The organism is Pseudosulfitobacter pseudonitzschiae, assembly GCF_002222635.1.
Taxonomy (GTDB): domain Bacteria; phylum Pseudomonadota; class Alphaproteobacteria; order Rhodobacterales; family Rhodobacteraceae; genus Pseudosulfitobacter; species Pseudosulfitobacter pseudonitzschiae_A.
Genome location: NZ_CP022415.1, coordinates 454,325 through 681,271, shown reverse-complemented (window position 1 = coordinate 681,271; position 226,947 = coordinate 454,325). Strand labels below are relative to the sequence as shown.

The window sequence follows — 226,947 nt, the reverse complement described above, 5'->3', positions numbered from 1 at the left end:
GACCATGCCGCCGTTCTAGGTTGCCGCGCATGACAACAGATCAAATCATCCTCTTCACGCTTTTCGGAGCCGTCTTTGGGCTGCTGCTCTGGGGCCGTTTCCGCTATGACCTTGTGGCCTTTGCCGCCCTGATGACCGGCGTCGTGCTGGGCGTGGTCCCGGAAAAAGACGCATTTTCCGGATTTGGGCATCCCGCGACCCTGATCGTGGCGCTGGTGCTGGTGGTGTCGACGGGGCTGGTCCGCTCTGGCGCTGTGTTGTTGATCACCCGCACGCTGATCGACTCGGGCCGCAGCCTGGGCGCGCATATCACCATCATGGGAGCTGTTGGCGGTGTGCTGTCGGCATTTATGAACAATGTCGCAGCACTGGCCCTGCTGATGCCGGTTGATATCCAAACATCGCGAAAGGCAGGTCGCCAGCCGGGCCTGAGCCTGATGCCCTTGAGCTTTGCCACCATTCTGGGCGGTATGGCCACGCTGATCGGCACACCGCCCAACATCATCATCGCCTCGATCCGGCAGGAATCGTTGGGCGCGCCGTTCAGCATGTTCGACTTTGCCCCCGTGGGCGGAATCGCGGCCATTGCCGGCCTGATCTTTGTGGCACTGATCGGGTGGCGGTTGATCCCCACACGCGCTGACGCCACGCTGAACAAGGAAGACATTTCGCAATACATCGCCGAGTTGATCGTGCCCGACGAAAGCAAGCTGGTCGGCCAGCGTATCGCCGAGTTGCAAGAGGCCGCCGATGGTGCCGATGTGGCCATCCTCGGGCTGATCCGTGACGGCAAGCGGCGCTATGGTTCGTCGCGCAACGTGGCGCTGCAAGCCGGTGACGCGCTGGTGATCGAGGCGACACCGGATGCGCTGGACGAATTCCGCTCGACGCTGAACCTGAAACTTGCCGATGCCGACCGCGAAGAGCGTCTGAACGCCGATGGCGAAGGCGTCGAGATCATCGAAGTCGTGGTGCCCGAAGCCTCGCGGTTGAATGGACGTTCCGCGCAAACCGTGGGGCTGGCATGGCGCCAGCGCACCGTGCTGCTGGGCATTTCCCGTCAGGGCCGCAAGATCACATCCGAACTGCGCAAAACCGAGTTACAGGCCGGTGACATCCTGTTGCTGCTGGTGCCGCGCGACACGGCGGGCCACGTCACCGACTGGCTGGGCGTGCTGCCGCTGGCAGATCGCGGTCTGGCGGTCACCGAAAACTCCAAGGTCTGGCTGGCCATCGGGCTGTTCGCCGGTGCTGTTGCTGCCGCCAGCTTCGGGCTGGTCTACCTGCCTGTTGCCTTGGGGCTTGTGGTCACCGCCTATGTTCTGACGCGCATCGTGCCCCTGTCCGAACTTTACACCCATATCGAATGGCCGGTGATCGTGCTGCTGGGGTCGATGATACCGCTGGGCGCGGCACTTGAGACATCCGGCGGCACCCAGCTGATTTCGGGCGCGTTGGTGAACCTGACCGATGGTATGCCCGCGTGGGTGGTGCTGAGCGTGCTGATGGTGGTCACCATGACCCTGTCGGACGTGCTGAACAACACCGCCACCACCATCGTCGCGGCTCCTGTGGGCATCCAGATGGCGCAGACGCTGGGTGTGTCGCCCGATCCGTTCCTGATGGCGGTCGCGGTGGCGGCCTCTTCGGCGTTTCTGACGCCGATCGGGCACAAGAACAACACGCTGATCCTTGGTCCCGGCGGCTATCGCTTTGGCGATTACTGGCGGATGGGGCTGCCGCTGGAGGTTATCGTGATCTGCGTGTCGATCCCGTCGATCCTGTTCTTCTGGCCGCTGTAGCACACGCAGGAAAAGGCTGGCATCAAGGCGCGCTCCACGGTTACGCTTGTTCTCAGGGAGAGCATCATGGAACACGCAGACGCCATTATTGTGGGCGCGGGTCTGGCGGGCCTTGCCGCTGCGGCCGAGCTGGGCGACCGGGGCAAGCGGGTGATTGTCGTTGATCAGGAACCGCGCAGCGGTCTGGGGGGACAGGCGTTCTGGTCCCTTGGCGGGCTGTTCATGGTCAACACCCCCGAACAGCGCCGCATGGGCATCCGAGACAGCCGTGATCTGGCGTTGGGCGACTGGATGGGCAGCGCGCAGTTTGATCGCCCCGAAGATGCGTGGCCGCGCAAATGGGCCGAGGCCTATATCGACTTTGCCGCAGGCGAGATGCGTCCGTGGCTGCACAAGATGGGCCTGCGCTGGTTTCCGGTGGTGGGCTGGGCCGAACGCGGCGGCGGTTTTGCCGACGGGCACGGCAATTCTGTGCCGCGCTTTCACATCACATGGGGCACCGGCCCCGGCACGCTGGAACACTTCACCCGCCGCTGTCTGGAGCACGAAGGCGCAGGGCTGATCGTGTTCAGGTTCCGCCATCAAGTGGACCGCATCGACATGACCAACGGTGCGGCAACCGGTGTGTCCGGCACGGTGCTGACAGACGACCCCGCCCCGCGCGGGGTATCCACCAACCGTGACCCTGCGGGGGATTTTGCGTTCAAGGCCGCCTCGGTCATCGTTACATCGGGCGGCATCGGTGGCAATTTCGAGATGGTGCGCAAGGCATGGCCCACCGACCGGCTTGGCCCCGCACCCGAGCAGATGATCGCAGGTGTGCCCGCGCATGTGGATGGCCGCATGATCGCCATTTCCGAGCAGGCAGGCGGCCACGTCATCAACGGCGACCGTATGTGGCACTATACCGAAGGGGTCAGGAACTGGAATCCGATCTGGCCCGCTCACGGCATCCGTATCCTGCCGGGGCCGTCGTCGATGTGGTTCGACGCCACCGGCAAACGCTTTGCGCCGCCCGCCCTGCCCGGTTTTGACAGCATGGGCACCCTGCGTGCGATTCTGGCCACAGGATATGACTACAGCTGGTTCGTGCTGACCCAGAAGATCATCAAAAAGGAATTCGCCCTGTCGGGGTCCGAACAGAACCCCGATTTTACCAGCGGCAGTTGGCGCGAGGTGATCCGCCAGCGCATCCTGTCCGGCAAACGCGCCACTGGCCCCGTAGAGGCGTTCAAGGAACATGGTGCCGATTTCGTTGTGGCTGACGATCTGGACACGCTGGTTGCAGGCATGAACCGCATCGCAAAGGTGCCGCTGGACCCTGCCGCCCTGCGCGCCCAGATCGCGGCGCGCGACGCGCAGGTGGACAATGCGTTTTCCAAAGATGCGCAGATGATGGCAATACATGCAGCCCGCCACTATCGCGGCGACAGGCTGATCCGCACAGCGAAACCGCACAGGTTTCTTGATCCGGCAAATGGCCCGCTGATCGCGGTCAAACTGCATGTCCTGACGCGCAAAACGCTGGGTGGGCTGCAAACCAACCTGGACAGCCAGATGATTGGCGCGGATGGCGCACCGGTTCCGGGTCTATTTGCAGCGGGCGAAGTGGCAGGCTTTGGCGGCGGCGGCTATCACGGTTACAACGCGCTGGAGGGCACGTTTCTGGGGGGCTGCATCTTTTCGGGGCGCAACGCGGGGCGGTCGCAGGCGATTGGCTAGGCGCGAACGCTCAGATCTTGCCGTTGGCCGACAGCAATACCGCGATGGGGCGTGCCGACGGAATTTCGGTCAGCACGATCACCAGACTTGCCGTCAGCGGAACCGCCAGCAACGCGCCGGGCAAGCCCCAGAGCGTGCTCCAGAATGCCAGCGCCAGAAGCACGACAAAGGGGCTGAGGTTGAACGCCCGCCCCATCATGCGCGGTTCAAGATAGGCCCCGACCACAACCTGCGCCGTTGTCAGCGCCACCAGTACCGTTGCCGTCATGCTTAGCGTACCAAATTGCGCAAGGCTGAGCAGGACCGGAAACAGCACCCCAATGAGCGAGCCGATATAGGGGATATAGTTCAAAAAGGCGATCAGCACCGCCCAGAACAGGGCAAATTCGATCCCCAGCAGCAGCATGATCACATAGGAAATGGCCCCAAGGATCACGTTCAACGTGGTCTTGACGAGCAGGTATTGCCCAATCCGCTCGTTGATCCGCGACAGCACTGAAATCGCGCGGCCACCGGCCTCTTCTCCGCCCATGGCCATAACCACTTTGCGTGTCATCGCCCCCCGTTCTGCGATGAAAAAGCTGGCATAGAGCACAACAAGAAACAGCGTGGTTCCAAAACCGCGCAAGGACAGCAGCGCGGGCGCAATCCATGACCGGAAATCAATCTGATCCAACGTGACGCTGCGCACGTTGGCCCATGTCGGTTCGTCTTCGATCCCCAACAGGCTGGCGTTGCGGGTGATCAGGTTTTCAAGGTTTTGCTCATAGCGCGGCAGCACTGCGGCCACCTGCGCCAGATTGTTTATGACCAGAATGAACAGCAAGATCACAAACAGGGCAAACACCACAAGGATCATGCCGCGCCGCACCAAATCCGGCAGACGGCCCAATATGGGCAGTTGTTTCATGCTCTCGGCTGCGGCCAACAGGATATAGACAGAGATCACCGAGGCCAGCACCGGCAGCAACACCGGCTTGCCGATCCACAGCAGCCATCCCAGCATCAACGTCAGCGCGGTTCCGTAGGTTACGTTTCGCATTGTTTTCCCGTCTTTCCCGACATCTATTGGACCGGCGACCCCGTCGCGCACACTTACAACGGCCACATGTACGGAATGATCGCCGACGCCAGCACGCCCACGCTCAGGTTCAGCGGGATGCCAACCCGCATGAAATCGGTGAACTTGTAGCCGCCGGGGCCATAAACCAGCATATTCGTCTGATAGCCGATGGGCGTGGCAAAGGACGCGCTGGCCGCCACCATCACCGCCACCACCAGCGCGCGCGGATCAATGCCCAGTGCCGCGCCCAGGCCGATGACAATCGGCGTCATCACCACCGCCACCGCATTGTTGCTGACCAGTTCGGTCAGCACGCTGGTCAGCAGATAGATCGACCAGATGATAAAGAAGGGCGGCAAATCACCGATCAGAGGCGCGATCGCGTTGGCAATCAACGCCACAGCGCCCGACGCTTCAAGCGCGGCGCCAATTGCCAGCATGGAAAAGATCAGCGCCAGCAGGCTGCCGTCGATAAATTCGAACGCCTCGTCTGCGTCGATACAGCGCGTGATCAGCACCAGCGCCACGGCCAGCACACTCAGCAGCAGGATCGGAGCCACACCAAAGGCCGCCAGTGCGACGATACCGATCAACGCGCCCACGGCAATCGGCGCGTGGCCGCGCCGGAACGCGCGGCTTGAGGGGTGCGAGACATCGACCATATCCATATCCGATGCCAGCCGCGCGATGTCTTCCTGCGCGCCTTCCAGCAGCAGCGTATCGCCCACACGCACCACCAGATCGTCCAGTTGTTGGCCGATGTTCTGGTTCCGCCGGTGTACCGCCAGCGTATAAACGCCATAGCGACGCCGCAGCCGCATAGACCCCAGCGAACGCCCGATCATCTTGCAGCCCGGCGTGATCAGCACCTCGACCGTCTGGGTTTCCACCGCAGACACCTGATCCACGCGCTTGAGTTCCTTGTTGCTTTGCAGGCTTAGCAATTCCGTCATCTGCGTGCGCAAAACCACACGGTCGCCCACCTGCAGGGTCACGGCGGTCAGATTGCGCCGCAGCGACAGGTCGCCACGCACAACGTCGATCAGCCGCACCCCTTCGCGCTTGAACAATTGAACGCCCGACACCTCGCGCCCGATCAGGTTGCTTTCGGGGGGGATCACGGCCTCGGTGAAAAACTTCATCTTGCGCTTGTCGCTGAGCAGATTGGCCATGCTGTCGCGGTCGGGCAGCAGCCACGGCGCGACGTACCGCAGATAGATCATGCCCCAGACCACCAGTATCGCACCCAGTGGCGTCACCTCGAAAATCGAAAACGGCGCCATCCCGTTGGCCCGCGCCGAGCCGTCCACCAGCAGGTTGGTAGATGTCCCGATCAGGGTCAGCGTTCCGCCAAGGATCGCCGCATAGCTCAGCGGGATCAACAGCTTGGACGGGCTCATACCCATCGTTTTGGAGATTTGCATAAACACGGGAATCATCACGACAACCACCGGCGTATTGCTGACGATCGCGCTTGCACCAACCACAAAGGCCATCAGCAATCCAATGGCCAGCGCCGGATTGGTACGCGCATGGCGGCTGGCAAGACCGGTGAACGCATCCAGTGCGCCGGTGCGCACAAGTGCGCCCATGATGATGAACATCGCCGCAATCGTCCACGGCGCAGGGTTGGCCAGAACCAACCGCGCGGCTTCATAAGGCAGTACACCGGTGATCAGCATCACGGCCGCCCCCGCAATCGCCACAACTTCGGTCGGAAAGGTCTCGCGCAGGAACATGATGAACATGATCCCGACAATCGTCAGTGTCAAAACCGCACTGCCGGTCTGCGAAAGTTGGAAAAGGCCCATATGTGGCGGCTCTACCTTGTGAAAATGCCCGTTGGACACTTTTGCCGATCACGCGCAGGGCTGCAAGCACATGCGTGTGCCCGACGCTTGTCAGATCAACAAAGTGGACAAATCACCGCACCAACGCCCGGTTGTCAGGCAATCGGTGCAGGACCCGCAGGCGGCAGTCGCCCACCCTGACGGACCATTTCGATCCGCGTGGCCTTGCCGGTCTTGTCGTCAGTCTCGATATAGACGCCCGACAGGGTCACCTCGCCCAACGCAGGCGAGAACCGCTCTTTGGGCATGCCGGTGATGAAACGGCGCAACGGTTCGTCGCGCTGCATGCCGATCACGCTATCGTAATCGCCGCACATGCCCGCATCGGTCAGATAGGCGGTGCCCTTGCGCAAGATCATCGCATCCGCCGTCGGCACATGCGTATGCGTGCCCACCACCAGCGACGCGCGCCCGTCGCACCAATGCCCCATCGCCATCTTCTCGCTGGTCGCCTCGCAATGGAAATCGACAATCACCGCTGACGCCTGACCGCCCAGAGGGTGGGTGCGGAACACCGCCTCGGTGGCCGAGAACGGATCATCAAACGGGCGTTTCATAAATACCTGCCCCAGCGCCTGACAAACCAGAACCTTGCGCCCGCCGCGTGCCTCGAACAGACGCGCGCCCTTACCGGGGGCCGATTTGGAAAAGTTCAACGGACGGATGATACGCGGCTCTGCCTCACAGAACTGCAACATATCCTTCTGGTCGAACGCGTGATCGCCCAGCGTCACGCAATCCGCTCCGGCCTCAAGGATCGCGCGCGCGTGCGCCGCCGACAGCCCCATTCCAGAGGTTGCGTTTTCGCCGTTGACCACGACAAAATCCAGTTTCCACGCCGCACGCAGCTTCGGAAGCCCGTCTGACACCGCCTGCCGACCTGCGCGGCCCATCACATCGCCTAAGAACAATATTTTCATGCGCCCTCTTATGCGTCCCGACAGCCCCCGAACAAGCCCCCCACCTTCTTTTGGCCAAAAATATCCTGGGGGAGCGCCAAAGGCGCGGGGGCAAAGCCCCCTCGGCCACTCTCTCAGAAGGTGATCACGCCTGCTTCGGTGACGATCATGTCCAACGGTTGGTCCGTCGGTTCCAATGGCAGCGCGTCCGCTTCTTGCGCGGCAAAGGCAAAGCCCACAGCCAGCACCGGACCACGCGCACGCAACCGTTCCAGCGTGCGGTCGTAAAATCCGCCCCCATAGCCCAACCGTCCGCCGCGCCGGTCGAAGGCGACCAGCGGCACTATTACAATCTGCGGCACCATCCACGCATCGGCCGCGGGCACGCGCGCACCGAACGGCCCGTCGCGCAGGAGCATGTCGGGTTCCCAGACCGAGAACTGCAACGGTAGCCCCGCCCCTTGGATCACCGGCACGCCCACAGGGCCATAGGCCGATGCTTCGGCCATCGCAGGCAGCGGATCAATTTCGGTGCGGATAGGAACGTAGCCAGCCAGCGGCACACCGCGATGCCCCGCCAACAATTCCGACAACACGCCACAGGCTGCGGGGGCCGCCGCCGCAAAGGCCGCCTTGCGTCGGGCAAAAGCCGCCGTGCGCGCCGCCGCCTTTTGCGCCTCAAGCGTCACAGCAAGACCGCCGCCGCCAGCCCGAGGAAGGCAAAAAAGCCGACCACATCGGTCACAGTCGTCACAAAGGCGCCCGAGGCCAGCGCGGGGTCCACACCCACACGGTCGAGGATCACCGGAATCACCGTTCCCGCAAAGCCGGCAACCACCATGTTCACCACCATCGCCGCAGCGATCACATAGCCCAGCGCAGGCGATCCGAACCAGATCAGCCCGACCACGCCCATAACCACCGCGAACAATATGCCATTGACCAGCCCCACCAGCACCTCGCGCCGGATCACCCGCCAGACGTTGCTACCGGTAAGGTCTTTGGTCGCAATCGCGCGCACCGCCACGGTCAGCGACTGGGTGCCCGCGTTGCCGCCCATCGACGCCACGATGGGCATCAGCACGGCCAGCGCCACGATCTGCGCAATTGCCATTTCGAATTGCGCAATCACCAGCGACGCGGCAATCGAGGTCACAAGGTTGACCGCCAGCCACGGCATCCGCCGTTTGGTAGTCTCGACCACACGATCCGACAGCGACCCCTCACCGACACCGGCCAGACGCATGATGTCTTCTTCGTGTTCCTCGTCCAGAACGGCCATCGCGTCGTCGATGGTGATCAGACCGATCAGGCGGCCTTCGTCATCGACAACGGGGGCCGAGATCAGGTGGTACTGGTTGAACGCATAGGCCACGTCGCTTTCGGCCTGTGTGGCCGGTATCACCTGAAATGTCGGCTCCACGATGTCCAGCAGCGGCACCTCGCGGCGCGAGCGCATCAACTTGCCCAGCGTTACGTTTCCAACAGGGTGCAGACGCGGATCAACCACGACGATATGATAGAACTGGTCCGGCAGATCCTCTTCGGAAGAGTTGCGCAAATGGTCGATGGCGTCGCCCACGGTCCAGTGTTCGGGAGCCATCACCACTTCGCGCTGCATCAAGCGACCGGCGGAAAATTCGGGGTAGGACAGCGCCTGCTGCACGGCCAGCCTGTCGGCATCTTCAAGCGCGTCAAGGATCGCACCCTGCTGGGTGTCGTCCATGTCTTCGACCAGATCGACCACATCGTCGCTGTCCAGATCGCGCACCGCCTGCGTCAACACCTGTGGTGTCAGCACCGCAATCACTTCGTCGCGAATGCTTTCGTCCAGTTCCGACAGGATATCACCGTCGAATTCACGGTCGTACAGCCGGATCAGCCGCGTGCGGTCAAAGGCGTTCACCTGTTCCAGAAGGTCGGCGATGTCCGCCGGGTGCAGCGGTTCCATCAACTCGATCAGTTTGGCCTGATCCTCGATGTCCACCGCATAAAGAATCGCACTGACCGCTTTGCGGTCCAGTTCGTATGCCTCGTCAGAGCGCTCTTCTTCGATCTTGGCTTCTTCCTTGATCGGTTCGAATTCGTCTGACATGGCCCGGCCCCCGTAATGCGTCCGCGACAATAGGCGCGGGTGTTCTGGTACACAATGGTGCGGCAAGACCAAAGGTCAATTTACCTTTTGTGACCACCCGCTTATCGTGCGCCACATGAGCAAGCAAATCCTTTTGACCGGCCATGTGCTGAAGACCACCGGCGACCCGTTTGCCGACGCGGACGCGGTGCAGATCCATGCCGGACACGGCGTGCTGATCGAGGGCAACCACATTGCGGCAACCGGCCCCGCCGATCGGCTGCGTGCGCAGGCCCCGCAGGCCGAGGTGCATGATCACGCCAACCGACTGATCCTGCCCGGTTTTGTCGATGCGCACGTGCATTACCCGCAAACCGCCATCATCGCCAGCTGGGGCAAGCGGCTGATCGACTGGCTGAACACCTATACTTTCCCCGAAGAATCCCGCTTTGGCGATACGGATTACGCAGCCAGGGTCTCGGGCGACTATCTTGATCTGGCGCTGGCGCACGGCACCACTACGATGTGTTCCTTTGCCACCATCCACCCCGCATCCGTCGATGCGTTTTTCGAGGCAGCCGCGGCGCGCGACATGCGCGTCGTGGCCGGCAAGACCTGCATGGACCGCAACGCCCCCGACACCCTGCGCGACACCGCGCAAAGTGCCTATGACGACAGCAAGGCGCTGCTGACCCGCTGGCACGGCACGGGCCGCGCGCACTATGCAATCACACCGCGGTTTTCGCCCACGTCGACCCCCGAACAGCTTGAGGCGCTTGGCGCGCTTTGGGCCGAGCATCCCGATTGCCTAATGCAGACGCATCTGTCGGAACAAGTCGACGAGATTGCATGGGTGCGCGACCTCTATCCGCAAGCCCGCGATTATCTGGACACCTACGAAGCGCGCGGGCTATTGGGCGCGCACGGTGTTTATGGTCACGCGATCCACATGGAGCCGCGCGAGATTGACCGCTTGGCAGAAGTGGGTGCCGCAGTGGTGCATTGCCCGACCTCGAACACCTTTATCGGGTCGGGGCTGATGGATCTGGCGGGGCTGGCTGCGCGCGGCATCGCGATCGGGCTGGCAACGGACACCGGCGGCGGGTCTTCGTTTTCGATGCTGCGCACAATGGCTGCCGCCTATGAGATCGGCCAGTTGCGCGGCACCCCGCTGCACGCGCGGCATTTGCTGTGGCTGGCCACCGCAGGATCGGCGCGCAGCCTGCACTTGCACGACCGCATCGGCACGTTGGCAGCCGGATATGAGGCGGATATTTGCGTGCTCGACCTTGCCTCGACGCCTGCCATCGCGCAGCGGGCGGCAAATGTGTCAGACATCTGGGAGGCAGTGTTTGCCACCATCATGATGGGTGACGACCGCGCGGTGGCGCAGGTTTGGGTGAACGGGCGGGTTGTGACCTAAGGCACGCGACCGCGCAGGCCCACCGGAATGCGGCGTGGTGTGATCATCCGGAAAACCGCATCCGCAGTTGCGAGTGATTTTCACTTTCAAAGTCAATCACTTGAGCTTTTAAGGCGCAGTCTTTATCAGATGCGCAAAGCGCAACGAGGATTCCCGTCATGTCGACGATCAAGCTTGCGATTGGCAGTATCTTCATAGGCTTCGCCGTTCTGGGGCTGAAAACACTCGCCTATTGGATGACTGGCTCGGTTGCGCTTTTGTCGGATGCGCTGGAAAGCACGGTCAATGTGGCGACCGCCTTTGCCGCCCTGATTGCCATCCGCGTTGCGGCCAAGCCTGCGGACGCCGATCACCCCTATGGCCATCACAAGGCCGAATTTTTCAGTGCTGTGCTTGAAGGGGTGATGATTATCCTTGCCGCACTTTTGATCCTGCGCGAGGCATTTCAGGGCTTTATGACCCCCGCCGCACTGGATGCGCCCGTCGAAGGGCTTTTGGTGAATTTGGGGGCCACTGTCATCAACGGCCTGTGGGCGTGGGTGCTGATCTCGAACGGGCGCAAACATAAATCCCCTGCTTTGGTCGCTGACGGCAAACATCTGGTAACCGATGTTCTGACTTCGATTGGCGTGGCGGTTGGCGTGCTTTTGGCGGTTGCGACCGGATGGTGGATTCTGGACCCGATCCTTGCCTCGCTGGTGGCCGTCAACATTCTGTGGTCGGGTTGGAAAATCGTTCGGGAATCGCTGAGCGGTTTGATGGATGAAGCGGTGTCGGAAACCATGATGAACCGCATCCACGAAGTCATCGCCTCGGAGGCCAATGGCGCGATGGAGGCGCATGATCTGCGCACACGCCACGCCGGTTCAGCCATTTTTATCGACTTCCACCTTGTGGTGCCCGGAGAGACGACAGTGTTCGAAGCCCATGAAATCTGTGACCGGATCGAAAAAGCACTTAAAGAGACGCTGGAGGTCACGCATATCGCCATCCACGTCGAGCCAGAGCACAAGGCCAAAGAATCCGGCGCGCTGATTCTGGATTTGTAACGACGGCCCGAAGGTCAGGCCGTGCGCCTTGAATGCCGCGCCGCCAGCTACAGCGCGTCTTGCAGCTGACGGGCAAGCGTGTTCTGCCGCGCAATGACCGCGCCCATGTCCAGCGTCGTGATTTGCCCGTCGCGCACGATCTGGCGGCCTTCGACAAACAGGTCGCGTACCGTCGTCGGCCCCGCCAGCAGCAATGCCGCCGGATCCCAGCTGCCTGCACTGGCAATACCACTGACATCCCAGATCGCCAGATCGGCGCGTTTGCCCACTGCGATGCGACCGCAATCGGGGCGGCTCAGAGTGTCGGCGCCGCCTCGGGTGGCGATCTCGAGCGCTTCGCGCGCGCTCATGGCGTCGGCGCCGTTGGCGACACGCTGCAACAACATCGCCTGACGTGCCTCGGCCACCAGATTGCCAGCGTCATTGCTGGCCGATCCGTCCACGCCCAGCCCAACCGGCACACCTGCATCGCGCAAGGCACGCACGGGGGCAATGCCGCTGCCCAGACGGCAGTTCGAACACGGGCAATGCGCCACACCGGTACGGGTGCGGGCGAACAGGTCAATTTCGGATGTGTCCAGCTTGACGCAATGCGCGTGCCAGACGTCTGGCCCGGTCCAGCCCAGATCCTGTGCATATTCACCGGGGCGTTTGCCATAAGCCGCAAGGCTATAGGCGATGTCTTCTTCGTTTTCGGCCAAGTGCGTGTGCAGCATCACCCCTTTGTCGCGGGCCAGAAGGGCAGTGTCTCGCATCAGGCCAGTGCTGACCGAAAAGGGCGAACAGGGCGCAAGGCCCACGCGACACATCGACCCTTCGGACGGGTCGTGAAAGGCGTCGATCACACGGATGCAATCCTCGAGGATCGCGGCCTCTTGCTCGACCAGATTGTCAGGGGGCAGCCCACCCAGACTTTCCCCGATACTCATAGAGCCGCGCGTGGGATGGAACCGCAGACCCAGCTCGGCAGCGGCGTGGATCGTATCCTCAAGCCGTGCGCCATTGGGGTAAAGATAAAGGTGATCGGACGACAAGGTGCAGCCCGACAGCGCCAGTTCGGCCAGCCCCACCTGCGCAGAGGTGTGCATATGGTCCGGCGTAAACCGCGCCCAGATCGGATAGAGCGTTTTCAGCCAGCCGAACAACAGCGCATCCTGACCGCCGGGCACGGCACGGGTCAGCGTCTGGTAAAGGTGGTGGTGGGTGTTGACCAAACCGGGTGTGACCACACAGCCCGCCGCCAGAACGGTTTCGCCGGAGGTCTCCAGCTCCTGCCCCACCCCTGCAATCCTGCCATTGCGCAGCAAGATGTCGGCACCGGCCAGTTCGCGGCGGTCGTCGTCCATTGTCAGGATGCAATCCGCGCCTTTGACCAGAACCTCGGTCATATGTGTTTGGCCAATATGGCCAGCGCTTCGGCGTGAATCCCGGCGTTGGCGGCAGCCAGTGCGCGGCCCCCGTTGTGGACGGGTCCGCCCTGCCAGTCGGTGACAATGCCGCCAGCGGCCTGAATCACGGCGATGGGGGCCTGAATGTCGTAGGCGTTCAAACCTGCCTCGATCACCAGATCGACCTGACCTGCGGCCACCAGCGCATAGGCATAGCAATCCATCCCGTAGCGCGTCAGTTGCGCGCGCCCCGCCACGTCGACAAACGCGGCGGCATCCGCAGGGGTGCCGACCTCGGGGAAGGTGGTAAAGACGGTGGCCTGCGACAGCGGACGCGGCGGGCGGGTTTTCAACGGCGCACGACCTTGGGGACCGTGGACCCATGCGGCCTCGGGTGTGCCGATGAAACGCTCGCCAATATAGGGCTGGTCGATAATGCCGATTTCGGGGCCATCCTTGCCGCCCACGGCGATCAGAACGCCCCATGTCGGCGTACCCGAAACAAAGCCGCGCGTGCCGTCGATCGGGTCCAGCACCCACGTCAACCCGCTGGAGCCAGCCACGGCGCCGAACTCTTCGCCCAGAATGGCGTCGTCGGGGCGCAGGTCGGCCAGAACCGCGCGCATCGCCTCTTCGGCGGCGCGGTCGGCAATGGTCACGGGGTCATAGCCGCCTGACAGCTTGTTTTCGGCTGTCAGGCCGATGTTGCGAAAATGGGGAAGGATCGCAGCGCGGGCGGCATCGGCCAGCTGCTGCGCCACATCCAGAAGGGCATCATGGGTGTATGTCATCCTGCCGAGGTGCCATTTTGACAGCCCCAAGGCAAGACAATCCCGTCAGGATTTATGCAACGTCACTCAGCACGCGGGCCAGTTCGAACAGACGCCGGCGCTGGTTTTTGGGGATGGCGTAGTACGAGCGCACAAGATCCATCGCTTCTTTGTCTTCCAGCAAATCGCCGGGAACAAAGCGGCCCGAAGGTTTCGACCCCACATCACCATCCAGCCCTTCGAAGAAAAACGATACGTTGACGCCCATCGCCTCGCCGATATCCCACAGGCGGGACGCGCTGACGCGGTTCGCACCGGTTTCATACTTTTGAATTTGCTGAAATTTAATACCGACCATCTCGGCCAGTTTTTGTTGGGTCATGCCAACCAACCAGCGACGCTGGCGAATACGTTTTCCAACGTGCTCGTCTACTTTATGAGCCATCTAAAACCTCCTTTGAAAATTCCATGCAGGCGAAGATGAGGCTCACTTGGATCCGATCATTTTCAGGCTTGGATTTCACACTCGTTTACAGGAAAAAAACAATAGGCATTTGCACATCAAAAGCAACACTTCTAACGCTCAACCTTAAGTATCTTTCCAAAAAGTCGAAATTTGATTAGCACCAATGACCCCACTTCAAACGCTGCCCCTTGCAATGCACGTCACCCGAGAACAATGCGACAAAGTCACCGGACATCAAAGATAGCACAGAAAGCAAAATTTATCAAAAACTTGGGCAGTGCGTCACCGGCACCTGTCCGGCTGCCCTTGGGGAAGCCGAAGGGTTTCAGCGCCCCTTGTAACCCACAGTTGAACCCGTCGATTGGCGGCCATTTCCGGCCCGATCAAACAACTATACCGCGCGCAGGCGTGTGTGCTCTTCGTTGCCAAAAGCACGTCGCAACAGGTCTGCGAGCGCGTCATGCACCATGTTTTTCGATCGCGTCGCACCGTAAAGATTGATCATCTGCGCAGGCAGGTCCGGCAGGTGGCCGCCGTGGTCAATCCGCTGAAGATGGGGTGGCTCTGTTCCCTCGATCATCGTGTTGATCGCCAGATCGGCGCTGACGGTGGCCTCGATGGTGCGGTCGCTGTCGGTTTCCACGATCACGTCCCAATCAATGCCTGCCTTATCCAACCGTTCGATGACGCGCGGACGAAAGGTGCAGTGCCGCCCAAAGGCCAGCTTCAGCGGACGCTGGCGCCATGCAGACCCGTCCGGCGCGCCCAGCCAGCACAGTGGTTTGACGCACAGGGTTTCGCCGCCCGCATCGACAAAGGTTTCGGTTGTCAGGATCAGGTCGATTTCACCTTTGCCAAAATCGGCCTTCAACGCTTTTGTATAGCAAGAGATCAGTTGCACCTGCACCCGCGGAAAGGCCGCGTTGAACTGTTTCAGCACGCGGGGAATCGCCGGATAAACGATGTCATGGGGCACACCCAGCCGGATTGTACCGACATAGGCCTGATCGGTCAGCCGCACGATCACCTCGTCGTTCAGTGCCACCATGCGTTTGGCATAGACCAGCAACTGCTCGCCCGCCGAGGTCAGCGCGATGGTCCGACCCGAACGGTCGAGCAACTCAAGCCCCAGCGTTTCTTCCAGTCTTTTCAACTGCATAGAGACCGCCGATTGCGTCAGATGCAGAAACCCCGCCGCCCGCGTGACGCCGCCAGTTTCGGCCACAGCGGCGAAAGACCGCAACGTCGTGATATCCAAATTCCTCATCCATCACACTCCTTGATGTAATGCAGCACAAACATTCGTTTTAAAAATGTTACACGAATAGGCATATACATCAACAGAATTGATAGAAACCCGTCGTTTCATACGTACCGAAGGATCAAATGACATGACAATGACCGATATGATCGCCCGCTCGACCCTGTTCACCCGCACCAGAGATGCCGGCCCCAGCCGCGCCAGCCTGTTGTCGCTGTGGCGCTCGCGCCGCGCGCTTGCACAGCTTGACGCGCGTGCGCTGGAAGACATCGGCGTGACCGCAAAAGAGGCACACGACGAAGCCACACGCCCCGTCTGGGACGTGCCTGCGACGTGGAAAGACTGATCTGCGCTGAAGCTCGCGAAAAAGCGACCTATAACGCTCCGAAAACACTTGAAATAGCCTGCTTGCGGCCCGATATTCAACGTATCTAACGCCGCAGGCTGAAATCTGCGGATCATCAGTGTTATTAACGGAGGCTTTCAATGGCTGACATCAACACGATCCGGACAGCAGCAGCTGGCACACGCTCTGCCGAGATCGACGCGGGCCTGCGCGCCCACATGAACAAAGTCTACGGCACAATGTCCGTGGGCATGTTGCTGACGTTCCTCGTGGCATGGGCTGTAGGGTCCAACCCGCAACTGTTGAGCATTTTCCGCAACCCTGAAACGCTGCAACCCAACATTCTGGGCTGGATCGTGATGTTTGCACCGCTGGGCATGGTCTTTGCCTTTGGTGCCGCAATCAACCGTCTGTCGGCGGCTGGGGCGCAACTGTTCTTTTACGCTTTCGCATCCGTCATGGGCCTGTCGCTAAGCTGGATTTTTGTCGCCTTCACCGGCATGTCCATTGCGCAGGTGTTCCTGATCACGTCGATCGCCTTCGCTGGCCTGTCGCTTTGGGGGTACACCACCAAAAAAGACATCTCGGGTTGGGGTTCGTTCCTGATCATGGGTGTGATTGGTATTCTGGTCGCGTCGATCGTCAACATCTTCCTGCAATCGCCAGCGATCATGTTCGCTGTGTCGATCCTGGGTGTTCTGATCTTTGCCGGTCTGACCGCATATGACACGCAGAAGATCAAAAACGACTACATCCAGCACGCCGCACAGGCTGACAGCGAATGGCTGGGTAAGGCGGCGATTATGGGCGCGTTGAATCTGTATCTGGACTTTATCAACATGTTCATGTTCCTGCTGCAACTGTTCGGCAGCCGCGAATAACGCGCACCGCAACACAATGGTTTTGGAAAGGGCTGGTCGCGGGACCGGCCCTTTTTCTTTGCCAACAGGTCGGGGGCGGGAACGCCGGACTTGACGGGTTCAAAATCCGTGCCAACGATGCGGCGCACGGAAGGAGCCCACCCAATGCTGGAACTGCGCCCGAACTGCGAGATGTGTGATCTGGACCTGCCGCCCGACGCCGAGAACGCGCGCATCTGCACCTATGAATGTACCTTTTGCGCCGACTGCGTCGCGGCGCACCTGCACAACGTCTGCCCCAACTGCGGCGGTGGCTTTGCCCCGCGCCCGATCCGGCCAGCAGGGGCGCATCGCAAGGGCACCGGACTGGGCAATCATCCCGCCAGCACCAAGCGGCGGACGATGCACCATCCGCCGGACGCAGCCACTGCCCTGTCTACCAAGCTGCGCGATGTACCGCCCAAGGATCGCTAGACGTCCAACGCCCTCGCCATGCGGATGGCGGGGAATGTGATGCTGCCCGTCAGGGTCACATCCATCGGCCCGAGCGTGCGAAACCCCACCGCGTGATAGAAACCCTCGGCGGTGCGGGTGGCCCAACATTCCATGCGCTGCACCCCTGCTGCGCGGGCACTGTCAAAGCTGTGGTGCATCAGCCATGTGGCCACACCCGAACGCAACTGGCGCGGGTCGGTGACAACGTGGCGGATGTGTCCAAGTGCGGGATCAGTGGCATCAGGGGTCCAGCCCCCTGCCCCCAAAAGCGCGGCCCCATCCTCGATCACGTAATAGGTGCCGCAGCCCAGTAACTCGGGCCGAGCGCAGGTCATCACGGGCAAGGTTGCGGCAAGCTCTTGGGCGGTGTAGTCGCGCGCCAGCAGCACAGGGTAGCTGCGCGCCAGCAGTGCATCCACAGCGCCCTTGTCAGAGGCTGTGGCGGGGCGAATGAACATGGTCGGTCTCCTGTCAGGCGCTGGGGCGCTTGCAATGGGGGGATGGACCGTGCCTGAAAGTGCAAAGGACGAAACGCAAAAGGCCGCGTCCTTGCGGCGCGGCCCTGCGTATCGAAGTCTCGAAAGCTGATCTTACTTGATCTTGCCTTCTTTGTATTCAACATGCTTGCGCGCAACGGGGTCGTATTTACGGACCGACATTTTTTCGGTCATCGTGCGTGCGTTTTTCTTGGTAACGTAGAAGTGGCCTGTGCCCGCGGACGAGTTCAGACGGATCTTGATCGTGGTTGGCTTCGCCATGTCTCTTCTCCTGCTGCGCCGATAGCCCCGGTAGGCGGGCGCGTAATTCCTGAACCCCGCCTTCTAAGCAGATCGGGGGGTGAGTCAACCGCAAAATCGGCACGCGGGCCGGAATTGCGGGAAGTAATGCACGCAGTGCCCGCACCGCGGTTTCGTGCGTGCCGCACCCAAGGGGCGGCTATCGCGCCAAACCCAGCCGTGCAAGCGGACTGTAGCGTCCGGATGCCCGCCGCTTTCGGGTCGAACCATCCTAGTTGCTCGCAAATCTGGCCGCCGTCAGACCGTCAAAAGAAATCTCGGGTGTCTTGCCCAGAACGACATCGGCAACCGCGCGGCCCGAACCGCAGGCCATTGTCCAGCCCAATGTCCCGTGGCCCGTGTTGACAAAAAGATTGGCGTATTTTGTGGACCCCAGAACCGGCGTGCCGTCGGGTGTCATCGGGCGCAGGCCGGTCCAGCCTTCGGCGCGCGAAATATCTCCGCCTTTGGGGAACAGATCACTGATGACATACTTGACCGTGTCGGTGGCATGTGGACCCAAACGGTTGGAATAGCCTGCAATTTCTGCGGTGCCTGCAACGCGGATACGGTCGCCCAGACGGGTGATCGCAACCTTGTGGGTTTCGTCCATGATCGTTGATTGGGGGGCAAAGGCGTCGTCGGTGACGGGCACCGTAACGGAATACCCTTTGACCGGATAGACCGGCAGCCTGACCCCGATGGGGTTCAGCACGTTCACCGCGTAACTACCCATCGCGCAGACGTAAGCATCTGCCGTGATCCGACCGGCGATTTCCGTATTCACCCCCGCAATCTTGCCGTCTTCGATGGCGATGGATTTGATTGACTGGCCATATTGAAATTCAACACCCATCTCGATGCATTTTTTCGCAAGGGCGATGGTGAACATCCGGCAATCACCGGTCCGGTCGGCAGTCAGGCGCAGGCCACCAACAAATTTGTGGCGCACCTCGGCCAGTGCCGGTTCGACGGCAATGCAGGCGTCGCGGCCCAGCACCTCGTAGGGGGAATCGTATTCGGCAAGAATCTCCTGATCAGCCTTCGAGGCTTTCATCTGCTTGGCGGTGCGAAACAGTTGCAAGGTGCCCTGTGCGCGGCCATCGTATGCAATCCCTGTCTCGGCAATCAAATCGGGCATCACGTCACGCGAGTAATTCGACACCCGCACCATGCGGGCCTTGTTGATGCGATAGCGTTCCTCGTTGCAATTGCGCACCATGTCCACGCCCCATTTCCACATGCTCGGGCTGATCAGCGGCCAGATAAACAGCGGCCTGCGTTTCATGAACATCCATTTGAGCGCCTTCATCGGAATCCCCGGCGCAGCCCACGGCGAGGTCATGCCATAGCTCAACTCTCCTGCGTTGGCATAGCTGGTTTCCTGCCCAGGACCGGTCTGGCGGTCAATCACCACTACATCCGCGCCCTGTTTGGCCAGATAATACGCGGTCGTGACGCCAATAACGCCCGCGCCCATGACAAGAACTTTCATAGCGGATGCCTTTCGATTATATTCAGAAAACCCTGGACCTTTCGGGATGTTAACATGGCTTGCGACGAGCCGGATTTTATTTAGCGCGCCAAGACAACGCACAGCGACGGCGGCGAGACCAAGAAAAGCCAGCTTGACCAATAAAGTCGCATGGGAAGGGCAAGATAAGGTGCGCGGAAGGCCTGTAAGCCGGATTTTGTCCCAAGGGTTGCCCCTCGTGGATGGCCATTCATCTTGGCACACGGTTACCCGTGCGCCTCTAGCTGCCAACCCGGATCTGCTCGGGCCAAAGCGGCCCTGCGGCTTGCGCCACACGCGATCCCTATTTGGCATTGCTCCCGGTGGGGCTTGCCGTGCCGGTCCGGTTGCCCGTCCCGCGGTGGTCTCTTACTCCACCGTTTCACCCTTACCCCTATGTGATGTCGGTTGCCCGATCCGCATAAAGGCGGTCTGTTCTCTGTGGCGCTTTCCCTAGGGTTACCCCCGCCGGGCGTTACCCGGCACCGTTGCTTTGTGGAGTCCGGACTTTCCTCGGACGCAAGGTTGCCCTCGCCCCCGCGGCCATCCAGCCTTCCGCGCAGGGGCGGCTTAGACGTATGTATGGGCGCACGTCAATGGGCACCGGGGTGCATTGATGGCAGAACGGCCCTCCGGGGGGAGTTTATCTGGCAAGATGAAGGATCAGGCGCGGACCAAGGGGATATAATCTTCGGGTGTCAGCGGGCCGGTGACCTGCGGGCGGTAGCGCAGGCGGACGGCGTGCAACAACGCGTCGTCGGTGACATCAGCAGTATAGCCTGCGGCGCGTGCAAGGTGGCGGAAGGTTTCCGGCTCTGCCGTTCGGGGGCCTGCGCCGGTGCCGCGCAGGCCTGCCAGCCCTGCCGCTTCGAGGCGGGTCCAGTCGAAATACGGGCCGGGATCGAATTTGCGGTCGGGGGCCATGTCGGAATGGCCGATGACGCCCTGCGGCGGGATCGACCAACGGTGCAGAAGATCGCGTATCAGGGTTTCAAGGCTGCGCATCTGGGCTTCGGCAAAGGGGCCCTGGCCGTCATTGTCCAACTCGATCCCGATCGAGCGCGAGTTGATATCGTCGTGGCCCATCCAGTGGCCTGTGCCTGCATGCCACGCACGCAGGTCTTCGGGCACCATTTGGGTCACCGCGCCGTCCTGAGCGATCAGATAATGGGCCGAAACCTCGTGTCGGGGGTCACATAGGCGCTGTAGGGCCGCATCGGCGCTGTGCATGGCGGTGTAGTGGATCACCACAAGCTCGGGCCGCAACCCGTCCCTGCGGGGGCCGCAATTGGGGGACGGGTGGCTGTGGATGTGCATCAGTTCGCAGCGGCACGCCGGTAGGGGGTCGGATCCCAGCCGCAGGCATAGCCGTCGCCATCGGGGTCCAGCCCCTTGCGGTCACGTTTCGGGCCGCCTCGGGCCAGAAAATCGGTCTGTGCTTCGTCGTCGTTGGTATAGACCGCGCAATTGCGGGCCATTTTCGACTGGCCGCCAAAGCCAAGGCGTGGGTGTATCTTGGTGCCGCGCGGGTGTCTGGTTTGCAGCGCGTATTCGACCACATTGGGCCCGCCTGCATCGCTGCGCGACGGCAGGGCCGTGGGTTGTACCACCTCGTATTGCGCGCGATTTTCGGCGATGCGGGCCTTATCGCTGGCGATGGTCTGGCGCGCGGCCACGGCGTCAAAGTCGTTCTCGTCCGAGATGCCCGGATTGCTGACCGCTGCTGGCGCGGGGTTGGACGGGCTGGCATTTACCACCTCGCGGCCAGAATTCGCAGCCGCCGCGCGTTCGTCTTCATCCAGCGATGCCGCCAAAAGGTCGGGATCAAAACTGCCATTTGCTGAAGACGTGGTTGCCGGGGCTGTCCCGCCCAAAGGCTGGCTGGAGACGCCGGGCGCAGCAGGCACCGCTGTGGCCGTGGTGGTGTTGAACCCTACGCCACGTCCGGGATTGCCCACCCCTGCGGCGCTGTCGGGAACTACCGGCTGGCACGCCGCCAAAGCGCCAACTGCGGCGACCATCAGATAAATCTTCATGCTTTTCTCTGCCCAATTGCGTGGGTCTGCGCCCACCCTTTAAGGCCGTTTACCACCATTTTCCCGGTTTTGCCACAAATCCGGCCGCCTGTTCGAGCGCATAAGCGGAAGACAGCAAATCTGCCTCTTCCCACGGGCGTCCGATCAGTTGCAGACCCAGTGGCAACCCTTGTTTGTCAAGTCCCGTGGGCACGGCGATGCCCGGCAGGCCCGCCATGTTCACGGTGACGGTGAACACATCGTTCAGGTACATCTGCACCGGATCGGCATCCGACATCTCGCCCAGACCAAAGGCCGCTGACGGGGTTGCTGGCGTCAGGATGGCGTCGATGCCTTGGGCAAAGACGTCTTCGAAGTCTTTCTTGATCAGCGTGCGGACCTTGCGGGCGCGGTTGTAATAGGCGTCGTAGAAGCCTGCGGAGAGCACATAGGTGCCGACCATCACGCGGCGCTGAACTTCGGTACCAAAGCCTTCGGCACGGGTTTTCTCGTACATCTCGGTGATGCCGTCGCCGTGGTCCAGTCTGGCGCGATGGCCAAAGCGTACGCCGTCATAGCGCGCGAGGTTCGAGGACGCCTCGGCGGGGGCGATCACATAATAGGCAGGCAGCGCGTATTTGGTGTGCGGCAGCGAGATGTCGACGATCTCGGCCCCTGCGTCGCGCAGCATCGCGGCGCCGTCATCCCACAGCTTTTCGATATCGGCGGGCATGCCCTCCATGCGGTATTCGCGCGGGATGCCGATTTTGCGGCCCCGGATATCGCCGGTCAGCGCCGCCTCGAAGTCGGGCACGGGCAGGTCGGCGCTGGTGCTGTCCTTGGGATCGTGGCCGCACATCGCGCCCAGCATGATGGCGCTGTCGCGCACGGTCTTGGTCATCGGGCCCGCCTGATCCAGCGAGGAGGCAAAGGCCACAACGCCCCAGCGCGAGCAGCGCCCGTAGGTCGGCTTGATGCCGACGATGCCGGTGAAGGCCGCAGGCTGGCGGATCGAGCCGCCGGTGTCGGTGCCGGTGGCCGCAAGACACAGATCCGCGGCGACAGCAGAGGCCGACCCACCGGACGAGCCACCGGGGGTCAGTTGCGTGTCGTCATTGCCGCGCCGCCACGGGTTCACCGCGTTGCCGTAAACGGATGTCTCGTTGGACGAGCCCATGGCGAATTCGTCCATGTTGAGCTTGCCCAGCATCACCGCACCGGCAGATTTCAACTGCGCGGTGATCGTGGATTCGTACTGCGGCAGGAAGCCTTCGAGGATGCGGCTGGCGGCTTGCGACGGCACGCCTTCGGTGCAGAACAGATCCTTGATGCCGATGGGCAGGCCGCACATGTCCGGCGCGTCGCCGGCAGCGATGCGTTTGTCGGCCTCGGCGGCGCGTTCCAATGCGATCTCGGGCGTGTGGTGCACAAAGGCGTTCAGCGCCCCTGCCCCGTCGATCGCCTTCAGGCAGGCTTCGGTCAGTTCCTTCGACGTGGTGTCGCCACGACGCAGGGCATCGCGGGCGCCGGCCAGTGTCAATGTGTTGAGATCGGTCATTATTCCACCACCTTCGGCACGGCAAAAAATCCTTCGCGGGCATCGGGAGCATTGGCCAGAACCTTTTGCTGCTGGCCTCCGTCGGTCACCACGTCCTTGCGGCGCGTCAGGCGCTGCGGGGTCACGGATGTCATTGGCTCGACGCCGTCCACGTCCACTTCGTTCAATTGTTCGATGAAGCCGAGGATCGTGTTGAATTCAGCTGCCAACGCGGGCAGCGCATCCTCTTCCACCTTGATGCGGGCCAGCTTGGCCACACGGGCGGCGGTGCTTTGGTCAATCGACATCGGACTCTCCTTCATCTGCTTGGCAAGCGCTTTACCGCCCCGCCCGCCACGCTGCAAGGGCCACACCGCCGAGGCACCTGCGCAAAGAATACGATTGCGGGAAAAACACACCCTTGCTCGCGCGGTGCCAGCGGTCTGCACCCGCGCCTTCGATCAAAAAAATCCGCCGCCAAGGCTGCCCAAAGCGGCCACATGCGCTACCATCGGCGGTGAACAAAGGAGACGACTTATGAATATCATCTGGCTGGGCCACGGATCATTCCGCATCGAAATCGAAGATCAGGTGCTGCTGATTGATCCGTGGTTGACCGGCAATCCGATGCTGGAGGACGACAAGGCGCGCGCGGCTTGTGAGGGGGCCACGCATATTCTGGTGACGCATGGGCACTTTGACCACACACAAGACGTGGCATCGTACAGCAAGGACAGCGGCGTGCCGATCTCGGGCATTGTCGAGCTGGTCGGCTATCTGGTCTCCAAGGGGGCTGTCGAAGGCAACGCGTTCAACCGTGGCGGCACGATCCAGCTGGGCAAAGTGTCGGTGACGCTGGTGCCCGCGTCGCATTCCTCGTCGATCATGGACGGCGACACGCCACTATACATGGGGCAGGAATGCGGGTTCATCATCCGGGGAGAGGGCAAGTGCATCTACGTTTCGGGCGACACCGACATCATGGCCGATATGGAATGGATGGGCGATTATTACAAACCCGACATCGGCATCCTGTCGGCGGGCGGGCATTTCACCATGGACATGGCGGCGGCTGCCTATGCGGCCAAGCGGTATTTCAACTTCTCGACCGTGATCCCGTGCCACTACCGCACGTTTCCGTTGCTGGCGCAGGACGCTCAGGCGCTGGTTGACGGATTGCCGGACGTCGACGTGATCGCGCCGCAACTGCTGGAGCCGATCACGCTTTAACCGCGTCTTTGCGCGAAAAACGCTTTCAGCATCGCTTCGGCCTCGGCTGCGGCGATGCCGTCGTAAATCTCGGGACAGTGGTGGCTTTGCGGGTGGGAGAAAACCCGCGCGCCTTGGGCCACGCCGCCTGATTTGGGGTCGGACGCGCCATAGTACAGCCGCCCGATGCGGGCCGCCGCAATTGCCGCGGCGCACATCGCGCAGGGTTCCAGCGTGACATACAGATCATAGCCGACCAACCGCTCTGATCCGGCAGCGGCACAGGCTGCGCGGATCGCCAGAATTTCGGCGTGGCCCGTGGGGTCGCAGATTTCGCGGGTGCGGTTGCCTGCCACGGCCACCACTTGCCCTGCGGGGTCTACGATCACCGCGCCCACGGGCACTTCTCCGCGCGCGGCGGCGGCTGTGGCGGCGTCTAGTGCCTGATCCATGAAGCTGCGAAAACTCATGTCTTCACATGCCCTGATCACAGGCGCTTTCGCAAGACCGCGAATTGCTCTATGCCGCGTCACATGAGCACCGACACACCCCAAGGCGATCGCATCGCCAAAGTCCTTAGCCGCGCCGGCGTTGCCAGCCGCCGCGAGGCTGAACGCATGATCGAAGCCGGACGGGTTACCGTTAACGGCGTCAAGATCGATAGCCCTGCGCTGAATGTCCTGCCAACCGACACGATTGTGGTCGATGGCAGACCCGTGGCCGAACCGGAACACGAACGGCTGTGGCTGTATCACAAACCTGTAGGTCTGGTGGCGACGGATTCCGATGAAAAGGGCCGCAAGACCATTTTCGACGATCTGCCCGAGGACATGCCGCGCGTGATGAGTGTCGGGCGGCTGGACATCAATTCCGAAGGGTTGCTGCTGCTGACCAATGACGGCGGCATCAAGCGCAAACTGGAATTGCCTTCGACGGGCTGGCTGCGGCGCTACCGCGTGCGGGTCAACGGGCGGCCCACCGAAGACACATTCGCCCCGCTGCGCGACGGCATCACAGCCGACGGCGAGCGGTTCCAGCCGATGCAGGTGACGCTGGACCGCCAGCAGGGTGCAAACGCGTGGCTGACCGTGGGCCTGCGCGAAGGCAAGAACCGCGAGATTCGCCGCGCGATGGAAGAGATCGGGCTGAGTGTGAACCGTCTGATCCGCGTCAGCTATGGCCCCTTCCAGTTGGGCGAATTGAAAGCCGGCGCTGTGGAAGAAGTGCGCCGCAAGATTTTGCGCGACCAGTTGGGGCTGGAGGCGCTGGAAGTGTCACCGACCGGCACGGCCCAGAAAAAACCCGTGGTCAAACGTCCCGGCGGACCGAAAACATCCGGCCAGCGGCCCGGAGCCGCAGGCGCGCGGTCTGGCGGCGGCAACTTCGCGGGTGGTAAACCTGCGGGACGCACATTCAGTTCGGGCAAGTCCGGCAGTTCGGGCAAGTCCGGTTCGGACAGGTCCGAAGACCCACGGTCGGCCCGGGCCAAGCCCTCAGGCAGTGGCAAGACATTTAGCAGTGGCAAAACCTTCGGCAGCGGCAAGCCGTCGGGCGGCGGCAAGCCAAGCGGCACCCGCCCTGCGCGCGACCCCAAATCCGGCAAGCCGCCTCGTCGTTAAACCACGCCCCCCGACCGGACAAACCTTGTAACAGTGGCACAATCGGGAACTTTCCCCCTTGTGCCCCGTTTTATTTGTCACAATCTTGAGGTAGCTGATACGCACAACCATCCATTTGGCATCTATATGGCTATGAAATCATCCCGATATCGAAGACGGCATTTCATTTTCCGGTTATTCTGCGTGTCGCGGTCGGGGTCATCCGGTCAAGCATTTCGCGCAAGCCGAATGTAGCGCCGCGCACCGGACCAAGGGGGGATTGACCGGCATCAAACAATGCTGCCCACTGGTAAAACGCAGCGGTGCGCGTATGTATAGGGCCACTGCTAAACAAAGGACGCGCAATGTCCCGACTGATCCTTTTCGTGATTCTCATCCTGGCCATCGTGGTGGCCGCCGGTGCTGTGGCGTCGGTGTTCCGCCAAACACCCAAACCTTCGTCAGGCGGCGCACCCGGCGGTGCGATCCCCAAGGTCGCCTTTGGTCTGCTGATGGTGGTGATGCTGGGCGTAGGCTCTGGCTGGTTGGGGGCCGAGTGATGGCACAGCGTTACGGCGGTAAATACAGCCCCGAGGATGAAACCGCACCCGGTGCGTCCTCCAAGCCACGCGGATTGATGCCTGCGCCTGCGCAGGTTGATCCGGCAGGATTACGCTCGAACCTGATGTTCTTGCCGCCTCTGGCCTTGGCGCTGACCGCGTTTGGCGAAGGCCCTGCATTACTGGCCACGGGTCTGGTGGGCGCGGCCGTCTGGGCACTGGCCGCAGTGCTGACCCGCGAAGGACTGCGCGCCGAAGCCGCGTTCCACGACCGCAAGATTGCGCGCCGCCCTGCCCTGCCGCGCAAGATACTGGCCAGCGTGGCCGTGGCGGCGGGTGCGATACTGGCGGGTGTAACCCATCAAACCGACATCCTGTCGTCCGTCATCTACGGCGTGATCGCTGGTGGTCTGCATCTGGCGGCATTCGGGCTGGACCCGCTGCGATCCAAGGGCATGGAAGGCATCGACACCTTTCAACAAGACCGCGTGGCCCGCGTGGTCGACGAGGCCGAAAAATACCTGCGTGAAATGTCCGATGCACTGCTGCGTGCGAATGACCGCAAGATGGAAACCCGCCTGGCCCAGTTTCAGACCAAAGCCCGCACACTGATCCGCACCGTCGAGGAAGACCCCCGCGATCTGACTGCTGCGCGGCGCTATCTGGGTGTTTATCTGATGGGTGCGCGCGATGCGACGATCAAGTTTGCCGACATCTATGCGCGCACCCGCGATGCACAGGCGCGCGCAGGCTATGCCGCCCTGCTGGACGATCTGGAACAGAACTTTGACGCGCGCACCCAAGCCTTGCTGTTGGACGACCGCAGCGATCTGAATGTAGAAATCGACGTACTGCGCGACCGTTTAAAGCGCGAAGGCGTGCATATCGCGCCCCCTAAAACCCGGTGAACTAAGGAATAGAACATGTCTGAGACTGTGCGCCAAAAGGCCGAAAAATCGCTGGCCGACGTTGAACAAATCAACGCGGTGATCCTGCCCGAGCCGAAAGAGGCCACCGCCATTGTGGCGCTGAAAGACGCCGACGCCCCTGTCAGCGCCGAAATCCGCAGGCGCATGGACGAAATCGACATGGCCGACACCCAGTCGATTGTGTCGTTCGGATCGGGTGCGCAGGCAGAATTGCAGACCATCTCGCAGGCCATGCTCACGGATGTACGCAACAAGGATGTGGGTCCGGCGGGCGACAGCCTGCGCAGTATCGTGTCGGCCATCCGCGGCTTTAGCGTGTCGGAACTGGATGTGCGCCGCGACCGTTCGTGGTGGGAAAAGCTGCTGGGCCGCGCCGCGCCCTTTGCCAAGTTTACCGCCAAATTCGAAACCGTTCAGGCACAGATCGACAAGATCACCGACAACCTGCTGAACCATGAACACACGCTGCTGAAAGACATCAAATCGCTGGATTTGCTGTACGAAAAGACCCTGAATTTCTACGATGAACTGGCGCTGTATATCGCGGCGGGCGAGGCCAAGATCGAAGAGATGGACACCGATGTTATCCCCGCCAAAGAGGCCGAGGTGAAAGCCGCCCCCGAAGACGATCAGGTGATGAAAGCGCAAGAACTGCGCGACCTGCGCGCCGCGCGCGACGATCTGGAACGCCGTGTGCATGACCTGAAACTGACGCGTCAGGTGACGATGCAATCGCTGCCCTCGATCCGTCTGGTGCAGGAAAACGACAAGTCGCTGGTGACCAAGATCAACTCGACCCTCGTGAACACCGTGCCGCTGTGGGAAACCCAACTGGCCCAAGCCGTGACCATGCAGCGCAGCGCCGAAGCAGCAACAGCCGTGCGCGATGCCAACGATCTGACCAATGAATTGCTGACCTCGAACGCCAAGAACCTGCGCGAGACCAACACGATGATCCGCACCGAGATGGAGCGTGGCGTGTTCGACATCGAAGCGGTGAAACAGGCCAACGCAGATCTGATCGGCACCATTCAGGAAAGTTTGCAGATTGCCGACGAAGGCAAGGCCAAGCGCGCCGCCGCCGAAGAGGATCTCAAGAAGATGGAAGCAGACCTGCGCGATACTCTGGCCTCGGCCAAAGCGCGCAAGGACGGCACAGGCGACACCGCTGGCACCTCAGTTCCGGGCTAGGACGATGGGTGCGGTCGCATTGCGGGGGGCAGGTTGGTTTGGCGCTTTGGCGCTGGGCCTGTCGGTGGCTGCCTGCGATCTGATTGCCCCGGTCGAGCCTGTTCTGACCCCGCGCGCACGACCCGAGCGCAACGCCGCGCCGATCCGCGTGGCTTTGCCCACCTCCGAAGAAAGCGCCGCCAAGCGCAGCTATCTAGCGCAGGTGCAATCGGCGCAGCTGTCCCAAGGGTTGCTGCGTCAGGATGGCGGCGGCACGGACACACCGTACAGCGCCGATATGCTGGCACGAAACTTTAACCAGATCGTGTTTTTCAACGAATATGGCGCGGGCACCCGCGCATCGGGCCTGCCCGGCAGCCTGCGCCGTTGGGCTGGTCCCGTGCGCATGGGCGTGGCCTTTGGCAGGTCGGTGCCCGCATCGCAACAGCGTCAGGATCGCAGTGATGTGACCCGCTATGCCGCGCGACTGGGTCGTGCCACGGGCCATCCCGTGACGATGGGCACAGCGCCCAATTTTCTGGTATTGTTCGTCTCCGAGGACGACCGCGCCGAGGTACTGACCACCCAAGCCACCCGCATTCCGGGAATCACCAAGGCGTCGCTGGCGCCACTGATGAACCTTGGCGATGACATCTATTGCGCCGTGGCGGCCTATGCCACCGGCCCCGACCCGCACACCTATACCGCCGCCGTCGCGGTGATCCGTGCGGAAAACCCCGATCTCTTGCGCCTGTCGTGCATTCACGAAGAGCTGGCCCAAGGCTTGGGGCTGGCCAATGACAGCCCGATGGCGCGCCCGTCGATCTTTAACGACGACGACGAATTTGCGCTGCTGACCGATCACGACGAAATGCTGCTGGGCATGCTATATGATGATCGCCTGAATATCGGCATGAGCATGGCCAAAGCCGAGCCGATCGTGCGCATTCTGGCCCGCGAACGAACGAACGGGCCACTTTAAAAGCGCTCGACACAAGACCACCCGGAGCGTTTAATCCGGACAAATTCCCCGCAGTTTTGGTGGCGAGCGCCATCAAGCTGTGACAGGCTGCCAATGCAGCACATCAAATGCGAGGACCACATGGGCATTTTCGATTTCCTCTCCGGCGAGTTCATTGACGTCATCCACTGGACGGACGACACCCGCGACACGATGGTCTGGCGGTTTCAGCGACATGGCCACGAGATCAAATACGGCGCCAAGCTGACAGTGCGCGAAGGTCAGGCGGCGGTGTTCGTTCACGAAGGCCAGCTGGCCGATGTGTTCACGCCCGGTCTCTACATGCTCGAGACCAATAACATGCCGATCATGACGACCCTTCAGCATTGGGATCACGGGTTCAAATCGCCCTTCAAATCCGAGGTTTATTTCGTCAACACCACCCGTTTCAACGATCTGAAATGGGGCACCAAAAACCCGATCATCGCCCGCGACCCCGAGTTCGGACCCGTGCGTCTGCGCGCCTTTGGCACCTATTCGGTCAAAGTGTCCGATCCGGCCAAATTCCTGCTGGAAATCGTCGGCACCGATGGCGAATTCACGATGGACGAAATCAGCTTCCAGATCCGCAACATCATCGTGCAAGAATTCTCGCGCACCTTGGCTGGTGCTGGAATTCCCGTGCTGGACATGGCCGCCAACACCCGCGAACTGGGCACATTGGTCGCCAAGCAGATCGCACCCGTCATCGCCGAATACGGCCTGATGCTGCCCGAGCTTTACATTGAAAACATCTCGCTTCCGCCTGCGGTCGAGGCGGTGATGGACAAACGCTCTTCGATGGGTGTGATCGGCAACCTTAACGAATACTTGCAGTTCCAGACTGCCGAGGCGATGGGCCGCGAGGGTGCTGGAGCGGCTGCAATGCAAACCGGTCTGGGGGCCGGTCTGGGCATGCAAATCGGCCAGTCGGTCGCAGGCGGCGCAGGCCCGTGGGGGGCACGGCCCCAAGGCACCGCACCTGCCAGCGTCGCACCGCCCCCGCCACCGGTCGAGCATGTCTGGCACATCGCAGAGGGTGGCAAAACCACCGGCCCGTTCTCCAAGGCGTCTCTGGGCCGCATGGCAGCCGAGGGTGCGCTGACCCGCGACAGCTATGTCTGGACCGCAGGCCAGGACGGCTGGCTGCGGGCAGAGGACGTGGCCGAGCTGGCACAGCTGTTCACAATCCTGCCGCCGCCGCCGCCGGGAGCATAAAAGATGGCCGGGATGGAGGCACTTTATGCCCCGATCCGGTGCTTTGGGATGCGCCGCGCAGGCTTTTTGTCGGCATGCCGATGCCTGCCGATCTGGACAGGTTGAACCGTGCGCTGGACACCGGATTTGCCGAACTGACCGGCACCGTCTCGACCACGTTTTGGCGCGAAACGGGTTTTCCGCTGATCCGCGACCACTGGGCGGCCGTGCCGTGAAACTTTTGCAGCCCGCAGCGCGTGACATATGACATGACGACAGCACCTGATACCCCTTCGCGCCGGACACGCCTGATGGCGCGCCTGCCATCGCGCCGGGTGGCGCTGAAATGGCTGCACTGGATCATGGTGCCACTGTTCATCTGGTTCCTGCTGGTCCAACCTAAGGATGTGACGCCCTTTGGCCCCCGTGCCTTTCAGGCGCATTCGATTCTGGCGCTGATATTTGTGTCACTGTCGCTGGCATGGACCGCCGATCTGATGCGGCGCGGGCTGGCCAGTCGTCCGGGGCCAAAGCTGCGCGGCTGGATGCGCCCTGCCCACCGTTGGCTGCACCTGACCCTGATCTGGGGGCTGTTCTTTGTGGCCTTCACCGGCTTTCTGCTGGGGCTGACCTCGGCCGTTCTGCTCAAGGCGGGCGGCTTTCTGCCCATTGCGCCCCCTTTGGGGCTGCGCACGGCAAACCAGATCGTCGGCACCGTGCATATAGTGCAGTTCTACGCACTGGGGGCCGTGGCAGGGGGCCACGCGCTGTTCCACATCTGGCGCCATTACCGGTTGCACGACAACGCCTTGCGGATCATGGTACCGCGACGGTTTCACCGCTATTTGTAACGGCCCAGCGACGGACAAAGACACCAGATGACACCCCCGATGATCAATGGCATGGTCTGACCCATGAGCTTTGAAGACGACCAGAACACCCCCGCCGACGAATTCCGCTTTCCCTGCGATGCCTGTGGTGCCGACATGCGGTTTGCACCCGGACAGGGCCAGCTGAAATGTGACCACTGCGGCCACGTTCAAGCGATGGACAATGCGACCCCCAAACGTCAGGCGATCCGCGAGCTGGACTTTAACGCAGCCCTTGATGCCCGCCTGCCCGAGGCCGAGATCGAAGAAACCCGCATTTCCAAATGCCCCAATTGCGCCGCCGAGGTGGCGTTCGACGCCAAGGTACATGCCACCGAATGCCCGTTCTGTGCGACGCCTGTTGTGGCCGACACCGGCCTGAACCGGCATATCAAGCCGCGCGGCGTGCTGCCCTTTGGCCTGACCGAAACAGCCGCGCGTGGTGCGATGACCGACTGGCTGGGCCGTCTGTGGTTTGCACCCAATGGTTTGCAGGACTATGCCCGCAAAGGTCGCGCGATGCAGGGGATTTATGTGCCCTATTGGACCTTTGATGCGGACACCAAAACATCGTACAGCGGCGAACGTGGCACGGTCTATTACGTCACCCGAACCGTCATGCGCGATGGCAAACCGACAATGGTACAAGAGGCCAAAGTGCGCTGGAACCGCGCCGCAGGCCGCGTGGCACGGTTCTTTGACGACGTGCTGGTTCTGGCCTCGACCAGCCTGCCGAAACGCTACACCGACGCGCTGGAACCGTGGGATCTGGCGGCCCTTGAACCTTACGCCCCCGAGTATCTGGCCGGTTTCCGAGCCGAAGCCTATTCGGTCAAACTGCAAGACGGCTATGCCGAAGCCCGCGCACATATGGACCGTGTGATCGAACGCGACGTGCGCTTTGACATCGGCGGTGATCGCCAGCGGATTCACCAGATGGACACGACACTGGGCGAGGTGACGTTCAAGCACATCCTGCTGCCGGTTTGGCTGGCGGCGTACAAATATCGCGGGAAAACGTACAGATTTGTCGTCAACGGGCGCACCGGACGGGTGCAAGGCGAGCGGCCCTATTCGGCCATCAAGATCACCATCGCGGTTGTGCTTGGGTTGCTTGCGGCGGCAGCCATCGGCTTTTTTGTGGCGCAAAACCAATAAGAGGCCGAGATGACACATATCGACACATTGAACGCGATCCTTGACGCGCGCTTTTCCTGCCGCGCGTTCCGTTCTGATCCTGTGGATCAGGATACGATCACGGCCATCGTGGCCACCGCCCAAAAGGTGCCCAGCTGGTGCAACGCCCAGCCTTGGCAACTGACCATCACCAGCGGCTCTGCAACGGACAACTTCCGCGAGGCGCTCTATGCTCATGCGATGGCCACTGCGCCCGCGCCCGATCTGGACTGGCCCGAGAAATATCAGGGTGTCTATGCCGACCGCCGTCGCGCCTGCGGCTTTCAGCTTTACAATGCGGTGGGCATCGAAAAGGGCGACCGCCCTGCCGCTGCGCGGCAAATGATGGAAAACTACCGCCTGTTCGACGCTCCGCATGTGGCGCTGGTGACCGCACCAAACGAGCTGGGACCGTATGGGGCGATGGATTCGGGCGGCTTTGTCACCGCCTTTACGCTGGCGGCTGCGGCTTTGGGGGTGGCTACGATTGCGCAGGCCGCCATCGCAGCCCACGCGCCAATGGTGCGCGACCACTTCGATCTGCCCGAGGATCGCAACCTGCTCTGTGCCATTTCCTTCGGCTATGCAGATCCGGACCACCCGGCCAACAGTTTTCGCACCGCACGTGCGCCCGCTGCCGACGTCATTGACTGGAAAAATTGATGCGCGCCCTGTTGCAACGGGTGTCCGAGGCCGCCGTGCGTGTTGACGGCGTTCTGACAGGCCAGACCGGCCCCGGCCTGCTGATCCTGGTCTGCTCCATGCCCGGTGATGATATTGATACCGCACGTACGCTGGCAGCCAAGATCGCAAAGCTGCGCCTGTTCAAGGACGAAGCGGGCAAGATGAACCTGTCGATCCTGCAAACCGGCGGGTCGGCCCTTGTTGTCAGCCAGTTCACCTTGGCTGCCGACACCACTCGCGGCAACCGCCCCGGATTTTCCGGCGCGGCCAGACCCGATCAGGCCGAAACGCTGTACCTTCAGTTTGTCCACGCCCTGCGCAATCTGGGCATTGCCACAGAAACCGGAAAATTCGGTGCCGACATGGCCGTAAGCCTGACCAATGACGGCCCCGTGACCCTCTGGCTCGACACCGCAGACTAGGCTGATCTTGTCCTGTTTCTTTGGCTGGAAATATCCCCGCCGGAGGCTCCCGCAGGTGCCACGCGAACAGCCGTTGGGGGTACAAACCAAACACTGCGGGGGTGGCTGGGCCACCTGCCCTCCACCCCTCGCGTGTCTGCCAATCTGATCTGCCGCGCGCCCCAAGGGGCGTGGACGTCTTTGCCTGTATCGGATTGAATAATATAACACCTTACCGCGCACCCGCACCAATGCAGGCGGCGCAAAAGCACCAATTTAAACCATCCGAAGCCCGTCACGCGCCCCGTCTGTCGCGGGTTATGTCGTGATTTATTGGACCTGAGGTGATTCTAACCGAATCATGATTCGGCGCATAGAGTCTTTTTGATTTTTCTCACTTTCCTTGGTGGCCTGCCCCGCGCAGCCACGTTAGGTTTCCTTTGGTGCCCCCATTTGGTGCCCCCCGTTCACGCCCAACACGACCGAGGACACCATGACTGCGCTCGAAAATCTTTGGCACATCGGCGTAAATGCGGTTGGGGGCGACGCCAGTGTGCGCCAATCCCTGCACGCCCATCCGATCACGCCACCCGACCAGATCATCGCCGTGGGCAAGGCTGCCACCGCAATGGCTGGTGCTGCGGCGGCGCTGTTTCCGGATGCGCCGGTTCTGATCATCACCAAGGATGGCCACGCCGACGGCGCACCGCCCCATGCGCAGGTGATCGAAGCGGCGCACCCTGTGCCCAATGTAGCCAGCCTTGAGGCAGGCGCGTCGCTGCTCAAAACAGTGCAAGGCTGCGGGCCGCAATCGCATCTGTTGATGCTGGTCTCGGGCGGGGCGTCGGCGCTGGCCGAAGTGCTGGAAGACGGGCTGACGCTGGCGGATCTGACGCAGCGCACACAGGACAAGCTGGCCTCGGGAGCGGATATTCACGCGATCAACGTCATGCGGCGCGGATTGTCTCGGATCAAGGGCGGCAAGCTGTTGGGCACTTTCGGGGGCGCGCGCGTCACGACGCTGGCAATATCGGACGTAGAAGGCGACAGTTTGGGGGTTATCGGTTCGGGCATCGGGGATGCGCCCAATAATGTGGCGTTTGCCCATGAAGCACGCATCGTCGCGTCAAATGCCATCGCGCGCCAAGCCATTGCCGATGCTGCCGGCGCAGATGTGCGCAGCAACGCCGAGACGCTTTATGATGACGTCACCGCCCTTGCTCCGCGCATTGCCGCACAACTGAAGGCCGCCGAATCCGGCCTGCATATCCTTGGTGGCGAACCCACGGTGATCCTGCCCGAGGCCCCCGGATTGGGCGGGCGTAACATGATGCTGGCGCTGCTTTTGGCCCGTGAAATAACGGGTCGGGACGATCTGCAGATCCTTGTGGCGGGCACCGACGGGTCCGACGGTCCGACCGATGCTGCAGGGGCCGTGGTGGACGGGCAGACGTGGCTCTCCAGCGGGCAAAACGCCATCGACACAGCCGCGCCCTATGACTGGCTTGCGGCACGCCACGCCCTGCTAAAGCCAGGCCCCACCGGCACAAATGTCATGGACTTGCTCATCGCACGCAAAACCTGATTGCCCGCCCCATCGCCTTGACATCCGCGCCCAGACAGGAAAACCAACGCCCATGAGCGACACATCCAATGCCCCCCGCGACATAACCGAAGACCCAGACCACGCTATCATCCTGTCGGACGGCACCCGCCTGTCGGCGCGACTGTGGCGACCCGAGGACGACAGCGAACAGGTTCCGGCCATTCTGGAATTCCTGCCCTACCGCAAACGCGACGGCACCTGCGCGCGCGATGCGCTGACGCATCCCTATTTTGCCCGACACGGCTATGCCTGCGCGCGCGTCGACATGCGCGGCAATGGCGACAGCGAAGGTATCATGGAGGATGAATACAGCCAGCAAGAACTGGACGACGCTGTCGAAGTGATCCGCCATCTGGCCTCGCAGCCGTGGTGCAACGGCAATGTGGGCATGATGGGGATCAGCTGGGGCGGCTTCAATTCGCTGCAAGTGGCGGCGATGACCCCGCCCGAGCTCAAGGCGATCATCACCCTGTGTTCGACTGTCGACCGCTTTGCTGATGACATCCATTACAAGGGTGGCAATCTGCTGAACGAAAACCTTGGCTGGGGGGCGACAATGTGGTCCTACTCCAGCCGCGCGCCCGACCCTGCACTGCGCGAGAACTGGCGCGAGATGTGGTTACAGCGGCTTGAGGCCGAACCGTTTCTGCCCTCGCTGTGGCTACGCCACCAGCGGCGCGACAGTTATTGGGAACATGGCAGCGTTTGCGAAAGCTATGACACGATCAAGGCCAAAGTGTTGGCCGTAGGTGGCTGGGGCGACAGCTATAAGAACACCGTGCCGCAGGTCGTGCGCAACATTCCGGGTGCAAAGGGGATCGTTGGCCCGTGGGTTCACAAATACCCTCACTTTGCCGTGCCGGAACCGCGCATCGGGTTTCTCCAAGAGGCCCTGCGCTGGTGGGACCGTTGGCTGAAAGACATCGACACCGGCGTTGAAGACGACCCCGATTACCGCGCCTATGTGATGGACGGCGTGCGCCCCGCCACATGGTACACCGACCGTCCCGGCCGCTGGGTCACGCAAGACGGCACCGTGGCCGGCCGCGAGACGATGCATGAAGCGCCGGTGATGAACCGTGATTTCTGGCTGGGCGACGGTGTTCTGACATCCGAGCCGGACGTCGCAGACACCACGGTGCTATCGCCCGCCCATACCGGTGCTGATGCGGGCGAATATTGTGCCATCTGGCTTGGCCCCGAGATGCCCGGCGACCAGCGCCGCGACGACGGGCTGTCAGCGACATGGACCTCGGCACCGCTGGACAAGGACATGGATATTCTCGGTGCCCCTGCCATCGAAATGATGTTGCGCAGCGATGCGCCTCAGGCGCAACTGGCCGTGCGGCTGTGCCATGTGCATCCTGACGGAGCATCGACGCGGATCACCTATGGCGTGCTGAACCTCAGCCACCGCGACAGCGCGTCGGACCCCGCGGCAATGCCGGTGGGCGAGGATCAGTTCGTGACGCTCAGCTTGGATCACATCGGTTATTGCGTGCCCAAGGGCCACCGCCTGCGCGTCTCCATTTCGACCGCCTATTGGCCGTTGATCTGGCCCGCCCCCACAGCCGCAGCGGTGCATATCCACCGCGCGCAACTGGGCGTGCCGCTGCATGAGCCCCGCCCCGGAGACAAGACAGTTGCCTTTGCGCCCCCCGCCGCCGCCGACCCGTGGCAGGTGGAAGAACTGCGCCCCGAAAACCACGTGCGCCGTCAGGACACCGACATGGTGACCGGTACGACGACGCTGGTGATCGAGGATGATTTCGGCAAGTGGCGCGACAGCGACCACGGGATGATCAACGGCTCGGTCGCGCGCGAGACGTGGTCGATCCACCCTGACGATCCGCTCAGCGCCCGCGGCATCTGCCACTGGACCGACGAAATCGAGCGGGATGACACCCGTCTGCGCACCGAAACGCGCTGCGAAATGTGGTCGGACTCGACGACGTTCTACCTGACGGCGAAAATCGAGGCATACGAGAATGACGCACTGATATTCGACAAAAACGTGGAGGACAGCATTCTGCGTGATCACCTCTGATCACACACCGGCTTGGAGCACGGATTAATCCTTGCGACAATGCCACAAATGCGCAACGTTGACGCTATAGTCAATAAAAACGCGCGCGACAGTCGGGCGACTGACTGTGTTGCGCCAATGCGTGAAAACAATCAACGGGAGACCTGAACATGAACGAACAACTGCAACATATGACCAGCGAAGTGGCCAAGGGCCGCATGACGCGCCGTGAATTCGTGGGCCGCGCTGCAGCCTTGGGTGTGACAGCTGTTGCTGCCAACGCCATGCTGGCCAGCCACGCACACGCCGCCGCACATGAGGCACCCAAACGGGGCGGAACGATCAAGATCGGCTCGTCGGGTGGCGAATCCACCAACACCCAAGACCCCGCCCTGACCGCATCCGAAGTGCCGTTGAACAATCTTTACGCTTGGGGTGAAACGCTGCTGGAGGTCGATCCCGAAGGCAAGATCGAATACCGCATGGCCGAAAGCGTCGAGGCGTCGGCAGATGCGAAACAGTGGGTGTTCAAAATCCGCAAGGGTATTCCGTTCTCGAACGGCAAGGACATGACCCCCGAAGACGTGCTGAAAACCATGCAGCGCCACTCGAACGAGGAAAGCAAATCGGGTGCCTTGGGCATCATGAAGGGCATCGCGGGCATGAAAGTGGATGGCGACAACTTTATCGTCGATCTGGAATCGGCCAACGCCGACCTTCCCTATCTGATGGCCGATTATCACCTGATTATCCAGCCTGACGGCGGCATGGACAATCCCGGCGCTGCGATCGGCACGGGTGCCTATACGCTGGAAATCGACGAACCCGGCGTGCGTCATGCGTTCAAGCGGCGCGATGATTTCTGGGATTCGGAAAACCGCGGCTTTGCGGACGCTGTCGAAGTTCTCGTGTTGAACGACGCGACCGCGCGGACAGCGGCGCTGCAATCCGGTCAGGTGCACGCGATCAACCGCGTTGATCCCAAAGTGGCCAGCCTGCTGGACCGTGCGCCGAACCTGTCGGTGCAATCGTCGGCGGGTCGCGGCCACTATGTGTTTATCGCCCACATCGACACCGCCCCCTTTGACAACAACGAACTGCGTCTGGCGTTGAAATATGCGATCAACCGCGAAGAGTTGGTGGACAAGATCCTGCGCGGCTACGGCTCGATCGGCAACGACTTCCCGATCAACGCCGCTTATCCGCTGTTTGATGCCTCGATCCCGCAGCGCGAACATTCGCTTGAAAAAGCGAAAGAGCATTACGCGGCCTCGGGTCACGACGGCAGCCCGATCATCCTGCGTGTCTCTGACGGTGCCTTCCCCGGTGCGGTCGATGCCGCATCGCTGTTCCAGCAGTCGGCCCAAGCCGCTGGTATTCCGCTGGAAATCAAGCGTGAGCCGAACGACGGTTACTGGTCGGAAGTGTGGAACGTGCAACCGTTCTGCGCATCCTATTGGGGCGGCCGTCCGGTGCAGGACCAGATGTATACGACAGCCTATCTGTCGACCGCAGACTGGAACGACACCCGCTGGAAACGCCCCGAGTTCGACGCCATGTTGAACCAAGCCAAGGCCGAACTGGACGACGCCAAGCGCAAGGAAATCTACTCGGAAATGGGTATGATGCTGCGCAACGAAGGCGGTTTGATCCTGCCGATGTTCAACGACTTTGTGAACGGCGTCAGCAACGATCTGGGCGGCTGGATCAACGATCCGAACGGCGAGATGATGTCGAACCAAGCGGCCATCAAGTGCTGGCTGAAGTCGGCATAAGGGCGCAGATCAGATGCACCCTGTATTAAAACTGATCACCCAGCGCGTTGCGCTGGGTGTCGTTTTGCTCTTCGCGGCCTCTGTCCTGATCTTTGTTGGCACCACGATCCTGCCAGGCGACGTCGCGCAATCCATATTGGGGCAGTCCGCCACGCCCCAATCCCTGGCAAACCTTCGCGCCGAACTGGGTCTGAACGATCCTCCTGTTGCCCGCTATTTCGCCTGGTTGGGCGACGTGTTGCAGGGTGATCTGGGCACCGCACTGACCAATGGCAGAGATATTGCCGAAAGTCTTGGCGGGCGCTTGAAGAACACCATGTTCCTTGCCTTCTGGGCCGCTGTTATCTCGGTTCCGCTGGCTATTTTTCTAGGTCTGCTCGCGGTCCGCTTCCGCGACCGCTGGCCGGACAAACTGATCTCGGCGATCACGCTGACGTCAATTTCGATCCCCGAATTCCTGATCGGCTATGTTCTGATGTTCTTTGTCGGCGTCAAACTGGGCTGGGCCCCTTCTGCCGCACTGATCAACGACACCATGAGCTTGGGGCAAAAGCTGAACACCATCGCACTGCCCGTCGCGGTGCTGACGCTGGTCGTTCTGGCGCATATGATGCGCATGACCCGTGCCGCGATCCTGAATGTGATGCAGTCGGCCTATATCGAAACGGCCGAGTTGAAGGGGCTGAGCATCTTCGAGGTGATCCGCAGACACGCCTTTCCCAATGCCATCGCACCCATCGTCAACGTGGTGATGCTGAACCTTGCCTATCTGGTTGTTGGTGTCGTCGTGATCGAGGTGGTCTTTACCTACCCCGGCATGGGGCAATATCTGGTCGATCACGTTTCCAAACGCGATGTTCCGGTGGTGCAGGCCTGCGGGCTGATCTTTGCCGCTGTCTATATCGTGCTGAACATGATCGCGGACATTGTCTCGATTCTGGCGAACCCAAGACTGAGGCATCCGAAATGACCTTTACCGATTTATACACCGCAAAAGTCATCCGGTCCGCAGGAGGGCTGATCTGATGCGCATACCACTTTCTGCCCTGATCGGGCTGTTCTTTACCGCGACCTATTTCCTGATGGCCATTTTCGCCCCTTGGATCGCCCCCTATGGCATGGCCGAAGTTGTCGGCGGGGTCTGGGAGCCGTCTTCCGCTGAATTTCTGCTGGGCACAGACACCATCGGGCGTGATCTGCTCAGCCGGATGATCTATGGCGGGCGCACCACGATATTTGTCGCCACGATGGCCACCGCGCTGTCGTTCATCACCGGATCGGTACTGGGCTTTGCTGCTGCTGTTCTGGGCGGATGGGCTGACCAAGTGCTGTCGCGCTTTGTCGATCTGATCATGTCGATCCCGTCGCTGATCTTTGCGCTGGTGGTTCTGTCGGTGATGCCGGTGACTATTCCGGTGCTGATCGTGGTCATGGGCCTGCTGGACAGCACCCGCGTCTACCGGCTGGCGCGGGCTGTCGCGGTGGACATCACCGTGATGGATTACGTCGAAGCGGCGCGCCTGCGCGGCGAAAAACTGGTCTGGATCATCTTCCGCGAGGTTCTGCCCAACGCCCTGTCGCCGCTGGTGGCGGAAATGGGTCTGCGGTTCATCTTTGCGGTTCTGTTCGTATCCACCCTGTCGTTCCTTGGTCTGGGCGTGCAACCGCCACAGGCAGACTGGGGCGGCATCGTGAAGGAAAACAAGGATGGTATCGTCTATGGCATCGGGGCCGCACTTTATCCTGCGGTGGCGATTGCCACGCTGGCAATCAGCGTCAACCTTGTGGCGGACTGGATCCTGAACCGCACCACTTCACTGAAAGGGGGCCGGGGATGAGCAATCTTTTGGTTAAAGTCCGCGGACTGAAAATTGGCGCAACGATCTATCCACCGGGAGAAAAGCCACATGACATCGAAATCGTCCACGGCATCGATTTCGATCTGAAGGCAGGCGAAGTTCTGGGTCTGATCGGCGAATCCGGTGCAGGCAAATCCACCATCGGGCTGGCCACGCTGGCCTATGGCCGTGGCGGCGTGGAACTGACCGGCGGCGAGGTCTGGGTGAACGGACGAGATCTGTTGCAGTCCAGCCCTCGCGATATCCGTCGCCTGCGCGGTGCCGAAGTGACCTATGTCTCGCAATCGGCGGCAGCGTCCTTCAACCCTGCGAAAAAGATCATGGAGCAGGTGACCGAGGCTGCGATCAGCCAAGGTAAGTTCAGCAAGAAAGACGCCGAAGCGCGCGCGGTTGATCTGTTCGAAAAGCTGGGTCTGCCCAACCCTGAAACCATCGGCAACCGTTTTCCCCATCAGGTTTCGGGCGGGCAATTGCAACGCTGCATGACGGCTCTGGCCCTGTGCCCCGAGCCTGATCTTGTGGTCTTTGACGAACCGACAACGGCCCTTGATGTGACCACACAGATCGACGTTCTGAAGGCGATCAAGGATGCGATCGAAGCAACGGGCGTCGCTGCGCTGTATATCACACACGATTTGGCCGTGGTGGCACAGGTGGCCGACCAGATCATGGTGCTGCGACAGGGCGAGATGGTCGAATACGGCACCACCGACCAGATCATCAACGACCCGCAAGAAGAATACACGCAGGCGCTGGTTTCCGTCCGCTCGATCAAACACATCGAGAAAGAGCCAAGCGACGAAGCTATCTTGCGGGTCGAGAATGTCACAGCACGTTATACCGGCACCAATTTCGACGTGCTCAAGAACATCAACGTAGAGCTACACCCCGGTCAGACATTGGCCGTTGTGGGCGAAAGCGGATCGGGCAAATCAACGCTGGCGCGGGTGATCACCGGCCTGCTGCCCCCTTCGGCGGGTAACATCCACTTTGCGGGCCGTGATCTGCCCCCCAGCCTGCCGCAACGTCCGCGCGACGACCTGCGCGAGTTGCAGATGATCTATCAGATGGCCGATACGGCAATGAATCCGCGTCAGACCGTCGGCACGATCATCGGTCGGCCATTGGAGTTCTACTTTGGCCTCAAGGGCCGCGAAAAACAGACCCGCATCCAAGAACTGCTGGACGAGATCGAGCTGGGCGATGGCTATCAGGACCGCTATCCCGCGGAACTGTCAGGAGGTCAGAAACAGCGTGTGTGCATCGCGCGCGCACTGGCGGCCAAACCCAAACTGATCATCTGCGACGAGGTCACCTCGGCGCTGGACCCGCTGGTGGCGGACGGTATCCTCAAGTTGCTGTTAAAGCTGCAAAAGGTCGAGGACGTGGCCTATCTGTTCATCACCCATGATCTGGCGACGGTGCGCGCCATCGCAGACAGTATCGCCGTGATGTATCAGGGCGAAGTCGTGCGCTATGGCTCCAAATCGCAGGTGTTGTCGCCGCCTTTCGATGCCTACACCGACTTGCTGCTCAGTTCGGTGCCGGAAATGAAGATCGGCTGGCTGGAAGAGGTGATCGAACACCGTCGCATGGAAAGTGCGGGCAACTAGAGCGTTCCGGCGGGGTGCCCTGACGTGCCCTGCCCTTTTATATCAACAGGTTGCGGGGCCTAGAAGTTCAAGCCGGCGCACACCCGTAGGGAGGCCCTCATGGACAAGAAACTGTTGCTGATTATTCTGGACGGCGTGCCGTGGCGCAACTGGCGGCGGTTGTTCGGCAATCTGGAAGGCTGGGTCGACAGCGGCGATGCCCGTGTGTGGAAACTGCGCGCAGTGCTGCCGTCAATCTCGGCATCGTGCTATGCGTCGATCCACACAGGTGTGGCCCCCGCCGAACACGGCTGCACCGGCAATGGCAACGTCTTTCGCCTGTCGCACCCCGATGTGTTCTCAGCAACCCGCGCGGCGGGCGGTGTGACGGGGGCGGTCGCACACAGCTTTTGGTCGGAATTTTTCAACCGCCACCCCTTCGACTATGTCCGCGACATCGAATATGATGAACCAGACAGCAACACCATCAACCACGGTCGTTTCCACACGATGACCGGCTATGGCCAGACCAACCAGATGACGCCCTCCGACGTGGATCTGTTTGGATCGCTGACCAACCTGTGTCTGCGCTTTGGCCTGAATTATGGCATGTTGCACACCTGTACGCTGGACAGCATGGGCCACCGATTCTTTCACGAAAGTCAGGAAATGGACCACGCCTGTATGGTTATGGACGAGATGCTGGCCCCCTTTATCCCGCGCTGGCGTCAGATGGGATACGAGGTGATCGTCACCGCCGACCACGGGCAGGACGAGCGTGGCCACCACGGCGGGCGCGGCGCGCTGCAACAAGAGGCAGCGTTATATTATTTCGGTGACGCCGAAGGCCCGCACGAAGACACGGTAATTGACCAGTTGCAACTGGCCCCCACCATCCTGTCACGGCTGGGCGCACCGGTTCCCGACACGATGAAGGCGAAACCGTTCCTGACCTGAGGGCGTTACGCGATGTCGGTCATCTGCCCCTCGCGTAACAGGGTCAGCGCCTGAACCATCCGCGCAAAGCTGGTCGCGGCACGTTTCGACATGTGTCGCGCCCGCAGATGGGCATGCACCAGCCCTGCCTCTTCGATCCACACGGCACGCCCCCCTGCGGCCTGAATGGCATCACGGTAGGCCTCGCCATCACTGGACAGTGGATCAAACTCGGCCGTCAGCACGACAACGGGCGGCAGGCCGGAAAAATCGGTGTCTTGCAGCGGTGCAAAACGCGGATCGCCGGTGCGGTCCTGCCCGCCACTGCGCAAACTTTGGTAAAATGCCATGTCCCGCACGCTCAGGCCCGGCGCATCAGCGTGGGTGACATAGCTGCCGCGTGTGCGGTCACCGCCAAGGCCCGGATAGATCAACAAGCTGCCGGAAATCCGCCCGTCGATGCGGCCCCGCGCGTAATGGGCCACCGCTGCCACCAGATTGCCACCCGCACTGTCGCCGCACAGCACGATCGCACCCGTGGTCTCGGCGCAAACCGCTTGAAACGCGGCCCATGCGTCTTCAAAATCTCGCGGAAAGGGACACTCGGGCGACAACCCGTAATCGACCGCAATCACCTGCATCCCCGTGCCTGCGCAAAACTCGGCGCAGATGCTGTCATGGCTGTCCAGTCCGCCAACAACAAACCCGCCCCCGTGGCAAAAGAAAACCGTGCCCGCGACGGGGGCTGCACGGCTGTAGACCCGCGAGGGCACACCACCAAAGGTGCGGTCCTGCGCGGTCACACCGTCAGGATACCCCACATCAAAGTCGGCACACATCGCGTTATAGACGCGGCGCTGGTCGTCCACGGTCAGATCCACCGCATCGGGCGGATAATGCAGCGCGGTCCGCGCCATAAAGGCACGGACCTCACTGTCCATCAACCGGTCATAGTCGGGCACAGCACCTACTCCGCTGCTGTGGCATGGGCGTCCGGTTCCCATCCTTGAATGAACGCACCCAGCACCTTGCCAATCTCGGCCTCGCTGTCGCCATTCGCCGCGACCTGCGCCATCAGCCCGCGTTTTTTGTCGTCAATCACCGACGTCACCCGCGCCTTCAATCCGGCATCGGACAGGGCGGCGTTATAGACCCGCGTGATCGCATTCTTGCGCAGATCAGGCTTGAACACCTTGCCCACTGCCGTCTTGGGCAGTTCGTCCAGAATGGTCATATGTTTGGGGTGTGCCGCGCGTTCGTGAACGTGCTTCTTGCAATAGGCCAGCAGTTCGTCCTCGGTTACGGTGGCGCCATCCACCAATTCGACATAGGCGCAAGGCACTTCGCCCGCATGGGCATCGGGTTGGCCGATGGCACCGGCAAAGGCCACGGCCTTGTGCCCCTGCAAGACGTCCTCGATCTCGGCGGGGTCGATGTTGTGGCCACCGCGAATGATCAGATCCTTGGCGCGGCCCGTGATCCACAGATAGCCGTCGGCATCCATCCGCCCCAGATCGCCCGACCGCAGGTGCGTGTCGTTGTAATACAGATCCTTGTTCTTGGCCTCTTCGGTATAGGTGTGACCCGTGTAGACGCCGGGGTTCGAGATGCAGATCTCGCCAATCTCGTCCACAGCGCACTCCAGCGGGCCGTCGTTGGTCTGTTTGACGATCTTGACGTCCGAATAGGGGAACGGAATACCGATACTGCCGATTTTCTTCAATCCGTCCACAGGGTTACCCGAAATCAGGCAAGTCGCCTCGGTCATGCCATAGCCTTCGACGATGGTCACGCCTGTGGCTTCCTCAAAGCGTTTGAACAGCTCTTTGGGCAGTGGGGCCGACCCCGAAAAGGCCGTCTTCACCGTGCTCACATCCGCATCAATCGGGCGCTGCATCATCGCGGCAAGCGCCGTAGGGACCGAGACGATAAAGGTGATCTTCCAGCGTTCCGTCAGCTTCCAGATGTTGTCGAAAACGCCTTCGCCGCGATAGCCCTGCGGCGTCGGGAAAACCACATGCGCGCCGCTGAACACGGCCCCCATCAGGATCACATGCACCGCCATCACATGAAACAGCGGCAGCGGGCACAACAGCACATCGTTTTCGTTCAACAACAACTCGCCCCCGACCCAGCCGTTGTAGACCAGTCCGGAATAGCGGTGCTGCGCCACTTTTGGCATGCCCGTGGTGCCACCGGTGTGGAAATAACAGGCCACGCGGTCTTCCTGCACGTCCTCGAAATCAAGGGTGGTGTTGTGCTTTTTCAGCTCGGTGTTGAAGCTCAGGTAATCGGCATGGCCCGCCTGTGCGGCCTTTGGGCGGATCAGCGGAATAATCCACGATTTCGGCGGCGTCACATAGCGCAGCAGGTCAACCTCAAGCACGGTTTTGACGTTCGGCGCATGTTCGACCGCCTCGGCGACCTTCTCGGCCACGTCCGTCTTGGGAAAGGCGCGCAGCGTCACAACCACCTTGGCCCCCGTCTCGCGCAGGATCGACGAAATCTGCTCGGGGTCCAGCAGCGGGTTGATCGGGTTGACGATACCTGCGGTGGCACCGCCCAGCATGGTCAGAATCGCCTCGTTACAGTTGGGCAGCACATAGGCCACAACGTCCTTGGGCCCGATGCCCATGCTGCGCAGCATATTGGCAGTTTGCGCGGTTTTAGCCTTCAACTCGGTCCAGTTTAAGGTCTCGGCCTTGTCTTTCGGACCCGAAAAAATCTGATAGCTGACGGCATTGTGCTTTGGAAATTTCGCGGTCGTGTCGCTGAGCATTCCAAACAGCGTCACCGGCAGATCGCGCTCGGCCCATGGTCCTTCGGCCTCGATGCGCTTGCGGTCTTCCATCCCTGCATAGGTCATTGGTGTCTCCTCCCTGTCACCACCGCTGTCCGGCGGCCTTTTCCCTTAGCAAAGCAAGATGCGGTGCTTTGGGAAAATGCGCAAGCATATCAGGTGAAAACGGCCCTTTGGCCGACGCAGCGTCAGCCGTATCGCGTCCTTCATCTTGCCCGAAAACTCCGGGGGAGACGCGTCAGCGTCGGGGGCTGGCCCCCTGCCCGGTTGTTATTCCGCGTCTGCACCGCCGGTGAATTGCAACTTGGCCAGACGCGCATAAAGCCCGCCTTGGGACACCAGTTCGTCATGGGTGCCCACAGCCACGATCCCGCCCTGTTCCATCACCACGATCCGGTCGGCCTTTTTGACGGTGGCCAGACGGTGTGCCACGATCAGCGTGGTGCGCCCGTGGCTCAGCGTCTCGAACGCCGCCTGCACCGCGCGTTCGCTTTCGGCGTCCAGAGCGCTGGTGGCTTCGTCCAACAACAGAACCGGCGCGTCGCGCAGAATGGCGCGGGCAATGGCAATGCGTTGCTTTTGCCCACCCGACAGCATCACGCCCCGTTCACCCAAGTAGGAGTCATAGCCGTCGGGCAACGCCACGATGAAATCATGGGCCGCCGCCGCCTTGGCTGCGGTTTCAATCTCGGCCTCGGTCGCACCGGGACGACCAAAGCCGATGTTGTCGCGCGCCGATGTGGCAAAGATCACCGGATCTTGCGGCACCAGCGCGATGTGGCCGCGAAAGTCGTCGCGCGCCAGCGTGCTCAGGGCTACGCCGTCGATCATGATGCTCCCCGACTGCGGCTCGTAAAAGCGCAGCAGCATCTGGATGATGGTCGTCTTGCCCGCACCGGATGGCCCGACAAAGGCGACGGTCTCGCCCGGTGCGATCTCAAGGCTGACGTGGTCCAGCGCCGACACATCGGACCGCGAAGGATAAGAAAACGACACATCGTCAAAGCGGATGCCGCCCTGTACCGGTACAGGCAGCGTGGCAGGGACCGCGACATCATGCACGCTGTCCTCGACTGTCAGCAACTCGATCAGCCGTTCGGTGGCCCCCGCCGCGCGTTGCAGCTCGCCCCAGATCTCGGACAGGGCGGCAACGCCGCCCGCAACCATCACCGCATAGATCACAAACTGGATCAGCGCGCCCGAAGACATGGCACCGGCGCGCACGTCATTGGCACCGATCCACAGCACGCCGACTACGCCCGCAAAGACCAGAAAGATCACGATCATGGTCATCAGCGCCCGCGTGCGAATACGCCGCCCTGCCGCGTCATAGCTGCGCTCGGTTACCTGCGCAAACTGCGCCCGCGTCGTCGCCTCTTGGGTAAAGGCCTGCACAGTCTGCACCGCCCCCAGTGCCTCGGACGCGCTGCCCGACGAGGCCGCAATCCAGTCCTGATTTTCACGGCTGATTACCCGCAAGCGACGCCCCAGCACCAGAATAGGGATCACCACGGCGGGCACGATCAACAGCACCAGCCCCGTCAGCTTGGCCGACGTCAGCAGCATCAGCACCAGCCCGCCCGCAAAAATCAGCATGTTGCGCAGGGCAATCGACGCGCTTGACCCGATCACCGACAGGATCAGCGTAGTGTCGGTTGTGATCCGGCTAAGAACCTCGCCGGTCATGATTTTTTCATAGAATGCGGGGCTCATGCCGATCACACGATCGAACACCGCCTTGCGAATGTCGGCAACAACCCGCTCGCCCAGCCGCGTGACCAGCGCATAGCGCAGCGCGGTCCCCACGGCCAGCAACCCGGCAATGCCAATGGCTGCCAGAAAATACTGGTCCAGCAGCGCCCCGTCCTCTGTGCGAAAGTTGTCGACCACACGGCGCACCGCCAGCGGCAGGGTCAGTGACACCACCGCCGTCAGCACCAGCGCCATGACCGCCGCCACCATCAAAACACGATAAGGTGTCACGAAGGGCCACAGCGCAGCCAAAGCGCCGATACGCTTGGACGCCGCACGCTGGTCATCGCCCTTGCCCGGGGCGGGCGCTTGAAGGGGAACAGTCTGCGGGGGGTGATCGGCCATGACAGCTCCTGAATTCATTTCGCGACGACTTGTGGCGTCTGCACGCCACGGGGTCAATGCGACAAAGACCCTGTCGGGGAATCGAAACAATCTGCGCAAGGGAAAAATTGGAGCGGGCGGCGGGAATCGAACCCGCGTCATTAGCTTGGAAGGCTAAGGTCTTACCACTACACAACGCCCGCGTAGCACCGGTGTGTTATGGCATGGGCCGCGCAAGGTCAAGAACACCAACGGCCCCTGCCCGCACAAAATGGTGAGACGCTTGACCAATATGCCGTCAGTCCCCGATCGCCTTATCCGAAGCATCGGCCTGACCCGCCACCCAATAGCCCGAAGCCTTAATCCACTGTTTGTCGTGCCCATTGTCCAACAGATGCGTGCGGATGGCACGCGCCACCTGTGCTTCGGCAGCGACCCAGACAAAGGTGCGCGGCGGCACTGTCATGGCGTCCAGCGCTGCCAGATAGGGTGCGGGATCGGTTGCCTGCTTTAGCGGACGGTGAAGCCAGTGCGCTTGCCAGTCGGCGGCGGTGTCCAATGTCTGTTCGTCTGTGGCATCCGGCACGCCGACAATGCTGGTAACGCGCGCACCATCTGGCAGTTCCTCGATCCAGCGGCCAATGGCAGGCAACGCCGTTTCGTCGCCAATCAACAGCCAGTGGGCGATGTCGCCTTCGATCCGTTGACTGCCGCGCGGGCCGCCAATGGTGATGCTGTCGCCTACTGCCGCGTCGCGCGCCCAGTCGGCGGCGGGGCCACCGGGGTGATCGACCACATCCACCACCAGTTCAGATGCGCTGAACCGGCGTGGGGTGTAGTCACGCATTTGCGGACTGTCGCCATCACCTTGCAGGATCAGCTTCATATGGTCATCGGGGGCGGTGCTGGTGAAATCATGCAGGTCCGCGCCTTGCAGGGTCAGCCGGATCATATGTGGCGTCAGTTTTTCCGATGCGGCAACCGTCAGGCTGCGGCGGCGCAACGCGTGGCGGGTGCGCGCGATACGGGGTGCGTCAGCGGTTTGATCTGTCATGGCAAGTCCCTTGCAGAAGCGTTCGGGCAATACCTGTCTATTTCTGTCAGGAAATGCAAGTGCGCCGCCGCACAGACCGACCCGCGCAAATGCTCAGACGGAAACGCCGCGCAGCACGTCGGCTTTGGCGATCTCGGATTTGGCCCCTTCCAGCACCACGGACCCGCGGCGCAGCACCACGAAACGGTCCGCCAGATCATAGGCAAATTCGAAATACTGTTCGACCAGCACAATCGCCATATCACCCTGATCGCGCAGCAGACGGATCACGTTGCCGATCTGTTGGATGATGTTGGGCTGGATACCCTCGGTCGGCTCGTCAAGCAGCAACAGCTTGGGTTTGGTGATCAGCGCCCGCGCGATGGCCAATTGTTGCTGCTGTCCGCCGGACAGATCGCCGCCGCGCCGCGATGTCATGTCCTTGAGCACCGGAAACAGATCGTAAATATGGTCGGGTATGAAATGTTCATCGGGCGGCAGGCAGACAAAGCCGGTCTCGAGGTTCTCTTTCACCGTCATCAGCGGAAATATCTCGCGCCCCTGCGGCACATAGGCCACACCCAGATGCGCCAGCTTGTGCGCGGGCAGCACCGGCAGGTCCTGTCCGTCCAGCGACAGGGTTCCGGCACTGCGCGGATGGGTGCCGGAGATCGCCTTGATCAGGCTGGTCTTGCCTACGCCGTTGGTGCCCATCACGCAGGTCACCTCGCCCATGGCGGCCTGCATCGAAATCCCGTTCAGGATCTGGCTGTGCCCATAGTGCAGGGTAAGGTCTTTCAAACTCAGCATGTTCAGCGCCCCAGATAGACGTCGATGACGTCCTGATTGGATGTGACGTGGTCCAGCGACCCTTCGGCCAGAACCGAGCCTTCGTGCAGCACGGTGACCTTGCAATTCAGACGGCGGACGAACTCCATGTCGTGTTCCACCACGACGACGGCGCGGGTCCTGGCGGCCTCGACCAGAATGTCGGTGGTCTTTTCGCGCTCTTCCGGGGTCATGCCGGCGGCGGGCTCGTCGACCAACAGCAGGCGCGGTTCCTGTGCCAGCAAAATGCCGATCTCCAGCCATTGCTTCTGCCCGTGGCTCAGCTCGCCCGACTTACGCAGCAGCGCATCGCCCAGACCGATGTCATTCGCCAGTGTGGCGACTTTGGCCAGGTCTTCCCCGGACGGGCGATACGACAGGACCGGAAACCAGCCGCGCGGTTTCTTCAAGGCCATCAGCAGGTTTTCCTGCACGCTTTGATCCTCGAACACCGTGGGTTTCTGGAACTTGCGCCCCACCCCCGCTTGCGCGATCTTCGCCTCGCTCATCTTCAGCAGCGACACCGATTTTTCACCCCAGAGCACGCGGCCCTCGTCGGGCTTGGTCTTGCCGGTGACGATGTCCATGAATGTCGTCTTGCCCGCGCCGTTCGGCCCGATCACCGCGCGCATTTCGGCGTCCGCGATGCGGAACGACAGGTTGTTAATGGCGCGAAAGCCGTCAAAGCTGACCGAGACGCCGGAGACTTCGAGAAGCGTGCTCATTTCTGCGCCTCCTTCTCGCGCAACGATCCCTGATCGGGGCCAAGGTCGGCCCCGTGCCGGTCGGGCCGCAACCGGTCGCTGATCAGATCGACCAGCCCGCCGATGCCTTGCGGAGCGAACAGCGTGACACCGACAAAGGACAGCCCCAGCAGCACCAGCCACCAGTCGACCCATTTGATCGTGTAGAACCCCAGCGGAATGTCGGGCGCCTGCCCCCCTGTGAACCATGAGGACAACAGGCTGACGACAGCCGCCCCGATCACAGCGCCATAGAGCCGTCCGCGCCCGCCGATGGCGACCCAGACCGCCAGATAGATCGACGCGATGGGGGCAATCTCGGCGGGGTTGATGATGCCCGCCTGCGGATAATACAACGCGCCCGCGATGCCCGCGATACAGGCGGTCAGGGTGAACAGGGCCAGCTTGTAGGCCTCGACCGAATAGCCAAGAAACCGCACACGCGCCTCGTTGTCGCGGATGCCGCGAATGACCGAGCCGAACTTGCCCGAGACCACCCATACCGCCAGCAGATAGCCCAGCCCCAGCGCCAGCGCAGACCCCCAGAAGAACCACATTGACACCACATCCTGCGAGGCGGTGACATTGGGCAGGTTTTGCAGGCCCGATAGGCCGTTGTTGCCGCGCAATCCGCTGTCGTTCTGGAACAGGTACAGTGCCAGCGCCAGTGTCATCGCCTGCGTCAGGATCGACAGGTAAACGCCGGTGACGCGGCTGCGAAACGCCAGCCAGCCGAAAACCAGCGCCAGCAGGCCCGGCACCAGCACGACAAGCGCCAGTTGCAACGTCAGACTGTCGGCAAAGGCCCAGATGGCGGGAAATTCACTGCTGCCCACCACACCGAAAATCTGGTTGCCGATGCCGTCGACGACCTCTTGTGGCGTGGGTGGCATCGACCCTTGGGCCAGCGCATCGACCACGATCAGGCGGGTGCGCTCGTACATCAGCCACATGCCGATCATATACCCGCCAAGCCCGAAGAACGCGAAATGCCCGAGGCTGAGGATACCGGCATAGCCCCAGATCAGGTCCATCGCCACGGCAACCAGACACAGGCACAGCGTCTTGCCCAATGTCTTGACGAAACTGGTCGAGATCATGCCGACGCCAAAGCCTTCGGACAGGATGGTAACGCCCAGAGTGAACAACGCCAGCAGGGCCAGAAAGATCAAAACCGACGGGTTTCGTGCGACAAATGAACGGTTCATGGCCTTAGTCCCCCGCCGCGCGGCCCTTGAGGGCGATGATGCCCCTTGGCCGGAACTGGATGAAAATGATGATGAAGACGATCATGTAGGTCTGCGCCGCCAGCGTGTTGCTGGGGTTGCCCCATTCGATGCCCTTTTGCAGGAACCCGATCATCGCGGCCCCCGCCAGCGTGCCCCAAATGTTGCCGACACCGCCGACAACCACCGTCATGAAACTCTGCACGATATAGTCCGAACCCATCTCGGATGTGACCTTGGCAAATAGACCGATGGCCACACCCGCCACCCCCGCAATGCCCGAACCCAGTCCGAAGGTCAGCATATTCACCCGCCCCGGATTGATCCCCATCGACGCAGCCATGCGCGGGTTTTGCGTCACAGCGCGTGTTTCCAGCCCCAGCCGCGTGCGCTTCATGATGAACAGGAACACCGCGAGGAAGAACAGCGCCAGAAAGAAGATCGCGATGCGGATATAGCTGATCGACACCACGTCGTTCAGCGTCAGCGCCCCGTCCAGCCACGCGGGCGCAGTCAGCGGGCGCGCCTGCGTGCCGAAGATGTTCTTGGCCAGCTGTTGCAGCGCGATCGATATCCCGAATGTCGCCAGAAGTGTTTCCAGCGGGCGATTATAGAGCCAGCGGATCACCAGCCGCTCCATCGCGACACCGGCGGCAAACGTCACGGCAAAGGCCAGCGGGATCGCCACGATGATCGACAGGGTGTGATTGGGAATGATCTGCTGGACGACATAGCCGGTATAGGCACCCATCATGATGAATTCGCCATGCGCCATGTTGATCACGCCCATCACGCCAAAGGTGATGGCCAGCCCGATGGCCGCCAGAAAGTAGATCGACGCCAGCGACAGCGCGTCCAGCGTCAGGTCGGCGGCCTGATTCAGCCCCACATTCATCTTGATCGCATTCAATGCTGCCACAGCCGCATCGGTTACCTGCGGCGACGGGTCGGCATAGGCGTCGTAAAAGGTAAACCCGTCCAGCGTGGCCTGCACTTCCTCTTCCGAGATAAAGGGCGGCACGATGCCTGCTTCGGCCAGCGTGATATAGGCTGCGCGGCGCGCCGCGTCGCTGCCGAGTTGCTGCACCGCGACGCCGCCCACACGCCCGTCCGCGATATGCGCCTCAAGTGCGGCACGCATGGCCGCATTGGTCACGCGCCGCGGCGCAAGATCGGCGGCGACCAGCATGTCATAGGCCTCGACCTTGCCCAGCGCCTCGGTGCCGGGTGTCAGGATACGGGCCACGTTGGAGCTTTCGGGCACTTCGCCTTGCACCACGGCGCGGCGGGTGGCGACCAGCGGGTTCAGCGTGGCGCGCACATCGACGCCCAGATCGCCGGACATATCGGCCATCGCCTGCACCCGCGCGTCGGGGTCTGTGTCATAGGCGATGGTCAGCAACCGCTCCAGCCGCAGCTTTTGCGCCTTCATACCGGCGTCCTGCTCCATCTCGATCGAGTTGCGCAGCGGTTTCAGCAGCGCGGGATCAGGGTCGCGCGAAATCGACGTTAGCGCGTCCTGACGGCGCTTGGGGTCAGGGTCTTTTAGCTGGAACTGCACCAAGGCCGTACCGATCAGCGCGCGAATACCGCTGTTGGGTTTGATCTGGTCCAGCGCGCCCTTGTCGAACACACCAACCGTTTCACCACTGTCGAAATCAATCAAACGAAAGCCACCATCCGCCTTTTCCGCGCGAAAGAACAGCCCGTCTGCTTCACGGACCCACATGGTTTTGTTCGACCACGCCTCAAGCACCGCTTGCGCCTGCGGCAAACCGCTGTCTGCAACCGCATCAATGGCGGGTCCAATGGTTGTGCGCGAGCTTTTGAGAATGGCGGCGCTGTGCTGTTGCAGCACTTGCTGGATCGCACCGTTGGTTTCCTGCGCCGAAACGGTGACACAGCTTAGCAACAAGGCCAGCGTGGCGGCAATAAGTCTGGTCATGTGAATGAAGTCCGCAAGGGGGTCGGAAAGGGCGCGGGGTCGCGCCCTTTCTTGGTTGGCTTAATAGTTCGAAAGGGTCTGAACACAGGTCTTGGTTTCGGTGTTGTACATACCGCAACCCAGATCCTTCCAATCCGATTCCAGCACGGCGGATTCGGGCAGGAAGTCGGTCCATGCGTCACCCGGAACCGGATCGGTTTCCGAGATGATGTCGAACTGGCCGTCGGCCTGAATTTCACCAATCAGCACAGGTTTGGACAGGTGGTGGTTCACGCCCATCACGGCCATGCCACCGGTCAGGTTCGGGTATTCCTGCCCGTACATTGCCGCACGCACAGCATCCACATCGGTGGTGCCAGCCGCTTCGACCGCAGCAACCCACATGTTGAAGCCGATATAGTGGGCCTCCATCGGGTCGTTGGTCACGCGTTTTTCGTCACCGATGAAAGCGTGCCATGTTTCAATGAACTCGGCGTTTTCAGGCGTGTCAGCAGACATGAAATAGTTCCACGCGGCCAGATGCCCGACAAGGTTGGACGTATCCAGTCCCGACAGCTCTTCTTCACCGACCGAAAAGGCCACAACGGGAATATCATCCGCCGAAATACCGGCCGCTGCCAATTCCTTGTAGAAACCGATGTTGGCATCGCCGTTGATGGTCGAGATCACGCCGACTTTTTTGCCGTCAGCGCCCAATGCAACCACATCGGCCACAATCTTGGACCAGTCCGAGTGACCAAACGGCGTGTAGTTCACAAAGATATCTCCGGCGGCAATGCCCTTACCCTTGAGATAGCTTTCAAGGATGTTGTTGGTTGTACGCGGATAGACATAGTCGGTGCCCAACAGGGCGAATTTCTCGATGCCAAGCTCGTCCAGAAAATAATCCGTTGCAGGGATCGCCTGTTGGTTCGGCGCGGCACCGGTGTAGAACACGTTCTTGGACGATTCCTCGCCCTCGTATTGCACCGGATAGAACAGCAGGCCGTTCAGTTCTTCGATGACCGGCAGAACCGATTTGCGCGATACGGATGTCCAGTTGCCATAGATCACGTCGACATTGTGTACGGTCAGCAACTCACGTGCTTTTTCCGCAAACAGCGGCCAGTCGGATGCAGGGTCGACGACCACGGCCTCAAGTTGTTTGCCCAACAGGCCACCTTTGGCGTTTTGCTGTTCGACCAGCATCAGCATTGTGTCTTTCAGTGTGGTTTCCGAAATCGCCATCGTGCCCGAAAGCGAATGCAGGACGCCGACCTTGATCGTATCGTCGGCAGCCATCGCCACCGAGCCAAGCGACGCGGCCACCAAAGTGCCTGTCAGCGTGGATTTGAGAAAAGTCATATCTGTCTCCAAAGCGGGCCATATTTGGCGGCTGCGGCTTGAACCGCACACACAGCTGCCTAAGTTGGTCCCGCAACTATGCGTTGCAATACCGTGTGGCGGCCCCTCGAGCTCCAATTCGTCAGGTCGCCACACATCCCCCATTCAGCGCAAATTCGGCGCAATCTGGTGGCCTCACCGTCGTGTGAACGGTTTGCGAATGGCAAACACCGATGCAGGTGCAGCATGGTAGCACAGCGGATTCAGCACACTTTTTAGGCAACCACCCGCAAAACGACCAATATTCGGGCGATAAATGTCAGAAATGTGTCCTGCGCATGGGCAATGGCGGTATCCGGTGCTCTAGTAGCTGGCGCAGGGCGTGATGACTCGGATCGCCCACCGGCACAGGGGACAAACAGATTACGCACCTTTCGGTCATACCCACGGCAGACGCCCGCCAGCCCCGTGCGCGCGGGCGCATTGCTGTGTCGTCGAAGCTGGCGCGCGGCCGGTCGGTGCTGGGCGGGCTGCATCAGGCAGGATCGTCAAAATGTCTGTTTCCGCGCAGCAGCAGCCCGGCACTGGACGCCGTAGTGCTGAACACCGCAGGCGGGATCACCGGCGGTGACCGATATGCCTTGGCGGCCGCGGCGGAACGCGGCACCACCCTGTGCCTGACCACGCAGGCCTGCGAGCGTGCCTACCGCGCGCAGACCGGCGAGGTTGGCCAGTTGCGCAACACGCTGACCGTCGAGGCAAAGGCGCGGATCGACTGGCTGCCACAAGAGACGATTCTATATGACGGGGCCGCACTGGACCGCCGGTTGCAGATCGAAATGGCCGCAGAGGCCCAGCTGCTGATGGTTGAACCGCTGGTCTTCGGACGTGCGGCCATGGGCGAACGGCTGAACGGGTTGCACCTGCGCGACCGCATCATGATCAACCGTGCGGGCGTGCCGCTTTTTCATGATGCACTTGTGATGACGGGCGATGTCTCGGCGCATCTGGCCAAACCCTTTGTTGCAAACGAAGCGGGGGCGATGGCCGCACTGGTCTATATCGCGCCGGACGCCGCCGGACAGCTGGGGCCCGTGCGTGCCATGCTGCCCGACACCGCAGGGGCCAGCCTGATTGGTGACGACATGCTGGTGGCAAGATTTCTCGCCATCGACAGTTTCGAGTTGCGGCGCAGCCTGCTGCCCGTTCTTATCCGCCTCAAGGGTGGCCCCCTTCCGCGAACATGGATGATCTGACATGAACCTGACCCCCCGCGAAAAAGACAAACTGCTGATTGCGATGGCCGCCGTGGTCGCCCGCAAACGGCTGGAGCGCGGCGTAAAGCTGAACCATCCCGAAGCAATTGCCCTGATCACCGATGCGGTGGTCGAAGGGGCGCGCGACGGGCGCAGCGTGGCCGACCTGATGGAGGCAGGCGCGCAAATCATCACCCGCGACCAATGTATGGAAGGGATCGCCGAAATGATCCACGACGTGCAGGTCGAGGCCACCTTTCCCGATGGCACCAAGCTGGTGACCGTCCACAATCCCATCCGCTAACAGGAGCCTATCTTGATGAAATCCCTAACGACCCTTGGCCTTTCCCTTCTTGCCGCGCCCGTGGCAGCACACACCGATGCCGGGCTGCACCTGCACCCCCACGTCTCGGACGGGGCCGGCGCGTGGGTGCCAGTGGTGCTGGGCATGGTCGCAATCGCCGCCGCCATCGCCCTGACCGCAGGTCGCGCGGCAATCCGCGCACGCAACCAGAACAAGTCACGCAAATGATACCAGGAGAGTTGATCACAGCCGAGGGCGACATCATCTTGAACGCAGGGGCCACGGCAATCACGCTGATGGTCGCCAACACCGGCGACCGGCCCGTGCAGGTCGGCTCGCACTACCACTTTGCAGAAACAAACGCTGCGTTGGACTTTGACCGCGACACCGCGCGGGGCATGCGTCTGGACATCGCCGCAGGCACCGCCGTGCGCTTTGAGCCGGGCCAGCGCCGCGAGGTGACGCTGATCCCCTATGGCGGGGCGCGGCGGGTGTTCGGATTCAACCAGCAGGTCATGGGAGACCTTTGATGGCGCATAAAGCCAATCGGTACGCAACGCCTGCCGAATTGTACATATCTTGGATGAATGCCTCGATGCTGATGGTGGAAACCGCCAGCGTCATGACGATGCGGGTGATGGGCATGGCGGGCCTGTGGTCTGTCACCAGTTCCGAAAATGACCGCATGATGTCGGAAAAGCCAACGGCTTTTCTGGACAGCGCAACAGCCGCGTCCTTTGCCACCATCAGCGGCAAACGCCCCGACGAGGTGATGAACGCCGCCCTGCGCCCCCTGCGCCGCAAGACCCGCGCCAATGCCCGCCGTCTGGGCAAACGCGGCCCCCTGATGCCCGGTACAAAAACCCGCTGACCGCCCACCAAAGGACACGCCCATGCCCAAGCCAATTGCCCGCGCCGATTATGCAGCCATGTTCGGCCCCACCACCGGCGACCGTTTGCGTCTGGCCGATACCGACCTGATCATCGAGGTCGAACGCGACCTGACCACCTATGGCGAAGAGGTCAAATTCGGCGGCGGCAAAGTGATCCGCGACGGCATGGGCCAGTCCCAGACGACCCGCGCGGACGGCGCGGTGGATACGGTGATCACCAACGCGCTGATCGTGGACCACACCGGCATCTACAAGGCCGACGTGGGGCTGAAAGACGGGCGCATCCACAAGATCGGCAAGGCGGGCAACCCCGACACCCAGTCGGGCGTCGACATCATCATCGGCCCCGGCACCGAAGCCATCGCAGGCGAAGGGCGGATTCTGACCGCAGGCGGGTTCGACAGCCACATCCACTTTATCTGCCCGCAACAGATGGAGGACGCGCTACATTCCGGCGTGACCACCTGTCTGGGCGGCGGCACCGGCCCCGCGCACGGCACGCTCGCCACCACCTGCACGCCGGGGCCCTGGCACATTGGGCGGATGTTGCAGGCCTTCGACAGCATCCCGATGAACATCGGACTTTCGGGCAAGGGCAACGCCAGCCAGCCTGCCGCATTGGTCGAGATGGTCAACGCGGGAGCCTGTGCGCTGAAACTGCACGAGGACTGGGGCACCACCCCTGGCGCCATCGACTGCTGCCTATCCGTGGCCGACGACATGGACGTGCAGGTGATGATCCACACCGACACGCTGAACGAAAGCGGCTTTGTCGAGAACACCGTCGCCGCCATGAAGGGCCGCACCATCCACGCCTTTCACACCGAAGGCGCGGGCGGCGGGCACGCGCCGGACATCATCAAGATCTGCGGCGAGGAACATGTGCTGCCCTCGTCCACCAACCCCACGCGCCCCTTCACCGTCAACACGCTGGAAGAGCATCTGGACATGCTGATGGTCTGTCACCACCTTGACAAATCCATCCCCGAAGACGTGGCCTTTGCCGAAAGCCGTATCCGCCGCGAGACCATCGCCGCCGAGGACATCCTGCACGACATGGGAGCGTTTTCGATCATCGCCAGCGACTCACAAGCGATGGGGCGCATCGGCGAAGTGCTGATCCGCACCTGGCAGACCGCCGACAAGATGAAAAAGCAACGCGGGCGTCTGGTGGAAGAAACAGGCGACAACGACAATTTCCGCGTGCGCCGCTATATCGCCAAATACACCATCAACCCCGCCATCGCCCACGGCATCAGCCGCGAGATCGGCAGCATCGAAGAGGGCAAGCGCGCCGATCTGGTGCTGTGGAACCCGGCGTTCTTTGGCGTGAAACCGGAAATGGTGCTGATGTCGGGCACCATCGTCATGGCACAGATGGGCGACCCCAACGCGTCGATCCCGACCCCGCAGCCGGTCTATTCGCGGCCCATGTTCGGGGCATTCGGTCGGTCGGTCGAACATTCGTCGATCACCTTTGTCAGTGCGGCCGCGCAAGACGCCAACATTCGCGGCACGCTGGGGCTGGCCAAGCAGACCGTCGCCGTCAGCAACACGCGCAACATCGGAAAATCCGACCTCAAGCTGAACACCGCCCTGCCCCACATCGAGGTGAACCCCGAGACCTACGAGGTCCGCGCCGATGGCGAACTGCTGACCTGCGAGCCCGCCGAAGTGCTGCCGATGGCGCAACGCTATTTCATGTTCTGAAGGTTTGACCATGCACACCCTGACCGCCCGCATCTATCACGATCACAGTCACTCGACCCCCTTTGCGCAGATCACGCTGGATTACGACACGCGGTTTCTGCGCCGCAAGATGCTGGAAACCGACGACGGCCAGCCGATCCTGATCGACCTGGCGCAGACCACTTCGCTGGATCATGGCGGGGTGCTGGTGCTGTCGGACGGGCGCGAGGTGCTGGTACAGGCCGCCGCCCAGGATCTGCTGGAGGTGACGGGCGACGACATGCCGCGCATCGCATGGCACATCGGCAACCGTCACACGCCCTGCCAGATCGAGGACCGCCGCCTGCTGATCCAGCCCGACCACGTGATCCGCGACATGCTGGGCAAGATCGGCGCCACTGTGCGCGAAGTGCACGAGCCGTTCACGCCCGAGGGCGGCGCCTATGGCGTTGGGCGCACGCACAGCCATGCCCACTGATCCCACTGGCCCTAGTCACGACGCCGTTCTGACGCTGGCGCAATGGTTCTCGCCGTCGTTTCCGGTGGGCGCGTTCGCCTATTCGCACGGGCTGGAATGGGCGGTGCAGGCGGGCGACGTGGCGGATGCCACGCAGACCCGAGACTGGATCGAAACAGTGCTGCGCCATGGCGCGGGCTGGAACGATTGCCTGTTCATTGCCGCCGCCTATCGCGCCGATGACGCGGGTGTTGTGGATGCGACCGCCCGCGCCTTTGCCGCCTCGTCCGAGCGGTTGCGCGAAACCGACCTGCAAGGGGCCGCCTTTGCCACAGCCGTTGCCGCCCTGAACGGTGCCACTGCCACGCCGCGCACCTATCCGGTCGCCGTGGGCGAAGCGGCGCGGCACGCCGGTCTGCCGCTGGACCTGACCGCCAAGATGTACCTGCACAGCCTGACCAGCAGTCTGGCAGGGGCCGCGATGCGGCTGGTCCCGCTGGGTCAAAGCGACGGTCAGGCGATCATCCGCGCCCTGACACCTGCGGCGCAGGACATCGCCGCGCGCGCCTGTACTACCAGCCTTGACGACTTGACCGCCACGGCGTTCCTGACCGACATCGCCTCGATGAAACACGAAACCCAATATTCAAGGATTTTCCGCACATGACCCATATGAACGGCCCCCTGCGCGTCGGTATCGGTGGCCCTGTGGGCGCTGGCAAGACCACCCTGACCGCAGCCCTGTGCGAAGCGCTGCGCGACAGCCATTCGGTCGGCGTGATCACCAATGACATCTACACGCAAGAGGACGCCGAAGCCCTGATGCGGATGCAGGTGTTGCCGCAGGACCGCATCATCGGCGTCGAAACCGGCGGCTGCCCCCACACCGCGATCCGCGAGGATGCCTCGATCAATCTGGCTGCTGTGGATCAGATGGTCAAACGCCACCCAGAGATCGAAGTGCTGCTGATCGAAAGCGGCGGCGACAATCTGTCGGCGACATTCAGCCCCGAACTGGCGGATGTGACGCTCTATGTGATCGACGTGGCGGCGGGCGAGGAAATACCGCGCAAGGGCGGACCTGCGATCACCAAATCCGACATCCTGATCATCAACAAGACCGATCTTGCGCCCTATGTCGGCGCGTCTCTGGAGGTGATGGAGCGGGATGCAACGAGGATGCGTGCGGGGCGTCCGTTCCTGTTCACGTCCCTGCGCCAACGTGAAGGCGTGGCCGAGGTGGTGGCGGCGCTGAAGAAGGTTGGCGGGCTGGCATAGGGCACTTTAGGCCACCTACGGCCAATACGCAGCCCGCAGATCCTTTTTCAATATCTTCCCGATCGAACTGCGCGGCAGCACATCGCGCACTTCGACGGCGCTCAGCCGGTGGCTCTTGCCCAGTTTCTCGTTCGCCCGCGCGCGGATGTCCTCGCCCGTCGCCACGGACCCCTCGCGCAGCACCACCAGACCCAATGGCGTCTCGCCCCATGCCTCGGACGGTACACCGATCACGGCGGCATCGGTCACGTCGGGATCAGCCAGCAGGATCAGTTCCAGATCGTTGGCATAAATGTTCAGCCCGCCCGAAATGATCATGTCCTTCTTGCGATCCGACAGCACCAGAAAGCCGTCTGCATCAAACGATCCCATATCGCCCGACCGCAGATAGACGTCGCCATCGGCATTGCGCCACAGCGTCTCTTCGGTCAGGTCGTCGCGGCCATAATACCCCGCCATCATCGTCGGCGACCGCCCGCAAATCTCTCCCACTTCGCCGGGGGCCACCTCGACCCCGTCCACCCCGATCAGGCGGATGTCGCAATGCGGCGCAGGCTTGCCCACGGTGTGCAGTTTGGTCGGGTTCTCGTCCGCAATCAAAACAGTCACGCCGCCGCCTTCGGTCAGCCCATAATACTCCACCAGCTTGCCGGGCATTTGCGCCAGAACCTTCTGCTTCACATCCGCGCGCAGCGGCGCCGAAGTGGACAGCTTCAGCCGCATTGCGCTTAGGTCATAGTCGGCAAACTCGGGCAATTCGACGATACGCTTGTATTGCACCGGCACCAGCATCGTGTGCGTCGCCGCTTCGGCTTCGGCCAGTGCCAGCCAGCCCTGCGCATCGAATTTCGACATCAGAATGGCGGTAGAGCCGCCCACCAGCGTCGGCAGGAACGCGACTATGGTGGTGTTGGAATAGAGCGGCGTGGACAGCAGCGTGCGCGCGGCGTCGTCATAGCCGTTGGCGGTCACCCGGTCCATCTGCGCGGCACGCAGGAAATGGGTGTGCAGGATGCCCTTGGGCGTGCCCGTGGTGCCCGAGGAATAGATCAGGTTAAAGCCGTCGCCCATGCCCACCGGCACCATCGGGTCGGTGGTGTCGGCATCGTCCATCGCCTGCGCATAGGCCTCGACCCCGTCGGCCTCGAAGTCCAGCGCAATGCGGGTAATGTCCATCGCGTCGATGAACGGCACCAGTTCACGGTAGGTTTCGGCCAGACAGAACACGCGCGCGCCGCAGTCTTTCACCATCTTTTCAAGCGCCGTGGTTGACGCCATCGTTGACAGCGGCACCACACAGCCCCCCGCCCGCAGGATGCCCATGAACAGGACCGCATAGGCGATCGAGTTGGGCGCCAACACCGCCACACGGTCACCGCGCGTCACGCCGCGGGCGATCAGCATGTTGGCCGCCTTGTTAATCGCCGTGTCAAAGGCCGCCCAGCTCAGCCGCGTGCCATCGCAGACCACCGCATCACGGTCGGGATTAACCCGCGCCACACGACGCACCATATCGACCACGGTGTCTTCGGGCGTAGTCTCGGGCATGTTCGGGATGATTTCTAGCATGGGGCCTCCTCCGCTCGGCGTTGGCGCGATCCTTGCGCGGGATGCAGGCAATTTCCAGCCCCCAAAACGACATGACACACCCTGCGTGACGTAACGGCGCAATCGTCTTTCAGGGGCGTGTCAGCCGATACATCCATGCGTCGGGTGCAATACGGGGTTTCGCCAGCCCGCATTGCTGCAGCGCAGCATCAGCTCTATGTTCAGGTCAGACATAGGAGAGACGAAGATGTCGAAACTGATCGCAAAATTCAAATTCCGCAACGACGTTGCCACAATGGCCGACAATGCCATGGCCCTGCACGCCCTGAGCGACGCAGAACTGGCTGACCGCAACATGAACCGCAGCGACATCGCACGCGAGATCATGGTCAACGGCAACTGGGCCTAAGGTCCGTCCATCTTCAGCAACCGGCCCGGTCCCGCCACCGGAACGCGGGCCAGTTGCGCCATATGCCACGCCAGCACCAGATTTGACGACAACACCGGCAGCCCCAGTGTGGCCTCCAGCCCGTCGATCACTGGCAATGTCCGTAAATTGGTACAGGACAGGAACACCCCGTCCACATCCGCATTCGCGCACAGATCAAGTGCCGCGTCGATGATGGCCGTGGGCGCGATGCGCACGACTTTGGCCTCTTCCGACTGGGCAAATGTGCCGAAGACGGGTGTTTCAATGCCTTGCGCCGCCAATACAGTGCGCAACTGGTCCGACACTGCCGCAATATAGGGTGACAACAGCGCCAGCCGCCGGATGCCCAGTTGCCTGCACGCCGCGATCAGCGCCGAAACCGGATCGGTGACATCCGCCACCTGCCTGCCCTGCCGCACCAGCCGCGCGATCTGTTCCGGCCCTATTTGCGCCGCCCCCGAGGTGCATCCATAAGCCACCGCCGCCAGATCCGCTCCGGGGGGCAACAGTGACGCCGCCGTGCCCAGATGGGCGGCCATCTCGGCCAATGTCTCGCGGGTCACCCGCAGATCGCTTGGCACACGGCTGACATAGACCTGCGCATCACCCAACAGGCTGCGCAACTCGCCCTCGATCGTCTCGTCGCTTTGCAGCACCACCAACCCCAGCGACGGCCCCACCGTTACACTGTCATAGGCGTATACGGTCACAGCTGAACCATCTGGTCATCGCTGGGAATGCTCAGCCATTGCGGCCCGTCAGCGGTGATCACGATGTTTTCCTCGTGGACCAGCATTCGTCCCGGTGCAAGTTCGATCGAAGGCTCCAGCGTCAGCACCATCCCCGGTTCCAGCGCCGTGTGATCGGCGGCAATCAGCGACGGCCATTCGGTCAACTGCATCCCCAGCCCGTGCCCCAGCCGACCCGCATCCGTTCCGCCCGCGCCGCCTGTTACAACGCGATCCATCGCGTGAAACAGATCGGCTGCGGTGGCTCCGGGCTGTGCTGCCTCGAAGGCGACCTCGGTCGCCTCGATCAGCCGCACATGGGCGTCGCGGGCGGGCTGGCCCACATTACCCACCGCGAAATTGCGGTCGAAATCGCAGAAATACCCCGCCTTGACCGCGCCCGTGTCCAGCATCAGCACATCGCCGTCTTCCAATGGCACATCCGTGGCGGGTGAAATCACGTCGCCATAGCCGCCCTGCCCCGCCGCACCGGCCAGATAGGGCACCCAATCGGCGCCTTCGGTCAGCAGCAGGATCTGAAACCGGCGGAACACTTCGGACAGGGGCAGACCTGTGCCGATCACCTCGGGCACGCGGTCGAACGCGGCGTTGGCGATCTGGCAAATGGTGGCAATGCAGTCGATTTCGGCGTCGGATTTGATCAACCGCAGGCGGCGCATGATGCCCGCATCATCGCGAAAGCTCGCGGCACTCTGCAAAGCGGCCCATGTGTCCAGCGGCATCCGCAAATGGGTCTCGGCCCCGCTCGGCACGCCGATAGGCCCGCGCACCTCGGTCAGGGCATCGCGCAGCAGGCTGATGCCGTCATCATGCGGCTGCGGGCTGCGCCATGTGCGGATGTCGGTGATCCAGCTTTGCCCCATCAGATGCGCCCCGATGGACGGGATCACCGCCACCGGATCGCCACGCGCAGGCACGATCAGAAACCACGGCCGCGCGGGGCTTTCCCAAAAGCGGGTGAGAAAACCGGTGAAATAGCGCACCTCGGGTTCGGTGGTCAACAAGAGTGCGGCCAGACCTTCGCGGTCCATCATCCTCTGGGCACGGTGCAGGCGGGCGCGATATTCTTCCGGTGCGAAATCGGTCATGTCTATTCCGGTCCTTCACTGAGGATGCACAGCACACGGGCCTCTGCACCCAGACCCAAGGCCTGCGCACTGGCGATCAGCCCCGCAATGCCCGCCGCACCGGAGGGCGTCGAGGACAGGCCATGCGCCGCGCAAGCCGCAGCACCCACCGCGCCTTCGTCTTCAGAGATCAGCACAAACGCATCAGCATCCCGCGCCAACCCTTTGAGCGCGATCAGCGACGGTTCCTTGCAATCCAGCCGCCCCATTGCCGACACCGGCCCGTGGGTCGTCATCGCAATGCCCGCCGAAACCGATGCGTAAAGCGCAGGGGCCGCATCCGGTTCGACCACCACGATCTGCACCGCCGCGCCCCAAGCCTTGCGGGCGAGCGCCGCGCAGGCACCGGCCAGCCCGCCAACGCCCGCCTGCAAGAACAGATGCGTCGGCGGCTGCGGTATCTGGCGGATCGCCTCGTCCATCAGCGCAAGATAGCCTTCCATCAGCCGGTGCGGACGGTCGTAATAGCCGGGCCAGGAACTGTCGGACAACAGTGCGAACCCTTCGGTGTCCGCAGCACAAGTCGCGGCGGCCATGCTGTCTTCGTAAAATTCCCCCTCGCGGCGCACTTCGGCCCCGATATCGCGCAGGCGCGCGGCAAAGGCTTCGGGCACAGTTTCGGCGATATAGACCACCGCCCGCGCCCCGAATGCGGCGGCACCGGCCGCCACGCTCATCCCGTGATTGCCCGCGCTGGCGGTGACATAGGTGCAGCCCCGTGCAGTGCCATCGGCAGCATCGCAAGCAATGACATAAGCCGCCCCCAGCGCCTTGAAGCTGCCCAACCCCATTCGGTTACGCTCGTCCTTGATGTGCAGGATTCCGATGCCTGCCAGCGCCGCCAGCGCGGGTGCCGCGACCAAGGGGGTTGCAGCAGCCACCGGACATTGCGCCACCAACAGCGCGGCCCGCGCGGCATCGACCGAAGGTGCGGGCACGTCAGAGGGGAGATCAACAAGGCGGCGGGGGGTATTGCTCAGTATTTCCATAGCCCCATTAGGGGCGGCAGCACAGGCGGGCGTCAAGCGTCAATACGGCATAGCACGCCCGTCAGGCGGCACATCTGTCCGTCAGGTCAGCGTGGATCATAGGGGCGCGGCACCCCAAGAGTTTTACCAAGCTGAGCCCATGTCGCTGTCTCGAATTGTTCCGGCCAATCAACTCCCAAGCTGTATGCCCTCTGCCGGGCACTGGGCAAATAGGCTTTTGCATAAGCCAGATGTGCCGAAATCATGGCATCACGTTCGGGAACAGCCGGTGGAAGGGAAACCAGCAGAGCCTTTTGCTCATCCGTGATGAGCCGGTTAAGATGCAGAATGCCGCCACGGTCTGGAGCATCGGTTTCCTCGATTAGCAGTTCCACGAGATAATTCCGCAGATGAAAGATGCCGAGAACACCATTAATATACTCTTTTCGCCCTTCCGCGAGATGCAGAAGGCCAAGAATTCTTATGAAATCCTCAATCTGATGTTTGAATTTTGATAAATCCGGCCCGTTCTTCGTAGCGGCTTTCGGCAGCCTGTCATAAATGCCATCGTGATCAAACAACGGCTTGAGCCTGTTCTGGGTATGGGCACCCATCTGACTTGGCTTAAGAATAACGACATCCGTTCTGGTCCAGTCTTGAGTGATGGCGTTGATTAGAACGGGAACAGTTGTTCGATCCCACCAAAGTACAATTTCGCCGGTCTGGCTGACGGCCTTTCGCCATAATTCCGCGACCTGATCTGTTGCGCCGTCATCCGTCACCAGAACAAAATCTATGTCGCTGTATTTGTCCGCCTGCCCATTCCCGAAGCTTCCACTGAGAAACAATGCCCGAACGCGCGGATCCCCGATTATTACATTGGTAATCGTTCGGATGATTTCGCTGTGCATCAAAGTTCCGCCCATTTGACTGCGTGTCCTATTGCAGCCTATGTACCATGCTCATCATGGTCAATTGGGCCTCAAACCAGATGCCTTCGCGACCTATGCTGCCGTCGCCCCTGCCGACACGCTCTAGACAAAATCAATATGTCGGTTCATCGGCATTTCCCGAATACGCTGGCCTGTCGCCGCAAAGATCGCGTTCGACAGCGCCGCCGCCGCAGGGGGCACCATCGGTTCGCCCATGCCACGCACATGAATGTCGTTCTCCAACCCGCGCACCTCGATCTTCGGGGCCTGCCGCATCCGCAGGCCTTCGAAGGCGTAATAGTTATCCTGCTCGGCCATGCCATCGGCATAGGTGATCTCGCAGTTGATCGCATGGCCCAGCGCAAAGATCACGCCGCCCTGCACGAGGTTTTCAAAGTTCACCGGATCAATCACCCGACCGACTTCGGCCGCAACCCAGACGTTGTCGATGCGGGTGCCGTCGGGGGTGGCGGTGACGTCGATCACCTCGGCCACGGGCACACCGAACGAGGTACAGAAGGCCACGCCGCGCCCGCGCCCCGCACCGGGCATGGTGGCCCAGTTCGACATCTCGGCCACGGCCTCAAGCACCTTGCGCGACGGTTCGTGCCACATCAGGCGCAGACGTTCTTCCACTGGGTCGGCCCCTGCGGCATGTATCAGCTCGTCGAGAAACACATCATGGAAAAACCCGTTGGTCGACGCGCCGACCGACCGCCATGAACTGACCGGAGCCAGCTCCGGTGCGCGGTAGCCCGACACGCGGTAGTTGGGGATTTTCAGCGGCTGTTCCCACGCGCCCGCAACGATCTGCAAATCCGGCCCCGGCACGGTCCAACCCTGTCGACCCATCTGGCTGGACATGACCGATGGCATCGCAATACCCAGATCAAAGGCATGCACCTGCCCGTCCCTGACCACGCCACGCCCGCGCGCCATCGCGATCTGGCGGGGGTGGTCGTGCACCATGTCCTCCTCGCGGCGGTAGGTCAGCTTGACCGGCGTGCCCTTCATCTGCATCGCGATCTCGGTCGCCTGACGTTCGACATCATCCTCAAGCCGCTGGCCAAAGCTGCCGCCCATCATCTGCACGTGCACATGCACATTATCGGCGTCGATACCGGTCAGCTTCGCCACATTGGCCTGAACAAAGCGCGGCACCTGCGTGCCCGTCCACACATCCACGCGGTCGTCTCCGACCAGAACGGTGGCATTGCTGGGCTCAAGCGGGGCGTGCGCCAGATAGGGCGCGCGGTACTCGGCCTCGACCACTTCGGCGTCGGTGGCTTCATGGGCTGCAGCGGCCACATCACCGTCGTCGCGCTTGCGGCTGTCCAGCCGGTCATCGTTGAAACTGTCGGACAGCGCCTGCCAGTGGCTGTCCATCTCGAGCGGATAGGGCGCGTCGTCCCAGTCGATGTCGATGGCCTGTACGGCGGCAAAGGCACGCCATGTGTTGTCGGCCACCACGGCCACGCCGCCCGTTATCGGCAAGACCTGTTTCACACCGCGCATCTTTTCGGCGGCGGTGGCGTCAAAGCCCAGCATCGCGCCACCCTTGCGCGGGTTGGTACGCACGGTGGCGTGCACTGCGCCCTGAGGCTCAAAGTCGATGCAATAGCGCTGGGTGCCGGTGGATTTCGCCACGATATCAAGCCGCTGCTGCGGGGTGCCCATGATGCGCCAGCGCGAAGGATGGCGCAGCGCCAGATGGTCCACCGGCTCGATCTGCGCCGCCTCGGTCGCCAGATCGGTGTAGGCGATGCGGGTGCCGTCGGGCAGGATCACATGGGCGCGTTCGGTGGTCATCTTCTTGGGGTCCTGTCCCGTGCGCCTGCCTGCGGCCACTTTCAACGTCTCGCGTGCCACGGCCCCTGCCATGCGCAGCTTTTCATAGCCGTCAGGCACGGTGGTTGATCCGCCGGTCATCTGCATGCCGGTGAACTTCATCACCGCATCCATTACGCCGCGCGTGGTGTTGGCCATGGTGGATCGGTCGGTGGGCCGGAACGGCGCGCTTTCGGCGGCCAGGGCTGTGTTGTAGTAGGCGGGGCTGGGCACGCCGGGATCGACGCGCACCTGATCCATGTCCACGTCCAGTTCCTCGGCGATCATCATCGCCTGCACCGAATAGGCCCCCTGCCCGCTGTCGGCGCGCGGCGTGATCAGGGTGATGCCGCTGGCGTCGATCTTGACGTAGGGCGTCAGCGCCGCCTCGCCCTCTTGCAGATCGTCCAGCAGCGGGTTCGGGCCGGGTTTGCGGTACATGTAATAGCCAAAAGCCACACCGCTGACGATGGCGACAGAGCCAACCAGAAAGCTGCGGCGGGCAATCGTTTTGACGCGTCCCATAGCCTCAGACCTCGCTCAAGTTGGCGGCGGCAGTTTTGACCGCAGCACGAATGCGTGGATAGGTGCCGCAACGGCACAGGTTGCCCGACATGGCCTCGTCGATATCGGCATCGGTGGGTGCCGGTGTTTCGGCCAGCAAGGCTGCGGCCTGCATCATCTGGCCAGCCTGACAATAGCCGCATTGCGCGACCTGATGGGTGATCCACGCCTCTTGCACGGCATGCAGCGCGTCGGGGGTGCCAAGGCCCTCGATGGTGGTCACTTCGGCCCCTTCGGCGTCAGCGGCCCATGTCTGGCAGGACCGCACAGCGACCCCGTCCAGATGCACGGTACAGGCACCACATTGCGCGACACCGCAACCGTATTTCACACCCTTATAACCCAGTTCGTCGCGCAGCACCCACAGCAGGGGCATGTCCTCTTCCACGTCTACCTCGTGGGCGGTTCCGTCTACTGTCAGCTTCATGGTCTGTGCCTCGCGCTAGTGTCGCAGTCCGTCCCGAACTGTACCGTTCGGTTCAGAATAGCACAAAACCGTCGGCTGCCAATTCACAATCGCTTCGGTGTGGCGATGTGGCTTGCCTGCGCCGAACAGAACGTCAAAGGCCGCCACCAGGGATCTGGCAGCGGCCTTGGAACGTTTTCAAACGCCGGACTGTCCTTCACGGGCAGACAGGCGTAGCGGATCAGAATTCAACGACCGCGCGGATCGATTTACCCTGATGCATCAGCTCGAAACCGTGGTTGATCTCGTCCAACGTCAGCTTGTGGGTGATCATCGGGTCGATCTCGATCTTGCCGTTCATGTACCAGTCGACAATCTTGGGTACATCCGTCCGGCCCTTGGCCCCGCCAAAGGCGGTGCCGCGCCAGACGCGGCCCGTAACCAACTGGAACGGACGTGTCGAGATTTCGGCACCCGCAGGGGCGACGCCGATGATGATGCTCTCGCCCCAGCCCTTGTGCGCGGCCTCAAGGGCGGTGCGCATCACCTTGGTGTTGCCGGTCGCGTCAAACGTGTAGTCCGCGCCGCCCTTGGTCAGTTCGACCAGATGCGCCACCAGATCGCCCTCGACGGTGTTGGGGTTCACGAAATCGGTCATACCGAAGTAACGGCCGGTTTCTTCTTTGTCGTCGTTCAGATCGACGCCCACGATCTGATCCGCCCCGGCAAGGCGCAGGCCCTGAATCACGTTCAGCCCGATGCCGCCCAGACCAAAGACCACGCAACGCGCACCGATCTCGACCTTGGCTGTGTTGATCACGGCACCGATGCCCGTGGTCACGCCGCAGCCGATATAGCAGATCTTGTCAAAGGGTGCGTCCTTGCGGACCTTGGCCAAGGCAATCTCGGGGATCACGGTGTGATTGGCAAAGGTCGAGCAGCCCATGTAGTGATGGATCGGGGTGCCATCCATCATCGAAAAGCGGGTGGTGCCGTCAGGCAGCAGGCCTTGGCCTTGGGTGACGCGGATCGCCTGGCACAGGTTGGTCTTGCCCGACAGGCAGTATTCGCATTCGCGGCATTCCGGCGTGTACAGCGGGATGACGTGGTCGCCCACTTCCAGCGTGGTGACACCTTCGCCCACTTCCAGCACGACGCCTGCGCCCTCATGGCCGAGAATCGCGGGAAAGATGCCTTCGGGATCGTCGCCCGAGCGGGTAAATTCGTCGGTGTGGCACAGACCGGTCGCCTTGATCTCGATCAGAACCTCGCCTTTGCGCGGCCCCTCAAGGTTCACGTCCATAATTTCCAGCGGTTTTCCGGCTTCGACGGCAACGGCGGCGCGGGTTTTCATCATCGGTTTGGTCCCTTTCGGTTTTCAGGTCCGGTTGCGCGGCATCAACACGGCGCAACGGGTTAAAGTCAAGCAGCCCGCAGCCCCAGAAGCGCGCGCGCTTCGGCTGCGGTGGCAATGCGGCGGTCGTGTTTTTCGGCGATCTCGACCGTGCGTTTGACCAGTGCGGCGTTGGACGGGGCCAGCGTGTCGCGGTCCAGCCGCACGTTGTCTTCCAGACCGGTGCGGGCATGGCCACCGGCGGCAATCGACCATTCGTTCAGAGCCGCCTGATTGGCCCCGATCCCTGCGGCACACCACGGCGCGCCGGGCAGCAGGCGGTTCACGGTTTCGACGTAGTAATCAAACACATGCTTGTCGGCAGGCATCGCGTTTTTCACGCCCATGACGAACTGCACATAGGGAGGTTCCTTGATCCGGCCATCGCCATGCATCTTCACCGCTTGCAGGATGTGCGAGAGGTCAAATGCCTCGACTTCGGGCTTGATCCCGTAAGTCACCATTTCCGCCGCCAGCCAATCGACCAGATCGGGCGGGTTTTCGTACACGCGCGTGGGAAAGTTGTTCGACCCCACCGACAGCGACGCCATATCGGGGCGCAGTGACAGCATCGCGCCGCGCGCCTGACCAGCCCCCGAACGGCCCCCGGTCGAAAACTGGATGATCATGCCGGGGCAATGTTTTTCCAGACCTTCCTTGAGGGCCGCGAACTTGTCAGGATCAGCCGAGGGCGTCTCGTCGGCGTTGCGCACATGGGCGTGGCATATGGTGGCACCCGCCTCGAACGCCTCTTGGGTGCTTTCCACCTGTTCGGCCACGCTGATCGGCACGGCAGGGTTGATCGCCTTGGTCGGAAGCGATCCAGTGATGGCGCAGCAGATGATAAGCGGGTTGGTCATGAAATTCGGCCTCTCGGTGACGTTGGGGCGTTTATGCCAAGCGCCGCCCTCAGGGGCAATGGGCAGCAAGCGGTCACGCTCCGGCCCGAATAGGCAAATTTTCCACGCTTGACGCCGATAAGTGGAAGTATCTGACCAATGAACCCTCTGAGAGCCCCTAATCAGACCAGAACTGTGCAGCATTCCGCGCTATAATGATCATCTAAGCCAGCACCGGAGCCCCCATGAGCAAGCTTGATCCCGACTTTGCCACCTATCAGTTGTCCGACCGCTATACCGCGCAGACGGGCCGCGTGTTCCTGACCGGAACGCAGGCCCTTGTGCGGGTGATGCTGGATCAGGCCGCCCGTGACCGCGCGGCGGGGATGAACACGGCCGGTTTCGTCTCGGGCTATCGCGGCTCTCCACTGGGCGGAGTAGATATGGAAATGTGGCGGTCGAAAAAGCTGCTGGCCGAGAATGCCATCGAATTCCTGCCCGCCGTGAACGAAGACTTGGGCGCCACCGCCGTGCTGGGCGCGCAACAGGCCACGCTGGACCCCGATTGCACCGTCGAGGGCGTGTTCTCCATGTGGTATGGCAAGGGTCCGGGGGTGGACCGGTCGGGCGATGCGCTGAAACACGGCAACGCCTACGGCTCGTCGCCCAAGGGCGGCGTGCTGGTGGTGGCGGGCGACGACCACGGCTGCGTGTCGTCGTCGATGCCGCACCAGTCCGATGTCGCGTTCATGTCGTGGTTCATGCCGACGCTGAACCCCGCGACGGTCGCGGAATATCTGGAGTTCGGTGAATACGGGCTGGCGCTCTCGCGGTTTTCGGGCACATGGGTCGGGTTCAAGGCCGTCTCGGAAACCGTCGAGGCGGCACAGTCGATCGACCTGAAGCCTGCCCGCCAGTTTGCCCAGCCCGACTATACGGCACCGCCGGGTGGTCTGCATGTCCGTCCCGCAGACCTGCCCAGCCCAGCAATCGAGACCCGCATCGGGTCCAAGCTGGAAGCGGTCGAAGCCTTTGTCGAGGCCAACCCGATCGACCGGCACATCTACGAGATCAAGGACGCCAGATTCGGCATCGTCACCACCGGCAAGGGCCATCTGGACCTGATGGAAGCCCTGCGCCTGCTGGGCGTGGACGAGGCCGCGTGCCGCCGTCTGGGCATCGACATCTACAAGGTCGGCATGGTCTGGCCACTGGCACGCCGCGACGCTCTGGACTTTGTGCGTGGCAAGGAAGAAGTGCTGGTGATCGAGGAAAAGCGCGGCATCATCGAAAGCCAGTTCAAGGAGTATTTCTATGACTGGCCGGGGGACAAGCCTGCGCGCATGGTCGGCAAGCACCGCGCGGCGGGCGATCCGCTGATCCCGTGGACGGGCGAGCTGTCACCGCTGCTGCTGGCCCCCATCGTGGCCGAACGTCTGCACGGCTTCTTTCCCGACGAAAACTTGCCCGCCAAGGCCGCCGCCCTGACCGAAACCCCACCGCCCGTCCTGTCGCGCGCAGGGGCCACGCGCACGCCCTATTTCTGCTCGGGCTGCCCGCATAACACCTCGACCAAAGTGCCCGAAGGGTCCACCGCCGCCAGCGGCATCGGCTGTCATGTCATGGCCTCGTGGATGGACCGCAACACCGTGGGCTATGCCCAGATGGGCGGCGAAGGCGTGCCGTGGGCCGCAGCCAGCCGGTTCAACGGAAACAAGCATATATTCCAGAACCTTGGCGAAGGCACCTGGTATCACTCCGGCTCTCTGGCGATCCGGCAATCGGTCGCGGCGAAATCGAACATCACCTACAAGATTCTGTACAACGACGCGGTCGCCATGACCGGCGGCCAGCCCGTCGATGGCCCCGTCAGCGTGCTGGGTATCGCCCAGACCTGCCGCGCCGAAGGCGTCGAGCGGATCGCACTGGTGTCCGACGACATCGACAAATTCGATGCAGCGGACTTTCCGCGCGACACCACATTCCACGACCGTGCCGAAATGGACGGCGTGCAGCGCGAGTTGCGCGACCTCAAGGGCACCAGCGTTCTGATCTACGAACAGACCTGCGCCACCGAGAAACGCCGCCGCCGCAAACGTGGCACCGCCGAAGATCCGCCACGCTTTGCCTATATCAACGATCTGGTCTGCGAAGGCTGCGGTGACTGTTCGGTCGAGAGCAACTGCCTGAGCGTCGAGCCGAAAGAGACCCCCTTTGGCCGCAAGCGCAAGATCAACCTGTCGTCGTGCAACAAGGATTTCTCGTGCCTGAACGGTTTTTGCCCCAGCTTTGTCACGGTCGAGGGAGCCACTCGGCGCAAGCGCGAAGTCAGCATTGATCTTTCCGGCCCGCTATCAACCCTGCCGCAGCCCGACGTGCCGCGTCTGGATGCACCCTATGGCCTGCTGGTCGCGGGTGTCGGTGGCACCGGCGTCGTGACCGTCGGTGCGCTGATCACCATGGCGGCCCACCTTGAGGGCAAGGGATCAAGCGTGCTGGACTTTACCGGATTTGCGCAGAAATTCGGCACCGTGCTGGGCTATGTCCGGCTGGCCCCCAAGCCTGTGGACATTCATCAGGTCCGCATCGAGGCCGGGCGCGCCGATGCAATGATCGCCTGCGATGCGGTCGTGGCCTCGTCGCCCAAGGCGTCCGCGCACTTGCGCGCAGGCACCCGCGTGGTGCTGAACCGCGCCGAGATGCCCACCGGCGATCTGGTGTTGCGCCGCGATGCGGACCTCGAGATCGACGAACGCGAAGCGATGGTACGCGGTGTGGTCGGTGACGACAACGTGCTGGGCATGGACGCGAACAAGCTGTCCGACGACCTGATGGGCGACACAGTCTTCGCCAACATCATCCTGCTGGGCGCCGCGTGGCAACAAGGGCTGGTGCCGGTCAGCGAGATCGCCCTGAAACAGGCGATGGTGCTGAACGGCGTGGCCGTGGACAAGAACAAACAGGCCTTTGATATTGGCCGCGTGCTGGCCGTGAACCCCGATGCCTTGGGCGTTTCCGACGACGCCCCCGCCGAAGAAACGCTGGAGCAGTTGATCGACCGCCGCGCCGATTTCCTGACCGACTACCAGAACGCCAGATACGCCAGACGCTACCGCGACCGGCTGGCGCGTCTGTCCGCAGACGTGCCGCCCGAAATGGTCGCTCTGGCTGCGCGTTCACTGTTCAAGCTGATGGCCTACAAGGACGAATACGAGGTCGCGCGGCTGATGACTCAAACAGGGTTCGAGGCGAAACTGGCCGAGGAATTCGAGGGCGATTACAAGGTGAACTACCACCTCGCACCACCGCTGCTGCCCTTGGGCCGCGATGCGCGTGGCCGTCCGAACAAGCGGGCGTTTGGCCAGTGGATGACGCCGGTGCTGCGCGGCATGGCGCACCTCAAGGGTCTGCGCGGCACGGTTTTCGATCCGTTCGGACGCAGTCACGACCGCAAGCTGGACCGCGCCCTGTTGCACTGGTTCGACGAGGTCATGGACCGCGTGGCCGATCGCCACAGCGCCGACACCGCCGAGGCCTGCGCCACCCTGCTGGCCCTGCCGATGGACGTGCGCGGCTATGGCCCCGTGCGCGAAAAGGCCGCCGCCGACGTGATGGCGCGGGCCAACGCGATTTCGGTTTAGAACGTGCCACGCGCGCTGATTTGATGACGCGGCGTCAGCGCGCGCACAGCACCGATCTTTTCGTCCTGCGCTCACTGGCTCTGGACACTGCCCCCGTCTTGCGATCAGAATGGTATACCAAACAGCCACGCCCTGAATCGCCTCCGGAGGAGCCACCAGATGTCCAAGCTACGCCCGCAAGATCTACGATCCCGCAAATGGTTCCTGAACCCGGACAATATGGAAATGACGGCGCTCTATATGGAACGCTATCTGAATTACGGCCTGACCCGAGAAGAGCTGCAATCGGGCAAACCGATCATCGGCATCGCGCAAACGGGCAGCGACCTCAGCCCGTGCAACCGCCACCACCTTGAGCTGACCAAACGCGTGCGCGACGGCATCATCGCCGCCGGTGGCGTGCCGATGGAGGTGCCCGTCCACCCCATTCAGGAAACCGGCAAACGCCCCACCGCGATGCTGGACCGCAACCTTGCCTATCTGGGTCTGGTCGAGGCGCTTTATGGGTATCCGCTGGACGGCGTCGTACTGAACATCGGCTGCGACAAGACCACGCCCGCCCTGCTGATGGCCGCCGCCACCGTGAACATCCCCGCCATCGCCCTGTCGGTCGGCCCGATGCTGAACGGCTGGTTCGAAGGCGAGCGCGCAGGCTCGGGCACCGTGATCTGGAAGGCCCGCGAGCGTCTGGCCTCGGGCGAGATCAATGACGAACAGTTCTTGGAAATCGCCGCCGCCTCTGCGCCCTCTGTGGGGTATTGCAACACGATGGGCACCGCGACCACGATGAACTCGCTGGCCGAGGCGCTGGGGATGCAACTGCCCGGCTCTGCCGCCATCCCCGCCCCCTACCGCGAGCGCGGGCAGATCAGCTACGAGACCGGCAAGCGGATCGTCGATATGGTCTGGGACGACCTGCGCCCCTCGGACATCATGACGCGCGAGGCGTTCGAGAACGCCATCGCCATCAACTCGGCGCTTGGCGGATCGACCAACGCGCCGATCCACCTGAACGCCATCGCCCGCCATCTGGGCGTGCCGCTGGACAACGATGACTGGCAGACCCACGGCCACCACATCCCGCTGCTGGTCAACCTGCAACCCGCAGGCAAATATCTGGGTGAGGACTTCCACCGCGCAGGTGGCGTGCCTGCTGTGATCGGTGCCTTGCTGCGGGCCAACCTGCTGCCCAACCCCGATGCGATCACCGCAAACGGGCACACTATGGGCGACAACTGCGCGCAAAAGGCATCGGTGAACGAAGACGTCATTCGCACCGTCGAAGAACCGCTGATGCAGAATGCGGGCTTTATCAACCTCAAGGGCACGCTGTTCGACAGTGCGATCATGAAAACCAGCGTGATCGACGCCGCGTTCCGCAAGACATACCTGAGCAACCCAGACGATCCCGAAGCCTTCGAGGGTCGTGTCGTGGTGTTCGACGGGCCAGAGGATTATCACCACCGTATCGACGACCCCGCCGAAAACATCGACGCCGATTGCATTCTGGTCATGCGCGGCGCGGGGCCAAAGGGCTATCCCGGCGGGGCCGAAGTGGTGAACATGCGCGCGCCGTCATACCTGCTGAAACAGGGCATCCACGCGCTGCCGTGCATCGGCGACGGACGGCAATCGGGCACCTCCGGGTCGCCGTCGATCCTGAACGCCGCCCCCGAGGCTGCGGACAATGGCGGGCTGGCGCTGCTGCGCAATGGCGACAGGCTGCGCATCGACCTGAACAAATTCACCGCCGACATCCTGTTGTCAGAGGAAGAACTGACAGCACGACGTGAACAGTTGATGGCCGATGGCGGTTATAAGTATCCCGCCAGTCAGTCGCCGTGGCAGCAATATTTTCGCGAGTTGGTCGAACCTTTCGACAAGGGCATGACCCTGCGCGACGCGGCAAACTATCAGGACATCGCGCGCACCAAAGGGGTGCCGCGCGACAACCACTAGGAACCTGTGTGCGTGTAGCGGGCACCGGGTGCGGGCGGGTCTTCGGGCCCGCCCGCAAAGCATTGGGCCATCGCCATCCATTGCTTGGCCACGGGGCCAGTGGTGGTCAGGCCTGTATCGACGACATTGCGTGTCTGGCAAACCACTTTGGCAAAATCCACCGCCGTGCCATCGACGCGATTGTCGGGCTGGTCATCGCCCCATGTCCATACGGAACCGGATGGGGCGGTTAGCCGCACGAACGGCGCGGGCGCAGGCACATCCAGCCCGCGATTGGCAAAGGTCCAGCCAAAGGTCACCACGCCCAGATGCGCGATGCTGCGAATACGGTCGTGTTCGGTGCGGGTCTGGCCAAGCAGGTCAAAAACCTCTTGCCCGTGGGCCCATGTCTCCATCAACCGGGCGGTGATGGACGACAGCGCGCTCATGTCCGGTCCTGCCCACTTCAGCCGCTTCTTAGGATCGGCGGCAGCAAAGGCATCGGCCGTGGCATGGGCCTCGCGGTGCCATTCCTCCATCAAGGTACGCCCACGCAGACCCGCCAGCCACGGGTATTGCAACGCGCGCAGCGAGACGCCCTTGGCCATGCCTTGCCCGATCGGCGCAAAGAAACTGGCAAAGGCCGCATCGCTTTCCAGTGACTTGGCGGCGGCCACGTTGAACATATGCAGGTGGCCAATCACATCGTCGATGGTCCAGCCCTTGAACTGTGTCGGCTGGTCAAAATCAGCGTCGGACAAGGGCTGCAAGATGGCGGCCAATGTGTCGGTCTCGTCGCGAAAATCTTCGGCTTGTTGCATCGTGGCCTCGCTTGCGTGTCGGTTGCAGGCCACGTTGATCAATCTGTCGGACAATGGCAATCGCGACGGTGCGTTGCCCTGTGCTGGGAATTTGCCTAGCCAAGCTTCACCGTGCCATCCGCAATCCAGCCGTCCAGCACCGCCAGTGCGGCGTCAGCAAAGGCTGCGTCGTTGATGTGCGCATCCAGCATGGTCAATCCCAGCGGAGCCTTGACCGTCTTCTCCATCTCGTCCGCCATTGCGGCCAGCGCCTGCGGGTCATGGGCCTCGCCGCCTTCACGGTCCCACTCCTCGACGCCACCTTTTGGCATCAGCACATGCACGGGTGCGTTTGCGCGCTCCAGCCGCGCTACAATATCGCGCACCAGCGCACGGCGTTCATCCCCCGACAGGGCCGCAGATTTGATCAGACGGTTGTGCGCGTGAAACGGACGGTCGGTGTATGCTGCGGGGATGTCCTGCCAACCCGCATAATCAACCAGATCGGCACAGCCCGGTGCCACGATCTGCGGTGTACCGGCGGCACCGGCACGGGTCAGGCGCTCGGGGCCGGAATGTACCACACTGCCGACCATCAGATTGCCCAGTTCGGGCAAGGCAAAATCCATCACGGCGGCAAAATACCCCTGCTGCGCCAGCGATTCAAACGCCATCCCGCCCATGCCCGTGGCGTGAAACACTGCCACCTCGAATCCGCGCTCTTGCAGCGGATCGCGCAGGTGTTTCATGTATTTCAGACAGGATGACCCCAGCGAAGTCATCCCGATCACGGGCCGCGTGGACACCGGCGCCTCGACGGCCATTGCCGCGCCCAGCACCGCCCCCGCCGCCTGGCTAAGCGAGGATTTGCAGACCGAGTTCAGCCCGTACAGCCCCCCTGCCCACAGGATCATCTGGATATCGGGCGCCAGTCGGTCCGCAGGGATCAACGGCGAGAACGATACGGTAGAGACCACATATTTCGGCACCCCCAAAGGCAGCGCCTGCGCGCAGTCCAGCGCCAGATCGGTGCCCATCGTGCCGCCCAGCGCCAGCATCCCGTCAATCTTGCCATCCGCATACAGTTGCGCCGTCAGCGCCGCCGCCCCGCGCGCCATGATCTGCATCGCCGCATTCTCGTCGCCCGCATCAATCGCCTGCCTGATCGACGCGCCGCCCGCTTCCGCGACCTGATGTTTGGACAGATCGGTTGGCGCAGACGGATCACCCAGCACGCTGACATCCATGCTCAGCACCTGCCCGCCCATGTCCGCAATGCGCTGGCAGATATAGTGCAACTCGTCGTCTTTGGTGTCGTAGGTGCCGATGACAAGAATGGTTTTCATAGGGAATGCTCCGGTGTCCGCGCGGTCAATAATCGCTGTCTTGGGTCAGGTGGATGTCGGTATCGGTGTTCTGTGGCGGATTGCGGCGTTCGCGGATCAGGGTGCGGATGTGCAGCGCGATCACCAGCAGGATCATCGCAAAGATAATCATCGCAATAGGCCGGTCGATCATGTCCAACGGGGTTTTCACCCGTGGCATCGACGACCGCAGCTTGACCTCCATGATGTTGCCCAGGACCATCCCAAGGATGATCGGCACGATGGGCAGGTTCAGCCGCTTGAGGACCACGCCAAACACGCCGAACACGCAGGCAATGGCGCAGTCGGTGATCGAATTGCGCAGCGAATAGACCCCCACAAAGCTCAGCAGCAGGATCGCCACCCCGATCAGCCGCGTGGGCAGTTCGATGATCCGCGCCAACGCATTGGTCGACACCATCAAAAAGGCCAGCACGATCACGTTCAGGATCAACAGCGCCAGATACAGCGCCATGACAAAATCCATCTGCCCCTGAAACAGTTGCGGGCCGGGCACAACGTTGTGCACATAGAACACCGACAGCATCATCGCGGTCAGCGCCTCGCCCGGAATGCCCAGCGCCAGCAGCGGGATCATCGCGGCGGCGGGCACCGCATTGTTCGCGGCCTCGGATGCAATCAGCCCCTCGGGCGCGCCGTTGCCGAACTGTTCGGGCGTTTTCGATGTTTTCTGCGCATAGGTATAGGACATGAACTGTGCAGTGAATTCGCCTACCCCCGGGATCATGCCCATCAGCACACCGAACGTGGACGAGACTGCAGCCACGCGCTTGTAAAGCCACAGCTCCTTCAGCCCCGAGAACAGCGAACCGCTGATAGACGCCATTCTGGGCCGCTCATCCGGCTGCACCAGCAACAGGAACGCCTGACTGAGCGCGAACAGCCCCAGCACCACCACGATCAGATCAACACCCGACGTCAACCAGCTTTGGTCAAAGGTGAAACGGCGCGAATAGCTGACCGGCTCCAGCCCCACGGTTTGCAAAAAAATCCCGAAGGTTGCCAGCATACCGGCAGCAAAAGTCTGGCCGCGGTGCGCCAGCACAACAAGGATCATGCCCAGCAGCGCTGCCAGAAAAATCTCGCGCGAGCCGAAGTTCGGCGCGATTTTGGCCAACAGCGGGGCCAGCAGGATCAGACAGAGGATCGAGAAGATGCCGCCAAAGAACGATGCCGAATAGGCCAGCGCCACAGCGCGCCGCGCCTCGCCGTTCTGGGTCATCGGATAACCGTCATAGGTGGTCAGCGCGTTCACCGCCGTCCCCGGCGTGTTGATCAGAACCGCAGGCAGCGCGCCGCCGTACATGGATGATCCATAGATACCCAGCAGCATCGTCAAGCCCACAAGCGGTGGCATGGCAAAAGTGGCGGGCAGCAAAATGGCAATCGCCACCGCCGCGCCAACCCCCGGAATCGCGCCGATGATCACGCCACCAACCGATCCCGCCAGCAGCGCCAGCAGCACCTGCCAATCCATCAGCAGGCCGAAGGCTGAAACGAATACATCCATTGTCCGCGCCCCTTAAAAATACGTCAGCATAAAGGCGCGCAGGCCAGTCGGCAGGTATTCATAGACCGCACCACCGGGGATCTTAACCTGCAAGAACGCCTTGAACGCCACGACGATCACCACCCCCATCACGGCTGCGCCCGCCAATGTGCCAAGCTGGCGATACCCCGCCCGCAACGCCAGCAGCACTGCAAAAACCACGGTGCAGGGCAGATAGCCCGCCACCGGCACCGACAAAACATAGGCCATGAACCAGCCCGCATATTCCAGCGTGCGCACCCATTGCCAGACCTCGCCCCAGCGCCCGTGCAGGCGCGGTGACAACACGGATGACAACAGGTGCAGCGCCGAGAAAAAGACCATCAGGTAAATCGACACCGTCGGCCAGAACGCAGGCTGCGAAAATATCTTGCCGCCCTGTTTCCACGGGCTTTGCGTGTCCAGTTGGGTCAGCAGAAACACCGAAAACAGCAAGAAGACCCAAGCGAAGACAACGTCCCCCGGTCGACGGTATCGTTTGAACAACTCTTGCAGCCCTTTGAATCGGGTCATGGTGCGGCAATCTCCGGCGGCAAAAAGGAACGGCGCCGCCCTTGGGGCGACGCCGGTGCGGACTTACTCGAGCGTGGCGTTGATACCGGCCAGCGTGTCGATGTCGCGTCCGATCCGCGCTTGCGACTGGTCGGCATCTTCCCAGTAAACCAGCGCACCGGTGTCCGCGGCCAACTGCTGTGCGCGGTCGGACATCACTGTTTCCTTGGCCACTGCAACAAGAGCATCACGCACATCTTGCGGTGTGTCCTTGTGTACAAACAGACCGTTCCACAGCGAAATCGCCAGCTTCGGGTCCAGTTCGCCCACCGTGGGCGCGTCCGGCACAATGCTGATCCGCTCGTCAGTGACCGCTGCCAGAACCTTCAGGTCATCAAGGCACGGCATAACCTGTTGCAACGTGGTGTTCATCACATCCACATCGCCCGAGGCCAGCGTGTTGCAGTCCAGCGCGTCAAACGCAGCGTCCGACGCATAAGAGAACCCCTTGGACGCAGCCAGTGCCATCGTCACCTTGGTCGGCACCAGCGGCGCACCGAAGTGGCCCAGAACAACATCGTTCTCCTTGGCATAGGTCGCCAGCCCGTCAATGTCGTCATAAGGCGCGTCTTTGCCGGTCACGATCACAAAGGGATAGGTCAGAAAGGTGCCCAGCGGCTCGAAGGGGTTAGGACTCAGTTCGGGGATGCCGATGTCGGGGCCGACAACCGGAACCGCGATGATGAACGATCCAACGGTATAGCCGTCAGCGGGGGCCAGCGCCACTTCGACCGCACCGGGGAATGGGCCGCCGCCGCCGCCGGGTTTGTTCACCACGGCTGCGGGCACGCCGTATTTGGTTTGGAAATCCTCGGCGATCATGCGCGTCAGCACGTCCTCCAGATCGCCCGGAGGCCACGGCACAACGAACGACACGGGTTTTTCGGGGTATTCGGCCACAGCTGCGATGGGCGCCGCCAGAAAGGCCAGCGCTGTGCTGGTCGCCAGAATGGTCTTGGTGAAAGTCTTCATCAGTTTCTCCCTGCGGGGTTGACCGCTATTTCTTATCGGTACACTATTGTTACCATTGGTTCAGGAATGATGCCGCCAAGTCGTGTACCTGTCAACACGTACAACCCCCAAGGCTGGAGAATGCCCGATGTCGAAGACGTCAATGAGCACGGTGGACAAGGCGCTGGCTCTGTTGCGCTACTTTTCTGTGCAGCATCCCGAGATCGGCCTAAGCGAGCTGTCCCGGCTGGCGGGTTACGACAAGACAACCATCCTGCGCTGCATGACCGCGCTGGAACGCAATGGATTCATTGAACAAAGCCCTGAGACCAAGCGCTACCGGCTTGGCCTTGCCCCTGCGACCTACGCCCGCATCCGCGAACGCAGCTTTCCCCTGATGGCGTTTTTGCAGCCGCAAATGGACCGTCTGGCAGCCAACACCGGTGAAACCGCCCATGCTACGGTGGTGACAGGGCACATCTTGATGACTGTTCAGATCAGCGAACCGGACCGCGCCACGCGAGTCTATATCGACCCGTCGATTCCCCTGCCCGTTCACGCCACGGCTTCGGGGATAGTCATTGCAGCCCATCTGCCCGACGCACAGCGCGCCGATCTGGTGGCCCATTCGGCATTCCAGCAGTTCACCGACAGCACCACTGTTGACCCGCAACTATTCAACGATCAACTGGCGCGTGCCCGCGCCCAAGGCTTTGCACGTGCCGACCGGTCGTTCGAAAATGATGTGATGGGCACAGCGGCTGCGTTTTTTGGACCAAACGGCGTGCTGGGCGGCGCGGTGGCCGTGGCCGCCGTGGCCTCGCGCTTTGACGCAAGGGTCGAAGCGCGCATCGTGCAAGAGGTGCGCGCCGCTGCTGCCTCTGTCACCCAGCAACTTGGCGGCACCCTCCCGACAGCACCCGCAGGCGGCAATTGACGTCACCGCCAGCGGGTGATCCAGACAGCCGCCGCCGTGACCACGCCGTACACCAGCATCCCGCTGGCCACGCCGATGAACACACCCCGTACGCCCAGATCCGTGACTTGTATCAACAACAGCGCCACACCAAAGGCCACCGCCATGCGAAACAGGCTGGCCATCACTGGCCACATCATCCGCGCTGCACCCTGACTGGCAAAGAACAACGCCAGACCCAGCCCAAAGAACGCATAGAACGGGGCCACCGTTCGGAAATAGGCACGGCCAACCTCCAGCGTCGCGGTGTCGGAAGCATCGAGGAAGATGCGCAGCCACAGGTCCGGAAAGACCGCAACCAATGCGCCGATGCCCCCGACGATGACGGCAGCGGCAATTGCGCCAGTCCACGCCACCCGCAACGCACGGGCTGTGTTGCCCGCACCGATGTTGGCGCCCACCATCGACGTCATGGCTGCCCCAATTCCGAACACCACCGGAATCATCAGAAACTCCAAACGCGCGCCCAGCCCGTAGCCTGCCAGCGCCGCCGTGCCAAAGCGCCCGACCAGCGCCACCATCAGCACGATGGTCAGAACCGACTGCGCCGAGTTCACCGATGCAATGACACCAACCCGCAGAATGTCGCGGAACATCTCGCCGCGCAGTCGCGACAGCGCACCGTCCATGCTCAGCCCCATGCGCCCTGCAAGCAGCATCGCCATCGCCACCAGCCCCGCAGCGCCGTTGGACACGATAAGCCCAGCCGCAAGCCCCGCCATGCCCCATGCCGGAAACGGCCCCCAGCCCAACGCCAGCGCCCCCGATACCGGAATCGACCCCAGCGACACCACGAACAACAGCAGCGACGGCATCGCCATGTTGCCGGTGCCACGAATAACACTGAGCGATGCGTGGCACAGCCACAGCGCAATACAGCCCGGAAAAAACACACCCGCATAGGACAGGGCCGCCGCAACCGCCGCCGCATCGCCCCCCAGTGCCGTGAAAACCGCACGGCCAAACAGCGCCATCAGCACCGCCGACCCTGCCGCCGCAACCACACCGATGATCCATGCCGCCAGCGTCAGCCCGCTGGCGCGCGCCGTATCCCCGCCCCCCAGCGCGCGTGCAACCGCTGCCGAGATGGCCCCGCCCATCGCACCCGCCGCCAGCATTTGCGTCAACATCATCAGCGGGAACACCAAGGCCAGCCCAGCCAACGCATTCACCCCCATCCGCCCCGCAAAATAGGCTTCGGCAATGCTGGTGACCGATGTGACAAACATCGCCAGCACATTGGGGGCCGCCAGCCGTGCCAGCGTCGGTCCGATGGGGCCGTTCAACAGCCTGTGCGTGCGTGCGACGCGCGCAGCCGCCGTAGCGTCGGGCAGGTTCATCGCAGGACGCAGGGGCGCGGTGGCGGTGTCTGGCATGGGCTCAGCCTTTGTGCAGCGAAAAGATGAAACAGGTGGTCGTTGCATGGGCATAAAGCTTGCCATCCTCAACACCCACAAGCCGCGCCTCGGCGGTGGCCATCTGCCGGCCACGGTGAATCAGCGTACCCGTTGCCCGCATCCGCCCCGCAGTCGGCCCCATCGCACGGGTATAGTTGACCTTCAACTCGGCGGTAGAGAACCCCTCGCCCGCCTGCAAGATCGTGTGGATCGCAAGCCCCAACGCCGAATCCAGCACCGTCGCAGCAAAACCACCGTGGACCCCGCCCATCGGGTTCAACACGAAATCACTTGGGGTGGCATCGACCACCGCGCGCCCCTCGCCCAACTCGTGTGGGATGTGCATCCCCACGGTCGGCCCTATCGAAGGTTCGGCCCCGATCCGGCCCGAAGTCAGCGCCTGCAAATACTCCAGTCCCGACATCTGCATCGCGGCGACCGGATCAAAAGCGGGCATCGGATAGTCATAGCTTCGGGTCTTGTGGGTAACAGTGGTGGCGATCATGGCAGGCTCCTTTGCAAACAGGCAAGTCAGTTCTATATCAGAACTAACTAGTAAGTTCTCTTTCGGAACCTGTCAACTTGGTGTAGAGTCAAAACATGAAATGGAATGATCTTGGAACCGACCCCTGCCCCGTTGCCCGCGGCCTGTCCGTCATTGGCGACCGCTGGACCATGCTGGTGGTGCGTGAATGTTTCTTCGGCATCCGCCGCTTCGACAAAATGCAAGAGCGTCTGGGCATCACCCGCCACATTCTGGCCGACCGCTTGCGCACCCTCGAAGCCGCAGGCGTGCTGCGCCGCGAGGCCTATCAAGAGCGACCCCTGCGCTATGAGTACAGGCTGACCGATCGGGGCAAGGCGCTTTATCCGGTGTTTGTATCGCTGATTGACTGGGCCAATGACGCGGTCCCCGTCAAAGGCGGCTCATCCGTCACGCTGGTCTCGCGCGACACCGGCGCACCGATCAAGCCTGCAATGATCGACACCAACACCGGTGCGCCTATCACCCCGCGATCCGTTATCGCCCAGCGGCGGGAATCCACCTAATAAATTGATCTTAAGAGAAAAATTCTGATACTCCGGGACCAGCACCCCCTTTGAAAAACCGTCGCGCCAGCGGCCTTCAGATCGGGTGCATCACCGGCCCATCCAGCCGCCGTCGACCACCAGCACCTCGCCGCTCACATAATCCGACGCCCCCGAGGCCAGAAACACCACCGGTCCGGCCAAATCCTCGGGCCGCCCCCAGCGTCCTTGCGGAATCCGCTGCAAGATCGCACCAGCGCGCTCGGCATCATCCTGCAAGGCCTGCGTGTTGTCCGTGGCGATATAACCGGGCGCAATCGCGTTCACAGTCACGCCCTGCCCCGCCCATTCGTTCGACAGAGCCTTGGTCAGTTGCGCTATGCCGCCCTTGCTGGCGGCATAGCCCGGCACCGTAAACCCGCCCTGAAAGCTCAGCAGCGACGCGGTGAAGATAATCTTGCCCGACCCGCGCGCCACCATCGCACCACCGATGATCTTTGACAGCACGAACTGCGCCGACAGATTGACCTCGATCACCTCGTCCCACCACTCGTCGGAATGCTCTGCCGCAGGCGCACGGCGGATGGTGCCCGCATTGTTCACCAGAATATCCGGCACACCCGCAGCCACCACCGCAGCGCCAAATGCCCGCACCTGCGCGCGGTCGGTAAAATCGCATTGATAGGCCGTGAACCTGCGCCCCAGACCTTCAACCGCTTGTGCCACCGCACTGCCTTCAGGTTCCAACGTCGCGGACACGCCGATGATGTCCGCCCCCGCAGCCGCCAGCGCTTCGGCCATCGCGCGGCCGATGCCACGCTTGCATCCAGACACCAGCGCCACCTTGCCGCTCAGGTCAAATCCGGCAAGCCCGTTCATAGCCGCACCCATACCGTCATTTTCGCCATTACTGTCATGTTTTACCCCCTCCTTGCGCTTTTACCCAGGCGCTTCACCCGCTATGATAGCGCCACCATTTCCAAGAGCAACAACGCCTTCACCGGCGACACAATCCGAGGTGCCATGAAGCCGTTTTCCAAGATTGCCTGTATTGGCGAAGTCATGATCGAAATCGTCAGCCAGCAGACCGGCGATGCCACGCTGAACGTCGCGGGCGACAGTTACAACACCGCGGTCTATCTGGCGCAACTGGCGCGCGGGTCCGATTGCACCGTTTCCTATGTCACTGCACTGGGGCAGGACACGTTCTCGCAACGCGTTGTTGGGCATATGAAGCACTTTGGCATCGACACGGCCCACATCGAACGCCGCGCCGACCGCAACATCGGGCTTTACGCCATCGACACCGACTCAACGGGCGAACGCAGCTTTACCTACTGGCGGTCCGAAAGTGCCGCGCGCACCCTGTTCAGCACACCCTGCACCGTCGGGCTGGATGTGCTGGGGCAATTCGATCTGGCCTATCTGTCGGGCATCACGCTGGCGATCCTGCCCGCCCCCGTGCGCAGCAGCCTGATCGACGCGCTGGCCGCATACCGCCGCAACGGCGGGCTTGTGGCCTATGACAGCAACCACCGCCCGCGTCTTTGGGAAAACGCGCAAACCGCGATTGATGTGAACAATGCCATGTGGACTGTCACGGACATTGCGGTGCCCTCTGTCGATGACGAAATGGCCATTCATGGCGACACCACCGAAGACGCGGTTCTGGCCCGTCTGGATGCCGCTGGCCTGACCGACGGCGCGCTCAAACGCGGACCCGCGGGGCCGTTTGATCTGACGCGCAGCACCTCTGGCATCACCTTCACCCCCGCGACTGAAGTCGTCGACACCACCGCCGCCGGTGACAGCTTTAACGCAGGCTATCTGTTCGAGCGCGCCCGCGGCAGTGGACAAGCCGCAGCCTTGCAGGCTGGCCACGATCTGGCCGCGCGGGTGATCGGCCACAAGGGTGCAATCATCGAGATTTAAACCCAAAACGGCCCCGCATGCAGCAACACGCGGGGCCGTTTCATACACCGCAGATCCGGTCAGGCGTCCTGCCCGACTTCTTGACGTTGCACGCCCAGACCGTCGATGCCCAGTTCCATCACATCGCCTTTTTCCAGATAGACAGGCTCGGGTTTGATCCCCATGCCCACACCCGGAGGTGTGCCGGTCGAAATCACATCACCCGGCTGCAAGGTGAACAACCCGCTGAGATGTTCGATAATCTCGGCCACGGTGAAAATCATCGTGTTGGTGTTTCCGGTCTGCATCCGCTTGCCGTTCACATCCAGATACATCGCCAATTCCTGCGGGTCTTCCACCTCGTCGCGGGTTACCAGCCACGGGCCGGCGGGGCCGAATGTGTCACAGCTTTTGCCCTTGGTCCATTGGCCGGTCAGTTGCGTCTGATAATGCCGTTCGGACACGTCGTTGATGACGCAATACCCCGCCACATAGTCCAGCGCGTCCTCTTTCGAGACGTATTTTGCGGCCTTGCCGATGATCACGCCCAGCTCGACCTCCCAATCCGTGTGGGTCGAGCCGCGCGGCTTCATCACCATGTCGTTAGGGCCGACGATGGCGCTGTTGGCCTTCATGAACAGGATCGGATGTTCGGGGATCGCGGCACCGGTTTCGGCGGCGTGGTCGGAATAGTTCAGACCGATGCAACAGAATTTGCCAATGTTGCCCACGCAGGGGCCAAGGCGCGGATTGCCATCGACCACGGGCAGGCTGGCAGGGTCCAGTGCGCGCAGCTTGGCCAGCCCCGCATCCGACAGCACATCGCCCGCAATGTCGCCCACGACACCGGACAGATCGCGCAGCGTGCCATCCGCATCCAGCATCCCCGGCTTTTCAGCGCCCGCATCACCATAACGTAGCAGTTTCATAAATTTGTCCTTCTTCTTGATGTTGTAGTGTTAACCCGACCAGCCGCCGTCGATCACATGCGGTTGTCCGGTGGTAAATCCGCTTTCGTCGCTGCTCAGGTACACGACCAGCGCGGCAATCTCTTCGGCCTTGGCTACGCGACCCATCGGCTGGCGCGACACAAACGCTTCCAAGGCCGCCTCGTAGCTGCCCATTTCTTCGCCCAATGCTTTCACACGATCGTGCCAGCTGGGACTTTCGACGGTGCCGGGGCAGATACAATTGCAGCGAATGCCCGACTTGATGTAATCCACCGCCACCGATTTGGTCAGCCCGATCACAGCCGCCTTGGTGGTGCCATAGATGAACCGGTTCGGCGCTCCGATGATCGACGAGCAGGCCGAAGACATATTCACAATTGCCCCCGATTTGCGTTCGACCATGCCCGGAAGGGCGGCGCGGATGGTGCGGAACATCGCCCGCACGTTCAGATCAAAGGCAAAGTCCCATTCGTCGTCGCCCGCGTCCAGAACCGTGCCGTGATGCACAAAGCCCGCGCAGTTGAACAACACATCGGGCTGCGCCTTGGCCACGCCTGCGTTCACGCTGTCGGTGTCGCGGGCGTCCAGCACCATCGTCTCGATGCCGTCACCTTTCAGCGCGGCCAGTGCCTCGGCGCTGATGTCGGTGGCAAAAACCTGCGCCCCCTCGGCGGCCATTGCCAATGCGCTTGCACGGCCAATCCCCTGCCCTGCGGCGGTGATCAATGCACGTTTGCCTTCCAGTCTGCCCATTCTCGTTCTCCCTTGTAAAATCAATGCGGTGCGATGTTTGCCGCCTTATCGATCGCTGCGCGCTTGCCCAAAATCCGCTCGCGCTGCCAAATGTAGAAACCGGCGCCGATGATGATCAGCCCGCCGCCCAGCGTCCAGATTGTCGGCCATTGGTTGAAAAACACGATGCCTGCAATGGCGGCCAGAACGATCTGGATGTAAACCACCGGCGCCAGAATTGACGCATCGGCCATCCGGTGCGCCCAAGTGGCCAGAATATGTCCGGTGCCGCCAAACACACCCACCAGCAGGAAAAACACCCAGTCGGCAGGCGCTTGTGGCCACATCCACGACGATAGGGCAAAAGGCGCAATGCACAGCGTCGCCAACCCCGAAGACCACGTCTGGCTGGTGGCGTTACTTTCAATCCCTGCCAGCAGGCGCGTCATCAGAAAATACAGCGACGCACAGATCAGCGCGCCAAGGTTCAGGAACATCGCGGGGTGAAATTCGGCCCCCCACGGCTGCATCACCACCAGCACACCGACAAAGCCGACGCAGACCGCGATGATGCGGTGCCTGCCCACCCGTTCGCCCAACAGCGGGATCGCCAACAGCGTCACCACGATGGGTCCGGCAAACATGATCGTCGTGGTCACAGTGATCGGCAGATAATAAAGCGCGTTAAAATTCAGCGCCGTGCTGCCCAACAAAAACGCCGACCGCAAAATCTGCCTGCCCGGCGCCATCGACACCAGTGCCTCGCGGCCCTCGCGGGGCAGGAACACCGCCAGTGCCAGCAGAAAGTGAACAGCATAGCGCACAAACACCACCTGAAGTGCGGGCAGTCCCGCCAGCACCAGCCATTTGGCCGAACTGTCGATCAGGGTAAAGAACAGCACGGCACCTGCCATTGCCGCCAGCCCCATTGCTGTGCGTTCCTCGCGTGGCTGTACGATATGCGGCATTCAAAGTCCCTCTACGTCGGTTGTGCGCCCGGACCGTGCCGACGCTGCAACGGCGTCCAGAACGGCAATGGCACGCACCCCGTCGCGCCCCGTGGCAAGGATCGGATCGGTCCCGCCTGCCACCACTGCGGCAAAGCGGTCGATCTGGGCGGCGATACCGTCCACTGCTGGGTAGGACGGACCAGCACAGAGGTCCAGAGGGCTGTGCCAATCGGGCGGTGTTTCTCCCGTTGCTGCCCAAGATTGTAACGATGGAAAGCCCATCGCGCCTTTGGTCCCGATCAGCCGCACCGGATCATCGCCGCGCACGGCAATATCGGGGTTTTCGCCGGTCGCTGCCTCAAACGCCCAAGGCGATGCACCCGCGTCCGACAGGACGAACGACCCCAACGCGCCATTCGCAAAGCGAAACGCCAGCGCTGCGGTATCCTCGACCTCGAACCCGCGCACCGCGTTGGCGGTCATAGCCGTCACTTGGGTGATCGGCCCCACGATGCAATGCAGCAGGTCGATCTCGTGGCTGAGGTTGGTCAGCACCGGCCCCGCCCCCGCACTGCGCCGCCAAGCGGGATCAAAATAGCTGTCATGTTTGCGCAAGGACCAGATGCCCTGCACCGCTACCAGATCGCCCAAAGCAGCAAGACGCATGCGCGCCGCGCCCACGAAAGGGTGACAGCGGCGGTGGTGGCCTGCCATCAGCGGCAGGCCCAAGGCTTCGGCGCGATCGCATAGCGCGACGGCTTCGGCATAGCTGGCCGTGATCGGTTTCTCCACCAGCACCGCCCAGCCACGCTCCAGACAGGCCAGCGCGGTGGCCGCGTGGTTTGCGGTAGGCGTGGCGACAATGGCAGCGCGGGTGTGATCAGGCACGGCACTCAGCTCGGGCACCACTGTCACCCCTCGGGCTGCCAGACGGGCAGCCTGCGGGGCATGTGGCTCGACCACCGAGGTCAGTGCCACGGCCTGCGACGCCAGCGCACAGCTAATATGACGTTGGCCGATGGCACCACCGCCGATCACACATAAAGCAACAGGTTCAGGCATCAGACAACATGCACTGGTCACTGACGCTTCGTAGCAGGCTTGCGATCAACCACATGGGTTTCTCCTGTGTGGTCAGGGCGCGGCAACAAATGCCGCGCCCCTTTGGGTCAGAGGAAGATCGTGACGATCGGCGGCCATGCCAGCAGCACCGACAAAGCCAGCAATTGCAGCGCAATGAACGGCAGGAAGCCACGGAAGATGTCGGTCAGCGAAATCTCGGGCGGAGCCACGGATTTCAGATAGAACGCTGCCGGCCCAAAGGGGGGCGACAGGAAACTGACCTGCATGTTCATACAGAACACCACACCGAACCAGATCGGGATATAGCGTGCATCGACACTGCCCAAAAATCCGATTTCCTCGGCTGGCAGACGCATCACGATGGGCAGGAACACCGGCATGATCAGCAACACGATGCCAACCCAGTCCATGAACATCCCCATGATCAGGAACACGACCATCATAACCAGAATGATGCCCATTGTCGGCATGTCCGCACCCACGATCAGGTTGGCCACATAAGTCGGCCCCCCCACCAGTGTATAGGCTGCCGCCAGTGCAGCCGCACCGATGGTCACCCAGATGATGGTGCCCGTAGATTTCAACGTGCGGATCAGACTGTCCCAGACGATGTCAAAGGTCATTTCGCGGCGCAGCATCCCGATCACGAACACGGCGATTACGCCCATGCCAGCCGCTTCGGTGATGCCCGTGATGCCGCCATAGATCGACCCCAGAACAACCCCGATCACGACAATCGGCGCAATCAGACCCTTGCCCATTGCCCACCCTTTGTTGGTACGCTCGCGGCCCACCACAAAGAAGATCAGAACCAGCGCCAGCGCGAATGTCGCAGCAATCCACGGAATGTCCGAAACCATGCCCAAGGGGATCGGGTCCAGACCTTCGCGGATTGTGTTTTCGCCGGTGACAGTAAAGAACAGCGCCCGCACCATCAGGACACCAGCCAGCCACAGAGTGAAACGCGACAGGAAGCCAAGGAACATCAGCCCCTTGTCGCGGCCTTTAGGCTCGCCCGGTACGGGCGCAGGCAAAGGTGCCAGCGACGGGTTCACCTGGGTACGCACCACGATGTAGATCAGGAAAAACATCGCCAGCATGAACCCCGGCAGGAACGACGCGGTGAACAGCGCCTTGATGCTGGTTTCGGTCACCAGACCGTAAAAGATCAGAACGATCGACGGCGGGATCATCGTACCCAATGATCCGGACGCACAGATCGTGCCGATGGCAAGGTTGCGGTCATAGCCCAGCCGCAACATCTGCGGCAACGCGATCAGCCCCAGCAACACGACTTCACCGCCGATGATTCCCGACATCGCCGCCATGATGACCGCCATGATTGACGTCACAATGGCGATGCCGCCGCGCACCTGACTCAGCCAGACGTTCAGCGACGAATACATATCCCGCGCAATGCCAGATCGTTCCAGCATCGCCGCCATAAAGATAAATAACGGCACGGAGATAAGAACATAGTTCGTCATCTGCCGGTACACCGCCTGCCCCAGCACCGACAACGGGCCACGCCCGAAGGTGCCGAACAACAGGTCGGGCGGGAATTTCAAAGCAAGCGTCACAACAGCCAGAAAGGCCGAGGCAAAGCCCAAAGGCATACCAATCGCCAGCAGCGCAAACATCGCCAGCAGAATGATCAGGGAAAGGGTGCCGATATCGACCATAGTATCAGTCCTCTTTCAACGTGCGGCGAATGTTTTCGATCTCTGTCTCGTCGATCTCATCCATAGGGGTGTGTGCTTCTGGATCTTTGTGCCAATCGGCAATCAGATTCGACACGGCCTGAATGGCCACAATGACAATCAGCAGCAAAATGGCGGGCTTAATGGTGCCCGGAATTGGCGGATCCCATGCTGTGCCGAATGTTTCCATCCGCAAGAACCGCTTGGAGGCATCCGTGTAGCCGCCCCAGACCAACGCAAAGGTAAAGCCCACGATCAGCAGAACCGAAACCGTGTCAGACGCCTTTCGCGCCCAGCGGGGCATCATGTTGTAGATAATGTAGATGCGGATGTGGCTGCGCTGCTGCATGGCATACAGCCCCGACAGCAAGAACACAAAGGCCGCGATCCAAAGTGAAAGCTCGTTCGCCCACAGCGTCGGACTGGCAAACACATAGCGCGACACGACCTCGTAGAACATGACCAGCACCACAAAGGTCGTCATGATCATCGCCAGTCGCCCCAGCACCACCGACACCAGATCAAAGAACCCGTCGGGGGATGTTTCAATCGCACCCCTGGTGTCCGACAAAAACAGCGAGGCAAATACAAGCGCCGCGATCAGACTGACCAGCATCACCTGCACCAGCGGCCTGCCTGCGGGTCGGATCATCTCGTACATCCCGTAGGATTCTTCCAAAAACAGCCGTTGCCCGATCAGCAGCACATAAAGCACAACCGTCAGCCCTACGAACCCCATCATCGCCGTTTTGATTGGCGCGCGCATCCGGCCCAGCCAAAGCGAATTTCCCTGCATCACCTGTCTCCCCACATGGTGTTCCCGGACGTCTACAATCCGGTGAAAGAAGGCGGGCCAATCAGGCCCGCCTTCGGTGTTGACGTCAGACGTTCGTCTTGTATCAGATCACTCTCCGCTCAGCAGACCCAACTGCTTGAGGTAGGTCTTGTGGCTTTCCAGCAATGCGGCTGCCTCGGGCGAACGTGTGCCCCAGTCGTCCCATGCAACCTGGGCTGCGCGACGGAACTCGGCGCGATCTTCGGGCGACCAGTCATACAGTGTCACACCCTGTTCCTGCAGCGCGGCGGCGGCTTCGGCGTTGGCTTTTTCGTTGGCCAGGGCAACCTGGAACGACAACTTTTGCCATGCGGTGTCTATGATGCGACGCTGCTGCTCGGTCAAACCATCCCAAACGTCCTGATTACACGCCAGATGGTCCGACGGCATCGAGTGAAAGCCGGGATAGGTGGCGTGTTTCACGATGTCATAAAGTCCAAGGCCCACGTTGTTGGCCAGACCGGATGCGTCGGCACCGTCGATGATACCTGTTTCAAGCGCGGTAAAGATTTCGGTGAAATCCATCACGATGGGCGATGCGCCCAACTCTTGGAAAATTTCGGTCTCCATGCCGGGAGGCGAACGGAATTTCCAGCCTTTGATGTCCTCAAAGCCTGCCAGCGGCTTGGACGAAGACAGTGATTCCTGACCGTAAATCGACCAGCCGATCAGCTGCATACCCTGTGCGTTATAAAGCTCTTGTGCGGCGGCATAGCCGTCACCGTAATACAGCCAGCTGTACTGCTGCCAAGGCGTGTCATAGCCGCCCATGATGTCACCGACGAACTGGAACGCAGGGTTCTTGCCGGTCTGATAGGCGCCGCCCGTCGCGTCGCAGTCAAGGATGCCGTTGATTGCGGCGTCCCATGTCTCGGTGGTCGCAACCACCGAAGAAGAATAGAACATTTCAACCGTGATGCCGCCATCGGACATGGTCTGTACATCGTCGATCCATTGGGCCAGCAGCTTGCCTGTGGGATGTTCGGTCGCATAGTGGGTCTGGATGCGCAGTGTCACATCCTCGGCAAATGCAGTGCCGGCAACCATGGCAGCCGCCGCAGTCGACATCAAAAGTGTCTTGAGTTTCATAGTGTCTTTCCTCCCTAAGCGACATTTACGCCGCCCGCTTTTTCATTCCAACATCTTACAACCAGAAGTTGGCTAAGATGGTATACCATCTTGAGCGACCCTAGCGAGTCGCATATCGACAATCAACAGATTTCGGTATACCAAATTCCGAACAAGACCTGCCCGTATGGCTTACGGTACCCCCTTTGGTCTCCCCTCTTGATGGACACAGCATGACGGAAAACCCACTGTCCGAGCAGATCGCGAACCAGCTGCGCCGCAATATCTTGCGCGGCAAGCTTGCACCCGGCGCCAGCATCAAAGAACGCGACAACGCAACCGAGATGGGCGTAAGCCGCACACCGCTGCGCGAAGCGGTGCGAATTCTGGCCAAAGAAGGTCTGGTCGACCTGCGCCCCGCCCGCAGCCCGATCGTGTCGATCCCCTCGATCAAACAGGTCTCGGACGAGGTCGAAGTGTTGCTGGCTGTGGAAAAGCTGTCGGGCGAACTGGCGTGCCACCGGGCCACCGAAGAAGACATCGTCGAGATCGAACAGATCGTCGACCAGATGGCAGACCTGTTTGACACCGCAGACCCGCTGGACCTGTTCGAGATCGACATGAGCTTTCATTCGGCCATCGCGCGGGCCTCGCACAATGCACCGCTGGCCGAGATTCATCGCACCTTTCTGGCGCGGCTCTGGCGTTCACGATTTCTGGCAGCGGTCAAACGGCGCAACCGCGAGCGGGTGATTTCACACCACCGCGACATCGTTACGGCCCTACGCGCCCATGATCCCGACAAGATTCGCGCAGCCATTGGCGTGCATCTCGACAATCTGGGCGAAGACATCATCGACGTGATCCGGCAAGAACTGGACGCCAACACCTCCACCGACACAGGCCCGGACCGAGCGCGGCCACCATGAGCCGCGCCCCCAACCTGCACGCGCTCCCCTATTTCGAAGCCGTGGCACGGCGCGGCAGTCTGGCCCGCGCCGCCGAGGAAATGTCCGTCTCGCCCTCTGCCGTCAGCCAGCAGATCAAACTGCTGGAACAGCAGTTGGGCGTCAAATTGTTCCGCCGCACCGGCCGCGTGCTCAGCCTGACACTGGAGGGCGAATTGCTGGCCCAGACCGCAGGCACCGCCCTGCGGATGCTGACCGACGCGCAGACCAATCTGGGCCGCACCCGCACCTCGCACCGGCTGAACCTGCGCGTCTCGCCCAGCTTTGGCGTGCGCTGGCTGGGGCCACGTCTGGCCGATTTTCTGACACGCTATCCCGACTGGGATCTGCGCGTGGATGCCGCCCCCGACCCCACCGATTTCGACCGCGAGATCATGGACATGGACATCCGCTATGGCACCGGCGACTGGCCGGGGCTGTGGTGCAAACCGCTGGTTCACGATCACATCCTGCCGCTGGCGCATCCCGATTATCTGGCCAGCCTGCCCGCCGGCGACCCGCTGTCGCACGCCCGCCTGATCGACAGCCCGCGCGCGCATGTGCAATGGGATTTCTGGCTGTGGCACAATGACGTGACGGGGGCCAACAACCGCAAGACCGTGCTGATGGACCGCTCGTCGATGGCGATCCAGCTTGCACTGGACGGTGCGGGCGTTGTGCTGGAATCAATGGCGCTGGCCACGGCAGAAATGCAGGCGGGGCAACTGGTGCCGGTCTGCCCGCATCTGCCGGTGCTGCGCTTCCCCGCCCATTGGGCCCGCTGCCCCGCACGTTTTGTCAAACGCCGCCCCATTCAGGTTTTTCTGGGCTGGGCCGAGGCGCAGGCCGCAGCCCACGCAAACGATATGGCCGCTCTGATGGCGCTCCACGGGATGCAAGTCGAAGACATCATCCCGCAAGCGGCATGGCAGCAACGCCCGCTTTAGGGGGCAATACCAGTGACATCCACCGAAGTTGGAAGGCCGAATCCTCCTGCCAACCCCACGCCGAAACGACCCTGAGTTTGCAGGTAGACTATGGCTGTTGTGCAGAACGAAGCCGACATTGATCTGTGATGAGGATATCCTAAGCATGACAAAAAGGGCTACCTATGACTGTGATTCCTACGCTTAAGACCCCCCGCCTGACCTTGCGGCCTATGCGAGCAGAAGACTGGACCGGCTATCATCGTGTTATGACTTCAGACCGATCAATCTACATGGGTGGGCCTTTCTCCCTCGCCGGTGCTTGGGGAATGTTTTGTTCCGATCACGCTCAATGGAGCCTGTTCGGGTGCGGTGGTCTTATGATTGAGAACACTGCCGACGGCGAATGCCTCGGACAAGTTGGAATCAATTCAGGGCCGCTCTTCCCAGAATGGGAACTGGGCTGGCTACTCTATCCTGAGGCGGAGGGTCGCGGCGTCGCATACGAAGCTGCAACCGCCCTCCGGACCTGGTGTCGAGACGTCAGGCACCTCACGACGCTGGTGAGTTACATCGACCCTGAAAACGCTCGATCAGCTCGGTTGGCGGAAAGGCTCGGTGCGACGCTGGATGCGAACGCGCAACGGCCTGATCCCTCAGATCTAGTCTATCGACACTACGGTTAGACAGATCGCAGCGGGTTCAAATCGGACCCTCGCTGCGGTTTTCCCCCGGAACGTTTCGGCGTGCCCGTGAAACTCCCAGATTCAAATCCCCTAATGGATCAGCGAACCGCCATTCACGTCCACTTCGGTCCCCGTCACATAGGCCGACAGGCTGGATGCCAGAAACAACGCACAGCCCGCTACGTCGTCCGCTGTGCCTGCGCGGCCCATCGGGATACCCTCCAGCACTTGCGCGCGCATCTCGTCGGTCAGTTTGCCTGCGGTGATGTCCGTGGCGATGAACCCCGGACAGATCGCGTTTGACCGCACGCCTGCGGGTGCCAGTTCGCGGGCCATCGCCTTGGTCAGCCCCAGTATCCCCGCTTTTGCGGCGGAATAATGCGGCCCGCCAAAGATGCCGCCGCCCCGCTGGGCCGACACCGACGACAGGTTGATGATGCTGCCTTGCCCGCGCGTCCGCATATGCGGGATCACCGCTTGGGACATATACAAGGTGCCGCGCAGGTTCACGTCCAGCACCGCGTCGTAGTTGTGCGGCGCAATCTCCATCAGCTTCAGCGGCTGGGTGATACCGGCGTTGTTCACCAGAATATCCACCTGCCCCCACTGCGCAATAATATCCGCCGCCACGGTCTCGCAAGCCACCTTGTCGGTCACATCGCACACGCCCCAGGTGTGCCCCTGCCCCGGCAGGTCCGCTGCGGCCTCTGCCGCCTCGTCCGCATCCAGATCCAGTATCGCCACCCGCGCGCCATGCTGCGCAAACAGCCGCGCCGTGGCCTTGCCCAACCCGCGCGGACTGGCAGCACCGGTGATGATCGCCGTCATTCCATCCAGAAGTTTCATCTTATTCCCCTCAAAGCCATGATTTCACCGCAGCCGTAACCGCGCTGACCGAAATACCGTATTGGTCGTGCAACGTGGGCAGCGCCCCCGCATCCAGAAACGCATCCGGCAGACCGATCTGGCGGAAGGGCACATGCACCCCCGCCCGCATCAGGGTCGCGGCCACTGCCTCGCCCAGACCGCCGGTGACCGAATGGTTCTCGGCCGTGACCACCAGCCGCCCGCCCTTTGACGCCTCGGCGATGATGGTCTGGACATCCAGCGGCTTGATCGTCGGCACATGCAGCACCGCGCAATCGACACCGTCCTTTTGCAGCGCTTTGGCCGCGTCCAGCGTGCGCATGGTCATCAGCCCCGACGACACAAACAGCACATCACGCCCGTCGCGGATCATCTGCGCGCGGCCCAGCTTGAACTGATAGCCATATTCGCCCAGCACGTCCGGCACCTGCCCCCGCAGCAGCCGCATATAGACCGGCCCCGGCGTGTCGGCGATGACGCGCGTGGCCTGATCGATCTCGACCGCATCGCACGGATCAATGATGGTCAGGTTGGGCATCCCGCGCATGATCGCCAGATCCTCGGTCGCCTGATGGCTGGGGCCATAGCCTGTGGTCAGTCCGGGCAGGGCGCAGACAATCTTGACCGGCAGGTTTTCTTCGGCAATCGCCATGATGATGAAATCATAGGCGCGGCGCGACGCAAACACCGCATAGGTGGTGGCAAAGGGCGTGAACCCCTCGCGTGCCAGTCCGGCGGCGGCGCTTATCATCACCGCCTCGGCCATACCCATCTGGTAAAACCGGTCGGGGTACGCTTTGGCAAAAATATGCAGGTCGGTGTATTTTGACAGATCCGCCGTCAACCCCACAATGTCTTCGCGGGTTTTGGCCAGATCCACCAGTGCGTGACCAAAGGGGGCGGCTATGGTGTCGCGTCCTTCGGCATCCAGCGACGCGATCATGGCGGATGTGGCCACGCGTTCGCCCTCGGGCGCGGTGCGGGCGGTGTATTTCGACTGGCGGCGCGACAGTTCCTGCGGCTTCATTGTGGTTTCTCCCCGTCCAGAATCTCCAAGGCTTTGGCCCATTCCTCGGGCTCAACCCGTACAAAATGGGTGATCTCACGGCTTTCCAGAAACGGAATGCCCTTGCACATGGTGGTGTTGCAGATGATGACGCGGGGCTGCGCGCCATCGTGGCCCCGTGCCGCGTCAAAGGCTGCTACGACCGCGTCCAGATCGTTACCGTCGACCTCTTGCGCATACCAGCCAAATGCCTGCCATTTCGCCGCCTCGGGCACCTGCGCCAGTGCCGAGCGCGTCGGTCCGTCGGCCTGCTGGTTGTTGAAATCGACAATGGCGATCAGGTTGTCCAGTTTCCACTGCACGGCAGACATCACCGCCTCCCAGGTCGATCCTTCGCCCAGTTCGCCGTCGGACAGCATGTTATAGACAAAGGCTGGGTTCTTTTTACGCTTCAGCCCCAGCGCCATGCCCACCGCAATGCCCAAGCCATGTCCAAGCGATCCGCCGGTGATCTCCATCCCCGGCGTATAGGCGGCCATGCCCGACATCGGCATCCGGCTGTCGTCCATGCCATAAGTTTCCAGTTCGTTCTCTGGCAGGATACCTGCCTCGATCATCGCGGAATACAGCGCGATGGCATAGTGTCCGATCGACAGCAGAAAGCGGTCGCGCCCTTCCCATTCGGGGTCGTCGGGGCGATAGCTGAGCGCGTGGAAATAGGACACCGCCAGCACATCCGCCACACCCAGCGCCTGTCCGATATATCCCTGCCCCTGCACCTCGCCCATGCGCAACGCGTTGCGCCGGATCGCCCATGCGCGCCGTGCCAGACTGACGTTCGATCCATGCTTGGCTGTGCCCGTGTTCATGGCTGTCTCCTCCCCCTTTGGTTCAGGCACCAGATGGCATCGGGGCAGCCCGCTAAACAATTAAAAATTCTTAACTGCACGGTAAGCACAGCTTCAATGTTGTCACGCGCACCCCGTGTTAGCGTCCCCCGGACACATAACCGAAAGGACACATCATGAACCTGTCATCGCTTCTTGCCGCACGCCGCGACGCGGGCCGCCCCGTGCGCGTCGGCCTGATCGGCGCAGGAAAATTCGGCTCGATGATCCTTGCACAAGCGCGGTTTATCGACGGCTATCATGTGGTCGGTGTCGCCGATCTGGACGTGGACAAAGCCCGCGGATCGTTCGAGCGCACCGGCTGGTCCCCCGAGCGATACGCCGCCACCAGCATGGCCGGTGCAGTGCGCGACGGCACCACCTGCATCACCGACGATGTCGCAGACCTGCTGGCCTGCGGTGATATCGAATGTATCCTCGAAGCAACCGGCCACCCGCTGGCAGGCACCCGTCACGCGCTGGCCGCCATCGACGCGGGCAAGCATGTGATTATGGTCAACGTCGAAGCCGACGTTCTATGCGGCGCCGTTCTGGCACACCGCGCAGCGCAGCAGGGCGTGGTCTATTCCATGGCCTATGGCGACCAGCCCGCCGCTATCTGCGAGTTGGTCGATTGGGTCCACGCCTGCGGATTCGAACTGTGTGCCGCAGGCAAGGGCATGAACTTTGCCCCGCCCTACCGCTATTCTACCCCCGACACGGTCTGGGACTTTTTCGGATGGAGCGACGAAGAAGTGGCCGCAGGCGACTTTAACCCCAAGATGTACAATTCGTTCACCGACGGGACCAAGGCCGCCATCGAAATGGCCGCTGTCGCCAATGCCACCGGCCTTGATTGTCCGGACGACGGGCTGGCCTTCCATCCCGCAGGGCTGCACGATCTGGCGACAGTGTTCCGCCCCGAAAGCGAAGGCGGCAGGCTGGCCAAACCGGGGCTGGTCGACATCGCATCCAGCCGCGAACCCGACGGGCGCGTGGTGCTGAACAACATCCAATACGGCATGTTCGTGACCTTTCGCGCGCCCGACGACTACACCCGCGCCTGTTTCCAGCAATACGGCCTGCTGACAGATCCCACAGGCTGGTACGGCTCGATGTGGCGCCCCTTTCACCTGATCGGGCTGGAAACATCCGTTTCGGTGCTGTCGGCCTGTTTGCGCGGCGAGGCCACAGGATCATCCACCCGCTGGCGCGGCGATGCGGTGGCCACATCCAAGGGCGACTTTGCCGCCGGTGATTATCTGGACGGCGAAGGCGGCTTCAAAGTCTGGGCCAAAGCGATCCCCGCCCGCCAGTCCCACCGCCTGAACGCCCTGCCGATCGGTCTGGCGCACCACATCAAACTGAAACGCCCCCTGAAACGTGACCAGATCGTATGTCTGGACGATGTCGAGATCGTGGACGACAAGGATATCTTTGCGATGCGAGCGCAACAGGTGGCATTTCTGGACGAATAACCGCAAGGCCACCCCCAAGAAGCCGCGCCGCCTGTCACGCTCAAAGCATCCTGACCCCACAACGGGCAGTCGGGCTGGTCTTCGGCAGTGCAGCCAAGGCTTGAAACACAACATGCCGTTGAGGAAATGCTGATCAATTGGGGGAGCCCTTTGTGAACCACATTTCCGGACCGAACCCGTCATCCGAGCGAATGCAACCGGGGCGAAAGGCGGTGGTATGCTGCGTCATAGACGAACACCGCAATGCGCAGGAAGTGGAGTTTGCAAAGTCTGTGCCATTTCCCGACAGCGGCCATTCGTGTAGAGTGCGGCGAACGGCGGCTGTGAGCCCATGTTGACTGTCTTTTGCAGTGCAGCGAATGGCAACTAAGCGTCGCCACTTTCAACAGCCTTGATCACAAAAGGCGTTGGAACTGTTTGTTCTTTGAGGGAATTGATAGAATGGAACCCTTGCAAAGGCCGAGTTGCTAAGGGTTCACCTCTAGGATTTCCCTAACATTTTGGGCAGCCTCAGATGAGCTACTAAACAAGAACGGTGGAGCACACGGAGCCTGCAAGATTGTCAGTAGTTGCGGCTCCGGATTCGGCAATACTGTTGCACTTGGCCCTTGTAGGGGCGGCATTGGCGTTTGCGCATATCTAAATGCCATGAGAAGTTGCTCGGTGGACAACGATGCGGGCTCCCCAAAAGTCGAATTATCCCAAGTAGCCATGAAGCGCTGAGGAACGCCTCCGACGATTGTCTCACTAACCAGCACTTCAAATCGTGCATAATCACCTAGGAGTGATTGGTTTGGGTCTGAGTACAATTCTCGAAGGTTGTCGGACAGGTCTGGATTTGAGAGCATTCCTTCGCGAAAGGCCACATCTCTTACTATCTCATAATTCTCGACGGTCCCGATAACAACGACGTCGGCAAATGAGACATCTTCAATGTTTAGGGCGGTAGCCATCCTACATGCTTGTGCCGACATGGTTGAGATGACGAATGCGGCTACGGCAATCATAAGAATTTTTTTCATGGATTATGGCTTCAACCAGCTTTGTTAGTTTTCAATTTATTTGTGAGGCTGATTTTGATCAACTCGGAGACCTTATGCAACGATCTCAACTTGACCGCTCAAACATGAACGGCGTGGTGAGATGCGGACATTGGTGCAGCCGCAGCGAACGGCAGCAAAGTCCGCATCTTACCAGTTCGCGACCCGCGCGGTGAAGGTCAGCTATCGCAAATTTCGAGCCGAGGGCTGTGGATCCGCTAATGGGATGTGCCGGCTGCTTCCCCCAACGTTGGGTTATCTTTAACTGGGATCAACCGCGCAACAAGGAGAAGTAGCCATGTGTGCAAAGAAGACAGGAAGTTTGGAAGACCTTGCCGTCGTCGGGATCGACATCGGGAAGGATACGTTTCACCTGGTCGGATTCGACCGGTCCGGCCAACTGGTCATCCGAAAGCAGATCAAGCGCTTGGCTCTGAATGCCACTTTCGAGCAACTCCCACGCTGCATCGTGGGAATGGAGGCTTGCCTCAGCGCCCATTTTGTCAGCCGAACGCTGCGGAGCATGGGGTTCGAGCCGCGGATCATACCGGCAATTTACGTGAAGCCGTTCAACAAGGGCCAGAAGAACGATTACAACGACGCGGAGGCGATCGCAGAAGCTGCGTTGCGACCCAACCTTCGGACCGTTTCAGAAAAGGACCAAGATCAGCTCGACCTTCAGGCCCTGCACCGGGTCCGGGCACGGCTGGTTTCGCGGCGCACGGCCACCATCAACCAGATCCGGGCCTTCCTGATCGAGCAGGGGATCACCGTCAGGTCGGGGCTGCGGGCGCTGAAGAATTCCTTCGAAACGATCCTCGAACAGCGTCGGGATGAGATCTCACCTCGAATGCGTGGCATCCTGATCGGGCTTTACGGCGACTGGCTCTGGCTGGACAAACGGATCGGGGACGTCTCCGGCGAGATCGAAGAGATCAGCCGCACGGAAGAGAACTGCGCCAACATCATGACGATACCCGGCATCGGGCCAATGATCTCGACGGCGATGGTCGCGGCAGTCGGCAAAGGTGAGGCGTTCGACAGGGGGCGCGATTTTGCAGCCTGGGTTGGTCTGGTGCCCCGACAATTCAGCACCGGCGGGCGAACGATCCTCGGACGGATCACCAAGCGCGGCAGTCGCTACCTGAGGATGCTGTTCGTGCAGGCGGCTAAAGTGATCATGATGCGCCCGCACCGCTGGTCCGACTTCAGCTTTGGCCCGTGGCTGACCGAGGCGGTGGCGCGTATGCCCAGAAACAAGGCGGCCATCGCGCTTGCCAACAAACTCGCACGAACCGCCTGGAGCCTTCTGCGCCACGGCACCCAGTTCGACGCACCAAGAGACGCGGCCATGGAAGCGATCTGACGTCTTCCACGGTCACCAAGGAGTTCGCGAAAGAGAGGACAGCATGGAACGGAGAAAATACGCACCCAGAGTCTGACAGCCCGAATGGTCAAAATCGACCTATCCGCTAATGAGACCACGGCGCGTGCGTAACCCCATCAAGGCCACGGCCCACGAGCCGATCAACAGGCCGGATACATATGAGCGACTTCCGAAATCGTGCCAATTTCTCGATTGCGAATAGCAGCCGGTACATACATTCGGGCTGGGTACATCCATCCCTTGCGCGCTTCAGCATCAACAGCTTTCTTGCTCCACCTGACCCCACTGATCCCCCTACCCGCCCTCCAGCGTCAGCGTGATCCTGTCCCCCGCGAACCAGGTATTCCCGAACTCGACCGGCACGCCACCTGCATCAACGTTGATGCCTGTGGTGTGCAGTACCGGTGCGCCCTCGGAGATGCGCAGGTGCAGCGCTTGGGTCGCCGTGGCCAGCTTGGCCTTCAACCGGGTCGAGGCGCGGGTGTAATCTGCCACGCCGCCACGCTGTAACGCCGCCGTGACAGAGCGTGTCGCTTGCAGGTCCGCCAGCAGATCAGGAAACCGCGCCGCCGGAAAGACACTGCGAAACAGGGCGACAGGCTGGTCATCGGCCAGCGACAGTCCCTCGTAATCATGCACCATATCCCCCTCGGCCAGCGCCAAGGTCTTGCGTTCGACCGCCGTGGCGCTGCGGGTTTCCAGCGACAGGATTTCCTTGGCAGGCACCCGCCCCGCCAGCGTCAGGTTCTGGTGAAAGCGCACGCGCTTGCCGATGGGATAATCCGTCGGCACCTGCGTCACGAACACACCCGCGCCGCGCCTTGCATAGACCACGCCCTCCTCGGCCAGCGCTCCCAGCGCGTGGCGCACCGTGTGACGGTTGACGCCAAAGCGCGCGGACAGCGCCGCCTCGGTCGGCAGCTTGTCGCCTTGGGCGAACTGCCCTGCGGTGATTTCATCGCGCAGATGGGCGGCGATGGATTGCCAGATCGGGGTGCGGGCCATGGGTGTCACCAAATCTTCACAAAGCTGGGGATTGCGGAACGGAACAGAATCGCGGATATATTTGTCTAGTTGTATAGTAAACTAGACAAATCGGCAAGGTGTCTACATGAATGAAACGATCGACCCGAACGCAGCCCGCAAAGCATGGCTGGGCCTGCTGGCCCGCTGCCGCGCGGCGGATCTGGACGCCCTTTGGACCGGTGCCGCGCTGGCCCCCGAGCACAGCGTTCTGCGCACACCCGAAGTCGGCAGCGTCATGGTCCGGGGCCGTGCGGGGGCTGTGGGCAGCGCCTTCAACCTTGGGGAAATGACCGTCACCCGCGCGTCGGTCCGGCTGGCCTCGGGCGAGGACGGGCACGGCTATGTGCAGGGCCGCGACAAGGTGAAGGCGACGCGCGCCGCATTAATCGACGCGCTGATGCAGACCGGACAGGCAGACGAAGTCCGCGCTGCGGTGCTGACACCCTTGCAGGACAGAATGGACAAGGCCCGCGCCACCCGCAGTGCCAAGGCGGCGGCGACCAAGGTGGATTTCTTTACGATGGTCAGAGGAGAAGACTGATGCAGACCGATGCGCTCTCCGGCGGTTTTGCCAATGCCCCCATCGACGCGGCCCATGCGTTTCGCCACATCATGCAGGTGATGGCGCAGCCGGGCCGGATCGAGACCGTCGCGGGCGGCACGCCCCCGGCGCCTTTGTCGCAGGCGGCGGGCATCGTGTTGCTGACCCTGTGCGACCCTGAAACGCCAGTGTTTCTGGCGCCATCGCGCGACACGAAAGCGGTGCGCGACTGGATAACCTTTCACACCGGCGCACCGTTTTGCAGCCCCGAACAGGCGGCCTTTGCTGCTGGCACATGGGACGAGTTGAGCAGCCTGCCGTTCCCTATCGGCACGGCGGAATACCCCGACCGGTCGACCACGCTGATCGTGGAATGTGACGCGCTCAGCGACGAAGGTGCCACCCTGCGCGGACCGGGCATCAAGGACACGGCGACGCTGTCCCTGCCCGAGGTTGCCGCCTTTCAGGCCAACGCGAGACTGTTCCCGCTGGGCCTCGACCATTTTCTGACCGCAGGCGCGCAGATTGCCGCCCTGCCCCGAACCACGAAGGTAAGCTGATGTATGTAGCCGTAAAAGGCGGAGAGCGGGCGATTGACAATGCCCACGCGTGGCTGGCCGAAGAGCGGCGCGGCGATGCGTCGGTGGCCGAATTGTCGGTGCCGCAAATCCGCGAACAACTGAAGCTGGCCGTGAACCGGGTGATGGCCGAAGGGTCGCTTTATGATCCCGACCTGGCCGCGCTGGCGATCAAGCAATCGCGCGGCGATCTGATCGAGGCGATCTTTCTGATCCGTGCCTATCGCACCACCCTGCCGCGCTTTGGCGGATCGATCCCGATCGAGACCGAAACGATGACCTGCGACCGCCGTGTATCCGCGACGTTCAAGGACGCACCGGGCGGGCAGATGCTGGGGCCGACCTTTGACTACACGCACCGGCTGCTGGATTTCAAACTGGCCGCCGAGGGGGCAGACGTGCCCGAGGCCGAACAAGGCACCGCAAGCACCGCCCAGACGCCGCATATCATGAGCTTTCTCGACCGCGAGGGGCTGATCCAGACCGAAACGGACAACGACACCACGCCACCCGATCTGACGCGCACGCCGCTGGAATTGCCCGCGACCCGCGATCTGCGCCTGCAAGCGCTGGCGCGGGGCGATGAGGGGTTTATCCTTGGGATGGCCTATTCGACGCAGCGCGGATACGCGCGCAACCACGCTTTCGTCGCGGAACTGCGCATCGGTACGGTGGCGGTCGAGATGGACATTCCCGAACTGGGGTTTGCCATCGAGATCGGCGAGATCGATGTGACCGAATGCGAGACAGTGAACCAGTTTCAAGGCTCGAAAACCCAGCCGCCGCAGTTCACCCGTGGCTATGGGCTGGTGTTCGGGATGTCCGAGCGCAAGGCGATCTCTATGGCTTTGGTGGACCGCGCGCTGCGCTGGAAGGAGCTGGGCGAGGACAACCTTGGCGCGCCTGCGCAGGACGAGGAATTCGTGCTCTACCACGCCGACAACATTCAGGCGACAGGGTTTCTGGAGCATATCAAGTTGCCCCACTACGTCGATTTCCAGTCGGAACTGGAATTGATCCGCAAGTTGCGGCGCGAGGCGCAGGCCAACACGGCAGCGAAAGACGACAGTGCGGGAGCCTCCCCTCGCGGCGGTGAAACCGCGGGCGGAAGTTTATCCGGCAAGATGAAGGAAGAGGCAGCGCAATGAGCGAGTATAACTTTGCCTATCTGGACGAGCAGACCAAGCGGATGATCCGCCGCGCGATCCTCAAGGGGCTGGCGATACCGGGTTATCAGGTGCCCTTTGCCAGCCGCGAAATGCCGATGCCCTATGGCTGGGGCACGGGCGGGGTTCAGGTGTCGGCGGCGGTGCTGACGCCCGATGATACGTTCAAGGTGATCGATCAGGGGGCCGACGACACCACCAACGCCGTGTCGATCCGGCGGTTTTTCGAAAAGACCGCAGGTGTCGCGGTGACCGAGGCCACGGCAGAGGCCAGCGTGATCCAGACCCGTCACCGCATTCCCGAAGAGGTGCTGCGCGAGGACCAGATACTGGTCTATCAGGTGCCGATCCCCGAACCGCTGCGGTTTCTGGAACCCTCCGAGGTCGAGACACGCAAGATGCACAGTCTGGAAGAATACGGGCTGATGCATGTGAAGCTTTATGAAGACATCAGCCAGCACGGCGCGATTGCCACGGCCTATGCCTATCCGGTGAAGGTCGAGGGGCGCTATGTGATGGACCCCTCGCCCATTCCGAAATTCGACAATCCCAAGTTGGAGATGGCCGCGATCCAGCTGTTTGGTGCGGGGCGCGAGCAGCGGATTTATGCGGTGCCTCCCTATAGCAAGGTGGTCAGTCTGGATTTCGAGGATTTCCCCTTCGAAGCCAGCAAGGCGGACCATGCCTGCGATCTGTGCGGGGCGACTGACAGCTATCTGGACGAGTTGATTGTCGACGACGCAGGCGGGCGTCTGTTCATGTGTTCGGACACCGATTATTGCAGCAAGCGCCGTGCTGCTGGGCACGTGGGCGCACAGGGCGTTCCGGTTGGGGAGGACGCGGCATGACACCGCTTTTGCAGGTAGAGAACATCGCCAAATTCTATGGCGCGCGGGTGGGATGCAAGGATGTGTCGTTCGATCTGTTCCCCGGCGAGGTCATGGGCATCGTGGGCGAGAGCGGGTCGGGCAAGTCGACCTTGCTGAACTGTCTGGCGGGGCATTTGACACCGGACAGCGGTGCTGTGCGCTTTGACACCAAGACCGAGGGCCTGCGCGACACTGTCACCATGCGCGAGCCGGAGCGGCGGATGCTGGGGCGCACCGACTGGGCCTTTGTTCACCAGCATGCCCGCGACGGGCTGCGGATGAACGTGAGTGCGGGCGGCAATGTGGGCGAGCGGCTGATGGCGGTGGGGGCCCGGCATTACGGCAATATCCGCGACGCCGCGACGGACTGGCTGGGGCGGGTCGAGATTGCCGCCGACCGGATCGACGACCGGCCCACGGCCTTTTCGGGGGGGATGCAGCAGCGGTTGCAAATCGCGCGCAATCTGGTCACCGGGCCGCGTCTGGTGTTTATGGACGAGCCGACGGGGGGCCTGGATGTCAGCGTGCAGGCGCGGTTGCTGGATTTGCTGCGCGGGCTGGTGCGCGAGATGGGGTTGAGCGCGATCATCGTCACGCACGATCTGGCGGTGGTGCGGCTGCTGGCGGACCGGCTGATGGTGATGAAAGACGGCCATGTGGTCGAGACCGGCCTGACCGATCAGGTGCTGGACGATCCGCAACACGCCTATACGCAACTGCTGGTGTCGTCGGTCTTGCAGGTATGAGGACAGGTTTCGCAGCGAAACCTTTTCTGTTTATTAACAATAGGTTAACAAAATGATCCAAGTCGAGAACCTGTCCAAGTCGTTTACCTTGCACAATCAGGGCGGCACCGTCATTCCGGTGATGCAGGGGGCTGCGTTCGACGTTGCCCCCGGTGAATGTGTCGGGCTGATCGGGGCATCCGGGGCAGGAAAATCCACACTGATGCGGATGCTCTACGGCAACTATCTGGCGGCCTCGGGGCATATCCGGATCGGCGGCGTGGATGTGGCTACGGCGGCACCGCGCGAGATATTGGCGCTGCGGCGGGGCACGTTGGGATATGTCAGCCAGTTCCTGCGGGTGGTCCCGCGTGTGTCGACGCTGGACGTGGTGGCCGAGCCGCTGCTGCGCACCGGACATGACCACGCGGCGGCGCAGACGCGGGCGCGCGCATTGCTGGCGCGGCTGAATATTCCAGAGCGTCTTTGGGGGCTGAGCCCCACGACATTTTCGGGCGGCGAGCAGCAGCGGGTGAACATCGCGCGCGGGTTTGCCTATGATTATCCGGCGCTTTTGCTGGACGAACCGACCGCCAGTCTGGACGTTGCCAACCGCGAGGTCGTGCTGTCGCTGATCGAAGAGGCCAAGGCGCGGGGCGCGGCCATCGTCGGTATCTTCCACGACGAGGCGGCGCGGGATCGGGTGTGCGACCGGGTGATAGATGCGGCTGCCTTTACGCCCGGTTCAAACGCATGACGGGGCGGATGATTGCAGTCGTCGGCCCGTCAGGCGTGGGCAAGGACACAGTGATGCAGGCGCTGGTCGATGCTGCCCCGCAGCTGTCGCTGGTGCGGCGGGTGATCACCCGCACCGCCGATGCAGGCGGCGAGGATTATGACGCGGTGAGCGTGCCGATGTTCATGGGGATGCAGGCGGCCGGCGAATTTGCCCTGAGCTGGCAGGCGCATGGATTGCGCTATGGTATTCCGGTCAGCGTGGACACCGAACTGGCACAGGGGTGCGATTTGCTGGTGAACCTGTCGCGCAGCGTGCTGGGCGCGGCCAAGGCGCGCTTTGGCGCGATGCCGGTGCTGCTGCTGACCGCCAGCCCCGCCGTTTTGCGCGCGCGCCTGATGGCACGGGGCCGCGAGGATGGCCACGAAATTGATGCGCGTCTGGCGCGGGCGGGTTTTGCCCTGCCGGGCGGGATCAACGCGATACATATCGACAATTCCGGCCCCATCGCAGACACCGTCCAGCGGGCGCTGGCAGCCCTTTATCCACAGAAAGACGTGACACAGACATGACTCAAGACACCGTATTGACCAACGCCCGCGTGGTGCTGCCCGACGAAGTGATCACCGGAACCGTGGTGCTGCGGGATGGCAAGATTGCCGATGTTGCTTCGGGTGGCACGGGTGTGCCTGCGGCGCAGGACTGCGGGGACGACTATCTGGCCCCCGGCCTGATCGAGCTGCACACCGACAATCTGGAACGGCATATGGTGCCGCGCCCCAAGGTCGACTGGCCCCACCGTGCGGCCATTCTGGCCCATGACCGCGAGCTGGCGGGCACCGGCATCACCACGGTGTTCGACGCCATTCGCGTGGGCTCGATCCTGTCGGGGGATCACAAACGCTATGGCAAATATGCGCGCCAGATGGCCGACGAAATTCTGGACATGCGCAACCGTGGAGCGCTGAAGATCAGCCACCACATCCACCTGCGTGCCGAAATCTGTTCGGAAACACTGGAAGAGGAGCTGGACGAATTCGGGGCGGACGACAAGGTGGGGATCGTGTCGCTGATGGACCACACGCCGGGACAGCGCCAGTTCCGCGATGTGTCCAAGTTCGAAACCTACGTGCGTGGCAAGCACAACATGGAAGCCGAGGGTTTTGCCGAGTATATCGAGTTTCTGTACGGGCTGCAGGCCAAGCTGGGCACCAAACACGAGGCGGCGGCTGTGGCTGCGGCAGGGCGCTATGGGGCTACGCTGGCCAGCCATGACGACACCACCGCAGGTCAGGTGGCGGCCAGCCATGCGCACGGGGTGGCCATCGCGGAATTTCCCACCACGGTCGAGGCCGCCGAAGCGTGCCGAGCATCGGGGATTGCCACGATGATGGGCGCGCCCAATCTGGTGCGCGGCGGGTCACATTCGGGGAATGTGGCGGCGCAGGAACTGGCTGCGGCGGGACTGCTGGACATCGTGTCGTCGGATTATGTGCCTGCGGCCTTGTTGCTGGCGGCGATGCAACTGGCCGATGTCTGGGACGACATGGCGCGTGCCATTGCGACGGTAACGGCCACGCCTGCGCGTTCGGTCGGGTTGATGGATCGGGGCGAGGTTGTGGTGGGCAAGCGCGCTGACCTGATCCGCTTTGGTCTGCTGGAAGGTGCGCCGCTGGTGCAGGCGGTTTGGTCGGAAGGGCGGCGGGTGGCCTGAGCCGGACATTGAGCGCTGCCCCCGAGGGCAGCGCCGCCTGCCGGTTGCGGGAGTCATGTTTTGTGTGAAAACCGCGTTTACTCGTTAAGACCCGATGCCATCCGCAATGGCGATCTCGGGGGACGTGTTCAGTATCGTCGAAGTTTGCGTCAACATTTGGACGTCTACAGGAAAATATGCAGAATATTGACCCCGCAAAACGATACAAACAAGGGGTGTGAGAGGCCTTATTCAACACACCCTTGGGTTGTGAGCGCGGTGCGCCGCCCCTTGAAAATGTGGCGTTTTTGCTGCCACGCGGCCAGATCATCTGGCGCGGCGCTGTGCCTTTTGCAGTAACAGAATGTGGCGAAAGTGCTGCAATAGGGGGGCCAGCGGGCCTAGGGCTGTGCTGCCCTCTGTGGCAGCGTGACGACAGCCGCGAATCCGCGCGTGCTGCCCTTTTTGGGAGAGACGATGTCCAGCGTGCAGCCCGATTGGCGGCACAGATCCTGAGCGATCGACAGGCCCAGACCATAGCCGTCTGACAGCGTGGCGCGCCGGATGAACCGTTTCTTGATCGCCTCAAGATCGGCAGGCGCCAGCGGTGCGCAGTCGTTGGACACAACCACCCGCCCCGACTGGCTGGCGTCGATCACGGTGGGCGCAGGACCAGAGGCATATTTCAGCGCATTGTCGAACAGATTGTTGAGGATGATGCCCAAGGCGTCGGGATCAACACGGCTGGACCACTGGCCGGTGGGCGGCTTCAGCACCAGCGCGTCCGAGGCAGGACCACGGTTCTGCATCTCGTTCATCAGCAAGGAAATCACCGGATTTATGTCCATCTCGACCGCGTTCAGACCCAGCCCCGACTGGGCACGCGATGCTTGCAACAAACGTTCGATCAGACGTACCAGCCGTTTCAGGCCCGCCTCGATTTCGGCGGCATTGCCGGCCTGGGCCGGATCATCCAGTTGCGTGCGCAACCGCTGTACGTGGGCCAGACAGATGGCCACCGGCGTGCGCAATTCGTGGGCCGCGTTGGTGGCAAAGGCGCGTTCCGCAGCCAGCGCGCCGTCCAGCCGTGACATCAGCGAATCCAGCGTGTCAATCGCGGGGGTGATTTCGACAAAGGCGTTATGGCGGTCGATGGGGGACAGGTTGTGTTCGTTCTTTTGCGCGATGTGCCCGCTGAGATCGGCAATCATCGCAACCGACCGGCGCACCGCCCAAAACGACGCGACGGCGAACAACAGCCCCAGCAGCGCAAAGCCCACGACAACGCCGGTCACCACATCTGTTGTGGCCTCGGTTCGTTCGGCTGTGGGCTCGGCTACGATCACGGTTCCGGCAACGGGCCGTGTCGCGGCGAGCGCGAGAAAACGGTAGTCCGGCGCTGTGCTGATCCCGAGCGGCAGGCCCGCAGGCAGCGTCAGGTCGCCAACAGAGGCGGATTGCGCAAGGATGTCGCCCGCACTGTCGAGATACCAGAACAGCAGATGTTCGTCCGCCGCGCGCAGGTTGGCGTCAAAGGACAGCAGGTTGTCTGCGCCCCCGTCGGTCTGGCCGGTTTCCCCACTTGTGCTTTCGATGAAGGCCAGCAGCAGATGCGCCTTGCTGGTCAGGCTGGCGTCAAACAGTTCGTCATATTCGTCATTGAAGACGTGGTAGACGATGAACACGCCCACCACCATCACCGCAAACGCTGGCAAGAGCAGTGAAGATATCAGCGATTTAAGCAGGCTTTTGCGACGGAGTGTCATGTGCCCAGCGTGTATCCCAATCCGCGATGTGTCACGATCAAATCTTTGCCCAGCTTGGTGCGCAACCGGCTGATGTGGGCCTCGATCGCGTTGCTTTCGATCTCTTCGCCATAGGCATAGATCGCAGCCTCGAGGTTTTCCTTGGTGACGATCTGGGGTTTGCGGCGCAAAAGCACTTCTAGCACGCCCCATTCCCTTGCGGTCAGGCGCACCGCCTGCCCTGCGCGCGTCACGGTGTGATCGGACATATTGACCACCAGATCGCGGATTTGCACGGTCTGGGCAATCTGGTCGGCGCTGCGGCGGCAAACGGTGTGAATGCGCGCTTTGACCTCGTCCAGATCGAAGGGTTTGATCACATAATCATCGGCACCGCGGTTCAGCCCGTCGATGCGGTCAGACACCTTGTCGCGTGCGGTCAGGATGATGACGGGCGTGCGCAGCCCCCTGCCCCGCAGCGCGCTGAGAAATGTCAGCCCGTCGCCGTCGGGCAATTGCAGGTCCAGCAGCACCACATCATAGGCCAGCGTGCGCAATGCGGCGTCAGCCTCGTCCAGCGTGGCGAACCATTCGACGATGTTCCGGTCGGCCTCCAGATGCTCTGTAAGCGGACGGGCCAGCGCCTGTTCGTCTTCAATCAGGAGAATACGCATGATCGTCTTGCGCGGGCGTGCATTTTTTCTCTTGTGTCAGATAGGAATAGGGCAAGGACGCCAGATAAAGGCAGTTGGCCACGATCAGCGTGGGCCACGGATAGACCATCAGACAGACAACCAGAGCAACCACCCCCACCAGTGCAAACGACAGGTGCGACCGTTTGATGCTGGCATGTTTGATCGAGATCGTGGGGATCGTGCTGATCGCCAGAAAGCCGACACCGATGATATAGGCCGCACGCATGAACGGGAATTCGCTGTCGGGCCAGCCGTAGAGGTGGATAAAAACCGGCATCAGCGCCAGACAGGCCAAGGCGGGCGCGGGCACGCCGACAAAATGGTTGTCTTTTTTCAGTGTGACCTCGGCACTTTTGACCGACAGGTTGAACCGCGCCAGCCGCAGCGCACAACAGACCGCCAGCACCAGACAGGCCAGAAAGCCCAGATTGGCATGCACCGTGCCGATATACAGCGTGTTATACAGCAAGATGCCCGGCACGATCCCGAAGTTGAAGAAATCGGCCAGCGTGTCCAGTTCGGCGCCGAACGGGCTGGCGCTGTCGAGAAACCGCGCGAGTTTGCCATCGGCGGCATCCAGAAACACCGCGATCAGGATGAAATACAGCGCCGCCTCGATGCGCCCGTCAAGGCTCATGCGGATCGAGGTCATACCGGCGCAGATCGCAAAAACCGTGACCACGCTGGGCACGATGTGGCGCAGTTTCAGACGGGGGGATTCGGTCATTCCGCGACACCGCCGCGTTTGCGGGCGGGGTCTGCCAGATCGGCAAGGATGGTTTCGCCTGCCACAGCCGTCTGGCCGACGCTGACCAGCGGCGACACGCCTTTGGGCAGGTAGACGTCCAGACGGCTCCCAAAGCGGATCAGGCCAAATCGGTGACCGGCGTGCAGGCTGTCTCCCTCTTTGACGAAGCAGACGATGCGGCGCGCCACAAGGCCCGCGATCTGCACCACGCCGATGCGCGTGCCGTCGGGGGCTTCGATTGTCAGACTGTTGCGTTCGTTGTGAATACTGGCCTTGTCCAGCGAGGCGTTCACGAATTTGCCGTGGCGATAGATGATGTGCAGCACCTTGCCCGCGATGGGCGCGCGGTTCACGTGGCAATTAAAGACGTTCATAAAGACCGACACCCGCGTCAGCGGCTCGGTCCCCAGACCCAGGCCCTCTTCGGGGACGACGTCCTGTATCAGCGATACGATGCCGTCGGCGGGTGACACCACCAGACCGTGTTGTTGCGGGATCACCCGCACCGGATCACGAAAGAAGTAATAGCACCAGACGGTTACGCCCGCGCCAATCCAGAACAGGGGCGTCCATAGCAGTCCAAGCAGCACGGCAATCGCGGCAAAGATGGCCACAAACTTCCGGCCCTCTTTGTGCATGGGAACCGCAACTATCTTTAACATATTCATCAGTAAACTTTCAGGTCAGACCATAGGAACGCAAGATCACTGCACCCAGAAAAACACCATTGGCAAACAGCAAACACATCGTCGCAAGAGACCCGAGGTCTTTTGCATCGCGTGCGAACGCCTCCCATTGAGGGGCCAGATGGTCGACAATACATTCGATTGCCGTGTTCAATGCCTCGACCGCGACGAGGCAGAAAAACAGGATCAGCAGGACACAGTAGTCAGAAAAACGTGCGCCCACAGCATACAAAAGCACACCGCAGACGGGCAGAGCCGCCACAATATGCCGAAACGCGGTTTCCTGCCACAGTCTTCGTACGCCTGCGACGGAATATCCCGTTGCGGCGAACAGATGGGCCACGCCGGTGACGCGCGCGGGCTTTTGGCGGGGGGCTGTTGTATCAACCTTCATTGGCGGCAACCTTTTGTTTTGTTTTGCAGGATGCAAAGATATTCAGATCGTCATTCCGCTCGACCGTGCGGATATCAAGCATCCCCAGCAAAGAGTGGAACAGGTTGTCATGCGACAGCGCCTTGTCCGTTTGACCGGCCAGACAGGTCTGGTCAATCCCGAACCGGTCCTTGAAACTGCCGGACATCCACAGGATCATCGGAACTTGCGTTTGGTATTCAGGCGCCATGAAATAGGGTGATCCGTGAAGGTAGAGCCCGCTTTCGCCCAGCGATTCACCGTGATCCGAGACATAGAGCAACGCGGTGGACAACCTGTCCTGCGCGGCCAGAAGGTCGATGGTTCGGGCCAGAATATGATCGGTGTAGGCGATTGTGTTGTCATAGGCGTTGGTGATCTCTTGGGGGGTGCAGCTTTTGAATTCGGCGGTGTTGCAGGCGGGCTTGAACCGTTCGAATTCAGGCGGATAGCGCAGGTAATAGGTCGGCCCGTGGCTGCCCATCTGGTGCAGCACCAGCACGGTGTCTTGGGTGATGGTGTCGGCAAAGGTTTCGAGCGCGTCCATGAACACGCCGTCCATACATTCGCCTGCATCGCAATACTGCGGGTCTTGCGCGTCGGTGAACGACCGCGTTGCGATGCGTTTGCCGATGCCCTTGTCGCCGGTGTTGTTGTCCCACCATACCACGTTCAGGCCGGCGTGGCGGATGACATCCAGCACGTTTTCGGTCGCGATGCCCTTTTCATAGGAATAATCGGCGCGGGTGTATTTCGAGAACATACACGGCAGCGACACGGCGGTGGCCGTCCCGCAAGAGCTGACGTTGCCGAAGTTGACGACGGGACGTTTTGCCAGTTCGGGATTGGTATCGACGCCGTAGCCGTTCAGGCTGAAATTCTGGGCGCGGGCGGTTTCGCCTGCCACCACGATGGTCAGCAACGGTTTACCCTTGGCGGCATAGGATGCGCCCCGCGTGGCGTCCGTGCCGATGCGGGTCACGACAACATTTGCCGTTCTGGACATCATTTTGGCATAGCGGATCGCCCCCACAACGGGCGCGCCGGGCTGGTAGCTGCTCATGAAATCCTTACGCTCGCGCAGGATCGAGGAATAGGATTTCAGGTCGGCCATCAGCAGCCCCGCCGCCAGCGCCAAGCTGGTCACGCAGGTCAGAACAGGCACCAGCGCGGTGCGAATTCTGCCGTGGCGCCGGATGCGCACCCACGCAATCACCAGCGCAGGCAGAATACCACGCACCAGCACATGAATGACAAAGTCCGGCGTGATCAGATGCCGCGATTCCGCGAGCGTGGTCACCATGACGTTCTGGATCATGTCACGGTCGATGATCACGCCCAGCTGATCCACATAATAGGATGTGACGGCGCTGAGGATGACGATGAAGATCAGGAACGGCTTTACCGACCACGGAAAGGCGAACAGGCTGAACAGCGCCAGCGTCAGGCTGAACACGGCCAGCATATAGCCCGCAAAGGACAGCGCGTGCCCCGAGAACACGTCGGACGCGATGGACCAGAATGTGCCGTTGTCGATGCAAAAAACGAATGCGGTCGTCAGGGCGGTCAGCATCACGGGTGTGATGGCGCCTGCGTCGCGCAGGACGTCGGATTGAAGTCTGAGGGTTTGAAACAGGGTCATCGGGTGTCTTCCACGCAGTTGCAGTGCGCGCGGTTGATCACCTGAACCTTACGGCAAGCTTACGGACCCGATTTTGTCATGCCATGTGCCGCGGCGGCGGGGTCATTCGGTTCTGACACCCACGATCACCGGAAATTCGGCCAGATTTTCGGGATAGGCCCCGAAATTCAGCAGATCGCGGCGGCCGTATTCATCAGCGATGCTTTCGGCCAGCGCGCGGATGGTGATGCCTTTGCCGCTGCAAATGTTGGTGGGGCCGGTGCGGGTGCCGGTGATGTCGCGCACCAGCATTTGCGCCGCCTGTTCCACATCCAGATAATCGCGCGAGACAGTGCCAAGGGTCAGATCGACGGGCACGCCCTTGGCCAGTTTGCTGTGCAGTTGCGCCACCAGTCGCCGCGCATCTTCGCGCGCGCCGTAAAGATAGAACAACCGCGCCCAGACAAATTCCACCCCTATCGTGGCAAACCACGATGTCAGCACGGTAAAGGCCGCGACCTTGGCTGCGGCATAGGGGCTTGCGGGGGCCAGCGGGGTATCGACCGAAAGCGTTCCGGCGGACAGGTCGTATTCGAAACAGGTACCCACCCCGACAAACCGGCGCAGCCCTGCGGTGGCGGCCCCTTTGGCCATCGCCAGTGTACCCGCCAGACAATCAAGGTTTCGCGCCGATGTCAGGTATTTGCCCGGCTCGGCGTACCATGCCAGATGCACAACCGTGTCGATGCCCGCCAGCGTGTCGGCCCACCAATCCGCCGTCTGCGCGAATAGATCATCGCAGGTGACACAATGCACCCCGAGCCCGTCGAGCTTGTCCTGCGTCCCTGTGCGGATCACGCAGGTTACGTCATGCCCTGCGGCGACAAGCTGTTGCGCCACGGGCAGCCCGACAAAGCCGGTTGCGCCAGTCACGAGTATTCGGCTCATTCAGCCCCCACAGGTTTGCACATTTCGCAGGTTCGGACCGACTTTGGCGTTTCACCGTACCGGATCACATGCGCCAATATGACTGGAAAAATGCGGGCGATACAACCGCCCACGCCGCTGCACGGCGTCCGTCAGGGGGCGTGAGGCTGGTAATGTTCGATAATCCCGCTGGACGGAATAAGTTCTGCTTAAGACAGCTTGCCAAAACCTTTCGCGCGTTGAAGCCTGAGCGGGGAACAGTTAGGGCGGATTGCGGGGACACTTGGGTGTTTCATTGACATTGCTACGTTGCGCAAGGCCCGCACCGTCGCATCACATTGCCAGTTTCAAACCAGAAGGACACCGGATGCGCATTCAGATCGACGTTGCAATGCAGTACCGCTTTATGCGGCCCAACACCATTTTTCTGGCCATCGAGGCGGCGAAATGTGACGGTCAGGTGGTGCTGCACGAAAATCTGTATCTGGGCGAGATTCCGGTCAACCGGATTGCGGGCGATTCCGATGTGGGCGAGCGGATCTGGGCGCAAGTGCCGTGGAACGAGCTGACCATGAATTATCACGCGCAGGTGGACATTACCCGCCCCAACCTGACGCTGGCGGAACTGGACGCGGTGCCTGTGCACCTGATACCCGGTGCCGTTGCCCCCTATCTGCGCCCATCGCGCTATTGTCAGTCGGACAAGTTCGTGACCTTTGTCGAGCGTCGCTTTGGCCAGTTGTCCGGCGGACAAAAGGTGGCGGCGATGCGCGACTGGATCGAGGACAACCTGACATATGTTCCCGGAAGCTCGGACGCGGACACCAACGTGCTGGAAACCTTTGCGGGCCGTCAGGGTGTGTGCCGCGACTATGCGCATCTGATGTGTACGATGGTCAGAGCCGCCCAGATCCCCGCGCGGATGGTGGCCGCCTATAGCCCCGATGTCACGCCACCGGACTTTCACGCGATGGCCGAAGTCTGGCTGGACGGGCAATGGCATCTGGTCGACGCCACGGGCATGTGCAGCGCGGACAGCACGGCAATCATCGCTGTGGGCCGCGATGCCTATGACATCGCATTTCTGGATTCGCAGGCTCCTGCCGAAATGCTGTACCAATCTGTGCTGGTGATGCGCACATAATGCCGGGCGGGGTGTGGCCTGCGCGCAAGGGATCGTGTGGCCTGTTGGCCGCTGTCCGCGATTTGTTGCAAAGCAGGGTTGTACCGCCTATTCACAATACATGTAGACCGAGTACGGCGTCACACTCCGGGATACAGGCGCCACATCGTCCGATTGCAAAGAATACAGTACCACGCCTCTGGACCGACCTGATCGACAGGGGAAAGCAGCACAGAAAGACCTCTTCGAATTTGACGGCAATAAAAACAATATCATAACGACTTGTAGCTTTGAGGCCGCGCGCAAAATGAGATTGAGCAAATCGACTGCCCCTGTCCGAACAGTGTTTGCGACTGCACTGTTGTCTGTCGCTGCGGTCATCGGCAACTATTTCGGCCTGCAGATTTCGTTTTCGGTTTCCTTTATCTTCGGATCAGTTGCGGCATTGCTGGCATTGCAGTTTCTGGGTCTGCTTCCCGGTATGATCGTTGTGGCTGTGGGCGGCGCCTATACATGGTTCAACTGGGGCCACCCCTATGCAATGATCTTGATGATCTGCGAGATTTTGTGCGTCGGCCTGATCATGCGACGCTTTAACAATCTGGCAGTTTCGGATGCGGCATTCTGGTTGGTCCTTGGTGTCCCGCTGACCACCTTGCTGTATTGGAACGCTGTGGACCAACCGCTGGACGCTGCGGTGATGATCGCGCTGAAGCAAGCCGCCAACGGCGTTATGAACGCATCCATCGCGACGTTCATTGTGGTGGGCATCACACTTGGCCCGCTGAGCAGCCGGTTTCGTCACCTGAGCGTGTCATATACAGGTGTGGTGTTCGCGGTATTGATGTTTCTGGTCACCGTCATCGGGGCGGTATTGATCGTTCTGGGCAGTCGCGATCTTTATGCGACTGAAAAGCTTAAGCTTTCGGATCATCTGCAACTGATCCTGATGCTGACCCGCGAAGATATGAAAGAGACAACACAGGCCGCAGACGGCGTTGAAAACCTGCAAGGCGCGCTGGATCGGGCTGCGGAAAAGGTCGAGGCACTGATAGAGATGCAGACCCATGTCTCGGTCGGTATTCTGGACCCGCAGGGCGATCTGGTCGCCGGTCACGGAGACCTTTTTATACTTGGGAAAGTGCCTTTGGATCCCCGAGCGGAGTTGCAACTGTGGCAACCCGAAGGCGAAATGGCCGAAATGCAGCGCACGGCGGACAGCCGGTATGTCAAGTTCCTGCCGCTGGTGATCGACGACGCGCCCTATGTGCTGGCGGCAGAAACGCCGCTTGCGCCGATGGTCGCCAAGCTGACGCAAAGAAGCAGGGTCGACATGCAGGCGCTTGCTTTGATCATGCTGATCTCGACCCTTCTGGTTCAGTTGCTCAGCATGGTAACCACACGCACCATCCGCAATCTGGCACAGTTGAGCAGCAAGGTCAGTCAGGCGATTTCCGCCGGTGACCAGACCCTGCCGACGTTCCCCAAAAGCAATATTCAGGAATACGAGATGCTCTCGACCTCGCTGCGCGAGATGAGTGCGCAAATCGCCCAAGACTTTGCTGTATTGTCCGACCTGAAAGACACGCTGGAGAAGCGTGTGCGCGAACGCACGGGTGAGCTGAAACGACTGTCGCAGGTGGCAAGCCAGACAACCAACGGGGTTCTCATCACCGATGGTGAAATGCGCATCGAATGGGTGAATGACGGCTTTACGCGGATGTCAGGGTATACTTTGGACGAGGTAAAGGGCAAAACCCCCGGCAGTGTACTGAACGGGCCAAAATCCAATCCGGCGACGATCGCCCATATGGAACGGGCGATTGATAACCGCGAAAAGTTTCACGCCGAAATCATGCATTACAACCGGTCTGGCGCGGAATACTGGACCGAAATATCGTGCAATCCCTTGTATGGCGACGACGGTGAATTCACCGGCTTCATGGCGGTCGAGACCGATATTACAGATCGCAAACTCAGTTCCGCCGAGCTTGAACGTACCCTTGAGCGGCTTGCTCTTGCGCTGGATGCGGGGCACATCGGTGTTTGGGAATGGAATATCGAGACAGACGAAACAGTCTGGGATGACACTGTATACGAGATTTTTGGCATTCCGTCCGACACCAAACTAAACTCGGGGACGTGGAAAAGCACCGTGCATCCCGATGATGTGCCGCGCAATGACCGGCTGCTTGAAATTGCTCTTAACCCTTCGAACAACGTGCTGGAGGACGAATACCGCGTCAACCACAGCACCCTTGGCGAGCGGATTGTCAAAAGCGTGTCCAAGGTGGTTTTTGACGATCAAAACCGCCCGTCGCGGATCACCGGGGTCAACTTTGACGTGACCGAAGACCGCCTGAAGGAAATCGAAGTCAGGGAACTGGCCCAACATGCCGAAACCGTTCTGAACAATATCGTCGACGGTATCATCACCATAAGCCTTGAAGGTGAAATACAGTCGTTCAACACCGCAGCGGAGAATATGTTCGGATACACCGAGGCAGAGGTGCTGGGGCAGCATTTCAGTATGCTTTTGTCGAGCGGAAATACCGAAGAATTGATGGATTTTACCAATGAATACAACAAACTGAGCGAGGCCGAAAAACGCGAACCCCGCGAGCTTCAGGGTTTGCGAAAATCGGGTGTCGATTTCCCGCTTGAATTCGCCTTTGCCGAGATCCGCCGCAGTAAGAAAAAGTTCTTTGTCGGCATTGCCCGCGACATCACCGAACGCAAGCGCGTCGAGCGTCTGACCAAAGAGTTCATTTCGACGATCAATCACGAATTGCGCACACCGCTCACGTCGATCCAAGGGTCGCTGAAGCTGATTCACAGCGGCATGATCGGTGAATTGCCGGACAACGTGAAAAAGATGATCTCCATCTCTTTGCGCAACAGCGACAGACTGCGCAACCTGATCGACGATCTGCTGGATATCGACAGGATGATTTCCGGCAAGATGCGGTTCAACATCAGCAACCACCTGCTGAAACCGCTGCTGGAACAGGTGATTTCCGACAATCAGGGTTTTGCCGAAAGTCACGGGATTTGCCTGTCACTGACCAACGCCGTCCCGCAGGTGGACATCGCAATCGACAGGGACCGGTTTGTTCAGATCATGTCGAATTTTATCTCGAACGCGATCAAGTTTTCCGACCCTGACGGTAAGGTTCAGGTTAATGTGACCCGCACGGATACGGACGTGACGATCCACATCATCGACGAAGGCTGCGGCATTCCAGAGGCCTTGCACGAACAGATTTTCGAAAAGTTCTTTCGCGTGGATTCATCCGACACCAGCAGCATCGGCGGCACCGGTCTGGGCCTGTCGATTGCCAAGGCTATGGCCGAGCAGATGCACGCCAAGGTGGGCCTGCAATCGGTTGTTGGCAACGGAAGTGATTTCTGGATCAAGATCCCGCTCTAGCACCTGCGCCGCGAACCGGATTTCGGCATCGCGCCGCCGAGCGTTGCATTCTATTCTGCGCGCCCCCTGATATTCTTCTTGAAGACGCTTATATTAAGGTGACTACTACGTGACAGATGCAGCTGCTTGAGGTGGGAGAGTCCGTTGACCCCAAGCTGGCTTTTGGACATTCCACCGGATGCGAAACGCCCAGTGCCACAATCGGCCTTGCGGCACCGATGGACCACCAGAGGCCGCACCGACGCGAACAAGACACGACAACACTCCATCAGATCAGACAACATCGCGCGCCTTTTGACCGGCGGGCGATGATCGACCGCAGCCTTGCCCCTGTCATTCCGGCACCGGATCGCTGCATTTTGGAAGGACACTCAATGGCCAAAGGTAACAACAGCAAACGCGGCAACAAAGAATCCAAAAAACCCAAACAGGAAAAGCCGAAGGTTCTGGCGACGGCAAATTCCCTGTCGGGGAAGAATGACCTGTCGATCGGGGGCAAAAAGCCCAAGTAACCGACCCCATCCGGCATTGCCGCGCCGGGAACACCTGTCAAACACCCGGCCCCCTTCACCAAGGGGGCCATCAGACCACCGGACCCCATAGACACTTGGCGCGATCCCTGCCAAGCAAAACGAAACCTTGCATTGCCCAGCTCAGGACGCACCATGACCGAAGAGAATGAAACCGCCGAAAAGGTCCATTACATCTGTCAGACCTATGTCGAGAAAAAGACCGGGCGTTCGGGTCAGGCCAGCCTGCACATCGACAAACAATTCCAGTACACAACCGCCGCACAGGCGCAGGAACGTGCCGAACGCGAATGCCGGTCTGATGCGTGCGCGGGTGCGGATGCCTATTTACTGGTTGAAGACCCTGCCTCGGGCGAGGTCGGAGAGCCTGTGTTTCTGGTTAGGCTCGGGAATGTTCCCGAGTTCGATACCTTCTGACCCCACGCGCTGCGTACCCTCGCATTTGTGCCAGCTTCCTGCCACGCACGCGGAACAGGTAGAGGTAAATTGTTCATATTGTGCAAAAGGAAGCTTTGGGGCAACCTGACCTGCGGATCGGATCGCTCAGCAGGGCAAAGGGTTTTTAATGCCGGACATGATGGAAAGCGGGGTCGTCGTTGGCATTCTGGCCGCGATCCTGACACGGTTTGTGCCTGTGCGCCGCAACCCGCCCCGGCCGATGCCGCTGTGGGGCACTGTGCTGACCGGTTTTGTCGTGGCCTTTGCGGGGCCGCCCGTTCTGGACAGGCTGCCGGAATTTTGGCGCGCAATCCCCTTTTTGCCAGAGATCACCGAAGGCATGGTTTTTCTTGCCGTGTTCGTGGCGTTTTTCGTTTACGTGTTGTTCCGGCGCAAAGACCCCCCAAGGCGCGCGCCGCTCTGGGTGGTCGCGGTAATTTCCGTGGGCGCGGCCTTTGCCGTGCCGCCGCTGATTTACCAACTTACGGGGGCTTATTCGATGATTGCGCTGCGCAACGACGTGAACCGCTGCACGCGCGGGATGCAGGGCGAAGAGCAGCCGAACACGGTGACCAATCTGTGCAGTTTCCCGATTGTCGTCGGTCTGTGCGCGTCCGACGAACAGAACCCGAAGCCGTGCCGGCAATCTGTCACGCTGGCCTCTGGTGAGGTTGCCAGACTTGATCCGGGCGATGCGCGCCTGTCTTTTGCGCCGGGCAACCGTGACGGTCTGACGGTTGTAGCCTGCCACCCGCCGAACCGGCCCTCGCGGATGTTGGCCCAGACCGGACGGCGACATCGCGGGGTTTGCCTGCCTGCTCTTTGATTGGGTCGCCGGGCGCTCGGTCCGTAGGGCAGAGTATGATCCTCTCTTCACTTTTGGCCAGTATATCTTGACATTCATGCGCTGCACTTCGATTGACGACACGAATTGATCAAAATCAAAAGGGGGGTGAAGGGTGCGTTTTCTCGCGGGTGTTGCGACAGTCATTTGTGCTGTTAACCTGATTATCGGCAGGGTCTTTGCATGGCTGGCGCTGGCGATTGTCGTCGTGTGTTTCACAGTGGTTGTGCAGCGGTATCTTTTTGCGACCAGCTATGTCTGGATGCAGGATCTGTATATCTGGCTGAACGGCGCGATGTTTACCGCTGTGGCCGGTTTTGCGTTGTTGCGTGACGACCATGTGCGCGTGGACATCTTCTATCGTCCGGCGAAACTGAAAACACGGGCGATTGCGGATATGATTGGCGTGATCGTGTTTTTGCTGCCCTTCATGTGGATCGTCTACAAATACTCCATGCCCTTTGTGCAGCGCGCGTGGAGCTATCACGAGTCGTCTGCCAACGTCGGCGGGATGCCCGGCCTGTTTATCCTAAAATCGTTCATCATCGCCTTTGCAGTGCTGATCGCGGCGCAAGGGCTGGCGATGCTGATCCGGTCTGTTCTGATCCTGAGCGGCAATGAAGAACTGGTGCCCAAGTCGATCCAATACAATCCTGACCGCATTGCAGCGGACCACCCCAAAGGAGCCGTGTAATGGATCCGGTGCTGATTGGCGAAATTCTCGCTGCATTGATGTTCTTTGGCGTTATCGGCTTTTTGTTACTGGGCTTTCCTGTTGCGTTCACGCTGGCGGGTACGTCGTTGTTGTTCGGCAGTCTGGGGATGGCATTCGGGGTCTTTGATCCGTCGAACTTTGGCTCGCTGCCCAACCGCTATATCGGGTTCATGACCAACGAGGTGCTGGTGGCTGTGCCGCTGTTCATCTTTATGGGGGTGATGCTGGAACGCAGCCAGATCGCCGAACAGCTTTTGATGACGATGGGCAAGCTGTTTGGCAACTTGCGGGGCGGTCTTGGCTTTTCCGTGGTGCTGGTGGGCGCGATGCTGGCGGCCTCGACCGGTGTGGTGGGCGCGACCGTTGTGACGATGGGGCTGATTTCGCTGCCTGCAATGCTGCGGGCGGGGTATGATCCCAAGCTGGCAACCGGGGTCATCTGCGCCAGCGGCACGCTGGGCCAGATTGTGCCGCCGTCGACCGTGCTGATTTTTATGGGCGACATGCTGTCGGGCATCAATTCGCAGGTGCAGATGGCCAAGGGCAACTTTGCGCCCACGCCTGTGTCGGTGGGTGATCTGTTTGCCGGTGCGCTGTTGCCCGGATTTCTGCTGATCGGGCTTTATCTGGCCTATGTGCTGTTCAAGGCCGTGACCGATCCGGCGTCCTGCCCCGCCACGCCAGTGCCCCCCGAAGAGAAAAAGGACCTGCTGCGCGAGGTTTTTGTAGCGCTGGTGCCGCCGCTGCTGCTGATCCTTGCGGTTCTGGGGTCGATCCTTGGCGGGATTGCCACCCCGACCGAAGCCGCATCGGTGGGGGCTGTGGGGGCGATGATCCTTGCTGCAATGCGCTGGCGGCTGTCGTTCGGCGTATTGCAAAAGACCGTAGTGGCCACCGCAACAATCACTAGCATGGTTTTTGTCATCCTGCTGGGTGCGTCGGTATTTTCGGTCGTGTTCCGCATGATGGGCGGCGACAATCTGGTGCATGAATTCCTGAGCAACCTGCCCGGTGGCAAGCTGGCAGCGGTGGCTGTGGTGATGGTAATCATGTTCTTTCTGGGCTTCATCCTCGACACCTTCGAGATCATTTTTATCGTGATCCCGATCACGGCACCCGTGCTGCTGGCGCTGGATGTCGATCCGGTGTGGTTGGGTGTGATGGTGGGCGTGAACCTGCAAACATCGTTCCTGACGCCGCCCTTTGGCTTTGCGCTGTTCTATCTGCGCGGTGTGGCCCCGCCCGAGCTGCCGACCAGTGCGATCTACAAAGGCATCCTGCCTTTCGTGCTGCTGCAAATCGTGGCGATTGCGATCCTGTTTGCCTTTCCGCAGATCGTCACATGGTTGCCGCGCCTGATTGCGGGCTGACGCAGAACCAAGACCCTTGATGCAAAAAGGCCCGGTGTTTCCACCGGGCCTTTTTGTTTCGCAAGATCGCGCGGATCAGTATTTCAGGTACTTTTCGCGTGCCGCCACATAGGGTGCGTCGATCTTTTCGGTGCGTGTCCGTACAAGGTTCAGCGCCTCGATAAAGCTCTCGGTGGTTTTCTTGACCAAGGGATCGTCGCTGTTGCGCAGTTCCTCGACCACTTCGACCGACGCTTTGGCGCCCGCTTCCATGATGTCGTCGGGGAAGTTGCGCACAATCACGCCGTGGTCGTCGACCAGCGTTTTCAATGCGCGCGGATCGTTGGCGATAAAGTCCGCCGAAACCTGATCGTATTCGGCCTGACTGACGTCGCGAATGATCGCTTGCAGGTCTTCGGGCAGTTCCCGATATTTCTTCTTATCGACAACCAGTTCGGTCGCAAGGCCGGACTCAACGAAGGACGGCATGTAGTAGTTTTTGGCAACCTGATGGAAACCCAACGCCAGATCGTTGTAGGGGCCGACGAATTCAGCCGCATCAAGCGTGCCCGATTGCAGTGCCTGAAAAATCTCGCCTGCAGCCATGTTGGTGACGGTTGCGCCCAGTTTTTCCCAGACACGGCCGCCAAGACCCGGCGTGCGGAAACGGACACCTTTGACGTCTTCAACGCTTGTCAACTCGTCGCGGAACCAGCCGCCGGTTTGTGTGCCGGTGTTGCCCGACAAGAAGCCCTGAACGCCGAACTGGTCATAGATTTCGTCCCAGATTTCCTGACCGCCAAGGAAGCGGACCCAAGCTGTCAGTTCGGGCGTGGTCATGCCGTAGGGCACGCCGGTAAAGAACGACAGCGCGGGGGATTTGTTCTGCCAGTAATAGGCGGCGCCATGGCTCATTTCGGCGGTGCCGTCGATGACAGCATCCAGCGATTGCAGCGGCGGCACCAGTTCACCAGCCGAGTAGACCTGAACGGTCAGACGGCCACCTGATGCGGCAGTGATCCGGTCGGCCAGACGCTGTGCGCCGACGCCCAGACCAGGAAAATTCTTTGGCCAAGTTGTGACCATGCGCCATGTAATATTGCCTTGGGCAACAGCCGGTGCGGCCAGCGTCGATGCCGCAGCACCTGCCCCCAACACGCTTGCAGTACGAATGAAAGAACGACGATCCACGATATTTCCTCCCGAATTTAAGATACAGTCAAGTGTGCCTGACCGATCGTCAGGGACACTTTGCAGATTAGATAAACGCCCACCCGAGGGAATGTCCATGCGTCGCGGGCAAACTAAAACATCACTTTTTCCACAGGCTGTAACACAGGGGTGCGTCTGAAATTTTTGTTGTGGTATCAAGGATATGCGGGATAATGTAGTCAGTGCGTTCGCCTTTGCCCCACCGCGGATGCTATGGGTGCACTCAAAATGGCATCAGGCTTGCGCATCACACCGGACACGGCGATTTGACGTGCTTTTAGGTGTAAATCCATTCATTGTGTTCACGCCCGCAACCAGACGAAAGCATCATTGATGAAAGCGCTTCGCCAGATTGTTCTCTTGCTGTTTGTCCTCGTTGCAGGGCTGTATGTCTGGATCGCCTATGTTCCTGCGGCCCAGCCCTTGCTGGCGCGGTTGGGGGTCTATGATCTGCTTGGCATCGCGCCACCCGAACCCCAACAGGCCGCAGCCCTGGGGGGGCCGCGCGGTGGCGGTGCCGTGCCGGTGGTGACCATCCGCGTTGGCGAACAGGCCCGCGCCGACCGGATCACCGCCATTGGCGACGGTCGCGCGCGCCGGTCGGTTACTGTGCGCTCGAACGCGGTGGGCACGATCACCGAACTGGCCATCGCCTCGGGGCAATATGTTGAGACAGGGACCATCATCGCACGTCTTCAGGACGAGGCGGAAAAGATCGCGCTGGAACAAGCGCAAATCGAATTCGAGAACGCCAGCACCGAGGCCAATCGCATTGCGCAACTGGAAACCTCTGGTGCCGTCACCGAAGTGCGCCTGCGCGAATCCGAACTGGCGTTGCGCAGCGCCGAACTGGCTGTGCGACAGGCTGAATTTGACCTGTCCCAACGCCAGATCACGGCCCCCATTTCCGGCTGGGTCGGGATTATCGACCTTGAAGAAGGCGACCGCGTGAATGCGCAGGATGTTCTGGTCACGATCACTGACCGCTCGGACATTCTGATCGACTTTCGCGTGCCCGAACGCATTGTCGGCATGATCGCGACAGGCCAGCAGATCAAGGTGACGCCACTGGGCCAGCCGAATACGGTGCTGGACGGCGAGATCAGCGTGATCGACAGCGTCGTGGATCGCGCCAGCCGCACCCTGTTGGTGCAGGGACGGGTGCCCAACGACAAGGATCTTTTGCGCGCCGGTATGGCATTTTCCGTCAACCTGTCCTTTCCGGGGGAAACGCTGCTGTCGATTGCGCCGCTCGCCGTTCAATGGTCCAGCGATGGCCCCTTTGTCTGGGCAGTGCGCGAGGGCAAGGCGGTACAGATCGCTGTCGAGATTGCCCAGCGTACCAGCGATGCGGTGCTGGTACGCGCCGATGGGTTGACCGCCGACGATATGGTGGTGACCGAAGGCGTTCAATCGCTGCGAAACGGCGTTGACGTCAGCCCCCGAACAGATGAAGCGAAAGCCGCCAAAGCCGAAACGGACGCAACCGGAGAAACGCTGTGACCACGCACGCGCCCTCAGCTGGCACAGCGCTGTTTGTGCGCCGTCCAATCCTTGCCTTTGTGCTGAATGCGTTGATTGTGCTGGCGGGCGTTGCAGGTCTGTTCGGCGCGGAAATTCGCGAGCTTCCGAACGTGGACCGGCCTGTGGTGACCATCACAACCCGCTTTGACGGTGCATCGCCCGAAACTGTGGATCAGGAACTGACGGGACGCATCGAGGGTGCCGTGGGGCGTGTTTCGGGGGTGCGGTCGATTTCGTCGAACTCGCGGTTCGGCCGGTCGCGGGTGACGTTGGAATTCAACGACAACGTCGATATTGACGTGGCCGCCACGGATGTGCGCGATGCGGTTGCGCGGATCGTCAACCAGTTGCCCGAAACGGCCGACCAGCCGGAAATTGTGAAAGCCGATGCAAATGCCCAGCCGGTGATGCGAATTGCCGTCACCTCGGCGGGGCGTTCACCCCAAGAGTTGACGGCCATTGTGCAGGATCGCATCGAAGACCGTCTGATCTCGATTGACGGCGTGGCCGATCTGCAAATCTATGGCGACCGCGAACCGATTTTCCGTGTCGATATTGACCAGTTGAAACTGGCCAGTCGTGGTTTGACCTTGGGCGACATGCAACGCGCGCTGGCCGATCTGGCCTTTGACACGCCTGCGGGCGATCTGGCCGGTGACCGCCAATCGATCAACGTGCGCACCACGGCCACGGTGGCCACCGCCGCCGCCTTTGAGGCGCTGGAGATCAAGCGGAACGTCAAGGTGGGCGATGTTGCGACCGTCACGCTGGGTCCGGATTCAGGGGAAACCGTGCTACGGGCGAACGGCCAGCAAGGTCTGGGGATTGGTGTCATCCGGCAGGCCACTTCGAACACGCTGGAGATTTCTGCAAGCGTGCGCGAGGTCGTGGGCGAGTTGAACCAGACCCTGCCGCCGGACGTGACCGTCCGCGTGACATCGGACGATGCAATTTTTATCTCCGGCTCGATCGAAGAGGTGCTGAAAACACTGGCCTATGCGATCGCGATCGTGGTCGCGGTGATTTTTCTGTTCCTGCGCGATGTTCGCGCGACGCTGATCCCGACACTGACCCTGCCGGTGGCCTTGGTCGGCACATTGGCGGCGATCTATCTGGTCGGGTTTTCCATCAATATCCTGACGTTGCTGGCGCTGGTTCTGGCAACGGGGATGGTGGTGGATGACGCCATCGTGGTTCTGGAAAACATCGTCCGCCAGCGCGCGGCGGGTATGGGGCCACGCGCCGCTGCGGTAAAGGGAACGTCGCAGGTGTTTTTTGCGGTTGTCACGACCACTGCAACGCTTGCTGCGGTCTTTGTGCCGTTGTCGTTCCTGCCCGGACAGGCAGGCGGGCTGTTCCGCGAATTCGGATTTACATTGGCGATGGCGGTGTTGCTGTCGTCGGTTGTGGCGCTTAGCCTGTGCCCCGTTCTGGCCAGCCGCCTGCTGACCAAAGCCCCCGATACCAACGCACGCGGGCCGATGATCTGGTTGGGCAACCGTCTGATGCGCGGCTATGAGGTGACGCTGCGCGGTGCCTTGGCCATGCCCTTTGTGATCGTGCTGGTTGCGGCCTTTGTCGCGGCCACCGCTGCCATGATGGCGGGCGGCATCCGTCAGGAGCTGACCCCTGCCGAGGACCGCGCTGTTGCCTTGCTGAGCATCACGGCACCGCAGGGCGTCTCGCTGGATTATACCCGCACCAAGATGCGCGAGATCGAAGACATCGTGACCCCGTTGCAAGAGCGCGGCGAGATCACCAATGTCTTTTCCATCACCGGTTTTGGTGCGGACAACCGCGGGTTCATGGTGTTCACGCTGGCCAAATGGGACGCGCGCACCCGCAGCCAGCAAGAGATCGTGGCCGAGATCAACGGCAATCTGCGCGACATCATCGGCGTGCGCGCCTTTGCCATCCAGCCGAACTCACTGGGTATTCGCGGCGCGGGGCGCGGGCTGGCCTTTGCGATTACCGGCGACAGCTATGACCAATTGTCAGAGGTCGCTGAAAACATGGTCGCACGGCTGAGCGAAATCCCCGAAATGGGACAGGTGCGACTGGAGTACGAACGCACGCAGCCGCAGCTTTTTGTGCAGATCGACCGCGCATTGGCTGCCGATCTGGGCATCGACATTACCGGATTGGGGCAGGCTCTTCAGGCAATGCTGGACGGGCGCACTGTGGGGTCGGTCTTTATCGACGACAAAAGTTTTGACGTAAAAATGGTGTCCACCTCCAATCCGGTCAACGATCCGGGTGATCTGGAGAATATCTTTGTGCAGTCCGGCAACAACCAGATGGTGCCCCTGTCCAGCTTTGTCACGCTGGAAGAGCGCGCCGTTGCCCCCGAGCTGGACCGCGAAGGGCAAAACCGGTCGGTCGAACTGACGGCGGGGTTGACCCCTGATCTGTCACTGGGCGACGCACTCGATCAGGTCCGTGTGATCGGCGCGGATGTTCTGGCCGAGCAGAACCGCATCGTGCCACTGTCCGAGGCGGCGGCGCTGGACCAGACCAATTCGGGGATATTCCTGACCTTCGGATTTGCCATTCTTGTGGTGTTTCTGGTTCTGGCCGCGCAATTCGAAAGCTTTGTTTCGGCGGTCGTGGTCATGGCAACGGTGCCCTTGGGATTGGCCTGTGCTGTGTTCGCGCTGTTGCTGACGGGGCAAAGCCTGAATGTGTACAGCCAGATCGGACTGGTGATGCTGATCGGCATCATGGCCAAGAACGGGATTTTGATTGTCGAGTTTGCCAACCAGTTACGCGACAAGGGGCAAAGCGTGCATGGCGCGATTCTTGCGGCGTCGACCATACGATTGCGTCCGGTGATGATGACCATGACTTCCACCGTGGTGGGCGGCGTCCCGCTGATCCTTTCCGCAGGTGCCGGTGCCGAAGCGCGCGAAGCTTTGGGTTGGGTCATTGTGGGCGGGCTGGGTATGGCCACGCTGTCGACGCTGTACCTGACGCCAGTGGCCTATTTGCTGTTGGCCCGTTTTTCGACGCCAAAGGCCGAGCAAGAGGCACGGCTGCAATCAGAGCTTAGCGCGGCGCAGGGCATATAGGCCCAAGCCGCCCGCTGACCTTGCCGTGATGTGCCACGCGACCCGTCAACGGGGCTTGCCGGAATTGTCCTGATACCTTTATCCAACACCTTTATCCGACGTGCGCGAGGCACCAGCAACGCGGTCAAGCCGCGTGGCCGATCACGTGGTGACGTCTCTCGCTTTTTGCCTCGCGCATTTGCCGGCTGACCCTTTGAAACTCCCGACAAATCAACCTTGGCCCGGACGCGGCAAAGCACGGGTCTGCCACCGCCCCTGCGCGGCAAGGCCATATGGCTGGCAATGAATCTCGGAACTTAACCAGCCCGCTAATTGTTTGAAACCTAGTAGCAAAAATTTGAACAACACGGAGAAACCAAATGCACGGCATCTTCTATCTTATCGGACTCGTCGTCGTTGTTCTCGCGGTCCTCAACTTCATCGTTTAACTCAAGGAGTTTACCATGACGAACGCCAACAGCAGCAATCCGGACGCGCACAGGCCCGTCAAAGACGCCGCCAAAGACATGGCATCTTCTGCGTCGAACGACGCCAAAGCCCACGCGCAGCAACTTTGGCGCGTACAACGAATCCTTTGGCAGCATGGCCGGAGTGATCATTCTGTTGATGTGGTTGTGGATCTCAGCCTTGATCATCTTGCTGGGTGCCGAACTGAACGCCGGAATCGAAGCGCAGACAGCCGCAGACACTACCGTCGGACCGGATGCGTCTGCGGTGCGCCGTGACGCGGGTGATTAATTGGTTTGGCTTCCGGCCCCGCCCAATGTGGATTGGATGATATCGATGGCAGCACCGGAGTTTCCGGCGGGCGCGGTCGGCTTGAACCGCGCAAAGACAGGGTTACGCCGTCTCTTGCAGCAAATGCTCCAAATCACAGCGCGCCACGGCATCTGTCAGTTCCTGCGCCGCCGCGTTGAGGATCTGGCGTTCGTCAAGCTTGGTCTTGCGGTGGCGCATCAGCACGTTTCCGTTGACAATTACGGTATCCACGTCGCCCGCATTGGCAAATTGGGCGGCGGCTGTCAGCGGCATGATCGGCGGATAGAAATGCGCCTGTTCGCGGTCCAGCATCACGATGTCGGCCTTTTTGCCGACCTCGAGCGAGCCAAGATCACCGTCAAGCCCGATGGCACGGGCCGCGTCGATTGTGCACATTTCCAGAACGTCGATGGGCATCATCACCTCGGGATCGCGGAAATGGCGGCGGTGATAGTGCAGACATTGCGCCATATGGCGGAACATATCATAGCCACGGTCGGGGGCCGCCGCATCTGATCCCAGCGCCACGTTCACGCCCATGTCGCGCAGTTCCGGGGCAGGGCAGCGCCCGAGGATCGACATGATCGCCGAAGGATTGTGCACGATGGATGTTCCGCTGCGTTTGGCGGCCTGCATGTCCTGTGTCGTCAGATCGACAGAGTGGGACAGATAGGACCAAGGGCCAAGTATGCCCAGCGTTTCGGCCAGTTCAATTGATCCGTTGCGGTGCCCGTCCTGGGTGAACAGCAGCCCCGCCTTTTCGCGCAGGTCCATCACATCGCGGCACATGCGGCGGATGGTTTCGGGGTTTTCGGCAAATTCGTCAGGCTGGTAGACCGGCATGATCAGGCAGACGCCCGTGCCCGTGCCCAGCAGATCATTGTGTGATTCCGCCAGTTCCGCGCAAACTGCCAGCTGGTTTTCAAAGCTCAGAGAGATGTCACGCGACAGATCGAGACTGCGATAGGTTTTGGGGAACGGGGCGCGGTTCAGACCTGCGGCCAGCATGGTGCGGATGCCTGTTTCGCGAGTGGCAGCGCAGTGCAAATCGCCCGCTTCGCGCGTGTCGGTGCGGTAATGGTCGGCACCGCCGCCCAGCAACATGGTGCAGGTGGTGATCCCCGCCTTGAGCCGTTCCAGCGCCGACAGCTGTGCCTCGGCCTGCCAGAATCCGGCGGTAGAACCACGGGTGTAGATGTCTTCGCAGGCGTCGAACCATGCGTCACCGGCCCCTGCCCCCAGATTGCGCGTCAGCCCGTGGCCTGCGTGGGCGTGGCTGTCGATCAGGCCGGGCAAGGTCAGCGTCCCTGCCCCGTCGATCATCTCGGCCCCTGCGGGGATGGTCACGTCGGCGGCAGAGCCTACGGCAACGATGCGGTCATCTTCATAGACGATTGTTGCGTTTTCGATGACGCGGCGCGCGGCGTCCATCGTGATTGCGGTGGTTCCGGTGATGGCAGTGGTGGTCACGTCAGGTTTCCTCGGTCAGGGCGGCGCCCAGAACATCGGTCTGGAACGGCTGGCCGTCGCCCGATGTTTCAAGGTGCAGCGTTCTTTCAGCTTCGAGCAGATGGGTGTTCATCGCGCTTTTGGCGGCATCGAAATCGCCGCGCGACAGGGCCGCGACGATGGATGCGTGTTCGTCCGGCCCGCATTGGGTGTCGCATTTTGGCTGGAATACAGCCGTGACCAGCGTGCTTTTCGACACCAGGTCACGCAAGATATCCGCCAGCAAAGGCGACGCGGCCAGTTCGGCCAGAAGCATGTGGAACGCCCCCGAAAGCCGGATGGTTTGCGATGTATCCCCGTCGCGCAGCGCCTGCCGTTCCTGTTCTATGTGGGTGTTGAGTGCAGCCAGCGTTTTGCTGTCGACATTCTCTTTCAGCGCCTCAATCACCCCGCGTTCGACGACGCGGCGGGTAAAGAAAACATCGCGCGCCTCGTCCACCGAGGGCGTCGAGACGAAGGCACCACGATTGGGGATGTGGCACACCAGCCCGTCGTGGGCCAGTTGGTCAAGCGCGCGCCGAATGCGGGGGCGACTGGCCCCGAAAATCTCGCACAGCCGCTCTTCCTTCAGGCGGGTGCCTGGTGGCAGGCGGCGTTCGGCAATGGATTTCCAGATCCGTTCATAGATCTGCTGTTCCGTGAGTTTGGCTTCAACCGGCATCTCACCTCCTTCGCGTAATGTGCGCAACTGGTCTGCAACCAAGTGTCGCAAAATTGGGCAGAAGGATGCAAGCATTTAATGTAATCAAAAATTGTTAACAATAATTGTAGACGCAAATTGCGAATCATGTCAGCCTTGAATTGTCATCACAGTTCAAGCCGGTTCTGCCGGTCCAACGACACCAAACAGGGAGACCAAAATGACACCCCGCAAGTTTCTATTGACCGCAACCTCTGCGCTGGCGCTGGCTTTTGCTGGTACTGCGCAGGCCGAGACATTCCGTCTGGGCACCAACGGAGACCTCTATGGTCTCGATCCCCATTCCATGACCGACAGCTTTACCGTGTCGTTCCTGAACCACGTCTATGAGGCACTTGTGCGCTATGACGCGGATCTGAAGATTGAACCGGCGCTGGCAACCCGTTGGGAGCATATCGACGAAACCACCGTGCGCTATCACCTGCGCGAAGGGATCAAATTTCATGATGGTCAGGATCTGACCGCCGAAGACGTTGTTGCGTCTGTCAACCGCGCCGCGCATGAAGATTCGCCCATTCGCGGCAACATCGCAGGGCTGGTCGGTGCCGAAATGGTCGACGACATGACCGTCGATCTGCTGCTGGACGGGCCGAACCCGCTGCTGAACAACTTTCTGACCAACATCCTGATCTTTGATCGCGGCTGGCTGGAAGAACATGACGCGCTTGAACCGATCGACGCGCAAAAAGGCGAAGAGGGCTATACCACGTCCCATGCCAATGGCACCGGCCCGTTCCGCTTTGAATCGCGCACACCGGACGCGCAAACCGTTCTGACCGTCAACGAGGGTTGGTGGGACGAGGCGCAGCACAACATCACCCGCATCGAGTTGAACCCAATCAATTCGGACGCGACCCGCGTGGCGGCAATGCTGTCGGGCGAGCTGGACATGATCGTGCCCTCGCCCCTGCAAGATGCCAAACGTATCGAGTCCGCCGAAGGGATGCATGTGCTGGAGGCACCGGGCCTGCGTGCGATCATGATGGGTTTCAATCTGAGCGATACGCTGAACAACGCCAATACCGAAGGCAACCCGCTGCAAAAGGTCGAGGTGCGTCAGGCGCTGGTGCACGCCATCAGCTATGACCTGCTGCGCGACAAGATCATGCGCGGAAAATCCCGCAATCTGGGTACGCTGGTCGCACCGCAAGTGCCCGGATTTGATGCCGAAGTTGACACGATACCAGCCTATGACCCCGAACTGGCCAAGCAAATGCTGGCCGATGCAGGCTATCCCGATGGCTTCAGCTTTAACATGAACTGCCCGAATGACCGTTACGTGAACGACGCGGCGATCTGTCAGGCGCTGGCAGCCATGTTCGCCCGTGTCGGCGTCAAGGTGGAACTGACCGCTGAAACCAAAGCCATACATTTCGAGCGTGCCCGCGCCAACGAAACCGATATGTTCATGCTGGGATGGGCCACGCTGCCGATGCTGGACGGCTATTCGGTGCTGTCGGCCATGCTGCACACCCCGGGCGGGCAGATGGGCACATGGAACCCCGGCGGCTATTCCAACGCAGAGTTGGACCGGCTGACCCAAGCCGTGGCCACGGAACTGGATGCAGACAAACGTCTGGAGATGATGGTCGAAGCCTTTGCCATCGCCAAGAACGAAGTCGCATGGCTGCCGTTGCACGCACAGCCCCTGTCGTGGGCGGCGCGTGACGGAGTCAGCATCCCGCAGACCGCCGATGACAAGCCGCGCCTGTGGCTGGCCCGCATCGACTGACGCCATCGCGGCGGGCGCACCGGCTGCGCCTGCCGCTCCTTCCTTTCCCTTCCGGCCGGAGGCCGCCATGTTCGCTTTTCTTATCAGACGCATCATTCAGGCTGCACTTGTGATGCTTGTTGTCGCCTCGATCGCCTTTTTGATGTTCCGCTTTCTGGGTGACCCGATTTCGAACCTGTTGCCCGAAGACGCAACGGTCGAGGACCGCGCCGAAATGCGCGAAAAGCTGGGTCTGAACGATCCGTTCCTGACCCAGTACGGACGTTTCATTGTCGATGCTGCACAGGGCGACTTTGGCCAGTCCTATCGCAACAACCGCCCCGTGTCCGATCTGTTGGCCGAACGGTTCCCTGCCACGGCGGAACTGGTTCTGGTGGCCGCAAGCCTTGCGTTGGCACTGGGTATTCCGCTGGGCATCTACACCGCACTGAACCCGCGCGGCTGGATCAGTCAGGGTTTGCAGGTTGTGTCGCTTCTGGGCATTTCCGTGCCGACATTCGTCACCGGCATCCTGCTGATCCTGCTGTTTTCGGTCTCGCTGGGATGGCTGCCCAGTTTCGGGCGCGGCACTGTCGTCGACCTTGGTGGTTGGACCACAGGGTTTCTGACCCTGTCGGGACTGAAGGCGCTGATCCTGCCGTCAATCATGCTGGCGTTGTTCCAGATGACGCTGATTATGCGACTGGTGCGCGCCGAGATGCTTGAGGTGTTGCGCGCCGATTACATCAAATTTGCCCGCGCCCGTGGCATTCCCAACCAGATCCTGCATTTCAAATACGCGCTGAAAAACACGCTGATCCCCGTGATGACCATCTTTGGGCTGCAACTGGGTGGGCTGATCGCCTTTGCCATCATCACCGAGACGGTGTTCCAGTGGCCGGGCATGGGCTTTTTGTTCATTCAGGCCGTGAACTTTTCCGACGTGCCGGTGATGGCCGCCTATCTTGTGCTGGTCTCGTTCCTGTTCGTCGTCATCAATACAATCGTCGACCTGCTGTACCACGTCGTTGATCCCCGTCTGCGGGTCGAGAAATCGACTGCGCGCGGCGTCTGAGGAGAACCCCATGTCAACTGTTATGCCAATGCTCTATTCCGTCTGGGACAGCGACATCGCCTATAGTTTCCGCAAGTCGCGGGTCGCGGTCATCTCGACTTTGGTGCTGATTGCGATGTTTCTGGCGGCCGTCTTTGCGCCCTATCTTGCCCCGCAAAACCCGTTCGATATTGCCGAACTCAGCCTGTTCGACAGCGAACTTCCCCCCGCGTGGTCCGAAGGCGGCAATCCCGCATATGTGTTGGGCACCGACACCCAAGCCCGCGATGTGCTGTCGTCGATCATGTACGGGATGCGCATTTCGCTGCTGGTGGGTTTTGCCAGTGTCATCCTTGCGGCTGTTCTGGGCGTTACGCTGGGATTGCTGGGCGGCTTTCTGGGCGGGATTGTTGATGCTGTCCTGATGCGGATCGCGGACGTTCTGCTTAGCTTTCCGCCCATCTTGGTGGCCTTGCTGATCAACGGTGTGCTGCGCGGAGCGATGCCGCGTGCGGCGCAGGCGGATTCGGCGCTGATTGTGCTGATCCTTTCGATCGGCCTAACCAACTGGGTGCAATATGCCCGCACTGTACGCGGATCGACAATGGTCGAGCGGCGCAAGGAATACGTCGAGGCAGCGCGCACCCTTGGCACCGGATCGGTGGCGATCATGATGCGGCATATCCTGCCCAACGTGCTGGGCCCCGTGCTGGTAATCGCCACGATCAACCTTGGCATGGCCGTGCTGACCGAAGCCACGCTGAGCTTTCTGGGGGTCGGCATGCCGCCCACCCAACCGTCGCTGGGCACGCTGATCCAGATCGGGAACGAATTCCTGTTTTCGGGCATCTGGTGGGTTGTGGTCTTTCCGGCTGTCGCACTGGCGGTGCTGGTGCTGGCGGTGAACCTGCTGGGCGACTGGCTGCGCGATGCGCTTAACCCCAAACTGCGCTGAGGTAACACCATGACCCTTCTTGAACTTGACAATGTCGTCGTTGAATTTCCCACCCGTCGCGGCCCGCTGGAGGCTGTCAAAGGGCTGAGCCTTGAACTGGACGAAGGTCAGATCCTTGGGCTGGTCGGAGAAAGCGGTGCGGGCAAATCCATTACCGGTGCTGCGATCACAGGGCTGATCGAACCACCCGGACTGATCCGGTCGGGCGAAGTGCGCCTGCGCGGGCAGCGCATCGACAACCTGCCGCCCGAGAAAATACGCCGCATCCGTGGCAAGGAAATTGGCGCGATCTTTCAGGATCCGCTGACCAGCCTTAATCCGGTTTACACGGTGGGCGAACAGTTGGTCGACACGATGCGCGTGCATCTGGGACTGGACCAGAAGGCCGCGCGCAAACGCGCCATCGAATGGCTGGCCGAAGTGGGTATTCCCGCCCCCGAAGCGCGTCTGGACCAGCACCCGCACCAATTCTCGGGCGGGATGCGCCAGCGTGTCGTGATCGCACTGGCCCTGTGCGCCGAACCCAAGCTGATCATCGCGGACGAGCCGACAACGGCGCTGGATGTCAGCGTGCAGGCACAAATCCTGGCGCTGCTGAAACGGCTGTGTCGCGAAAACGGCACGGCGGTGGTTCTGGTCACGCACGACATGGGTGTGATCGCCGAAACCGCCGACCGTGTGGCGGTGATGTATGCGGGCCGTCTGGTCGAAATCGGTGATGTGGCGCAGGTGATCCAAGACCCGCTGCACCCCTATACACGCGGGTTGATGAACTCGATCCCGCAAATCGGCAACCGCGACGCACGCCTGACCCAGATCGAAGGCGCCATGCCCGGATTGCGCAATCCCGCACCCGGTTGTGCCTTTGCCCCGCGTTGTCCGCGCGCCATGGACATCTGCCGCACCACGCGCCCCGTCCCCCTTGCCGCTGGCAGTGGACAGGTGGCCTGTCACCTATTCGGAGAGGCACAATGAACACCCAAGCCCAGACCGCAGACATTCTGAGTGTCCGCAAAATGTCGAAACGCTTTGATATATCCGAGCCGTTCCTGAACCGTCTGATCGAACGCCGCCCGCGCCGCGTGCTGACGGCGGTGGACGAAATCAGCTTTGATGTGCCACGCGGCAAGACCTTTGCCGTTGTGGGCGAAAGCGGCTGCGGCAAATCCACGGTGGCGCGTTTGCTGATGGGGTTGCACGCGCCCAGCGCCGGCACCATCCGGTTCGAGGGCACCGACATTACCGACATGGCCCCAGGCAAGCCACCCGCGCTGCGGCGACGGATGCAGATGATCTTTCAGGATCCCTTTGCCTCGTTGAACCCGCGCTGGCGGGTACGCGATATTATTGGCGAACCGCTGAAAAACTTTGGCATCTGCAAAACCCGCGCCGAAGTCACGCGCGAGGTTGAAAAACTGCTGACACAGGTGGGCCTGTCTGCAGCGGATGCAAAGAAGTTTCCGCACGAATTTTCCGGCGGTCAACGCCAGCGGCTGTCGATTGCCCGCGCCCTGACCACACGCCCCGAGTTGCTGATCTGCGACGAGCCGACCTCGGCGCTGGATGTCAGCGTGCAAAGCCAGATCCTGAACTTGATGAAAGACCTGCAAGACGAATTCGGCATGAGCTATATTTTCATCAGCCACGATCTGGCGGTGGTCTGGTATATGGCCGACGTGCTGGCCGTGATGTATCTGGGCAAGATCGTCGAAGTTGGCCCGAAGGAACAGATCTTCGACAACCCGCAGCACCCGTATACACGGCTGTTGATGGAAACTGTGCCCAAGCTGACCGTCGGTGGTATCGAGCGTGCGCCGGTCGCGGGTGAAGTGCCCAACCCGATTTCGCCGCCGTCGGGGTGTACCTTCCATCCGCGCTGTCCGCTGGCCACGGAAACCTGTCGCACGGTGTCGCCCGAGTTGAATGTAAGGTCGGATGGTGCGCAATCTGCATGTCATGCGGCAGACGAAGGTCGGTTGCCGTCCTGGGCACGTATTGCAGCGGAGTAGACACGTTGGAGTTTGATTTTACGACACTTCCTGAACAGGACCGCTATCGTTTGCTGTCCAACTTTGTCGCGCCGCGACCGATCGCGCTGGTCACCACCCTGTCGCCCGACGGAGTGCCGAACGCGGCGCCCATGAGCTTTTTCAATGTGTTCTCGCAAGAACCGCCGATCCTGATCCTTGGCATCCAGATGCGGCCCAACGGCACCATCAAAGACACTGTGACCAACATAGATGCCAGCGGGTCTTTTTGTGTGAACATGGTCGATATGGCGCTGGCCGAGGCGATGACGATTTGCGGCATCAGCTATGCGCCGGATGTGGACGAGATCGCGACCGCCGGTCTGACCATGACGCCCGCAACCCGAATTGAGGGAGGCTGGATCGCTGAAAGCCCCTGCGCGATGGAATGCAAGGTGGCTGAAACCATCCGCTATGACCGGCGCGTGATCATTCTGGGCGAAGTCGTCCAGATGCATGTGCGCGACACCTGCCTGGACGACGCAGGCCGCTATGTGCGCCCGGAAAACTACCAGCCCATCGCGCGGCTGCACGCCGACAACTATATCACATCAGACCGACAGTTCGAACTCAAGGCACCTGCCGCGCCGCCTGTTGGCATCACAAGGAAAACCCCCACATGAAAGTTCTGCTGGTCAATCCGAATTCGACCCGCGAGATGACCGACGCCATTGCCCGCACCGCGCGCGCGCTGGCAGGTCCGGGGATCGAGGTGATGGTCGTGACCGCGCGCGGCACGCCCCCCAGCATCGAAGGCTATGCCGACGAAGCCCGCGCGGTGCCCGCCATGTTGGATGCAATCGTGGACGCCGAAGCCCGCGGGGCGGCGGCCCATGTCATCGCCTGTTTCGACGATCCGGGACTGGACGCGGCCCGCGCTGTGGCCAATGGCCCCGTGGTGGGGTTGTGCGAGGCTGCGCTGATCGCTGCCGGGCGGGTGGCCAAACGCTTTTCGGTGGTCACGACCCTGCCCCGCGCTGTGCCGATCATCGAGGATCTGGCAGGCCGCTATGGCTGCGGGCGCAGTCTGCGCCGTGTCCACGCCGCCGACATTCCGGTGCTGGATCTGGAAACCGACCCGACCCGCGTGCTGCCCCTGATCGCGCGTAAAATCCGTCAGGCTGTGGAAGAAGACGGCGCCGAGGCCGTCGTTCTGGGCTGTGCGGGCATGAGTGCGCATCTGGAACGTCTCAGCCGTGACGCGGGTGTGCCGGTGATTGACGGTGTGGGCTTTGCCATCCGCATGGCTGCAGGGTTGGCGGGCACCGGTCTGATGACCAGCAAGACGGGCGCCTATGCACTGCCCCGCCTCAAACAACCCGTATCGGCCCGCACCGCGCCGGCAACACTTACTTGACCGACAGGACAGACATATGACCGACCGTTTGCTTATGAAAAACCTGCGCCTGATGGGCGGCGCCCCTGTGGACGTGCTGATTGAAAACGGCCGCATCGCGCAGATTGCTGCCGGAATTGCGGCACGGGTCGGTGACGCCGTGGAACTGTGCGACGGCGCGCTGGCGCTGCCCGGTCTGGTCGACGCCCACGCGCATCTGGACAAGACACTGTGGGGGATGCCGTGGCACCCGCACGATCAGGGCAAAAGCCTGCAACAGATGATCGACACCGAGCGCGCCTTGCGTCACGAACTGGACATGGACCCTGCCCGCCAGTCTGCGCGACAGGTGACGCTGGCACTGTCCAAGGGCACAACGGCCATTCGCAGCCACGTCGACATCGACACAGACCACGGTCTGCGCCTGTTCGAAGGCGTGGCCGAGACACGGCAACGTTTTGCCGATGTGATGCAGATCGAGATCGTGGCCTTTCCGCAATCGGGCATGATGATCCGCGAAGGCACGGTCGAGTTGATGGATCGGGCCCTGCGCGATGGCGCGGATATTGTTGGCGGGCTGGACCCTTGTGGCATCGACCGCGACCCCAAGGGGCAGTTGGACGCGGTGTTCGGGCTGGCGGAAAAACACGGCAAACCAGTCGACATCCACCTGCACGAGGCGGGCGAATTGGGGGCCTTCAGCTTGGACATGATCCTTGACCGGACCGAGTCCCTGTCGATGCAGGGTAAGGTGACCGTCAGCCATGCGTTCTGTCTGGGCATGAACGACCCCGCGCGGGTGAACGCACAGCTGGACCGGATTGCAGCGCTTGGTGTGTCGCTGGCCACCACTGCGCCCGCGTCGCGGCCCGTGCCATCGGTTGCGGCCTGTCGAGAACGGGGTATTGCCATATGCGCGGGCAATGACGGCATCCGCGACACATGGACCCCCTATGGTAACGCCTGCATGCTGGAACGCGCCATGTTGGTGGGCCTGCGCAACAATTTCCGCGCCGATGTCGAGGTGTCTTGGGCGCTGGACACCTGCACCAAAGACGGTGCGCGCGTGATGGGGCTGGAGGGGTACGGGCTGGAAGCGGGCTGCCGTGCCGATCTGGTGCTGGTCGGGGTTGAAGCCCTGTCCGAAGCAGTGACCCAACGGCCGCAACGGCGTCTGGTGGTGTCGGGCGGGCAGATTGTGGCCCGCGACGGTGAAACGCTTGATCCGTGGCAAACAGCATGACCCGCACCGCATTGACCGCAAAATGGGTGGTGGGTCATGTGGACGGCAGCCACCGCTTGTTCCCCAACGGCACCGTCGTCGTCGAAGGCACGCAGGTTCTGTACGTCGGGCACCGGTTTGACGGCGCAGTGTCGCGGACCATCAACTTTGGCGAGGCGATGATCGGCCCCGGTTTTGTCGATCTGGATGCGCTGTCGGATCTGGATACGACGGTTCTGGGCTATGACAACCACCCGCCCGAACTGAAAGGACGCGTCTGGCCGCAAACCTATATGCAGGCAGGCCCGCGCGAGATGTATACGCCCGAGGAACTGGCGTTCCAGAAACGCTATGCCTTCACCCGCCTGATCCGCAACGGGATCACCACGGCCCTGCCGATTGCATCGCTGTTTTACCGCGCGTGGGGCGAGACCACAGCCGAGTTCGACGCCGCGGCAGATGCGGCGGCGGACCTTGGGCTGCGGGTCTATCTGGGGCCGGCCTATCGCAGTGGCAATCTGGTGGTCGGGGCGGACCGGAAAATCGGGTTTCACTATGACGAACCGCGCGGATTGGCCGGACTGGCCGATGCCGTGCGGTTCATCGACCGCCACGAAGACACCCGTGGCGGGCTGGTGCGCACGATGCTGGCGCCGGACCGGATCGAGACCAGCACGCCCGAACTGTTGCGGCGCAGCGGACAGGTGGCGCGCGACCGCAATGTGCCGGTGCGGCTGCATTGTTGCCAGTCGCGGTTGGAATATGATCTGGTCGTGCAACAACACGGCAAAAGCCCGTTGGAACTGCTGCGCGACACCGCGTTTTTTGCGCCCGCCACGATCCTGCCGCACGGGCTGTTCCTGTCGGGGATCAACGGCATCACCCACGTCGCCCCCGATCTGGAAATTCTTGCTGCCTCGGGCGCGGCACTGGCACATTGTCCGCTGGTGATGGCGCGCGGCGGCAAGCTGATGCAATCCTTTGCGCGGTTCCGTGACATGGGTGTGACCATCGGCATGGGCACCGACACCCACCCGCCCGATATGATCCAGAACATGGCTGTGGGTGTGATGACCGCGCGCATCGCAGAGGGCGACGCGACAACGGTGGGTGCTGCCGATCTGTACAATGCGGCGACCACGGGCGGTGCCGATGCGCTGAACCGGCCCGATCTAGGGCGGCTGGCAGAGGGCATGGCGGCGGACCTGAACGTGATCCGCCTGGACACGCCGGAAATGGGACAGGTGATCGACCCGATCCAGACGCTGTTGCTGAACGGGTCAGGGCGCGATGTGTCGGATGTGATGATCGCAGGCCGCTTTGTCATGCGGGACGGCGTTATTCACGGTGTTGACGACGCAGATTATCGCGAACGTGCGCAGGCGCAGTTTGACCGAATGGTCATGCAGTATCCCGACCGGACCCTGTTTCATCCCCCCGTCGAGGAAATTTTTGCCCCAAGCTACCCGTTAGGCTAGAAACGGGTCAAATCTGGCGCTGGAATAGGCGGGGCGGGATTGAACCCTGTCCCACCACCAGCCGACGGCTGGCCGTTTGCGCTGTGTGATCTCGTCGGGTGCGATTTCTTCACCGATCCGGCGTACAAAGGGTGCGACAGCGATATCGGCCAGTGAAAAGCCGCCCTTGATCAGCCAGCCATCCACCATCATCGCATCCATCCGGTCGAGCATTCCAATCAGAGCATCACGCGCCTCGTCTAGCTCTGTGTCGGTATAGGGATTGCGTGCCACCCGCAGCCACGCCTCGCGCCGGTCTGCGCTGGGAATTTTTGCCAGCAGTTCTTGCAACTCGGACTCGGACAGTTTTGCGGCGCGTTCCTGTATCGTATAGCGCCAGTTAAAACGGATGAGATTGCCGATCAGCCCGTCGACATAGCGCACCCAGTTGCGCATCTGAGCAAGGTCATACAGGTCTTTCGGGCGCAGCGGCGGATCGGGGTACACTGCGTCCAGATATTCACAGATCGTCCCGCTTTCGTGCAACGCGCGACCATTGTGGATCAGCGCGGGCACAACCCCCAAAGGGTTCACATCCAGAAACGCAGGCTGGTGCTGTTCCTGTCGTGACAGGTCGATTTCATGGGATTCATAGGCAAGCCCCTTTTCCTCGAGGAAGAAGCGGACCCTGCGCGATGCGCTGGATTTCCACGCATGATAGAGGATCAGGCCCATCAGTTGCCCGAAAACGCAGGCGCGCGTTTTTCACGAAACGCATCGCGGCCCTCGCGGAAATCTGCGCTGTTTTGGCAGAGCATCGACAGGTCAGCGATTTTCTGCATGTCCCGCTGTTCAGGATCGCACATGATCTGAGCGACGGTTTCCTTGGTTGCGCTAATGGACAGGGGCGCATTTTCGGCAATCCTGCGGGCAAGTGCCATTGCCGCGTCCCATAGCGCATCGGGGGTGTGCAACTGTTCGACAAGCCCCCAAGCCAGCGCGATTTGCGCATCCACCCTGTCACCGCTGTAAAGCAAAAATCGGGTGCGGGCGGGGCCAGCCAGTTCGACCAGCCGTGAAAGCCCGTCAAACCCGTAAGCAATGCCAAGTTTCGCCGCCGGAATACCAAAGCTTGCATCCGTCCCCGCCAGTCTGAAATCGCAGTTCAGCGCAGTCATAAGGCCACCGCCGATGCAGTAACCCCGAATGACCGCGATGGTGGGAATTGGATAGTCGGCCAACACCTGCTGGCGATCCAGAAAGCTGGAACCTTGCTGCTTTTCATCGTCGAACCCGCCGATGTCCGCGCCGGATATGAAGGCCTTGCCCCCAACACCGGTGAACATCAATACGCGCGCGCTGGCTTGGGCCGCTTCAAGCGCCTCGACCATCCCACGGGTTGCGTGGACGTCCAGTGCGTTCATCTTTTTCGGAATTTGCACCGCCAAAGTGGCGATGGAATCCCGTATGGTCAGGCCAATCCGACCTTCTGCAAATGTCTGGTCAGGGGCCCATGCAGGCGGGAAGTTCTGTTCGGTCATCTTGGTCCTCAGGGAATAAGTACGATGGGCGCTGTCACGCTTCGGCTTGCAAGTTGGTGGTGCGCGGCTGCGGCCTGATCAAGCGGAAGCTGCGCGCCTATGGGCGTGTGTAGTTTGCCGCCGGACAATACGTCGAACAGCGCCTTTGACGCGGTTGCCGCCTCGTCGGGGTCTGCGATCCAGCTGCGCAACGTAGGGCGGGTCACGACAATTGATTTGGAATGCAGACGTTGCAGGTCGAATTCACCGACGTTGCCCGATGCAGTGCCATAGCTGACGACCATCCCGCGGGGACGGATACAATCCAGTGATTTGAGAAAAGCCATCTTGCCGACACCATCATAGATAACGTCCGCACCCACGCCATTTGTCTCTGCAAGCGTGCGTTCGGCAAAATCCTCGGATGAATAGTTGATGACCGTATCATAGCCATGCGCGCGCGCCACCTGCGCCTTTTGCGGGCTGCTGACCGTGCCGATCATGCGCGCGCCCAACAGGCTGCCCCATTGCCCCAGAATAAGCCCCATGCCGCCAGCCGCCGCGTGAACCAGCGCCGTGGTGCCGGGCTGTACCTTGTAAAGGCGACGCAGCAGATATTCGGCGGTTAGACCACGCAACAAATAGCCACCGGCCACAGTATCCGGCACGGCATCAGGCAGGCGGAACAACCGCGCCACAGGTATGTTCGTGTGACCAGCATAGCTGTTGGGGCCGATATAGCCGACACGTTCGCCGATATGGCGGTCCGTCACGCCAGCACCAAGGGCGTCAATGATACCAACCGCCATATGACCCATCGTAATCGGCATCTCTTTTGCAAAGTGCGGGCCTCCGTGATCGCCTTCACGCTCGTAGATGTCGGCATAGTTGACGCCGATGCAGGTGTTCTTGACCCGCACCTGCCCCGCATCCGGCTCGGGCAGTTCAACTTCTTCCAGCTGCATCACCTCTGGCCCGCCATGTCTGTGTATACGTATGGCCCGTGTCATCATGGCTCTGTCCCTTATGGAAGATGCTGGTTCAGCAGATGGTATGCTGTTAACTATCGCACCGCTTCGTATTCGTAAAGAATTTTATTGAATACTCATAAAGTCTATAAGTATACATATAAGCCAAAGGAGAGAATCATATGGCGCGTGTCAGTGATACAGTCAGAGAGCTACTCGAGAAGGAAATCAGCCGCGGCAAACTGCGCCCCGGCGATCTGATCGACGAGAAAATGCTTTCGGAGAGATTTCAGGTGTCTCGCACACCGGCCCGCGAAGCGATCATGCAACTGGCGGCAACGGGCCTTGTTCAGATGCGCCCGCGCCACGGCGCTGTGGTCAGCGAACTGAGCGCAGACGAAGCGGTGGCCATGTTGGAAACCCTTGCCTGTCTGGAATCCGAAGCAGCCGCACTGGCAGCGCAACGTATCCGCCAAGAGGAACTGGATGCGCTGGTCAAGGTCCACGCCGAAAGCGAAGAAGCCGCGCGCAGCCACGACAGCAAACGATATATTGAATGCAACGGGCGGTTTCACGGCCTGATCTATGCCGGTGCGCGCAACACCTACATCGCTGATTTGATCCGCCAGACACGCAGCCGCCTTGCCTATTACCACACCTCCAGCCTGTACCAGCGGTCGCGGGTCGAACGGTCGTGGGTCGAGCATGGCAAAGTCGTCAGCGCCATCGAAAAGGGCGACCCCGTCGAGGCACATGCCGCAATGCGCGATCACATCCTATCGGGTGGCAGGGTCTATGCGGACCTTGTCGCGACCATGACCCACAAAAAGGAGAATAAGGACACCGCCTGAGAACCGGGCCAAACGACAGCGTTCCTTTGCCCGGCAAGAAAATAACGACAGCGACATGGTCAATTCGCCCTTTGGGCCGGGCTGTGTTGCGCAACATTTATTCTGGGAGGAATACCATGTCGATCAACAGAAGAACTTTTGTCGCCACGGGGCTTGCCGCGTCGGCGTTCGCGCCAAGACTGGCCATGTCGCAGGACGCGATTCAGGCTCTTTACGAAGCTGCCAAATCCGAGGGTGAAATCACATGGTACGTTGTGCCGCTCGCCTCGGAAAGCGCCGAAATTGTCGGCCAGAAATTCACCGAACTGTTCCCTGAAATCAAGGTCAACGTGGTGCGATCAACTGCCAGCGTTGCGTTCCAGCGGCTGAATCAGGACATCGATTCCGGTGTTGCAATCTGCGATGTGCTGACAACGTCCAGCATCGCCCATGCGATCGACCTGAAAGCGCGCGACTTGCTGATGCCCTATGCGCCGGTCCGCAAAGGCGAAGTTATCGCCGAATTCCAGAATCTGGATGCGGACGACATGTATCACGTCACAACCGCCGGTCCGATGTGCATCGTTTACAACACCGATGACGTCACCGAAGCGGACGCACCAAAGAACTGGACCGATCTGCTTGAGCCCGAATGGAAGGGCAAAGTTGCCATCGGGCACCCCGGCTTTTCAGGATACGTGGGGATCTGGGGCGTAAAGATGCAAGAGCTGTACGGCTATGAATTCTTCGAGAAACTGGTGGATCAAGACCCGTATATCGGTCGTTCATCAATTGACGTGGTCACTACAACGGTTTCCGGCGAAACCATTGTCGGTGCTGGCCCCGCTGCATCGTCCCTGTCGGCGTCGTCCAAGGGGAACCCCATTGCCAACATCTATCCGACAGACGGGACGGTTATTATCACATCGCCAAGCGGCATCCTTGCCAATGCCCCCCACCCCAATGCGGCAAAGCTCTTTTCCGAGTTCCTGTTGGGGGCCGAGTTCAACGAAGTCATTGCGGAGCAGTTTGGCACGCCCATCCGGTCCGGCATCGCACTGCAGCCCGGCGTGCCTGCGCTGGACCAGATCAAGGTAATTACGGCAACGTCGGATCAGATCGTGAACGACATTCCCGAGCTTTCCGAAAAATTCCGTGACACGTTCGGAATCTGATTGTGGCAGATATTACCAATGTTGATGGTCTGCGCTCTTCTGCGCGCAGACCCAAGTTTGACTGGTCGCTGGTCATCTTCGGACTGCTGGCGGCTATCCTTGTCGGTCTGGTCGTCTATCCGATGTCCCGTCTGTTCATCGAAAGTGTCAGCGATCCGGAAACGGGTGGCTTTACCTTGGGGAACTTTGTCGCGGTCGCAAGTCGCAGCCGCTATCTGATTGCCTATTGGCACACGATCCAGCTGGCGTTGGCGACTGTGGTGATGTCTGTGGCGATGGCTCTGCCGATGGCTTGGGTCGTGTCGCGCACGGATATTCCCGGACGGTCCATTTTCTACTTTGGCACGCTGGGTGCATTTATCATGCCCCCGTTTCTGGGTGCGATCGGCTGGATATTGCTGGCCGGTCCAAACGCAGGCTGGATCAACCAGATATGGACATCCCTGACCGGACTGGAAGCGCCGCTTGTGAATATCTTCAGTCTTTGGGGACTGGCCTTTGTTATCGCGCTCAACGTGTTCCCGTTGATCTTTATTTTTGCCACCTCTGCGCTCGATCTGATCTCGTCCGAGATGGAGGAAGCTGCCGCCATCCACGGCGCAGGACCAATGCGGACCACATGGATCATCACCTTGCCGCTCGCGCTTCCTGCGATCCTTGGTGCAATCATGTTGGTGTTTCTTGAAACGATCGCCCTGTACGGCACACCTGCACTGATCGCGATCCCCGCCAGATTCAACGTGGCAACCACACAGCTTACGACCTTTTTCGAGTATCCCGCAAAGATCGAACTGGCGATGGCCTTTTCCGTACCGCTGGTGCTGATCACTGTGGTGATGCTGGGCGGGCAACGGCTGCTTTTACGCGGTGGGCACGTGGCGGTCAGCGGCAAGGGTGGCGCGCGAACGGCAATGCGCGTGGGCCGTTGGAAATGGCTATTCCTTGCGCATGGTATCGCGGTGACGCTGCTGGCCGTTGTGCTGCCCGCAGGTATTCTAGTCTCGACGTCGTTTCAGGTGGCATGGGCCAAGGCGCCGACCCTTTCGAACCTGACATTGGACAACTATTACGCGATATTGTTCGAACAGGCGACCGTGCGCGAAGCGATGTTCAATACCGTTGTCTTTGCGCTGACCTCGGCCACGGCCTGCACGGTGTTGGGATTTCTGACCGCCTACGTGGTGATCCGCAAGCTTATCCCCTATTCGCCCGCGCTGGCGTTTCTGGCCGTCGCACCGGTGGCGGTGCCCGGAATCGTGTTGGCCATCTGCTTTTATGCGGCCTTCGCAGGCCCTCCGTTCTCGCTCTACGGATCCAGCATGATTATCATCCTCGCCTTCATAACCCGTTTTCTACCGATCGCCTTCGTGTCCTGTGCATCGGGCATCCGCAGCCTCAATCCTGAACTGGAAGAGGCCGTGCGCATCCACGGCGGATCACGCCTGCGCGCGCTGTCCGAAGTGGTTGCGCCCGTGCTCAAGAAATCACTGCTGGGGATATGGATACTGGTCTTTGTCATCTGCTCGCGCGAGCTGTCTACGGCGATGTTCCTGACCAGTCACCAGAACCGGGTCATCTCGATCCTGACGCTCGATATGAGCGAACAGGGCGATTACGAAACATTGGCTGCAATGGGGGTCGTGCTGCTTGTCGTGACCTCGACAGTCGTCGCAATCGGCATGCGCTCGCTCGGGCGCGATTTCATGCTGAGAAGGAACTGAAATGACCAAACTGATACTTGACGGGCTGGTAAAGGACTATGGTGGGTTCCGTGCAGCCGACAATATTTCGCTGACCCTCGCAGACGGAGAGTTTCTTTCGCTTTTGGGGCCGTCGGGCTGCGGCAAAACGACGACGCTGCGCATGATCGCGGGTTTTATCACCCCTACCGAAGGTCGTATTGAACTGGACGGGCGCGAAATCTCGTCACCGAAAGACGTCGTTGCACCCGAAAACCGCAATATGTCGATGATCTTTCAAAGCTATGCGATCTGGCCGAACATGACGGTGGCGCAAAATGTCGGGTTCGGCCTGCGCATGAAAAAGCTGCCCTCGGACCAGATCAAGAAACGGGTCAGGGAAATCCTTGGCGTTGTGCAACTGGATCATCTGGCCGAACGCTATCCGTCCGAGCTTTCGGGTGGGCAACAGCAGCGTGTGGCGCTGGCCCGTGCGGTTGCGGTGCAGCCAAAGGTGATGCTGCTGGACGAGCCGTTGTCGAACCTTGATGCAAACCTGCGCGAAGAAATGCGCACCGAGATCAAACGGATGCACACCGAATTCGGCATCACCACCGTCTATGTGACCCATGACCAGTCCGAGGCGATGGCAATCTCGGATCGTGTGGCCGTGATCAAAGCCGGACGGATTGAACAGGTTGACGAACCTTACCGGCTGTACGCCAGACCGCGCACCCGTTTCGCGGCAGAGTTTATTGGCCGCACAAACCTGATCGAGGGTCGGGCCAACGCTGGCGCAATGCACTTCGAGGGATTTTCCGTGCCCTCACCCGAGATCAGAGCAGGCAACGTTCTTGCCTCTGTGCGGCCCCAAAATCTGAAGCTGAGCCTGCGCAGCGATACAGCCCCTGCGCCGGTAGACGGCGAATTACATCTGCCCGCGCGCATCGACGAGCGGATTTTTCTGGGCGAACGTTGGGATTACGGACTGTCGCTGGAGGGTCGGAAAATGAGCCTGCGCGCGGCAGCCCCGGCCGAGCAGGTTTTTGACATGGACGCACCGGTCTGGATTTCGATTCACGAAAGCCGGATCGTACCGGTGGAGTGCGCAACATGACACACCACATCACCGGCCCGCTGGACCGTTACCGTGTTCTGGACCTGACCCGCATCCGCTCTGGTCCCACTTGTGTGAAACAGTTTGCCGACTGGGGGGCGGACGTCATCAAGATCGAACCGCCAGAGGATAACAGCGGCTATGCGGATCGCAACAGTTCCGACTTTCAGAACCTGCACCGCAACAAGCGCAGCCTGACGCTCGACCTCAAAAGCAGCGAGGGGCATGATATTCTCATGCGTCTTGTCGATACGGCAGATGTGCTTGTCGAAAACTTCCGCCCCGGAGTGAAAAAGCGGCTGGGGTTGGATTGGGACAGTTTGCACGCCCGAAATCCAAGGTTGGTATTGGGGTCGATTTCCGGTTTTGGCCAGACCGGCCCCTATGCCGAGCGTCCCGGATTTGATCAGGTGGCCCAAGGCATGGGCGGTTTGATGTCCGTAACAGGGTTGCCGGGACAGGGGCCGGTTCGGGTGGGAATACCGATCGCAGACCTGACCGCTGGCATGTTTTGCGCCACCGGCATCCTGATGGTTCTGCTGGAACGCGAACGCACCGGCGTCGGCCAATGGGTGCAATCCAGCCTGCTTCAGGCGCAGGTGGCGATGCTGGATTTTCAGGCCGCCCGCTGGCTGATCGACGGCGAGGTGCCCGAGCAGGCAGGCAACAACCACCCCACGGCGGTGCCGATGGGAGTTTACCCCACATCCGACGGCAGCATGAACATCGCGGTGACCGGAAACCGCATGTGGCAGGATTTTTGCGCTGTCGTCGACCGGTGTGATCTGATCGAGGATGCGCGCTATGCAACGGCGCGCCAGCGGCTGAAAAACCGTGACGAGCTGAACGCAATGCTGCACGAAATCACCCGCACCCGCACCAGCAAAGATCTGACCGAGGCATTGATTGCCTCTGGCATCCCGTGCGGACCGATCAACAAGATCGACGCCGTTTTTGATGACCCGCAAGTAAGCTCTCTTGGTATGGTGGTCGAAGTCGAGCATCCGAAGCGCGGAACCCAAAAGGTGCTAGGCCAGCCAATCGTTCTTTCCGGAGCAACACCTGTCATGCACTCGGCAACACCGGATGCAGGCCAGCACAGTGACACGATATTGCACGAACTTGGCCTGTCCGAGACAGAAGTAACCGCCCTGAAAAAAAGGAAGATCGTATGAGCCGTGTCGAACCCATCGCAGAAGCGGACGGATATACGCCGCAGGTGATCGCCCACATCAAAGACGGCATCGGCTGGATGGTCTTTTCCAATCCGCGACGTCGAAACGCGGTGACCTTCAATATGTGGCGACAGATTCCGGACATCATTGCGCGCTTTGCGCAGGATGACAGCGTTCGCGTCGTTGCTTTGCGCGGCGAAGGCACGTCTTCGTTCATTTCCGGCGCTGACATCAGCGAGTTTGCCGAGTTGCGCAATACCCCCGAGCAGGTCGCGGCCTATGACGCTGTGGGGGCGCAAGCCGGCGCCGCAATTGCTGGCATCATGAAACCCACGGTCGCCGTGATCCGCACCTGGTGCGTGGGCGGCGGTCTGGGCACCGCACTGGGCTGCGATTTGCGCATCGCGGCGGAAGACACAGGTTTTGCTGTACCGGCGGCAAAGCTCGGGCTTGGCTATCGCTATGCCGGCATCAAGACGCTGGTGGACATCGTCGGGCCCGCGAACGCAGCCGAAATTTTTTACTCGGCCCGCCAGTACACGGCGGACGAGGCGTTGCGGATGGGATTGATCAACCGCATCCTGCCCGCCGACGGTTTCGACGACGCCGCCGAAAGCTATCTGCGCGACATCACCCGAAACGCCCCGCTTACGATGAAGGCGGTGAAAATGGCCCTTCGTGGCGTTCTGAAACAGCCCGAGCCCGCTGACCTGCGCGAAATAGATGAAGCTGTCGCAGCCTGTTTTCAAAGCGAGGATTATGCCGAGGGACGTGCGGCCTTTGCAGAAAAGCGCCCGCCCGAGTTCAAGGGGCGATAAACGCGGCCTTGATGCGGTGACTGCCCCCGACAGCATCAATGTGCCAAGGCGTGTCTACGATGATCCATAAAGGAACACTGCCACGTCAAAAGTGTCGCGGACAGGCCCGATCTGGCAATGATACTCCAGACGTCGATACGGCTCCCGGTCCTTGAGTTTTTCGAACGCTGACTTGCTGCGTCGTCGCGCTGGCCGAAAGGAGCAGTACAAACGGGCATCCAGCCTCCTTTCGGGCAAGTTGAGCAGGCAGCACGGCCAAAGCCTGTGTCGCCCGTCGCTTTATTCATCCCAAGGACGCAATGCGGCCAGTTGCTCTTGGGTCATCTTCGACACATAGGCGCGGCCGTCATATTCAAGCGCCTCGATCGGCACAGCGACGTCGTCGTCTTCGAACAGATTGAAGCCTTGGAATTCAATCAGAAATCCGGCAGGCACGCCATTTGCGTCCACCAGAATTTCTTCGATTTCGCCGATCTTTTCCCCCGTACCGGACAGCACGTCGATATCATCCGCGCTCATTAAATAGGTGTCATCACGCGTGTTCACCGGCCCTGCGGTGCCAACTTCGGCATCCTGTGCGATGGCAGGTGCAGCAAGGGCGGCGCAACAAAAGATCAATGTGAACGGTTTCATGGTCAATCCTCCTTTTCCAAGACAAACGCGACGGTGCTGGCGTTGTTCCCCGAATTTGTCCCAAACCTTTGCCAAGCAGAAACACCCCCACACGCCCCACCGACAGGATCATGGCAGGGCCATGGCATTCACGCATTTCACACTTAAACCGTTTGCCTGCGCGTTGCACGCCACCGCGCGGCCCACGGAACCGACGGTCTTCGGGTCCGTTGTGCCTGTACGGTGAAATCATCGTCATTTTTGTCGTTTGCAGGCAACACGCGCGGCGGCCAAGCAGCACGAAAGGAATGTCGCAGATGGAAACGCTATTCTTTGACGGGTTCAATGATCTTTTGCGCACTTTGACTGCCGCACCCATTCTCTACATCGCCGTTATCATTTTTGTCAGGATCAGCGGCAAACGATCCACTTCGCAGATGAATAATTTCGACTGGGTCGTCACGGTTGCTATGGGCTCTTTGATGGCGTCGGGAATTCTGCTCAAGGATATCACCATACTGGAATCTGTCGGTGCGATCGGGCTTTTACCGTTCCTGCAATGGCTTTTGACGTGGACGATGGTGCGATCTTCAGCTGTCGCCAAGCTGGTCCGTGCAGAGCCCACATTGCTTTACCACGATGGCAAATTTCTCTCGCAGGCCATGCGCCGCGAGCGGGTGAGCGAATACGAGGTGCTGTCAGCCGTGCGTGAAAACGGCTTTGTCGACCTGCAAAATGTTCAAAGCGTTGTTCTGGAGGCCAATGCAGCGCTGAGCGTGCTGCCGAAATCCGAAAAGCAAATCGCGAACCCTGCTGTTCAGGACATCCACAGCTTGTCTTCCGGCGCTTTATCGTAGCGATCGCGCGCGCCTTGGGCAAGCTTCAGCCGATTGCCACCAGCGGGTTTCGGGAACGGAACATTGCCTTGGCCGAGGGGTTTCCCTTGCAATTGAAACGCCAAAAAGGAAATCTTGAAATGGACCATACTTCACATCTGCCACTTGCCGCCGAAGAACTGAACGCCGCGAATCTGGAAGGCGCAAATGTTTACGATCCCGATGACAAGGAAATCGGAAATGTCTCGCACCTGCACGGCACCGGTCAGGCGGCGCAGGTGATTGTCGATGTCGGCGGCTTTCTGGGTCTGGGGGCCAAGCCCGTGGCGCTGGACTTGTCGGGTCTAAACTTCATGCGCGATCAGAACGGCAACGTGCATGCAACAACCCACATGACCAAGGACCAGCTAAAGGAACTGCCCGAACACCACCACTAAGGAAACGTTCAAAAGCACAAGACCACACCCGACGCCCCCCCGCGTCGGGTGTTTGTTTGCGCGGTGGCTAAAGCTCTGCCTCCCATCGGCGCGACAGGCGCATGGCGCCGTTGATGATGCCCACCATCGAATAGGTTTGGGGGAAGTTGCCCCAGCCCTCGCCGGTGGCAAAAGACGTGTCTTCGGACATCAGTCCCAGCGGGTTGCGCGCCGCCAGCATCTGTTCGAACAATGCGCGGGCTTCGTCCAGCCTGCCGATGCGGGCCAACGCGTCGATGCGCCAGAACGCGCAGACGTTAAAGCCCACTTCGGGCACGCCAAAATCGTCCGCCTCTTCATAGCGCAGCATATAGGGGCCGCGCCCCAGAACCTTGGTCAGGGTTTCAACGGTGGCGACAAATCTGGGATCGTCAGCGGGCAAAAAACCCACCTCGCCCATCAACAAAACACTGGCATCCAGCGTCTCACCGCCAAAACTTTCGACAAAGGACTGTCGCTCCTCGGACCACGCATTGGTCAGAATCTTGTCACGAATAACTGTCGCGCGGTCGGCCCAGTATCCCGCCTTGTCGCTCAGATCCAGATGGCGGGCGATCTTGGCCAGCCGGTCACAGGCCGCCCAGCACATCAGCGACGAAGATGTATGAATTCGCGAGCGGGTGCGCAGTTCCCAGATACCGGCATCGGGCTGGTCATGCAGTGCCCATGCCTGTTCGCCCAAGGGCTCGAGACTTTCAAAGGCGGTCTGTCCGGTATTCAGCGGCAGCCGATGATCGAAAAACGCGGGCGCTGCGCCAAGGATGATGTTGCCATAGGTGTCATGTTGAAAATGCTCGTGCGCCTGATTGCCAATCCGCACCGGCCCCATACCCTTGTACCCTTGCAGGGATTGCGAGACCCGTTCGGTCAGCGCGGTTTCCAGTCCCACGCCCAGAACCGGCTGGATATGCCCGCCCTTGGCATCGGCCACCACGTTCATCAGCCATTGAAAGTAATGCTCGAGCGTGCGCGTGGCGGCCAGACTGTTCAGCGCACGCACGGTAAAGAACGCATCGCGCACCCAGCAATACCGGTAGTCCCAGTTGCGCCCGCTGTCGGGCGCTTCGGGCAACGATGTGGTCATTGCCGCTACAACCCCGCCTGTGGGTTCATAGCTGCATAGCTTCAGCGTGATGGCCGCACGGATCACCGCATCCTGCCATTCAAACGGAACCGCCAGCCGTTGCGCCCAAACCTGCCAATAGTGCCGCGTATTGTTGTAAAACGAAGTGCCGGTTTCCGACGGGCTTTCTGTCAACGTCTCGTCGGGCCCCAGCACAAAGGTCAAGTCCATCTCGAGGTTGATCAGCCGTTCGTCCAGCACATGGTCAATTGGGGCATCCGTGGTCAGACGCAGGGTCTGTGACGGCCCGACAAATCGTACATGGTTCGACCCACGGGTCAAAGCAGGGTCGGTTTCGCCCCAGTCGAACCTTGGCCGGATTCGAAAGCGTACCCGCGGTGATCCATCCAGCCGACGCACCCGCCGGATCAGCGTTTGCGGGCGGAAACTGCGCCCGTGGCTCGAAAAACGGGGGCAGAAATCTATAATCTCCACCGCCCCTGCCTCACTGCGCAGTACGGTTTTCAGGATCGCCGTATTCGGCTCGTAGGATTGTTCGGAGCCGGTCAAACCGTCCAGTTCGACGGCAAAAGCACCATCGCCCTTGCTCCCTGCACCGTGGCCCAGCACCGCGTGGAACACCGGATCGCCGTCCAGCCGTGGCAGACAGTACCAGCAGATTGAACCGTTGCTGTCCACAAGAGCTGCGACCGCGCAGTTTCCGATTACGCCAAAATCCATACCAACCTCTTTTCTCGTTCATTTCTGCGCGCACAAGAGTGCGGCAAGCCAATCAGAAAGGGCTGCAACCGACGCCAGCCTGTGGCTGGCGTCGGTTGGCCCTGTGCCGATCTTGATTCCGAGACCGCCCAGCGCTTGCGCCATGCGAAAGCCGTCCTCGTCCGTCACGTCGTCGCCGATCATAACCGGCACACGCCCCGCGAAAGGTGCGACTTTCGACAGGGCGGCAATGGCCGTGCCCTTGTCACAGGCGCGCAGAGCAAGTTCGCTTACCATCTTGCCATGTATCGCACGGTAGCGGTCGTCGCGGGCCACGAGACTGTCGATCAGCGCACGACTTGCCGCGACGTGCTGCGGAGCCGAGCGATAATGCAGCGCCACCGAACCCGGTTTACGCTCGGCCAACAGGCCTAGGCGCGCGGCAAACGTGGTGATCCGGTGCAGTGCATCATCGTCAATACCGTCTCTGGCACTGCCCTGATCTGTTGGACCTGCGCCGCGCAACTCTTGCCCGTGCGATCCCGCAACGGGCAGGTGCAGCGGGTGCAACACGCGGTCAACATCCGCCAATGCACGGCCCGATACAATTGCCACAGCGCCCGATGTTTGCGCTGCAAGCTGCGTGATCAGCCCCCGCATACCCGCAGAGATCATCGCCTGTTCGGGACGCGCGACAATCTCGGCCAGTGTTCCATCCAAATCAAGATAGAAGGCGTGGTCATTGCACCGAACGATAGGAGGACAATTTGTTGTGGACATCTTTCCGTCTGTTGTTCCGGCGCAATTCCCCCGCAGCCCATGACGGGCCGCAGGTTTTTTGGGCCTCAGGGACATGCTGCACTTTACCTATTCCAGCGCAAAGGGATTTCAACTTGTCGACAGGTCGGCGCCAACGCGCGGACCCGGTCGTGTGTTGCGAAGTTGCCGCTCATGGCCAGATTTTCCATCTTGTGGCCCGTGATATCCGCGAAACGCGGTGCCGGATGACAGCGCCTGACCTGTGGAAAAGGTCGGCAGCAGTAACTTTCAATTGAACTTTTATTGATCACAGATGTTTCACTTGTGAGCAAAGCATCCAAATGAAGGCGCCGGAACTGGCAGGTCGGCATCACACTATAGGGGCCGTGCCAGGGTTGTGCCAACAGTGACCCTATGGAGAGAGACAGATGTCTGGCAAGCTAATCGTCGTGTCGAACCGTATCCCGACAGCGGCCACACCTGCGGGCGGGCTTGTCTATGCGCTGCATGAAACGCTACGCAAAACCGGGGGCATCTGGGTTGGGTCCGACCCCGAATTTCACGCCTCACCCTCTCGGTCGCTGACAGAGATCGGCGACCAGTCTGCCTATCGGCGGCTGGCCTTTGGGCTGACCGAACTGGACCACCAGACGTTCTACCTTGGCTTTGCCAATTCGGTCCTGTGGCCGGTGTGTCACCGCCGTGGCGATCTGGTCCGGATGAGCAGACGCTTTGAACAAGGCTACCGACGGGTCAACAAGCGCCTTGCGCAGCAGATTTTCGAGGTGGCCAAGGTCGATGACACGATCTGGGTACACGATTACCACTTTTTCCCGCTTGCTTCCGAGTTGCGCAAGCTGGGGTTCGAGGGAAAGATCGGATTTTTCCTGCACATCCCCTTTCCGGCACTGGGCGATCTGGGCGCGCTTCCCCTCGAGGCCAGTCTGGCGCGCTGGCTTGCCGATTACGATCTGGTCGGGCTTCAGACCCGCGCCGACGTGGCGCGCTGCCTTGAAATGTTCCGTTCGGAACTGGGGGCCGAGTTGATGAACGACGGCAAGATCAAATACGGCGACCAGACTGTCGGGGTGCGGTCCTTTCCGATCGGGATCGACGTCGATACCTTTGTTGCCACGGCCAAAAGGCCGATGGCCGACGCGAAACTGGCCGCGGATCTGTCCGGTGACATCGTAATCGGCGTGGATCGGCTGGATTATTCCAAGGGTCTGCCCAACCGCTTTCGCGCCTTTGGCCGGTATCTGGAAACGCGTACAGACAAATCCCGACGCGCGAGCCTGCTGCAGATTGCTCCGCCCACCCGCGAGGAAGTGACCGCCTATCAGGACATACGCCATGAGCTTGAAGAACTGGCCGGAAGGTTGAATGGGGAAAACGCCGAACTAGACTGGACGCCGCTGCGCTATATCCACCGCAACATCGACCGCAACCTGCTGGCAAAGCTGTATCGCATTGCACGTGTCGGGCTGGTCACCCCTTTTGCCGACGGAATGAACCTTGTCGCCAAGGAGTATATCGCAGCACAAGACCCGAACGATCCCGGCGTTCTGGTCCTGTCACGTATGGCAGGCGCCGCCGAAGATATGACGCAGGCGTTGCTGGTCAATCCCTACGACATCGAGGAGATGAGCGAGGCACTGACCCAAGCCCTGAACATGCCCCTGCAAGAACGTCAGGACCGCTACGAAGCCTGCATGGCGCAAGTCAAAGCAACCGACGTTGGCCGTTGGAGCGAAAATTACCTAAGCGCGTTGAAAGACAGCCGACGCAAACTGTCATGGGACAGCTTCAGCAGCACCGGCTGAGGTTTTGCAAACGCAATAGAGGACAATACGCCACTGGGGCATCTTTGCCCCACCAGCTTGTCGGGCTTGATCTTAACGACGAGTTCTGGCGCTAAACACGTCGTAGCCCGATAATTTTCGCGTTTTTGGTGGTGTAATGACTCCGCCCTGAACATCCACCCCCGCTGGGCAAAGTCGGCACATGGCAGCCGCTGGACGGCCTATTGGTTGCGGGGCATTGCATGCACCGGTACTATCGCACCGTTGGACAAACTGATTCAGCCAGTCCGATGATATTGGTCCAATCGCAATGAGACATGGCATCATCGGAAAAATACGCCATTCAACTGTCGACACGGCGCTGGCGCGCCAAGGGAAACCCCGAACAATGATTAAAAAACGGCTGGCAGGGGAAACCGGATGAGATTGAGATATTGGACGGCACTGGCCGCTGTGGTCTGCGTCGGCCTGACACTGCGAGAGGTGCGGCAGGCGCAAACCCCGGTGGTTTCGGCGGCCCCTGCGCCGGTTGAAGTACAAAACGGCGGCCAATCTGTACAAACCGACGCGGATCATTCTGACCTTGCCCCAAGCTCGGACACAGCTTTGAACGACGAAGGGCAAAAACCGCCACCTTCGGATGACGATGGCACCAAATGGTCACGGGCGGTAAAACCCGGCGAGAGTCTCGACATACTTCTTGCCGAAGCGGGCCTTGACGCTGCGATCCGTGCAGACATTTCCCGCGCGATCGGGTCCGAATTCGATCTGAAAAGTTTGAAACCGGGCCACAGACTTGCCCTTGAAATCGCCTCGGACGGGCTTCCGCAAAATGCCACGCTTGAAGTTGATGATGGCGTCAACATCCAAGCCGTTTTCGGCACCGTGCCATCCGTGCGCGTGCTTCCCCCCACACTTGAGACCTTTCGCCAAGCTGGTGAAGCGGAAATCGGAAATTCCATATATGCGGCGCTGGATGATGCAGACATTCCCACACGGTTCGCTACCGATCTGGAACTGGTTTTCGCGGGCACGCTTGATCTGCGCCGCGAACTTGTCGGCGGGGAGCGTTTGCGTGTTGCTTGGCGAGAGAACCGTCTGGATGACCGTGTGATCGGTGAGCCAACGATAGATTTTGCGGAACTTGATCTGGGCGGTGTGCGCTATGAGGTGGTTTGGCCAAGCGACGATTCCAGACGCACCAGCATATTGAAGGATGGTCACCAGTTGCTGGCTTTCGACCAACCGATCAAGGGCGCGCGCCTCAGCTCGGCGTTTGGAAAACGCGAGCATCCGATTCACGGTTATGTCCGGATGCACAACGGTGTCGATTTCGCAGCCGAACATGGGGCCACGGTCCATGCGACACAGTCCGGTCGGGTTTCGTTCATCGGAGAGCGAAGCGGCTTTGGCCTGATGATCGAGGTCGAGCACGCACAAGACATCCAGACAATTTACGCGCATTTAAGTGCGGTGAACGACGCGCTGGAGGTCGGCCAGAAAATCGGGGTGGGCCACGAGATCGGCAGCGTGGGGTCAACAGGAACATCCACGGCACCACATCTGCACTATGAGGTGCGCGTCGGCGGCCGTCCTGTCCCTCCGATCACCGATGCACGTCTGTCCGGAATAGATGGAGAAACCTCTGATCGTCTGGATGCCTCTGTTTCGGTCGACGAAGCACGGGACGCGCTTTCGCGATTGCTGGCAACAGACGGCTAGCTGCCCCCAACACCATAGCGTTAATCGTCGCATCGCATGAGACAAGCCCCCATTGGCCGCCTGTCATGCGCGGTAAAACAAGATCGCCCTGCATTGGGTCAACAGGCTTGGTTTTCTGCTACAACGGGAATTGAGCGCGCTGTTTCGTGCGGCGGGTCACCCGATCAATCCGGAAGAATGGGCCATTCTGTTGGTGCTTTGGAAGCAAAGCCCCCAAACCCCCGGCGCATTGGCAGATGTTACGATCAAGGATAGAACGACCGTCACCCGCCTGATCGACGCGATGGTGCGCAAGGGCCTTGTGATCCGCACAGAAGATCCGGACGACCGGCGGCGTAGCATCGTCGCAGTCAGCGTGCATGGCCACGCGGTAAAAAGCGAACTGATCGGCATTGCCCAAGGACTGATTGACCGGACACTCGGTGGTATTCCACGCGAAGACATTGATACGACAACACGCACATTGCAGGCGATGACCCAGAACCTTCTGACATCCTCCGACAGCAAAAAGAACACCCGAGAATGACCGGCTATAATTACAGTGAATTCGTTGCCGGAGGCCGTAATTTTGACCGCGTGGACGGCGCCGATGTCGGGGACAAAGCCCCCGATTTCTTGCTGGAAACGACAGACGGTGAAACGAAAGCCCTTTTGGATTTCTCCGGAGAGTTTCTGGTTCTGGAGATGGGAAGCATCACCTGCCCGCTGTTCCAAAGCCAGCGGGGTATCATGGAAACGCTGAATCGCCAGAACGGTGTCAGCACTGCCGTTCTATATGTCCGCGAGGCCCATCCCGGCGCGGTTGTTCCGGGTCACAAGAGTTTTGAGGACAAGATCGCTTGCGCAACACGTCTTAGGGTTGAAGACGGATAAACGCGCAGGGTTTACGTCGATGATTTGGACGGTCACGCACATCTGGCCTATGGCAGCATGCCAAATGCTGTTTTCATCATCAACAAGAATGGGTGCGTGGTCTATCGTGCTGAGTGGAACAACCCTTCGGCGACCCGAAACGCCTTGGACGCCCTGTTGGCGGGTCGCACGGATACGGCAAAAGCCTACTTTTGTCCGGCCATTCCCACGACCGTGTTCAGAACACTCTCCAAAGCGGGCAAAGGCTCTGCCGCAGACTTTTTCAAGGGATTTCCGTTCCTGACATGGACAAACATCATCAAGCGCAATTTCAGATTGCTTTTCGGACGTTCAAAATCCGGCTCGGCGCGCGCAACCCGTTGAACACCCGGTCTTGACGATCGCTTTGGTCAGAGACGCGTTGAAGTGCGCCGACATCCAGTCCCGAGTGACAGGTGCCTGAACAGGTGATCCGGTTGGGGGTTGCGGTATGTTTTCAAACCATTCACCCTGCCTGGAAAACCATACGCGAACGTTAACTTCTTATGAACAATGTTGCCACTTCTCAATTTCTGGATGCGCTTATCTCGCGGATATCCTCGCTGCCGGAACCACACCCCCGCTACGTTGTTTTTGTGTCTGCGACGGATGGCGAAACCCGTGCCCGCGTTAAAACGATCACGGCGTCCGATCTGAACAGCCTGCGTGAAAACCTTCAGGACAAGAAAATCGTTCGGCTGCTGGCCTCTCGTCATGTCCGGCTGGACTGGGTCAGTTCAACGCAGGCAGTTTCCTTTGGCACTTACAAAAACGCGCTGCAAAAAGTTAAACGGAACTACAGCCGCAAAGGTTTGTCGTTTGATACCGGCTTTCAGCAGGCCGTAACCGAAGGCGAGCTAAACGGCAGTGCATTGCTTTATAAAGGCGCGCAGGTTCCGCATTGCGAAGTAAACAATAGTAATTTTGAAATCTATTGGAAAAGGAGGTTCGGAAAGGCCTTCATACCTGCGGATAACGCCGACATCATTTATCTTTTCACAACCAATGGCATTTTTCGGGACGGAGACAGCGGTAAACATCACACGATTATTCCGTCAGGCCTGAATGGTGGCCGCCGTGTCTTCGACATAGGTCAGGCCAAAAATCTTGATTTTCTGATACGTGAAAGCGCCAACTACCTTTCCGATCAAGTCAGGGAGGATGGCATCTTTCATTACGGCAGGCACCCGTGCTTTGACCGTCCGATCAATCATTACAACACACTACGCCATGCGAGCAGCACCTACGCGCTATGCGAAGCCTATGACATATTCCGAAACGACCATATCCGCGCAGCCATTGAACGGTCGTTGAAAAAGATAGCAAAAAGTCTAGTCAGATACCATACCGGACCGAATGGAGCGACAGCCTTTCTGTTGGATACCGACAAGGAGGTCAAACTCGGGGGAAACGCTGTCGCCATATTGGCGTATTGCAAGTTTTTCGAGGTGACCGACGATAAATCGGTACTGGAACTGGCGCGCCGCCTGGGTAATGGAATCCTGTCGATGCAACGCGAGGATGGTAGCTTTTGTCACGTTCTTAATGCGGACACGCTGACTCCTAAACAGGATTTTCGTACAGTTTACTACGACGGAGAAGCGGCATTTGCTCTCATGCGGCTGTACGGCGCGACCGGTGAAAAGCGTTGGCTGGACGCGGCACGCCGTGCTGTCGATCACTTTATCTCCAAAGACTATTGGCAGCACAATGATCACTGGCTGGCCTACTGCGTGAACGAACTTTCCACCCATGTCGCCGACCCGAAATATATCGCGTTTGGCGTTCGCAACATCCAGAATTACCTCTCGTTTATCCAAAACCGGATCACCACATTTCCCACACTGCTGGAACTCTGTTGTGCGACCCGCCTTTTGGTTCAGAGATCCTTGCAAGATCCGTCGCTGATTCCGGTCATCGACACGCTTGATCTAACGGCCTTCCAAGAGGCAATGGAAACCCGTGCTCAGTATCTGACAAACGGCTTCTTTTTCCCCGAAGTCGCCATGTATTTCCGAAACCCCGCGTCGATCAATGGAAGCTTTTTTATTCGCCATCACGGGTTCCGGGTGCGTATTGACGATGTCGAACATTATCTTTCCGGACTGATCGCATATCGCGCCTACCTTTCCGAGCGCGACAGCTTTACCGAACTTTGCAAACAACAGCAGCGACGTCAGGCTACTACAGAAAACCACGCGCATTGGGACACAACAAATATTGCGAACCTTCTGGACGGCGCAAAGTGGCTGCGCCCGCCAGAGACCAAACTGTTGCTGAATGGGGTTTCCACCTATGCCCCTGCGTTTCGCGCTGATGATATCGCGTTTATCCGGCATCCCGAAGATAGATTTGGCATTCCTCTTCAAGAACTGGAAAAGAATGAAGTTACGCCGCGACTTGCGATTGTGAGCAAAACGGGCGGAACGTCGTTCAAAGCGGATGCCATTTTGCAAGTTCCCGACATGCATGCCGCCTTGATGATTTTGGCAAAGAATGCACGCAATTCTCTGGCTGGTCCGGTTGTCGGTGTGACCGGCAGCGCAGGAAAAACCAGTGTCACAGCAATGATTGCGCATTGTCTTGGCGGTGTGGGCAAGGTTTACAGCACCCGTTTCAGTGCCAACATGGTGCGCGGCATCGCCTGGAACCTGTGTTGCGCGCACAAAGACACGGAATATTGCGTGTTGGAAATGGCTATCGGGCAGATGCGGGAGAATACCCGGTTGGCGCGCCCGGACATCGCTCTTTTTACTAACATCCATCCGGCCCACCTGATTCATCACAAAGATACGGCCACAATCGCGCAAAGAAAGGCGTATATTTTTGCTGAAATGCCCGACGACGGTATTGCCGTCCTTAATCGGGATATGAACGATTACGATATTGTCGAAGCCGCTGCAAAGACCAAAGGGCTGAGAATTGTGACCTATGGGTGGTCAGATAGGTCCGACATCTTTCCCGTCGTCGCGGACCCATCCGCCCCAAATATCACGTTAGAAGTGTTCGGTGAACGCTGTGTTGTTCCCGTCGTCGGCGCAGGGCGCTATGCGGTCGACAATACAATGGCGGTCGTCGCAGTGCTCGGCGTGCTGCGCCAGCCAATCGAACCTGTCGCGCAGCGTCTCACGACATTTGCCAGGGAAATCGGGCGTGGTCAGATAATCGAACTGCCAACATCGGGTGACCCCGCACTGATCATAGACCATTCCTATAACGCAAACCCGGCCTCGATGCGTGCGGCACTGGATGAACTGTTTGCAATGCCTTGCAGCGGGAAACGCGTTGTTATCTTGGGCGATATGGCAGAACTCGGAGACAAAAGCCGGTCGGCACATACCGAACTTCTCGCTCTTCTCAAGGAGAAACCTCTGGAAGCCGCCTATCTGATCGGAGATGAGTTCAAGGCAAGCCTTTCCGAGGTCGATCATGACGCGCGGTTGCGCCTCGCAGTTCTGGATGATCTCGAAAGCATCCTGTCCCAGCACGCAGACCCCGGAGATGTCATTCTTGTGAAAGGCTCCAATAGCACCGGCCTGTTTCAACGTCTTGAAAAATTCAGACCGTCCTAGGACAGGGCAGCATGTGGCCTGCTCGCCGGTTTTTGAACAGTATCTGGCTTGGTTTAAGCAGTCCTTTGCATCTGTTGATCGAGGTTGGTTGTTTTATTTTACTGCCGGTAGATCACTGCAGGTGGCCTGCCGCCAATGGCGAAATACGGGCGCTTCTTGTTGTAGAACGCTATCCACTTTCTGTTGTCAAAGCAGACAGCGCCCGCAGTTCAATGAATCACCTTGATGTCGTCAGGTCATTGCCCCCGATCAAAACTGAAAAACAGAAATTCGGGTTAGAGCAGACTTTTAATGGAATCTTTACTGGATTGAGGCGCGCGACTTGCCATGAATCTATCGTAATGTGGTGAAAGTTCAGGGTTTCCACCAATACGCGCCGTAAGAAACAGAAATTCGTAGGCGGCCCAATATTCGTAGATAGACTTATCCAGAAACAAGCGGTTTCCAACCGGCATCGGGATGTCCAACGCCTGTTTTGCAAAGATCAACGCGGAATGAAAGGCGCCCCTGTGTCTAAGAGAACGGGCGGCGTGATATAGGCCTTCGGCGCGTTCCGGTACCAGATTATGCCCCTGTAAAAAGAAATCCAGTGCAAGATCAGGGCGTTTTTTATGCTCCAATTGCAATCCTGCTCCGAGAAACGCCATATAGGTTTCTTCGATCCAGCCCTTCAGTTTTGTTCGGGTAACATACCATTTCAACGCCTGATCGCGATCGCCATAATCGCGCCAGCTGTTCGCGCAATAGAACACATAGCGCACGTGCAATTCGCGATCCTGACCGGATGTAATTGCATTTTCCAATAACAGCGCGTCTTTCCTGTATTTTTCAGGGTCGCGGCTTCGGGCGCCGGTACGCCCCGATATAACAGAATATTCGCCACCGACAGTACCAATATCCTTACCAGTCACCACAATGAATTCATGAACGACCCCTTTCCAATGTACTTCGGGGGTGTTTTTAACAATCAGCTTTCGGAAATATTTGTGACTGCGGTCATAGCTTTCCATTACAACATGATAGGCATCCGCTGTCATATCCGGCAGCTGTGGTTTTCCTGTAACCTTGTCGTCTGCATCGAAGAACAGGACATAGTCCGACTTTCCATGGCACCGGCGCAGCGCAAGGTTCCGGTTATGTGAAAAATCAACCCACTCGTCTTCGGCCAGCTCTCCTGGAATATCCAGTTCCTGAAACACCTGACGAATAATCTCTTTGGTGTCATCAGTCGATCCGGTGTCCGAAATGACCCAATAGTCAATCGGGAAACAACTGCAAATATTGTAAAGGGTATCTTTGATAAGATGCGCCTCGTCACGCACAATCATGTTCAAGCAGATGGTCATTAAACCCCGAATACCAGTTTGTTGTGACAAATAAATGCCGGCCGCACTCCGGAATAGAGACTTGCGGCCGGCACGTTGTTTCAATTCGGGCGATTAGGCCGCGTCGTCGAACGAGGTATCAAAACCGTCAAACAGACCACCGATCAAATCGGTCACCGGGTCAAGCGGAGTGCCGCCACCACCGCCCAACAGGCCATCGACCACGTCGGTCACGGGGTCGAGCAGGCCATCACCAGCGCCGCCACCTAGCAGGCCGTCGACCACATCGGTCACGGGATCAAGCAGGCCCTCACCAGCGCCGCCGCCCAGAAGGCCGTCAACCACATCGGTCACGGGGTCAAGCAGACCCTCACCAGCGCCGCCGCCCAGAAGGCCGTCGACCACATCGGTCACGGGATCAAGCAGGCCATCACCAGCGCCGCCGCCCAGAAGGCCATCGACCAGACCGGTGACGGGATCGAGCAGACCCTCACCAGCGCCGCCACCTAGCAGGCCGTCGACCACATCGGTCACGGGATCAAGCAGGCCCTCACCAGCGCCGCCGCCCAGAAGGCCGTCAACCACATCGGTCACAGGGTCGAGCAGACCCTCACCAGCGCCGCCGCCCAGAAGGCCGTCGACCACATCGGTCACGGGATCAAGCAGGCCATCACCAGCGCCGCCGCCCAGAAGGCCATCGACCAGACCGGTGACGGGATCGAGCAGACCCTCACCAGCGCCGCCGCCCAGCAAGCCATCGACCACGTCGGTCACAGGGTCAAGCAGGCCATCACCTGCGCCGCCACCCAACAGGCCGTCAACCACATCGGTCACGGGGTCAAGCAGACCCTCACCAGCGCCGCCGCCCAACAGGCCGTCAACCACATCGGTCACGGGGTCAAGCAGGCCATCACCAGCGCCGCCGCCCAGAAGGCCGTCGACCACATCGGTCACGGGATCAAGCAGGCCATCACCAGCGCCGCCGCCCAGAAGGCCATCGACCAGACCGGTGACGGGATCGAGCAGACCCTCACCAGCGCCGCCGCCCAGCAAGCCATCGACCACGTCGGTCACGGGGTCGAGCAGGCCATCACCAGCGCCGCCGCCCAGCAAGCCATCAACCACATCGGTCACAGGATCGAGCAGGCCCTCACCAGCGCCGCCGCCCAAAAGGCCATCGACCACATCGGTCACGGGATCGAGCAAGCCATCACCAGCGCCGCCGCCCAGAAGGCCATCGACCACATCGGTCACGGGATCAAGCAGACCCTCGCCAGCGCCGCCGCCCAGCAAGCCATCGACCACGTCGGTCACAGGGTCAAGCAGCCCCTCGCCAGCGCCGCCGCCCAGAAGGCCATCGACCACATCGGTCACAGGGTCGAGCAGCCCCTCGCCAGCGCCGCCGCCCAACAGGCCGTCGACCACGTCGGTCACAGGATCAAGCAGGCCATCACCTGCGCCGCCGCCCAGAAGGCCATCGACCACATCGGTCACAGGATCGAGCAGGCTTTCGCCGCCACCCAACAGGCCGTCAACCACATCGGTCACAGGGTCGAGCAGCCCCTCGCCAGCGCCGCCGCCCAAAAGGCCGTCGACCACGTCGGTCACAGGATCAAGCAGGCCATCACCAGCGCCGCCGCCCAAAAGGCCGTCGACCACATCGGTCACGGGGTCGAGCAGGCCATCACCAGCGCCGCCGCCCAGCAAGCCATCAACCACATCGGTCACAGGATCGAGCAGGCTTTCGCCGCCACCCAGCAGGCCGTCAACCACATCGGTCACGGGATCAAGCAGGCCATCGCCAGCGCCGCCGCCCAGCAGGCCGTCGACCACGTCGGTCACGGGGTCGAGCAGGCCATCACCAGCGCCGCCGCCCAGCAAGCCATCAACCACATCGGTCACAGGATCGAGCAGGCCCTCACCAGCGCCGCCGCCCAAAAGGCCATCGACCACATCGGTCACGGGATCGAGCAAGCCATCACCAGCGCCGCCGCCCAGAAGGCCATCGACCACATCGGTCACGGGATCAAGCAGACCCTCGCCAGCGCCGCCGCCCAGCAAGCCATCGACCACGTCGGTCACAGGGTCAAGCAGGCCATCACCTGCGCCGCCGCCCAGAAGGCCGTCAACCACGTCGGTTACGGGGTCGAGCAGACCCTCGCCAGCGCCGCCGCCCAGAAGGCCATCGACCACATCGGTCACGGGATCAAGCAGCCCCTCGCCAGCGCCGCCGCCCAGAAGGCCATCGACCACATCGGTCACAGGGTCGAGCAGCCCCTCGCCAGCGCCGCCGCCCAAAAGGCCGTCGACCACGTCGGTCACAGGATCAAGCAGCCCCTCGCCAGCGCCGCCGCCCAGCAAGCCATCAACCACATCGGTCACAGGATCGAGCAGGCTTTCGCCGCCACCCAGCAGGCCGTCAACCACATCGGTCACGGGATCAAGCAGACCCTCGCCAGCGCCGCCGCCCAGCAAGCCATCAACCACATCGGTCACAGGATCAAGCAGGCCATCACCTGCGCCGCCACCCAGCAGGCCGTCAACCACATCGGTCACGGGATCAAGCAGGCCCTCACCAGCGCCGCCGCCCAGCAAGCCATCAACCACATCGGTCACAGGATCGAGCAGGCTTTCGCCGCCACCCAGCAGGCCATCGACCACATCGGTCACGGGATCAAGCAGCCCCTCGCCAGCGCCGCCGCCCAGCAAGCCATCAACCACATCGGTCACAGGATCGAGCAGGCTTTCGCCGCCACCCAGCAGGCCGTCAACCACATCGGTCACGGGATCAAGCAGGCCATCACCTGCGCCGCCGCCCAGCAAGCCATCAACCACATCGGTCACAGGATCGAGCAGGCCCTCACCAGCGCCGCCGCCCAAAAGGCCATCAACCACATCGGTCACGGGATCAAGCAAGCCATCACCAGCGCCGCCGCCCAGCAGGCCATCGACCACATCGGTCACGGGGTCGAGCAGGTCACCACCAAGCAGGCCATCGACCAATCCAACGACGTCCTGAAGAAGATCGGTCACATTATCGAGGAGGTTTGTCACGGGTTCGAGCAATGAATCGCCGGTGTCACCCGTCGCACCAGTTTCGCCAGTCGCACCGGTTTCACCCGTCGCGCCGGTTTCACCCGTCGCACCGGTTTCGCCCGTCGCACCGGTTTCGCCCGTCGCACCGGTTTCGCCCGTCGCACCAGTCTCGCCTGTCGCACCAGTTTCGCCCGTCGCGCCGGTTTCGCCTGTCGCACCAGTTTCGCCTGTCGCACCAGTTTCGCCCGTCGCGCCGGTTTCGCCTGTCGCGCCGGTTTCGCCTGTCGCACCAGTTTCGCCCGTCGCGCCGGTTTCACCAGTCGCACCAGTTTCGCCTGTCGCACCAGTTTCGCCCGTCGCGCCGGTTTCGCCTGTCGCGCCGGTTTCGCCTGTCGCGCCGGTTTCACCCGTTGCACCGGTTTCGCCTGTCGCGCCGGTTTCGCCCAAGGCGCCATCAGAGCCGGACGACGCAGCGGCAAGGCCTGCCAGACCCGCGAGGCCCGCGGCAACGGCGATAGTTCCGCCCGAGTCCATTCCTGTGCCCAGACCACCGGATGTCAGGGTTTCAACATTTCCATCGACAGATGTGAAAGTTCCATCCGCGTAGAGCAACCGGCTGACTTCCCCGTTTGGCCCTTTCAGAAAAAAATCCTCTACAGTGATTTTGTCACCGTCATTAAGATTAATAATCAGATTATCCGAAGATTTGGCGTAATTCCTGATCTCATCTTGCGTTGCTGCAATCCGAATATCTTTCGGGGTGTCTGCTACAAGGCGTGTGTCCGACATAATTTTTTCTTCCTGATGGGCTTACGTTGCACTTGATTTTCGAGTTGCGCCAAGATGGGGTTGACTCGGATGATGGTCACCCGCGCATTAGTACACATACTTAAGATAGCGGTAAATACTACTTTAGTATGTTTTCGCAAAACCAATACACGTATGCGCTGTCGGAACATTATCGGTACGCACAAAATGCCATCTCCCGATTGTCTCGGACATCCCGTACTAAAGGGACCACTGAGATAGCCCGTTGCATAACACAGGACGTCTCAAACCGGTCAGACGTGAACCTGCCGACCTTTTTAGCAGGTTGCTGAACCAGTCGACCCTCGCCGCACTTTAAGGAACATGATTCACTCTTTGCACGGCAAATGAGGGAGTGGCTTTGCCCTGGAACGGCTGATCCGGGCCCGCCTTCAGTCCCAAACGCCATCAGCATCGGAGCGGCCAAACGCGTGCACTGTCTCTGCGCAATCAGGCGCCTCTGCCGTGGAAGGTTCAACAAAATCGACGATTTTGAGTGCGCGGATCGCGGCCCAAGCCAGGATAAACCCCGACGCGCTGGACAGCAGCCAATAGCAAAACAGGCCGCCTTTGCTGAAAATCTTATCCGGATCAAACGCCGCGCCGAGCCCGATGAATGCCTTTGCGACAAGGGGCTGATGTCAATGTGGATCGGCGGGAACGCGGGAACGGTGAGTTGGTTGCAGCACTTTGCGACATTATCAAAACGTCCCGAAATTCGCAGGGGTTCGGCGGAGGTTTTTGTCCCGCCGAAGTCTTTGGTTTCATTAGGGTGCGGGATTCGGAACAGAATCGACCATATCTCGCCGGTAGATTAATGTCCGCTGATTGCGAACTCCGTGCCCCTGTTTCTACCTAGATCGGCTTCACCGGTTGGCGCAAAACCGTCTTTAATCGATCTTTAGCGACTCGACGCGGGTCACTTATATAAATCTCATGATGCGGTCCATTGAACGTCAGTTTCCGCTCCGGCATTATAATATCATGCAAGCGGGCCAGTGTCGGACCTTCGTCGTCATAGCTACCGATATGCATCGTTTGCAGGCAAAGACCTTCATGCATCGGAGCAACGCGCAAGGTGTCTGGCGGCTCCCCTAATTTCTTCGATGCCCCTTCCCGTGCTGCCGCAAACATCTGATCCGTGACAAACTCCGGTATCATGATCATCATGGTCCATTGCCACGCGTCCTTGTTGCGCCGAACAAAGTCTTTCGGGTCGTCTGCCCACCACAGGCCTTCCAGCGGAGGCACGACATAGTCGCGGTTCAAAGTATTTTTTGCAGAAAATTTCATCGCATAGCTGGTGGAATAGAGCCATTCGAGCGCCCGACTGTAGGCTGTGGCCACGTTGGGGTCGCCCGCTCCATCGATCATGACAAAACGCGTTTCCGGCAGATCAATCTCTACAAACTCGCCTGCGGGCGGGTTGAATAGGGTCTTCATTGTCTTCTTGAAATCTATCTTTTTGAGCATGACAAACCTTTCGTGGAACAATGTTTCGAGATAGCAACTTCGGACTAGATATTCAGATATTCAGTCCCCCCTGTCGTCGTGATCATTGCGGTCCGCACCAAAAACCAGTCCCCAAGTGACTCCGATGTTCATGCCAATGGCGATGCCTGCACCGATGTTGTCGATGACGACACCGATGACAGGGCCGAGCGCCATGCCGATTGCAATGCCTGTTCTCAGTTTCATTTCAGGCTCTCCCTCTGCCAGTGAACGCAGCGCAACCCTCGTCAGGGGTTCACTATCCACCTGTGCCGACCCGATCCGATCGTTCAAATTCGATCAGATCCCACTGGTTTCGCCACCACGGGGCGCAATCCTGACCCATCTTTTGCCGTTGCCAAGGTTAGTATCCTCGCGGCACTCAAAGCCGATGCGAAGGAAGAATTCCAACGCCTCGTCATAATCCGGTATCAAAAGCGAAAACAGGGCAAGGCGTTTGGGCTTGGTCAATATCCTCGAACTGCCCGCCTGCCAGGGCCATAATGGTACGCATCACGCCGCACCTTCAACCGAGGGGCCAACCCTCCCGCCAAGAAGATCAAAGCGTTGGAAATTCCGCACCGTCGCCCCTCTGATGCCAGAGATCGCCTTGATCACAGGGCTGTCGTCCTGCAAGGTCGACTGCACGAGACTTTTGTGACTTTGCGCATCGGTAAATTCGGCAACATTTACCACCTTTGTCGCATCTTGATTGATGTGGAAATGCGAGGCGATATCGCCACTGCTACCGGACGCGGATTTGGCCGGGGGTTGCGCTGCTGCAATGATCGTGTCAACCAATGTCTGCGCCTGGGCAGGGGGCGCCAAATCGAAGGTGACAAGCACAAAACATGTCGGCACCGCGCCCGTGGCCGAGCCGTCCATCCTGCGATACAGGTGGAAACGATCGATGCTCTCGCGGGTGATGCCCGTCGAGTGGTTCTCTATCTTGTCGGCGCGGACAGGCTGATCGCTGGCAAGATAGGTTTCAAAGTCCCGGTTGTCGCGCCACTGGGCGTAGTTGATGACGGTTTTCCCGTCATGCCCGCCAAAAACATGATGCGACAGCAATCCATCGGGCCAGGCAACATCGTCCCAAAGGTCCATCGCCAACGTCGCGGCCTCGCGCTGAAGTGCCGGGGTATCAACGGACCAGTAGCTGATCAGAATCAAACCCGCCTCGGGGTGGCCGATCGCCGGAGTTTCGTTAGCTGTTGCAGCCATTTTTCCAACCCTCCCTGTCACGCCGCATATGGCGTTTTGGCTTTTGCTTCGCTTAGTGCGCGTGCCCACCAAATGAGTTGGTGAAACATGGCATCGACTGACTTATTGTAGCGCTCGGGCTCGCGAAAATTGCCCTCGTCATCGAACAATCCCCAGACATTATGCAGGCTGATCGTGTTGCGGATGGTGGTGGCATGCACCTCGGGCATCACGGCGCGCAGATGTTCCACAGCCCGGATGCCGCCGCCCATGCCCCCGTACGAAAGGAAGGCCACGGGCTTGGCGTGCCATTCTTCCTGCGCCACGTCGATCGCCTGTTTCAGAGAGGCCGGGTAGCTGTGATTATACTCCGGGGTAATCATCACAAAGGCATCCGCCCCGGCGATACGCTGGACGTAGGCTTCGGTTGCGGCATCGTTGTCAAAGTTCAGGATCGCGGGCAATCCGGCAACCTCCAAATCTATCACATCGATCTTGACCCCCTCCTGCAGCCGTGCGCGGCCAACGAACCAGTCGGCGACGGTTTTGGCAAAGCGTCGCTCCCGCGTGCTTCCAACGATGACGGCGATGCGCAATTCGGTCATATCAAACTCCATATTAGACGATACGTTACGTCTCGTAATACTGCTTGCCTCCGCAGACGTCAAGATATAAACGAGACGCATCGTCTAATTTAAAGAGAGCCCTGTGACCGAACCTAGGAAATCCCGACAAAACGAAAAGGTACGTCTGGCCATTCTGGACGCGGCGTTCTCGCTCGCCAGCGAGGTCGGCTATGACAAGCTGACCATCGAAGGGATCGCCAGACGCGCCGGTGCCGGCAAGCAGACCATCTACCGCTGGTGGTCCTCCAAGGCTCTCGTCCTGCTGGAAGCCCTGGTCGAACGGGTTCAGGATGAGCTGATGTTCGAGGATACCGGCGAAATTCGCGCTGATCTGATCGCCCAGATGCAGCGGGTGGCGAAGCTGATGACCAGTGCCGACACAGGCTGCCCCTTCATCGGTCTGCTGGTCGAGGCGCAGTTCAACGCAGAAGTCGCAGCGGCGATGAACGCCCGAATCTACGCGCCCACCTACGCTGCGGCGACGGCACGGCTCAAGGCTGCGCAGCGCGCCGGAGATCTGGACCCGGAGCTTGACCCGGTGATGATGGTCGAATTGCTTTATTCCCCGATCTACTATCGGCTCATCGTCCCCTATGCGACAATCACCAGCGCCGATATCCCCGTCTTCCTCGACATGATGCTGACCGGCCTGCAATCAAAGGGCACAACCCAGCGTGCGGAGTAACCTGTCTACACGCATTGAAACGAAATCTCCTCCCTGTCATGGTCGGTGAACCGCGCCAGCGCCTCGGCCTCCGCAGTCAGAGCAGTACGATCGGGTGTCGTGATCTTCGCGAAGGGCACGAAGACGACCGGCAGGCGGTTTTTTCCCTGATCCAACCTCCACAGGCCCGCGATGCGACCGTCGACCGGAAACACCGGATCGAACAGCCCGTTACGGGTGGACAGCCATGGAACGAGTTCAGCAACGAGGGATCGCGATAGCCCAGCACCATCGCATCGAAACCGGACGGGCGCCGCGGCCGTGCCGTCGGATCGCCTCGTGCAGTAGCACTGTTAAACGTACGTCTTCACAATAGGACCAGACGTGGCCTTGACGCCCAACGCAGCGCACTCGATTGGAACAACAAAACCGAGGCCGATTTACCATCTAAGCAATTGCGGGGGGGCCGGCGGGTCAGAGGTATTCAGAAAGGAAATAACCGGATACCGAAGCCGAAAAAGCGCGCCAATTGTATACTTTTCCCGTACAAATGGGTGGCTTTATACACTCATCATGATGCTAACCGAATAAGTGGTGCCCGGGGGCGGAATCGAACCACCGACACGAGGATTTTCAATCCACTGCTCTACCCCTGAGCTACCCGGGCACGGGTGATTGCATTGCAATCTGGGTGAGGCGGGTTCTAGGGTGGTTGGCGCGTGGTGTCCAGAGGCTTTTTGACCAATCTGGTCAATGCGGTTTGCGAGACTCTTCTTCCAGCGCGTCCAGCGCTTTCTCGATGTCTTCGGGGTCATTTGACGGCACCGCGTAATCGCCGTTCGCCCAGCGGCCCAGATCAATATCGGCACAGCGCCGCGAGCAGAAGGGGCGATATTTGTGGACGGTTTCGGATTTGCAGATCGGGCAGTTCATGCAGCCTCCGGCGGCAGTGGTGCGCGCGCGCGTTTGCGTTGCAGTTCCATATGGCCCAGCGGCGTCCAGCCAACCAGCGCCGTGTCGATCGTGTCGCCGCGCAGTGCGGCACGCAGGGCACTTTCAAAGGTGCGGCGGTCCTTCTTGGGCATCGGGGCCAGATCCATCACGATCTGCCCGCCCAGACCGCGCACGCGCAGCGCCGTGGGCAGCGCGCGGGCCGCAGCAAGGTTTGCCTTCAGCCCGCCAGCCAGCGAGGCGTCGTTGCCGGTGTTCACGTCCACAGCGACCAGCGCGCGGGTTTCCTCGACAAACATCGACGCACCGCCGCCTAGATCCACCTGAGCACTGCGGGCGCTGTCAATGGCATCCAGAACGCTATGTGCCTCGAAGCTGCCTTCGTCAGTCACCACCTCGGCGGGATCGGTCCAGTCGCGCCACGCCAGAATATGCGGGCCGTCACCTTCGGTCAGCACTTCGGGGCCGTGGCCCTCGTCGCCCAGAACGGTTTCGGCCAGTGTCGCCATTGCAAGGATGTCATCCGCAATGTCATCCGCATCCGCATCCGCATCCGCACAGCTTGACCGCAAGATCAGACCCATGTTGCGGCCATCTATTGTCGCTTGGGCCATCGCCTCGTGGGCAATCTCCAGAAGCGTATCGCGCAGGTCGTCGTCGCGGATCGACCGCGACACGTTCAGACCCGGCGCATCGGGGGTGACGATCGCATAGCGGCTTTTGAACAGCAGCTTTTGCGTCACAGGTATCGCTTTGCCCGGTTCGGCATAGCCAGAAACCTGCACCAGAATTTCCTGACCGGGTGCCAGCCCCTTGATCTGGCGCAAGAATGCGCTGCCATCGGGGGTCTTCAGGAACATGCCGCCCTGCCCTTTGACCGGCTTATCGGCAATCGCACGATAGACCGTACCGGGGCGCGGGGCGTCGCTGTCGATGATCAGGTCGTGCAGTTTGCCATCGACCATCAACGCGGCAGCTTCGGCCCCGTCCAGGTGATCCAGAATGATCGTGTTGCCCTTCATGTGTTCCCCCAGAGCGTGACGCCGGCTGCGGTCAGCAGCCCTGCGGTTTCGGCCAGCGGCAGGCCGACAATGCCGGTGAACGAGCCGGAAATCCACGGGATCAACGCGCCAGCTGGCCCCTGAATACCGTAGCCGCCTGCCTTGCCCTGCCAATCGCCGGTGGCAAGGTATCCGTTCACTTCGTCGTTCGAAAGCACCTTCATGCGCACAATGCTCACCACGTCGCGCTCCCACAGCCGCTCACCCCGGCGCACAGCGACAGCTGTGATCACGCGATGACGGCGACCGGACATGGCCCACAGGAACGCAGCCGCCTCGGCGGCGTCCGCAGGTTTGCCCAGAATCCGACGGCCCAGCGCCACGGTGGTGTCGGCGCACAGCACGACATCATCCGCATCCGCCTGCACCGCGGCGACCTTTTCACGGGCCATCCGCTGACAGTAGGGGCGCGGCAGCTCGCCCGCCACAGGTGTCTCGTCGATGTCGGGGGCGCGGATGTGGTCAGGCACAACGCCAATTTGTCCGAGAAGCTCTTTGCGTCTCGGACTGCCTGATCCCAGTACAAAGGCCACTTTGGCCTTACTTGAAGCGATAGTTGATCCGACCCTTGGTCAGATCGTAGGGGGTCATTTCGACCTGTACTTTGTCGCCAGCCAGAACACGGATGCGGTTTTTGCGCATCTTGCCTGCCGTATGTGCGATGATCTCATGGCCGTTTTCTAGCTCGACCCGGAACGTCGCATTGGGCAGGAGTTCCTTCACAACACCGGGAAATTCGAGCGTATCTTCCTTGGCCATGGTCTCTCCATATGCAGTCCGTCCGCTGAAATTTGCGGACAAGTGGGTAAATGCGCCGATCGCACCCTGTTTTCAAGGGCTATTCGCGCAAATTGGTCACGATGGCCGTGTCGCTGCGGCCTTTTTGTTGTGTCCAGTTACGCCGGTTCAGCACAACACCATCGACACGGGCATGAGCGATGGTCTGCAAGTTGACCTCGGCATAGGTCCATCCGGGCTGGTTCAACTCACCCACGGCCAGCACGCCAGTGTCGGGAAAGCCCTTGTCCGGCGGGCCATAAATGCCGCCTGCACCCACACTGATGTCCACCGCAGGCGACCATTCCGCAGCGCCAACCACCGAAGACATAACCGTAACACATTGCGTTTCCAGTGCGCGGGCCATTGCCCCGATACGCACCCGCCAATAGCCCGACAGCGCCTCGGTCACCGAGGGGATCAGAATCAGATCGGCATCCGACAACGCCCGCCCCAGCAGGGGAAATTCACTGTCGTAGCAGATCAGAATTCCCATCTTGCCCAAGGCGGTGTCGAACAGTTGCAGCGGGTCACCGGGAACCACGTCCCATATTTCTTCTTCGAAGCGGGTCATGATCTGTTTGTCCTGAATGCCCACCTGCCCCGTTGGCGCAAACAGACGCGCACGGTTGAAGGGGCGCTGTCCGGCGGCAGGCACACACGGCGCCGAGGCTGCCAGAATATGAACGCCGTATTGCGCGGCCAGTGTGACGTGCAAAGCATCAGCCTGCGGCAGACGGTCGGACACAGCGTGCAGCGACGCCTCAAGATCGGCTGCAACCTCCATACCCGCCAGTGTGGCCAATTCCATCGCTCCGTATTCAGGAAAAACCAGTAGATCGGCCCCCTGTCCTGCGGCCTCTGACACCCAGCGGGTCAGCTTCGCCTCATAGTCGGCCCATGTCTGGAACACGTCCAACGGGTAGGATGCAGTTGCGATTTTCATAGGGGCTCCGTGGGCTGTTATGGCAGGTCGCGCCCGAGTTTGGCGCTATTTCCAGCGGGCTGCAAGGTGATGTAAAAACAGGCCTTACATTGAAAAAACAAAAGATAGGATATGTAAATGTTCTATGAATGCTTGACCTGTTGCCCGCAAAGTTTCACAAATCCCGAAACTGGAGGCTGCGTCAGTGATCAGCAAAGGTGTTACCCTGCGAGGCCTTGAAGTGTTCGAGGCCCTCGCCTCGACCGGATCGGTCGCACAGGCTGCGGCTGTCACCGGCCTCAGCCAGCCTGCGGTCAGCCAGCAGTTGCGCAATCTGGAAACGGCTTTGGCCACCGACCTGATCGACCACGGTAAACGGCCCATGCGCCTGACCCCTGCAGGCCACAGCTTTCTGGGGCGGGCCGAGGCGGCATTGTCACAGCTTCGGTTGGGGCAAAGCGAATTGGCGGTGATGGATCTGGCGCATCTCAGCGCGCTCAGCATCGGGCTGATTGACGATTTCGACAACGATCTGACACCGCGTCTGGTGACAATATTGGCCGACAGCCTGACCCACTGCAAATTCAAACTGATCACCGCCCCCAGCCACAAGATTCTTGAGGACATCGCAGACAAAAAACTGCATCTGGCGATTTCCGCCAGCGCTGGCACGGTGATGGACGGGGTGCTGGAATATCCGCTGGCCCGCGATCCGTTCATCGTGGTCGCCCCAAAGGGCATGGTGCAGACGGGTGGCGATGTGATGGCACAGCTCGGCAATCTGCCGTTTCTGCGCTACGAGAAAAACCAGCTGATCGGACGTTTAATCGAGGCGCATTTGGCACGGCAAAAGCTGGACCTGCCCGACCGGTTCGAGATCGGCAGCCATCTGGCGCTGATGGCGATGGTGGCACGGCGCATCGGCTGGGCAGTAACGACGCCGCTGGGGTACATGCGCGCGGTCCGGTTTCACGACGAGGTCGATGCCTTCACCCTGCCGTTCAAACCTTTCGCGCGGACCATATCGCTCTATGCAGGGGCGGATTGGGCAGGCGAAGTGCCCGCCAGCGTGGCCCAGACCATGCGGCGGCTGATCGACGCGCATATGATCACGCCCGCGCTGGCGCAACTGCCTTGGCTGGTGGGTGATTTGCGGGTGTTGGACGGTTGACCGGTGCAGACCTGCCGTTCCAGACTGCACCAAAACCCAGACGAAAGGTGCCCGCCATGCCCAAAATCGTGATCCTGACCGGTGCCGGCATTTCCGCCGAAAGTGGGTTGGGAACCTTCCGCGACAAAGACGGGCTGTGGGCAGAGCACCGGATTGAGGACGTGGCCACCCCCGAAGGCTTTGCCCGCAACCCGCAACTGGTCGTGGATTTCTACAACGCACGTCGGGCGCAAGCGGCGGATGCCAGCCCCAATGCCGCCCACGTGGCCCTTGCGCGGCTTGAGGCCGCGATGCCCGACAATGTGTTGGTGGTAACCCAGAACGTCGACAATTTGCACGAAAAGGCTGGGGCGACCAACGTCTTGCACATGCACGGCGCACTTGATTCGGCGCTCTGCGCGGCCTGCGACCACCGTTGGACGGCGCCGCTTGCGATGGCTGCGGGCGATCTGTGCCCCGCCTGCGACGGCCCCACCGCGCGGCCAGACATCGTCTGGTTCGGTGAGATCCCGTATTACATGGAAGAAATCGAAATGCGGTTGAACGAAGCGGACATTTTCGCAGCCATCGGCACCAGCGGCAACGTCTATCCCGCAGCAGGTTTTGTACAGGCCGCAGCCGCTTACGGCGCCATGACGGTCGAACTGAACCTCGAACCCTCTCTGGTGGTGTCACAATTCGACGAAACCCATTTCGGCCCCGCCAGCCAGACGGTGCCGAAATGGGTCGAAGGCCTGCTTAACGTCTAGTCTGACTTGCCCGCACCGTGGTCCATTTGCGAATGGTCCATCGTGCCGAGACCCCCAGCGCCATGCGTCGCCTTGCGCTCGTTATCGACCGGAATATTCACGACCACCTCGCCCGCCTTTTCAAAGACCAACGTAACGGTGACTTTATCGTCCTGAACCAATGCGCGGTTCACCCCCATCATCATGACGTGATCGCCACCGCGCATCAGCGCGTGCGTCTGACCTGCGGCAATGGCAATGCCGCCTTCGATCCGGGTCATCGCCATGACACCGCCACCCTGGTCAACATGGGTATGCAATTCGACCTTTTTGGCAATGTCGCTGCGCGCGTCGATCAAACGGTCGTCGGTGTCGGTCTGGTTCTTCAAAACCATGAACGCCGCCGCCGTCGGCGCATTAGGGCGCGAAGTGCGCACATAGGGGTCTTGGACCATTATGCCGTCAGCAAAGGCGGCTGTGGACAAAAGGGCGGTAACCGCTGCTGCAGATATGTACTTCATCAGTGACATGTGGATATGTCCTTTGTTTTGCTCTTGGAAAGATAAGTGGGATTTCAGAGCAAAACAGGCGGCGCGCGTGACAGATAGCCCGCAGAGACATCCGCACGCGTTGCAGACACATGACGCACACTGTATTCGGCACGACGGATGACACCGGCCCGCACAGGCGTCCAGATCACGACATCATGCCCCAGCAGCGTCAGCGCGGCATCGGGACAGATGTGCGGCGCGTCCACTGGCTGCCCATTCGCGTCAACATTGACGGTGACAGACCCCGTGCCGATACACAGCACCATCTGCCCCACCGCATCCGCCGAGCCACGCGCCTGCGCAAAGGCCTGCGCGGTGACAACAAGTGTCAGCATCGCAAGGCAAAGGGTGATTTGGCGCAACACAGTCATGCCAGCAGCATTAGCCGCAGCCCCGACAACGCACAAGCGTCACAGCCTGCGTCCAAAAGCCCTATTTCCCAAACGAAGCGACCCCGCCTGCGCATGCAGACGGGGCCGAGTTCTTCTAGGTCGCGGAACTTCAGGCGGCGTTGGCGGCCAGAGCTTTTACAATTTCTTTTTTCACTTTCAGCGCATTGGCCGACAGTTCGTCATCTTTCGACTTGGCAAAGAACGCGTCCAGACCACCACGGTGGTCGACAGTGCGCAGTGCCGCAGCCGAGATGCGGAACTTGATCGCGCGGCCCAACACTTCGGACTGCAGCGATACATCGTTCAGGTTCGGCAGAAACCGACGACGTGTTTTGTTGTTGGCGTGGCTGACATTGTTGCCAGACATGGGGCCTTTTCCGGTCAGTTCGCAACGACGCGACATGGGATTATCCTTTTGTTCTGGTCGCTGTCAGGGCGGTCCCCGAAACGACAACAAGCGCCGCTCGCAGCTGCGCCCCTAATTTCGTCCGCTGGCAATAGGGGGAATCGCACGAGGGGTCAAGCATGATTGCGCAGCTTTCCACGCCTTATTGCGCGATCAGCCCTGCTTGTGACCCAAGGTGGCCAACATCTGCTGTGCCGCCAGCGCCGGATCGGTCTGCCCCTGTGCCACCTCTGCCCCCAGGCGCGCCATTTCGGCACGCGCCTGCGCCCCGTCAAGTTGCGCCAGCAATGCCGCACGAACGTCCTGTTCAAACCAGTATTGCGCCTGTGTCGCCCGTGTTTTGTCAAAAAACCCGTTCTCGCGCCGCCAGTCCGCAAGTTCTTGCAGGGTCGCCCATGCCGCGTTCAGGCCGGCGTCTTCCAGTGCCGACACCATCATTGCCTTAGGAAAGCCCGCCGGATCTTGCGGGCGTTTGCGCATCAGCCGCAGGGCGCCGGCATAATCGGCGCAGGTGCGCGTGGCGGTGGCCTTTAGATCGCCATCGGCCTTGTTGATCAGAATCACGTCGGCCATTTCCATGATGCCGCGTTTGACGCCCTGCAACTCGTCTCCGCCCGCAGGGGCCAGCAGCAGCAAAAACAGATCGGCCATCTGCGCCACTACGGTTTCCGACTGCCCCACGCCCACCGTTTCAATCAGCACCACGTCGAACCCAGCCGCTTCGCACAGCGCCACCGCCTCGCGCGTGCGCCGCGCCACGCCACCCAGATGGGTCTGGCTGGGGCTGGGCCGGATAAACGCCTTCGGATCGCGCGCCAACCGGTCCATCCGCGTCTTGTCGCCCAAAATAGACCCGCCCGACCGCGCCGAGGACGGATCAACAGCCAGAACAGCCACGCGCAGCCCCTGCCCCGTCAGCATCATGCCAAAACTTTCGATAAACGTGCTTTTGCCCACCCCCGGCGTGCCCGACAGCCCGATACGCAGCGCCTGCCGTTCACGCGGCAATGCGCCCAGCAACTCCGCCGCCTGTGCGCGATGGTCGGCCCGCCCGCTTTCCACCAGCGTAATCGCGCGGGCCAAGGCGCGGCGGTCGCCCGATGTGATGCGTTGTGCGGTGTCGGTGATGTCCATCTGCATGCCTCCGTGCCTAGCATCGGTTTTCCGGTCTGGGCGCTGATTTGTCCAGCCTTGGCCTCGGGCGTTGTTTCGCAGATAAGCACGAATATGAAATTTACCTTGCCCATTGATGACGTGCTGGATCAGGTTTGCACCCAGCTTGCCGCGCGCAAACGGCTGGTTTTGCAAGCGCCCCCCGGTGCGGGCAAAACCACACGCGTGCCTCTGGCGTTGCTGGATGCCGGTTTCAAGGGCCGCATCCTGATGCTGGAGCCGCGTCGTCTGGCCGCGCGCACCGCCGCCGAACGTATGGCCGAAACGCTGGGCGAAGCCGTGGGCGCCACCGTCGGCTACCGCGTCCGCGGCGAGGCAAAGGTAGGCAAAACCACCCGAATCGAAGTGGTAACCGAAGGCATCCTGACCCGCATGATCCAGTCCGATCCGGACCTGCCCGGCGTCGGTGTGGTGATCTTTGACGAATTTCACGAACGCAGCCTGAACGCCGATCTGGGGTTGGCCCTGTGTCTTGAGGTGGCCGAGGCGCTGCGTGACGATCTGCATCTGGTGGTCATGTCCGCCACGTTGGACGCCGCCCCCGTGGCACAGATGCTGGATGCGCCGCTGGTCACATCCGAAGGCCGCGCATTCGACGTGACACCCCATTGGCTGGACCGTCCGCGCGGTCAGGCACGGCTGGAGGGGGCGGTGGCCGATCTGGTCCGCACCGCCATGCGCGAACAGACCGGCAGCGCACTGGTGTTCCTGCCGGGCGAAGGCGAAATCCGGCGGGTGCAAGGGCTGCTTGACGGCAGTTTTGGCAGTGATGTCGCGGTGCATCCGCTGTTCGGCGCGATGGACTTTGCCGCCCAACGTGCCGCGATTGCTCCTGCAAAAACGGGCCGCAAGATCGTGCTGGCCACGGCGATTGCCGAAACCTCGCTGACCCTGCCCGACATCCGCATCGTGGTGGACGCAGGGCTGGCCCGCCGCGCGCGCTTTGATCCGTCCAGCGGCATGGCGCGGCTGGTCACCGAACGAGTCACGCGCGCCGAAGCCACCCAGCGCGCAGGCCGCGCGGGTCGTGTGGCCAAAGGGCATTGCTACAAACTGTGGACGCGCGGCGAAGACGGTGCGCTGGCCGCCTTTCCCCCCGCCGAGATCGAGGCAGGCGACCTGACCGGCATGGCACTGGAACTGGCGCTTTGGGGGGCAACGCCCGAGGAACTCCACTTTGTCACCCCGCCCCACACCGGACGCTACCGCGAAGCGGTCGAGGTACTGCGGGTGCTGGACGCGCTGGACGACACAGGCCGCATCACCGCCCACGGTCGCGCACTTGCCTCCCTGCCCCTGCATCCGCGTCTGGCGCACATGCTGGTACACGGTGGCAAGGGTGCGGCAGAGCTGGCGGCTTTGCTTGCCGAACGCGACATCCTGCGCGGCATGGGCAGCGACCTGCGTCTGCGGATACAGGCGCTGCGCAGCCCCGACCGGTTCGGCAATGCGGTGCAACGTGGCGCGCTGGCGCGGGTGCGGCAGGAAACCAAACGGCTGAAATCGAGCACATCGGGTGGGGTGCTGTCGCTGGGCGCGATGGCCGCACTAGCCTACCCCGACCGGATTGGCCTGCGCCGCAAGGGCGATGCCCCGCGCTTTGTGCTGTCGGGTGGCAAGGGCGCGGTGCTGCCCGACGGCGACGCGCTGGCCGGTGCGCGGCTGATCGTGGCGACCGATCTGGACGGTGACCCGCGCGAAGCCAAGATCCGGCAAGCGACCGAAATCAGCGAGGCCGACCTGCGCGCCATCTTTGGTGAAGCGATCGGATGGCACGACCTGTGCCTGTGGTCCAAACGAGAAGGGCGCGTTCTGGCACGTCGACAAGAACGGCTGGGCGCGCTGGTGCTGGAAGACCGTACATGGCAAGACGCACCGCCCGAAGACATCGCCGTGGCGATGCTGGACGGGGTGCGGCAACTGGGCCTGAACCCCTCGGCCAAGGCGGCGCGGTTTCTGGCGCGGGCACGGTTGGTGGATGCGGAAAACTGGTCTGATGATCACCTCATCACAACACTGGCGGACTGGCTTCTGCCGCATCTGGGTGGCGTGCACACCTCTGGCGACTGGAAAGCTTTTGATCTGACGCCAGCGCTGAAGGCACGGATGAGTTGGGATGACGCACAAGCCCTTGACCGCGCGGCACCGTCGCATTTCAGCACACCACTGGGACGCAATGTGCCGATTGACTACAGCGGCGATGCACCGGAGATCGCGGTGCGCTTGCAGGAAATGTTCGGCGTCACCCGTCATCCCACCGTGGCCGGAAAGCCGTTGAAGGTCACCCTGCTGTCGCCAGCGCAACGGCCCATCCAGATCACAATGGACTTGCCAGGATTCTGGGACAGTTCCTATGCGGATGTGCGCAAGGATATGCGCGGGCAATACCCGAAACATCCATGGCCCGAAGACCCGACACAGGCCGATCCGACGCTGCGGGTCAAACGCAGGCTTTAACGCAGCCAATCGCCGTGATGGACACCGTCCTGATCCATCCGCTCGAACCCGTGCGCGCCGAAATAATCCCGCTGCGCCTGAATCATGTTGGCCGTACCACGGCCCAGCGCCATCGTGTCGTGCCATGCCAGCGCGGCGAAAAGCGCAGGCATCGGCTGACCAACAAGCGCTGCCGATGCCACCACACGCCGCAGCCCCGGCAACGCCTCTGCCAGTCGCTTGCGCATCGCGGGCGCAAGGATCAGATGACCATGAGGCAGCCCCCCGCGCACGGCGGCGGCAAATTCGTCCAGCAGGGCCGAGCGGATGATGCACCCCGCCCGCCAGATCTCGGCAATACGGGCAAGGTCAAGATCCCAGCCGAACTCTTGCGAGGCAGCCGACAGCACGCGAAACCCTTGGGCGTGGCCAAGGATGCGCGCGGCCAACAGGGCGTTTTCCATGTCATCCACGTCCGGCATTCCGGCAGGCTGCGCTGCGGGATCCAGCAAATCCTGCGCCGCACGGCGGGCGTCGCCCTCGGACGACCAGCCGCGCGCGCCCACTGCCGCCTCGATGGTCGAGGCGCTTTGCCCCATGTTCAACGCTTCGATCAGGGTCCAGCGGCCTGTCCCCTTTTGGCCCGCCTGATCGCGGATCACATCCACAACGGGGCAACCCGTCGCCGCATCGGTCGAGGCCAGCGCCGTGGCGGTGATCTCGATGAGATACGAGGCCAGCGGACCCGCGCGCCAGCCATCAAAGACCTGACCGATCCGGCCCGCATCCATGCCTGCCTTGTCACGCATCAGGCCATACAATTCGGCGATCATCTGCATGTCGGCATATTCGATGCCGTTGTGGACCGTCTTGACGAAATGACCCGCGCCGTCAGGGCCAAGGTGGGCAACGCAGGGATCACCCTGAAACGTGGCAGCAATCGCTTCGGCCATCGGCTTGAGCTGCGCCCACGCATGTTTGGACCCGCCGACCATCATCGAAGGACCATGACGCGCGCCCTCTTCACCCCCCGACACGCCCATCCCGACAAAGTGGATGCCGGTGCCATCCAGCGCCTTGCTGCGCCGCCGTGTGTCGTTGAAATCGGCATTGCCGCCGTCAATGATGGTATCGCCTTTGGACAACAGCGGCTTGATCGCGTCGATCATCTGGTCCATCGGTTTGGTCGATGGGATCATGAACAAAATGGTGCGCGGGGCGGCGATGGCCTGAACAAAACCGGCCAGATCGGCGTGGCCGGTGACCGTGCCGGCAAGTCCGTCGGCCTCGGGCAGGAAGTTATCGATCCAATCGGCCTCGCGGTTGGATACCGCCACGTCAAAGCCGTGATCGGCAAGGTTGAGCGCCAGCGCGCTGCCCATTGTGCCCAGACCGTAAACGCCGATCTGTGCCCGAGTATTCTGCTGCACCATATGCCCTGCCTGTTTTGAGATCTTCCGCCGGAAACATACCCGCCCGCGCGGCAGGGGCAAGCCTTGGTGATCGCGCAACCATCATGTTCCGGCTTGTTCAAGCCGTGTGGTGGTGGCTAGATACCACCATGAAGATATGTGCAATCACGATGGTTTACCGCGATTACTGGGCGCTGGCGCAGTGGTATCACCATTACACCGCGCTGGTGGGGGCCGAGCATCTGGTTGTGGTCGCCCATGGAACCGATCCGAAGATCGCGCAGCTTTGCCCCAAGGCCAGTATCCTGACCGTGCCGCGCGACGATCTGTCCGGATTTGACGGGGTGCGCGGGCGGATGCTGAACGGGATCCAGGCAGGATTGGCCGAGGTATACGACTGGGTAATCCGCACCGATGCCGACGAACTGATATGCCTTGATCCGACCAAACACGACGGGTTGGACAGTGTTTTCGCACAACAGAAAGGGCAGGCGCTGTTCGCGGCAGGGCTGGAGGTGGTGCAGACCGATGAAGGTACATTCGCCGTGTTCTCGGGGCACTACAGCAAGGCATGGGCGGTGCGGGGCGGGGTTGCGATGAAACGCCACGGGGTGCAGGTGCGGCCACGGCAAGTGGCGCAGTTCGAGTATGTACTGCCCGAAGGGGTGTTTCTGGCGCACCTGAAATTTGCCAACCGCGATGCACTGGCCGAGACCAATTTGCACCGCGCCGAGGTCGCGTCAGGCCACGGTGACGGATTGCCCGGCAAAGCATGGAAAAACCCCGGCCACGAGGCACGCAAGGTGCAGACCCAAGTGATGCGCATGGAGACAGTGGACTGGAACACGGCAGCACGCATGGCGCAGGCCGAGTTGACCGCGGGGCCGACGGTGGACGAAAAGATCGGGCTGGTGCGCTCGCGGTCCTTCAAGCTGGATCGCAAATGCGCCCTGCCGGATTGGTTTCCGGTACTGGATTGAGACGGATTTAGGGGCGCTGCCCCCGACGCTGCGCGTCTCCCCCGGGATATTTCGGGCCAAAAGAAGCCCGCGATCCCGAGGGAAGGTCAGATCATTTGCCCAGACACCAGCGCATGACGGCTTTTTGCGCGTGCAGGCGGTTTTCTGCCTCGTCGAAGATGACCGAGTGCGGGCCGTCCATGACCTCGGACGTCGCCTCGTCGTCGCGGTGAGCGGGCAGGCAGTGCATGAACAGCGCGTCGGGTTTGGCCTTGGACATCAGGGCGGAGTTGACCTGATAGCCGCGCAACTGGTTGTGGCGACGCTCACGCGCGGATTGCGGGTCATGCATCGACACCCAAGTGTCGGTGACCACCAGATCGGCGCCTTGGACCGCTTTGTTCGGATCGCGTTCGGTGGTGTAAAGGCCGTTCAACGCGGCCTCGGGTTGCAGGGTTTCGGGACCGGTGAAGACCAGTTCGAAATCGAATTGCTTGGCCGCGTGGGCAAAGGAGGCGAAGACGTTGTTGCCATCACCCGACCAGACGACCTTGCGGCCCTTGATGGGGCCGGAATGTTCTTCGAAGGTCATGATGTCGGCCATGATCTGACAAGGGTGTGTGCGGTTGGTCAGACCGTTGATGACCGGCACGGTGGCGTGTTCGGCCATTTCCAGCAGGGTGGCCTCTTCAAAGGTGCGGATCATGATAAGATCAACATAACGCGACAGCACGCGGGCGGTGTCCGCGATGGTTTCACCGTGGCCCAACTGCATGTCGGCCCCTGACAGCAGCATCGTCTGCCCGCCCATCTGGCGCACGCCGACGTCAAAGCTGACGCGGGTGCGGGTGGACGGTTTTTCAAAGATCAGCGCAACCATGTGGCCCGCCAGCGGTTGATCGTCGTCGGGCGTGCCCTTGGGGCGGCCAGCGCGCGCATCCTTGATGGCGCGGCCTGTGTCGATGATGCTGCGCAGTTCGGACGGGTCGGTGGTGTGGATATCAAGAAAGTGTTTCATTGGTCATTTTTCTGTATAGGCGAAGGTCGGGAGCGTGGCCCCCGGACCCTCGGGATATTTCTAGCCAAAAGAGCCGGTCAGCACAGGCTGGCAGCTGCGGCATCGAGACGGGTGACAGCCTCGGCGATGTCGTCGTCAGTGAGGTTGAGCGGAGGCAGCAAGCGGATCACGTTATCGGCTGCGGGCACTGTAATGACGCGAGCCTTGTAGCCTGCGGCGACGACGTCGGTGTTGGGCATCTTGCATTTGATGCCCAGCATCATGCCCGAACCGCGCACGGATTCGAAGACGTCTGGGTGGCTGGCAACCAACCCTTCGAGCTTCTGGCGCAACAGACCGGATTTACGGTTCACCTCGGCCAGAAAGGCAGGGTCGGAGACGATGTCCATAACGGCACAACCCACGGCGCAGCCCAACGGGTTGCCGCCATAGGTCGATCCGTGTGTGCCTGCCGTCATGCCAGATGCAGCGTCTTCTGTGGCCAGCACAGCCCCCAGAGGAAAGCCACCGCCGATGCCTTTGGCGACCATCATGATGTCGGGGGTGATGCCGGACCATTCGTGCGCAAACAACTTGCCCGTGCGGCCCACGCCGCATTGCACTTCGTCCAGAACAAGCAGGATGCCGTGTTCGTCACACAGATCACGCAGCCCTTTCAGGCACTGGTCGGGCAGCGGGCGGATGCCGCCTTCGCCCTGCACGGGTTCGATCAGGATCGCCGCTGTCTTGTCGGTGATTGCCGCAGTCAGCGCCTCGTGATCGCCCCAGTCGACGTGGACAAATCCGCCAAGGACCGGACCGAAGCCCTTGACCATCTTCTCCGAGCCGGCCGCCGCGATACCTGCGGCGGAGCGCCCGTGGAAAGAACCGGAAAAGGTGATAATCTCGACCCGGTCTTTCTGGTCTTTGTCGTACCAGTACTTGCGCGCCATCTTGACGGCCAGTTCGCAGGCCTCGGTGCCCGAGTTGGTGAAAAACACCGTATCGGCAAAGGTCGCCTCCACCAACTTGTCCGCCAATGCCTGTTGCTGCGGAATCTGGTAAAGGTTCGAGGTATGCCACAGCGCCTGTGCCTGATCGGTCAGCGCCCTGACCAGCGTCGGGTTGGCGTGGCCCAGTACGTTCACCGCAATCCCTGCCCCAAGGTCGAGATATCGTGTGCCGTCCGCCTCGATCAGCCAGGCGCCTTCGCCTTTGACAAAGCTCAGAGGAGCACGGGAATAGGTCGGCAAAACGGAGGGGATCATCGTGATCGTCCTTTGATACGGGCGGTGCGAAGCACTTTGGTGCATGACGCGGGCCGCAGGGTCAACAGATTTGAAGGATTGGGTGCCAATTGGCGCAAGACAGGCGGAAGCGATCCCGCAACACGCGGGGGGCGGACGTTACGCGGTGCGTCGTCGGATAGAGATGATATGTGCTGTCGCTGTCATGGCGCGATCTTTAGCGCAGGTTTTTTGCGAAAGAAAGAGGTTTCATCACGGACTGTGGTGGCGCATGGTTGCGGTGCAAAGACCGACCTGTCATCCTGTATGGCGCCCGATCAAATCCGGCGTCGCTGGGCTGATCCGGGGTAAGTGGGGTTCTTGCCTTGTAACTCCATGCTGAGTGATTAGAATAGAGCCCTGATATTGATATTGGAGCGGCCATCAGAGATGCGCCGCTTTTTAGCTAGGAAAAGCCTGCATGTCCTGGACAGACGACCGTGTTGAACTTCTGAAAAAGATGTGGGGCGAGGGCCAGTCGGCCAGCCAGATCGCCAAGGAACTTGGCGGCGTGACCCGCAACGCCGTAATCGGCAAGGTCCACCGTCTGGGCCTGTCGAACCGTGCCGGGACCGGCACAACGGCCAAAGCCGAGCCCAAGGCCAAGCCTGCGCCCAAAACCGAGGCCAAGCCCAAGATGGAAGCCGCAGCAAAGCCGAGGCCCAAAGCCGAGCCAAAGCCGCAAGAAGAGCCCGTGCCGGAAACCCGTCTTGCGGTGATGCCTGCCCGCGCCAAAATCATTCCAGCAGGCCAGCCCCTGCCACCGCAGCCCTCGGCCAACGAAATCAGCCCCGAGGCGCTGGCCAAAGTCAGCGAGATCGAGAAAAAGGCCAAGCGCCTGAGCCTGATGGAACTGACCGAACGCACCTGCAAATGGCCTGTGGGTGACCCTGCGACCGAAGATTTCTGGTTTTGTGGCTTGCCGGTTCAGGCGGGCAAACCCTATTGCGAAGCTCACGTGGGCGTGGCGTTCCAACCGATGTCGTCGCGGCGCGACCGTCGGCGCTGAGCCGCGACACATTTGAATGATAATGAAACGGTCCGACGTTGTCGGGCCGTTTTGCGTTCACGCATTGCCCAGAACGGGTTGCCTGCCGACGTTCGCATTGCAAACATCGGCAGGTCCGCGTTTCAACTCTTTGCCAGACTGTCGATAATCGGGCAATCGGGGCGGTCGTCGCCTGCGCAGCACTGCACCAGATGGGCCAGCGTGTCGCGCATTTCGGACAGTTCGGCCAGCTTGCGATCAATCTCGGCCAGATGATCCGTGGCCAGCTTGCGCACATCACCGCTGGCACGGCTGCGGTCTTCCCACAGGGCCAGCAGGGTGCGGCAGTCTTCGATCGAAAACCCCAGCGAGCGCGCCCGCGACAGAAACGCCAGCTTGTGGGTGTCCTGCTCGGAAAAGGCGCGATAGCCGTTGGCGCTGCGGGCCGGTCGGATCAGGCCGATGTCCTCGTAGTAGCGGATCGTTTTGGCCGGCAGGCCAGAGGCGCTGGAAACTTGGGAAATATTCACAGGCTTTCTCCCTGTCCGCGCAGGCGCAGCGCGTTGGTGACAACAAAGACCGAACTGAGCGCCATCGCCGCCGCCGCCAGACTGGGCGACAGTTGTGGCCCGCCAAAAGGCACCAGCAGGCCCGCCGCCACGGGGATCAGAAGCGCATTATAGCCAAAGGCCCAGACAAGGTTCTGCCGGATATTGCGCAGCGTGGCGGTGCTGATGGCGCGGGCACGCAGTACCGCGTCGGGATTCGACGACATCAGCACCACATCGGCAGCCTCGATCGCGATATCTGATGCGCTGGCCACAGCCAGCCCCACGTCAGCCGCCGCCAGCGCGGGTGCGTCGTTGATGCCGTCACCGACAAAAGCAACTGGCCCGTGGGCGTCGCGCAGTGCGGTCAAGGCAGCGACCTTGCCCCCTGGTGGCACGGCGGCGGTGACCTGCGCAATGCCAAGCTGTCGGGCGACGTGCTGTGCCGTGGCTTCGACGTCACCGGTGATCAGGGCGGGGGTGACACCGCTTGCTTTCAGCGCGGCGATGGCTTCGGCAGCACCTTCGCGGATCGGATCGGTGACGGCGATCAGGGCGGCCAACCGGTCCGCCTGCGCCACGAAAACGGGCGTGGCACCGGTCGCGGCCCATTCTTCGGCGCGGGCGGTCAGCGGGGCGGGATCAACGCCTTGGGCCTGCATATAAGCCGCGTTACCGATGTGCAGACGCACGCCCTCCACAATGCCCGAGGTGCCCTGCCCGGTGGTGCTGGTGATGTCACTGACTGCCGGGCGCGGCCCCTCGGCGGCGACGGCAATAGCGCGCGCGATGGGATGTTCCGACTGTGCCTCGACTGCCGCCACCTGCGGCAACAATGTCGCGCGGGCAAAGCCGTCCATTACCGCCATATCAGTCAGCGTCGGCGCACCCATCGTCAGCGTGCCGGTTTTGTCAAAGGCCACCACCTGCACCGATTGCAATGCTTGCAGCGCATCGCCCTGACGGAACAGCACGCCAAGTTCGGCGGCTCGCCCTGTGCCCACCATGATCGACACCGGCGTCGCCAAACCCATCGCACAAGGGCAGGCGATGATCAGCACGGCCACGCCCGCGACCAGCGCCTGTGTCGGATCGCCCGCCAGCAGCCAGACAAGGGCTGTCAGCGTCGCGGCCACGATCACTGCAGGTACAAACACTGCCGTGACACGGTTGATCAGCGCCTGCACCGGCAACCGCGCCGATTGCGCCTCGCGGGTCATCTCGACCACGCGGGCCAGCATGGTGTCGGAGCCTGTGCGCGTGGCGGTGTAATGCAGCGGTGTGGTGCCGTTGATACACCCCGCACTGACCGCATCGCCCACAGTGACAAAGGCCGGAACCGGTTCGCCGGTCAGCATGGCAGTGTCGATGTGGCCGCTGCCAGCGGTCACGGTGCCGTCAGTGGCAATCCGGTCGCCTGCCCGCGCCAGCAAGGTCTCACCGCTGACAATCTCGGACAGCGGGGTTTCGATATACGCGTCGCCGCGCTGCACCATTGCGGTATCAGGGGCCAGCGCCATCAGCTTGCGTACTGCATCGCCGGTATGGCCCTTGGCCCGCGCTTCAAGCCAACGGCCCAGCAGGATTAGGGTGACAATAACGGCTGCCGCCTCGAAATAAACCGCCCGCGCTTCTACTGGCAGCCATGCAGGCATCAGCGTCACCACGACGGAATAGACAAAAGCCGCACTGGTCCCCAGCGCCACCAGCGCGTCCATATCAGGCCGCGCTTTCAGCAGACCGGGTATGCCGCGCCGGAAAAAGCCAGCACCCGGACCGGCCAGAACCGCCAGCGTCAGCGCCATCTGCAACAGATGGCTGGTTTGCATCCCGATGGTGCGTGCAATCAGGTGGTGGATCGGCGGATAGATGTGCCCACCCATTTCGGCCAGAAACACTGGCAGGGTCAGCGCACCGGCGATCAGGAAACGACGGCGGTAGCTGGCGGTGTTGTGGCGGTCGTGGTCTTGGGGTGTATCGTCGTCCGTCTGCATGTCGGTCGCGGGATAGCCCGCACCCTCGAGCGCGCGACGCAGCACGCTCGTGTCGCGGCCCGTCAGCGTAGTCACATGCAGCGTCATATCGGCCAGATTGGCATGGGCCGACAAAACGCCGGGCACCGCCAACGCCGCCGCCTCGACGCGGCCAATACATGACCCGCAGGTCATGTTGTCCACCTGCAATGTCGCATCATGGGTGCGCGCGGGATAACCCGCTTTGGTGAGAGTTTCGCGAACCACTGCCGCGTCCACGCCGTCAATCTGACCGGAGTGGGTGGCAAGGTTCACACGAGCGTCCTGTCCGCCAGGAATGGCGGCCAGAGCGCGTTCGGCACGACCTGCGCAACCCGCGCAAGTCATCCCGTCTATGTCAAAATGCAATGTCATGACACGGCACATAAGGGTTCCCACTGCTGGAAGGTCAAGAGGTATTCTCAACTTTCTTGTCACATAGCTGGCGGGATGGTGAGTTGCGCCCCCGCCCACCCGAATGCAAAGTCACGTGAAACCAGAATTGAGGGTGTGATGACCAAGACGATCAGGGCCGCAGACGCAGTGGCACGCAGGCTTTTTGCCGCCGGATGCCGGATGGCTTTTGGCATGCCGGGGGGCGAGGTTCTGACGATGGTGGACGCGCTTGAGGCGGCCGGCATCCGGTTTATCCTGTGCAAACACGAAAACGCAGCGGCCTTTATGGCCGAGGGCGCATGGCATCGCACCGGTGCGCCGGCTGTTCTGGTGGCCACGGTCGGCCCCGGCGTGCTGAACGGGGTGAACGCGGTGGCCAATGCGCTGCAAGATCGCGTGCCATTGATTGTGCTGGCCGGTGCCGTCGATGCGAACGAGGCACAAACCTATACCCATCAGGTTCTCGACCAGCGCGCGGTCTTTGCCCCGATCACCAAAGCGACATTCCTGCTGGATGCGGGTGCGGCCCATATCATCCCGGACAAGGCCGTGGGTATCGCAACCGAAGGCCAGCCCGGACCGGTGTTCATCGACATTCCGATCCGCGTGGCCGATGCGCAGGTGCCCGCCACAACACCCACGCCCCGCGCCGTCGCCGCCAATGTGGTGCCCGACACCGCCACGCTGGAACAGGTCGCGGCCTGGCTGTCGCAGGCAGCCCGCCCTGTCATCCTTGCCGGTGTCGATGCGCTGAACGATGGCGCAGATGTGGCCGGATTGGCGCAGCGCTTTGTTGTGCCAGTGATCACCACCTACAAGGCCAAAGGTATGTTACCCGAGGATGACCCGCTGTCCTTGGGCGGTGCGGGTCTGTCACCTCTGGCTGACAAGACGCTGCTGCCCTTTGTCCAAAGCGCCGATCTGGTGTTGTGTCTGGGCTATGACCCGATCGAGATGCGTACCGGCTGGCGCGATGTCTGGGACAGCACATCGCAGCGCGTGGTCGAGGTGACAGCGGTGCCAAACCACCACTATATGCACCAGTCCACCGTCAACATCGTCGGATCGGTCCGTGCCACTGTCGCTGCATTGATGCAGGCCGCAACTCCACGCAACACATGGACGGGCGGCGAAGTGGCCACAGCAAAGGCCGCACTGGCCGCATCCTTTCCAGCGGACGAAGACTGGGGGCCCGCCGCCATCGTCGCCACCTGTCGCAGCGCCCTGCCCCGCGACACGCTGGCCACCGCAGACAGCGGTGCGCACCGCATTCTGCTCAGCCAGATGTGGCAATGCTACGCGCCGCGCGCGCTGATGCAGTCCTCGGCTTTGTGTACGATGGGCTGTGCGGTGCCGCTGGCGATGGGGGCTGCTTTGGCATCGCCCGAGCGCACCGTGGTCAGTTTCAGCGGCGACGCGGGCTTTTTGATGGTTGCGGGCGAGTTGGCGACTGCAAAAGAACTGAACCTGCGCTGCATCTTTGTGGTCTTTGTCGATGCCTCGCTGGCGCTGATCGAACTGAAACAGCGGCAGCGGCAGTTGGGCAACCACGGCGTCGACTTTGGCACTCACGACTTTGCCGCCATCGGTCGCGCCTTCGGGGGGGCAGGCATCGACGTGCGCAGCCGCGCCGGATTGCAGGCCGCCCTGAGCGCCGCCCAAAAGGCCGACACCTTTACCGTGATCGCCGCCCATATCGAAAAAGGAGCCTATGATGGAAAAATCTGAAGGCGCGCTTGACGGACTGTTTGTCCTCGACCTTACCCGTATTCTGGCCGGACCCACTGCCACCCAACTGTTGGGCGATCTGGGGGCCACAATCATCAAGGTCGAGAATCCCAAATCGGGTGGCGACGACACCCGTGGCTGGGGGCCGACCTATGCCCGCGACCCGCAGGGCAACCCCACCGACCTGTCGGCCTATTTCATGGCTGCCAACCGCAACAAATTCTCCATCGCCGCCGATCTGTCCACCGACGCAGGTCAGGATACCGTCCGCCAGTTGGCGGCGCGCGCCGATGTGGTGATTGAAAACTACAAACCGGACGGGCTGGTGAAATACGGGCTGGATCACACGAGCTTGCTGAAAAAACACCCCGGTCTGGTCTATTGTTCGATCAGCGGCTTTGGCCAGACGGGGCCGAACCGCGCCCAACCCGGCTATGACCTGATGGCGCAGGGCTATGGCGGGATCATGTCGCTGACTGGCGATCCGCAAGGCGCACCGATGAAGGTGGGCGTGGGCATTGCCGACGTAATGTGCGGCATGTACGCGACCGTCGGCATTCTGGCCGCGCTGCGCCACCGCGACCGCACGGGCGCAGGCCAACACATCGACCTGAGTTTGGTGGACACGCAGATGGCGTGGCTGGTCAACGAGGGCACCAACTACCTGACAAGCGGTCAGGCACCTGAACGGCGCGGCAATGCGCACCCCAATATTGTGCCTTATGACTCGTTCGAATGCAGCGATGGCCACATTCTGCTGGCCGTCGGCAACGACGCGCAATTTGCGCGGTTTTGCGATGCCGTGGGGCTGGCAGGGCTCAGCGATGATCCGCGATTTGACACCAACCAGCACCGGATCGAGAACCGCGCAGCTCTGATGCCGCTGATGTCTCCGGCGTTGAAGTCGCTCAGCCGGAATGACGTGATGACACGTCTGCACGCGGTCAAAGTGCCCGTTGGTCCGATCCACACCGTGGCCGAGGCGTTGACTTCCGATCAGGCGCACGCACGCGGCGCTGTGGTCGGCGTGCCCTGCGACGGCGTGGCAGACGGCCAAGTGCGCCTGCTGGGCAATCCGCTAAAGCTGTCGGCGACACCCGTCACCTACCGTCGCGCGCCGCCGTCATTCGGGCAAGACACCGACGCCGTGTTACAAATGCTGCGCATCGCACGCGACAGGTCGCGCTGAACCCGCCGTGTCAGGACAGTTTCAGGGGGAAATATTGCAAAACACCTGCCTGTCCTCACAAAAAGGGACGCGGGCTGTCACAGTTGCGTGTGACGCCCGCGCAGCCGTACAAATTATAGGTAAGTTACAGGCACCGCACGGCCTCGCCGTGCCTCAAACAAGGTGCCCGAAATGCGCAACGACATATGCGACAGCCCCGTCTCGCTGAACGATCCTGTTCTGGTGGACCATTGGAACCGAGTCATCACCGGCTTTCTGTCGCATGGCACCCAGACTCCGGTGCATCTGGGCAAAGTGCTTGAGGATACACCCGACTTTGCGATGGGACACGCCGCACGGGGGGTGTTTTCGCTGATGATGGGACGCGCCGAACTGATCGCGGTGGCCCGCGATGCACACAAGGCCGCGCTGGCCGCGTTGGGCCGCACCGGCGCTGCGCCGCGCGAAAAGCTGTGGGTGCAGGCCTTGGGGGAATGGTTGCAGGGACGGCCATCGGGGGCCGTGGCCGCGATGGAAGCAGCATTGCGTCTGCAACCCCGCGACACGCTGTCGGCCAAGGTCAGCCACGCCATCCGCTTTGTGCTGGGCGATGCGCGCGGCATGCGCGCCTCGGTCGAGGCGGTGATGGATGCCCACCGCGACCATCCGCTGCGTGGCTATCTGCTGGGCTGTCACGCCTTTACGCTTGAGGAAACCGGCGACTACGCCGCCGCCGAACGCACCGGATTGCAAGGGCTGGACCTTGCGCCCGACGACGCATGGGGCCTGCACGCAGTGGCGCATGTGTTCGACATGACGGCGCGACCCGATTCGGGCATCACCCTGATCGAAGACCACAAAGGCGCATGGGATCACTGCAACAACTTTCGCTACCACGTCTGGTGGCACAAGGCGTTGCTGCACATGGACAGGGGCGAGACGGACATCGCTCTGGCACTTTATGATGATCAGATCCGCGCCGAGAAAACCGACGACTACCGCGACATCGCCAATGCCACATCGCTGCTGATGCGCCTGGAACTGGAGGGGCTGGACGTGCGCGACCGCTGGGACGAACTGGCCGCCTTTTCCGAGGCGCGGGTCGAAGACGGCTGTCTGGTGTTTGCCGATCTGCATTACATGCTGGCCCTGTCAGGTGCCCAAAAAGGCGACGCCGCCGACGCGATGTGCGCCCGCTTTGCCCGCGATGCGATCCGTCAGGGGGAAATGGCCCTACGGGTCGCAAATCCTGGGCTGGCGGCGATTGCGGGCCTTAGCGCCTTTGCCGAAGGACATTGGGATCAGGCGTTTCAAAACCTTGCGTCAGCACGCGCTGCAATGCCTTCCATCGGCGGCAGCCACGCCCAGCGTGACGTCTTTGAACGCATGACGATAGATGCCGGATTGCGCGCCGGTCGGGTTGAGCGTACAGCCCAGATTCTGGCGCAGCGGACGGCCCAGCGGGGCGGTCATCAGGACCGGTTCGCCCAGACCCGCGCGGCGTCGATTTCCAATGCACGGCGTATTGCCGCCCAATGAGAATAGTCAATGAAGACAACCGGCACGATGCGGATTAAGAGGCGCTGATGACATATTCACCGACCGCGCCCGATACGATGACCACACCTTCCTCCCGCAGCTCTGCCCCCGCCCCAGCCGGACCCGCGTCCGGGGCCGTGCGTGTGCGCGACCTGCGTCTTGATTTCTTCCGTGGCATTGCGATGTTCATCATCCTTGTCGCGCATACACCCGGCAATTTTCTGGCCAGCTGGATCCCCGCGCGCTGGGGTTTTTCCGATGCCACCGAGATTTTCGTGTTCTGCTCGGGCATGGCCAGCGCCATCGCCTTTGGCGGCGGCTTTGATCGCGTGGGCTGGAAACTGGGCAGCGCACGGGTGCTGTTCCGCGTCTGGCAGGTCTATTGGGCGCATGTCGGCCTGTTTTGCGCCACCTTAGCATTGACCGTCTGGTTGACCGATCTGGATATCACCGGAATGAACTATTGGGGCCAGTTGAACCTGTGGCCGCTCTTTGTCGAAAGCGAAAAATGGACCAATCCCGACATTTTTCTCAGCTTCATGACCCTGCGCTATGTGCCTAACTATTTTGACATTTTGCCTATGTATATGATCGTTTTGCTGTTTATGCCGATCATCATGCTGTTGGCGCGAATGAACTTTTATTCAGTTTCAGCGTTCGTGCTGTGTGTATGGCTGTTGGCGCAGGAGACCTTGATGCAGGCCGTCGGATTGGACGCGTGGCATTTGGCTCTGCCCGCAGAGCCGTGGACAGACCGGAACTGGTTCTTCAACCCGTTCGGCTGGCAGCTGATATTCTTTACCGGTTTCGCATTCATGCGCGGTTGGCTGCCCAAGCCGCCGGTGTCGATGATGCTGGTGCTGCTGGCGACAGTGGTCGTTGTGGGCAACGTGCCGCTGTCGGACGTGGGCATACGTGAATTCGACCTGCAGTGGGTCGAGCAGTGGCGTACCAACAACGCTGCATGGTTCGACAAAACGGCCTTTGCCCCGCTGCGGTATCTGCATTTTCTGGCGCTGGCCTATCTGGCGTGGGTCATTGCGGGCGACAAAGGTGCCCGCCTGATGGCGCGCGGCGCAGGCGTTCTGGCGCAGGTCTGGGACGGTCTGGTGAAGATCATCCTGAAGGTCGGCCAACAATCGCTGGCCGTCTTTGTGGTCAGCATGTTCATCGCGCGACTGATGGGCTTTGGCATAGATGTGACCGACCATCGCATTCTGCCCACCCTGTTGATCAATCTTGCCGGAGGCGCTGTGCTGGTCGCCACGGCTTATGGCGCTGGCTGGTTCAAAAGCCAGCCTTGGAAAAAGGCGGTGGCATAATGTTACGACGCGAAGTTCTTGCATCCCTTGCGGCTTTTGCAGCCACTGCCCCCTCCCTTGGCTGGGCGGACGAGCCTGGTTTGCAAGTGGGCGCGCCCGTGCGGTTCGATCCGCGCAGTCTGATCCAGCGCGCGCGTGAAATGGCCGCCGAAAGCTATACGCCACGCCCGCAAATCCCCGAAAGCTGGCGCAATCTGACTTATGACCAATATCGCAAGATCTGGTTCGATTCCCGCAATGCTCTGTGGGAGGGCACCGACACCCCCCAACGTGTCGATGTGTTCCCGCCGGGCCTGTATTTTCCGCAGGCCGTGGCGATGTACGAAGTGGACGAGGGCATCGCCCGACCACTGGTTTTCGACATGGGTGTCTTTGACAAAACCGACCAATTCCCGCCTGTCGAGCTGGACGAAACGCTAGGCTACAGCGGGTTGCGACTGCGGGCAGAGTTGCACAAACCCGACATTTTCGAAGAATATGCGGTGTTCCAGGGGGCGAGCTATTTCCGCGGTCTTGGCGCTGGCGAAACCTATGGCCTGTCTGCGCGCGGTCTTGCGATCAACACCGGCGATCCGGCGGGCGAAGAGTTTCCCGATTTTATCGGCCTGTGGCTGGAACGCCCCGTCCACGGCAATGCCACGATTGTGGTACATGCGCTGCTCGACAGCCCGTCGGTGACGGGCGCCTATACGTTCCACATCACCCCCGGCGATGTGCTGCGTATGCATATCAGTGCGCATCTGTTCGCGCGGACCGATCTGACCCATCTGGGCATTGCGCCGCTGACCTCGATGTTCCTGTTCGACGACACCGACCGCCAGCGGTTCGATGATTTCCGCCCTGCGGTGCATGACAGTGACGGTTTGCTGATCCACAATGGTGGTGGCGAGATGATCTGGCGGCCACTGTCCAACCCGACCACCTTGCAGATCAGTTCCTTTGTCGATGTGAACCCAAAAGGCTTTGGCCTGATGCAACGTACGCGCAAGCTTGAGCAATTCAACGACTTGGAAGCGCATTATCACAACCGTCCCAGCCTGTGGGTCACCCCCGGCGAGGGCTGGGGCAAAGGCGCGGTCGCACTGGTTGAAATTCCCGCCGACCTCGAAGTGTACGACAATATCGTCGCCTATTGGCGGCCCGCCGAGGTGATCCCCGCAGGGGCCGAACATCGCATGACCTATCAACTGGACTGGGGTGCCGACCCTGCGCCGGTGTCAGACGCCGAACCGATGCGCGTGATCAACACCGCCGCAGGGGCCCGCCCCGAAGGTGGCCGCGTCTTTGCCATCGACTTTGCGCCCGGCCCCAATCTGCCCGACGATCTGGACACGATCACCAAGACCGTGACCACCAGCGCAGGCACCGTGACCGAAGGCAACCTACAGCGCAATCCCGCCACAGGCGGGCTGCGGCTTGCCTTCACCTTCTATCCCGAAGAGGCCAAGCTGGCCGAGTTTCGGGTGCAACTGCTGCTGGGCGACGCTGCCCTGACCGAGCTTTGGCTTTATCGTTGGACCACCCCATGACCCAGACCGATTTGACCCGTATGCCCCCGCCTGCGCCTTTGGCCATGCCAAAGCAAGACCTGCGCCGCGCCCCCGGTACACGCCCCTGTGCGCAGGACGGGTTCGGCTGGCGGCTGGCGGTTTTTGCACCCGCGTTGATCATCACCGGCTTGCTGCTTTGGGGTCTGCACGGTGTATTGGTTCAGGCAGGCATGAGCTTTGTCGAATGGGCGCTTCTGGCGATGATCGGGCTGACGTTCGTGTGGGTCTCGTTGGCTGTCAGCACGGTCGGCGTTGCCTTGGTTAGCCGGTTCGAGGCACGGGTGCCCGCGCGGCGCGGCGCGCCGATGGACGTGGCCCTGCTGGTGCCAGTTTACAACGAAGTGACGTGGGATGTCTTTGGCAATGCCGCTGCCATGCTGAACGATGTGGCGGCCCGCAATCCGATGCACCGCTATGCGCTGTTCATCCTCAGCGACACCCAAGACCCCGAGATCGCCAAGCGCGAATTGCACGCCTTTGAAGTGTTGCGCCGTGACGTCCCTGAAGGGATGACTGTCTACTACCGCCGTCGCGCGCAGAACGTGGACAAGAAGGTGGGCAATCTGGCCGACTGGATCACCGGCTGGGGCGCGGCCCATGACGCCATGCTGGTGCTGGACGCCGACAGCCTGATGACGGGCCGCGCGATTGTGCGCCTGTCCGACGAAATGGCCGCCGACCCCCAAGCCGGATTGATCCAAAGCTTTCCGCAACTGATCGGTGCCGAAACCGTATTTGCCCGCATCCAGCAGTTTTCCAACATGGCCTATGGCTGGCTTCTGGCCGAAGGTTTGGCCCGCTGGGCGCGCGCCGAGGGCAACTATTGGGGTCACAATGCGATCATCCGTGTCGATGCCTTTGCCAGCGCCGCAGGCCTGCCGCACATCCGTGGCGGGCGTGATCTGATACTCAGCCACGACTTTGTCGAAGCGTCGCTTTTGCGTCGTGCGGGCTGGACCGTAAAGTTTCTGCCGCGCGTGGCGGGCAGCTTTGAAGAAACACCGGGCACGCTGGTCGATTATGTTCTGCGCGACCGCCGCTGGTGTCGTGGCAACCTGCAACACTTGCGTTTGCTGGGCACCAAGGGGCTGCATCCGGTCAGCCGCTTTCACCTGTTTCAGGGCGCGATGGCCTATCTGATGAGCCCTGCGTGGTTCGTGCTGCTGGTGTTCTGGACGCTACTGGGCAAGGACGCGGAAACCAACGTAATCCGGTATTTCAACGAGGCCAATCCGCTGTTTCCCTCGTGGCCACCCGAGATGAGCCATATCGACAGTGCCGCGTTTCTGGTGATCATGTATGCGATGCTGCTGACGCCCAAAGTGACCTCGGCGCTGGTCATCGCCATGCGCCCAGGCGCGGTGCGGATGTTCGGCGGCAAGCGGGCCTTTGGCACCGCGTTTCTGACCGAAGTGGCCCTGTCGGTCGCCTATGCACCGATCCTGATGATCCAGCAGACCAAAGCCGTACTGCGCGCGCTGCTGTCGCGGCGCGAATCCTGGGCCCCACAAAACCGCGAAGGTTCACGCCAACCGGTGTCTGTGCTGCTGAAATTCCACTGGGTCGAGACCACGCTGGGCGTTTTACTGTCTGCGGGGTTGATCGCAGGGTTGATCTCTTGGTGGCTGGTGCCGATCGTGGCAAGCCTGCTGCTGGCGGTGCCACTGTCTGCGCTCAGTTCGGTGAACCTTGCGCGGCACGCCCCTGCGGGGTTCCGCATGGACAGCCCGTTGACGCTGCATGAACCCGCCATCGTGGGCCGCGCACGTGCCTTGCGCGCCGCGCTGCGGGCCGATCTGGAAGGTGGCGGCAAGCTGGCTGCCGAATAAGGGGGCAATTCGGCTAAGGTTCAGGCAGCATTGCTACTGTCAAAGAGCCTCGCGCCAGTCCAGCGCCATTGTGATCCATCCATCCGGCACACGGTGCCCGCCGTCGAACAGCGCAAATTCCAGCGCTGTATCAGGCGCGCAGCGGTCCCAAGCGCGGCGCAGGAACGGCCCCGTGGTCACGAACCGGTCAGCGCGCAGTTGCACGCAGCCGTTGATCTGCCGCCACAATTGCATCGCATAAAACACATCGCCCTGCACAAAGGCCTGCGGGTCATTCACATCCACACCACGCACAACGCGCCCTTCCAGCGGGACAGTGGTGTCTGTCCAGCCATGGGTGTGCAACAGTTTTACCGGCCCCGCGCAACCGTCGGGATGCGGCCGCCAGAACGCCCCCGCGACGGGCATATAGGCGGCAAAGGCATCGGGGACGGCGCAAGCGGTGTAATGGGTCATCGACCCGCCAATAGAAAACCCTGCCAGCACCATCTGATCCGCATCAAGGTCAAAGCGCGCGGCGGCATCATCGCGCACCGCCATCAGGAAACCGACATCGTCACGGTCTTTCGGCCAGTCGGGATGAAAGGACCAACTGCGCCCGTTGCCCCCCGTCATCGGGCTGCCATCAGGGCCAATCACTGCATAACCACGCGCTAGCGCCGTTCCTGCCCAGCCTTCGGGGCGCAATGCACCCTGACCGTTGCCTCCATAGCCATGCAGAAACATGATCGTGCCTTTGGCTGGGCCAACTGGTAAGCTGATGTGATAAGTACCATCAGTGATCTCGCACGCAGCAGGCCCGTCACCACAACCCGCCATAGCCGTCCGGGCCGACATGATCAGCACAACGAGCGCGGTAAGGAATTTGACATACTGCTGCATTGCCGCCCCGCTTTGCGTCATGGATGGGCCACAGGCAGGCCGCGCTTGATCCAGCCCGGTCCTGCGCCAGAACCCAACATCCCTTCGGGCACGTCGCGCACATTGTCAAAACCCGACTTCGCCAACTGCCCTGCCAAATATCGCGATCGCACGCCACGGGCGCAGATCAGCGCGATTGGCCGGTCCGGATCGCCCTGTACCAGCCCGCCCAGCTCTGCTGCGAAATCAGGATTGCGCATGTCCAGCGGATGCGCCCCCTGCCCCACACCGGTCAGCGCCCATTCATCAGGCTGGCGAATGTCGACCAACATCAACTGACCCGCCAGCGCCTGTGCGTGTGCCTGAAGCGGCGTCAGCGCGGTGCCCTCGTTACGGGCTGTTATGTTGAACCAGCGCCCGCCGAAAACCGCAGATCCTGTCAGCACGACAGCGGCACCAAGGCCGATCGCACGGCGGCGGGTTAAAAGGGGCGTGCGTTTGGCCATGATGTCTGCTTCAGGTTGAAGGAAATCGGGGCGCTGTTTCCGGCGCTGTGCGTCGCCGCCCGAATGTATGGGCAAGACGGATTTTCCCCTAGTTCTTTTCCGGTACGGGCGACTTGAATTTGGGAATACCCCGGCGGGATGCCGGTTTGGGATCAAGCGATACCCAGTTGGCCGTGCTTCTGGTCAGGTTGGCGGGAATGTCCCGTTCCCAGTCAAGCACGACATCCGGTGTGATATTGAGATACAGCTTGCCATCCACAATGCGCCACAGGTTCGGATTGGCGGGCACTTTGCTGCCCTTTGCCACGCCATAGGCGCAATGGCCGTCGTATTGCGGTGCAAAGGTCGCGGGGTCGGCCAAAAATCGGGCGCGGTTGGCCTTGGACGAAAAGGCAAAGGTGGCACCGTTGTACTCGGCAGTGATGTCTGCGCGACCGGGAATGGCGGCAGGTTGCGCCATCCCGACGGGGTTCTGATCAAGGTCGAAGTAGGCGACCACGTCATAGCCGGACACGGCGTAGCCTGTGCGATCAACGTATTGCGGCCCCGCAAAGGCGGATGTGGTCAGGATCAGGGCGGTGGCTGCGACCGAGATCGCGAGGACGAAACGGGTCATGAATGGCTCCTTTTGCGCGGTGGTTGCGTGAAAGAAAGCCACAAAGCGCGAACAGAAGCACCCCACCTGACGCGGATGTGAGGCCACGGCGGGCTTTTGTGATCATCTTGCAAGTTTGTTGCAATCCAGCGCAGTGTGGCGCACCGGATTGCGCGCAATTATTTCAGGATCGGCGGTTTGGACGGGTCCGACCCCGGTGCAGGGCGGACACGGTCCGACAGGTCTTCGGGCTGCGGCAGGTCGAACCGCAGGCCGGTGCGGGCCAGACGTTCAGCCATCGGATCGTCAGCGCGGAAAAACGCGACATCCATTGCACCCGCTTCGATGCCAGAGAACGTCAGCGCCTCTGAGGCGACTTGGGTCAATGCGCTTTCTGCCTGTGGCAAGGCACCGACAAAGCCCAGCATATGGCCCGCGCCGCCGCCCGCATAGGTCACCCCCACAAGGCAGGCATAGCGTGCCAGACCGGTGGCGGTGGCCAGTTTCTCGTCGATGGCTTCGATCAGGCTGTCGGGCAGCCCCATGGGTGCGGTCAGGCTTTCGATCTTGGCCTCGACGTTTTGGGGGGCGTTGCCCAGCGTGCTGTCCAGCCACGCCATCGCATCCGCAGGCAGCAGGATCGCGGAAGGGGCCACCTCGAGGTTCAGGCCCAGACCAAGGCTGTTGGTGGCCAGCAAACCGGCGGTAACGCGCCCCGACAGCGCAGCATAGGCGGCAGCGGGGCCGGCAAAGCCTGCCAGCCGTTCCTCACGGTCGAAGGCAAGGACGTATTGCGTGCCTTCGGCTTCGAACAGTTGCGGGGTGATCCTGTCGCCATCGGCTTCGCCTTCGAGCAGGACAAAAAGCTCGCTGGCGGCGAGACGTTCATAGAACCGCAGGCGCACTGTGTCGTCATCCGGTGCTGCGGTCATGGCCGCGTGGGCGGCGTCGATGGGTGTATGCTCTGTCATGTCAGGGCCTTTTGAACCGCTTCGCGCAGTGCTGGCAAGAGGTCGGACGCAAACCACGGGTTTTTTCGGATCCAACCGGTGTTACGCCACGACGGATGCGGCAGGGGAAAGACGGCGGGCGCATGGTCGCGCCAGCCCGCAACGGTATCGGTCACCGAGGCACGCGCGTTCAGGTGCCATTTCTGGGCATAGCCGCCGATCAGCAAGGTCAGCGGAACCGGCCCGATGTGGTCCATCGCAGCCTTGCGCCACGTTTTGTGGCAGACGGGCGGCGGCGGCAAGTCTGCGCCCTTGGCGTTATAGCCGGGAAAACAGAACGCCATCGGCAGCACGGCGATGCGGGACATATCGTAGAATGTGGCCCGGTCTATGCCCATCCAGTCGCGCAGCCGGTCACCTGACGGGTCGTCAAAGGGTTTGCCCGAGGCATGGACCCGCGCGCCGGGAGCTTGCCCCGCCACCAGAATTCGCGCGCCTGCGCCGAACCAGACCACCGGACGGGGTTGGTGGCCGGTGGCAGTACCCGCAAATCGTTGAGAGCAGAGCGTGCAGGTCGAGATGTCGTCGGTGATGGCCATAGTAGTGGTATAAGCGACACAGGCGCGCGGGCAAGTAGATCGCGGTATCATTTCGAGTTTTATCGAAATATAGGTTGGCACTGGCACTTCATTTCTATATTTTTAGAAATATGAAAATAGATTCGCACATCCCCGCCGTGACCGATGATCTGGACCTGACCCTTGCGGCCAGCAGCTTTGCCGCCCTTGGATCCGAGCAACGCCTGTGTGTACTGCGCGCGCTGGTGCGGGCTGGCCCCGAGGGGCTAAGCATCGGCGCCTTGGGCGATCGCGCAGGCGTGACGGGCAGCACGCTGACACATCACGTCAAAGTGCTGGCACAGGCCGGACTGGTGACACAGGCACGCCAAGGCCGGTCGATCATCTGCGCGGCTGTCGCCTATGAACAAGTGCGGCACCTGTCGGAATTTCTGCTGACCGCCTGTTGCGCGGACAGCGCGGCCCCTTGCAAGGATCACGATCATGGCTGACCCCAAGGACATGACACCACAATCCCCGCGTCACGGGTTGATGCGCGGCTGGCCCAAGGCATGACCCAAGGAGCCGCGCGGGCCTTTTGCGGCCCATCCGTGCTTTGCCATTTCTGGCGCGATGCTGGCCGGTGTACTCTGGCAGGCTGCTGTCTGAACCAACGGCCCCACCTTACATAAACCGCCAAAGCCCGCCCCTTGTCGGGCTTGTCCCCCTCTATCTTCAAGCGTACAGGAAAATTCCAATGCCCCATGATCACAGCCACGCCCACGGCAGCGGCGGCCATCATCACCACATCGACCCGAATGCGGGCGACGCGCGGGTGGCAGGTGCCATCGCGGTCAACCTGCTGCTGACGATGGCGCAGATCATCGGCGGAATCGTTGCGGGCAGTCTGTCACTGATTGCGGATGCACTGCACAACCTTTCGGATGCGATTGCGCTGATCATCGCCTTTGGTGCGCGCAAGATTGCGCGACGGCCTGCGGATGCGCGGATGACCTTCGGCTATGACCGGATCGAAGTGGTTGCCGCGTTGATCAACTATACCACGCTGATCATCATCGGCTTTTATCTGGTCTACGAGGCTGTGCTGCGGTTCTTTGAACCGACAGAAGTGGCGGGCTGGATTATCGTGGCGGTGGCAGGCTTTGCATTGCTGGTCGATCTGGTCACGGCGGCGCTGGTCTGGCGGATGCAGGCGGGCAGCGTGAACATGCGCGCGGCGTTCCTGCACAATGTGGCCGATGCGCTGGGATCGGTTGCGGTGATTATCGCGGGCACGGTGATCTTGCTGTTCGGCTGGTCATGGGTTGATCCGTTGGTCACGCTGCTGATCGCAGGTTATATCCTGTGGCAATCATTCAGCGAAATGCCCGGCGTGGTGCGTATTCTGATGCTGGGCAGCCCTCCGGGACTGGACACAAATGCGGTGATTGACGCCATCGAGGCCGCCCCCGGCGTGGCGTCGGTGCATCACGTACACCTGTGGATGATGGGCGAGAACGATCCTGCACTGGATGCGCATCTGGTGCTGGAGGCAGGTGCCACGCCGGATGTAACCCGCACGGTGGTACGCGATGTGCTGGCGGGGTTCGACATCGGGCACAGCACGCTGGAGGTCGAAACCTCTGACACAGTCTGCGAGGACAACGCCCGGATCGGGCACGGTTAAGGCAGCACTGACACAGGTACCAAGGGCAGCGCCTGACCGTCGCGGCAGAACCAGACCTCTGCCGCGACGGTCAAACAGGCTGCGGGTGCCCCAAACCCCCGCTTTAAGCCAGCGCGTGCGCACATTGCGCAAGTTTACATCAACTTACACGTTGCTTGAAGGCGCACAATGCACGCTAGAAGTATACTTTTGTTATGAAACGCGACATAATGTGGCCAATATCTGTGGTTAAACCGTCTGCAACCCTCTGATAATGAGGGATGGATGTGACCAAATTGGGGACGTTCTCTTACCTGAGCAACGTGACCGGAGCAGGCGATGCTAGAGTTTGAAAATGTCAGCAAGTCCTTTTGGACAGGCAGTCACCGCAAGGTGATCCTTGACCGCGTCTCGTTTCGCGTCGAACTGGGCACGTCGCTAGGCATTCTTGCCCCTAACGGCACGGGCAAAACTACGTTGATCAACATGATGGCAGGGCTGGAAAAGCCCGACGAAGGCGAGATCCGCCGCGACTGCAACATCTCGTTTCCGCTGGGTTTCATGGGCGGCGTTGTACTAAAGGTTTCGGCCATGGAGAACGCGCGCTATATCGCGCGGCTCTACGGGCTTGATCCCGATTATGTCGAAAGCTTTTGCCGCTGGCTGTGCAATCTGGGCGAATATTTCGACCAGCCGCTGGGCACCTATTCGTCAGGTATGCGCGGACGGTTTTCGTTTGCGCTGATGCTGGCACTGGACTTTGACATCTATCTGATTGACGAAGGTATGCCGGGGTCCACGGACGTCGAGTTTAACCGCAAGGCGGGCGAGATCCTGCAAGAGCGGCTACGCACCACGACCATTATCATCGTGTCGCATCAGGCACAGACGCTTGAAAAGTTCGCCCGTTCCGCCGCCGTGCTGCTGGATGGACAATTGCATATGTTCGATACGCTGGAAGAGGCGAAAAGGCTTTATGACTACCAAACCCAAGGCTAGAAAGTTCCGCATCAAGCGGGCAACGCCGCAGTTGAGTGGCACCGCTGAGAGCGCATCCGCGCCGCTGCGCCCTGTGCGCGAACCCGCGGCATCGACGACGCGTCCGATTTCTGTCGCACCCCCGACATCGGCGCCCCGCCCCTCTGTTCCGACAGAGCGCCCCGCGCCTGCGCAGCCAACGGACCAGTCCCAGCACCCGCGCCCGCAGCAGCCCGAAACAGCGCCCCCCGAAACACCACAACCCGAGCAAACGCCCACCCGTCAGGGCGAAGTGTCCTCTGCCCGCGAAGTCGCTGGCGAGAACGACATTGACGCGATCCGCCACGAGGGTCTGACAGGTCGCCAACTGCGCATGGCGCGACGCGTGGCACAAAAGCACGGGCTTGCCCCCACATCCGATTTCGACGCTGTGCGCCTGTTGCGCGCAAAGGGCATCGACCCGTTCCAGCGCTCGAATATGCTGGAACTGGTGGTGCCCAGCGATGGCGGTCGCCAACCCGGAGAACCGGACGGATTTGAGAACCTGCCCGCGCGCACCGACCAGAACCGCAACCAGTTGCCGCAAACCGTTCCTGCAGGGCGCACCAGGCTGCCCTCGACAGACCTCAGCCCGGCCGAGCAGCGGGTGCGCGAAATCTCGGAAATCCAGCGCGATATCGGCAAACGGCGGCGCAAAAAGCTGGGCCTGCTGCTGGTGCGCCTAGCGTTCTTTGTGGCGCTGCCGACCTTTCTGGCGGGCTGGTACTTCTACCAGATTGCCACACCGATGTACGCGACCAAAGCCGACTTTTTGATCATCCAGAACGAAGGCAGTGGCGGTGCGGGCCCTCTGGGCGGACTGTTGCCCACACAATTCGCCACCAACTCGGATGCCATCGCAACCCAAGGCTATCTTCAATCCAAGGACGCGATGCTGCGGCTGGATGACGATCTGGGGTTCAAGGCACATTTTACTCAGGAGTGGATCGACCCGATCCAGCGCCTGACCACCGATCCGACCAATGAAGAAGCCTATAAGGTCTTTAAGAAAAACGTGAAAATCGGCTATGATCCGACCGAAGGCATGATCCGTCTGGAAGTTGTGGCAGCCGAACCGGAAGTTTCGGCCGAATTTGCGCGACGCCTGATCAGCTATGCCGAACAGCGGGTTAACAACCTTAGCCAGCAAAAGCGCGAAGACCAGATGAAAGACGCCCGCGAAGGGTTCGAAAAAGCCGAAGCCGAGCGGCGGGCGGCCCAAGAGGCTCTGGTCAAGCTGCAGGTGGAAAGCAGCACGCTGGATCCGGAGGCCGTGATTGCCGCCCTGCGCACCCAGATCACCAACTACGAAACACTACTGCTGGAAAAAGAGCTGGAGCTGGCTGCACTCGAAGACAACGCCCGCCCCAACCAAGCCAAAGTTGACGGCGTCAAGGGCGATATGCGACGCCTGAACGATCAACTGACCAAACTAAACCAGCGTATGAACGACGCCTCAGAGGGCGAAAATTCCTTGGCGCAGATGGCCGTTAACCTGCAACTGGCCCAAGCCGACCTTGCCAGCCGCGACATGATGCTGCAATCGGCACTGCAACAGATGGAGCAAAGCCGCGTCGAAGCCTCGCGACAGGTCCGCTATCTGACAGTGGCCGTGAACCCTGTGGCCAGCCAAGAGGCCAGCTATCCACGCAAGTTCGAGAACACAGTCTTGGCATTCCTGATTTTCGCTGGCATCTACCTGATGATCTCGCTCACCGCGTCAATTCTTCGGGAACAGGTAACCTCATGACCCATGTAAAAGTCGCTGATCTGACCATTGGCAACGATCTTCCGCTAACCCTGATCGCAGGCCCCTGCCAACTGGAAAGCGTTGATCACGCCCAGATGATCGCGGGCAAGATGAAAGAGGCCTGCGATGCCGTGGGCGCGCAATACGTCTTCAAAGCGTCCTATGACAAGGCCAATCGCACGTCCTTGTCGGGTGTGCGCGGCATGGGCATCGACGCCGGGCTGAAGGCCCTGCAATCGGTGGGCAAGGCCATTGGCGTGCCGGTGCTGACCGATGTCCATTCCGAAAGCCAGTGCGCAATCGCCGCCGAAGTGGCCGACATCCTGCAAATTCCGGCCTTTCTGTGCCGCCAGACCGACATGCTGCTGGCCGCAGGCAACACCGGCGCTGCGATCAACGTCAAAAAGGGCCAGTTTCTGGCACCTTGGGAAATGCCCAATATCGTGACCAAGATCGAAAGCACGGGCAACAAGCGCATCCTGCTGACCGAACGTGGCACCACATTCGGCTACAACGCGCTGGTTGCCGATATGCGCAGCCTGCCGCAGATGGCGCAGACCGGCTATCCGGTTGTGATGGACGCCACCCATTCGGTGCAACAACCGGGTGGCCATGGCGGGTCAAGTGGCGGGCAGCGCGAATTCGCCCCCGTAATGGCACGCGCAGCTGTGGCGCTGGGTGTTGGTGCGGTGTTCATCGAGACCCACGATGATCCTGACAACGCGCCCAGCGACGGACCGAACATGATCTATCTGAACGATATGCCCCAGCTGATTGACGTGTTGATGCAACTGGATGCCGTGGCCAAGGCCAATCCGGTCACGCTGTAGCATCCATCATTCTCTTGGCGGAAAATATCCTCGCCGAAGGCATCAAGTTCTTCTGGAGGACCAGAAAGATTCTATGCCTCTGGCGGGGATGTTTAAGGCCAAAAGAAGCCGGACTTATTCAAATATCTTCAGCAATTCCTTGGCGATTTTCTCTTTGGCTTTGGTTTTGGCCGCATCCTCCAGGCTTTGGCCGTCTTCGGCCTTAACGCCAAGTTTCTCTTGGACTGCCGCTTTCAGCTTGTCTTCGGCGGCGTCTTTCAGCTCTTCTTTTTTCGCACCAAGGTTCAGGTCGATCGCGGCCTCGATGTCGGGGATGATGCGCAGGTCCGACCACGGGCCAGTGATGCGCACGGGGATTGCAATGCCGTTGCCTTCGTTGGCATTCAGCGCGATGGGCGTAAAGGTATAGTCCATGTCCTGCTGCCCCAGTCCGATGCGCCCCTTGCCCCGCGCCTGATAGCTGGCAAGGCTGAGCAACAGATCGTCGTTGCGGATATTGCCCGCGTTCATGTCAAAGGTTGCACCAAGGCTATCGAAGACGGTCGTGCCGCTGCCTGTTGCGCCCGAGCGCATCAGCCTGTCCAGATCGATACCCTGAATGGTGCCCTTGCCGATGGCGATGGCTCCCGAGCCCGACAGCGAATTCATGATTGCGTGGACCGAATTGCCCGAGGCCAGAAAGTTCAGTTCGGCATTTGCTCCCCCTGTCAGGCGGGTCACGTCCAGCGCATCGCCAAGAAGCGGTTGCATCGAGATGGCATTGGCAAAGAGCTTACCGCCCACCGACAGGCCGCCGCGGTTGTTCATGACGAACTGTCCGGTGACGGTGCCTTCGTAGGCATCCACCTGACGCAGGTCAAAGACGGCGCGGGAGTTGTCGTTGGTCAGCAGCGCGCGCGTGGCCCCCAGTTTGAAGCTGCCCAGATCGACTGAATCCGCAGTCAGGGCAATTTCGCCGTTAAAGGCGGCCAGGCCGGACGCGTCGATTGAATCCTTGGACCAGCCGCTCGCGACCTCGGAGGATGTCCCGCCGCCCGAGCCGCCTTCACCACTGCCGGTCACGCCCGTCAGGTCCAGCGCACCGGCGTTCAGTTGGGCGTTCACATCGGGGGTGCCGTTCAGCGAAATATCCGCCGCCCCTGTCAGCGTGTTCCCCCCCAGATTGGCCACCAGACTGCGCAACGACAGGCGGCGGTCTTTGGTCAGGGTGATGTCCGACGTCATGTCGATGCTGCGGCCCAGCCCTTGTGGCAGGTCCGCAGCCCCCACGCCCAGCGCCTGAAGGAACGCGCTGGTGTCGGGCAGATCCAGTGCCAGCTTGCCTGCCACCTCGCCCGCTGTGCTGGCGCGTCCGTTCAGCGAGACCGTGCCTTTGCCCGCGTTCAGTGTCAGCGTAACGGGCTGAACCTGCCCCGTGATGAACCCCGCAAAGGTCCCTATGGTGGCATTGACGTTCACCGCCATCCCCGCAGGGCGCAGCGTGGCGCGAATGTCGGCAGCACCTGCGCGTTCGGGCCAGTCCAGCGCCAGATCGACGCCTCGGTATTGCACCAGATCAGCGCCTTCGGCGTCATAGATCAGCGTGGCATCGGTGATGTTCATTTTCCCGATCGAAAACGGGCGCGGGGCCGTATCCGGCGAGGTCTGCGTTTCAATCGTCGCGGCCCCCGACGCATCGGTGAACTGCCAGCTGGCGCGCCCGTCCTTGCGCTGTTCCAGCCGGATCGTAGGGCTAGTCGCGGCGATGTTGGTGATGCGGATTTCTCCCGACAGCAAGGCCGCAGCATCGACACCGATGGCGGCATTTTGTGCCGTCAGCATCGGCCCTTGTTCGGACCACGTAGCGTTGCCGATTTCGATATTGCCGACAGAGGCCCCCAGCACCGGCCAGATCGACAGCGACACATCGCCCGAGATGGTCACGTCGCGCCCGGTGGCGTTGCGGATCTGGTCGGCGGCGATGCGCGCGATCCGGTCGGCGGGCAGGAAAAGCAGCGATACACCAGCCACAATCACGATCAAAACGATCAATCCGATCAGACGCCCGATCCATTTCATGCTAAAATTCCTTTTGCCACTTCATGTCCAATTGCTACGCGTCTCGTCGCCCATTCTCAATCAAGAACCCTTTCCGCCGCGTGCCGGTTGCACTAAAGGAGCGGTCATGAGCACAAACCCACCCGATCTGCGCCCCGACATCGCCCCCGCCGCACGGCTGGATGGCAAAACGCGCCCCGGCCAGCCGTCTATCGGCATGGTCAGCCTGGGCTGTCCCAAAGCACTTGTTGATTCCGAGCGTATCCTGACGCGCCTGCGGGCCGAAGGATATGGTATTTCGCCAGACTATTCCGGCGCGGATGCGGTAATTGTGAACACCTGCGGGTTTCTGGACAGTGCCAAGGCAGAAAGCCTTGAGGCCATTGGCGAGGCGCTGTCCGAAAACGGGCGGGTGATTGTGACCGGCTGTCTGGGTGCTGAGCCCGAGTATATCACCGGCGCGCACCCTAAGGTTCTGGCTGTGACCGGCCCGCATCAATACGAACAGGTGCTGGACGCGGTTCATGCCGCTGTGCCGCCCTCGCCCGATCCCTTTGTCGATCTGCTGCCCGCCAGCGGCGTCAGCCTGACCCCGCGCCATTACAGCTATCTGAAGATTTCCGAAGGCTGCAACCACAAGTGCAAGTTCTGCATCATTCCGGACATGCGCGGCCGTCTGGCCAGCCGCCCGCACAAGGCCGTACTGCGCGAGGCTGAAAAGCTGGTCGAGGCGGGCGTGCAGGAGCTGTTGGTGATTTCGCAGGACACGTCGGCCTATGGCACCGATTGGGACCGCGAGGTGCGTCGTGGCCTGACCGAACAGCCAATCACCACGCTGGCGCGCGATCTGGGATCACTGGGCGCTTGGGTACGGCTGCATTACGTTTACCCCTATCCGCATGTGCGCGAGATGATCCCCCTGATGGCCGATGGTCTGGTTCTGCCCTATCTGGACGTCCCGTTCCAACACGCGCACCCCGACACGTTGAAACGCATGGCCCGCCCTGCCGCCGCCGAGGCCACACTGGACCGGATCGCTGAGTGGCGCGACATCTGCCCCGACATCGTTTTACGCTCGACCTTTATCGTGGGCTACCCTGGCGAAACCGAGGCCGAGTTCCAGACTCTGCTGGACTGGATGGACGAGGCGCAACTGGACCGTGTAGGTTGTTTTCAATACGAAAACGTCGATGGCGCGCGGTCCAACGCCCTGCCTGACCATGTGCCCGCCGAGGTCAAACAAGACCGCTGGGACCGGTTCATGGAGAAGGCACAGGCGATTTCCGAGGCCAAGCTGGAGGCCAAAGTTGGCACCCGCATCGACGTGATCGTGGACGAGGTCGACGCCGAGGCCGCCACCTGCCGCACCAAGGCCGATGCGCCCGAGATCGATGGCAACCTGTTCATCGACGAAGGCTTTGAAGCGTTGACCCCCGGCCAGATCGTCACCGTCGAGGTGGACGAGGCGGGCGAGTATGATTTGTGGGGCCGGTTGGTGTAATCGCGGCCATGTGAAGGGGGCAAAATCGCGCCCCCCTTGAAAATGTTCCGCCTTTGTTCTATTTTGTTCTTAACAGGAACAAAGGAACGCCGTCATGGCCCACGCATCTGTTATGGAACCCGCCCTGCCCGGACTGTTTGTTCCGGTTCAAACCGACCTACCGCTGAATGTGCCAGAGCCTGCGACCGACAAGCAGGTGGCTTACGCGATGGCAATTGCCAAGCGGACGGGCAAGGATTTGCCGCAAGCCGTGCAGCGGGACCGGCGGGCGCTTTCTGCCTGGATTGACGCGCATAGGGTCAAGCCGGTCGAGGGCAAGTTCAGCAATTATCCCTCGGGCAAGCAGGTCGCCTTTGCCGAGCGGATTGCGCGGATCAAACGGCAGGATGTGCCGCGCGAATGTTTCAAGGACAAACAGTTGATGTCACGCTGGATCGACGGGAACAAGCCACGCTGAGGTGCGCGTCTTTGACACCTTTCGCAGTGCGTGGTTGCGTCCTATCTTTACGCTATGTACCAGACCACCCCCCCTGATGACGACACCCGCGTTTTGTACAACGCCGAGTGTCCTGTGTGCCGCTTTGAAATTGACCACTATGCTGGTTACAGCCGCAACAACGGGCTGCCGATCCGTTTTGATGACCTGAACAGCGATGCGCTGGCGTCATGGGGTGTCACTGCGGATGCGGCGGCGCGACGGTTGCATGTGCGCAAGAACGGTCAAGTGTATTCCGGCATCCCCGCATTTGTGTTGCTGTGGCAGGACATGCCACGCTTTCGCTGGCTGGCACGGATTGTGTCGTTGCCGGTGGTGCTGCCAGTCGCGGCATGGCTGTACGACTGGGTGCTGGCACCGGTCTTGTACCGCTGGCATCTGGCACGCGGGCGCAGGGCAGCAAAGGTGCTGTAACGTCAACCGGATTTCGTCAAATTTTCCATAGCCTACGGGTCGGAACAGGTTAATTTGATCCTATGGCTTATCCAAGATCTCTTACAGAAACGCTTGCCGACGGGTCGGTGCATGTCATCGGATTGACCGGATCGGTGGTTGGTGCGGCGATCCTGCTGGGCCAGATCATACCTCATGCACCTGTCACAACAGTCGCATCTGTCGGCATTTATCTGGCGGTTCTGGTTTTTGCCTTTGCCGCTTCTGCCAGCTATCACTTGCTGCCGTGGGACCGGTCGCGCCCGATATTGGCACGGGTGGATCATGCGGCGATCTATCTAAAGATTGCGGGCACTTACACGCCGCTGGTCTTTGTTCTGGGGTCTGTCACCGGATATATTGTGCTGGCCTTTGTCTGGCTGGTGGCCTTGGGCGGGGCAATCGCCAAGCTGTCGTTCTGGGCCACGGACGGACGCGGTTCGCTGGCGTTGTATCTGGCGTTGGGCTGGGCCAGCGTACTGTTGATCTGGCCGATGTGGTCCAGCCTGAGCGGTGCGGCAATGACATTGGTCGCAGCCGGAGGCCTGACGTATTCTGCGGGGGCGGTGTTCTTTGCCATGCGGGAATTCCGGTTTCAGATGGCACTGTGGCATGTGTTTGTCGTTGTCGCCTCGGCGTGTTTCTTTGCGGCCATTGCACTGAGCGTTTAAAGCGCGTCCAGATAGGACCGAACGCATGTCTGCACATGGCGAAACCGGTCGCCGCCGAGATGTTTGCCGCCATACCAGCGTGTCACCACGATCAGGTGATCGGTCAGTTCTTCACGCTCCAGCATCCGCACAATCACCATACCTGCGCCGGCCTCGCCGTCGTCGCCTTTGGTCGGGCCACCTTCGGTCAGGATCGCCGCCCATGTGTTGTGCGTCGCCTTGGCGTAGGCCTTGTCCCGCTTGAGTTGCTTCAGCGCCGCGTCAATCTCGGCACGGTTCTTCACAGGCACGCCAGAGACCGCATATTTCGATCCTCGGTCGGTCAGGATTTGCCCCAGTTGCCTCACGGGGGCAGGTTACAATGCCGCCGCAGTGCGGCGCACAATCTCCATACGTGCGGTATTGGGCGGATGGGTGCCCAGAAACCGGTTACCCGGATCGGGGATGCGGCGAAAGAATTCGGCGCCGCGCAACGGATCATAGCCCGCGCGGTACGTGATGACCGTGCCCAGCGCGTCTGCCTCAAGCTCGAATTCCTTGGAATAGCTGCGCGCGCCCACTTGTTCGCCCAGGCGTTGCGCCGATTCCACAGCCCCCGCATCGCCGCCGGTCAGCGTGGCCAGCCCTGCAAAAATCACCGCACCGGCCACCGCGTTCTGGCGTTGCCGTGCGATGTGACCCGCGATGTGGTGCGCTGACTCGTGGCCCATGACAAATGCGATCTCATCGGCGTTATAGGCTTCCTGTATCAGCTTGAGCGTAAAGAAAATCACCGGACGGTTGGATTTGTCCAAGGTCTGATAGGCGTTGGCAGGCTGGTTCGGGCGGTCGTCGACAACGATGCGGAAATCGCAGTTCACGCCTGTCGTGCGGTTGCGACATTCACGTTCGGCTACCGGCTCCAACCGTTGCACGACCTGCACAAAGGCGCGCTCGGCCTGATCCGAATTGCGCAACTCATCAAACGACGCCGCACGCACGTTTTGCGCCGTTGTCTGCGGCGCAGGGCCAGATACTGTCGGCACGTCGCAGGCGGCCAACATGGCCAGCGGCAGCAGAACCTGCACCAGTTTCTTGAGCATACGTTTCATTCCCTTAGCTTGAGTGGCGTTTGAAGCGCCGCAATCGTTGCTGCCTAACTTAACATGTCCTCGGCCCGCTTCCAGCCCCGTTACGGGCCGATCACGGGGGTCTGATCATTGGATGCGGATCACCGCTTGCATGTCCGGCCTGCGCGGGTAGGCTTGGGCTATGTTTACAATTGAGCACGAATTCGACTCGACCGTGATCACCTTGGTGGACGATGGCGGCGCGCCGTTGCAAGAAGATGTGATCGTCAACACCTTTACCGAATGCGTGACGGTCGAACAATTCGACCCGCGCACCGATCAGGTCATGAAAATCACCCTCAGCCATGCGCAGGTGCGCGATATGTCTGCCGCACTGGACCTGCCCGAAGGGGTCTATGCCATCCGCGAGCGCGACAGCGACGGCACCACATAAATACGCCATTGATGCTGGACGCTCCGGCCCATCCTGATAACGTCCGGCCAAATTCAGGAGAGCGTCAGATGCCCATTGGAACCGATATCAGAACATTTTTTGAAGGCAGCTGGCATGACGGCGATGTGCCGGTCATGAAGGCAGCCGACCACGGGTCATGGCTGGGCAGCACTGTTTTCGACGGGGCGCGGTTCTTTGAGGGGTATACCCCCGATCTGGCCGCCCATTGCACGCGCGCGAACCGCTCGGCCCACGCGCTGATGATCACGCCCACTGTCAGCACCGAAGATATGGTCGCCGCCGTTCACGAAGGGCTGAAGGCTTACGACCCGTCCGAGCCTGTTTACATCCGCCCGATGTATTGGGCCATCAACGGGGATGCCTCTGGTATCGTGCCAATGCCCGAGGGCACCGGCTTTGCCATTTCACTGGAGAAGGTGCCAATGGCCGCCCCCGAGGCATCAACCACGCTGACACGTACCCGATTCCGCCGTCCAGTGCTGGAAGACGCAGTTGTGAACGCCAAAGCGGGATGTCTTTACCCCAACAATGCGCGGATGCTGGCCGAAGCCAAATCCAAGGGTTTTGGCAACGCACTGGTGGCAGATGCTTTGGGCAATGTGGCAGAGACCGCGACCGCCAACGTGTTCATGGTGCGCGACGGCGAGGTGTTCACGCCGGTGCCCAATGGCACCTTCCTGTCAGGTATCACGCGGGCGCGCCACATCAGCAACCTGCGTGCGGATGGCGTGACCGTACACGAGACAGTTCTGGGTTTTGATGATTTTCACGACGCCGACGAGGTGTTCCTGAGCGGCAATATGATGAAGGTCACCCCAGTCACCGCCTTTGACGACACCCAGTACCAGATCGGGCCAATCACACGACGAGCGCGGCAATTGTATTGGGACTGGGCCGCATCCGAAAGGTAACAGCATGACCAAACCTGTGGAATTCTGGTTCGAATTTGCCAGCACTTACAGCTATCCCGCCGCCATGCAGATCGAAGCCGCTTGTGCCGCGCACGGCGTGCCGCTGGTCTGGCGGCCATTCCTGTTGGGGCCGGTCTTTGGTGCGCAGGGCATGACGGATTCGCCGTTCAACCTTTATCCGGTCAAGGGTGCCTATATGTGGCGCGACTTGGACCGCATCTGCGAGGCGGCTGGCCTGCCCTTGCAAAAGCCCTCAACATTCCCGCGCGGCAGCATGCTGGCGGCGCGGATTTGTGCGGCCAACGCCGATGCGGGCTGGATCGGGGATTTTGTCCGCGCGGTCTTTTCCGCCAACTTTGCCGAAGATCTGGACATCGGCCAAGCCGAGGTAATCGGCCCAGTGCTGGAAGCCCTTGGGCAGGACGCGGCAAGCATTATCGAAAACGCAGGCACAGCCGAGACCAAACAAGCCTTACGCGACCTGACCGAAGACGCCATTGCGCGCGGCATCTTTGGCGCGCCCAGCTTTACCGTAGGCGACGAATTGTTCTGGGGCCACGATCGCATGGCCATAGCACTGGCAGAGGCGACCCGAGATGACTGATGAACATTGCGTGGTGCCGTCCCTTGGGCCATGCTGTTGCAGAAAAGGGAGGACGTGATGCGCAAATTTCTGGTCGTGCTGGATGACAGCCGCGAATGTCTGAACGCTATGCGCTTTGCCGCCATGCGTGCGGCCAAAACCGGCGGCGGCGTGGCAGTGCTGTCGGTGATCCCACCTGACGAGTTTAACCACTGGATCGGCGTCGGTGACATCATGCGCCAAGAGGCCCGCGAGCGGATAGAGGCACATTTCGAGGTTTTCGCCAAATGGATGCGCGACAAACAGGGCGTTAACCCCGAACTGGTTATCCGCAATGGTCATGCCGCCGAGGAAATCATCGCCCAGATCACCGAAGACCCCGAGATTGGTATTCTGGTGCTGGGCGCTGGCACCGACAACAAGGGCCCCGGCCCGCTGGTCACACAGCTGTCGCGCAACGCGGCCTCTCTGCCCATTCCGGTCACCATCGTTCCGGGTGATCTGAGCAAGGAAAAGCTGGAAGCGATCACGTAAACCGGTCGCATTTGCGCGCGGCAGTTGCCGCAATGTCCGGCCTCTAAACGGTCAATTTTCAGCCCAGACCGAAGGAGCGGACTCCCGCCGGAATGACCCGGAAAAGGCGCGGGCGGGCCGGGGTGCCGCAAAGGTGACACAGTTTAGAACCGTTCCAAACCTTGACTTGCGGGCGTTTGATCCGCATATCAGAGACAACAGCCCATGAGGAGCGCTTGCCATGTTCATCCAAACCGAATCGACGCCGAACCCCGCGACATTGAAGTTTCTGCCCGGTCAGACTGTTCTGGAGATGGGTACAGCCGATTTCCCCACAGCGGACGCCGCCACCAAGTCACCTCTGGCCCAGCGCATTTTTGCCGTATCGGGCGTGACGGGTGTATTCTTTGGCACCGATTTCGTGACCGTGACCAAGGACGATGCAACCGAGTGGGACCACATGAAGCCCGGCGTTCTGGGTGCGATCATGGAGCATTACCAGTCCGGTGATGCCGTGATGGTCGAAGGTCACGCCCCCGCATCCGGCCACGCCGAACACAGCGGTGAAGACGGTGCAATCGTCGGCCAGATCAAGGAACTGCTGGACAGCCGCGTGCGCCCTGCTGTTGCTCAGGACGGCGGCGACATCACATTTCACGGTTTCGACCGCGGCGTGGTCTATCTGCACATGCAGGGCGCCTGCGCTGGCTGCCCGTCGTCCACGCTGACGCTGAAAATGGGTATCGAAAACCTGCTGCGCCACTACATCCCCGAAGTCACCGAAGTTCGCCCCGTAGCGGTCTGAAATCTGTGCCTGACACCCCAAGTTCCGATGGGCGCTGCGATTGCGGCGCCCTGCGCGTTTGTACACTGCAAAGAGCCCGGCCATGAGCACCCCTGTGATCCTTGGCTTTGACACCTCGGGGGCGTGGTGTGCCGCCGCGCTGTGGGTGGATGGCGCAGTGGTCGAGGCGATCGCCGAAGAGATGACACGCGGACAGGCCGAGCGCCTGATGGGTCTGCTGCAAGAGCTTTTGGCTCGTCACGATCTGGTGTGGCGTGATCTGGATGCGTTGGGTGTCGGCGTTGGCCCCGGCAATTTCACCGGCATCCGCATCGGCGTGTCCGCCGCGCGCGGTCTGGCGCTGGGCCTGGATGTGCCTGCCTATGGCGTCACCGGATTCGAACAGCGCCGCGATCTGCAAACAGAGCCTGTCTGCGTTCCCGCCCCGCGCGAATTGGTCTATGTAATGCAGACGGGTGCGCCGACACTGGTCACTCGCGCATCACTCGAGGCCGATGGGACCACCCTGCCTTCGCAACCGGCCCCTGCCGACCTTGCCGCTGCCATCGTAACACTTGCCGCTGAACGGTTTCCGCAGGTGGCACCGCCACCCGCGCCTTACTATCTGCGGCCCGCAGACGCAGCCCCCGGTCGCGATGTGCCGCCTGTGATCCTGCCGCCGGACAGCCCATGACTCCGCTGCACATGGCGCACATCCACGCCGCCGCCTTCACTTCGGCCCGACCGTGGTCGGCTGATGAATTTGCCGCCCTCCTGGACAATCCGCACGTCTTTGCAAGCAGCCAACCGCAGGGCTTTGCCCTTGTACGCGAGGTTGCAGGCGAGGCCGAATTGCTGACCATTGCCGTCCATCCCGACCATCAAGGCCAAGGAATCGGGCGCGTGCTAATGGTGCAGTGGATGGATCGCGTGCGCCCAACTGCCTCTGAAGCATTTCTTGAAGTGGCTGCCGACAATGCCCCTGCCCTTGCTCTCTACACAGCGTGCGGCTTTGGGCAGGCGGGGCTTCGCGCCGCGTATTACCCGCGTGCGAACGCTCCTGCCGTGGATGCAGTGCTTATGCGCGCGTCGCTTGGTTAACCTCACCCAAGGTAAGCGTCGCGATTCCACCCCCCTGCGTAGAAAAAGCGGTTGACCCCGCCCCAGTGGTGCGGCCTTATTTGCATCTGATCAATTTGATCTGCCTGTTTTGCACACAGAAATGCACGGGCGTCGGGCCCCACTGCCCCATCGGGCGGCAGGCTCCAAACACGAAAACTGGGAGATACCACATGACCCTAATGCAAAAATTTCTGGGCGCCGCAGCCGGACTGACTCTGACAGCCGGTGCCGCCTTTGCCGAACCAGCACTGATCTACGATCTTGGCGGCAAATTCGACAAATCCTTTAACGAAGCCGCCTTTGCCGGTGCGCAGCGCTGGTCCGAAGAAACCGGCGGGACGTTCCGCGAAATCGAAATGCAGTCCGAAGCCCAGCGCGAACAGGCTCTGCGCCGCTTTGCAGAATCAGGGGCCGATCCGGTCATCACCACCGGCTTTGCCTTTTCCAGCGCACTGGAAGTTGTGGCGCCTGACTATCCCGACACCACCTTCGTTACCATCGACGGCTGGGTGGACGCGCCCAACGTCAAGGTCATCGGCTTTACCGAGCACGAAGGTTCCTATCTGGTCGGCATGATGGCGGCGCAAGCGTCGAAAACCGGCACTGTCGGCTTTATCGGCGGCATGGACATCCCATTGATCCGCAAATTCGCCTGCGGTTACGCCCAAGGCGTCAAAGCCGTGAACCCTGATGCGACAATCGTCGCCAACATGACCGGCACCACACCTGCCGCATGGAACGACCCCGTAAAAGGATCCGAGTTGACCAAGGCACAGATCAGCCAGGGCGCTGATGTGGTCTATGCCGCAGCAGGCGGCACAGGCGTTGGCGTTCTGCAAACCGCCGCCGACGAAGGCATCCTGTCGATCGGCGTGGACAGCAACCAGAACCACCTGCACCCTGGCAAGGTTCTGACCTCGATGCTCAAACGCGTTGATGTTGCCGTGTACGAATCGATGTCAGCAGGCGAATCGCTGGAAGGCGGGGTTCAGGTTCTGGATCTGGCCAACGGCGGCGTCGGCTATGCGATGGATGAAAACAATGCCGATCTGGTGACCGAAGCCATGCAAACCGAAGTCGACGCAGCGGCCGCGTCGATCGCGGCAGGCGACATCAAAGTGCATGATTACGCCTCGGACGACAGCTGCCCCGCACTGACGTTCTGATCGCATCACACAGCAAAAGGGGCCGCGCCATTCAAACTGGCGCGGCCCTTTCGCAAGATAAAGGGTTCGCCAGCCATGCCTGCCACCACCGTTGCCCCCGCGATTGAACTCAAAGGCATTTCCAAAGCCTTTGGCCCCGTGCAGGCCAACAAGGACATTTCCATCCGTGTAATGCCCGGCACAATCCACGGGATCATCGGCGAGAACGGCGCAGGCAAATCCACCTTGATGAGCATCCTCTACGGCTTTTACAAAGCCGATGCAGGCGAGGTTTTCATTAGCGGCGCCAAAACCGATATTCCCGACAGTCAGGCAGCGATTTCGGCTGGCATCGGCATGGTGTTCCAGCACTTCAAGCTGGTCGAAAACTTCACCGTGCTTGAAAATATTATTCTGGGTGTCGAAGACGGATGGTCGCTCAACACCTCGCTGGGCAAGGCCCGCAAGGAACTGCTGGGGCTCGAACAGGAATATGGGCTGAATGTGAACCCCGACGCGGTGATCGAAGATCTGGGTGTCGGCATGCAGCAGCGCGTCGAAATCCTAAAGGCGCTGTATCGCCGGGCCGACATCCTTATTCTCGACGAACCCACCGGCGTGCTGACCCCCGCCGAGGCCGACCAGCTGTTTCGCATTCTGGGACGGCTGCGCGAAGAGGGTAAAACCATCGTCCTGATCACCCACAAGCTGCGCGAGATCATGGATATCACCGACACCGTCAGCGTCATGCGTCGCGGCGAAATGACCGCCACGGTAAAGACCGCCGAAACCTCGCCCGAGCATCTGGCCGAGCTGATGGTGGGCCGCAAAGTGCTGCTGCGCGTCGACAAGGCCCCCGCAACCCCCGGCAAGGTCGTGTTGGATATCAAGAACCTGCATGTGACCGACGAGGCGGGCGTCGAGCGGCTCAAGGGCATCGACCTGCAAGTGCGCGCGGGCGAGATCGTGGGC

Annotated in this window: 218 protein-coding genes, 2 tRNA genes, 1 other RNA gene and 1 pseudogene (1 of these 222 running past the window's edge); 118 read left to right on the top strand and 104 right to left on the bottom strand. The window is 61.0% G+C overall.

All coding sequences use genetic code 11. The features are described 5' to 3' along the window. Positions 1-29: 29 nt before the first annotated feature. Together SULPSESMR1_RS03175 and SULPSESMR1_RS03170 are read left to right on the top strand one after the other, a co-directional pair. Entirely contained in the window at positions 30-1,802 is a 1,773-nt protein-coding gene (locus SULPSESMR1_RS03175) for an SLC13 family permease (RefSeq protein WP_089419529.1), read from the top strand. 66 nt (positions 1,803-1,868) lie between these two features. Next, positions 1,869-3,524: an FAD-binding dehydrogenase gene (locus SULPSESMR1_RS03170; RefSeq protein WP_089419528.1), complete on the top strand. Its 1,656-nt coding sequence runs from the start codon at positions 1,869-1,871 to the stop codon at positions 3,522-3,524. A 10-nt stretch (positions 3,525-3,534) separates the two neighbouring features. Here the strand turns inward: SULPSESMR1_RS03170 and SULPSESMR1_RS03165 are convergent, their stop codons facing one another. The 5 genes from SULPSESMR1_RS03165 to mgtE all read right to left on the bottom strand — a co-directional run bounded on the left by SULPSESMR1_RS03165 (position 3,535) and on the right by mgtE (position 9,431). Beyond that, entirely contained in the window at positions 3,535-4,566 is a 1,032-nt protein-coding gene (locus tag SULPSESMR1_RS03165) for an AI-2E family transporter (RefSeq protein ID WP_089419527.1), read from the bottom strand. Between the two features lie 53 nt (positions 4,567-4,619). After that, positions 4,620-6,398, bottom strand: coding sequence for an SLC13 family permease (locus SULPSESMR1_RS03160; protein WP_089419526.1), 1,779 nt, complete (start codon positions 6,396-6,398; stop codon positions 4,620-4,622). Between the two features lie 134 nt (positions 6,399-6,532). Beyond that, the gene (locus SULPSESMR1_RS03155) at positions 6,533-7,357 is read right to left on the bottom strand and encodes a TIGR00282 family metallophosphoesterase (protein WP_089419525.1); all 825 of its coding nucleotides are present in this window, start codon (positions 7,355-7,357) and stop codon (positions 6,533-6,535) included. A 113-nt stretch (positions 7,358-7,470) separates the two neighbouring features. Further along, positions 7,471-8,025, bottom strand: coding sequence for a 5-formyltetrahydrofolate cyclo-ligase (locus SULPSESMR1_RS03150; protein ID WP_089419524.1), 555 nt, complete (start codon positions 8,023-8,025; stop codon positions 7,471-7,473). After that, entirely contained in the window at positions 8,022-9,431 is a 1,410-nt protein-coding gene (mgtE, locus tag SULPSESMR1_RS03145) for a magnesium transporter (protein WP_089419523.1), read from the bottom strand. The genes SULPSESMR1_RS03150 and mgtE overlap by 4 nt, the downstream gene beginning before the upstream one ends. Before the next feature lie 115 nt (positions 9,432-9,546). Here mgtE and guaD point away from each other — a divergent pair, with 115 nt between their 5' ends. Next, positions 9,547-10,833, top strand: coding sequence for a guanine deaminase (gene guaD / locus SULPSESMR1_RS03140; protein WP_089419522.1), 1,287 nt, complete (start codon positions 9,547-9,549; stop codon positions 10,831-10,833). Positions 10,834-10,991: 158 nt separating this feature from the next. Continuing rightward, the gene (locus SULPSESMR1_RS03135) at positions 10,992-11,882 is read left to right on the top strand and encodes a cation diffusion facilitator family transporter (RefSeq protein WP_089419521.1); all 891 of its coding nucleotides are present in this window, start codon (positions 10,992-10,994) and stop codon (positions 11,880-11,882) included. A 47-nt stretch (positions 11,883-11,929) separates the two neighbouring features. On the opposite strand, the gene SULPSESMR1_RS03130 is transcribed toward SULPSESMR1_RS03135, so the two are convergent. From SULPSESMR1_RS03130 to SULPSESMR1_RS03115, 4 genes are all read right to left on the bottom strand, one after another. Continuing rightward, positions 11,930-13,270: an 8-oxoguanine deaminase gene (locus SULPSESMR1_RS03130; protein WP_089419520.1), complete on the bottom strand. Its 1,341-nt coding sequence runs from the start codon at positions 13,268-13,270 to the stop codon at positions 11,930-11,932. Continuing rightward, positions 13,267-14,061 (bottom strand): inositol monophosphatase family protein, encoded by a 795-nt coding sequence (locus SULPSESMR1_RS03125; protein WP_089419519.1) that lies wholly within the window; start codon positions 14,059-14,061, stop codon positions 13,267-13,269. The genes SULPSESMR1_RS03130 and SULPSESMR1_RS03125 overlap by 4 nt, the downstream gene beginning before the upstream one ends. Before the next feature lie 52 nt (positions 14,062-14,113). Further along, positions 14,114-14,485, bottom strand: a complete 372-nt coding sequence (locus SULPSESMR1_RS03120; protein WP_089419518.1) for a helix-turn-helix domain-containing protein — start codon at positions 14,483-14,485, stop codon at positions 14,114-14,116. Positions 14,486-14,897: 412 nt separating this feature from the next. Next, positions 14,898-15,773: a LysR family transcriptional regulator gene (locus SULPSESMR1_RS03115; protein WP_089419517.1), complete on the bottom strand. Its 876-nt coding sequence runs from the start codon at positions 15,771-15,773 to the stop codon at positions 14,898-14,900. 124 nt (positions 15,774-15,897) lie between these two features. On the opposite strand from SULPSESMR1_RS03115, the gene SULPSESMR1_RS03110 reads away from it, so the two are divergent. The 3 genes from SULPSESMR1_RS03110 to SULPSESMR1_RS03100 all read left to right on the top strand — a co-directional run bounded on the left by SULPSESMR1_RS03110 (position 15,898) and on the right by SULPSESMR1_RS03100 (position 17,447). Beyond that, positions 15,898-16,113, top strand: a complete 216-nt coding sequence (locus SULPSESMR1_RS03110; protein WP_240311281.1) for a DUF1127 domain-containing protein — start codon at positions 15,898-15,900, stop codon at positions 16,111-16,113. A 140-nt stretch (positions 16,114-16,253) separates the two neighbouring features. Next, positions 16,254-16,994, top strand: coding sequence for a Bax inhibitor-1/YccA family protein (locus SULPSESMR1_RS03105; RefSeq protein ID WP_089419516.1), 741 nt, complete (start codon positions 16,254-16,256; stop codon positions 16,992-16,994). A 144-nt stretch (positions 16,995-17,138) separates the two neighbouring features. Further along, on the top strand, positions 17,139-17,447 hold the full coding sequence (locus tag SULPSESMR1_RS03100) for a DUF1272 domain-containing protein (RefSeq protein ID WP_089419515.1): 309 nt from the start codon (positions 17,139-17,141) through the stop codon (positions 17,445-17,447). Here the strand turns inward: SULPSESMR1_RS03100 and SULPSESMR1_RS03095 are convergent. The 8 genes from SULPSESMR1_RS03095 to gatC all read right to left on the bottom strand — a co-directional run bounded on the left by SULPSESMR1_RS03095 (position 17,444) and on the right by gatC (position 23,617). After that, a complete protein-coding gene (locus SULPSESMR1_RS03095) occupies positions 17,444-17,926 on the bottom strand; it encodes a GNAT family N-acetyltransferase (protein ID WP_089419514.1) in 483 nt (160 codons plus the stop codon). The genes SULPSESMR1_RS03100 and SULPSESMR1_RS03095 overlap by 4 nt on opposite strands. A 132-nt stretch (positions 17,927-18,058) precedes the next feature. After that, positions 18,059-18,226, bottom strand: coding sequence for a 50S ribosomal protein L33 (gene rpmG / locus SULPSESMR1_RS03090; protein WP_028958297.1), 168 nt, complete (start codon positions 18,224-18,226; stop codon positions 18,059-18,061). A 250-nt stretch (positions 18,227-18,476) separates the two neighbouring features. Further along, entirely contained in the window at positions 18,477-19,739 is a 1,263-nt protein-coding gene (locus SULPSESMR1_RS03085) for a D-amino acid dehydrogenase (protein ID WP_089419513.1), read from the bottom strand. Between the two features lie 169 nt (positions 19,740-19,908). After that, positions 19,909-20,316: RNase P RNA component class A (gene rnpB, locus SULPSESMR1_RS03080), an RNA gene on the bottom strand. 104 nt (positions 20,317-20,420) lie between these two features. Beyond that, the gene (locus SULPSESMR1_RS03075; RefSeq protein WP_089419512.1) at positions 20,421-21,074 is read right to left on the bottom strand and encodes an N-acetylmuramoyl-L-alanine amidase; all 654 of its coding nucleotides are present in this window, start codon (positions 21,072-21,074) and stop codon (positions 20,421-20,423) included. Next, on the bottom strand, positions 21,074-21,793 hold the full coding sequence (locus tag SULPSESMR1_RS03070; protein WP_089422105.1) for a hypothetical protein: 720 nt from the start codon (positions 21,791-21,793) through the stop codon (positions 21,074-21,076). The genes SULPSESMR1_RS03075 and SULPSESMR1_RS03070 overlap by 1 nt, the downstream gene beginning before the upstream one ends. 49 nt (positions 21,794-21,842) lie before the next feature. Next, a complete protein-coding gene (gatA, locus tag SULPSESMR1_RS03065) occupies positions 21,843-23,330 on the bottom strand; it encodes an Asp-tRNA(Asn)/Glu-tRNA(Gln) amidotransferase subunit GatA (protein ID WP_089419511.1) in 1,488 nt (495 codons plus the stop codon). After that, on the bottom strand, positions 23,330-23,617 hold the full coding sequence (gatC, locus tag SULPSESMR1_RS03060) for an Asp-tRNA(Asn)/Glu-tRNA(Gln) amidotransferase subunit GatC (RefSeq protein WP_089419510.1): 288 nt from the start codon (positions 23,615-23,617) through the stop codon (positions 23,330-23,332). Before gatC ends, gatA begins: the two co-directional genes overlap by 1 nt. Positions 23,618-23,846: 229 nt before the next feature. On the opposite strand from gatC, the gene SULPSESMR1_RS03055 reads away from it, so the two are divergent. Then, on the top strand, positions 23,847-24,539 hold the full coding sequence (locus SULPSESMR1_RS03055) for a metal-dependent hydrolase (protein ID WP_089419509.1): 693 nt from the start codon (positions 23,847-23,849) through the stop codon (positions 24,537-24,539). On the opposite strand, the gene SULPSESMR1_RS03050 is transcribed toward SULPSESMR1_RS03055, so the two are convergent. Continuing rightward, positions 24,536-24,988: a nucleoside deaminase gene (locus SULPSESMR1_RS03050; RefSeq protein ID WP_089419508.1), complete on the bottom strand. Its 453-nt coding sequence runs from the start codon at positions 24,986-24,988 to the stop codon at positions 24,536-24,538. The genes SULPSESMR1_RS03055 and SULPSESMR1_RS03050 overlap by 4 nt on opposite strands. A 63-nt stretch (positions 24,989-25,051) precedes the next feature. On the opposite strand from SULPSESMR1_RS03050, the gene SULPSESMR1_RS03045 reads away from it, so the two are divergent. From SULPSESMR1_RS03045 to SULPSESMR1_RS02965, 18 genes are all read left to right on the top strand, one after another. Then, entirely contained in the window at positions 25,052-26,137 is a 1,086-nt protein-coding gene (locus SULPSESMR1_RS03045; RefSeq protein WP_089419507.1) for a pseudouridine synthase, read from the top strand. A gap of 344 nt (positions 26,138-26,481) precedes the next feature. Continuing rightward, entirely contained in the window at positions 26,482-26,676 is a 195-nt protein-coding gene (locus tag SULPSESMR1_RS03040; protein ID WP_089419506.1) for a hypothetical protein, read from the top strand. Continuing rightward, on the top strand, positions 26,676-27,584 hold the full coding sequence (locus SULPSESMR1_RS03035) for a 5-bromo-4-chloroindolyl phosphate hydrolysis family protein (protein ID WP_089419505.1): 909 nt from the start codon (positions 26,676-26,678) through the stop codon (positions 27,582-27,584). The genes SULPSESMR1_RS03040 and SULPSESMR1_RS03035 overlap by 1 nt, the downstream gene beginning before the upstream one ends. A gap of 15 nt (positions 27,585-27,599) precedes the next feature. Further along, complete coding sequence (locus tag SULPSESMR1_RS03030) at positions 27,600-28,796, top strand: toxic anion resistance protein (RefSeq protein WP_089419504.1); 1,197 nt, start codon at positions 27,600-27,602, stop codon at positions 28,794-28,796. 4 nt (positions 28,797-28,800) lie between these two features. After that, complete coding sequence (locus SULPSESMR1_RS03025) at positions 28,801-29,757, top strand: DUF2927 domain-containing protein (RefSeq protein ID WP_089419503.1); 957 nt, start codon at positions 28,801-28,803, stop codon at positions 29,755-29,757. A gap of 120 nt (positions 29,758-29,877) precedes the next feature. After that, the gene (locus tag SULPSESMR1_RS03020) at positions 29,878-30,993 is read left to right on the top strand and encodes an SPFH domain-containing protein (RefSeq protein WP_089422104.1); all 1,116 of its coding nucleotides are present in this window, start codon (positions 29,878-29,880) and stop codon (positions 30,991-30,993) included. Positions 30,994-31,067: 74 nt separating this feature from the next. Continuing rightward, positions 31,068-31,208: a hypothetical protein gene (locus SULPSESMR1_RS24895; protein ID WP_157728961.1), complete on the top strand. Its 141-nt coding sequence runs from the start codon at positions 31,068-31,070 to the stop codon at positions 31,206-31,208. Positions 31,209-31,241: 33 nt separating this feature from the next. Further along, positions 31,242-31,823: a cytochrome b/b6 domain-containing protein gene (locus SULPSESMR1_RS03015; protein ID WP_240311282.1), complete on the top strand. Its 582-nt coding sequence runs from the start codon at positions 31,242-31,244 to the stop codon at positions 31,821-31,823. A gap of 63 nt (positions 31,824-31,886) precedes the next feature. Next, a complete protein-coding gene (locus tag SULPSESMR1_RS03010; protein ID WP_089419502.1) occupies positions 31,887-32,999 on the top strand; it encodes a TFIIB-type zinc finger domain-containing protein in 1,113 nt (370 codons plus the stop codon). A gap of 9 nt (positions 33,000-33,008) precedes the next feature. Beyond that, the gene (locus SULPSESMR1_RS03005; protein WP_089419501.1) at positions 33,009-33,680 is read left to right on the top strand and encodes a nitroreductase family protein; all 672 of its coding nucleotides are present in this window, start codon (positions 33,009-33,011) and stop codon (positions 33,678-33,680) included. Next, positions 33,680-34,123: a D-aminoacyl-tRNA deacylase gene (dtd, locus tag SULPSESMR1_RS03000; RefSeq protein WP_089419500.1), complete on the top strand. Its 444-nt coding sequence runs from the start codon at positions 33,680-33,682 to the stop codon at positions 34,121-34,123. The genes SULPSESMR1_RS03005 and dtd overlap by 1 nt, the downstream gene beginning before the upstream one ends. Positions 34,124-34,595: 472 nt before the next feature. After that, complete coding sequence (locus SULPSESMR1_RS02995) at positions 34,596-35,687, top strand: DUF4147 domain-containing protein (protein ID WP_089419499.1); 1,092 nt, start codon at positions 34,596-34,598, stop codon at positions 35,685-35,687. A gap of 52 nt (positions 35,688-35,739) precedes the next feature. Next, on the top strand, positions 35,740-37,755 hold the full coding sequence (locus tag SULPSESMR1_RS02990; protein WP_089419498.1) for a CocE/NonD family hydrolase: 2,016 nt from the start codon (positions 35,740-35,742) through the stop codon (positions 37,753-37,755). Positions 37,756-37,904: 149 nt separating this feature from the next. Beyond that, entirely contained in the window at positions 37,905-39,509 is a 1,605-nt protein-coding gene (locus SULPSESMR1_RS02985; protein ID WP_089419497.1) for an ABC transporter substrate-binding protein, read from the top strand. Positions 39,510-39,522: 13 nt separating this feature from the next. Next, a complete protein-coding gene (locus tag SULPSESMR1_RS02980) occupies positions 39,523-40,479 on the top strand; it encodes an ABC transporter permease (RefSeq protein WP_089419496.1) in 957 nt (318 codons plus the stop codon). Between the two features lie 52 nt (positions 40,480-40,531). After that, entirely contained in the window at positions 40,532-41,347 is an 816-nt protein-coding gene (locus SULPSESMR1_RS02975; protein ID WP_089419495.1) for an ABC transporter permease, read from the top strand. Continuing rightward, entirely contained in the window at positions 41,344-42,981 is a 1,638-nt protein-coding gene (locus SULPSESMR1_RS02970) for an ABC transporter ATP-binding protein (protein ID WP_089419494.1), read from the top strand. Before SULPSESMR1_RS02975 ends, SULPSESMR1_RS02970 begins: the two co-directional genes overlap by 4 nt. 99 nt (positions 42,982-43,080) lie before the next feature. Next, positions 43,081-43,917: an alkaline phosphatase family protein gene (locus SULPSESMR1_RS02965; RefSeq protein ID WP_089419493.1), complete on the top strand. Its 837-nt coding sequence runs from the start codon at positions 43,081-43,083 to the stop codon at positions 43,915-43,917. 5 nt (positions 43,918-43,922) lie between these two features. Here the strand turns inward: SULPSESMR1_RS02965 and SULPSESMR1_RS02960 are convergent, their stop codons facing one another. The 10 genes from SULPSESMR1_RS02960 to urtA all read right to left on the bottom strand — a co-directional run bounded on the left by SULPSESMR1_RS02960 (position 43,923) and on the right by urtA (position 55,891). Continuing rightward, entirely contained in the window at positions 43,923-44,900 is a 978-nt protein-coding gene (locus SULPSESMR1_RS02960; RefSeq protein ID WP_089419492.1) for an alpha/beta hydrolase, read from the bottom strand. Beyond that, the gene (locus SULPSESMR1_RS02955) at positions 44,864-46,762 is read right to left on the bottom strand and encodes an acyl-CoA synthetase (RefSeq protein ID WP_089419491.1); all 1,899 of its coding nucleotides are present in this window, start codon (positions 46,760-46,762) and stop codon (positions 44,864-44,866) included. The genes SULPSESMR1_RS02960 and SULPSESMR1_RS02955 overlap by 37 nt, the downstream gene beginning before the upstream one ends. A gap of 204 nt (positions 46,763-46,966) precedes the next feature. Beyond that, on the bottom strand, positions 46,967-48,793 hold the full coding sequence (locus SULPSESMR1_RS02950) for an ABC transporter transmembrane domain-containing protein (protein ID WP_089419490.1): 1,827 nt from the start codon (positions 48,791-48,793) through the stop codon (positions 46,967-46,969). 108 nt (positions 48,794-48,901) lie between these two features. Further along, positions 48,902-48,975: transfer RNA gene (locus SULPSESMR1_RS02945), tRNA-Gly, on the bottom strand. Positions 48,976-49,070: 95 nt separating this feature from the next. After that, positions 49,071-49,826, bottom strand: coding sequence for a siderophore-interacting protein (locus tag SULPSESMR1_RS02940; protein ID WP_089419489.1), 756 nt, complete (start codon positions 49,824-49,826; stop codon positions 49,071-49,073). Positions 49,827-49,919: 93 nt separating this feature from the next. Continuing rightward, positions 49,920-50,615 (bottom strand): urea ABC transporter ATP-binding subunit UrtE, encoded by a 696-nt coding sequence (gene urtE, locus SULPSESMR1_RS02935; RefSeq protein WP_089419488.1) that lies wholly within the window; start codon positions 50,613-50,615, stop codon positions 49,920-49,922. 2 nt (positions 50,616-50,617) lie between these two features. Continuing rightward, complete coding sequence (gene urtD, locus SULPSESMR1_RS02930; RefSeq protein WP_089419487.1) at positions 50,618-51,358, bottom strand: urea ABC transporter ATP-binding protein UrtD; 741 nt, start codon at positions 51,356-51,358, stop codon at positions 50,618-50,620. Continuing rightward, a complete protein-coding gene (gene urtC / locus SULPSESMR1_RS02925) occupies positions 51,355-52,584 on the bottom strand; it encodes an urea ABC transporter permease subunit UrtC (protein WP_089419486.1) in 1,230 nt (409 codons plus the stop codon). Before urtC ends, urtD begins: the two co-directional genes overlap by 4 nt. Before the next feature lie 4 nt (positions 52,585-52,588). After that, entirely contained in the window at positions 52,589-54,547 is a 1,959-nt protein-coding gene (gene urtB / locus SULPSESMR1_RS02920; RefSeq protein ID WP_089419485.1) for an urea ABC transporter permease subunit UrtB, read from the bottom strand. 60 nt (positions 54,548-54,607) lie between these two features. Then, on the bottom strand, positions 54,608-55,891 hold the full coding sequence (gene urtA / locus SULPSESMR1_RS02915) for an urea ABC transporter substrate-binding protein (RefSeq protein ID WP_089419484.1): 1,284 nt from the start codon (positions 55,889-55,891) through the stop codon (positions 54,608-54,610). A gap of 467 nt (positions 55,892-56,358) precedes the next feature. Between urtA and SULPSESMR1_RS02910 the strand changes: the two genes are divergently transcribed. The 9 genes from SULPSESMR1_RS02910 to ureG are packed head-to-tail and all read left to right on the top strand — an operon-like array spanning position 56,359 to position 61,747. Then, on the top strand, positions 56,359-57,126 hold the full coding sequence (locus SULPSESMR1_RS02910) for an urease accessory protein UreD (RefSeq protein ID WP_345889504.1): 768 nt from the start codon (positions 56,359-56,361) through the stop codon (positions 57,124-57,126). Between the two features lies 1 nt (position 57,127). Then, complete coding sequence (locus tag SULPSESMR1_RS02905; RefSeq protein ID WP_028958337.1) at positions 57,128-57,430, top strand: urease subunit gamma; 303 nt, start codon at positions 57,128-57,130, stop codon at positions 57,428-57,430. 15 nt (positions 57,431-57,445) lie between these two features. After that, positions 57,446-57,658, top strand: coding sequence for a hypothetical protein (locus SULPSESMR1_RS02900; protein ID WP_089419482.1), 213 nt, complete (start codon positions 57,446-57,448; stop codon positions 57,656-57,658). Then, positions 57,655-57,960, top strand: a complete 306-nt coding sequence (locus SULPSESMR1_RS02895) for an urease subunit beta (RefSeq protein ID WP_089419481.1) — start codon at positions 57,655-57,657, stop codon at positions 57,958-57,960. Before SULPSESMR1_RS02900 ends, SULPSESMR1_RS02895 begins: the two co-directional genes overlap by 4 nt. Beyond that, positions 57,960-58,301, top strand: a complete 342-nt coding sequence (locus SULPSESMR1_RS02890) for an antifreeze protein (RefSeq protein WP_240311283.1) — start codon at positions 57,960-57,962, stop codon at positions 58,299-58,301. The genes SULPSESMR1_RS02895 and SULPSESMR1_RS02890 overlap by 1 nt, the downstream gene beginning before the upstream one ends. A gap of 22 nt (positions 58,302-58,323) precedes the next feature. After that, positions 58,324-60,033 carry an urease subunit alpha gene (ureC, locus tag SULPSESMR1_RS02885; protein ID WP_089419480.1) on the top strand — a complete coding sequence of 570 codons (1,710 nt, stop codon included), beginning with the start codon at positions 58,324-58,326 and terminating at the stop codon, positions 60,031-60,033. A gap of 10 nt (positions 60,034-60,043) precedes the next feature. Beyond that, positions 60,044-60,490: an urease accessory protein UreE gene (locus SULPSESMR1_RS02880; protein ID WP_089419479.1), complete on the top strand. Its 447-nt coding sequence runs from the start codon at positions 60,044-60,046 to the stop codon at positions 60,488-60,490. Further along, entirely contained in the window at positions 60,480-61,136 is a 657-nt protein-coding gene (locus tag SULPSESMR1_RS02875) for an urease accessory protein UreF (RefSeq protein ID WP_089422101.1), read from the top strand. The genes SULPSESMR1_RS02880 and SULPSESMR1_RS02875 overlap by 11 nt, the downstream gene beginning before the upstream one ends. Further along, positions 61,133-61,747: an urease accessory protein UreG gene (gene ureG / locus SULPSESMR1_RS02870; protein WP_089419478.1), complete on the top strand. Its 615-nt coding sequence runs from the start codon at positions 61,133-61,135 to the stop codon at positions 61,745-61,747. The genes SULPSESMR1_RS02875 and ureG overlap by 4 nt, the downstream gene beginning before the upstream one ends. 15 nt (positions 61,748-61,762) lie before the next feature. Here the strand turns inward: ureG and SULPSESMR1_RS02865 are convergent, their stop codons facing one another. Next, a complete protein-coding gene (locus SULPSESMR1_RS02865; protein WP_089419477.1) occupies positions 61,763-63,316 on the bottom strand; it encodes a class I adenylate-forming enzyme family protein in 1,554 nt (517 codons plus the stop codon). 226 nt (positions 63,317-63,542) lie between these two features. Between SULPSESMR1_RS02865 and SULPSESMR1_RS24890 the strand changes: the two genes are divergently transcribed. Further along, the gene (locus SULPSESMR1_RS24890) at positions 63,543-63,704 is read left to right on the top strand and encodes a DUF1127 domain-containing protein (protein ID WP_114284513.1); all 162 of its coding nucleotides are present in this window, start codon (positions 63,543-63,545) and stop codon (positions 63,702-63,704) included. Here the strand turns inward: SULPSESMR1_RS24890 and SULPSESMR1_RS02860 are convergent. From SULPSESMR1_RS02860 to SULPSESMR1_RS02825, 8 genes are all read right to left on the bottom strand, one after another. Next, positions 63,701-64,435: a maleate cis-trans isomerase family protein gene (locus SULPSESMR1_RS02860; RefSeq protein ID WP_089419476.1), complete on the bottom strand. Its 735-nt coding sequence runs from the start codon at positions 64,433-64,435 to the stop codon at positions 63,701-63,703. The genes SULPSESMR1_RS24890 and SULPSESMR1_RS02860 overlap by 4 nt on opposite strands. After that, positions 64,432-65,562 carry a M24 family metallopeptidase gene (locus tag SULPSESMR1_RS02855; RefSeq protein ID WP_089419475.1) on the bottom strand — a complete coding sequence of 377 codons (1,131 nt, stop codon included), beginning with the start codon at positions 65,560-65,562 and terminating at the stop codon, positions 64,432-64,434. The genes SULPSESMR1_RS02860 and SULPSESMR1_RS02855 overlap by 4 nt, the downstream gene beginning before the upstream one ends. A gap of 2 nt (positions 65,563-65,564) precedes the next feature. Continuing rightward, a complete protein-coding gene (locus SULPSESMR1_RS02850) occupies positions 65,565-66,590 on the bottom strand; it encodes a pyridoxal-phosphate dependent enzyme (RefSeq protein WP_089419474.1) in 1,026 nt (341 codons plus the stop codon). Positions 66,591-66,676: 86 nt separating this feature from the next. After that, positions 66,677-67,495, bottom strand: coding sequence for an aminoglycoside 6-adenylyltransferase (locus tag SULPSESMR1_RS02845; RefSeq protein ID WP_089419473.1), 819 nt, complete (start codon positions 67,493-67,495; stop codon positions 66,677-66,679). Positions 67,496-67,603: 108 nt separating this feature from the next. Continuing rightward, on the bottom strand, positions 67,604-69,853 hold the full coding sequence (locus SULPSESMR1_RS02840; protein ID WP_089419472.1) for a xanthine dehydrogenase family protein molybdopterin-binding subunit: 2,250 nt from the start codon (positions 69,851-69,853) through the stop codon (positions 67,604-67,606). A gap of 4 nt (positions 69,854-69,857) precedes the next feature. Beyond that, positions 69,858-70,319 carry a (2Fe-2S)-binding protein gene (locus SULPSESMR1_RS02835; protein ID WP_089419471.1) on the bottom strand — a complete coding sequence of 154 codons (462 nt, stop codon included), beginning with the start codon at positions 70,317-70,319 and terminating at the stop codon, positions 69,858-69,860. A gap of 220 nt (positions 70,320-70,539) precedes the next feature. Further along, a complete protein-coding gene (locus SULPSESMR1_RS02830; RefSeq protein WP_089422100.1) occupies positions 70,540-71,652 on the bottom strand; it encodes an S-(hydroxymethyl)glutathione dehydrogenase/class III alcohol dehydrogenase in 1,113 nt (370 codons plus the stop codon). A 68-nt stretch (positions 71,653-71,720) separates the two neighbouring features. Beyond that, positions 71,721-72,551 carry a 3-keto-5-aminohexanoate cleavage protein gene (locus SULPSESMR1_RS02825; RefSeq protein WP_089422099.1) on the bottom strand — a complete coding sequence of 277 codons (831 nt, stop codon included), beginning with the start codon at positions 72,549-72,551 and terminating at the stop codon, positions 71,721-71,723. A gap of 224 nt (positions 72,552-72,775) precedes the next feature. Here SULPSESMR1_RS02825 and SULPSESMR1_RS02820 point away from each other — a divergent pair, with 224 nt between their 5' ends. Next, on the top strand, positions 72,776-76,171 hold the full coding sequence (locus SULPSESMR1_RS02820) for an indolepyruvate ferredoxin oxidoreductase family protein (RefSeq protein ID WP_089419470.1): 3,396 nt from the start codon (positions 72,776-72,778) through the stop codon (positions 76,169-76,171). Positions 76,172-76,330: 159 nt separating this feature from the next. Further along, a complete protein-coding gene (locus SULPSESMR1_RS02815) occupies positions 76,331-78,130 on the top strand; it encodes an IlvD/Edd family dehydratase (RefSeq protein ID WP_089419469.1) in 1,800 nt (599 codons plus the stop codon). Here the strand turns inward: SULPSESMR1_RS02815 and SULPSESMR1_RS02810 are convergent. The 5 genes from SULPSESMR1_RS02810 to SULPSESMR1_RS02790 form a co-directional block, all read right to left on the bottom strand. Next, entirely contained in the window at positions 78,127-78,930 is an 804-nt protein-coding gene (locus SULPSESMR1_RS02810; RefSeq protein ID WP_089422098.1) for a TIGR03084 family metal-binding protein, read from the bottom strand. The genes SULPSESMR1_RS02815 and SULPSESMR1_RS02810 overlap by 4 nt on opposite strands. 95 nt (positions 78,931-79,025) lie before the next feature. Then, positions 79,026-80,255, bottom strand: a complete 1,230-nt coding sequence (locus SULPSESMR1_RS02805; RefSeq protein ID WP_089419468.1) for a Tm-1-like ATP-binding domain-containing protein — start codon at positions 80,253-80,255, stop codon at positions 79,026-79,028. A 25-nt stretch (positions 80,256-80,280) separates the two neighbouring features. Then, on the bottom strand, positions 80,281-81,804 hold the full coding sequence (locus SULPSESMR1_RS02800; protein WP_089419467.1) for a tripartite tricarboxylate transporter permease: 1,524 nt from the start codon (positions 81,802-81,804) through the stop codon (positions 80,281-80,283). Between the two features lie 12 nt (positions 81,805-81,816). Then, the gene (locus tag SULPSESMR1_RS02795; RefSeq protein ID WP_089419466.1) at positions 81,817-82,356 is read right to left on the bottom strand and encodes a tripartite tricarboxylate transporter TctB family protein; all 540 of its coding nucleotides are present in this window, start codon (positions 82,354-82,356) and stop codon (positions 81,817-81,819) included. Positions 82,357-82,419: 63 nt separating this feature from the next. Next, entirely contained in the window at positions 82,420-83,367 is a 948-nt protein-coding gene (locus SULPSESMR1_RS02790; RefSeq protein WP_089419465.1) for a tripartite tricarboxylate transporter substrate-binding protein, read from the bottom strand. Positions 83,368-83,494: 127 nt separating this feature from the next. On the opposite strand from SULPSESMR1_RS02790, the gene SULPSESMR1_RS02785 reads away from it, so the two are divergent. After that, a complete protein-coding gene (locus tag SULPSESMR1_RS02785) occupies positions 83,495-84,283 on the top strand; it encodes an IclR family transcriptional regulator (protein WP_089419464.1) in 789 nt (262 codons plus the stop codon). Positions 84,284-84,285: 2 nt separating this feature from the next. Here SULPSESMR1_RS02785 and SULPSESMR1_RS02780 read toward each other — a convergent pair whose 3' ends face one another. Continuing rightward, positions 84,286-85,698, bottom strand: a complete 1,413-nt coding sequence (locus SULPSESMR1_RS02780) for an MATE family efflux transporter (protein WP_240311284.1) — start codon at positions 85,696-85,698, stop codon at positions 84,286-84,288. 4 nt (positions 85,699-85,702) lie between these two features. Continuing rightward, a complete protein-coding gene (locus SULPSESMR1_RS02775; protein WP_198362845.1) occupies positions 85,703-86,224 on the bottom strand; it encodes a PaaI family thioesterase in 522 nt (173 codons plus the stop codon). Positions 86,225-86,319: 95 nt separating this feature from the next. Here SULPSESMR1_RS02775 and SULPSESMR1_RS02770 point away from each other — a divergent pair, with 95 nt between their 5' ends. Beyond that, positions 86,320-86,769, top strand: coding sequence for a winged helix-turn-helix transcriptional regulator (locus SULPSESMR1_RS02770; RefSeq protein ID WP_089419463.1), 450 nt, complete (start codon positions 86,320-86,322; stop codon positions 86,767-86,769). A gap of 90 nt (positions 86,770-86,859) precedes the next feature. Here the strand turns inward: SULPSESMR1_RS02770 and SULPSESMR1_RS02765 are convergent, their stop codons facing one another. After that, positions 86,860-87,627 carry an SDR family oxidoreductase gene (locus tag SULPSESMR1_RS02765; protein ID WP_089419462.1) on the bottom strand — a complete coding sequence of 256 codons (768 nt, stop codon included), beginning with the start codon at positions 87,625-87,627 and terminating at the stop codon, positions 86,860-86,862. Between the two features lie 36 nt (positions 87,628-87,663). Here SULPSESMR1_RS02765 and SULPSESMR1_RS02760 point away from each other — a divergent pair, with 36 nt between their 5' ends. Continuing rightward, positions 87,664-88,680, top strand: a complete 1,017-nt coding sequence (locus SULPSESMR1_RS02760) for a sugar kinase (RefSeq protein ID WP_250161465.1) — start codon at positions 87,664-87,666, stop codon at positions 88,678-88,680. A gap of 59 nt (positions 88,681-88,739) precedes the next feature. Here the strand turns inward: SULPSESMR1_RS02760 and SULPSESMR1_RS02755 are convergent, their stop codons facing one another. The 7 genes from SULPSESMR1_RS02755 to SULPSESMR1_RS02725 all read right to left on the bottom strand — a co-directional run bounded on the left by SULPSESMR1_RS02755 (position 88,740) and on the right by SULPSESMR1_RS02725 (position 95,998). Next, positions 88,740-89,588, bottom strand: coding sequence for a fumarylacetoacetate hydrolase family protein (locus SULPSESMR1_RS02755; RefSeq protein ID WP_089419461.1), 849 nt, complete (start codon positions 89,586-89,588; stop codon positions 88,740-88,742). A 30-nt stretch (positions 89,589-89,618) separates the two neighbouring features. Continuing rightward, a complete protein-coding gene (locus SULPSESMR1_RS02750; protein WP_089419460.1) occupies positions 89,619-90,362 on the bottom strand; it encodes an SDR family oxidoreductase in 744 nt (247 codons plus the stop codon). Positions 90,363-90,382: 20 nt separating this feature from the next. Continuing rightward, positions 90,383-91,309, bottom strand: a complete 927-nt coding sequence (locus SULPSESMR1_RS02745) for a DMT family transporter (protein WP_089419459.1) — start codon at positions 91,307-91,309, stop codon at positions 90,383-90,385. After that, a complete protein-coding gene (locus tag SULPSESMR1_RS02740; RefSeq protein ID WP_089419458.1) occupies positions 91,310-92,353 on the bottom strand; it encodes a Gfo/Idh/MocA family protein in 1,044 nt (347 codons plus the stop codon). It abuts the gene before it with no gap. A 107-nt stretch (positions 92,354-92,460) separates the two neighbouring features. Beyond that, on the bottom strand, positions 92,461-94,056 hold the full coding sequence (locus tag SULPSESMR1_RS02735; RefSeq protein ID WP_089419457.1) for a TRAP transporter large permease: 1,596 nt from the start codon (positions 94,054-94,056) through the stop codon (positions 92,461-92,463). Between the two features lie 4 nt (positions 94,057-94,060). Beyond that, on the bottom strand, positions 94,061-94,870 hold the full coding sequence (locus SULPSESMR1_RS02730; RefSeq protein ID WP_089419456.1) for a TRAP transporter small permease subunit: 810 nt from the start codon (positions 94,868-94,870) through the stop codon (positions 94,061-94,063). A gap of 108 nt (positions 94,871-94,978) precedes the next feature. Next, a complete protein-coding gene (locus tag SULPSESMR1_RS02725; RefSeq protein WP_089419455.1) occupies positions 94,979-95,998 on the bottom strand; it encodes a TRAP transporter substrate-binding protein in 1,020 nt (339 codons plus the stop codon). A 212-nt stretch (positions 95,999-96,210) separates the two neighbouring features. Between SULPSESMR1_RS02725 and SULPSESMR1_RS02720 the strand changes: the two genes are divergently transcribed. The 3 genes from SULPSESMR1_RS02720 to SULPSESMR1_RS02710 all read left to right on the top strand — a co-directional run bounded on the left by SULPSESMR1_RS02720 (position 96,211) and on the right by SULPSESMR1_RS02710 (position 98,536). Then, positions 96,211-96,906, top strand: coding sequence for a GntR family transcriptional regulator (locus SULPSESMR1_RS02720; RefSeq protein WP_089419454.1), 696 nt, complete (start codon positions 96,211-96,213; stop codon positions 96,904-96,906). Next, the gene (locus SULPSESMR1_RS02715; protein WP_089419453.1) at positions 96,903-97,871 is read left to right on the top strand and encodes a LysR family transcriptional regulator; all 969 of its coding nucleotides are present in this window, start codon (positions 96,903-96,905) and stop codon (positions 97,869-97,871) included. Before SULPSESMR1_RS02720 ends, SULPSESMR1_RS02715 begins: the two co-directional genes overlap by 4 nt. A 164-nt stretch (positions 97,872-98,035) precedes the next feature. Further along, on the top strand, positions 98,036-98,536 hold the full coding sequence (locus SULPSESMR1_RS02710) for a GNAT family N-acetyltransferase (protein ID WP_089419452.1): 501 nt from the start codon (positions 98,036-98,038) through the stop codon (positions 98,534-98,536). A 90-nt stretch (positions 98,537-98,626) separates the two neighbouring features. Here SULPSESMR1_RS02710 and SULPSESMR1_RS02705 read toward each other — a convergent pair whose 3' ends face one another. Genes SULPSESMR1_RS02705 through SULPSESMR1_RS02695 form a run of 3 tightly spaced genes read right to left on the bottom strand, consistent with a single transcriptional unit; the run spans position 98,627 to position 101,278 of the window. Continuing rightward, positions 98,627-99,382 carry an SDR family NAD(P)-dependent oxidoreductase gene (locus tag SULPSESMR1_RS02705; RefSeq protein ID WP_089419451.1) on the bottom strand — a complete coding sequence of 252 codons (756 nt, stop codon included), beginning with the start codon at positions 99,380-99,382 and terminating at the stop codon, positions 98,627-98,629. Between the two features lie 10 nt (positions 99,383-99,392). After that, the gene (locus tag SULPSESMR1_RS02700; RefSeq protein WP_089419450.1) at positions 99,393-100,430 is read right to left on the bottom strand and encodes a transketolase family protein; all 1,038 of its coding nucleotides are present in this window, start codon (positions 100,428-100,430) and stop codon (positions 99,393-99,395) included. Then, the gene (locus SULPSESMR1_RS02695) at positions 100,427-101,278 is read right to left on the bottom strand and encodes a transketolase (protein ID WP_089419449.1); all 852 of its coding nucleotides are present in this window, start codon (positions 101,276-101,278) and stop codon (positions 100,427-100,429) included. Before SULPSESMR1_RS02695 ends, SULPSESMR1_RS02700 begins: the two co-directional genes overlap by 4 nt. 155 nt (positions 101,279-101,433) lie before the next feature. Between SULPSESMR1_RS02695 and SULPSESMR1_RS02690 the strand changes: the two genes are divergently transcribed. Further along, the gene (locus SULPSESMR1_RS02690) at positions 101,434-102,774 is read left to right on the top strand and encodes an NAD(P)H-dependent oxidoreductase (protein ID WP_089419448.1); all 1,341 of its coding nucleotides are present in this window, start codon (positions 101,434-101,436) and stop codon (positions 102,772-102,774) included. A 467-nt stretch (positions 102,775-103,241) separates the two neighbouring features. On the opposite strand, the gene SULPSESMR1_RS02685 is transcribed toward SULPSESMR1_RS02690, so the two are convergent. Continuing rightward, positions 103,242-103,796: a hypothetical protein gene (locus SULPSESMR1_RS02685; RefSeq protein WP_089419447.1), complete on the bottom strand. Its 555-nt coding sequence runs from the start codon at positions 103,794-103,796 to the stop codon at positions 103,242-103,244. A gap of 340 nt (positions 103,797-104,136) precedes the next feature. Between SULPSESMR1_RS02685 and SULPSESMR1_RS02680 the strand changes: the two genes are divergently transcribed. After that, a complete protein-coding gene (locus SULPSESMR1_RS02680; RefSeq protein WP_434223015.1) occupies positions 104,137-105,180 on the top strand; it encodes an IS110 family transposase in 1,044 nt (347 codons plus the stop codon). Positions 105,181-105,495: 315 nt separating this feature from the next. On the opposite strand, the gene phnF is transcribed toward SULPSESMR1_RS02680, so the two are convergent. Beyond that, positions 105,496-106,206, bottom strand: a complete 711-nt coding sequence (gene phnF / locus SULPSESMR1_RS02675; protein ID WP_089419445.1) for a phosphonate metabolism transcriptional regulator PhnF — start codon at positions 106,204-106,206, stop codon at positions 105,496-105,498. A 106-nt stretch (positions 106,207-106,312) separates the two neighbouring features. Between phnF and phnG the strand changes: the two genes are divergently transcribed. From phnG to SULPSESMR1_RS02635, 8 genes are read left to right on the top strand one after another with little or no spacing between them, the layout of a single operon-like run. Beyond that, complete coding sequence (gene phnG / locus SULPSESMR1_RS02670; RefSeq protein ID WP_089419444.1) at positions 106,313-106,768, top strand: phosphonate C-P lyase system protein PhnG; 456 nt, start codon at positions 106,313-106,315, stop codon at positions 106,766-106,768. Beyond that, positions 106,768-107,328: a phosphonate C-P lyase system protein PhnH gene (phnH, locus tag SULPSESMR1_RS02665; protein ID WP_089419443.1), complete on the top strand. Its 561-nt coding sequence runs from the start codon at positions 106,768-106,770 to the stop codon at positions 107,326-107,328. The genes phnG and phnH overlap by 1 nt, the downstream gene beginning before the upstream one ends. After that, a complete protein-coding gene (locus SULPSESMR1_RS02660; RefSeq protein ID WP_089419442.1) occupies positions 107,328-108,494 on the top strand; it encodes a carbon-phosphorus lyase complex subunit PhnI in 1,167 nt (388 codons plus the stop codon). Before phnH ends, SULPSESMR1_RS02660 begins: the two co-directional genes overlap by 1 nt. Beyond that, positions 108,491-109,360 (top strand): alpha-D-ribose 1-methylphosphonate 5-phosphate C-P-lyase PhnJ, encoded by an 870-nt coding sequence (locus SULPSESMR1_RS02655; RefSeq protein WP_089419441.1) that lies wholly within the window; start codon positions 108,491-108,493, stop codon positions 109,358-109,360. Before SULPSESMR1_RS02660 ends, SULPSESMR1_RS02655 begins: the two co-directional genes overlap by 4 nt. After that, entirely contained in the window at positions 109,357-110,127 is a 771-nt protein-coding gene (phnK, locus tag SULPSESMR1_RS02650; RefSeq protein ID WP_089419440.1) for a phosphonate C-P lyase system protein PhnK, read from the top strand. The genes SULPSESMR1_RS02655 and phnK overlap by 4 nt, the downstream gene beginning before the upstream one ends. 52 nt (positions 110,128-110,179) lie before the next feature. Next, on the top strand, positions 110,180-110,863 hold the full coding sequence (phnL, locus tag SULPSESMR1_RS02645; RefSeq protein WP_089419439.1) for a phosphonate C-P lyase system protein PhnL: 684 nt from the start codon (positions 110,180-110,182) through the stop codon (positions 110,861-110,863). A gap of 8 nt (positions 110,864-110,871) precedes the next feature. After that, positions 110,872-111,414, top strand: a complete 543-nt coding sequence (gene phnN / locus SULPSESMR1_RS02640; RefSeq protein ID WP_240311285.1) for a phosphonate metabolism protein/1,5-bisphosphokinase (PRPP-forming) PhnN — start codon at positions 110,872-110,874, stop codon at positions 111,412-111,414. Next, positions 111,411-112,556 (top strand): alpha-D-ribose 1-methylphosphonate 5-triphosphate diphosphatase, encoded by a 1,146-nt coding sequence (locus SULPSESMR1_RS02635; protein ID WP_089419437.1) that lies wholly within the window; start codon positions 111,411-111,413, stop codon positions 112,554-112,556. Before phnN ends, SULPSESMR1_RS02635 begins: the two co-directional genes overlap by 4 nt. Positions 112,557-112,936: 380 nt before the next feature. Here SULPSESMR1_RS02635 and SULPSESMR1_RS02630 read toward each other — a convergent pair whose 3' ends face one another. From SULPSESMR1_RS02630 to SULPSESMR1_RS02600, 7 genes are all read right to left on the bottom strand, one after another. Continuing rightward, positions 112,937-114,301, bottom strand: a complete 1,365-nt coding sequence (locus tag SULPSESMR1_RS02630) for a sensor histidine kinase (RefSeq protein WP_089419436.1) — start codon at positions 114,299-114,301, stop codon at positions 112,937-112,939. Then, entirely contained in the window at positions 114,298-114,954 is a 657-nt protein-coding gene (locus tag SULPSESMR1_RS02625; protein WP_089422094.1) for a response regulator transcription factor, read from the bottom strand. Before SULPSESMR1_RS02625 ends, SULPSESMR1_RS02630 begins: the two co-directional genes overlap by 4 nt. Then, positions 114,935-115,702, bottom strand: a complete 768-nt coding sequence (locus SULPSESMR1_RS02620; RefSeq protein WP_089419435.1) for a CDP-alcohol phosphatidyltransferase family protein — start codon at positions 115,700-115,702, stop codon at positions 114,935-114,937. The genes SULPSESMR1_RS02625 and SULPSESMR1_RS02620 overlap by 20 nt, the downstream gene beginning before the upstream one ends. After that, the gene (locus SULPSESMR1_RS02615; protein WP_240311286.1) at positions 115,699-116,391 is read right to left on the bottom strand and encodes a phosphatidylserine decarboxylase; all 693 of its coding nucleotides are present in this window, start codon (positions 116,389-116,391) and stop codon (positions 115,699-115,701) included. The genes SULPSESMR1_RS02620 and SULPSESMR1_RS02615 overlap by 4 nt, the downstream gene beginning before the upstream one ends. 10 nt (positions 116,392-116,401) lie before the next feature. Then, positions 116,402-116,803: a diacylglycerol kinase gene (locus SULPSESMR1_RS02610; protein ID WP_089419434.1), complete on the bottom strand. Its 402-nt coding sequence runs from the start codon at positions 116,801-116,803 to the stop codon at positions 116,402-116,404. Then, a complete protein-coding gene (locus SULPSESMR1_RS02605) occupies positions 116,793-118,463 on the bottom strand; it encodes a phosphoethanolamine transferase (RefSeq protein ID WP_240311287.1) in 1,671 nt (556 codons plus the stop codon). Before SULPSESMR1_RS02605 ends, SULPSESMR1_RS02610 begins: the two co-directional genes overlap by 11 nt. Positions 118,464-118,565: 102 nt before the next feature. Beyond that, positions 118,566-119,390, bottom strand: coding sequence for an NAD-dependent epimerase/dehydratase family protein (locus SULPSESMR1_RS02600; protein WP_089419433.1), 825 nt, complete (start codon positions 119,388-119,390; stop codon positions 118,566-118,568). Between the two features lie 346 nt (positions 119,391-119,736). Here SULPSESMR1_RS02600 and SULPSESMR1_RS02595 point away from each other — a divergent pair, with 346 nt between their 5' ends. The 7 genes from SULPSESMR1_RS02595 (at position 119,737) to SULPSESMR1_RS02565 (ending at position 127,819) form a co-directional block, all read left to right on the top strand. Further along, positions 119,737-120,513 carry a transglutaminase-like domain-containing protein gene (locus tag SULPSESMR1_RS02595; RefSeq protein ID WP_089419432.1) on the top strand — a complete coding sequence of 259 codons (777 nt, stop codon included), beginning with the start codon at positions 119,737-119,739 and terminating at the stop codon, positions 120,511-120,513. A gap of 286 nt (positions 120,514-120,799) precedes the next feature. Further along, on the top strand, positions 120,800-123,922 hold the full coding sequence (locus SULPSESMR1_RS02590) for a PAS domain S-box protein (RefSeq protein ID WP_089419431.1): 3,123 nt from the start codon (positions 120,800-120,802) through the stop codon (positions 123,920-123,922). A gap of 116 nt (positions 123,923-124,038) precedes the next feature. Continuing rightward, positions 124,039-124,434, top strand: a complete 396-nt coding sequence (locus SULPSESMR1_RS02585; protein ID WP_089419430.1) for a hypothetical protein — start codon at positions 124,039-124,041, stop codon at positions 124,432-124,434. A gap of 153 nt (positions 124,435-124,587) precedes the next feature. Then, positions 124,588-124,869 (top strand): hypothetical protein, encoded by a 282-nt coding sequence (locus SULPSESMR1_RS02580; protein ID WP_089419429.1) that lies wholly within the window; start codon positions 124,588-124,590, stop codon positions 124,867-124,869. Between the two features lie 148 nt (positions 124,870-125,017). Then, the gene (locus tag SULPSESMR1_RS02575) at positions 125,018-125,716 is read left to right on the top strand and encodes a hypothetical protein (protein ID WP_089419428.1); all 699 of its coding nucleotides are present in this window, start codon (positions 125,018-125,020) and stop codon (positions 125,714-125,716) included. A gap of 133 nt (positions 125,717-125,849) precedes the next feature. Further along, a complete protein-coding gene (locus SULPSESMR1_RS02570; RefSeq protein WP_089419427.1) occupies positions 125,850-126,428 on the top strand; it encodes a TRAP transporter small permease subunit in 579 nt (192 codons plus the stop codon). Further along, a complete protein-coding gene (locus SULPSESMR1_RS02565; protein ID WP_089419426.1) occupies positions 126,428-127,819 on the top strand; it encodes a TRAP transporter large permease in 1,392 nt (463 codons plus the stop codon). Before SULPSESMR1_RS02570 ends, SULPSESMR1_RS02565 begins: the two co-directional genes overlap by 1 nt. Before the next feature lie 75 nt (positions 127,820-127,894). On the opposite strand, the gene SULPSESMR1_RS02560 is transcribed toward SULPSESMR1_RS02565, so the two are convergent. Next, positions 127,895-128,989, bottom strand: coding sequence for a TRAP transporter substrate-binding protein (locus SULPSESMR1_RS02560; RefSeq protein ID WP_089419425.1), 1,095 nt, complete (start codon positions 128,987-128,989; stop codon positions 127,895-127,897). Between the two features lie 354 nt (positions 128,990-129,343). On the opposite strand from SULPSESMR1_RS02560, the gene SULPSESMR1_RS02555 reads away from it, so the two are divergent. Further along, the gene (locus SULPSESMR1_RS02555) at positions 129,344-130,513 is read left to right on the top strand and encodes an efflux RND transporter periplasmic adaptor subunit (RefSeq protein ID WP_089419424.1); all 1,170 of its coding nucleotides are present in this window, start codon (positions 129,344-129,346) and stop codon (positions 130,511-130,513) included. After that, positions 130,510-133,602: an efflux RND transporter permease subunit gene (locus tag SULPSESMR1_RS02550; protein WP_089419423.1), complete on the top strand. Its 3,093-nt coding sequence runs from the start codon at positions 130,510-130,512 to the stop codon at positions 133,600-133,602. The genes SULPSESMR1_RS02555 and SULPSESMR1_RS02550 overlap by 4 nt, the downstream gene beginning before the upstream one ends. 323 nt (positions 133,603-133,925) lie before the next feature. Here SULPSESMR1_RS02550 and SULPSESMR1_RS25380 read toward each other — a convergent pair whose 3' ends face one another. Then, on the bottom strand, positions 133,926-134,237 hold the full coding sequence (locus SULPSESMR1_RS25380; protein ID WP_240311288.1) for a hypothetical protein: 312 nt from the start codon (positions 134,235-134,237) through the stop codon (positions 133,926-133,928). Between SULPSESMR1_RS25380 and SULPSESMR1_RS02545 the strand changes: the two genes are divergently transcribed. Further along, positions 134,185-134,340: a hypothetical protein gene (locus tag SULPSESMR1_RS02545; RefSeq protein ID WP_434223014.1), complete on the top strand. Its 156-nt coding sequence runs from the start codon at positions 134,185-134,187 to the stop codon at positions 134,338-134,340. The genes SULPSESMR1_RS25380 and SULPSESMR1_RS02545 overlap by 53 nt on opposite strands. Before the next feature lie 102 nt (positions 134,341-134,442). Here the strand turns inward: SULPSESMR1_RS02545 and SULPSESMR1_RS02540 are convergent, their stop codons facing one another. Further along, complete coding sequence (locus SULPSESMR1_RS02540) at positions 134,443-135,831, bottom strand: amidohydrolase family protein (RefSeq protein WP_089419421.1); 1,389 nt, start codon at positions 135,829-135,831, stop codon at positions 134,443-134,445. Between the two features lies 1 nt (position 135,832). Next, positions 135,833-136,531, bottom strand: coding sequence for a GntR family transcriptional regulator (locus tag SULPSESMR1_RS02535; RefSeq protein ID WP_240311289.1), 699 nt, complete (start codon positions 136,529-136,531; stop codon positions 135,833-135,835). Positions 136,532-136,730: 199 nt separating this feature from the next. Between SULPSESMR1_RS02535 and SULPSESMR1_RS02530 the strand changes: the two genes are divergently transcribed. The 9 genes from SULPSESMR1_RS02530 to SULPSESMR1_RS02490 all read left to right on the top strand — a co-directional run bounded on the left by SULPSESMR1_RS02530 (position 136,731) and on the right by SULPSESMR1_RS02490 (position 146,353). Further along, the gene (locus SULPSESMR1_RS02530; protein ID WP_089419419.1) at positions 136,731-138,302 is read left to right on the top strand and encodes an ABC transporter substrate-binding protein; all 1,572 of its coding nucleotides are present in this window, start codon (positions 136,731-136,733) and stop codon (positions 138,300-138,302) included. Between the two features lie 67 nt (positions 138,303-138,369). Next, on the top strand, positions 138,370-139,356 hold the full coding sequence (locus SULPSESMR1_RS02525) for an ABC transporter permease (protein ID WP_089422091.1): 987 nt from the start codon (positions 138,370-138,372) through the stop codon (positions 139,354-139,356). Between the two features lie 10 nt (positions 139,357-139,366). Further along, the gene (locus tag SULPSESMR1_RS02520; RefSeq protein WP_089419418.1) at positions 139,367-140,290 is read left to right on the top strand and encodes an ABC transporter permease; all 924 of its coding nucleotides are present in this window, start codon (positions 139,367-139,369) and stop codon (positions 140,288-140,290) included. A 9-nt stretch (positions 140,291-140,299) separates the two neighbouring features. After that, a complete protein-coding gene (locus SULPSESMR1_RS02515) occupies positions 140,300-141,265 on the top strand; it encodes an ABC transporter ATP-binding protein (protein WP_089419417.1) in 966 nt (321 codons plus the stop codon). Beyond that, positions 141,262-142,299, top strand: coding sequence for an ABC transporter ATP-binding protein (locus SULPSESMR1_RS02510; protein WP_089419416.1), 1,038 nt, complete (start codon positions 141,262-141,264; stop codon positions 142,297-142,299). The genes SULPSESMR1_RS02515 and SULPSESMR1_RS02510 overlap by 4 nt, the downstream gene beginning before the upstream one ends. 5 nt (positions 142,300-142,304) lie before the next feature. Further along, the gene (locus tag SULPSESMR1_RS02505) at positions 142,305-142,940 is read left to right on the top strand and encodes a flavin reductase family protein (RefSeq protein WP_089419415.1); all 636 of its coding nucleotides are present in this window, start codon (positions 142,305-142,307) and stop codon (positions 142,938-142,940) included. After that, positions 142,937-143,674, top strand: a complete 738-nt coding sequence (locus SULPSESMR1_RS02500; RefSeq protein ID WP_089419414.1) for an aspartate/glutamate racemase family protein — start codon at positions 142,937-142,939, stop codon at positions 143,672-143,674. The genes SULPSESMR1_RS02505 and SULPSESMR1_RS02500 overlap by 4 nt, the downstream gene beginning before the upstream one ends. Before the next feature lie 16 nt (positions 143,675-143,690). Next, complete coding sequence (locus SULPSESMR1_RS02495) at positions 143,691-144,896, top strand: amidohydrolase family protein (protein WP_089419413.1); 1,206 nt, start codon at positions 143,691-143,693, stop codon at positions 144,894-144,896. Then, complete coding sequence (locus SULPSESMR1_RS02490) at positions 144,893-146,353, top strand: amidohydrolase family protein (RefSeq protein ID WP_240311290.1); 1,461 nt, start codon at positions 144,893-144,895, stop codon at positions 146,351-146,353. The genes SULPSESMR1_RS02495 and SULPSESMR1_RS02490 overlap by 4 nt, the downstream gene beginning before the upstream one ends. On the opposite strand, the gene SULPSESMR1_RS02485 is transcribed toward SULPSESMR1_RS02490, so the two are convergent. From SULPSESMR1_RS02485 to SULPSESMR1_RS02475, 3 genes are read right to left on the bottom strand one after another with little or no spacing between them, the layout of a single operon-like run. After that, a complete protein-coding gene (locus tag SULPSESMR1_RS02485) occupies positions 146,345-147,067 on the bottom strand; it encodes a glutathione S-transferase family protein (RefSeq protein ID WP_198362844.1) in 723 nt (240 codons plus the stop codon). The genes SULPSESMR1_RS02490 and SULPSESMR1_RS02485 overlap by 9 nt on opposite strands. Next, positions 147,067-147,873 carry an enoyl-CoA hydratase-related protein gene (locus SULPSESMR1_RS02480; protein WP_089419411.1) on the bottom strand — a complete coding sequence of 269 codons (807 nt, stop codon included), beginning with the start codon at positions 147,871-147,873 and terminating at the stop codon, positions 147,067-147,069. The genes SULPSESMR1_RS02485 and SULPSESMR1_RS02480 overlap by 1 nt, the downstream gene beginning before the upstream one ends. Before the next feature lie 8 nt (positions 147,874-147,881). Beyond that, positions 147,882-148,865, bottom strand: a complete 984-nt coding sequence (locus SULPSESMR1_RS02475) for a quinone oxidoreductase family protein (RefSeq protein ID WP_089419410.1) — start codon at positions 148,863-148,865, stop codon at positions 147,882-147,884. Between the two features lie 137 nt (positions 148,866-149,002). On the opposite strand from SULPSESMR1_RS02475, the gene SULPSESMR1_RS02470 reads away from it, so the two are divergent. From SULPSESMR1_RS02470 to SULPSESMR1_RS02445, 6 genes are all read left to right on the top strand, one after another. Beyond that, the gene (locus SULPSESMR1_RS02470) at positions 149,003-149,671 is read left to right on the top strand and encodes a GntR family transcriptional regulator (RefSeq protein ID WP_089419409.1); all 669 of its coding nucleotides are present in this window, start codon (positions 149,003-149,005) and stop codon (positions 149,669-149,671) included. Between the two features lie 116 nt (positions 149,672-149,787). Further along, positions 149,788-150,825, top strand: coding sequence for an ABC transporter substrate-binding protein (locus tag SULPSESMR1_RS02465; protein WP_089419408.1), 1,038 nt, complete (start codon positions 149,788-149,790; stop codon positions 150,823-150,825). Positions 150,826-150,827: 2 nt separating this feature from the next. After that, entirely contained in the window at positions 150,828-152,546 is a 1,719-nt protein-coding gene (locus SULPSESMR1_RS02460) for an ABC transporter permease (protein WP_198362843.1), read from the top strand. Position 152,547: 1 nt separating this feature from the next. Continuing rightward, positions 152,548-153,621 carry an ABC transporter ATP-binding protein gene (locus SULPSESMR1_RS02455; protein ID WP_089419407.1) on the top strand — a complete coding sequence of 358 codons (1,074 nt, stop codon included), beginning with the start codon at positions 152,548-152,550 and terminating at the stop codon, positions 153,619-153,621. Beyond that, on the top strand, positions 153,618-154,796 hold the full coding sequence (locus SULPSESMR1_RS02450; RefSeq protein WP_089419406.1) for a CaiB/BaiF CoA transferase family protein: 1,179 nt from the start codon (positions 153,618-153,620) through the stop codon (positions 154,794-154,796). The genes SULPSESMR1_RS02455 and SULPSESMR1_RS02450 overlap by 4 nt, the downstream gene beginning before the upstream one ends. After that, positions 154,793-155,614 (top strand): enoyl-CoA hydratase, encoded by an 822-nt coding sequence (locus SULPSESMR1_RS02445; protein WP_089419405.1) that lies wholly within the window; start codon positions 154,793-154,795, stop codon positions 155,612-155,614. Before SULPSESMR1_RS02450 ends, SULPSESMR1_RS02445 begins: the two co-directional genes overlap by 4 nt. Positions 155,615-155,893: 279 nt before the next feature. Here the strand turns inward: SULPSESMR1_RS02445 and SULPSESMR1_RS02440 are convergent, their stop codons facing one another. Then, positions 155,894-156,247 (bottom strand): PRC-barrel domain-containing protein, encoded by a 354-nt coding sequence (locus tag SULPSESMR1_RS02440; RefSeq protein ID WP_089419404.1) that lies wholly within the window; start codon positions 156,245-156,247, stop codon positions 155,894-155,896. A gap of 296 nt (positions 156,248-156,543) precedes the next feature. On the opposite strand from SULPSESMR1_RS02440, the gene SULPSESMR1_RS02435 reads away from it, so the two are divergent. Next, positions 156,544-157,083 carry a DUF421 domain-containing protein gene (locus SULPSESMR1_RS02435; protein ID WP_198362842.1) on the top strand — a complete coding sequence of 180 codons (540 nt, stop codon included), beginning with the start codon at positions 156,544-156,546 and terminating at the stop codon, positions 157,081-157,083. Positions 157,084-157,202: 119 nt separating this feature from the next. Continuing rightward, positions 157,203-157,499, top strand: coding sequence for a PRC-barrel domain-containing protein (locus SULPSESMR1_RS02430; RefSeq protein WP_089422088.1), 297 nt, complete (start codon positions 157,203-157,205; stop codon positions 157,497-157,499). A 67-nt stretch (positions 157,500-157,566) separates the two neighbouring features. Here the strand turns inward: SULPSESMR1_RS02430 and SULPSESMR1_RS02425 are convergent, their stop codons facing one another. Together SULPSESMR1_RS02425 and otsB are read right to left on the bottom strand one after the other, a co-directional pair. Beyond that, the gene (locus tag SULPSESMR1_RS02425; protein WP_089419402.1) at positions 157,567-159,342 is read right to left on the bottom strand and encodes a glycoside hydrolase family 15 protein; all 1,776 of its coding nucleotides are present in this window, start codon (positions 159,340-159,342) and stop codon (positions 157,567-157,569) included. An 18-nt stretch (positions 159,343-159,360) separates the two neighbouring features. Then, the gene (otsB, locus tag SULPSESMR1_RS02420) at positions 159,361-160,101 is read right to left on the bottom strand and encodes a trehalose-phosphatase (RefSeq protein ID WP_157728960.1); all 741 of its coding nucleotides are present in this window, start codon (positions 160,099-160,101) and stop codon (positions 159,361-159,363) included. Between the two features lie 407 nt (positions 160,102-160,508). Between otsB and SULPSESMR1_RS02415 the strand changes: the two genes are divergently transcribed. The 6 genes from SULPSESMR1_RS02415 to SULPSESMR1_RS02390 all read left to right on the top strand — a co-directional run bounded on the left by SULPSESMR1_RS02415 (position 160,509) and on the right by SULPSESMR1_RS02390 (position 168,067). Then, a complete protein-coding gene (locus SULPSESMR1_RS02415; RefSeq protein WP_089419400.1) occupies positions 160,509-161,903 on the top strand; it encodes an alpha,alpha-trehalose-phosphate synthase (UDP-forming) in 1,395 nt (464 codons plus the stop codon). Positions 161,904-162,302: 399 nt separating this feature from the next. Further along, positions 162,303-163,604: a M23 family metallopeptidase gene (locus SULPSESMR1_RS02410; RefSeq protein WP_089419399.1), complete on the top strand. Its 1,302-nt coding sequence runs from the start codon at positions 162,303-162,305 to the stop codon at positions 163,602-163,604. A 130-nt stretch (positions 163,605-163,734) separates the two neighbouring features. Next, entirely contained in the window at positions 163,735-164,130 is a 396-nt protein-coding gene (locus SULPSESMR1_RS02405) for a MarR family winged helix-turn-helix transcriptional regulator (RefSeq protein WP_157728959.1), read from the top strand. After that, complete coding sequence (locus SULPSESMR1_RS02400) at positions 164,127-164,477, top strand: deiodinase-like protein (protein ID WP_089419397.1); 351 nt, start codon at positions 164,127-164,129, stop codon at positions 164,475-164,477. Before SULPSESMR1_RS02405 ends, SULPSESMR1_RS02400 begins: the two co-directional genes overlap by 4 nt. 96 nt (positions 164,478-164,573) lie before the next feature. Next, entirely contained in the window at positions 164,574-164,840 is a 267-nt protein-coding gene (locus SULPSESMR1_RS25330) for a hypothetical protein (RefSeq protein ID WP_157728958.1), read from the top strand. Between the two features lie 161 nt (positions 164,841-165,001). Continuing rightward, positions 165,002-168,067 carry a UDP-N-acetylmuramoyl-tripeptide--D-alanyl-D-alanine ligase gene (locus SULPSESMR1_RS02390; RefSeq protein WP_089419395.1) on the top strand — a complete coding sequence of 1,022 codons (3,066 nt, stop codon included), beginning with the start codon at positions 165,002-165,004 and terminating at the stop codon, positions 168,065-168,067. 275 nt (positions 168,068-168,342) lie between these two features. On the opposite strand, the gene SULPSESMR1_RS02385 is transcribed toward SULPSESMR1_RS02390, so the two are convergent. Both SULPSESMR1_RS02385 and SULPSESMR1_RS25710 read right to left on the bottom strand, forming a co-directional pair. Next, entirely contained in the window at positions 168,343-169,395 is a 1,053-nt protein-coding gene (locus tag SULPSESMR1_RS02385; RefSeq protein WP_240311296.1) for a glycosyltransferase, read from the bottom strand. A 111-nt stretch (positions 169,396-169,506) separates the two neighbouring features. Continuing rightward, positions 169,507-173,217, bottom strand: a complete 3,711-nt coding sequence (locus tag SULPSESMR1_RS25710; RefSeq protein WP_089419393.1) for a BapA prefix-like domain-containing protein — start codon at positions 173,215-173,217, stop codon at positions 169,507-169,509. Between the two features lie 454 nt (positions 173,218-173,671). Between SULPSESMR1_RS25710 and SULPSESMR1_RS25370 the strand changes: the two are divergent. Next, a pseudogene (locus SULPSESMR1_RS25370) lies at positions 173,672-173,897 on the top strand (hypothetical protein); the annotation flags it as partial. 193 nt (positions 173,898-174,090) lie between these two features. Here SULPSESMR1_RS25370 and SULPSESMR1_RS02370 read toward each other — a convergent pair. The 4 genes from SULPSESMR1_RS02370 to SULPSESMR1_RS02355 form a co-directional block, all read right to left on the bottom strand. Further along, on the bottom strand, positions 174,091-174,708 hold the full coding sequence (locus tag SULPSESMR1_RS02370) for a GyrI-like domain-containing protein (protein WP_089419392.1): 618 nt from the start codon (positions 174,706-174,708) through the stop codon (positions 174,091-174,093). Between the two features lie 60 nt (positions 174,709-174,768). After that, positions 174,769-174,933 carry a hypothetical protein gene (locus tag SULPSESMR1_RS25180; RefSeq protein WP_198362841.1) on the bottom strand — a complete coding sequence of 55 codons (165 nt, stop codon included), beginning with the start codon at positions 174,931-174,933 and terminating at the stop codon, positions 174,769-174,771. A gap of 306 nt (positions 174,934-175,239) precedes the next feature. Continuing rightward, the gene (locus tag SULPSESMR1_RS02360) at positions 175,240-175,950 is read right to left on the bottom strand and encodes a hypothetical protein (protein ID WP_089419391.1); all 711 of its coding nucleotides are present in this window, start codon (positions 175,948-175,950) and stop codon (positions 175,240-175,242) included. A 17-nt stretch (positions 175,951-175,967) separates the two neighbouring features. Next, a complete protein-coding gene (locus tag SULPSESMR1_RS02355; RefSeq protein WP_089422087.1) occupies positions 175,968-176,534 on the bottom strand; it encodes an NADPH-dependent FMN reductase in 567 nt (188 codons plus the stop codon). A 103-nt stretch (positions 176,535-176,637) separates the two neighbouring features. Here SULPSESMR1_RS02355 and SULPSESMR1_RS02350 point away from each other — a divergent pair, with 103 nt between their 5' ends. Further along, positions 176,638-177,240, top strand: coding sequence for a TetR/AcrR family transcriptional regulator (locus SULPSESMR1_RS02350; protein WP_089419390.1), 603 nt, complete (start codon positions 176,638-176,640; stop codon positions 177,238-177,240). 5 nt (positions 177,241-177,245) lie between these two features. On the opposite strand, the gene SULPSESMR1_RS25805 is transcribed toward SULPSESMR1_RS02350, so the two are convergent. The 7 genes from SULPSESMR1_RS25805 to SULPSESMR1_RS02315 form a co-directional block, all read right to left on the bottom strand. Beyond that, positions 177,246-177,434 (bottom strand): DNA glycosylase AlkZ-like family protein, encoded by a 189-nt coding sequence (locus SULPSESMR1_RS25805; RefSeq protein WP_089419389.1) that lies wholly within the window; start codon positions 177,432-177,434, stop codon positions 177,246-177,248. A gap of 377 nt (positions 177,435-177,811) precedes the next feature. Continuing rightward, positions 177,812-177,886, bottom strand: a tRNA-Phe gene (locus tag SULPSESMR1_RS02340). A gap of 83 nt (positions 177,887-177,969) precedes the next feature. Further along, the gene (locus tag SULPSESMR1_RS02335) at positions 177,970-178,152 is read right to left on the bottom strand and encodes a DNA gyrase inhibitor YacG (RefSeq protein ID WP_089419388.1); all 183 of its coding nucleotides are present in this window, start codon (positions 178,150-178,152) and stop codon (positions 177,970-177,972) included. Beyond that, complete coding sequence (locus tag SULPSESMR1_RS02330) at positions 178,149-179,192, bottom strand: ribonuclease E/G (protein ID WP_089419387.1); 1,044 nt, start codon at positions 179,190-179,192, stop codon at positions 178,149-178,151. The genes SULPSESMR1_RS02335 and SULPSESMR1_RS02330 overlap by 4 nt, the downstream gene beginning before the upstream one ends. Further along, a complete protein-coding gene (locus SULPSESMR1_RS02325) occupies positions 179,189-179,764 on the bottom strand; it encodes a Maf family protein (RefSeq protein ID WP_089419386.1) in 576 nt (191 codons plus the stop codon). Before SULPSESMR1_RS02325 ends, SULPSESMR1_RS02330 begins: the two co-directional genes overlap by 4 nt. 7 nt (positions 179,765-179,771) lie before the next feature. After that, positions 179,772-179,990, bottom strand: coding sequence for a translation initiation factor IF-1 (gene infA / locus SULPSESMR1_RS02320; RefSeq protein WP_005978431.1), 219 nt, complete (start codon positions 179,988-179,990; stop codon positions 179,772-179,774). Between the two features lie 79 nt (positions 179,991-180,069). Next, positions 180,070-180,954 (bottom strand): carbon-nitrogen hydrolase family protein, encoded by an 885-nt coding sequence (locus tag SULPSESMR1_RS02315; RefSeq protein ID WP_089419385.1) that lies wholly within the window; start codon positions 180,952-180,954, stop codon positions 180,070-180,072. Between the two features lie 184 nt (positions 180,955-181,138). On the opposite strand from SULPSESMR1_RS02315, the gene SULPSESMR1_RS02310 reads away from it, so the two are divergent. Together SULPSESMR1_RS02310 and SULPSESMR1_RS02305 are read left to right on the top strand one after the other, a co-directional pair. Beyond that, a complete protein-coding gene (locus tag SULPSESMR1_RS02310) occupies positions 181,139-182,104 on the top strand; it encodes a LysR family transcriptional regulator (RefSeq protein ID WP_089419384.1) in 966 nt (321 codons plus the stop codon). Between the two features lie 56 nt (positions 182,105-182,160). Beyond that, positions 182,161-182,853: an NAD-dependent deacylase gene (locus tag SULPSESMR1_RS02305; RefSeq protein WP_089419383.1), complete on the top strand. Its 693-nt coding sequence runs from the start codon at positions 182,161-182,163 to the stop codon at positions 182,851-182,853. On the opposite strand, the gene SULPSESMR1_RS02300 is transcribed toward SULPSESMR1_RS02305, so the two are convergent. From SULPSESMR1_RS02300 to meaB, 4 genes are all read right to left on the bottom strand, one after another. Next, positions 182,850-183,362 carry a copper chaperone PCu(A)C gene (locus tag SULPSESMR1_RS02300; protein ID WP_089419382.1) on the bottom strand — a complete coding sequence of 171 codons (513 nt, stop codon included), beginning with the start codon at positions 183,360-183,362 and terminating at the stop codon, positions 182,850-182,852. The two genes, SULPSESMR1_RS02305 and SULPSESMR1_RS02300, sit on opposite strands and share 4 nt — an antisense overlap. Positions 183,363-183,406: 44 nt before the next feature. Next, a complete protein-coding gene (locus SULPSESMR1_RS02295) occupies positions 183,407-183,754 on the bottom strand; it encodes a hypothetical protein (protein WP_089419381.1) in 348 nt (115 codons plus the stop codon). A 130-nt stretch (positions 183,755-183,884) separates the two neighbouring features. Then, a complete protein-coding gene (gene rpmB / locus SULPSESMR1_RS02290; protein WP_089419380.1) occupies positions 183,885-184,178 on the bottom strand; it encodes a 50S ribosomal protein L28 in 294 nt (97 codons plus the stop codon). Positions 184,179-184,334: 156 nt separating this feature from the next. After that, entirely contained in the window at positions 184,335-185,315 is a 981-nt protein-coding gene (meaB, locus tag SULPSESMR1_RS02285; protein ID WP_089422086.1) for a methylmalonyl Co-A mutase-associated GTPase MeaB, read from the bottom strand. A gap of 93 nt (positions 185,316-185,408) precedes the next feature. On the opposite strand from meaB, the gene hrpB reads away from it, so the two are divergent. Further along, positions 185,409-187,811: an ATP-dependent helicase HrpB gene (hrpB, locus tag SULPSESMR1_RS02280; protein WP_089419379.1), complete on the top strand. Its 2,403-nt coding sequence runs from the start codon at positions 185,409-185,411 to the stop codon at positions 187,809-187,811. On the opposite strand, the gene gndA is transcribed toward hrpB, so the two are convergent. After that, entirely contained in the window at positions 187,808-189,223 is a 1,416-nt protein-coding gene (gndA, locus tag SULPSESMR1_RS02275) for an NADP-dependent phosphogluconate dehydrogenase (protein ID WP_089419378.1), read from the bottom strand. The genes hrpB and gndA overlap by 4 nt on opposite strands. 128 nt (positions 189,224-189,351) lie before the next feature. Between gndA and SULPSESMR1_RS02270 the strand changes: the two genes are divergently transcribed. Further along, positions 189,352-190,182 carry a glycosyltransferase family 2 protein gene (locus tag SULPSESMR1_RS02270; protein ID WP_089422085.1) on the top strand — a complete coding sequence of 277 codons (831 nt, stop codon included), beginning with the start codon at positions 189,352-189,354 and terminating at the stop codon, positions 190,180-190,182. Positions 190,183-190,273: 91 nt separating this feature from the next. Here the strand turns inward: SULPSESMR1_RS02270 and argF are convergent, their stop codons facing one another. Then, on the bottom strand, positions 190,274-191,179 hold the full coding sequence (argF, locus tag SULPSESMR1_RS02265; protein WP_089419377.1) for an ornithine carbamoyltransferase: 906 nt from the start codon (positions 191,177-191,179) through the stop codon (positions 190,274-190,276). Between the two features lie 77 nt (positions 191,180-191,256). Further along, complete coding sequence (locus SULPSESMR1_RS02260; RefSeq protein WP_089419376.1) at positions 191,257-192,426, bottom strand: aspartate aminotransferase family protein; 1,170 nt, start codon at positions 192,424-192,426, stop codon at positions 191,257-191,259. A 439-nt stretch (positions 192,427-192,865) separates the two neighbouring features. Between SULPSESMR1_RS02260 and SULPSESMR1_RS02255 the strand changes: the two genes are divergently transcribed. Then, entirely contained in the window at positions 192,866-193,453 is a 588-nt protein-coding gene (locus SULPSESMR1_RS02255) for a GcrA family cell cycle regulator (protein ID WP_089419375.1), read from the top strand. A 122-nt stretch (positions 193,454-193,575) separates the two neighbouring features. Here SULPSESMR1_RS02255 and cueR read toward each other — a convergent pair whose 3' ends face one another. Beyond that, complete coding sequence (gene cueR, locus SULPSESMR1_RS02250; protein WP_089419374.1) at positions 193,576-193,962, bottom strand: Cu(I)-responsive transcriptional regulator; 387 nt, start codon at positions 193,960-193,962, stop codon at positions 193,576-193,578. Continuing rightward, complete coding sequence (locus SULPSESMR1_RS02245; protein ID WP_240311500.1) at positions 193,959-196,367, bottom strand: heavy metal translocating P-type ATPase; 2,409 nt, start codon at positions 196,365-196,367, stop codon at positions 193,959-193,961. Before SULPSESMR1_RS02245 ends, cueR begins: the two co-directional genes overlap by 4 nt. A gap of 138 nt (positions 196,368-196,505) precedes the next feature. Between SULPSESMR1_RS02245 and SULPSESMR1_RS02240 the strand changes: the two genes are divergently transcribed. The 6 genes from SULPSESMR1_RS02240 to mdoH all read left to right on the top strand — a co-directional run bounded on the left by SULPSESMR1_RS02240 (position 196,506) and on the right by mdoH (position 205,524). Continuing rightward, complete coding sequence (locus SULPSESMR1_RS02240) at positions 196,506-198,116, top strand: thiamine pyrophosphate-binding protein (RefSeq protein ID WP_089419372.1); 1,611 nt, start codon at positions 196,506-196,508, stop codon at positions 198,114-198,116. Continuing rightward, positions 198,103-199,305 carry a CaiB/BaiF CoA transferase family protein gene (locus SULPSESMR1_RS02235; RefSeq protein WP_198362840.1) on the top strand — a complete coding sequence of 401 codons (1,203 nt, stop codon included), beginning with the start codon at positions 198,103-198,105 and terminating at the stop codon, positions 199,303-199,305. The genes SULPSESMR1_RS02240 and SULPSESMR1_RS02235 overlap by 14 nt, the downstream gene beginning before the upstream one ends. Before the next feature lie 171 nt (positions 199,306-199,476). Then, positions 199,477-200,823, top strand: a complete 1,347-nt coding sequence (locus tag SULPSESMR1_RS02230; protein ID WP_089419370.1) for a tetratricopeptide repeat protein — start codon at positions 199,477-199,479, stop codon at positions 200,821-200,823. A gap of 47 nt (positions 200,824-200,870) precedes the next feature. Next, entirely contained in the window at positions 200,871-202,145 is a 1,275-nt protein-coding gene (locus SULPSESMR1_RS02225; RefSeq protein ID WP_198362839.1) for an OpgC family protein, read from the top strand. Beyond that, entirely contained in the window at positions 202,145-203,674 is a 1,530-nt protein-coding gene (locus SULPSESMR1_RS02220) for a glucan biosynthesis protein (protein ID WP_089419368.1), read from the top strand. The genes SULPSESMR1_RS02225 and SULPSESMR1_RS02220 overlap by 1 nt, the downstream gene beginning before the upstream one ends. Beyond that, positions 203,671-205,524: a glucans biosynthesis glucosyltransferase MdoH gene (gene mdoH / locus SULPSESMR1_RS02215; RefSeq protein WP_089419367.1), complete on the top strand. Its 1,854-nt coding sequence runs from the start codon at positions 203,671-203,673 to the stop codon at positions 205,522-205,524. The genes SULPSESMR1_RS02220 and mdoH overlap by 4 nt, the downstream gene beginning before the upstream one ends. Positions 205,525-205,563: 39 nt before the next feature. Here the strand turns inward: mdoH and SULPSESMR1_RS02210 are convergent, their stop codons facing one another. The 5 genes from SULPSESMR1_RS02210 to SULPSESMR1_RS02190 form a co-directional block, all read right to left on the bottom strand. Then, complete coding sequence (locus SULPSESMR1_RS02210) at positions 205,564-206,406, bottom strand: alpha/beta hydrolase family esterase (protein ID WP_198362838.1); 843 nt, start codon at positions 206,404-206,406, stop codon at positions 205,564-205,566. Between the two features lie 17 nt (positions 206,407-206,423). Beyond that, a complete protein-coding gene (locus SULPSESMR1_RS02205; protein WP_250161464.1) occupies positions 206,424-206,966 on the bottom strand; it encodes a rhodanese-like domain-containing protein in 543 nt (180 codons plus the stop codon). Between the two features lie 13 nt (positions 206,967-206,979). Further along, positions 206,980-207,507 carry a YHS domain-containing (seleno)protein gene (locus SULPSESMR1_RS02200; protein ID WP_089419366.1) on the bottom strand — a complete coding sequence of 176 codons (528 nt, stop codon included), beginning with the start codon at positions 207,505-207,507 and terminating at the stop codon, positions 206,980-206,982. 158 nt (positions 207,508-207,665) lie between these two features. Further along, a complete protein-coding gene (locus SULPSESMR1_RS02195; RefSeq protein ID WP_089419365.1) occupies positions 207,666-208,457 on the bottom strand; it encodes an SseB family protein in 792 nt (263 codons plus the stop codon). After that, positions 208,454-209,035 (bottom strand): uracil-DNA glycosylase family protein, encoded by a 582-nt coding sequence (locus SULPSESMR1_RS02190; protein ID WP_089419364.1) that lies wholly within the window; start codon positions 209,033-209,035, stop codon positions 208,454-208,456. The genes SULPSESMR1_RS02195 and SULPSESMR1_RS02190 overlap by 4 nt, the downstream gene beginning before the upstream one ends. A gap of 110 nt (positions 209,036-209,145) precedes the next feature. On the opposite strand from SULPSESMR1_RS02190, the gene SULPSESMR1_RS02185 reads away from it, so the two are divergent. The 5 genes from SULPSESMR1_RS02185 (at position 209,146) to kdsA (ending at position 214,256) form a co-directional block, all read left to right on the top strand. After that, the gene (locus SULPSESMR1_RS02185; protein WP_089419363.1) at positions 209,146-209,505 is read left to right on the top strand and encodes an ArsR/SmtB family transcription factor; all 360 of its coding nucleotides are present in this window, start codon (positions 209,146-209,148) and stop codon (positions 209,503-209,505) included. 245 nt (positions 209,506-209,750) lie between these two features. Continuing rightward, positions 209,751-210,680, top strand: coding sequence for a cation diffusion facilitator family transporter (locus tag SULPSESMR1_RS02180; RefSeq protein ID WP_089419362.1), 930 nt, complete (start codon positions 209,751-209,753; stop codon positions 210,678-210,680). 318 nt (positions 210,681-210,998) lie between these two features. Then, positions 210,999-211,658, top strand: coding sequence for an ABC transporter ATP-binding protein (locus SULPSESMR1_RS02175; RefSeq protein WP_089419361.1), 660 nt, complete (start codon positions 210,999-211,001; stop codon positions 211,656-211,658). Further along, the gene (locus SULPSESMR1_RS02170) at positions 211,636-213,426 is read left to right on the top strand and encodes a capsule biosynthesis protein (RefSeq protein WP_089419360.1); all 1,791 of its coding nucleotides are present in this window, start codon (positions 211,636-211,638) and stop codon (positions 213,424-213,426) included. The genes SULPSESMR1_RS02175 and SULPSESMR1_RS02170 overlap by 23 nt, the downstream gene beginning before the upstream one ends. Then, positions 213,423-214,256: a 3-deoxy-8-phosphooctulonate synthase gene (gene kdsA, locus SULPSESMR1_RS02165; RefSeq protein ID WP_089419359.1), complete on the top strand. Its 834-nt coding sequence runs from the start codon at positions 213,423-213,425 to the stop codon at positions 214,254-214,256. Before SULPSESMR1_RS02170 ends, kdsA begins: the two co-directional genes overlap by 4 nt. Positions 214,257-214,370: 114 nt before the next feature. Here the strand turns inward: kdsA and SULPSESMR1_RS02160 are convergent, their stop codons facing one another. Further along, the gene (locus SULPSESMR1_RS02160) at positions 214,371-216,314 is read right to left on the bottom strand and encodes an AsmA family protein (RefSeq protein WP_089419358.1); all 1,944 of its coding nucleotides are present in this window, start codon (positions 216,312-216,314) and stop codon (positions 214,371-214,373) included. A gap of 106 nt (positions 216,315-216,420) precedes the next feature. Between SULPSESMR1_RS02160 and rimO the strand changes: the two genes are divergently transcribed. The 4 genes from rimO to trhA all read left to right on the top strand — a co-directional run bounded on the left by rimO (position 216,421) and on the right by trhA (position 219,393). Continuing rightward, the gene (gene rimO, locus SULPSESMR1_RS02155) at positions 216,421-217,794 is read left to right on the top strand and encodes a 30S ribosomal protein S12 methylthiotransferase RimO (RefSeq protein WP_089419357.1); all 1,374 of its coding nucleotides are present in this window, start codon (positions 216,421-216,423) and stop codon (positions 217,792-217,794) included. A 94-nt stretch (positions 217,795-217,888) separates the two neighbouring features. Continuing rightward, positions 217,889-218,251 carry a hypothetical protein gene (locus SULPSESMR1_RS02150; RefSeq protein WP_240311501.1) on the top strand — a complete coding sequence of 121 codons (363 nt, stop codon included), beginning with the start codon at positions 217,889-217,891 and terminating at the stop codon, positions 218,249-218,251. Positions 218,252-218,305: 54 nt separating this feature from the next. Beyond that, a complete protein-coding gene (locus SULPSESMR1_RS02145; RefSeq protein WP_089422081.1) occupies positions 218,306-218,704 on the top strand; it encodes a thiol-disulfide oxidoreductase DCC family protein in 399 nt (132 codons plus the stop codon). A gap of 62 nt (positions 218,705-218,766) precedes the next feature. Further along, on the top strand, positions 218,767-219,393 hold the full coding sequence (trhA, locus tag SULPSESMR1_RS02140) for a PAQR family membrane homeostasis protein TrhA (protein ID WP_089419356.1): 627 nt from the start codon (positions 218,767-218,769) through the stop codon (positions 219,391-219,393). On the opposite strand, the gene SULPSESMR1_RS02135 is transcribed toward trhA, so the two are convergent. Both SULPSESMR1_RS02135 and SULPSESMR1_RS02130 read right to left on the bottom strand, forming a co-directional pair. After that, on the bottom strand, positions 219,390-219,740 hold the full coding sequence (locus SULPSESMR1_RS02135; protein WP_089419355.1) for a YigZ family protein: 351 nt from the start codon (positions 219,738-219,740) through the stop codon (positions 219,390-219,392). The two genes, trhA and SULPSESMR1_RS02135, sit on opposite strands and share 4 nt — an antisense overlap. A 9-nt stretch (positions 219,741-219,749) precedes the next feature. Continuing rightward, positions 219,750-220,484 carry a M48 family metallopeptidase gene (locus SULPSESMR1_RS02130; RefSeq protein ID WP_089419354.1) on the bottom strand — a complete coding sequence of 245 codons (735 nt, stop codon included), beginning with the start codon at positions 220,482-220,484 and terminating at the stop codon, positions 219,750-219,752. A 160-nt stretch (positions 220,485-220,644) separates the two neighbouring features. Between SULPSESMR1_RS02130 and SULPSESMR1_RS02125 the strand changes: the two genes are divergently transcribed. The 9 genes from SULPSESMR1_RS02125 to SULPSESMR1_RS02085 all read left to right on the top strand — a co-directional run. Continuing rightward, positions 220,645-220,896, top strand: coding sequence for a hypothetical protein (locus SULPSESMR1_RS02125; RefSeq protein ID WP_089419353.1), 252 nt, complete (start codon positions 220,645-220,647; stop codon positions 220,894-220,896). 68 nt (positions 220,897-220,964) lie between these two features. After that, positions 220,965-221,828: a branched-chain amino acid aminotransferase gene (locus tag SULPSESMR1_RS02120; RefSeq protein WP_089419352.1), complete on the top strand. Its 864-nt coding sequence runs from the start codon at positions 220,965-220,967 to the stop codon at positions 221,826-221,828. Between the two features lie 4 nt (positions 221,829-221,832). Next, entirely contained in the window at positions 221,833-222,432 is a 600-nt protein-coding gene (locus SULPSESMR1_RS02115; protein WP_089419351.1) for a 2-hydroxychromene-2-carboxylate isomerase, read from the top strand. A 57-nt stretch (positions 222,433-222,489) separates the two neighbouring features. Continuing rightward, on the top strand, positions 222,490-222,945 hold the full coding sequence (locus SULPSESMR1_RS02110) for a universal stress protein (protein WP_089422080.1): 456 nt from the start codon (positions 222,490-222,492) through the stop codon (positions 222,943-222,945). Positions 222,946-223,165: 220 nt separating this feature from the next. Beyond that, positions 223,166-223,729 carry a NifU family protein gene (locus tag SULPSESMR1_RS02105; RefSeq protein WP_089419350.1) on the top strand — a complete coding sequence of 188 codons (564 nt, stop codon included), beginning with the start codon at positions 223,166-223,168 and terminating at the stop codon, positions 223,727-223,729. Positions 223,730-223,811: 82 nt separating this feature from the next. Next, positions 223,812-224,402, top strand: a complete 591-nt coding sequence (gene tsaB, locus SULPSESMR1_RS02100; protein WP_089419349.1) for a tRNA (adenosine(37)-N6)-threonylcarbamoyltransferase complex dimerization subunit type 1 TsaB — start codon at positions 223,812-223,814, stop codon at positions 224,400-224,402. Then, complete coding sequence (gene rimI / locus SULPSESMR1_RS02095; protein WP_240311502.1) at positions 224,399-224,809, top strand: ribosomal protein S18-alanine N-acetyltransferase; 411 nt, start codon at positions 224,399-224,401, stop codon at positions 224,807-224,809. Before tsaB ends, rimI begins: the two co-directional genes overlap by 4 nt. A 191-nt stretch (positions 224,810-225,000) precedes the next feature. After that, positions 225,001-225,996 carry a BMP family lipoprotein gene (locus tag SULPSESMR1_RS02090; protein WP_089419348.1) on the top strand — a complete coding sequence of 332 codons (996 nt, stop codon included), beginning with the start codon at positions 225,001-225,003 and terminating at the stop codon, positions 225,994-225,996. A gap of 75 nt (positions 225,997-226,071) precedes the next feature. Next, positions 226,072-226,947 carry the 5' portion of an ABC transporter ATP-binding protein gene (locus SULPSESMR1_RS02085; RefSeq protein ID WP_089419347.1) on the top strand. It continues 663 nt past the right edge of the window, so 876 of the gene's 1,539 nt are visible here — the first part of the coding sequence; it begins with the start codon at positions 226,072-226,074; the stop codon falls past the right edge of the window.

Coding starts and splice junctions, on each gene's coding strand:
- SULPSESMR1_RS03175 (WP_089419529.1), top strand. CDS start 30: ATGACAACAGATCAAATCATCCTCTTCACGCTTTTCGGAGCCGTCTTT.
- SULPSESMR1_RS03170 (WP_089419528.1), top strand. CDS start 1,869: ATGGAACACGCAGACGCCATTATTGTGGGCGCGGGTCTGGCGGGCCTT.
- SULPSESMR1_RS03165 (WP_089419527.1), bottom strand. CDS start 4,566: ATGCGAAACGTAACCTACGGAACCGCGCTGACGTTGATGCTGGGATGG.
- SULPSESMR1_RS03160 (WP_089419526.1), bottom strand. CDS start 6,398: ATGGGCCTTTTCCAACTTTCGCAGACCGGCAGTGCGGTTTTGACACTG.
- SULPSESMR1_RS03155 (WP_089419525.1), bottom strand. CDS start 7,357: ATGAAAATATTGTTCTTAGGCGATGTGATGGGCCGCGCAGGTCGGCAG.
- mgtE (WP_089419523.1), bottom strand. CDS start 9,431: ATGTCAGACGAATTCGAACCGATCAAGGAAGAAGCCAAGATCGAAGAA.
- guaD (WP_089419522.1), top strand. CDS start 9,547: ATGAGCAAGCAAATCCTTTTGACCGGCCATGTGCTGAAGACCACCGGC.
- SULPSESMR1_RS03135 (WP_089419521.1), top strand. CDS start 10,992: ATGTCGACGATCAAGCTTGCGATTGGCAGTATCTTCATAGGCTTCGCC.
- SULPSESMR1_RS03130 (WP_089419520.1), bottom strand. CDS start 13,270: ATGACCGAGGTTCTGGTCAAAGGCGCGGATTGCATCCTGACAATGGAC.
- SULPSESMR1_RS03125 (WP_089419519.1), bottom strand. CDS start 14,061: ATGACATACACCCATGATGCCCTTCTGGATGTGGCGCAGCAGCTGGCC.
- SULPSESMR1_RS03120 (WP_089419518.1), bottom strand. CDS start 14,485: ATGGCTCATAAAGTAGACGAGCACGTTGGAAAACGTATTCGCCAGCGT.
- SULPSESMR1_RS03115 (WP_089419517.1), bottom strand. CDS start 15,773: ATGAGGAATTTGGATATCACGACGTTGCGGTCTTTCGCCGCTGTGGCC.
- SULPSESMR1_RS03110 (WP_240311281.1), top strand. CDS start 15,898: ATGACAATGACCGATATGATCGCCCGCTCGACCCTGTTCACCCGCACC.
- SULPSESMR1_RS03105 (WP_089419516.1), top strand. CDS start 16,254: ATGGCTGACATCAACACGATCCGGACAGCAGCAGCTGGCACACGCTCT.
- SULPSESMR1_RS03100 (WP_089419515.1), top strand. CDS start 17,139: ATGCTGGAACTGCGCCCGAACTGCGAGATGTGTGATCTGGACCTGCCG.
- SULPSESMR1_RS03095 (WP_089419514.1), bottom strand. CDS start 17,926: ATGTTCATTCGCCCCGCCACAGCCTCTGACAAGGGCGCTGTGGATGCA.
- rpmG (WP_028958297.1), bottom strand. CDS start 18,226: ATGGCGAAGCCAACCACGATCAAGATCCGTCTGAACTCGTCCGCGGGC.
- SULPSESMR1_RS03085 (WP_089419513.1), bottom strand. CDS start 19,739: ATGAAAGTTCTTGTCATGGGCGCGGGCGTTATTGGCGTCACGACCGCG.
- SULPSESMR1_RS03075 (WP_089419512.1), bottom strand. CDS start 21,074: ATGCACATCCACAGCCACCCGTCCCCCAATTGCGGCCCCCGCAGGGAC.
- SULPSESMR1_RS03070 (WP_089422105.1), bottom strand. CDS start 21,793: ATGAAGATTTATCTGATGGTCGCCGCAGTTGGCGCTTTGGCGGCGTGC.
- gatA (WP_089419511.1), bottom strand. CDS start 23,330: ATGACCGATCTCAACACATTGACACTGGCCGGCGCCCGCGATGCCCTG.
- gatC (WP_089419510.1), bottom strand. CDS start 23,617: ATGTCGATTGACCAAAGCACCGCCGCCCGTGTGGCCAAGCTGGCCCGC.
- SULPSESMR1_RS03055 (WP_089419509.1), top strand. CDS start 23,847: ATGAATATCATCTGGCTGGGCCACGGATCATTCCGCATCGAAATCGAA.
- SULPSESMR1_RS03050 (WP_089419508.1), bottom strand. CDS start 24,988: ATGAGTTTTCGCAGCTTCATGGATCAGGCACTAGACGCCGCCACAGCC.
- SULPSESMR1_RS03045 (WP_089419507.1), top strand. CDS start 25,052: ATGAGCACCGACACACCCCAAGGCGATCGCATCGCCAAAGTCCTTAGC.
- SULPSESMR1_RS03040 (WP_089419506.1), top strand. CDS start 26,482: ATGTCCCGACTGATCCTTTTCGTGATTCTCATCCTGGCCATCGTGGTG.
- SULPSESMR1_RS03035 (WP_089419505.1), top strand. CDS start 26,676: ATGGCACAGCGTTACGGCGGTAAATACAGCCCCGAGGATGAAACCGCA.
- SULPSESMR1_RS03030 (WP_089419504.1), top strand. CDS start 27,600: ATGTCTGAGACTGTGCGCCAAAAGGCCGAAAAATCGCTGGCCGACGTT.
- SULPSESMR1_RS03025 (WP_089419503.1), top strand. CDS start 28,801: ATGGGTGCGGTCGCATTGCGGGGGGCAGGTTGGTTTGGCGCTTTGGCG.
- SULPSESMR1_RS03020 (WP_089422104.1), top strand. CDS start 29,878: ATGGGCATTTTCGATTTCCTCTCCGGCGAGTTCATTGACGTCATCCAC.
- SULPSESMR1_RS24895 (WP_157728961.1), top strand. CDS start 31,068: ATGCCGATGCCTGCCGATCTGGACAGGTTGAACCGTGCGCTGGACACC.
- SULPSESMR1_RS03015 (WP_240311282.1), top strand. CDS start 31,242: ATGACGACAGCACCTGATACCCCTTCGCGCCGGACACGCCTGATGGCG.
- SULPSESMR1_RS03010 (WP_089419502.1), top strand. CDS start 31,887: ATGAGCTTTGAAGACGACCAGAACACCCCCGCCGACGAATTCCGCTTT.
- SULPSESMR1_RS03005 (WP_089419501.1), top strand. CDS start 33,009: ATGACACATATCGACACATTGAACGCGATCCTTGACGCGCGCTTTTCC.
- dtd (WP_089419500.1), top strand. CDS start 33,680: ATGCGCGCCCTGTTGCAACGGGTGTCCGAGGCCGCCGTGCGTGTTGAC.
- SULPSESMR1_RS02995 (WP_089419499.1), top strand. CDS start 34,596: ATGACTGCGCTCGAAAATCTTTGGCACATCGGCGTAAATGCGGTTGGG.
- SULPSESMR1_RS02990 (WP_089419498.1), top strand. CDS start 35,740: ATGAGCGACACATCCAATGCCCCCCGCGACATAACCGAAGACCCAGAC.
- SULPSESMR1_RS02985 (WP_089419497.1), top strand. CDS start 37,905: ATGAACGAACAACTGCAACATATGACCAGCGAAGTGGCCAAGGGCCGC.
- SULPSESMR1_RS02980 (WP_089419496.1), top strand. CDS start 39,523: ATGCACCCTGTATTAAAACTGATCACCCAGCGCGTTGCGCTGGGTGTC.
- SULPSESMR1_RS02970 (WP_089419494.1), top strand. CDS start 41,344: ATGAGCAATCTTTTGGTTAAAGTCCGCGGACTGAAAATTGGCGCAACG.
- SULPSESMR1_RS02965 (WP_089419493.1), top strand. CDS start 43,081: ATGGACAAGAAACTGTTGCTGATTATTCTGGACGGCGTGCCGTGGCGC.
- SULPSESMR1_RS02960 (WP_089419492.1), bottom strand. CDS start 44,900: ATGGGAACCGGACGCCCATGCCACAGCAGCGGAGTAGGTGCTGTGCCC.
- SULPSESMR1_RS02955 (WP_089419491.1), bottom strand. CDS start 46,762: ATGACCTATGCAGGGATGGAAGACCGCAAGCGCATCGAGGCCGAAGGA.
- SULPSESMR1_RS02950 (WP_089419490.1), bottom strand. CDS start 48,793: ATGGCCGATCACCCCCCGCAGACTGTTCCCCTTCAAGCGCCCGCCCCG.
- SULPSESMR1_RS02940 (WP_089419489.1), bottom strand. CDS start 49,826: ATGACAGATCAAACCGCTGACGCACCCCGTATCGCGCGCACCCGCCAC.
- urtE (WP_089419488.1), bottom strand. CDS start 50,615: ATGCTGAGTTTGAAAGACCTTACCCTGCACTATGGGCACAGCCAGATC.
- urtD (WP_089419487.1), bottom strand. CDS start 51,358: ATGAGCACGCTTCTCGAAGTCTCCGGCGTCTCGGTCAGCTTTGACGGC.
- urtC (WP_089419486.1), bottom strand. CDS start 52,584: ATGAACCGTTCATTTGTCGCACGAAACCCGTCGGTTTTGATCTTTCTG.
- urtB (WP_089419485.1), bottom strand. CDS start 54,547: ATGACCAGACTTATTGCCGCCACGCTGGCCTTGTTGCTAAGCTGTGTC.
- urtA (WP_089419484.1), bottom strand. CDS start 55,891: ATGACTTTTCTCAAATCCACGCTGACAGGCACTTTGGTGGCCGCGTCG.
- SULPSESMR1_RS02905 (WP_028958337.1), top strand. CDS start 57,128: ATGAACCTGACCCCCCGCGAAAAAGACAAACTGCTGATTGCGATGGCC.
- SULPSESMR1_RS02900 (WP_089419482.1), top strand. CDS start 57,446: ATGAAATCCCTAACGACCCTTGGCCTTTCCCTTCTTGCCGCGCCCGTG.
- SULPSESMR1_RS02895 (WP_089419481.1), top strand. CDS start 57,655: ATGATACCAGGAGAGTTGATCACAGCCGAGGGCGACATCATCTTGAAC.
- SULPSESMR1_RS02890 (WP_240311283.1), top strand. CDS start 57,960: ATGGCGCATAAAGCCAATCGGTACGCAACGCCTGCCGAATTGTACATA.
- ureC (WP_089419480.1), top strand. CDS start 58,324: ATGCCCAAGCCAATTGCCCGCGCCGATTATGCAGCCATGTTCGGCCCC.
- SULPSESMR1_RS02880 (WP_089419479.1), top strand. CDS start 60,044: ATGCACACCCTGACCGCCCGCATCTATCACGATCACAGTCACTCGACC.
- SULPSESMR1_RS02875 (WP_089422101.1), top strand. CDS start 60,480: ATGCCCACTGATCCCACTGGCCCTAGTCACGACGCCGTTCTGACGCTG.
- ureG (WP_089419478.1), top strand. CDS start 61,133: ATGACCCATATGAACGGCCCCCTGCGCGTCGGTATCGGTGGCCCTGTG.
- SULPSESMR1_RS02865 (WP_089419477.1), bottom strand. CDS start 63,316: ATGCTAGAAATCATCCCGAACATGCCCGAGACTACGCCCGAAGACACC.
- SULPSESMR1_RS24890 (WP_114284513.1), top strand. CDS start 63,543: ATGTCGAAACTGATCGCAAAATTCAAATTCCGCAACGACGTTGCCACA.
- SULPSESMR1_RS02855 (WP_089419475.1), bottom strand. CDS start 65,562: ATGACCGATTTCGCACCGGAAGAATATCGCGCCCGCCTGCACCGTGCC.
- SULPSESMR1_RS02850 (WP_089419474.1), bottom strand. CDS start 66,590: ATGGAAATACTGAGCAATACCCCCCGCCGCCTTGTTGATCTCCCCTCT.
- SULPSESMR1_RS02845 (WP_089419473.1), bottom strand. CDS start 67,495: ATGGGCGGAACTTTGATGCACAGCGAAATCATCCGAACGATTACCAAT.
- SULPSESMR1_RS02840 (WP_089419472.1), bottom strand. CDS start 69,853: ATGGGACGCGTCAAAACGATTGCCCGCCGCAGCTTTCTGGTTGGCTCT.
- SULPSESMR1_RS02835 (WP_089419471.1), bottom strand. CDS start 70,319: ATGAAGCTGACAGTAGACGGAACCGCCCACGAGGTAGACGTGGAAGAG.
- SULPSESMR1_RS02830 (WP_089422100.1), bottom strand. CDS start 71,652: ATGAAAACCCGCGCCGCCGTTGCCGTCGAAGCCGGAAAACCGCTGGAA.
- SULPSESMR1_RS02825 (WP_089422099.1), bottom strand. CDS start 72,551: ATGACCAACCCGCTTATCATCTGCTGCGCCATCACTGGATCGCTTCCG.
- SULPSESMR1_RS02820 (WP_089419470.1), top strand. CDS start 72,776: ATGAGCAAGCTTGATCCCGACTTTGCCACCTATCAGTTGTCCGACCGC.
- SULPSESMR1_RS02815 (WP_089419469.1), top strand. CDS start 76,331: ATGTCCAAGCTACGCCCGCAAGATCTACGATCCCGCAAATGGTTCCTG.
- SULPSESMR1_RS02810 (WP_089422098.1), bottom strand. CDS start 78,930: ATGCAACAAGCCGAAGATTTTCGCGACGAGACCGACACATTGGCCGCC.
- SULPSESMR1_RS02805 (WP_089419468.1), bottom strand. CDS start 80,255: ATGAAAACCATTCTTGTCATCGGCACCTACGACACCAAAGACGACGAG.
- SULPSESMR1_RS02800 (WP_089419467.1), bottom strand. CDS start 81,804: ATGGATGTATTCGTTTCAGCCTTCGGCCTGCTGATGGATTGGCAGGTG.
- SULPSESMR1_RS02795 (WP_089419466.1), bottom strand. CDS start 82,356: ATGACCCGATTCAAAGGGCTGCAAGAGTTGTTCAAACGATACCGTCGA.
- SULPSESMR1_RS02790 (WP_089419465.1), bottom strand. CDS start 83,367: ATGAAGACTTTCACCAAGACCATTCTGGCGACCAGCACAGCGCTGGCC.
- SULPSESMR1_RS02785 (WP_089419464.1), top strand. CDS start 83,495: ATGTCGAAGACGTCAATGAGCACGGTGGACAAGGCGCTGGCTCTGTTG.
- SULPSESMR1_RS02780 (WP_240311284.1), bottom strand. CDS start 85,698: ATGCCAGACACCGCCACCGCGCCCCTGCGTCCTGCGATGAACCTGCCC.
- SULPSESMR1_RS02775 (WP_198362845.1), bottom strand. CDS start 86,224: ATGATCGCCACCACTGTTACCCACAAGACCCGAAGCTATGACTATCCG.
- SULPSESMR1_RS02770 (WP_089419463.1), top strand. CDS start 86,320: ATGAAATGGAATGATCTTGGAACCGACCCCTGCCCCGTTGCCCGCGGC.
- SULPSESMR1_RS02765 (WP_089419462.1), bottom strand. CDS start 87,627: ATGAACGGGCTTGCCGGATTTGACCTGAGCGGCAAGGTGGCGCTGGTG.
- SULPSESMR1_RS02760 (WP_250161465.1), top strand. CDS start 87,664: ATGTTTTACCCCCTCCTTGCGCTTTTACCCAGGCGCTTCACCCGCTAT.
- SULPSESMR1_RS02755 (WP_089419461.1), bottom strand. CDS start 89,588: ATGAAACTGCTACGTTATGGTGATGCGGGCGCTGAAAAGCCGGGGATG.
- SULPSESMR1_RS02750 (WP_089419460.1), bottom strand. CDS start 90,362: ATGGGCAGACTGGAAGGCAAACGTGCATTGATCACCGCCGCAGGGCAG.
- SULPSESMR1_RS02745 (WP_089419459.1), bottom strand. CDS start 91,309: ATGCCGCATATCGTACAGCCACGCGAGGAACGCACAGCAATGGGGCTG.
- SULPSESMR1_RS02740 (WP_089419458.1), bottom strand. CDS start 92,353: ATGCCTGAACCTGTTGCTTTATGTGTGATCGGCGGTGGTGCCATCGGC.
- SULPSESMR1_RS02735 (WP_089419457.1), bottom strand. CDS start 94,056: ATGGTCGATATCGGCACCCTTTCCCTGATCATTCTGCTGGCGATGTTT.
- SULPSESMR1_RS02730 (WP_089419456.1), bottom strand. CDS start 94,870: ATGCAGGGAAATTCGCTTTGGCTGGGCCGGATGCGCGCGCCAATCAAA.
- SULPSESMR1_RS02725 (WP_089419455.1), bottom strand. CDS start 95,998: ATGAAACTCAAGACACTTTTGATGTCGACTGCGGCGGCTGCCATGGTT.
- SULPSESMR1_RS02720 (WP_089419454.1), top strand. CDS start 96,211: ATGACGGAAAACCCACTGTCCGAGCAGATCGCGAACCAGCTGCGCCGC.
- SULPSESMR1_RS02715 (WP_089419453.1), top strand. CDS start 96,903: ATGAGCCGCGCCCCCAACCTGCACGCGCTCCCCTATTTCGAAGCCGTG.
- SULPSESMR1_RS02710 (WP_089419452.1), top strand. CDS start 98,036: ATGACTGTGATTCCTACGCTTAAGACCCCCCGCCTGACCTTGCGGCCT.
- SULPSESMR1_RS02705 (WP_089419451.1), bottom strand. CDS start 99,382: ATGAAACTTCTGGATGGAATGACGGCGATCATCACCGGTGCTGCCAGT.
- SULPSESMR1_RS02700 (WP_089419450.1), bottom strand. CDS start 100,430: ATGAAGCCGCAGGAACTGTCGCGCCGCCAGTCGAAATACACCGCCCGC.
- SULPSESMR1_RS02695 (WP_089419449.1), bottom strand. CDS start 101,278: ATGAACACGGGCACAGCCAAGCATGGATCGAACGTCAGTCTGGCACGG.
- SULPSESMR1_RS02690 (WP_089419448.1), top strand. CDS start 101,434: ATGAACCTGTCATCGCTTCTTGCCGCACGCCGCGACGCGGGCCGCCCC.
- SULPSESMR1_RS02685 (WP_089419447.1), bottom strand. CDS start 103,796: ATGAAAAAAATTCTTATGATTGCCGTAGCCGCATTCGTCATCTCAACC.
- phnF (WP_089419445.1), bottom strand. CDS start 106,206: ATGGCCCGCACCCCGATCTGGCAATCCATCGCCGCCCATCTGCGCGAT.
- phnG (WP_089419444.1), top strand. CDS start 106,313: ATGAATGAAACGATCGACCCGAACGCAGCCCGCAAAGCATGGCTGGGC.
- phnH (WP_089419443.1), top strand. CDS start 106,768: ATGCAGACCGATGCGCTCTCCGGCGGTTTTGCCAATGCCCCCATCGAC.
- SULPSESMR1_RS02660 (WP_089419442.1), top strand. CDS start 107,328: ATGTATGTAGCCGTAAAAGGCGGAGAGCGGGCGATTGACAATGCCCAC.
- SULPSESMR1_RS02655 (WP_089419441.1), top strand. CDS start 108,491: ATGAGCGAGTATAACTTTGCCTATCTGGACGAGCAGACCAAGCGGATG.
- phnK (WP_089419440.1), top strand. CDS start 109,357: ATGACACCGCTTTTGCAGGTAGAGAACATCGCCAAATTCTATGGCGCG.
- phnL (WP_089419439.1), top strand. CDS start 110,180: ATGATCCAAGTCGAGAACCTGTCCAAGTCGTTTACCTTGCACAATCAG.
- phnN (WP_240311285.1), top strand. CDS start 110,872: ATGATTGCAGTCGTCGGCCCGTCAGGCGTGGGCAAGGACACAGTGATG.
- SULPSESMR1_RS02635 (WP_089419437.1), top strand. CDS start 111,411: ATGACTCAAGACACCGTATTGACCAACGCCCGCGTGGTGCTGCCCGAC.
- SULPSESMR1_RS02630 (WP_089419436.1), bottom strand. CDS start 114,301: ATGACACTCCGTCGCAAAAGCCTGCTTAAATCGCTGATATCTTCACTG.
- SULPSESMR1_RS02625 (WP_089422094.1), bottom strand. CDS start 114,954: ATGCGTATTCTCCTGATTGAAGACGAACAGGCGCTGGCCCGTCCGCTT.
- SULPSESMR1_RS02620 (WP_089419435.1), bottom strand. CDS start 115,702: ATGACCGAATCCCCCCGTCTGAAACTGCGCCACATCGTGCCCAGCGTG.
- SULPSESMR1_RS02615 (WP_240311286.1), bottom strand. CDS start 116,391: ATGAATATGTTAAAGATAGTTGCGGTTCCCATGCACAAAGAGGGCCGG.
- SULPSESMR1_RS02610 (WP_089419434.1), bottom strand. CDS start 116,803: ATGAAGGTTGATACAACAGCCCCCCGCCAAAAGCCCGCGCGCGTCACC.
- SULPSESMR1_RS02605 (WP_240311287.1), bottom strand. CDS start 118,463: ATGACCCTGTTTCAAACCCTCAGACTTCAATCCGACGTCCTGCGCGAC.
- SULPSESMR1_RS02600 (WP_089419433.1), bottom strand. CDS start 119,390: ATGAGCCGAATACTCGTGACTGGCGCAACCGGCTTTGTCGGGCTGCCC.
- SULPSESMR1_RS02595 (WP_089419432.1), top strand. CDS start 119,737: ATGCGCATTCAGATCGACGTTGCAATGCAGTACCGCTTTATGCGGCCC.
- SULPSESMR1_RS02590 (WP_089419431.1), top strand. CDS start 120,800: ATGAGATTGAGCAAATCGACTGCCCCTGTCCGAACAGTGTTTGCGACT.
- SULPSESMR1_RS02585 (WP_089419430.1), top strand. CDS start 124,039: ATGCAGCTGCTTGAGGTGGGAGAGTCCGTTGACCCCAAGCTGGCTTTT.
- SULPSESMR1_RS02580 (WP_089419429.1), top strand. CDS start 124,588: ATGACCGAAGAGAATGAAACCGCCGAAAAGGTCCATTACATCTGTCAG.
- SULPSESMR1_RS02575 (WP_089419428.1), top strand. CDS start 125,018: ATGCCGGACATGATGGAAAGCGGGGTCGTCGTTGGCATTCTGGCCGCG.
- SULPSESMR1_RS02565 (WP_089419426.1), top strand. CDS start 126,428: ATGGATCCGGTGCTGATTGGCGAAATTCTCGCTGCATTGATGTTCTTT.
- SULPSESMR1_RS02555 (WP_089419424.1), top strand. CDS start 129,344: ATGAAAGCGCTTCGCCAGATTGTTCTCTTGCTGTTTGTCCTCGTTGCA.
- SULPSESMR1_RS02545 (WP_434223014.1), top strand. CDS start 134,185: ATGGCCGGAGTGATCATTCTGTTGATGTGGTTGTGGATCTCAGCCTTG.
- SULPSESMR1_RS25380 (WP_240311288.1), bottom strand. CDS start 134,237: ATGATCAAGGCTGAGATCCACAACCACATCAACAGAATGATCACTCCG.
- SULPSESMR1_RS02535 (WP_240311289.1), bottom strand. CDS start 136,531: ATGCCGGTTGAAGCCAAACTCACGGAACAGCAGATCTATGAACGGATC.
- SULPSESMR1_RS02530 (WP_089419419.1), top strand. CDS start 136,731: ATGACACCCCGCAAGTTTCTATTGACCGCAACCTCTGCGCTGGCGCTG.
- SULPSESMR1_RS02525 (WP_089422091.1), top strand. CDS start 138,370: ATGTTCGCTTTTCTTATCAGACGCATCATTCAGGCTGCACTTGTGATG.
- SULPSESMR1_RS02520 (WP_089419418.1), top strand. CDS start 139,367: ATGTCAACTGTTATGCCAATGCTCTATTCCGTCTGGGACAGCGACATC.
- SULPSESMR1_RS02515 (WP_089419417.1), top strand. CDS start 140,300: ATGACCCTTCTTGAACTTGACAATGTCGTCGTTGAATTTCCCACCCGT.
- SULPSESMR1_RS02510 (WP_089419416.1), top strand. CDS start 141,262: ATGAACACCCAAGCCCAGACCGCAGACATTCTGAGTGTCCGCAAAATG.
- SULPSESMR1_RS02500 (WP_089419414.1), top strand. CDS start 142,937: ATGAAAGTTCTGCTGGTCAATCCGAATTCGACCCGCGAGATGACCGAC.
- SULPSESMR1_RS02495 (WP_089419413.1), top strand. CDS start 143,691: ATGACCGACCGTTTGCTTATGAAAAACCTGCGCCTGATGGGCGGCGCC.
- SULPSESMR1_RS02490 (WP_240311290.1), top strand. CDS start 144,893: ATGACCCGCACCGCATTGACCGCAAAATGGGTGGTGGGTCATGTGGAC.
- SULPSESMR1_RS02485 (WP_198362844.1), bottom strand. CDS start 147,067: ATGGGCCTGATCCTCTATCATGCGTGGAAATCCAGCGCATCGCGCAGG.
- SULPSESMR1_RS02480 (WP_089419411.1), bottom strand. CDS start 147,873: ATGACCGAACAGAACTTCCCGCCTGCATGGGCCCCTGACCAGACATTT.
- SULPSESMR1_RS02475 (WP_089419410.1), bottom strand. CDS start 148,865: ATGATGACACGGGCCATACGTATACACAGACATGGCGGGCCAGAGGTG.
- SULPSESMR1_RS02470 (WP_089419409.1), top strand. CDS start 149,003: ATGGCGCGTGTCAGTGATACAGTCAGAGAGCTACTCGAGAAGGAAATC.
- SULPSESMR1_RS02465 (WP_089419408.1), top strand. CDS start 149,788: ATGTCGATCAACAGAAGAACTTTTGTCGCCACGGGGCTTGCCGCGTCG.
- SULPSESMR1_RS02455 (WP_089419407.1), top strand. CDS start 152,548: ATGACCAAACTGATACTTGACGGGCTGGTAAAGGACTATGGTGGGTTC.
- SULPSESMR1_RS02450 (WP_089419406.1), top strand. CDS start 153,618: ATGACACACCACATCACCGGCCCGCTGGACCGTTACCGTGTTCTGGAC.
- SULPSESMR1_RS02445 (WP_089419405.1), top strand. CDS start 154,793: ATGAGCCGTGTCGAACCCATCGCAGAAGCGGACGGATATACGCCGCAG.
- SULPSESMR1_RS02440 (WP_089419404.1), bottom strand. CDS start 156,247: ATGAAACCGTTCACATTGATCTTTTGTTGCGCCGCCCTTGCTGCACCT.
- SULPSESMR1_RS02435 (WP_198362842.1), top strand. CDS start 156,544: ATGGAAACGCTATTCTTTGACGGGTTCAATGATCTTTTGCGCACTTTG.
- SULPSESMR1_RS02430 (WP_089422088.1), top strand. CDS start 157,203: ATGGACCATACTTCACATCTGCCACTTGCCGCCGAAGAACTGAACGCC.
- SULPSESMR1_RS02425 (WP_089419402.1), bottom strand. CDS start 159,342: ATGGATTTTGGCGTAATCGGAAACTGCGCGGTCGCAGCTCTTGTGGAC.
- otsB (WP_157728960.1), bottom strand. CDS start 160,101: ATGTCCACAACAAATTGTCCTCCTATCGTTCGGTGCAATGACCACGCC.
- SULPSESMR1_RS02415 (WP_089419400.1), top strand. CDS start 160,509: ATGTCTGGCAAGCTAATCGTCGTGTCGAACCGTATCCCGACAGCGGCC.
- SULPSESMR1_RS02410 (WP_089419399.1), top strand. CDS start 162,303: ATGAGATTGAGATATTGGACGGCACTGGCCGCTGTGGTCTGCGTCGGC.
- SULPSESMR1_RS02400 (WP_089419397.1), top strand. CDS start 164,127: ATGACCGGCTATAATTACAGTGAATTCGTTGCCGGAGGCCGTAATTTT.
- SULPSESMR1_RS02390 (WP_089419395.1), top strand. CDS start 165,002: ATGAACAATGTTGCCACTTCTCAATTTCTGGATGCGCTTATCTCGCGG.
- SULPSESMR1_RS02385 (WP_240311296.1), bottom strand. CDS start 169,395: ATGATTGTGCGTGACGAGGCGCATCTTATCAAAGATACCCTTTACAAT.
- SULPSESMR1_RS25710 (WP_089419393.1), bottom strand. CDS start 173,217: ATGTCGGACACACGCCTTGTAGCAGACACCCCGAAAGATATTCGGATT.
- SULPSESMR1_RS02370 (WP_089419392.1), bottom strand. CDS start 174,708: ATGCTCAAAAAGATAGATTTCAAGAAGACAATGAAGACCCTATTCAAC.
- SULPSESMR1_RS25180 (WP_198362841.1), bottom strand. CDS start 174,933: ATGAAACTGAGAACAGGCATTGCAATCGGCATGGCGCTCGGCCCTGTC.
- SULPSESMR1_RS02360 (WP_089419391.1), bottom strand. CDS start 175,950: ATGGCTGCAACAGCTAACGAAACTCCGGCGATCGGCCACCCCGAGGCG.
- SULPSESMR1_RS02355 (WP_089422087.1), bottom strand. CDS start 176,534: ATGACCGAATTGCGCATCGCCGTCATCGTTGGAAGCACGCGGGAGCGA.
- SULPSESMR1_RS02335 (WP_089419388.1), bottom strand. CDS start 178,152: ATGAACTGCCCGATCTGCAAATCCGAAACCGTCCACAAATATCGCCCC.
- SULPSESMR1_RS02330 (WP_089419387.1), bottom strand. CDS start 179,192: ATGAAGGGCAACACGATCATTCTGGATCACCTGGACGGGGCCGAAGCT.
- infA (WP_005978431.1), bottom strand. CDS start 179,990: ATGGCCAAGGAAGATACGCTCGAATTTCCCGGTGTTGTGAAGGAACTC.
- SULPSESMR1_RS02315 (WP_089419385.1), bottom strand. CDS start 180,954: ATGAAAATCGCAACTGCATCCTACCCGTTGGACGTGTTCCAGACATGG.
- SULPSESMR1_RS02305 (WP_089419383.1), top strand. CDS start 182,161: ATGCCCAAAATCGTGATCCTGACCGGTGCCGGCATTTCCGCCGAAAGT.
- SULPSESMR1_RS02300 (WP_089419382.1), bottom strand. CDS start 183,362: ATGTCACTGATGAAGTACATATCTGCAGCAGCGGTTACCGCCCTTTTG.
- SULPSESMR1_RS02295 (WP_089419381.1), bottom strand. CDS start 183,754: ATGACTGTGTTGCGCCAAATCACCCTTTGCCTTGCGATGCTGACACTT.
- rpmB (WP_089419380.1), bottom strand. CDS start 184,178: ATGTCGCGTCGTTGCGAACTGACCGGAAAAGGCCCCATGTCTGGCAAC.
- meaB (WP_089422086.1), bottom strand. CDS start 185,315: ATGGACATCACCGACACCGCACAACGCATCACATCGGGCGACCGCCGC.
- hrpB (WP_089419379.1), top strand. CDS start 185,409: ATGAAATTTACCTTGCCCATTGATGACGTGCTGGATCAGGTTTGCACC.
- gndA (WP_089419378.1), bottom strand. CDS start 189,223: ATGGTGCAGCAGAATACTCGGGCACAGATCGGCGTTTACGGTCTGGGC.
- SULPSESMR1_RS02270 (WP_089422085.1), top strand. CDS start 189,352: ATGAAGATATGTGCAATCACGATGGTTTACCGCGATTACTGGGCGCTG.
- argF (WP_089419377.1), bottom strand. CDS start 191,179: ATGAAACACTTTCTTGATATCCACACCACCGACCCGTCCGAACTGCGC.
- SULPSESMR1_RS02260 (WP_089419376.1), bottom strand. CDS start 192,426: ATGATCCCCTCCGTTTTGCCGACCTATTCCCGTGCTCCTCTGAGCTTT.
- SULPSESMR1_RS02255 (WP_089419375.1), top strand. CDS start 192,866: ATGTCCTGGACAGACGACCGTGTTGAACTTCTGAAAAAGATGTGGGGC.
- SULPSESMR1_RS02245 (WP_240311500.1), bottom strand. CDS start 196,367: ATGACATTGCATTTTGACATAGACGGGATGACTTGCGCGGGTTGCGCA.
- SULPSESMR1_RS02240 (WP_089419372.1), top strand. CDS start 196,506: ATGACCAAGACGATCAGGGCCGCAGACGCAGTGGCACGCAGGCTTTTT.
- SULPSESMR1_RS02235 (WP_198362840.1), top strand. CDS start 198,103: ATGGAAAAATCTGAAGGCGCGCTTGACGGACTGTTTGTCCTCGACCTT.
- SULPSESMR1_RS02230 (WP_089419370.1), top strand. CDS start 199,477: ATGCGCAACGACATATGCGACAGCCCCGTCTCGCTGAACGATCCTGTT.
- SULPSESMR1_RS02225 (WP_198362839.1), top strand. CDS start 200,871: ATGACATATTCACCGACCGCGCCCGATACGATGACCACACCTTCCTCC.
- SULPSESMR1_RS02220 (WP_089419368.1), top strand. CDS start 202,145: ATGTTACGACGCGAAGTTCTTGCATCCCTTGCGGCTTTTGCAGCCACT.
- mdoH (WP_089419367.1), top strand. CDS start 203,671: ATGACCCAGACCGATTTGACCCGTATGCCCCCGCCTGCGCCTTTGGCC.
- SULPSESMR1_RS02210 (WP_198362838.1), bottom strand. CDS start 206,406: ATGCAGCAGTATGTCAAATTCCTTACCGCGCTCGTTGTGCTGATCATG.
- SULPSESMR1_RS02200 (WP_089419366.1), bottom strand. CDS start 207,507: ATGACCCGTTTCGTCCTCGCGATCTCGGTCGCAGCCACCGCCCTGATC.
- SULPSESMR1_RS02195 (WP_089419365.1), bottom strand. CDS start 208,457: ATGACAGAGCATACACCCATCGACGCCGCCCACGCGGCCATGACCGCA.
- SULPSESMR1_RS02190 (WP_089419364.1), bottom strand. CDS start 209,035: ATGGCCATCACCGACGACATCTCGACCTGCACGCTCTGCTCTCAACGA.
- SULPSESMR1_RS02185 (WP_089419363.1), top strand. CDS start 209,146: ATGAAAATAGATTCGCACATCCCCGCCGTGACCGATGATCTGGACCTG.
- SULPSESMR1_RS02180 (WP_089419362.1), top strand. CDS start 209,751: ATGCCCCATGATCACAGCCACGCCCACGGCAGCGGCGGCCATCATCAC.
- SULPSESMR1_RS02175 (WP_089419361.1), top strand. CDS start 210,999: ATGCTAGAGTTTGAAAATGTCAGCAAGTCCTTTTGGACAGGCAGTCAC.
- SULPSESMR1_RS02170 (WP_089419360.1), top strand. CDS start 211,636: ATGACTACCAAACCCAAGGCTAGAAAGTTCCGCATCAAGCGGGCAACG.
- kdsA (WP_089419359.1), top strand. CDS start 213,423: ATGACCCATGTAAAAGTCGCTGATCTGACCATTGGCAACGATCTTCCG.
- SULPSESMR1_RS02160 (WP_089419358.1), bottom strand. CDS start 216,314: ATGAAATGGATCGGGCGTCTGATCGGATTGATCGTTTTGATCGTGATT.
- rimO (WP_089419357.1), top strand. CDS start 216,421: ATGAGCACAAACCCACCCGATCTGCGCCCCGACATCGCCCCCGCCGCA.
- SULPSESMR1_RS02150 (WP_240311501.1), top strand. CDS start 217,889: ATGGCCCACGCATCTGTTATGGAACCCGCCCTGCCCGGACTGTTTGTT.
- SULPSESMR1_RS02145 (WP_089422081.1), top strand. CDS start 218,306: ATGTACCAGACCACCCCCCCTGATGACGACACCCGCGTTTTGTACAAC.
- trhA (WP_089419356.1), top strand. CDS start 218,767: ATGGCTTATCCAAGATCTCTTACAGAAACGCTTGCCGACGGGTCGGTG.
- SULPSESMR1_RS02130 (WP_089419354.1), bottom strand. CDS start 220,484: ATGAAACGTATGCTCAAGAAACTGGTGCAGGTTCTGCTGCCGCTGGCC.
- SULPSESMR1_RS02125 (WP_089419353.1), top strand. CDS start 220,645: ATGTTTACAATTGAGCACGAATTCGACTCGACCGTGATCACCTTGGTG.
- SULPSESMR1_RS02120 (WP_089419352.1), top strand. CDS start 220,965: ATGCCCATTGGAACCGATATCAGAACATTTTTTGAAGGCAGCTGGCAT.
- SULPSESMR1_RS02115 (WP_089419351.1), top strand. CDS start 221,833: ATGACCAAACCTGTGGAATTCTGGTTCGAATTTGCCAGCACTTACAGC.
- SULPSESMR1_RS02110 (WP_089422080.1), top strand. CDS start 222,490: ATGCGCAAATTTCTGGTCGTGCTGGATGACAGCCGCGAATGTCTGAAC.
- SULPSESMR1_RS02105 (WP_089419350.1), top strand. CDS start 223,166: ATGTTCATCCAAACCGAATCGACGCCGAACCCCGCGACATTGAAGTTT.
- tsaB (WP_089419349.1), top strand. CDS start 223,812: ATGAGCACCCCTGTGATCCTTGGCTTTGACACCTCGGGGGCGTGGTGT.
- rimI (WP_240311502.1), top strand. CDS start 224,399: ATGACTCCGCTGCACATGGCGCACATCCACGCCGCCGCCTTCACTTCG.
- SULPSESMR1_RS02090 (WP_089419348.1), top strand. CDS start 225,001: ATGACCCTAATGCAAAAATTTCTGGGCGCCGCAGCCGGACTGACTCTG.